Here is a 227,236-nt window from a genome sequence, read left to right as displayed (position 1 = left end):
GCGCAGCCCCGCGAAGGTCCGCCGCACGACCACCGGGTTCATGTTCATCATGGGCCCGAGCGTCTCCGAGGTGATCACCCCGCCCACCTCCTTCATGTGCAGCAGGATGTGCAGAGCGACCGAGAGCCGGCTGTCCCTTCTCATGGCACCTTTTCTGTTGCGTGAGAAGCTGTGCGTCAAGAGCAGGCGCGGGTGCACGGCGCGTTCCCCTTATCGTACGGTTCGCATCGTCCATGCAGCCGCCGGCTGGAGACCCCATCAACGACGTCATCCACCTGCTCCGCCCGGAGGCCATCCTCTCGGCGGGTCTGCTGGCGCGCGGCCGGTGGGGCATCCGCTTCGAGGGATATCCCCACGTGAAGTTCGGCACGATCGTGGCCGGCCACTGTGTGATCCTCGTGGAGGGTCGACGCCGCGCCGTGCGCTGCGAAGCGGGTGACGTCTACCTGCTGGGCAACCCGCCGGCCTACGTGATGGCGAGCGATCTGCAGGCGCCACGCCTCGACGCGAAGCCGCTGTTCAGCGACGCCATCGACGGCGTGGTCACGCTCGGAGCCGCCGACGCGGGCCCAGCCACGCACATCGTCGGCGGTCATTTCATCTTCGACCCGTCGAATGCGCACCTGCTCATGAACGCCCTGCCCCTGGTGCTGCGGGTCCCAGCAGCAGCAGCGGGGCCGCTGCGCGAGCTTTCGGGTCTGCTCGTGCGCGAGCTGGCCGAGCAGCGCGCGGGGCGCAAGCTCGTCCTCGACCACCTCGCGCAGCTCATCCTCGTCCACGCCATGCGCTCTGCGGACGTCGGCGGTGTGCAGCGTCGGGCGAGCTGGCTGCGCGCCCTCGCCGATCCGCAGATCGGCCTCGCCCTCCGGCACATCCACGCCGACGTCGGCGCGCGCTTCAGCCTCGACGACCTCGCCGCGACCGCGGGGATGTCTCGCTCCGCCCTGGCCCTGCGCTTCAAGCAGCTCGTCGGCCGACCCCCGCTGGACTACGCCATCGCCTGGCGGATGGACCTCGCGCGCGACGCCCTCCGCACCACGGACCGCGCGGTCGGCGAGCTGGCCTTCGCCCTCGGCTACGCGTCGGAGAGCGCCTTCAGCGCCGCCTTCCGCCGCGTCGTCGGCACCTCCCCCCGCGCGTACCGTCAGGAGGCGCGCGCCACGGCGGTACGGCGGAACGACTCCTGAGCTGGGCCGAGGCTTGTTGCGTGGAGGCGTCCGCGTCGCGCCGGGGCTGTGCCGTCATTGCGCCGCAACTTCGGCGGCCTGAAGCATCTGGCTCCCCAGGGGTTGCATGCTCATGGTGACGAGCAGGAGCCCGGTGGAGACGCGTTCCACGGCACTCCACTCCCAGATGGCATCGGCGCCGCACCCGGTGAGAGAGGCCAGCTCGCGGGCATTTCGTCGAGGATCCACCCTCATCTGCTCGGGTGGATCTTCGCGGAGGATCACGCCGAGGTCGTACTCTGGCTCGGCCAGGAGCCCGTCGGGATCGACGAGTTTGAAGCCCTCACCCGCTTCGAGCACGTTGAACTCGTGAACGTCGCCATGGACGAGCACCGCGCGCGCCTCGTCGTGCGCGGCAATGCGACGCTCTGCCGCGGCCCACGCATGGTCGACGACCCTCGCCGAACAGGGACGGCCAGCGTCCTCCCAGGTCTTCACGATGAAACGCTGAAGCCACGCGCCTTTCTCGGCGCCGGTCGGGAATCCATGGCCGGACGCGGGTCTCCACATCCGCTGCGCGGTGCGGCACATGATGTCACGCCGCTGCGATTCAGGAAGGCCGAGAGCGGCGAGCGGTCGGCCCAGCCGCTCGAGGAGCAGAGCGCCTTTGCGTTCGTCGGATGCGAGGACCTGCGCACAACCCCGACCGTCAGCGAGGCGCAACGCCTTGATCTCTCGAAGGACGGAGTCGTCCTCTTGAGGCATGAGCACCTTCAACACGGCCGGTGTCCCATCGGATCGGCGCGCTTCCGCGACGAACGCCTCCGTGCCTGTCGTGAACGATGCCCCGAGCCTGAGTGACCACTCCGTTTCGAGCTGCGCGACGAGGTCCGGCAGGGCATCGAGCCAGGCCTGCGCGCCAGCCGCGATGGCCTTCTCGCGCAGGGCAGAGGAGACGAGGAGCGCGACCATCGGCGGATTTGACCAGAGCCCCTCGGTGCCGTCGATCCCCCAGGGCGAAAGTGCGCATTCTTGCGACGAAGCCGAGACCATCGCGATTGCGCGACAAAGAAAAGGCGCAGCGAAGACCCGCGTCCCGGATCCTCCCTGCGCCTTGCTGATTGCGATCCCCAGAGACCCGCAATGCGAATCACCCGGGAATCACCCCTTCACGCCGCCGCTCACACCTGCTGCCGCACCTCGGCCTTCTTCTCGGGGACGAGCCGCTCCTCGGCCTCCTCGGCAGCGGCTTCCTCGGCGGCGGCCTCCTGCGCGGCAGCCTCCTCGTTCTTGCGCCGCGTCTTCGCCGCCAGCTTGCCCGTCTGCCCGTGATAGCCGACGGTCCGCTCGAATGCCGTCATCAGCGTCGGGTCGGTGCGCTTCGCCGCCTTGCGCACCGCCTCCACCACGAGCGACACCATCCCCTCGCGCTCGTCCTCGAGGTAGACCTCGGTCTCCATGGCCACCTCGGCGAGCTTGTTCACGGCCACCTTGAACGCGCGCACCTGCTCGATCCGCTCGTTCATGGAGGCGAGCTGCGCCCCGAAATCCGAAGCAATCCGCAGCGCCGCCGCATGCAGCGGAAGCCGCGTCATCAGCTCCTGATCCACCTTGTCCCAGTCGGTTTTTTCGCGCCGCAGCCCGCGCGTGCCCCTGTCGGGCAGATCGACGAGCACCCCATCGAGGTGCTGGAAATCCAGGGTATGAGACCCCGCATACAGCTTCACTAATAGCGTCGTCGCCATCGTCGTCATTCCTCTGTGTGTTGGTGCACTCCGGCTGGAGCGCGTGCGCAGTTCACGTACCGGCCGCGGGACGCCCGGTCGGTACAGCCACACTTCATGCATTCGCTCGGATCGATTGTCAATCCCCACGATTGCAATTTCATGAACGCACAGGACGCGATCCGCCATTCTGCCATCGCACCCACGGCGACATCACCCGCGCCCAAGACCGACATCGCCACCGCTCACGATCGCCGTTCCAATCGTCTTGCTGGCACACAGAATGCTAAACGCCGCGCAAAGCAGGTGTCGTGCCACCACACTTCGATGCAACATCCGATGGAGCGGATGGCTCTCCACCCAATGAGCAGCTCCTGAAAACGACTGTCAGCCGGCAACGCGCATACGCCATGCTCGCTGCAGCAGAACCAGATCCAGACCGACATGTGGGACAACCCGCGCCCAGGTGTCGCACTCTCGCTCCAGCAGGTCGCATCTCTGTTCCAGCAGGCCGCGGTCTCTCTCCACCAGGCCGAAGAGCCCGCGCCAGCACGTCGAAACCCTGCGGCGGGAGTTCGCTGACCGCCCCCCGGAACGCCGAAAGCCACATCGGTGCTCGGTGTCCCGGAGCATCAGTCTGGCGATGCACCTCACCGGGATCGGCATTCGTGTCAGTGAATCCACATCGCCCGACGGCAAACGCCCTTCACGTGCCGGCGAAGCGCATTCACGTGCCAGCGAAGCGCGTTCACGTGCCAGCGAAGCGCGTTCACGTCACAGTGGTGCCAGCTCACCTGACTGCGTGCTCCACCCCCCTCAGAGACGACGCCTACACGTGGCAGGGATGTCCCCTTCCCTCGAACGCGAACACCCTTCACGTGACAGAGAAGCGCGTTCACGCGCCAGCAGTCTCCGTTCACTGAACGTCGGTCTTCCTTCACGTGACAGCGAACCTGATCCACGTGACAGCGAACCTGATCCACGTGGCAGCGAACCTGATCCACGTGGCAGCGAACCTGATCCTCGTGGCAGCGAACCCTGCTCATCCCACCATGTGTGCCGACCCTCGTCGGCAAAGCTACCTTCACGTGACAGCGAAGCGCATTCGCGTGCCAGTGGTCCGCGTTCTCTGATCGTCGGTCTTCCTTCGCTCGCCAGTAGTCCCACTTCCCGTGCCAGTAGTCCCACTTCCCGTGCCAGTGGTCCGCGTTCTCTGATCGTCGGTCTTCCTTCGCTCGCCAGTAGTCCCACTTCCCGTGCCAGCGGTCCCACTTCCCGTGCCAGCGGTCCCACTTCCCGTGCCAGCGGTCCGCGTTCCCTGAACGTCGGTCTTCCTTCTCTCGCCAGCGGTCCCGCTTCTTGTGCCCGCGGTCCGGGTTCGCTGGCCCGAGGTCCCGTTTCGCGCGCCCGTGATCTGAGTTCCTCGATCGTCGAGCATCCTTCATCAGACCCCGGCCGCGCTCCGCGTGACCGCGAGCGCACCCCACGTGCCAGCAGCCCGGCTTCGCGCGCGAGAGAGCGTCTTCCAGAGGAGGGAGGACCCAGGTCGTGCCCGGCCACGAACGAAGGGTGTGCCAGCACCTCGAACCGGACGTTCAGGGACGCGAACGCGAGCTGGGCCGGCGGCCGCCCTCAGAAGTGCTCGCGCACCAACCCCTCGCTCATCGCCCAGAGCGCTGCCGCCCGCGCGGCATCGAGCGCATAGGGACGCACTCCTTCGTCGGTGGGCTCGATCGGGTCGAAGGTGACCCTGGTGGTGACATGGCAGTTCTCGCAGTAGCGGCCACCAACCTCGTCAGCCGCGGCCACCACGCCAGCCCAGACCGAGGTCGCCGCGCCTTGCATCACTGTCTTCAACGCGAATGGAGGTTTACCTCGAGCAACGAGGTCAGCGTTGGTTCGCTCGACCATGGCCCTGAGGGAGTCGGCGGGGAGGTGACGCCCCAGCGGCGTATGGATGACGCCCGGGTGCACTGCGGTGGCACGCACGCCGCGCTCGCGGAGGCGCCGATCGAGTTCCACCGCAAACAGGATGTTCGCGGTCTTGGAGCGCCCATAGGCGACAAACGGCTCGTAGGGCGTGTGCTCGAAACGCGGATCGTCGAGGTCGACGTCCGAGTAACGATGCCCCGATGACGCAAGCGACACCACCCTCGCGCCGGTCCGGAGCAGGGACCTGAGCCGGTTGATGAGCACAAAATGCCCGAGGTGGTTCGTGCCGAATTGCACCTCGAATCCATCCTCGGTAAGTCCGAACGGACACGCCATCACAGCGGCATTGGCGATGATGACGTCGAACGGCTTCCCCTGCCTCAGCAAGTCGTCGGCGCAACGGCGCACGCTGGCCAGCGAAGCGAGGTCCAGCTCCACCAGATCGAGCCGACCGGATCCGGCACTTGCCGCGCGCACCTCACGGGTCGCGGTTTCCGCTTTCTCAAGGTCACGCGCGGCGCCCACGACGTGGGCTCCGTGGGCGACGAGCGCGCGCGCCGTCTCGATACCGAGGCCGGAGGACACGCCAGTGACCAGGATGTGCTTGCCGCCGAGATCATGGCTCTCGAGCACGTCGTCTGTGGTCGACGTCGCTCCAAGGGACTGGGGCATCGTTGTCTCCTAGGACGCCTTGTACTCCGTCGCGACATCCAGGACCCACGTCGTGCCGAAGCGATCCTTGAGCATCCCGTACAGGGGCGCCCATCCCGACGGCGCCAGGGGTTGCGCGATGGTGGCGCCAGCGGAGAGCTTCTCCCAGAGCGCGGTGATCTCGGCGGAGGAATCGCCGCGGACCGAGACGAAGAATGCGTTCTCGCCTTGCTCCCAGGGCGTCCGGGAGGGCACGTCATAAGCCATCACTCGGAAGCCGTTCTCGGCGGCGACCTGGCCCCACATCACCTGCTCGGCCTCCGACGGAGCCTGGATGCTGTGGGCGTCCTTGTAGGTGACGATGGTGATGTCACCACCGAATACGGACTGGTAGAACTCCAGCGCCGATCGGGCATTGCCACGGAAGTTGAGGTGATTGGTAACGCTCACGGTCATGACGTTCTCCTGTGCAGGTTCAGGGTTTCGAGCGTTTCCGCACGCTCGTGGTTCTTCGGGGTGACGGGGATCCGTCGACCCTTGAGGCGGTGTGATCAGATCGGTGATCTGACAGATCTCGTGGCAAGTCGGAGGGCTGATTGCGGAGGGCCGGCATGACGACTCCGTCGACCATCGACACCAGGAAGGCCAGGTCGAACGGCTTGCGCTGGACCAGGGCGCGGTAGGCGGCCATCGACGGGATGACCTGAGACAGCGTCCCGATGTCAGCAGACGCCGAGATCTCACCGCGCGCCACGGCTCGCTGCATCAGCGCGAAATGCGCTTCGGCCCACGGCTCGACGACCGCGCTGTTTGCTGCGTCGGCGAGTTCCTGCTCTTGCGAGAGGAGCGAGGCGAGACCGCTCATGATCTTGAGCCTGCGTTCTCTTTCTTCGATCGACTGCGGCTTGAACAAACCGAGCAGGTCTCCGCGGAGCGTGCCCGTGTCGGGGAGACGCTCGAGATCGACCTGATTGCGTTTCATGTGCGCGACGGCGTCGATGACCAGCTCGGCCTTCGACGTCCAGCGGCGGTAGATGGTCGCCTTCCCGGCCCCGGCCCGCGCGGCCACCAGGTCCATCGTCAACCCTGCGGCGCCCACCTCGGCGAGGACCTCGAGCGTGGCGTCGAGGATCTGCGCGTCACGCGAGGGGTCTCGCTTGCGCCCTGGCTGCGCGGACTCGACCTCGACGGACCCGTCATCGTGCTGAGCCATGCAGTCACCTCGTCCTCGGTGCGTATCGGTACTGCTTAGTTTCGAAACCATCAAGTTCCGAAACTAACCGGTATCGATTTACCGCCAAGGTGTCGGCGACCGCTCCTCCGTCGCCCCCGCGGTGCGGAGCCAGAGAGCACGACTGCAAGGACGCTGCGTGAAGGGATGCGCGCGACGTACGAGGAAGGGCGCCGCGTCGGTCTCCGCCTTCGTCGCGCTCGGCGCAGGCGGCGGCGTCTCGCTCAGCGAGCGCGGACAGCCTTCGGACGGCTGCCGACGAAGGCCGCCAGGTGCTCGCCGGTCAGCGTCGACTTCGCCGCCACCAGGTCGGCCGGGGTGCCTTCGAAGACGATCCGCCCGCCCTCGTGACCCGCGCCCGGCCCGAGGTCGATGATCCAGTCGGCGTGCGCCATCACCGCCTGGTGGTGCTCGATCACGATGACCGACTTGCCAGCGTCGACCAGCCGGTCCAGCAGCCCGAGGAGCTGCTTGAGGTCGGCGAGGTGCAGCCCGGTGGTCGGCTCGTCGAGCACGTAGACGCCACCCTCGGCGCCCATCTGGGTCGCGAGCTTGATCCGCTGCCGCTCGCCGCCCGAGAGCGTGGTGAGCGGCTGGCCGAGCCGCAGGTAGCCGAGCCCCACGTCGGCCATGCGCTGCAGGATCGCGTGCGCGGCCGGCGTACGCGCCTCGCCGGCGCCGAAGAAGCCGACCGCGTCTTCGACCGACATGTCGAGCACCTCGGCGATGTTGCGCCCGCCGAACCGGTACTCCAGCACCGACGCCTGGAACCGCCGGCCCTCGCACTCCTCGCAGACCGTGGTGACGCCGGCCATCATCGCCAGGTCGGTGTAGATCACCCCGGCGCCGTTGCAGGTCGGACAGGCGCCCTCGGAGTTGGCGCTAAACAGGGCGGGCTTCACGCCGTTGGCCTTCGCGAACGCCTTGCGGATCGGCTCCAGCAGATCGGTGTACGTCGCCGGGTTGCTCCGCCGCGAGCCACGGATCGGGGTCTGGTCGACCGACACCACCCCGTCGCGGCCACACACCGAGCCGTGGATCAGCGAGCTCTTGCCCGACCCCGCAACGCCGGTCACCACCACCAGCACCCCGAGCGGGATGTCGACGTCGACGCCCTTGAGGTTGTGGGTGCGGGCGCCGCGCACCTTCATCACACCCGACGGCTTCCGCACCGACGGCTTCAGGGCAGCCCGGTCGCTCAGGTGACGCCCGGTGAGCGTGCCGCTGGCCCGCAGCCCCTCGAGGGTGCCCGCGAAGACCACCTCGCCGCCAGCGGCGCCGGCCCCGGGGCCGAGGTCGATGACGTGGTCGGCGATCGCGATCGTCTCCGGCTTGTGCTCGACCACGAGGACGGTGTTGCCCTTGTCGCGCAGCCGCAGCAGCAGGTCGTTCATCCGCTGGATGTCGTGGGGATGCAGCCCGATCGTCGGCTCGTCGAAGACGTAGGTGACGTCGGTGAGCGACGACCCGAGGTGTCCGACCATCTTGGTGCGCTGCGCCTCACCGCCCGACAGCGTGCCGGTAGGACGGTCGAGGCTGAGGTAGCCCAGCCCGATCTCCACGAACGCGTCGAGCGTCTCCCGCAGCGTCGCCAGCAGTGGCGCAACGGAAGGCTCGTCCAGACCGCGCACCCACGCGGCCAGGTCGTTGATCTGCATCGCGCAGGCGTCAGCGATGTTGATCTTCTTGATCTTGGAGGACCGCGCGGCCTCGTTGAGCCGGGTGCCGCCGCAATCGGGGCAGGTGGTGAACGTGACCGCGCGCTCCACGAAGGCCCGGATGTGCGGCTGCATCGCGTCGACGTCCTTGGACAGGAACGACTTCTGGATCCGCGGGATCAGCCCCTCGTAGGTCAAGTTGATGTTGTCGACCTTGATCTTGGTCGGCTCCTTGTGGAGCAGGTCGTGCAGCTCTTTCTTGGTGAACTTGCGGATCGGCTTGTCCGGGTCGAAGAAGCCGCAGCCGCTGAAGATGCGGCCATACCAGCCGTCGACGCTGTAGCCGGGGATCGTGATCGCCCCCTCGTTGAGTGACTTGCTGTCGTCGTAGAGCTGCGACGGGTCCATGTCGGTGACCGATCCCATGCCCTCGCATCGCGGGCACATGCCGCCGGTGACATTGAAGACACGCTTCTCGGTCTTCTTGCTGGCGCCCTTCTCGACCGTCATCTGCCCGACCGCGCGTACCGACGGGACGTTGAAGGAGAAGGCGTTGGACGAGCCGATGTGCGGCTTGCCCAGGCGGCTGAACAGCACCCGCAGCATCGCGTTGGCGTCGGTCGCCGTGCCGACCGTCGAGCGGGAGTTGGCGCCCATGCGCTCCTGGTCGACGATGATCGCGGTCGTCAGCCCCTCCAGCACGTCGACCTCGGGCCGGCCCAGCGTCGGCATGAATCCCTGCACGAACGTGCTGTAGGTCTCGTTGATCAGCCGCTGCGACTCCGCCGCGATGGTGCCGAACACCAGCGACGACTTCCCCGATCCCGAGACGCCGGTGAACACCGTCAGCCGTCGCTTGGGGATCTCGACGCTGACGTCCTTCAGGTTGTTCTCTCGGGCGCCCTGGACGCGGATGAGGTCGTGGCTGTCTGCGGCGTGCTGGCTGGAGGAGGGCATGGGCTCATTCATGGCTCAGGGCGCCAAGGGTATGCGGGGGAGTCTCTCAGGAAAACCGGCGGGACAAGATTTCAGCCCGTTCAGCCGGTGCGTCGCACGCTGCGCCACCTGGTGGCATACGGCAGCACGAACAGGTAAAGGCCGCTGAACAGGAGCAAGGCGAGCGGGGGCAGCGCCAGGAAGCTCACCCAGACGGGAGGCTCCTTCTGCGACATGGCGACGAAGTTGACGATGACAGCCACCGTGAAGGCAATGGACAGCCAGCGGTGGCCCTCCCGGACCCATCTGTTCCAGTTCAATGGGGCCTCCTCTGAGGCCGAGCCCTGGTCGCCGAGCGTGACAACCTGCAGTTCATGGGAGCCTCGCGAGCAGGTCGACGAGCTTCCCGCCCATCATCTTCCAGCCGTAGCGCGCGCCACCAGAGTTCTGCTTCTGGTCCGGCTTGAAGCCCGACTGCACGAGAGACAGGTGGGTGCCCGACGCCGTGGGCGTGAGCGTGAAGGTCACCACGGTGTCCAGCACCATGTCGCCGACGACCCACTTGTAGCTGAGCTTCTTGTGCTCTTCGATCTCGAGCATCTGGCAGTTCACGGTGCCGTCCCACCCTGGATACGGCTGGGTCTTGAACGTGAACGCGGCCCCCGGTTCGAGCTTGAGCCCGGCGACGGGCAGGAGCCACTCGGTGAGCAGCACGGGGTCGGTGAGCGCGCGCCACACCTTCCCCGGCGAATGATGCAAATCGAACTCGAATGAAATGGTCTCGTTTTGCGATTGGTCGGTCTTGTCGATGAGAGTCATTCGTCCATCTTCTTCAAGAGTTGTTCGAGGCGATCGACGTGCTCCGTCCAGAAGGCGCGGTAGTGCGCGATCCAGTCGATGAGCGGCTTCATCCCGTGCGGCTCCACCCGGTAGTAAACGCAGCGCCCCTCGCGCCGGCCGTTCACCAGGCCGGCGTCTTTCAAAGCGGCGAGGTGCTGCGAGACCGCCGGCTGCGAGATGTCGAAGCGCGCCGTGAGGTCCTTCACCGCCGCTTCGCCACGCGTGAGCGACTCGAAGATCGCCCGACGGCTGGGGTCCGCCAGCGCCTGGAAGATCTTGTTCTCGGCCACGGCCGCGCTCTGCATGGAAGATTCATAAGCGATGGCTTATTGATTGTCAAGCGCGCGGCTCGGGTCGAGGGATCGAGCGGCATGCGCGGTCCCGCCGCTCTGGAGGGCTGCGTGCATGACGCCCAGCAGCGGCTCAGCTCCGCACTTCGGCGAGCTCGAACAGGTTGCCGTACGGGTCCGCGAAGAACGCCAGGCGCCGCTGGATCACCGGCAGGTCGAAGGGCTCGGTGACGAAGGTCGCCTCCTCGAGTGGACGCTGCGCCGCGGCAAGGAGCGCCGCACCCTCGACGTCACGGGCCCGCTCATCCTCGACGACATGCGCTCCGTGCTCGGTTCGGCGCGCGAGGGCAACGGCCTCGCCTATGTGTTCGAGCAGTTCGCCGCGCGCGACCTGGCCTCAGGTGCGCTCGAGCGGGTCTTGCCCGTCCACGCGCTCGTCCGCGAGGCCTTCTACCTGTACTACCCGAGCCGCGTGCAGCTCCCACCCAAGCTGCGCGTGTTCATCGACTGGTTCCGCGACAAGAACGAGCCGCCTGGGGAGGCAAAGCCGCCGAGGGACGGGTTTCGGGGACGGTCGTCGTAGCCCTTCGCGGCTACCGTCGAAGAATGCTCGCCATCTTCTTTCCCCTGGCGAGCTCGTCGATGAGCTTGTCGAGGTAGCGGATCTTCTGCATCAGCGGATCGGCGATGTCTTCTACGCGCACGCCGCACACGACGCCGGTGATGAGCCCCCCGTTCGGATTCATTCGGGGCGCTTGGGCGAAGAATGCTTCGAAGTCGACCTTGTCGTCGATGGCCTGCCGAAGCTGCTCACCGCTGTAGCCCGTGAGCCAGGTGATGATCTCGTCGACCTCTTCCTTCGTCCGCCCCTTCTTCGCAGCCTTCTGCACGTAGAGCGGATACACGCTCCCGAACGATGTCGTGAAGATTCGCGGCTTCTTGTCCATGCGCGTCTATACCGTTGTCCTCGACGAGCCCGTGCACGCGCGCGTGGCGCTCTCTGCGCAAACGCCGCCCCGACGCACGCAGCGCACGCCGATGTGCAAACAGGGGAGAAATGACGAAGCCCCCAAGGCATGCACCCCGGGGGCTTCGTTGACTCCTCCTCGCTGCGAAGAGGAAGGAATGGCTCGGCGTTCGACGCCGTTCACCAACCCGTTCGCAAGCCTCTCTGCGGGACGAGTTCTCTCCGTTCGCACCGTCCCAAGCTTCGTAGATGGCTGAAAACCCAGGACGAACAATGCTCGAAGCTGGGACCGTTCTCCCGGTTCGCACCGTCCCGCGACGAATGCGGGGGCCATTCGTCGCTTGAGCGCGTCAGCCACCAGTTCGGCGGGGGTCCGATCGCCTGTTGTGGCAGTCACTTCGTCCTCTTCTTCGGCGCACGCCCCTTCTTCGCGCTCGATCTCGTCGTGGCCTTCGACTCGGCCAGCTCGGCTTCAATCTGCGCGATGCTCGGCAGGCTCGCTTCGAGCTTCTTTGGCAGCGCCTTCTTGAGCTGGTATTCGGCCACGCCCATCGGCTTGGTCGTATCGCGCAGGGCGTACTCGGCAAAGACGCGGCTCCGCGTCTTCACGAGGAGGAGGCCAATGGAGGGCGCGTCGTGCTCGCGGCGTAGCTGCGTGTCTACGGCGCTCAGGTAGAAGTTGAGCTTACCGACGTGCTCGGGCTGAAACTCCCCTCCCTTCAGCTCGACGACGACGAAGCAGCGTAGGTGCAGGTGGTAGAACAGCAGGTCGAGGAAGAAGTCGCGCCCGTCGATCTCGATGGGCACCTGCCGCCCGACGTACGCGAAGCCCGCGCCCAGCTCGAGGAGGAACTTCGAGATGTGCCCGACCAGCCCGTCTTCGAGCGCACGCTCGCCGGCTTCTGCGCCGAGCGAGAGGAAGTCGAAGCGGTACGGGTCCTTCAGGCTCTCGCGCGCGAGGTCCGAGACGGGCTTCGGTAGCGTTCGCTCGAAGTTGGTGAGCGCCTTGCCCGTCCGCTCCACCGTGCCCTGTTCGATGTGGATGGTGAGCATCGCGCGCGACCAGCCGTGCTCGACGGCGCTGGCGGCGTACGCGAGGCGTTCGTCGCGCGTCTTCAGCTTCGTGAGGAGCACGAGGTTCGTACCCCAAGGCAATTGTCCAACAGCCTGTTGGACAATTGCGTCACGGGACGGCCACGCCTTGGCGAAGGCGCGCATGTACATCATGTTGGCCCGCGAGAAGCCCTGCATGTTCGGGAACTCGGTGCGCAGATCGGCAGAAGCGCGATCTACCACGCCGGCCCCCCAGCCCAGCTTCTTCTGCTTCTCGAGGATGTCGCGACCGATGCTCCAGTAGAGCGCGATGAGCTCGTGGTTCACGGCGAGGCTCGCGCGCATCTGCGCGGCCCGGACGCGCTGCTTCACGTCGGCGATCCACTCCGTGTAGCCCTTCGGTGCGCGCGTCAGAGAAGAGGGCGTCGCCGATGCCGTGCGCTTCGTGCTCATCGGGCAGCCCCCCTCGCCGCCGCCAGGAACGGTACGGCGACCGTCGCCGAAGCGGTTCGTGGCTGAAGCAGGTACATGTCCGTTTTCGCGAGCATTCTCAGGACGATCCCTCGCACGCATCACCCCACAGTCGCAACCCGAAGATTGCGCTCGCCCGAAGCTCTCCCGATTCATGCGCGGCCGGAACGCCCCGTTCTCGTGGAGACGCCGACGGCGCCTTACCGTTCGCGCTTCACCAGGAGCGCGGTGGCGAGAGCCGCGACGCCCGAGGCGCCCATGAGCCAGCTCATCGGTCGCGGCGTCCCGTCGGCGAGCCAACCCACGAGCGCCGCGCTCGCGACGCCGCTGCCGTACTGCATGGCGCCGACGAGGGACGACGCCGCGCCCGCTCTCCCAGGCGCTTCAGCGAGAACGCCAGCCACCGCGTTTGCACGGAAGAGGCGCTCGCTTCCGAGCCGCATCACGAGGCGCGTGTTCAAGAAGTTGGTCACCATCATGCCCACGATGTTCACGCCGAAGAGGAGCCCGTAGTCGCGGGACGGGACGCCGAAGTACTCGATGTAGACGAACGGGCTGCCCGCGATGAACACGTACATGCCCGCGTAGAAGAAGGCGCTCGAGAGCGCGAAGCCCATCAGCCTCGGGTTGCGGACGAGGGCGACGTAGTCGGTCAGGACATCGCCGAGGGGTGCGCGAACGCGCTGATCGGGTGGGAGCGTCTCGGGCAGCATCGGAAGGCCGAAGAGCGCGAGGATGCCGACGACGGCCAAGACCCAGAAGATGCCTTGCCAAGACCACACGACGAGGAGCTGCCCACCGAGCAGCGGCCCCAGGAGCGGCGCGGCCATCATGATCAAGATGAGCGTCGAGAGCATCTGCGCGGCGCGTTCGCCAGCGTAGAGGACGCGCGCCATCGCGCGCGCGAGCACGGGGCCCGAGCAGGCTCCGACGGCCTGCACGACGCGCCAGACAACCACCCCCATGACGGACGTCGACGAGGCGCATCCGATGGAGCCGAGGACGAAGAGCACGAGCCCGACGGCGATCGGCAGCCGTCGCCCGTACCGATCTCCGATCGGCCCCCAGAGAAGCTGGCCGACGGCGAACCCAGCGAGGAACGAAGAGAGCGTGAGCTCGATGTCACCCGCCGCGCCCCCGAGCTCACGCTGCATCGTCGGGAACGCCGGCAGGTACATGTCGGTCGAGATCGACGCGAACGACATCAGCGCGCCCAGGATGATGAGGACACGCAGCTTTCCGCGCTCGACGTTGGGTGTCGTCACGGAGACGTCTTGGTTGGCGGAGTTCATCGACGTGGTGCTCCGCGCCTCGTCGCTCAGCGCGCCCGCGTGTAGCGAAGCCACACGAGGTCGCCTGAGCGCTTCTGCACCGACTTGAGCTTCAGGCGCCGCGCGACGGGCACCGCGCCCGCGTCGAAGAGCGTCGGCGTATCGATGGATCCGTCAGCGACCGGGGCGATGAGCAGGCTGAGCTCGTCGACGAGGTCGGCCGCGAGGAAGGAGCCGTTGATCTTCCCGCCGCCTTCGAGGAGCAGCTTCTTGATGCCGAACACCTGATGGAGCTTCTCGAGCGCGCGCTTCAGGTTCACGTCGCTCCGGCCGCCGAACAGGTACGAGATGCCCTTCGACTGAAGGAAGGCCAGGTACGCGTCGGAGACCTTCTCAGTGAGCACGGTGATGACGTGCTCCCCGTCGATGTCGTTCGACCGCCATCGGAGCTTGCCCGACGGGTCGAGCGCGATCGCGTACGAGCCCGCGTCACGACGGGCAATGAAGTCCTTCCTCGGGACGGGCGCTACCTTGCGCTTCGGGATGGAGGCCTTCCCCGCGTACGGCGCCATCGAGACACGGCCGATCATCCACGCGTCGGCGTCGAACGTCCGCGCGGTGCGCTCGTACTCGGCGTACAGGGTGGAGGGCAGCTTCCAGGAGGCGGTGACGATGCGCCCGTCGACGGACGGCGCCATGTGGCAGATGACATAGGGGCGATCTCGGGCGGGCATGGGTCACAGGACTACGTCGCGTCGACCGCCAACGAAAGCTGCATGGGATGCATGGCCTGTTTAGGATAAGTTCACGGTGCACCGCGCGCCGAGGCTGGCGTCGCGCGTCATGGGCATGTAGACAACCTTCACGATGGCCTTCACTCCGCTCAATTCACTCAACGCCTTCATCGCCGTCGCGCGGCGTCTCAGCTACGCCGCAGCGGCGAGGGATCTGGGCGTCTCGACCTCTGCGCTCAGCCAGTCGGTGCGTCAGCTCGAGGAGCGCCTCGAGGTGACCTTGCTGACGCGCACCTCACGCAACGTCGCGTTGACCGAGGCGGGCCACCGTCTCCTCGAGAACGCGGGCCCCGCCGTCGACCAGGCGCTCGAGTCCCTGAAGACCGTCAAGGCCCGACGCGGCGAGGTCACGGGACGCGTCCGACTCACCGTCCCCAGCGTCTCCGTGGCGCTCGTGCTCACGGAGCTGCTCCCGCGGTTCTTCGCCAAGTATCCGAAGGTGCAGGTCGAAGCCCATGTCGACGATCGCCTCGTGAACACCGTGGCGGGCGGGTTCGACGCTGGCATCCGGCTCATCGAGTCGATCGATCGCGACATGGTGCATGTCCAGCTCACGAAGCCTACGCGCCTCGTGGTGACCGGCGCTCCCTCGTACCTCGAGAAGAAGGGCGTGCCTCAGAAGCCGCAGGATCTCCTCCATCACGACTGCATTTGCGTTCGCAGAGACCCGACGGGCGAGCCGTGGGCTTGGGAGCTCGAACGCGGGAAGAAGACGTACCGGGTCCCCGTCCGTGGGCCGATCACGACCAACGACGCGGGGTTGATGCACGGGTTGGCCATCGCCGGCGTGGGGCTGCTTTACTCGCTCGAAGATCGCGTCAAGAACGACCTGGCGTCGGGGCACCTCCACGTCGTCCTCGAGCGATACGCGCCCGAGGTGCCGGGGCTCTACCTCTACTACCCGAGCCGCTCGCAGGTCTCGCCGGCGCTCAAAGCCTTCGTAGAGGTCGCGCGCGTCCCCACGAAGAAGAAGTAGCGTCCGTCTCAGCGTGAAGTTTTTCTAAGCGCCCCATGCGAATCATGTCCGTTTCGCGTCCCCCGCGTCAGCCCTATCTTCCGATGGGACGTGAGACGGGAGAACGACATGCAGACGCGAACACTCGGTACGGGCGGCCTCGAGGTCTCGACCCTCGGCTTCGGCTGCATGGGGCTCAGCCACGGATACGGCAACCCCGTCGATACGCGCTCCGGCGTCGCGCTCCTTCGCGAAGCCTTCGAGCTCGGGGTGACCTTCTTCGACACGGCCGAGACGTACGGGCCCTTCACCAACGAGGAGCTGGTGGGCGAGGCGGTCGCGCCCTTCCGTGACCAGATCGTCCTCGCGACGAAGTTTGGTTTCGCCTCTGGCGACGCCACGAAGGGCATGGACAGCCGCCCCGAGCGCATTCGTCTGGCGGTGGACGGATCGCTCCGGAGGCTCCGGACCGATCGCATCGACCTGCTCTACCAGCACCGCGTCGATCCGAACGTGCCGATCGAGGACGTCGCGGGCGTCGTGAAGGAGCTGATCGCGGCGGGGAAGGTCAAGCACTTCGGTCTGTCGGAAGCGGGCCCGCAGACGATCTGTCGCGCGCACGCGGTGCAGCCCGTCACCGCGCTGCAGAGCGAGTACTCGCTGTGGTGGCGTGAGCCCGAGGAGGAGATCCTCCCCACGCTCGAAGAGCTCGGCATCGGCTTCGTACCGTTCAGCCCGCTCGGCAAGGGCTTCCTGACCGGGACGATCGACGAGATGACGACGTTCGCAAAGGACGACTTTCGCACCATCGTGCCGCGCTTCGCGGCCGAGGCCCGCAAGGCCAACCAGAGGCTCGTCACCGAGCTGTCGGCGATCGCCGCGCAGAAGGGCGTGACGGCTGCGCAGATCGCGCTCGCGTGGCTGCTCACGCGAAGGCCGTGGATCGTGCCCATCCCCGGCACGACCAAGTCGCACCGGCTGAAGGAGAACGTCGGCGCCGCTTCGGTGGAGCTATCTCCCGAGGAGCTGGGCCGCATCGCCGAGGTGCTCGCCAACGTGCAGGTTCAGGGAGAGCGCTACCCCGCAGATCTCGCGGCTCGCGTCGGCAAGTGAATCACTCGGGAGAGCTTCCTATGGAAAAGAAAGAGACGATCATGCAGCACGTAATCCTGAACAACGGGGTGAAGATGCCCCTCCTCGGCTTCGGCGTGTTCCAGGTGACCGACCTCGCCGAGTGCGAGCGCAGCGTCGAGGATGCGCTCCGCGTGGGCTATCGGCTCATCGACACCGCCGCCTCGTATCAAAACGAAGGCGCCGTCGGCAACGCGCTCAAGCGCAGCGGAATCGCCCGTGAGGACCTCTTCATCACGACGAAGCTGTGGCTGACGGACACCGGCTACGAGAAGACGAAGAAGGCCTTCGACCGCTCGATGAAGCTGCTCGGCCTAGATGTCCTCGACCTCTATCTGATCCATCAGCCCTACGGCGACGTGCACGGCTCCTGGCACGCGATGCAGGATCTCCACCGCGAGGGCCGCATTCGTGCGATCGGCGTCAGCAACTTCCATCCCGATCGCGTGATGGACCTGATCGTCTTCAACGAGATCGCGCCCGCGGTGAACCAGATCGAGACGCACGCGTTCAACCAGCAGCTCGAGACGCAGGCCTTCCTCAAGGAGAACGGCGTTCAAATCGAAGCGTGGGCACCGTTTGCCGAGGGCAAGCACGGCATCTTCCAGAACGAGGTGCTGCGCTCGATCGGCGCGAAGCACGGCAAGAGCGTGGCGCAGGTCATCCTGCGGTGGCTCCTCCAGCGCGGCGTCGTCGCGATCCCCAAGTCCGTTCGCAAGGAGCGCATGGAGGAGAACTTCGCGGTGTTCGACTTCGAGCTCGACGACGCCGAGATGGGCGCGATCGCGGCGCTCGACAGGAAGACGAGCAGCTTCTTCGACCACCGGGATCCGGCCATCGTGAAGTGGCTTGCGACGCGACGGTAAAAAGGACGACGAAAATGACCGCGCGCCGGTTCGATGTGAGACGTCGGGACTTCCTGATCGCCGCTGCAGGCTTGGCCGCGTTGCCGCTCGTCGGCTGCGCCTCGTCGAAGGGTGTGGCGGTGACGAGCACCGCTGCAGGTTCGGGCGCGGCTCCCGCGATGGGACGTCGCAGGCTCGGAGCGCTTTCGGTCTCCAGCCTCGGGCTCGGCTGCCAGAACATGAGCCGCACCTATCCAGGCACCGTCCCCGACCGGCCGGAGCAACTGCGCATCCTCCGGACCGCGTTCGAGCGTGGCGTCACTTTCTACGATGCCGCCGAAGCGTACGGTCCTCACGAGGTGGAACGCATCCTCGGTGAGGGCGTGGCGCCGTTTCGCGATCAGATCGTCCTCGCGACGAAGTTCGGCTGGAACATCGACCTCGAGACCGGGGAGCGCCGCCCGGGCCTCAACAGCCGCCCCGATCACATCAAGCTCGTCGTCGAGGGCATGCTGCGGCGTCTCCGCACCGACCGCATCGACCTCCTCTACCAACACCGCGTCGACCCGGAGGTCCCCATCGAGGATGTCGCCGGCGCCATCAAGGAGCTGAGGGCGCAGGGCAAGGTGCTCCACTGGGGCCTCTGTGAGATGGGCCCGAACACCCTGCGCCGCGCGCACGCCGAGCTGCCGGTCGCAGCGGTCCAAAGCGAGTACTCGCTGCTGTAGCGCGGGCCGGAGCGCGTGGTGCTCCCGATCTGCGCCGAGCTCGGCATCGGCTTCGTCCCGTGGAGCCCGCTCGGGGTGGGCTTCCTGACCGGCACCATCGGGCCTGACACCCGCTTCGTCGACGCCGACTTTCGCAAGTCCGAGACGCGGTTCGCGCCCGAGAACCTGCCCCCCAACCTCGCGCTGGTCGACTTGCTCCGGCGCTGGGCAGAGCGCAAGCAGGCGACGCCCGCGCAGCTCGCGCTCGCATGGCTGACGGCGCAGCAGCCGTGGGTGGTTCCCATCCCTGGGACCACGCAGATGCCGCACCTGCTCGAGAACCTCGGCGCCGCCAGCGTTCGATTCACGCCCCCTGAGCTCGCGGAGCTGACGGCGTCGGCGTCGGCCATTCCGATCCACGGCGAACGGCTCCCTGCAGCCGTGCAGGTGTTCTCCGACGTCGAAGCGCCGACGAGACCGTAAGGACACCATGTGGACGACCTGGACCGCGATGCTCTCGCTCCTCTCCGTCAACGCTGCTTGTACGGGGGAGCCGATGCGTACGCAGAGAGAGCATGGATGGGAGCGCTCGAGAGATGCCGAAGCAGGAGACGAGCCCGTGACACCGCCGAGGGTCGATTCCCATCTCACTCCGCAGGATCGAATCGGCGACGTGCTCCGGCACCCGGCGTTTCAGGGGTACGCCCGCCTGCTGCTGCCGTGGGACGACCGCAGCTACGACGAGGGGATGCGTCTGTCGGAGATCGGCTCGCTGCTCCCGTACCACAGCCACGTGGAGCCGGGCGTGGTCGTCGACGGGATGAATCGCATCGTCGACGACGTCCGCAGCAGCAAGCAGGTGTTCTATGCCTTCTACACAGAGGAGGAGCAGCGGCGTGATCCGACGAAACGGCACACGGGGCTCTTCTTCTTCCGCGGTAAGCCAGGCGCGCCGTTTGCGGTCGTGTCACCGGGCGGTGGCTTTGCCTACGTCGGCTCCGTGCACGAGGGATTCCCCTATGCAGCCGCGATCAGCGACGCCGGCTACAACGCGTTCGTCTTGAAATACCGAGCGGGGCTCGGTGGCTCGGCCGCGACCGAAGATCTGGCAGCGGCGCTCTCGTTCATCATGCGGAGCGCCGACACGCTGAACGTCGATCGCCGGAGCTATTCGCTGTGGGGCAGCTCGGCGGGTGCGAGGATGGCCGCCGCCATCGGATCGCATGGCGCCGCGCGCTTCGGCGGCGACGACGTCGCAAAGCCAGCGGCGGTCATCATGGCGTACACGGGCCACTCCGAGAGCGCCAAGAGCGAGCCGCCGACGTTCGTCGTCGTCGGCGAAAAGGACGGCATCGCGCCTCCGTCGGTCATGGAGCGGCGGGTCGCGGCGCTGCGCGCAGCAGGGACACCGGTCGAGTTTCGTCGATATCCGAACGTGGGTCATGGCTTCGGGCCTGGGATCGGCACGAGCGCGGACGGGTGGCTCGGAGAGGCGGTCCGCTTCTGGGCGCGCTTCGTCGCAGCGGAGCGGAAGTGATGGCGAGAACGTCGCGCGCAGCTCGCCCACCACGACCGTCGCTCGAGGAGAGCGCCGACCTCTCGAGGGCGACCCCTCCAGGGAGAAGCGACGACTTCGTGTTTGCCTTCGACGCGCTCGGAACGCGTTGGGAGATAGAGACCGATGAACCCATCGACCAAGCGCTCCAGGCCCGCATCCTGGCGCGCGTGGACCGCTTCGATGCCACGTATTCGCGGTTTCGACCGGACTCGCTCGTGTCTCGAATCGCGATGGCGTCGCAGGGGGGACGCTTCGAGTTTCCCACCGACTCCGTCGCGCTGTTCGAGCTCTACGATCGACTGCACGCCATCACGCGGGTGGCGATGGACCCGCTCGTCGGCCGCGACCTCGAGCTGCTGGGCTACGATCGGACGTACTCCCTCACGCCAGCGCCCGAGAGCGCTTGGGTGGAAGCTCGTTCGCGCGGGCGGTGCTGGTCCGTGGACGTGGTTCGCGAGGGCGCGTGGGTCTCCACCCAGCGCCCGCTCGTGATCGACGTCGGTGCGGCCGGTAAGGGCTACCTCGTCGATCTCGTCGCCGACATCCTTCGTGAGGATGGGTTCCTCTCGTTCGTGGTTGATGGCAGTGGTGACCTTCGACACGCCGGGGCAGAAAATCTTCGGGTTGGGCTCGAACACCCGCTCGACCCCCTCCGTCGTCATCGGCGTAGCGAACTTGCGCGATCGGGCGCTCTGTGCGTCCGCCATCAACCGCCGCGCGTGGGGAGACGGGCTCCACCACATCCTGGATGCCCGTACCGGCGTCCCCGTTCGCGATGTGGTGGCGACGTGGGTGGTCGCTGACCACGCCGCGATCGCCGACGGGCTGGCGACAGCGCTCTTCTTCGTCGACGCGAGTCACCTGCGGGAGAGCTTCCGCTTCTCCCATGTACGGATGTTCGCCGATGGTCGGGCCGAAGTCTCATCCAACTTCGACGGAGAGCTCTTCACGTAAAGAAAGGAACAGAGCGATGAGATCGAGCAGGAAGTCCGTCGTCACGAGGAGGTTGTTCACACAAACGCTGCTCTTCTCGATGGCGGTGCCGGTGAGCGCGCTGAGCGCTGCGTGTGGAGCGGGCGATGCCGACGAAAGGGCCACGACAGAAGATGGTGGGGCGGACGGCTCGGCGCCGTCGGCATCCGAGTATGCGGACGGCGACTACACGGCGACGGGTTGGTACGGCGGCCAGCCGTCGTCGATCGGAGTGGAGGTCACGCTCGAGAACGCCGTGCTCACCGCGGTCACCGTGACGCCCCACGCGACCGATCCGACCTCGCTCGACTATCAGCGCCGGTTTGCCGACGCGGTCCCGAGTGTCGTCGTCGGCAAGCGCATCGACGAAGTGAACGTCGGCCGCCTCGCGGGCTCCAGCGGTACGCCCATCGGCTTCAACGACGCGCTCAGGCAGATCCGAGAGGAGGCTCGTCGCCCGTGATCGAAGCCGCGCTGCATCGTGAAGTTTATCTTCACGGACCATTCAAAACATGCGCCGTTTTCTGCCCCGCTCGATGATGTACGACCGGGTCGCCAAAAGGAGCAACGACTGGAAATCATTTCAAGGAGACGCAAGGCCAGTGAACCGAAACACCACCATTGTCATGACGCTCGTCGCGAGCGCCTGGACCGCATTGACCTTGTCGTGTGCGAAGCCCGTTGCGGTCAGCGCAGCCAGCGCCTCGTCGTCGCCCCCCATCACTTCCACCTCGACCGATAGGAGTCCTCCCATGAGCAATCCATTCACCCTGGTCTACGGCGGCGCGATCACGAAGAACGAGCCGGGCAAGGTCAACATCCATCCGGTCACGTACAAGCTGAACGGCTTGGACATCGCCGCCAACGTCTACACGCCTCCGAACTACGACCCAGCGAAACGCTATGCAGCGATCGCTGTGGCGCACCCGAATGGCGGGGTGAAGGAGCAGGTCGCGGGCCTCTATGCCCAGCACCTCGCGGAGCAGGGCTACATCACGATCGCCGCGGATGCGGCATATCAGGGCGCGAGCGGCGGCCAGCCGCGCAACGTGGACAAGCCCGCCTACCGCATCGAGGACATCCACGGCATGGCGGACTACATCAGCCGCTATCCGGGCGTCGACAGCGCGCGTCTCGGCCTGTTCGGCATCTGCGGCGGTGGAGGCTATTCGCTCAAGTCGGCGCAGACGGACAAGCGCTTCAAGTCGATCGCGACGTTGAGCATGTTCAACTCCGGGCGCGTGCGCCGCAACGGCTACAACGACTCGCAACTGTCCACCATCCAGGAGCGCCTGCAGCAGGCCTCGGACGCGCGCGCCCAGGAGGTGGCGGGCGGAGAGATTCTCTATTCAGGCGACGCCAACCTGACCGACGAGCAGATCGCCAAACTGCCGTTCGATCTGTATCGGCAGGGGTACGAGTACTACTGGAAGACGCACGCGCACGCGGGCTCGACCTTCAAGTACACGACGAGCAGCCTGCTGGATCTCATGAGCTTCGACGCCACCGACCAGCTCGAGCTGCTCAACAAGCCCTTGCTGATGATCGCGGGCAACAAGGCCGACAGCCTGTACATGACCGAGGACGCGTTCCAGAAAGCCACTGGCACGAAGGACAAGGAGCTCTTCAAGATCGACGGCGCCACGCACATCGAGACGTACTGGGTCCCCAAGTACGTGGACGCGGCGATGAGCAAGCTGACGGAGTTCTTCGGCAAGACGCTGAAGGGATAGAGCCATGGACCGGCAGCGTCGCACCGCATTCCTCCCCCTATGCATCCTTCTGGTGAGCACGATGACGACCGCATGTGAGAAGGGCGCAGCGCCCGCCAAGTCGGCGCCTCTGATGATCCAAGCGCAGGGGAGCTTCGCGGTCGGTGGAACCGTGGTCAAAAGCCCGGGCACGTTCGACCCGTACAAGCCGACGTCCGACGGCGCCACGCTGCACGGTGACCACGCGTACGTGTTCTACCAGGTCCCGGTCGACCGGCGCCGCTTGCTGCTCGTCTTCTGGCACGGCGCCGGCCAATTCTCGAAGACCTGGGAGACGACGCCGGACGGGCGTGAGGGGTTCCAGACCCTCTTCCTTCGCCGCCGATTCCCGGTGTACGTGCTCGACCAACCGCGACGAGGCAATGCCGGCCGGAGCACCGTGTCGCTCGACGTTCAGGCGACGCCCGACGATCAGATTTGGTACGGCATGTTCCGCTTCGGGATCTGGCCGAACCAATTCCCCGGGGTGCAGCTCTCGCACGACCCCGAGGCCATGAACCAGTTCTTTCGCTCGATGACGCCCAACACCGGGCCCTACGACGCGAAGGTCAACACGGAGGCCGTCTCCGCGCTGTTCGACAAGATCGGGCCCGGCATCCTGGTCACGCACTCGCAAGGAGGCGGGCCGGGGTGGCTCGTCGCCATGAAGAACCCGAACGTGCGCGCCGTCGCCACGTACGAGCCAGGGAGCGGTTTCGTCTTTCCGGAGGGGGAAGTCCCGCCGGCGATGCCTTGTCTCACGGGACCCCTCGAGGGAGTCGGCGTGCCGCTTTCGCAGTTCAGGGCGCTGACGAAGATCCCGATCGTCCTCTACTTCGGCGACAACATCCCCGAAGAGCCGTCGCAGGTTCCTGGGCTGGACAACTGGCGCGTGCGCATCGCGATGGCACGTCTGTTCCGAGATGCCATCAACCGGCATGGCGGGGACGCCACCCTGGTTCACCTGCCCGAGCTGGGGATCCGTGGGAACACGCACTTCATGTTCTCCGACACCAACAACGTCGAGATCGCGAACCTGCTGTCCAAGTTCCTCACGGAGAAGCACCTCGATGAAGAAGGGCGCCCATGAGCGGGGCTCTGGAATCGACGGTCGCCTTCCTCCTACGCAAGTCCTTCTTGTCGATCGCGGTCTGCGCAGCGCCCTTCCTCACGGCCTGCGCCACCGCTCAACGCGGAGATCCCCACGCCATGTCACCGACGCAGCAAATCACACGCGCAGGCACCCAGACGCCGACCGCTGGACCGACGGAGAACTTCAGCGGACGCGTGCGCGTCGAACCCTTGTTTGCTGCCAACGAAGCGATCAACGCTTCGAGCGCGTACGTGACGTTCGAACCTGGCGCCCGCTCCGCGTGGCATACCCATCCTGCGGGGCAGCGGCTGGTGGTGACATCGGGCGTGGGCCTCACGCAAGAGTGGGGCAAGCCCGTGCAGGAGATCCACCCGGGCGACGTGGTGGTGTGTCCACCAGGCGTCAAGCATTGGCACGGCGCCGCGCCGACCAGCGTGATGACTCACCTGGCAGTGACCGGCTCCGTGGATGGCAAGAGCGTGACGTGGATGGAGAAGGTGACCGATCAGGAATACGCTGCGGCCAGCGCCTCGGTAGCCCAGGGCCAAGACCACCGGCCGACGTCGGCCGCACCGGCCGAGCAGACTCTCTCCGCCAAGCAGCAGACCATCCCGCGGATCGCGGCCTTCATGGCCACGAGCGATATGCCTCGCCTGAGCGCTGCGCTGAACGAAGGGCTCGATGCGGGCCTCACCGTCAGCGAGGCGAAAGAGATCCTGGTGCAGCTCTACGCGTACACGGGCTTTCCGCGCAGCCTCAACGCGCTGGGCGAGCTGATGAAGGTGGTGGAGGCGCGCAAGCAGCGCGGTATCCAGGACGCGCCGGGCCGCGAGCCCAGCCGAGCCGTCCCCGTCGGCGACGCGCTGGTCGCCATCGGAACCGACAACCAGACCAAGATCTCCGGGGCGCCGGTCCGAGGCCCGCTCTTCGACTTCGCGCCTGTCATCAATCAGTTCTTGCAGGCGCATTTGTTCGGCGACATCTTCGAGCGCGACAACCTCGACTGGCAGAGCCGCGAGCTGGCCACGGTCGGCGCGTTGGCCGCGACGCCAGGCGCGGAGCCGCAGTTGCGGTCGCACATGGCTGCCAGCATGCGCGTTGGCCTCACGGCAGGGCAGTTGCGCCACTTGATCGAGGTGCTGGCCGAGCGGGGCGATAGGGATGCGGCGACGCGCGCAACCGAAGCGCTCACGCAGGTGCTTGCCGCGATGCAGAGGGCTCCGTGAAGAACGTCATCCCTTGAGCGATTCGGTTCTGTGTTGTCGACCGCGTACGCGCCAACGGTGCCGGGCTTTCTATCCGAGTCGCTCGCGGCGCTCCGAGCGTATTCTGTCCACGATCTCCGGCGCCGTCCAACGCCCAGCATCGACGGCGAGCACGCGGTGCCGACCGTCGGCCATGAGCCTAACGCCACGATGACGTCGTGGCGCCCCGGCGATTAACAGCGCGCGTCGCCTCCTTCGAGCCGCGTTCCACGCTCCAGCGACGCGCTTCGGTTCGCAACAGGCCAACGCGGGCGCGTTGTGACGCTGCTCGCGAACTTCGCCCCGATGATCAACAGCGGCCACTTCTCCGGCGCTCTGCGGGCCAGTTAACCGCAGGGAATCTGTCCCAGAAAAATGGTCCGAGCTGTTAACCGGCTCTCGGCTTCTCTCTCCCCGCGGGACGGAGAAGAGAGCGCGAGATCTGTCCCGGGCCACGAGAACGCACGCGCGTCCGTCCCAGCGCGCTCTCTCTCGGAGAGCGAGCCGGTGGTGAGCATGCAGCGCGCACGACGCGCGAACCGCTGCGAATTCAGCGCGGAAAAGACGAAACCCCCGAGGCATGCGCCTTGGGGGCTCCGTTAACTGCGACCGTCCACGAAGTTCGCGAACGACCTGAGATGGCTCCAGCTGCTGGACTCGAACCAGCGACCCGGCGGTTAACAGCCGCCTGCTCTACCAACTGAGCTAAGCTGGAATGGCCGTGACAGGCGCGAACTCTATCCAGCCAGTTCGAACCGTCAAGCCTCATCTCGCAGAACCCTTCCCGAAGCCCACGAGGTTTGCCCCTTCCTCGGCCTTCTGCGAGAACCGCCCACCGTGTCGCGCGCCGAGCCGCCCCTCCCCTCTCCGTCCTCATCCCCGCCCCAGGCTTCCCCCTCGGCGCCTGCCGGCCCTTCCGGCCCCCCCGCATCACCTCCCGCGCCCGACGCCCAGGCCGCCACCGTCCGCGCCGCCGGGCGCGGTGGCCTCGCCATCGCCGTCGCCAAGGTCTCGTTCATCCTCTTCGGCTTCGTCCAGCAACTCCTCCTCCCCTGGCTCCTCGGGGTCGACGGCTACGGCGCCCTCTCCATCGTCCTCGCGGACGTGAGCGTGGTGAACAACGTCGTGGTCGCCACGGGCATCCAGGGGGTCTCGCGAGCGGTGGCGAGCGCGCCCGCGGGTGAGGTCGACGTCGCCTTCGGGCGCGCCCTCCGCCTCCACGCCTTGCTCGCGGTCGTGGTGGCTGCCGGCTTCTTCCTGGCAGCACCGTTCATCGCGGCCTTCGTGAAGGCACCCCACGTGGTCATGCCCCTCCAGGTCGCGTCCGGCGTGGTGCTGCTCTACGGCACCTATGCCCCGCTGGTCGGAGGCCTCAACGGCAAGCGCCGCTTCGTGGCGCAGGCAGGGCTCGACATCGGGTACGGCGCCATCCGCCTGTGTGCGATCGCGGCAGGCGTCGTCCTGTTCGTGCGCGCGGGGCACAGCGGGGTCCTCGGCGCGACAGCGGGGTTCGTCACGGCGGCGGCGATCATCGTGCCCATCGCCCTCCTCGTTGCTGGCGTAGGGCGCGTGGGCCGCGTGGAGCAGCGCGCGGAGGCGGGCTCATGGATGCGCGAGCACCTGTCTTTCCTGCTCCCGCTGGCCATCTCTCAGGCCTTCCTGAACCTGCTGATGCAGACCGACCTGAACCTGTTCCGACGCCTCGTCGGCGAGGCAGCAGGGTCGCTGGGCATGTCCAGCCAGGCCGCGGACACGCTGACCGGGGCCTACCGGGGCATGCAGCTCTTCTCGTTCCTGCCCTACCAGCTCCTGATGTCGGTGAGCTTCATCCTGTTCCCCCTCCTCGCGCAGGCCAAGGCCGGCGGGGACGCGGAGGCGGTGCGGCGGTACACCCGGACCGGGGTGCGCATCGCGATGGTGCTCACGGGCCTCCTGTGCGCGCCGATCGCCGGGCTCGGACCGCACGTGCTGCGGATGGCCTTCCCGGTGGAGATCTGGTCACAGGGCGGCGAAGCGCTGCGGATCCACGCGCTCGGCATGGGGGCGTTCGCGATCCTCGGCATCCTCTGCGCGGCGCTCACCAGCCTGCGGCAGGAGCGGTGGACTGCGGCGCTCACGGGCGCGGCGGCCGTGTGCGTGGCGGTGGGGTGCCTGATCGCCGTGCCGCGCGCGCCGTTCGGACCACAGATGCTGATGCACTCGGCGGCGGCGACCGGTGCGGCGCTGCTGGTCGCGGCGCTCGCGGCGGCGGTGCTCCTGCGCCTCGTGGCAGGCGACGTGGTGGCCAAGGGGGTGCCGCTGCGGGTCGTCGCCGCCATCGCTCTGACGGTCGCGCTCGGGACCCGCCTCCCCTGGCTCGGCAAGCTCCTGGTGCCCGTGGAGGCCGCAGGGCTCGGGCTCGTGTACCTCGCCCTGCTCGCGCTGTTCGGCGAGCTTGGCCGCGCCGATCTGGCCACCCTGAAGCAAGCGTTCGGTCGCCGGAGAAAGGCCTGAGCCACGAAGGAGCGCGGCCCCCCCTCGCGCCGCGGAGAGCGCCCCCCTTGACCGAGCGCCGCGGATCTCGCATAGCGCCGCCAGCGCGCCCGTCGTGCGGAGGGGGGCGCCCGGGACGACCGGGCGGCACGACCCGACGCCAGCCCGGGCCGCCAAGGCAGGCGTAGCGACGTGGCTCCCCAGTTCATCTTCACGATGCAGGACGTCCGGAAGGTCCACCCCCCGAACAAGGAGGTGCTGAAGGGACTCTGGCTCTCGTTCTATCCGGGCGCGAAGATCGGCGTCCTCGGCAGCAACGGCTCCGGCAAGAGCACCCTGCTCCGCATCATGGCGGGCGTCGACAAGGATTTCCTCGGCGAAGCGAAGGCCGCCGAGGGGACGCGCATCGGCTTCCTCCAGCAGGAGCCCCCCCTGGAGCCCGGCAAGACGGTGCGGGAGAGCGTCGAGCAGGCGGTCCACGCGACGCGATCGCTGATCACGCGCTTCGAGGAGATCGGGGTGAAGCTCGGCGAGAGCCCGCCCGACATGGAGGCGCTGCTCGAAGAGTACGCGGTGCTGCAGGACAAGATCGAGGCGGCGAACGGCTGGGAGCTCGACCGGCTGATCGAGCGGGCGATGGACGCGCTGAAGCTACCGCCTCCGGAGGCGATGGTGGATCACCTCTCGGGCGGTGAGCGGCGCCGGGTGGCGCTCTGCCGGCTGCTCCTCGAGAAGCCGGACATGCTGCTGCTCGACGAGCCCACCAACCACCTCGACGCGGAGAGCGTGTCGTGGCTGGAGCGGTTCCTCGGCGACTATCCGGGGACAGTGGTGGCCGTGACCCACGACCGCTACTTCCTCGACAACGTGGCGGGCTGGATCCTGGAGCTGGATCGGGGGCACGGCATCCCCTACGAGGGGAACTACTCCGGCTGGCTGGAGCAGAAGAAGAAGCGGCTGGAGTCCGAGCAGAAGCAGGACTCGTCCCGCAAGCGCACCCTGGAGCGGGAGCTGGAGTGGGTGCAGATGGCGCCCCGCGCGCGCCAGGCCAAGAGCAAGGCCCGCCTCGCGGCTTACGAGACGCTGCTCGCCGAGGACCAGAAGGCGAGCAAGGGGCCGGAGATCACCGAGATCCACATCCCTGCCGGCCCGCGGCTCGGCAACAACGTCATCGAGGCCAAGCACCTGCGCAAGGCGTTCGGGGATCGCCTGCTCATCGACGACCTCAACTTCTCGCTCCCGCGCGGCGGCATCGTGGGGATCATCGGTCCGAACGGCGCCGGCAAGACCACGCTGTTCCGGATGATCATGGGGCTCGAAAAGCCGGACGAGGGGGAGCTCGCCCTCGGCGAGACGGTGCAGCTCGCGTACGTGGATCAGTCGCGCGACGCGCTCAAGGCGACGAACAGCGTGTGGCAGGAGATCTCCGGCGGGGACGAGCGGATCACGGTGGGCAAGCGCGAGGTCAGCTCGCGGGCCTACGTCTCGTCCTTCAACTTCGCGGGGAGCGATCAGCAGAAGAAGGTGGGCGACCTGTCGGGCGGCGAGCGCAACCGGGTGCACCTCGCGAAGCTGCTCCAGCGCGGCGGAAACGTGCTGCTCCTCGACGAGCCGACCAATGACCTCGACGTCGACACCCTGCGCGCGCTGGAGGAGGCCCTCCTCAACTTCGCCGGGTGCGCGGTGGTGATCAGCCACGATCGCTGGTTCCTCGACCGGATCGCGACGCACATCCTCGCCTTCGAAGGTGACGCCAAGGTGGTCTGGTTCCAGGGGAACCACGCCGACTACGAGGCCGACCTGAAGCGCCGCCTAGGCGCCAAGGCCGACGAGCCGCGCAAGTTCCGCTACCGCAAGCTGACCGCGAGCTGACGCAGCGCGGCAAGCGAGCCGCGCACCCATCCAGAAAACGGCTCGTCGCGCCTTTGTTTTGGCGTTGGCGCAGGGACAAACGACGGCCATAAGGAAGCATGTTTCGCTTCCTGCGCCTCGCGCCCGCAGCCTCCATCCTCACCTTCGCGTTGCTGGCTGCAGGCGGTTGCCGGACCCCGGGCTCGGAGGAGCAGCCGTCGGGCTCGACCTCCACGTCGACGAGCGGTGAGGGCGGCAGCGGCGCGGCAGGAGGAGGCGGCGGCGACGGGGGGGGCGGCGGGAAAGCGCCGCCGGAGCAGCTCAAGGTTCTCAACTGGAACACCCAGAACTTCTTCGACGACGTCAACAACAGCAGCGCGCCCAACGAGACGGTGGTCTCCACGGCCACCTACCAGGCGCAGCGCGCGGCCGTCGGCGCCGTGCTCCGGCAGCTCGACCCCGACGTGGTGATCCTGCAGGAGGTCGAGAACCTGGAGATCCTCGCGGCGCTGAACGAGACGGAGCTCGGCGGCGCCTACGCCCACCAGGCGCTCATCGAGGGCAACGACACCCGGGGCATCAACATCGGAGCCCTGTCGAAGGTCCCGTTCGACGACGTGGTGTCGAACCGCGACGACTCGTTCGTGCAGAGCGGGACCAACGGGCCGAGCTACCGCTTCGCGCGTGACGCGGTCGAGCTGCACCTCACGCACGGGGGCCGGCACGTGGTGCTGATCGGGGTGCACTTCATCTCCAAGAGCTCGGCCAGCAACGACGACAAGCGGCTCGCCGAGGCGCAGCACACGCGCGGCATCGCCGACGAGATCACGACCGCCGATCCGACCGCCGCCATCGCCATCCTGGGCGACTACAACGACCTGCCGGAGTCTCCGTCCGTCAAGGCCATCGAGGGCAGCGGGAGCAGCGCCTACCAGGACACGGCGATGCTGGTGCCCAGCGTGGACCGCTGGTCCTACGACTACCAGGGCCAGCTCGAGCTGGTGGACCACCAGATCGTCAACCCCGTGCTCCGGTCGATGCTCGTCGAGGGCTCCCCCCAGATCCTCCACAGCGCCACCGCCGAGGAGGCCAGCGATCATGCCCCCATCATGGCCACCTACTCTCTGAGCGCCCCCTGATCCGATGTACTAAGCTCAGCGCATGCTGAAGGCGAAGCGGCGGCCGGACCGCGGGAAGCGCGACTTCGGTCGCTCTGCCGCGCGCTTCCTGTGCGTGCTCTTCGCCGTGATCGGAGCCATCCCCCTGGCCCTCGGCGTGCTGGTCCGGCTCGAGATCGTCCGGGCCTGGGTCGCCACCGAGACCGCGGCGCTGCTCCAGCGGGAGCTGGGCCTCGTCGCCCGCTACGAGGTGGGGGTCAAGCTCTGGCCGCTGCAGGTCGCCCTGGACGAGGTCAAGGTCGACGCCTCGGACGGGGGCTCGCCGTTCCTGGAGGTGGAGCACGTCGCCGTCAGGCCGCGCCTGTTCTCGCTGCTCGCCGGGCGCATCGACGCCGGCGACATCGAGGTCATGGGCCCCCGGGTGCGCGCCGTGGTCGCGGACGGCAAGCTCCAGAACGTGGCGCTCCGCTTGCCCGAGAGCAAGAGCAGCGAGCCCACCGAGCCTCCCTCGTTCTCCTCCATCACCGTCACCGACGCCTGGATCGACGTCAGCGTCGAGGGGGTGCACGCGACGACCCGGGAGCTGGATCTCGACGTCTCGTCCGAGGGCCCCGACACCTTCGAGATCGCCCTGCGCTCGGGGCTCGCCACCGTCACCCGCGTCCACCCGCTCCCCGGGCGAGAGGCGACCGAAGACAGCGTCGATGAAGACCGGATCTGTCGCTTCGACACCCGCATCCGGGTGGAGCCTGGCGCGGTGCTCGTCCGCAGGCTCACCCTGGAGGGCTCGGTCGACCTCGATCCCGATCCGGGCACCATGCCCGCGTGCAACCTGCCCGAAGGCGACTGGCGCGCGGTGGCGGTGGAGCTCGGCGCGGTGCGGGTCTCCGGCCTCGGGGCGGGGCTCCCCTCGGCGGCGAGTGGCCGCATCCGGGCCAGGGCGCCCGTGGGCATCCTCCACCGCTTCCTCGACGCTCCCCACGCGAGCGGGGCCGTCTCGCTCGACCTCGAAGCCGAGTACCAGGCTGGTGATCAGCTCCCGCGCGTCGAGGGCAACATCATCGCGGAGCAGGGCGGCATCGAGGGCAAGGTCTTCTCCTCCCTGCTCACGGCCAGGGTCGCGGTGCTCGGCGATGCGGTGCGCCTGAGCAACGTCGAGGCCGAGTGGGGCGATGGGCGGATCGGCATCGAGCAGGTAGAGCTCAAGCCGTTCGCGCCGGGCATCCCGCTCAAGGCGGGGCCGATCACCCTGGAGCACGTGGACCTGAACGGGCTGCTCCGCGACCTCGACGCCCACCCCCGCGCCCACGTGCAGTGGCTCCTCACCGAGGGGGGCTTCGAGTACTTCAACGGGACCCTCAACCCGCTCTCCCTGGTGGGACCGCTCTCGGTCGACACGCGCGACTTCAACGTCTTCGACCGCCACCCGAGCGAGCCGGGTCGCCGCCGGATGATGGGCGTCCCGGAGGGCCAGGTCCGCGGCGTGTTCCAGATCAAGCCCGACGCGGTGGTGCTCTCCAACTTCACCATCGAGACGCCGGGGAGCCGCTCCCTGGTCCGCACCACGGTGCGGCTCGGGTTCGCGGGCCGGCTCGCCATCGACATCTACGGCGGCTCGCACATCGACCTCGCGGAGCTTGGGCCCTTCGTCGAGACGCTCGACATCAAGGGCAACATGGAGCTGCGGCGGCTCACGGCGCAGGGTCCCTTCGAGCACCCCAAGATCAACGCCGACGCGACCATCGACGGCTTCAGCATCGCCGGCTTCAACGTCGGCCGGGTGGAGCCGGAGAAAATCGAGTTCGAGCCCCTGGCGCTCACCCTGACGAACGCGCGCATCCGCCACGGCCAGAGCCTCGCCAAGGCCACGCGGCTGCGCCTCGACTTCGACGCCGGCCCCGACGTGCTGATGGACGCCGACATCGACACCCGGGAGGCGCCAGGGCTGTCGCTGCGCGACCTCTTCGACATCTTCGGCATGGCCGACGACCCGCGCTACAAGGACTATGCCGGGATCGCGCAGGGCACGGCGCACCTGCACTACGCGCTCGGCGGGCCCGAGGACCGCTGCGGCGGCGGCTTCCTCCGCCTGGACGCGGCCATGCGGCTCACCCAGGTAGAGCTCCTCGGCGAGCAGTTCGACGACGGCGACGTGGACTTCGGCTTCATCTGGGACGACCAGCTCGCGAGCGAGAATGGGATGCGCATCGACGTGCGCTCCGCGGCGCTGCGCAAGGGGGGCGGCTCGGTGCTGGGCAGCGCCAGGGTGCAGCACGGCGGGGTGCTCACGGGGAGCGTCATCGCCAGCGGCGTCCCCCTCGAACGGCTGAACGCGCTCGGACCGATCGGCGAGAAGCTGGACGGCTCGGTGTCGCTCACCGCCTCGCTCGGAGGCACGCTCGCGCGGCTGGAGGTGCTGGCCGACGTGCACCTGTCGCGGCTGCGCATCGGCCCCTCCACCCTCCCCACCTCGCGCCTCGCGGTGAGCATCAAGCCCGCCGACACCCCCTCCAAGCTCATCGGCCGGAGCCGCTGCGGGAACGCCATCGGCGCGCCCTTCAACCTGGCCGAGTACCAGCAGGACAACTCCTCCGGCAACATCGTGGTCAACGGAGATCTCTTCGGCGGGCAGGTGCGGCTCGACAACCTGAAGATGACCCAGCAGAAGCGCGCCCTGGTGACGGGCAATGCCCGCATCGTCGCGCTCGACCTCGGGACCCTGGCGAACCTCATCCCCGGCGTGGCCTTCACCGCGTCCCCGCCGAAGGGCGCGCTCACCGCCCACCTCGACATCAAACGCCTGCCCCTCGCCGACCTGTCGCGCGCCGATGTGACCCTGGGCATCGAGGCCCTCGAGGTGGAGCGTGATGGGCAGCTCCTCCGCCTGACTGCTCCGAGCGAGCCGATCCGGCTGGCCCAGAACGCGCTGCTGGTACCTGACCTCAAGCTCTCCTGGCGCGGACGCTCCAAGCTGACGGCGGCGTTCACGGTGGGCGGCAGCGTCTCCCGCGCGCTCACCGCCCCCGAGCTGAACCTCGGCATCCGGCTGGAGCAGACCAACCTCTCCCGGCTCGGCGCGGAGATCTCCGCGCTGCGGCGCGCGAGCGGCACCGTGCAGGCCGAGCTGAACGTCACCGGCCCCCTCACCGGGAATGCGCTCAAGTACACGGGCTCCGCGGAGCTGCGCGACGGGGAGCTCGACATCGAGGGTCTCCCGACGGCGCTCGACGACATCGACGTTGGCATCACCATCGGCGGCGGCGAGGTGCGGCTCGTGCGCGCCTCTGCGCGGCTCGGCGGCGGTACCGTCGTCGCCACGGGCAGGATGCCCATCCGCGGCCTCACCCTCGGCACCGCCCAGGCGACCATCCTCGCCCGAGGGGTGAAGCTGCCCGTCGCCGACGGGGTGAACCTCACGGCGGACGCCGACCTGGACGCGAGCTTCAAGCCTTCGCTCGGCTCCGAGGACGCCGACAGCATGCGCGAGCTCCCGGACGTCCGCGGCAGGATCTCCCTGGTCTCCTTCAGCTACACGCGGCCCATCGCGCTGAGCGTGGACCTCGGCGCGCTCGCGGGCAGGCAGCGCACGAGCGTCGAGACCTACGACCCATCACGCGACGTCGTGCGCTTCGCCGTGACGGTGGTGTCCCCGAAGCCGCTGCGCTTCTCCAACAACCTCGTGGACATGCGCCTCGAGGTCTCGCAGCCGGGCCTCTCCCTCTCGGGGACCAACCAGCGCTTCGGCGCGCGAGGGAGCCTCCGCATCCTGCCCGGCTCGTCGCTCAACCTGAGGGGCACCCAGTTCGACGTGCGCGAGGGTACCGTGGCCTTCACCGACCCCTACCGCATCGCGCCCAAGGTCGACGTGCGCGCCGAGACGGAGTACCGCCGCTACTCGGCCGGAACCAGCGCGAACCCCACGGCGACGCCGGCCTCCGGGACGGGCGCCGACGCGAGCATCGGGGGCCAGTGGCGCATCAAGATGCACGCCCACGGCGACGTGGAGAACCTGCAGCTCGGGTTGAGCAGCGACCCGGCGCTGAGCCAGGAGGACATCATCCTGCTCTTGACCCTCGGCATGACCCGCGCCGAAGTGGACCGGGGGCTCGCCACCTCGCTGGGCGAGACGGTGGGGCTCGAGGCGCTCTCGAGCCTGACGGGCGCCGACAAGGCGGTGAAGGCGTTCGTGCCCATCATCGACGAGTTCCGGTTCGGCACCGGCTACTCCTCCCGCACCGGCCGGTCCGAGCCCAACGTCACGGTCGGCAAGCGGATCACCGACACGCTGCGCGCGAACGTGACCACGGGCCTGAGCGAGAACCGGGAGGTCCGGTCCAGCATCGAGTGGCGCCTCAAGCAGGGCGTGAGCGTGCAGGGCTCTTACGACAACGCGAACGACGTCTCCAGCTCTCCCCTCGGCAACATCGGCGCCGATCTGCGCTGGCGCATCGAGTTCGAGTGACGATCGGAGGCTGGCGTCAGGTCGTGGAACTCTCGAACGACACCGCGGCGTCGAGCGCGGCGTAGCGGTCGTCACGGCCGGCGAGCCACTGCTTGTGGCCGAGCAGCTCGAAGATCCGGCGGTGCCTGGGGTTCTTCCAGATCATGCTGACGAGGCAGCGCTGGAACGCTTCCGCGTGGCTCTCCGGCAGCGACGGCATCGCGTCGAAGACCGCGTTGTCGTAGGCGGGCGTCGTCCACAGCACGTCCACCCGGTGCGGATCGATGCGGCTCTGGCTGTGCTCCGCGTGCCACACCGCGTCCCCGATGGCCGCGGCCTGGGCACGCCCTTCGTGGAGCGCGGCGAGCGCGGCCAGCTCCCCGCCGGGCGTGTCTCCGTGCTTGCCGAGGTCGTTCTCGAAGGTGAGGAGCTGCACCCTGCTCGTGTCCACCTTCGCCTGGCGGAGGAAGTGCAGGGGGAGCAGCCGGCTGTGCGCGTTGTCCACGCTGCCCACCGCGAGCACCTTGTCCTGCAGGCCATCGAGCGACCGGATCCCCGCGTCGCGGCGCACCAGGAGCTTGCTGTGGAAGTCGCGGTCGATCTCCCGCATCGCCAGCGTCCGGGAGCGGCCGTCGGTGCTGCGCTTCACCCGCACGTGGGACAGCGCGCTGTTCCAGGCGATGTCCACGTGGCCACGCAGCAGCGCGTCGACCTGCCGCTCGTACGTGGAGAACAGGGCGAAGTCGAGGACGACACCATGCTCGCGAAAATGCTCGCGGAAGCTCTCCCACAGGGTGATCACTCGGGGATCGCTGGCCACCGCGCCGACCAGGAGGAAAATGTCCTTCATTCCGTGCCTCGCACGGCGCGCGACGCTAGCACGCGCCGGCCGTCGGCGAGGCGCAGATCAGCGAAGACACCCTCTTGACAAACTGCGCCATCGACAGGGTCACCCCTCACCCTGCCGCGCGACCCACGTGCACGCGTGGCTCACACCCGCGCCGTGCATGCGGCAGGGAATTTCTCCCGCATCCCCGGGCGCCACGGGCGACAGCTCCGCGCGCGTGTGGCGGATCTCTTCGCCCGCATGGCCACCGCGAGCGCTGTTAGCCTCCTGCAGAGGCTCCGATGACCAGCGCGCTCGCCGCCAAGCTCCAGCTCAAAGCCGGACACCGTGTCCTCCTGATCGATGCGCCCGAAGATCACGCGGGCGCGCTCGATCCCCTCCCCGAGGGAGCCACCCTCTCGCGCACCGCGCGCGGCACCTTCGACGTGGTCCACCTCTTCGTGCAGCAGGCGAAAGATCTCGCCAGGAATGCGCCGAAGGCCATCGCCGCCGTCCGCGAAGGGGGTGTCCTCTGGATCTCGTATCCCAAGAAAACGTCAGGCGTGAAGACGGACATCACGCGCGACGTGGGCTGGGACGTGGTGACGGCGGCAGGCTGGGGACCCGTCACGCAGGTCGCCGTCGACGACACCTGGTCGGCGCTGCGCTTCAAGCCCGAGGCCAGCGTGCAGCGGAAGGTCGGCTCCGTGGTGGCGCCAGCCGCCAGGGCGCAACGTGAAACGCAAGGAACGGCCCGCGAGGCGGCTGCGCCCTCTGGCACCGGATCCATGGCCTCCGCACCGAAGCAGATCGTGACGGCTCCTCAGGATCTGGCCGAGGCCCTCACCGGGAGCGAGCCCGCCAGGGCCCTGTGGAGCACCCTGGCCCCCTCGCACCGCAAGGAATACGTGCGCTGGATCGAGGAAGCCAGGAAGCCCGAGACGCGCGCGCGGCGTGTCGCGGGCACCATCGAGATGCTGAGTTCCGGGAAGAAGAACCCGACCGACAAAGCCCCCCGCTGAGTGCCCGACCTACGAGGACAGGCCCCCCGCACGCATAACACGCCCTGCTCGACCTCTCGCGGCGCTCAGCGCGCCAGGCGCACCACGTAACTGGTCCACGCGGCCTTGAACGTGAACGGCAGATCGAGCCCCCATGTCGCCTCCTCCAGGCAGCGCGACACGGCCGCATCCGCCGCTCCATCCACCTGGATCGCCGGGACCTCCACCACCTCGTCGAGGGTCGTCTCCAGCGTCACCGTGGCGCTCCTGGGCCCGGCCGGGCAGCTCTGGAACGCGGCCCCCAGTGTCTTGCGCAGGAACGTCATGGGGTCGATGCCGCCGCCGCTACCCATGCCACGGCCGAAACCGTTGAGGCCCACGGAGCCTGCCCCGACCATTCCCCCCGCCGCTTCCCCCGGCTCGATCCCTTCCGTCGACGGGCGCACCCCGGGCTCGATGGCCAGGTAGCTGGTCACCGGCGACACCGCCCCGCCGCGCATCGCCAGCGGCATCATCTCCTCCTCGGAGAGATCCCCGAGGAGATTGCTCCCGAACACCAGCGCCGACCACAGCTTGCCGTGCGCCACCTCGGGGCGGAGCACCTTGCGCACCGGGCTCGCCCACAGCTCCCCGCGGAGCGCCACCTCGGTCACCGGCCCCTTCGCCGCGTGAATCCCGTGGTGCTCCACGCCCTCGCCCTCGGGGAGCTGCTCCGGGAACCCGCCCTCCTCCAGCGCGAACCCCGACACCTCCACGGCCACCTTGTCGAGCCGCACCGGACGCGCCCACTCCTCGTACACACGCCTCATCTCGGCGGCATCCTCGGCCTCCTGGCTCGTCGAGGCGCGCCAGATCAACCCCCCTGTCGCCCGGATCGGCGCCGCCCACGCGTGTTCGTCGTCCCGCGCGAGCTCCGGGGCTCCCTCCGACGGCAGGCCCACGTGCACCAGGGCGCCACTCTTCTTCACGAGCGCCCCCACCCGGTCGGGTGTGAGCGTCGAGCGCGTGAGGAGATCGGTGACCACCACGATCCTGCGCGGCAGCGACCGCGGGAACCCGGCCAGCAGGGCGTCCGCCCGCGCCAGCGCGTCGTCGAGCCGGCTGCCATTCCTGGGCTCCAGCGTGAGCCGATCGAGCGTCGACCGCGCCGCCGCCGACGAGACGAACCCCCCGGGCTGCGGCCTGACCACCCGGTCGAAGGTGATCACCTGCACCAGCGCGTCGGGGAGGTGCCCGAGGTACGCCTTGACGGCCGCGATCCCCGCCTTCCCCTTCTCTTCAGACAGCGACCGGGACCCATCGATCACCACCACCACGCGCGCGTTGCGCGGCAGCTCCGACAGCTTCGCGGGCGTGTCGAACTGGAACTGGACCAGCGACCGCTCCTTGCCCACCGGCACGGCGGCCAGAGCACCCTCGATCTCCCGGGTGGCCCGCGGGGCCAGCGCGATCTCGGTCTCCTCTGCCGTGAGGGCAAGCGCCGCGCCGGCCTGCACCGGCCGACCCGCCACGAAGAGCTGATCCCCCTTCCGTGCCGGGGACAGCATCACCACCGGAGACAGCGTCTCCGTGCCCAGCCTCGGGAGCCGCAGGTGATGTCGCCCGCCCCGGTAAGTCGTCGGGAGCCGCAGCGTGTACTCCACCGTCTTCGGCTGGTCGGGCGCGCAGGGGAACACCTGCAGCGCGAGCAGCCCCTGGTGACGCCACGAGAGCAGCGCTGGATCCTTTGGATAGAACCCCCCGACACCCGTCAGCTCCTGGTACTTCGCCGCTGCCGCCTCGGCCTCCATCAGCTCACCGCGGAACCAGAACGGGTGACCGTCTTTCACGCCCAGCGACGCGAGGCTGGTGGCCACGGCGCCCTCGGGCATCGGGAGGAAAAAGGTCGCTTGATCGTGCCGCGGGCCACCGTTGAACACCGTCCTGCGGACCACGAGCGAGGCGTGTCCGTGATCCACCGCGAGGTCGATCTGGTGCGTCGTCTCCACCAGATCGACGGAGCGCAGACCCTGCACGTCGTCGTAGGCACTGGCCTCCGGAGAACCCGACGCGAGCGCCACACCCGTCAGGGCGGCAGCAGACAGCGGCAGGAGCTTACGTGCACGGCGGGCTCGCCTGTGGGGGTGCTTGCGGGCAATCATGGCCCGTCATGACAGCAACCGACGCCGTGAGTTCCCGGCTCTCCCGAAGTCGACCCTGAGCGGAAAGATGGCCCCCATCTCATGATCAAGAAGCGCCTCCGCCGCCCCAACCTCGAGAGCTACCGCAAGGAACTCCTGCGCGTCTGGGGCCTCCTCCTGGCGATCGGCGTCGCGGCGCTGGTGGGCACGTACCTCCTCTTCGTGGAGCCTCCCCCTCCACGCCGCATCACCATCGCCACGGGCCAGCGCACCGGCCGCTACCACGCCTTCGCCGAGGCGTACCGCGACACCCTCGCCCGTGCAGGCATCCAGCTCGACATCCGCGAGACGGCTGGCTCGTCCGAGAACCTCCGCCTGCTGCTCGACCCTGCGAGCGGCATCTCCGTGGCCTTCGTGCAGGGCGGCGCGGCCCCCCCGGAGGTCGTGCACCACCTCTCCGCCCTGGCCAGCCTCTACCGAGAGCCCCTCTGGGTCTTCCACCGTGGCGACCACCGCCACGAACGCCTCTCCGATCTCGCTGGCAAACGGCTCTCCATCGGCCCCGAAGGCAGCGGCACCCGCACCCTGGCGCTCCGGCTCCTCGAGGACAACGGCATCACTCCGGCGTCCCAGTCCGCAGCAGGCGCGCCGCTGCTGGCCCTCACCGACGCCGAGGCCGCCGAGGCCTTGCGCGAGGACCGCGCGGACGCCGCGTTCTTCGTGGTCGGCCCGGGCGCGGAGCCGGTCCAGACCCTGATCCGCACCGAGGGGGTGCACCTGCTCCACTTCCGCCAGCACGAGAGCTACACCCGCCTCCACCCCTTCCTGACCAGCGTCACCCTCAGCGAGGGCCTCTTCGATCTGGGCCGCAACATCCCTCCCGAGCCCATCACCCTCGTCGCGCCTCCAGCCGCGCTCGTCGCCAGCGAGGGCCTCCACCCCGCGCTCATCCCGCTCCTCCTCGACGCGGTGATCGCCGCCCACGAGGCGGGCAACCTGCTCGACGCGCCCGGCGAGTTCCCCTCGTCACGCAACCTGGAGATCCCCATCCATCCCCAGGGCAAGCGCATCCTCACCCAGGGGCAGTCGTTCCTCTACCGCTTCCTCCCCTTCTGGCTGGCCTCCCTGCTCGACCGGCTCAAGTTCATGCTGGTCCCGCTGCTCACGGTGCTCTTCTCGCTCGTGAAGCTCGCGCAGCCCATCTACGAGTGGCGGATCCGCTCGCGGATCTACCGCCACTACCAGGTGCTGCGCCACGCCGAGCGCGAGCTGTCAGGCGACGTCGAACCCCTGCGGCGCACGCAGATGATCACCACCCTGCGCGACCTCCAGGGCAAGCTCGGACAGCTCAGCGCCCCGCTCTGGGCGATGGCCGAGATCTACCAGCTCCGCCTCCACCTGCGGCATGTGCTCCGGCAGCTCGAAGCGGGACCACCGCCCGCGGGCGACGAGCCACTTCCCGCGGGTGATGAGGCGCCCCCCGCAGGCGGCAGATCCCCCACCCCTCGTCCTACCCCTCCAGCGGCTTGATCCCGAAGTGCGCCTCGACCAGCCGGTGCTGCTCCGCGAGCTGCGCCGGGTAGCCGGGGACCGCGTCGAGGGCCGCGCGCTCGAAGTCGAGCCAGTAGAGTGCCCCCGTCTTCGCGCCGATGAGCACGTTGCCGAGCTTCACGTCGATGGGGGCGACGCCGCGCAGGTTCATCGTCCGGATCATCGCGGCGATCCCGTCACGGTGGGTCTCTCCGTCCTTCGCGAACGCCTCGCTCTCCCAGCGGTCGCGCTCCGGGTCGAAGAGCTGCCCCGTCACGGCGAGGTCGATGTCGAGCAGACGCGCGCCGCGCCCCGCCAGATCGTGCTGCAGCGTCTTTCCCCGGATGTAGTCCATGTGCAGGGTGCGGTTCACCAGGTTCACCCCGCGCAGCACCGGGACGAACCCTGTGGCCCGCAAGCGCAGGAGCGCCGCCGCCTCGGTGAAGAAGAACAGACCGGAGGCGCTCCACAGCCGCGGCCCGAGCGGCACACCCTCCGGCACGCCCACGAACTGCTTCCGCACGCACACCCGTCCCCGGTAGAGCACCACGTGCAGGCGGTAGCGCAGCCGCGGGAACTTCTCGGTGCGCCGGTTGAAGAAAGGTTCGTCCGCCGGGTGATCCGCGAAGGCGAACCCGTCCTGATCGATCTCGGCGAGCACCCTATCCCCGGGCCCCAGCTCGGCCACGGAGGGGATCTCGGCCGGGGTCACCGCATCGGCGACGGGCGCCGGATCGTCCGAGAGCCGCCTGCGGGCGAGGGCCGCGAGCACCTCGGCCTGGGCGACCATCAGCTTCGAGGCCGCTTCCGCCCCCGGCAACCGTCGCACGTTGTCGTCGAGCAGTCCCCGGAGCCGCTGATCCATGCCGCCGTAAGTACCCCGCCGGCGCGGCGTGGGGCAAGAGGGACCCGCCGCGCCTCGCGCGCCTCGTCGAGGACAAGGGCTTCCGGACCCGCGTCGCTTCGGCTACCACGAAGGAATGCCCAAGCTCCGCATCGTCCACACGGTCAGCAGCCTCCAGGGTGGAGGCATGGAGCACTTCGTCTTGCGGCTCGTCGAGGTGCAGCGGCAGCAGGGGCACGATGCGTCCATCCTCGCGCTCCGCCCCGGCCCTCTCGAGGACATCGCCCGCGAGCGCGGCCTGCCCACGACCGTGCTCCAGGGCAACAAGATCGAGCGCCTCGCCCGCGCGGCGCTCGCGGTCGGCACGGCGCGGCCCCACGTCATCCACGCCCACAACCCGACCTCCCTCCACTACGCCACCATCGGCAAGCTCATCACCCGGTCTCGCCTGGTCTACACCGATCACGCGCAGACCCGCGGCATCGTCCGGGTCCCTTCTCAGTACGAGTGGCGCCAGGCGGACGCGGTGGTCGGCTGCTCCCAGGACACCGCCGACCGCTGCGGCGCCGTCGGCGTCGTCGACGAGATCCTGGCCATCCACAACGGCATCGAGATCGCTCCCGCCCGCAAGACCCGCGAGGAGGTGCGCAAGAACCTCGGCCTCGGCGAGCACGAGTTCGTGGGCATCCTCCCCGCCGCCTTCCACCGCGTGAAGGGCCACGACGTCCTCCTCCGCGCGCTCGCCATCCTGCGCGACGAGGACCTGGAGCTGACGGCCACCGCCGAGCCCCGCGGCCCGGAAGGCCCGAACGCCCGCGTGCGCGTCCTCGTCGCAGGCGACGGCGACGAGCGCGACCGCATCCACGGCCTCGCCAAGGAGCTTCGCCTCGGCCCCGAGTGGGTCACCTTCCTGGGCTTCCGCAAGGACGTCCCGGACCTGCTCGCGGGCATGGACTTCTTCGTCCTCCCCTCCCGCGCCGAGGGCCTCCCGCTCAGCATCCTGGAGGCCATGGCCCGCAGCCTGCCGGTCGTCGTCACCCCCGTCGGCGGCGTCCCCGAGGTGGTCACGGACAACGTCCACGGCCTGGTCGTCCCGGTCGACGACCCCCGCGCCCTCGCCGAGGCCATCGGCCGCCTCGTCGAGAACCCCGAGCTTGGTCGGGAGATGGGCGCGCGCGGCAAGATCAGGGTCGAAGAGGACTTCTCCTTCGCCCGGATGGCCCGCAAGTACGAGGACCTCTACCTCCGCGTGCTGGAGTCCCCGCGCATCGGCATCGCTGGCCGCCGCGCCGGACACGGCGCGACCCACGGCGGGGGCGCCGCGTGAGGGTCCTCGTCCTCACCCAGCACTACCCCTCGCGCCGCGAGCCCACGGTCGCCCCGTGGAGCCAGCACACCTACCGTGCCCTCGCCCGCCACTGCGACGTGCGCCTCGTCGCTCCCATCGCCTGGTGGGCGCGCGCCCGTGAGGCCCCCCTGGAGCTGATCCGCACCCCGCGCGAGACCCACACCGGCATCGACGCGCTCTTCCCGAGCTACTGGTCGGTCCCCAAGGTCCCGCAGCTCCACGCCGCCGCCGTCTACCACTCGCTCCGGCCCCTGCTCGCCAGGATCCGCCGCGAGTATCCCTGGGACGTCCTCCTCGCCGCCTGGGCCTACCCCGACACCGCAGCCGCCGCGCGCTTCGCCGACGAGTACGAGACCCCGCTCGTCACCACCGTCCTCGGCAGCGACGTCAACGAAGCCGCGAGCTGGCCCGCCCTCCGCCCGCAGATCTCCCAGGCCCTCCAGCGCTGCCAGCGGGTGATCGCGGTCAGCGCCGCCCTCGGCGAGCGCGTCGAGGAGCTCGGCGTCCCCCACGAGCGCGTCACGGTCCTCCACAACGCCGTCGACGGCGCCCGCTTCACCCCCCAGGACAAGGCGCCAGCCCGCGCCACGCTCGGCATCCCCGAGGGCGTGAAGCTCGTCCTCTACGCCGGCTACCACCTCCCCGAGAAGGGCGTCGACGTCCTCATCGAGGCCATGGGCAAGCTCGATCGCATGGGCCGGCACGACATCCACCTCCTCACGGTGGGCGGCGGTCCGCTTCTCGAGCCGCTGAAGGCCCGCGCCGCCGCCCTCGGCCTCGGCGAGCGCGCAAGGCTCCTCGGCTGGGCCCTCCCCAAGGACATCCCCGGCTACATGGCCGCCTGCGACGTCTTCTGCCTCCCCAGCCGCCGCGAAGGCTGCCCCAACGTGGTCCTGGAGGCCCTCGCCTCGGGCCGCCCCGTGGTCGCCTCGCGCGTGGGCGGCGTCCCCGAATTGGTCCGCGAAGGCGACGATCCGAACGGCATCCTCGTCCCCGCCGACGACCCCGACGCCCTAGCCCAGGCCCTCGCCGCGGCCGCGGACCGCACCTGGGACCCGCAAGCACTCCGCAGCACCGTCGAGTCACTCTCCTGGAACGACGTCGGCAACCGCTACCGCGACATCCTCACCGACGTCGTCCACGCCTTCCGGCACGGCTGACCCCGCGCACGACAGCCAGCGGATCATCCCCGAAGCGCGCCGTGCATCGGTGGCTCATTCCCGAGAGAACCGGCGCTGCCTGGCGATCTCGTACAGGAAGATCGACGCGGCGCAGCTCACGTTGAGCGAGGTGGTCACCCCTTCGAGCGGGATGCGCGCGGTCTCGTCGGCGAGATCCTTGAACAGCGTGCTCGCGCCCCGGGTCTCGTTGCCCAGCACCAGGACCGTCGGGCGCCGGAAGTTGCACTCGTGGATCTGGTGCTCACCCTCGTGGCCGGAGACGACGAGCTGCAGCCCGGGGATCCGCGGCTTCAGCCCCTCCAGCCAGGGCAGCAGTTCGTTGTTCGACGACACGCGGACGATGGTCTGGGAGAACAGCGTCCCCACGCTCGCCCTCACCGTGATCGGATCGTAGAGATCCGCGGTGTGGCCCGTGACCACGATCCCGTGCGCGCCGAACGCCGCTGCCGCACGGATCGTGGTCCCGAAGTTGCCGGGGTTCGTGGGGCGGTCGAGGAGCAGGACGAGGAGGTCGTCGCGCACCGGAATGCGGGCGAGATCATCCTTCGGCGTGCTGATGATCGCGGCGATCTCGGAGGATTCGTTCTTCTCGCTCAGCTTGTCGAGCAGGGCCGCGGGAAGCTCGAGGTGGGCATCCGCCTTCGAAGTGGCGAGGATCTCCCGCGCCCACCCCGAGAGCTGCACGTCCCTCGGATAGAGGAACGCATTGATCTTCCAGCCGCAGCGAAGCGCCTCGTTGATCGACCGCACCCCCTCGACGAAGAACTCCCCGTACTTGTGGCGCTTGGTGCGGTTTCGCTTCAGCACCTCGGCGCGCTGGAAGTGGTTGTCTTCCGAGTAGACGCGGATCAGCTTGGGAGGCATGGGCTCCGTGGGGTTTCCTCGGGATCCTCAATACACGCTGTCCACCTGCTCCGGAATGACCTGTCCCTCCTCGTCCAGGCAGGGCGCCCCGGCGCCGCTCGCATCGACGCAGGCATTCGTCGCGCAGGCGTACCCGGCGTCGTAGCGAGGCCTCGGCGCGATGAACATCGGGTTCACGAGCCACCGGTCCCCGAGGTTCCGGTAGCCGTTGCACATGATCTCCTTCTTGTTGCGGTTCACGACCAGCTTCATCGCGGTCGCGTCCTGCAGGAAGGTCACGTCCGTGTCCGAGTCCCCGGCGCCGAACACCTGCCGCTTCGCCGGGTCCGCCGTCTTCGTGAGGGCGTTCGGCCCCGTGTCGCCGTAGATCACCTTGTTGATCCAGCAGCGCTTGCCCTCGATGTAGGTGATGAGCGCGTTGCCGGTGACGTTGCCGCTGCCGTCGTTCTGGCCATCGGGCACCGAGCCGCAGCCCTGGAGGTTCGCCGTGAGGCGGCCGTCCCCGCCCGTGACCTGACGGATGCCGACCACATGATCCGCGGCGATCCCCACCCGCTCCGCGAAGGGCTCGACCACGAACTGCGGCGACGCCGACACCACCCACACATCGAGGCCGTTCTCCTGCATCACCCCGATGAGGTCGCGGATCTGGTCGTAGATGCGCAGCGTCGCGGCGAGCCCCGTCCGGGTGCCGATGGTGTGCGTCGCCCCGAGATCGGCCGCGAGGGCCTCGGTGATGGCGGCATCCGCGAAGCTCCTGATCTCCGCCGGCAGGTAGCCCGCCTGGAGCTGGGCCAGCCACGCATAGCCCGGCGAGATCCAGCGGTGGTTGTACCCCTCGAACGCGGCGGCGCCGCCGGTAGTCGTCCCGTCGACGTAGATGCTCAGGATCGCATCGGCGCACGCGCTCGACGTGCTGGTCGGCAAGGGCTGCCCTGCATCCACCAGCGCCCCGCAGGCTACATCGAGAGCGGTGCGCGCTGCCGCGGTGAGATAGGGGCTGGTGAGCCGCCAGTTCTTGCCAGCCGGCTGCCGGATCAGGTCGTGGCGCAGCATCCAGAACATCGTGGCGTCGCCGACGTCGTTCTTGATGACGGTGTTGTCCCAGTCGAACACCGCGACCGGACGGCGCGCGGGGTCGTAGCCCGGATCGTTGCGCCCGTGCGCATCGATGAAGGCGTCGAGCCGCTGGCGGTTCTGGCCGTACCAGGCGAGCGCGGGATCCAGATCGGGCAGCACCTCGACACCGCCATCCGGATTGCCCCCTGCCGTGCCCGAGCTGGTGGAGCCAGCCCCGCCGGCACCTCCAGCCCCGCCGCCCGTGCCGCCCGTGCCCGTGGTCGCAGGCTTCGCGGGATCGTCCCCGCCGCAGCGGCACAGCAGGGGAACGAGGGACAGCGCAGGCAGCAGGACCAGCAGGGCTCGGCCAGGGGAGAGGCGCTTCATGCAGGTAGCGTGTCCGAGCCACGCGGAGGCGTCCAGATGCGCTGGGCACCGGCGAGGAAAGCTCCTCGATCTGGTGCGCTCACCGTGAACGCCTGGTGTCATCCTTCACGACGAGGCGACAGCGACGCAACATCAAGGCGAGCTTCCAGCTCGTCGTTCCGGGTCTGTCGAAGGATCTCAGCCCTTCATGGCGGCAGGGCTCGGGGGATCAGGGGCTCTCAGGGGCCGGCTTCTTCGGCGCGCCGTCCTCGCAGGCTCCCTTGAACTGGTACTTCTCCGCGGTCAGGCCGCATCCGTAGATGGTCTGACCGTTGCAACCGCAGAACGGGTCGGCGCAGGGGGGCGGTGGGAGTGAGCAGACCGGTTGAACCTCGGGGCCGCACCCGGGCATGTCGTAGAGAAGGCTCTCCCCCTCGGCGCACGCGCCACCCTGCCCGGAGCCGCCTTGCCCGAAGCCACCTTGCCCGGAGCCACCTTCACCAGAACCACCTGCACCGGCGCCACCCTGCCCCGAACCACCCTGCCCGGAGCTGTTTGGACCGACGACGGTGGACGAAGAGCACGCAGCAAGGGGCGCCGAGAGCAGGAGCAGCGCCAGCGCGAGGATCGGACGAGGCATGCCTCCGGTTGTACCCGTGATACGTGACCGGGGCCACCATGGCGCAGGTTGCCGTCACCTCGCGGTGGGCGGTGGTGCGCCACACGGGACAGGGACCTTGGCCTCTGCGTACGCTCCCAGGCCAGGAGACCCGGATGAAGATCACCCTCCTTGCGCTCGGTAGCCGTGGCGACGTCCAGCCCTCGGTCGCACTCGGCAAAGGCCTGGCGGCGCGCGGCCACACGGTCCGCGTCCTCGCCGGCACCAACTTTCACCCCTGGATCGTCAAGCACGGGCTGGAGACGGCCCCCTCCTCGCTCGACATGCAGGACATCATGCGCACCGAGTGGGGCGTGGCGTGGGCCGAGAAGGGCACCAATCCCCTCCTCGCCAGCCGCGCGGTGGCCCGGATCCACGAGCAGTTCGGCTGGGCTCTCACCGAGGACATCCTCCACGCCTGCGAGGGGGCAGAACTCATCCTCAGCAGCTTCACCTCCGACTTTCAGGCCTGCTCCATCGCGGAGGCGACGGGCGCGCTGCACATCAGCGTGCCGCTCCAGCCGTCGGCGCTCGCCACCCGGCACGGTCCTTCCTCGCTCGCCGCGGTCGTCCCCGGAAAGGACAGCGTGCTCAACCAGCTCTTCGCGAAGGCGATGGTCGAGCCCACCATCTGGCGGTGGACAGGCGCCAACGTGAACCGGCTCCGCCGGGAACGGCTCCGCCTCCCCGAGCACACCCGGAGCACGGCCTTCGAGGCCCTCCGCCGCACGCCCACCCTCCACGGGTGTAGCGCGCACATCGCCCCGCGCGCGCCGGACTGGCCCGCCGACTGGCAGGTCACGGGCTACTGGTTCCTCGACGAGGCCGAGCCCTATGCGCCGCCCGAGAGCCTGACGCGCTTCCTCGACGCGGGAGAGCCGCCGGTGTGCATCGGCTTCGGCAGCATGCCGGCCAGCGATCCGGCGGCGCTCACCCGGATGTTCATCGATGCCATCAGCCGCAGCGGCCGGCGCGCGATCCTCCTGTCGGGCTGGGCTGGGCTCGGGGGAGTGCCTCTGCCGGACACCTTCTTCCAGATCGACAGCGCTCCCCACGACTGGCTCTTTCCCAGGGTTGCGGCGGTCGTCACCCACGGGGGGGCGGGCTCCGTCGCGGCCAGCCTGCGCGCGGGCCGGCCGACGCTCGTCGTCCCCCACATGAGCGACCAGATCTACTGGGGCCGCCGCGTCGCCGAGCTCCAGCTCGGGCCGTCACCCATCCCGCGCCCGCGCCTCCGCGCCGACCGCCTCGCGGAGGCCATCGCCCTGACCAGCGACCCGGCGATCCGCCGCAACGCGGAGGCCATGGGCGCGAAGATCCGCGCCGAGGACGGCGTGACCACGGCCGTCGACGCGATCGAGGGGATCATCGCAGCCCGCAGGCCTGAAGGCTCGAGCGCCCGCGGACGCTGAGGCCAGGCGAAGGACACCATGAACATCTGCCTCATCGGGATCGGCACGCGCGGCGACCTCCAGCCCCTGATCGCGCTCGGCAAGGGGCTCGCGGCGCGCGGGCACAGGGTCCGCGTGCTCGCTGGCGCGGGCTTTCTCCGCTGGATCGAGGGGCACGGGCTCGAAGCGGTCCCGGCCGAGCTGAACATGGAGACGTTGATGCGCTCCGAGCTGGGGCGCACGTGGGCCGACACGGGCGCCAATCCGCTGGTCGGGGTGAAGATGATGCGCCGCCTCTTCGCGCAGCAGGACGAGATCCTGGCGGCGGACCTCCTGCGCGCCGCCGACGGCGCCGAGGTGATCCTCAGCAGCATCACCACGGTCGTGCACACCGCATCCATCGCCGAGGCCTCGGGGGCGTTGCACGTCTGCCTGCCCCTCCAGCCCTCACCGCTGGCGACGCGGCACGGGCCCTCGGCCCTCCTGGCCGCCGCGCCGCACCGGGACAGCGCGCTCAACCTGCTGCTCGGGAAGCTGCTCGAGGAGACGCTGTGGCGCATCAGCGGCGCGTTCGCCAACCGGCTCCGCGAGGAGCGCCTGGGCCTGCCGCCGCTCACCCGGGGCGAGGCGATGGCGATGCTGCGGCGCACGAAGATGGTGCACGGATGCAGCGCGCACGTCGCCCCCCGCGCGCCCGACTGGCCCGACGTCTGGGAGGTGTGCGGTTACTGGTTCCTCGACGAGGGCAAGGGCTACGAGCCCCCCGAGGCGCTGACGCGCTTCCTCGATGCCGGCGAGCCGCCCCTCTGCGTGGGCTTCGGGAGCATGACCACGGGCGATCCGGCGGCGGTCACGCGCCTCCTCGTCGACGCCGTGACCCGGAGCGGGCGCCGCGCGATCCTGCTCTCGGGCTGGGCTGGGCTCGGGGGGGTCGCGCTCCCGGAAAGCATCCTGCGCCTCGACAGCGCGCCCCACGACTGGCTCTTCCCGCGCGTGTCGGCGGTGGTGACACACGGGGGCGCGGGGACGGTGGCCGCTTGCCTGCGCGCCGGGCGCCCGGCCGTCGTGGTCCCCCACATCGCTGACCAGCCCTACTGGGGGCGCCGCGTGGAGGAGCTGGGCCTGGGCCCGGCGCCGATCCTGCGTCCACGCCTCAACGCAACCCGCCTCGCCGCCGCGCTCCAGGCCACTCAGGACACGGCGATGCAGCGCCGCGCCGAGGCGATGGGCGAGAAGATCCGGGCGGAGGATGGGGTGACGGTGGCCGTGGCGCGCATCGAGCAGCACATGGAGGCGCACCGCCGCGGCGGGTGAGGCCCAGCACTCCTCGATGGAGAGGGGGTGCGCTCAGGCTGCGCTCAGGCCGAAGCGGCGCCGCTCACGCAGGGCGGCGGGGAGAGGCGGTGGTCGCGGTGGTCGTAGGGGTTGCCGCTCTTGCCCTCCAGGGCGGCGATCGCGATGTTGTACATCTCGCGCGCCGTCACGTAGTGGAGGACCCACTCCTTGCCGTCGTTGTAGCGGCTCGTCAGCTCGCGGTGGAGCATGTGGCCGTGCTCTCCGAGCAGCGGGCCGGCCTGGTACTCCGGCGCGCCGTGCGCGTACACCTTCACGAACACCCACTCGGGGCGGCCCTGGACGTGGATGTTCTGCTCCACCCAGTTCTTCACGCGCTCGGGGGTCGGCGGGTCCGAGGGCTGGAGGCCGCTGTACTCCAGGCGCATCGAGAGCTTTCCAGGGCGGCGGGTGAGGCAGAGGGGCCCCTCGATCATGAGGATCCGGTCCTCCATCACCTCGCCGACCCTGGCGCGCACGCCGCTCTCGTAGGCGCGCCGCCGCGCCAGGTCTCCGGTGGGCCAGTAGATCTGGTTGACGATGTTCGGCTGGGACTCGTCGGGGGCCGAGGGAAAGGTGAAGTCAGCGTAGCAACCGGTCTCGAAGAGCAGCGGGATCTCGTCGTCCACGCCGCACGCGGAGCCGTCCTTGCGCGAGTTGGCGAGGCACCAGTTGCCGTGGATGAAGGCGTAGCGAGCCCTTCCTGTGGGGTCGCGCGAGAAGTGCCCGTGCCGCCCGATCTCGTCGATGTACCGGCGCAGGTCGTCACGCAGCTTCGCGGTGGTGTCGCCGTCGTGGTGCAGGTGGAACTCGACCTCGCCGAGGCCCGCGCGCGCGAGGTCGGCGAGGGCATCCATCCACTCGGGCACGTACTGCTCGCCGGGGAAGAAGAACGAGTGGCGCGGGTGCCGGCCGTCGGCGTCCACGTAGCCCTTCGCGAGCGCCGGGTAACCGTCCGACCAGGCCTTGACCCGCGCGTCGCCGACCTCGCGGCTGGCGTTGTCCCACCCGGGCTCCCAGTGGTCGCACACGGCGAAGAGGAGGTGCCTCGGCCCACTCACCTTGGGGGCCCGCACGCTCTCCGCCAGGTGACGGGCGTAACCGCCCAGCCAGGTGTGCAGGTTCTTGTCCTTGAGGCGCTCGACCTGCTGCTGAATCCGACGCTGAAAGGTTCCAATCATGGGGAGATCCCTGGTGGCCCGCAGGAGAAGGCGCGGCCAGTCGACCCGTTGTAGCACGGGCGCGCGCCTGCAGGCCCGAGCCACGCCCGCGGGTGGTACGATCCGCCCACGAGATGCGCGGTTCGCTGCAAGGTTCTCTGCAAGGTCCGCGCAGCCCGCGACGTTCCCGGTAGAGGTGGCCTCATGAGCGAGTGGCTGGTCGAAGGCGCGGGCAACCGCAAGGCGTTCGAGGATCTCCTCGAAGCACTCCGCCCGACGGGCACCGGGGCCTTCCCGACCGGGAGCGCGCTCGCCCTCGTGGGAGCCGGGTCCAGCGCCCGGGTGCGCTATCCCCTCTGGGGAAGTCTCCTCGACCGCATGGCCACCACCATCGGCGAGAACGATCCCACGGCGGAGGCCAAGCTCGCGGCGCTGAAGGCCGAGCAGGACATGCTCTGGCGGGCCGAGGAGTACCGCAGTCTGCTCGGGCCGGACCTCTACACGAGCTTCATCCGCACCACCTTCGGCCCCGAGGAGGCGCCCCACGACACCTTCCACGAGGACCTGGTGCGGCTCCCCTTCCGGCACATCCTCACCACGAACTACGACGCGGTGCTGGAGCAGGCCCACACGGCGGCGTTCCACCGCCCCCGGGCGGTCGCGGTCACCTGGACGGAGGCGGCGAACCTCCGCGAGATCATCCAGCGCATCGGAGACCCCACCTACGGGCGCCGGTACATCTATCTCCATGGGCGGTTCGACGCGCCCGAGGGCATCGTCCTCACCGAGCGGGACTACACCGAGCGGTACGTGCGCCACGCGGAGACCTGGCCCAGGCTGTTCGCGCTCCTCGCGGCGCAGCGCGTGGTCTCGCTGGGCTTCTCGCTCAGCGACCTCGATCTCATGGGCGTGTTCCGCGAGGTGAAGGCGCTGATGGGGCCTGGCGATCCGCGCCACTTCGCCATCCTGCCCCACGAGGGGAAGGCGGAGAGCGGCTCGGTGCGCCAGCGCCTCCAGGGCAAGTACGGGATCCGGCCCGTCTTCTACCGGCAGACGCCCACCCACGAGGGGTTGCCCGCGCTCGTGAAGGCGCTGCTCATGGCCCTCACGCCCTCGCGTCCCTCGCTGCCGCCCGATCCACCCACGACGAGCCTGCGCCCGCCGCCCGAGCCGCTCCCGCCCAGGGCGGGGTACGATCCGCAGTGCTACGTGCGGCAACCGCTGGTGGAGCGGCGGGTGCTGTCGGGGCTCGCGGAGGCGGGGAGCCCCGTGGTCCTCCTGGGCTCGGCGCGCTCGGGCAAGACGGCGCTGCTCCGGCACGTCCTCGACGACGCGGTGCGCACCGACCAGGCCGCCGGCAAGCAGAGCCGCAGCGTGCTCGTCGAGCTGTCCACCTTCGACCCGGAGGCGCAGGTCTCCCACGAGGATTTCCTCTACGAGCTGGCCATGCGCCTCGTGGAGGGCGTGGAGGGCAACGAGGCGTGGCTGGAGGATGCGTGGGGCCGGCCGGGGACGGCGGCGCGGCGGCTCACCTGGCTGCTCAAGACGCACCTCCTCAACACCGTCACCGAGCGCCTGCTGGTGGCCATCGAGTCGGCCGATCAGCTCCCGCGCTTCGGGTTCTGGGAGCACTTCCTCGGCCTGCTCCGCTCCTGGGCGCAGGAGAGCAAGCCCCCCTGGGACCGCCTGCGGATTGCCATCGCCGTCTCCACCGAGCCCACGCTGCTGAAGGAGGAGATCCACCGGTCTCCCTTCTTCAACGCGGCGATGCTGGTGCGCCTGCAGGAGCTCGACGAGGCCCAGGTCGTGGAGCTGACGGCCCTCTACCGCCTCCGCTGGAGCGACGCCGATCGCCGCGCGCTGGTGGAGCTGGTCGGCGGCCACCCCTACCTGCTCCGGCTGGCGCTGCACGAGGCGGCCCTCCACGGCACCGCGATCGCGCGCATCGTGGAGGCGGCGCAGCAGGACGGCGGCATCTACCGCGACTTCCTGGGCCAGCTCCGGCGCAAGCTCGACGGCGAGCTGCGCGGGGCGCTGTGCCGGGTCCTCGCCGGCCAGGTGGACAGGCTCGATCCAGAGATCGAGGACCGGCTCCGCGGGGCCGGCTTGATCCGCGGGACGTACGGCGCTTACCGGCTCCGCTACCCCCTGTACGAGGCCTATTTCCGCCACATGTGCGCCCAGCCGTGATGACCGCCCCCGACAGCGCCGTCCCCTCCTCCTCGCAGTCCTTCCAGACCGAGGGGCGCGGCATCGTCGACGCCGACGGGCAGGGCTTCTACGTCGTCCGCAAGTCGGACGCCGAGCTGTTCGAGCGGCTCCTGCGGCGCGAGCCCTGTTACGTGCTGGCGCCGCGGCAGATCGGCAAGTCGAGCCTGCGGATCCGCACCCAGGAGCGGCTGCGCGGGCGGGGAGTCCGCTGCGTCTCCATCGACCTCACCAGCATCGGCAGCGGGGCGAGCGCCGACGAGTGGTACTTCAGCATCGCGGCGGCCATCCACGAGGACCTCGGCCTCGACCCCGACCTCGACGAGCTCTGGCGCAAGAACCGCCGCATGTCGCCGGTCCGACGCTTCCGCCAGTTCCTCGGGGACGTGGTGCTCGGCGAGGACGACGAGGGTCCGCCGGTCGTGATCTTCCTCGACGAGATCGACGTCACCCTCGGCCTGCCCTTCTCGCGGGACGATTTCTTCGGGCTGATCCGCTCCGCGCGGGAAGCGCGCGCGGACGCCCCCCGGTGGGGCAGGCTGACCTTCTGCCTGATCGGGGTCGCCGCCCCCCTCGACCTCGTGGCCGATCCCGAGCGCACGCCGTTCAACAACTCGTTCGAGGTCCGCCTCGACGATTTCTCCCGCGAGGAGGCGCGCACGTTCCTCCCCGGCCTCGCGAACGCCAGCGCAGACCCGGAGGCGCTCCTCGGGGCCGTCCTCGACTGGACGAGCGGCCACCCGGCGCTCACCCAGCGGCTCTGCTACCACCTCTGCCAGCAGTCCTCCGCGGGGGGCGAGGCGCAGGACGGCGACAGCAAGGGCGGCGACAGCAAGGGCGGCGACAGCAAGGAAGGCAAGCGCAAGGGGGGCAAACGCAAGAGCGATGCGGCGCGGGTGAAGGACCTCGTGGACACGCTCTTCCTCGACAGCGGTCGCATCAGCGATCCCATCCTCCTCGATGCGGAGCGGCGCTTCGCCGGGGACCGCGCCGACGCCCGCATCCCGGTGATGCTGCACCTCTACGGGCGCCTCCTCAACGGCGAGGACGTGGACGCCGACGGGAACAACCCGCGCCAGTTCGGGCTGCGCATCGCCGGCCTCGCCGCGGAGCGGAAGGAGCGCCTCGACCCCGAGGAGCTGTCGCCCGAGGAGCCCACCCGGAGCGCCTCGCGGACGCGGTTCCGGCTACGGAACCGCATCTTCGCCAGCGTCTTCGATCGTGCCTGGGTCGACGAGCGCCTCGCCCGCCGGTTCCTCACCGAGCCGCTGCAGATCTGGAAGGACTCGGGCCGGAAGGAGGACCACGTGCTGCGCGGAGACTCGCTGCGCATCGCGCTCGCCTGGGCCAAGGGGCGCGACGACGTGACCCCCGACGAGCACGACTTCCTCCAGGCCTCCCAGGAGGAGCAAGGGCGCGCCGAGGCGGCACGGCAGCAGGCGGAGGTGGAACGGGCCCGGCGGGAGCGCGCCGAGCAGGCCATGCGCTCGCAGCGGCGGGTGGTGTCGATCCTCGCCACGAGCATCGCCCTGCTCGGGGTGCTGATGATCGTGGTGATCATCCTCTACTCGGAGAACCAGCGCGCGCTGCAGGAGAAGAGCGAGGCGCTTGCGAGCGAGCAGCAGGCGAGGTCCGTGGTCGAGAATGCCTACGAGGAGCGCGTCGCGCGCGCGCGGGACGAGCGCGTCGAAGCGGAGCGGCTCTACAAGGAGGCCCAGAAGGCGCACCAGGACGCCGAGGAGGCCGCGAAGCGCAAACGCGAGGAGGCCAAGGTGGCCGAGGAAGAAGCGCGCCTGGCCCTCAGCAAGGCGCCGCGCTGGTCCACCGAGCGCTTGAAGGCGGAGAGGAAGGAGGACGCTGCACAGAAGGTGCGAAAGGAGGCCGACCGGCTCGATTCGAAAGCCGACGATGCGGCCCGGGGCATGCAGAGCGCCCTCCAGCGCTACACCATCGCGGACCGGGCGGTGGCCACCCTGGAGGACGGGTCGCCCCAGGGCGCTTCTATCGCGGGCTCGGTGAAAGGCGCGATCGAGGCGGAGCAGGGCGAGACGCGCCGGCTGAGCAACCTGGTGGAGACGCAGAAAGAAGCCCTCACAAGCGCGCAGAAGGAGATCGAAGATCTCAGGGAGACGCAGCGCGACCTGGAGGCGCAGCTCGCGGCGGCGGAGCTGGAGAAGGCGACGCTGCAGCGTGAGCTCAACGCGGCGCGGGCCCAGCAGCGCGCGCCTGTGCCCTCCAAATTGCCGGCGCCCACCCCAAACGCCCCCCCGCCGAACTGACGGCCCTCACTGCCGGCCCTCACTGCTGGCAGGGCGAGGGGACGCGAGTCCCCTCGTGGAGACTTAGAACGTCGACGCCTTGCGCGAGTTCTTCCAGGTCGACTTGTTGCCGGAGGGAGCGGCGCCGGACGGAGGCCTGGAGCCCTGGGGAGGCGACGCGGGAGGACGCGCTCCAGGGAGTGGCGTCGCGGCGCCCTGCGGCGTAGCGCCCGGAGACGCCGCCGGTGAAGCGCCTGACGCTGTCGGGGTGGTCCCGGGCGCAGCGCCATCCGCCGGCGGCGCGCCTGCCGATGCGGGTGCTGGCACGACCTCGGGCGCGTCTCCCCCGGGCTTCGCCTCGCCGGGCGCCTTCTCGGGCTTCATCTCCGCAGGCGTGTTCTCCCCGGGCTCACCCCGCTCCTGGACCACCGCCGGCGCGCCTACCGCGCCAGGTTCGACACCGAGCGGCACCCCCGACGCGGGACCCGCATCCGCCGGCCCTGCTGGACGGCCCCGCAGCAGGGCCACGGCCAGCATGCCCGCGACACCGAGCGCGAGCCCTGCGGCGCCCACGCGGAGCAGGCTCCACCCGCCGCTGCCGCTCCCCGCCTCGGCATCTGACAGGGCTTCGAGGTGCACGACGGCGGTGTTCGAGTTGGACTCCACCTTCGACAGCGACACCAGCTCCTCGCTCGACGCAGACGCCGACACGGGCGTCACCTCCACGGGATCCATCTCCGCCGTCGCGGCCTTCGCGAGCCAGGCGCTCACCGGCGCCACGTTCGCTGGACGCCCCTTCGTCGAGGCGCTGGTGGCCCCGTCCCCGCTGGGCGTCGCTGCCCGCGCAGACGCAGCCTCGGTCTGTTCCATGGCGGCGCGCGCAGCTCTGGGCACGGGCGTCGCCACGGCGTCTGCAGCCGCGGCAGGGGCAGAACCGGCCGCGGGCGCCACCTCAGGGCCAGCTTCCAGCGGGCCCGAGGCCAGCGCTGCGGGTGACCCGCCGGGTGCCGACGCAGCGGGAGACGCGCTGGCCGCAGCACCCGCGAGCGCCGAGCCGAACGATGCCAGATCGATCTCCACCGGATCGACGAGGGTCGGCGCGACTTCCCGGTGCACGTCCACCCGGCGCGCCGCGGCCATCTGCTGCGCGAGCGCGGCGCCGGTCCGCCAGGACCGCACGTTGGTCGACTCCCAGCCCACGGCCAGGTCGAAGGCCTCGCTCATCTCGCGCGCGCTCGTGAACCTCGCGCCGGGGTCCCGCGTGAGCGCCTTCTGGAACCAGGCGTCCACGGCGCGCGGGAGGTCGGCGCGCAGCGCGGTCGCCGGCGTGAACTGGCCGGCGTTCACCGCGAGGAGGAGCTGGGCGACCCCGCCGTCGCGGCGGAACGGCAGCTCGCCGGTGAGCATGCGGTAGACCACCACGCCGAGCGACCAGAGATCGCTCCGGTTGTCCACCTCGCGGGCGTCGTTGAGCTGCTCGGGGCTCATGTACACGAGCGTCCCCACCACGTCGCCCCCGGCGGTGATCTGCGGCCCCTTGTCGCCGTGCTGCTTGGCGACCCCGAAGTCGAGCAGCTTCGTGAACACGTCGCCGTCGCCGTCGGCGTCGAGCAGGAACACGTTGCTGAGCTTGATGTCGCGGTGGATGATCCCGAGCTGGTGGGCCTTGCCGACCACCTTGCAGAGCTGGCCGAGGATCTGCGCCACCTCCTGGGTGGGCAGCGGCCCGAGGCGCCGCAGCCGCTCGTCGAGGTCCTCGCCTTCGAGCAGCTCCATCACGATGAACGGCTGGCCGTCGGCCGTGACGCCGTGATCGTGCACCTGCACCACGTGCGGACTCTTGATCTGCGCGGTGTAGGTCGCCTCACGGCTGAAGCGCGCGACGAGCGCCGGGCTGTGTGACGAGCCGGCGGCGATGAACTTCACGGCCACCTCGGTCCGCAGGGCGGTGTGCTCTGCGGTCCACACCGACCCCATGCCCCCCTTCCTGAGGAGCCTCACCAGCTTCACATGCGGGGTGACCTGATAGCCGACCTGAAGCCCCATGGACCTCCCTCTGGCGTACCACGGCTCGCCGCGCGGGCACTACCAAGAGCGACTCCGTCGAGTGCCCGATGCAGCAGTGCATCGCGGTCGGGCCACCCCGTCTGCCGCGCGGTACGGCGGAGGCCGCAGCTCAGTACAGCGACTCCGGAGGACGGCCGTCGCGCAGAAAGCGCCGCGCCACTTCAGCAATGCGACGCACCTGGAACTCGGGCCTCCTGGGCACGATGTAGGCGACCAGCGCCCGCAGATACGCGCCATCGGCCTGCGTGTCACCGCGTTCGAGCCGATGCAGCGCCTCGGTCATCTTGATCGCGTGGGCCGTCAAGATCGGGCGCACCGCCATGTCGAACGCAGCAAACGGCGCGATCTCGGCGTAGGCCGCGAGCCGCTCCTCGGACGTCAGCGCCTCGGTGATCGCCAGGGCGCGCCCCACGTCGCGTGATGCCAGGGCCTCGGACAGGGAGCCACTCGCCTCCTTCGCGGGCCGGGGCGCCTCGCCGTCGGCGTGCCTCAGCTTTCCCACGAACGACGCCGCCAGCACGGCGAGCCGCGCGGCGTGCTCGTCGCTCGCGCCGCTCTCGCTGCCCACGCTGCCCACGCCGCCCACGACGCCCACGCCGCCCACGCCGCCCACGACGCCCACGACGCCCACGCCGCCCACGACGCCCACGCCGCCCACGCCGCCCGCGCCGCTCCCCGCGCTCTTGCCCTGCACCAGCGAGATCGCGGCCTCGGCGAAGGTGACAGCGTGCGTCACGTCGAGGACCGAGACCTCCGCGTCGCGCCGCTGCTCCCAGGCCTCGTCGAACCGCGCGACGCGCACCGCAGCAGCGTGGGCCGCGGCGCGGAGGAGCGCCACCGGGTCCACCCCCTGCCCCAGCCGGACCACCGTCGCGTCCGCGGCCTGGCGCTCCCCCGCGAGGACCGCGGCCTCGTAGATGGCGCGGTCGGCGTCCTCCATCTCGCCCCCGCCCGCGTCACCGCGCACCCCGAGGGCCTCGTTCACCCGCCCCAGCGCCGCCCGCGTGGCTGCCCAGGGAGGCAAGCTCGTGTCGATCGTGGCCCAGGAGAGCTGCACCACGGACGCGGCGAGGAGGTCATCGGCCACGGCCGGGAAGCGCCTCGCCAGCTCGCAGGCCTTGGCGAGGAAGATCGCGCCGTGACCGTAGTCGAGCTGGTGCTGCGCGACGAACGGGAGAAGCGCCACCCGCACACCCTCGGTCCCCTCGCTCTCGCAGAGCTCCCGGATGCGCGACTCGGCCTCCTCGCGCCGCTCGTTCTCCAGGGCGGCCACGATCTTCCCGTGCTCCTGGCGCTCCTCGTAGCTCCCCAGGAACGCCGCGAGGGCGCGGTCCCCCTGCTTCGCCAGCACCTTGGAGCGCGGCGGCAGGTGGATGGAGGGCTCGGCGATCGCGTGCGCCCCCGCCACGAAGGCCTCCTCGGGCTGCACCCACCCCCGCTCCACCCACGCGCACAGATCGGCCAGCATCGCGAGCCCGTGATCGAAGCCGTACTCGGCGCGCTCGGCGCCGTCGCGGGCCACCACCTCGAACGCCACCCCCATCCGCCCGAGGCCGCTGTCCTCGCCGAGCGGCAGCCCGAGCGCCGAGAGGCGCAGCGCCTCGCGGAGCGCGCGCGGCATCTCGTCGCGGGAGAGCGCCGCCCGCAGCGACGCCAGCAGCCGCCGGGTCTCGGCGCCACGGTCGACGGCCCGGTTCAGGTGCACGCGGCCGTTTTCCACGCGCGTCGGGTAGCGGCGCACCGGATCGCCGCCGAACTGGTTCTCGCCCGTCGCCAGGTCGAACTTCCAGTTGTGCCACGCGCACGTCAGCACGCCGTCGCGCACACAGCCCTGCGAGAGGGGATAGCCCTGGTGCGGACACCTGTCGTCGACCGCGTGCACCGCGTCTCCCGTCCGCACGCAGGCGTAGCGGTTCCCCGCCGTGTCCTTGCGCAGCACCGCCTCGCCCGCGGGGAACTCCGCGAGCTGCCCGATCTCGATCCAGTCCTCCCTCATCGCGCTGCCTCCCTCCTCCGATCGCTCCCCCTTGTATCACCGGAGCTTTCGACGGGCGCGGCCCGCAGGTGTATGAGGGCGCCGTGCCCCTGCTCCGCCGCCTCGCCTACATCACGTCTCCGCTCGCCCTCTCGCTCACCCTCTCGCTCGCCGCTGGCACCCTCGGCGCATGCACCCCGCGTGAAGCGCCTCCGGCCCCACCGCCCTCCTCGCCCGTTGCCCCGCCGCCCGGTCGCGCCGCACCTCCGCCCGCGGCCGAGGCCAGCGAGGCCCCCCCGCTCGGCCAGCTCCCTGGCCACGCGCGCCCCCTCCACTACAAGCTCACCCTGCAGATCGTCCCCGCCCAGGACCGCTTCTCGGGGACGGCCGAGATCCTCGTGGACCTGCCGGCGCCCCGAAGCATCCTCTGGATGCATGCCCGCGACCTCGCCGCGAAGAGCGCCAGCGCCCGCCCCGAGGGGGGCCAGCCCGTCGCCGGCAAGCTCGAACAGGTGGACCCCACCGGCGTCGCGAAGCTGACCCTCGACCGCCCCGTGGGCCCCGGCCGGGTCACGCTGCACGTGGACTACGACGCGCCGCTCCCGGAGACGAGCTTCGGCCTCTACAAGGTCCGCCGCGGCAGGCGCGCCTATGCCTTCACCCAGTTCGAGGCGACGAGCGCGCGCCTCGCCTTCCCGGGCTTCGACGAGCCTGCCTACAAGACCCCCTTCGACGTCACCCTCCTCGTCCCCCGCGGCGAGGTAGCCATCTCCAGCGGGCGCGAGGTCGAGCGCGCCTCCGCCACCGGCGACCTTGACCGGGTGACGTTCGCGACCACGCCCCCGCTGCCCACCTACCTGCTCGCCTTCGCCGTGGGCCCGCTCGACGTCGTCGACGCGCCCGCCGTTCCTCCCACCCCGGCGCGCAAGACTCCCTTGCCTCTCCGCGGGGTGGCCACCAAGGGCCGCGGCGCGGAGCTCGCGTACGCGCTCCGGCACACGGGCTCCCTCGTCAAGGCGCTGGAGGACTACACCGCGCTGCCGTACCCCTTCGACAAGCTCGACATGATCGCCGTCCCCGACAAGCGCGGCGCCATGGAGAACGCGGGCGCGGTGACCTTCAGCGAGTTCTTGCTCCTCATCGAGGAGCCCCACTCCTCGACGCGGCAGCGCCACGCCTTCTTCTCCGTCGGCGCCCACGAGCTCGCGCACATGTGGTTCGGCGACCTGGTGACCATGCCCTGGTGGAACGACCTGTGGCTCAAGGAAGCCTCCGCCAACTGGCTCGCCGCCCACGCCGTGCGGGCGGTGCGCCCCGACATCGACCTCGACACCCACATGCTCGACAACGTGCACGGCGCGATGGGCACCGACGGCCTGGTCAGCGCGCGCAAGATCCGCCAGGAGATCCGCGACCACCACGACATCACCAACGCCTTCGACGGCATCACGTACGACAAGGGCTACGGCGTGATCACCATGTTCGAGCGCTGGCTCGGCCCCGAGGCCTACCAGCGCGGCATCCGCGCCTTCCTCGGCGCGCACCGCTACGGCAATGCCACCGACGACGATTACCTCGCGGAGATCTCCCGCGCCACCGGCCGCGACGTGGCGACCCCGATGCGCACCTTCCTCGACCAGCCCGGCATCCCCCTCATCGAGGCCAGCCTCACCTGCGAGGGCAAGCCCAGGCTCCACCTGAAGCAATCGCGCTACCTTCCCCTCGGCTCGGCCGGGGACCGCACGGCCCGGTGGCAGGTCCCCGTCTGCGCGCGCTACCCCCGGGATGCGGGCGGCAAGGCCCTGGAGACCTCCTGCGTCCTACTCACCGAGCGAGAGGGCGACCTGCCGCTCGTGGGCGACACCTGCCCGGCGTGGATCGCCCCCAACGCCGACGGCAGCGGCTACTACCGCTGGAGCCTCCCTGCCCCCCAGCTCGACAAGCTCGCCAGGCTGGGCCTCCCGCACCTCAGCGTCCGCGAGAAGCTCTCGCTCGGCACCAGCGTGAAGGCCTCGTTCCGCCAGGGAGCGACGTCGGGCGCCGACGCCCTCGCCACCCTCGCCCCGCTCGCCAGCGACCCCCGCCACGAGGTCGCCGTGGAGCCCATCGCGCTCCTCCGCAACGCCCTCGACTGGCTCCACGGCGACCCTGCCCAGGGCGCCGTCGAGGCTTACGCACAGCGGCTCTACACCCCCGTCTTCCTGAAGCACCGCTGGAGGCCCCGGAGCGGCGCGGGCGGCAAGCCTGGCAGCCCCGGCGAAACCGAGGGAGACAGCATCCTCCGGGTCGACGTCCTCCATTTCCTCGCGCTGAGCGCGATGGATCCCGCCGTGCGCAAGGAGGCCGCCGCCCTGGGACGCGCGTACATCGCCGGAGGGGCGCTCCAGACCGACATCGTGCTCCCCGAACTCGCCGCGACGGTCGTCGCCGTTGCTCTCCAGGAAGGTGACGCGGCGCTCTTCGCCCAAGCGCTCGCGGTCCTCACGGCCACCGAGGACGAGTCAGATCGCAGCAACCTCCTCTTCGGCATGGCCTCCGCGCGCGCGCCTGCGCTCGCCGCCCGCGCACGCGAGCTGACGCTGGACCCGCGCCTGCAGTCCCGCGAGGTGAGGCACATCCTCGGCACCCAGCTCCAGGATCCCGTCCTCCGCGAGGCCGCCTGGCAGTGGCTCGAACAGAACCTCGACGCCGTCATCCAGCGCCTCGGCCCCCAGCGCTCCGGCTGGCTCCCCGGCCTCGCCTCGAGCTTCTGCGACAGCGCCCATGCCGAGCGCACCAGCACCTTGTTCTCGCCGCGCATCGCCAAGCTGGACGGGGGACCGCGGAGCCTGGCGACCACGCTGGAGTCGATCCACCTCTGCACAGCCCGGCGCCGCGCGCAGCTCGACGGCCTGCGCGCCTTCTTCGAGACCCCCGCCAGGCGGGCGCAGACGCCGACGAAAGCGCCCGGGCTCCCGGCGAAGCCCTGACCACGACGCCCGCGCAGTTCTTCAGCGCGTCGCCTTGCTCTGCGCCCGGCGCATGGCGTGGAGGATGCCGTCCTGGAGCTTCCCGAAGGTCAAAAGCTCCCTGAGGTCCACCTCCAGCGCCACCAGCGTCCGGGCGACGTCCGCGCGGATGCCGGTGAGGATGACCTCCACCCCCAGCAAGCGCGCCGCGCGGGCGGCTCGCAGGAGCGCATCCGCCACCTTGGTATCGATGATGCCCACGCCCGTGATGTCCAGGATGACGAACCGGGCGCTCCGCTCGGCGATGCCGTCGAGGAGCGTGCTCATGACCTGAGCTGCGCGCCGGCTGTCGACCATGCCGATGAGAGGCATCACCAGGATCTGGTCGTGGATGGGGATGAGCGGCGTGGACAGCTCGACCAGGGCGGCGGCCTGCTGCTCGATGGTGCGCTCCGCCTCCTTGCGCGCGGTGACGTCCTGCCAGGAGCCCACGGCCTCCAGGGGAAGCCCCTCGGCATCGCGCAGGAGCTGCGTCTGGTCATGCACCCAGCGGTATGTGCCGTCCTTGCGCTGCCAGCGGTATTCACGGCAGCACGCGCCCGTCGTGGGGAGCGCTGCGAGCTCGGCGATGACCCGATCCCGATCGTCCGGGTGCACCCTGCACGACCATAGTGTCGGATCCTCGCGCAGCTCTTCGGGCGTGTAGCCGAACTGATCGCGCAGGTTGCCGCTGACGAAGGAGAGGCGCGGTTCGCCGCGGTAATCGATGGCGTAGAGCCCCACCCCGCTCGCGAGCAGGAGGTGCTGCAAGCGCTCGTGAGAGGCGCGCAGGGCCTCCTCGACCTCCAGGCGCGCGCTGGTGTCCTGCGCCACGCAGTAATACAGCCCGTCGATCACCACGACCGACGTCCACGCGAGCCGCGCGAACGTCCCATCCTTGCGACGATAGCGGTTGATCAGCATCGTCGTCCCGGGGTCGGCCGCATTCGTCACCCCCCCGGCAGCCACGACGCCCATCATCGCCTGCACGGTGATTCCGTGATCGTCCGGATGCAGGAATTCGAAGAACGACGCGCTGCGTAGCTCCTCCAGCGTGTATCCGAGTGTGCGCGCCCATGCCGGGTTGAGATCCCGGAAGAATCCATCCTGCCCGGCGACGCACAGCAGGTCCGACGAGGCCGAGAAATAATGATCCCACCCCCGCACCCACGAGCTTCTACCAGCGCCAGCATTCACGCCGCCCGGGAAATGCTGCTGCATCATGATTTCCCCCATGCGCGGCCGCACAGGCCGCCGTCATGCCCTTGCGCGTCCAGGTCCCCCCAGCCGCGCAGAAAAGATGCGTGTCTTCAGGTTACCCGAGAACGCGTCCTGGTTGATATCGAGTCGCAATGGTCCTGCGACTCCTGGCCCCCCCTAAGGCCAGACCGTATGACACCGCGTGAGCGCAGGTGTGCAGCGCGCTCCGCCGTCGGACCACCCTCGCTCGGCGCCGTTACTCGTCCTTCGGAGGCGGCGGTGCGTCGACCCAGATGGGCGTGGCGAGCGGCTGACCCGTCTGCGGATCGAAGCGCATCAAGCGCTTGCCCGGGGGAGGAGCTTGCGTGGGCTCGACAGGAGGGAGCGGCGTCTGAAGGAGGGCGGGAGAGGGCGGGGAGGAAGCCGGCGTCGACTTCGCCTGGACGAAGGGAAGCGGCTGCCGGGGGACGGAGCCGCTGATGTCGGCCGTGTCGCGAAGCGCTGCGAGCGAAGACGGCGCGCCGAGGGGCGGCGGAACAGGGGTGACAATTACCGGCGGCTGAAAGGGTGGCGATGGGGGTGGAGGCAGCACGGGAGGTGCGGGGGTGAACGTCGGCTGCACGGAAGCAGGACGGGCTGCCCAGGGCGAAGGAGCTTCGCTCGGTCCGGGCAGCGACGAAAGCGGGCGAGGCGGGTCCGGAGGGACGGGTGTGTCGCGGGGAGCCGGCGCGCCGAGGGAGGCCAGAGGGAGCGCGGTGCGGGCGAGTCGCTCACGCGTCTTGGCGAAGGTGGCACTGAAGCGGAGCGCCTGGTCGCGCTGCTGCCGCTTGATGCCGAGGGCAAGCTCGGCGGTCCAGGCCGCGTCGACGGCGTGCCAGGAGTCTGCGGGGACGCCGAGGCGGGCAAGGACCTCGAAGAGATCCTCGGCGCGGTAGTGGAGGATGTGCGCGAGCACCTCGGCGTAGCGCTCGAGCTTCACGGAGCGACGGAGCGCGTCGGGATCGGCAGGCATCATCGCTTCCTGGCCTTCTTCAGTACCTTCAGCCGGTTGCATGCGGCGAAGCGGACACTATCCAGCTCCTCTTCCGTGGCTCGCCAGCCGAAGTACTCCGAGGCGGACGGCTGGAGTGTCTCGTTGTGCGTGCACATCATCGAGTACAGGGCCACAGCTTCACCCGGGTCTATCAACTCGGCAGCCTCAGCGAGGAGCATGCAAGCGCGGAAGTCCATGGGGTACGCCGGGAACTCCTCGGTCGCCTTGAACTTGAGGTATTCGCTGTGCTCACACACCTCCTTGGCCACCGAGAGTCGCTTCCACATGAAGTTGGCGACGGGCTCGTCGTGGACGAGACGCATCGTCGCCACGGCGCAGGAGAACTCATCGCCATGGAAACCGTCGTCGATGAGGCGCTCGGAAGGCGAAGTCATGGATGCGGTGGGTGGAGGCACCCACAAGGGAGGTGACTCCGGAGAAGGGGCTCGAACGGCAGCACCACGGGGCCAGAACTTCGGGGGTTTGATGGCTGCCTGCCGCTGGCAAGCTGCCGAGTTGACGAACATCTGCGGCCTCACGTCGAAATCGCGCGGCTCGGCGCAGGAGCGCATGGCCTCGTGGACGCATCGCGGGCGCCTGTGCACGCCACCGCGCTCACCGCCACCGCGAGGCCGAGGAAGGTGGTGACGCGGCGCGGATCAGGCCACAGGAAGGTTCTCATCGGTCGGCTCCTCGGCGAATCCCTTGAAGAATGGTGGTGTCTGACCCTCGATCTCGCGCCGGAAGGGCTCGAGATCCTTGCGCAGGTAGATCTGGTCCCAGGCGAGGTTCTTCAACACCTTCGTCAGGGGAGCGGGAGCTGCCTGCGGCAGTGCGGTCTCCGGCGGCCCGCCCTCCACGAACTTGATCCTGCAATGGAAGCGCGCCTTGCCGGCGACGTCCTTGTCGCCCTCGTTGGTGAGCCAGATCCGGGGCAGGTAATGGACACCGTGGACGAGCTTGCGCTTCACCTGTTTCCGCCGCTGCTCGTGATCCTGGGGTCTCCTGGCCTCCGCCACGGGCGAGTAGCTCGACAGGAAGTACGAGAAGCAGCCCCACTCCGGGTGGTCGGGGAGCGTGCTCATGAACCTCTGGAGATTCATCTCGCGGGCGCCCTCGGCCCACATGCACTTGGCGAGGAGGCCTTGCGGCGCGAAGACCACCCACCAGCACTGGAGGTCGGTGAACCCGGGCGTGTTGCGCAGAGCCCAGAGGAGCCGCGAGACGGGGTAGTTCTGGTGCAGCTCCGGCCCGTAGGTCTGCACGAGGCGGCTCGCGTAGAGGACGTGCTCGTTCAGCAGCATGGCCGCACGCTCCTTGCTCACCTGCCTGGGACGCTCGGTGATCACCAGGCGCGCGAGGCCGATGGGGCGCGCCCGCCGCAGGAACATGGCGTGCTCCGCGAGCTGGATGGGCGGCGGCAAGATGCCGATCCCCGACGTGATGTTGCCCTTCCCTGGCGCCAGCTCGATCTCCTTGTAGCCGTCCAGGTGCCCTTCCCCCTGGACCTTGAAGATGACCTCGCTGTGCGAGGTCTCGAGGTGCTTCAGGGTCTCGTTGGCGCTCACGTTGAAGGCCTGGAAGGACTTCCCGCTCTTGTGGACGCGCAGCACGAAGTAGATGTGCGATCCCGGGAGCTGCTGGTTGAAGCCGTACACGTATGGATGGGTCGTGCTGTCGGCGGCCAGCGCCTTCATCTCCGCGATCTTCTTTCGCTCCGCCAGCGCCGCCCCGAGCATCGCCCGCTTCTCCTGGAGCTTGGCCTGGGCATTCTGCCTCGCCTCCTGGGTCTTGCCCTCGGCGGCCTTCTGCTCTTCGGCAGCGATCTCCTTTTCTAGCTTCGTGATCTTCTCGTCGTTCTTCGCCTCCTTGGCGGCTTCCTTGGCGACATACGTCTCGGAGGGCGCCTTGCGGCCCGGGGAGAGCCAGGAGTCGTTGAAGGTGGAGCCGCCGACCTTCTTCCGCGTCTCGAAGTAGGTGCCGACGACAGCGCGGAAGTTGTTGCCGTGGCTCTCGTACTTCGAGAGGTAGAGCGTGATGGTCCCCGCGGCGACGCCGCTGTCCGGATCCATGGTGATGATCGAGCCCGGAGCGAGGCCAGCGGCGATGACGCTGGGCGCATCGAGGGGCGTGTCGCCCGGGGAAAGCCACTTTCCAGGCGGCGAGGGCATGGACACGAGACCAGCCTCGCCCGCGCCGCCGAGCATGCTCACGCCCGCCGCCGACCCTGCAGCACCGAACGCGGGCATGCCCTGGCAGGCGTTCGAGGCGGCGAGGCCGCAGGCGGGGTACGTCGCATTGCCGAACCACGCCAGGGGCATGCCGCGCGTCAGCACGCCGTAGGTGGTCATGTGCTGGCAGGCGATGCCGATGGGAACGGCAGGGTCGTCGTTCTGATGCTCCACCCACGGGGTGCCGTAGGTCGCGTCCTCGCCGGCAGGGACGGGCACGGGATCGCGCCAGGAGCCGACGTGATGGGCGCCTCGCGCCTTGTCCCCGTCCATGTGGAACCGCTGCAGCGGGTACTTCATGCAGATCCGGTGGAACATGAACTGTTCCCAGGTCTCGCTGGCGGGCGAGGGCGGCCTCTTGCCGTCAGCCAGCGGCGGGATGATCGGCGCGCCCAGGTTGTAGAGCTGGAGCGGCCCGAAGTACGCGGTGCCCAGGAACTGCTCGGAGATCGCCTCGGCCCACAGCTCCTCGGCGGCGCTCTCCGCGTCGACGTTGTCCCACTGGAGCATGCACGGGAGCTGGGTCATCCACGCCTCCACGGGAGATCGCTCCAGCCGACCGGCAATCCACGTGAGGATCGAGCCGATGGTCTCGGCGCTGTAGGGCTTCGCGGCCTTGCACGCGAGGGGCAGCCCGGTGTTGTCGTCGAACACCGTGCCTTCCGGCGCATCCGTGCGGGCGTCGTTCAGCCCGGCGCACAGGCGCGGCGGCTCCTCGCCGTACGGGTGGAACTCGCTGAGCTTGGCGACGAAGTCGCCGATGGTGACGGCGGTGAGGCTCGGGTCGGACATGGGCGTGGTGCCTCTCCTGGGGTTAGCCGCCGTGGACCTTGGTCAGCTCGGCGGCGGTGGCGGGGTCGAGGTTCCCGGTCTCGTCGAGGTCGTGATCCTTCTGGAACCAGCGCAGCGCGCTGCGCCCGTCCTCGGTCAGCGCCTCCGCAGGGGCACCCTTGAAGTAACCGAGGTTCGAGAGGCGCTGCAGCGCCCCGGCGGGCGTCTCGGCGGGCGGCAGGCTGGCCACCTGGATCTGCCAGGAGCGGCGCCGCCCTGTCGGGTACGTGTCGAGCCAGGCGGTGAGGTCCACGAGCCGCGCGTCCTCGGGGATCTCGGCGCTCGCGTGGCCATCGGCGTCGGTCTCGCCCTCGATGCGGGCGGGCCCCGCGCGCAGGACGAAGTGCTTGCGCGCGTACGGCTCGAAGTCGACGTCGGTGAGCTGGACCCGGAAGGGCTTCTTCTTCACCTCGCCGCGGGCAGCTTCGGCCTGAGGATCCCGCGACGTGCAGTTGAGGAGGACCTTGTCGCCCTTGAGGATCGCGTCGCGGTCCAGCTCCAGCCGGGCCTTCTCGGAGAAGAGCTGGACGGTCTTCGCCACCAGCTCGGCGTCGTCGCCCAGCGAGAGCCGCGGACCGTTCCCCTCGGCGGTGAGCTGCTCCGAGGCCTGCAGGCGGATCACAGGGGCCTTGAGGGTGATGGCCCCGTCGGCGATCTCCAGCACGCTGCTGCCCACCCGGAGGGTGATGGTCTCCTGGGAGAGGAGGGACAGACCCCCGGTGGCCGCCACGGCGTAGGTGCCGTCCACGTGGGTCTGGGCGGCGCTCTGCCCGGCCCCCACCACCACGCTGAGGTTGTCGCGGACCACGAGCACGCAGGAGCGCCCGCTCTCGAAGGTGGCGCCGCCCTGCCAGGTCGCGCTCTCCAGACCGCCGACGCGGGTGGTGCGGTCCTCGGCAACAGTGAGGGTGTCGGTGGCCTGGATCTCGGTCTCCCGGGCGCCGCCGATCTCGGTCCGGGCAGCGCCGCCCGTGGCCACGTGGCGATCCCCGCTGACGTCGAGCCGATCATCCCCGCCCACGCGGGTCACCCGATCGGCCCCCACGCTGGTGTCGAGGTCACGGCGCGACGCGAGGTTCATGTCGCGCTGGGAGCTGAGGGTGAGGCGCTCGGCGCCGGCGGCGTCGTTGAAGCTCAGCTCGTGGTGCCCCTCGCCTCCCGGGCTGGAGCGGGTGCGGATGCCGCTGGTGACGCTGGCATGCGGGAGCTGGAACGCGGGGGGCTGGGCCGCGTTGTAGAGGCAACCCGTGACGACGGGACGATCGACGTCGCCGCCGAGGAACGTCACGAGCACCTCCATCCCCACGCGCGGGATGAACTGCGCCCCGAAGCCTTCCCCCGCCCACGCCTGCGCGACGCGGATCCAGCAGGAGCTGTGCTCGTCGTAGGTCCCCTCGAGATCCCAGTGGAACTGGACCTTGATGCGCCCCAGCTCGTCGGTGTGGACCTCGTGGGCAACGGGACCGACCACGAGGGCGGTCTCGGCGACCTGGGTGGGCGCGCGCCGTGGCGGCGCCGGACGCAGGGGCGTGGAGACCGGGACCGCGGTGAGGTGGTTCTCGTAGGTGAGCCCGCCGTCCGCGGTCGCGCCGGAGGCGGGGGCACGGCCGCGATGCTCGACCGCGCGGAGGACCCAGGCGACATCGAGCGATGCGTGCTCGTGCTCCGCCAGGACGAAGCGGTGGCCGGGAGAGAGGCGCCGGCAGGCGCTGGTGGCGCGGAGGACGACGCTCCCGACACGGAGCTGTTCGAGGAGCTGCCGGCCTGCGGTACGGTCGGCCTCGGCGCGCTCGTAATCGCCGTGGTGCTCGTAATGGACGGCGGGGCGGTCGCGGAGATCGGGAGAAGGCTCGACCGGGCGAATGGCGGAAGCCGTGAAGGCGGGGAGCGCGCCGCTGTCCGCGGCTGACGAATACACCATGCGCGGGTGCTCGTAATCGTATTCGCGGATGAGCGCCGAGGTGGCGCGGGCGTCCCGGCGGAGCGTCGTGTGCCAGAGGTGGTGCTCGTCGCGGGAGAGGGCGCCCGCGCCGCTGGAAGGGCGGTGGACGAGCCGGGCACCGCCGGGGACGTCGGCGTAGACGGAGGTGCTGTCGGCGAGGACGAGCAGCTCCTCGGGACGGGTGCCCATGGGGTCCTCGAAGAAGAAGAAGAGCGCCTCTTCCGCGAGGAGCCTGCGCACGAAGGCGTAGTCCGTCTCGCGGTGCTGGACGCAGTAAGGACGCCTGGGCAGCGCGCGGCCGAGGGCCCAGCGGCGCGGGACGCCGTGCAGGTCGAGGACGCGATCGATGACCTCGGCAGCGGTGACGTCCTGGAAGATGCGGCTCATGCGGCGGCGCTTCAGGCGCCCCAGGCGCGGGACGAGGCGGAGGCGGAACGCGAGCGCGTCGTGGGCATGCTGGCCGAGCCAGGTGACGCGATCGAGGACGCCCGCGACCCGACGAGAACCACCGGAGGAGGCCGCCGAGGACACGGGGGGCGCTGACGCGGGGGCGACAGAGGCCGGTGGCGCCGACGTCGCGAGGAGGCGCGGGAGGCGAAGCTCGGCGGCCTGATCGAAGGCCGACGCCTCGAAAGCGTGCGGGTCCTCCGCGGGGATGTGAACGACGAGATCGTACGAGAAGCAGGCGTTGACCTTCTCGCGGCCCTCGAAGGAGACGACATCGAGGGAGCGGGAGGTGCCGGGGAGGAAGAGGGTGAAGAGTAACGTCATCGGGTGCGGGGTGCGGGGTGCGAGCGCGGCGTGTGAAGGGGGGCGAACACAACCGCGGCGCCCAGCAAGGGGTCAAAGAAACGGGATAGAGGGGGGACGTGTCAACCGGGCGGCGATGGCGCTGGATGGCGATGCAGGGCGTCGTCGCACTGTCCGTGCAGGCCAGCACCGAGGCGGCTGCTATGCTGCGCCGGGATCCGTGGCAGAGGGAGCGCAGATGTTGCTGGAGAACAAGATCGCCGTCATCCACGGCGCCGGGGGTCAGATCGGTGGCGCCGTGGCCCGCGCCTTCGCGCGCGAGGGGGCCAGGGTCTTCGTCGCGGGGCGCACCCGGGCGAAGCTCGACAGGCTCGTCGAGGAGATCCGGGACCAGGGTGGCGTGGCGGAGGCGGCTGTCGTCGACGCGCTCGACGAGCGCCAGGTCGACAGGTACGTCGACGGCGTGGCGGAGAAGGCCGGCCACCTCGACGTCTCGTTCAACGTCATCGGCTACCACGACGTGCAGGAGCCGCTGATGACCATCTCCCTCGACCACTTCCTCCAGCCGATCAACAGCGCCATGCGGACGCAGTTCCTGACCACGCGCGCGGCCGCGCGGCACATGATCCAGCGCCGCTCCGGCGTGATCCTGGCCTTCGGCGGCGGCGGGCCGCAGACCCTGCCCGGGCTGGGCGGGTTCAAGATCTCGCTCGATGCGGTCGAGGGCCTCCGCCGCCAGTGGGCCTGCGAGCTTGGCGAGCACGGCATCCGGGTGGTCACCTTGAAGACGGGCGGCGTGCCGGAGTCGATCCCCGACAGCTTCTCGGAGAAGGCCACGATCGCCAGCGGCATCGAGCAAGGCACCCTGCTGAAGCGGGCAGCGACCCTCGCCGACGTGGGCAACGTGGCCGCGTTCGTGGCCTCGGATCTCGCGCGCACCCTGACCGCCACCGAGGTCAACATCTCCTGCGGCGCGATCGTGGACTGAACCGCTGCAGGGGCTCGTCCGGGCCTGGATCCGGCCAGTCTGATGCGCACCACGCATGCTGATCCAGGCCCCTTCGATCCTGGCGCGCTGCCTTGACATCCCGGGGGGGTTTCCCGCTAGCTGTCGCATGAAGCAGGGTCAGGCACGGTGGTTCGCAGGGGTCCTCGGCGCCGTGGTGTCTTCCATGTGCTGCACGTGCAGCAAGGAGGCGGAGCCCGAGCCGGAGCTTTCGGGCCCCCTCGCGCCCGTCACCTGGCAGCCCTGCCCCGTCGACTCCGAAGGCACGGGCTCCGGCGCGGAGTGCGCCGAGATCTCGCTGCCGGTGAGCCACCGCGACCGCGACGGCAAGACCTTCACCCTGTTCGTGAAGCGGCTCGTGGGAACGGCAGCGAAGCGACGCCAGCTCTGGCTGCTGGCCGGCGGCCCTGGCAACGCGGGCACCACCTACGAGGTCGTCGCGAAGCGGCTCGCGGACCTCGACCCGACGCTCGACATCTACATGCCGGATCACCGCGGCACGGGTCGTTCGATGCGGCTCTCGTGCCCGGGAGAGCCGGAGAAGCGGCCGAGGACCGTCGACGACTGGAAGGCGTGCGGCGAGGACCTGCAGAAGCGCCTCGGTGACCAGCTACTGGAGTTCAACATCACCAGCGCCGCCCGGGATCTCGGCGCCGCCATCGAGGGCACCCGCACCGCGGGGCAGGAGGTCCACGTCTTCGGCGAATCCTACGGATCGCTCTGGGCCCAGCGCTACCTCCAGCTCTTCCCGACCCAGCCCACCTCCGTGACGCTCGACAGCATGTGCCAGACCTCGCTCTGCTCGCACGTGACGCGCGACGCGCGCAACGACCGGGTGGGCCGGGAGGTGCTGGCGCGCTGCGCGGCCGATCCCTTCTGCGCAGGAAAGCTCGGCCCCGATCCCGCGGCGCGCCTCTCCGACCTGCTCGCCGACCTGGAGGCGGACGCCTGCCCCGCGCTGGTGGACCTGGGCATGGACCGCGAGGGCGCGCGCTCCCGCTTCGCGGAGATGCTGGAGAGCTTCACCCTGCGCCCCCTCATCCCCGCGCTGATCTACCGGGGCCTGCGCTGCGAGCTGGGAGACGTGGCGGCCTACGAGGCCTTCCTCGCCTACATGGACGGCGGCGGCGGCAGCGCGCCCTCGCGGCCGGTGGATGGCAAGCTCCGCTCCCGCGCCCTGGGCACGCACATCATCCTCTCGGAGATGGTCCAGGCGAAGCCACCCTCGCAGGAGGAACTCGAAGCGATGCAGGCGGCGGCGCTGTTCTCGTACGACATCGGCCCCTTCTACCGGTCGCTCTTCGACGTGTGGCCGCGCTACGCGCGTGACGACTACACCGACAGGTATCCGTCGACCTCCGTGCCCATCCTGATGATGAACGGCACGCTCGATCCCATCTCCTCCATCGACATCGCCCAGGAGATCGCCGGGCACTACCAGGGCCCCGCGCAGACGTTCGTGCCGCTCGATCGGGGGGTGCACGGGTCTCTGGCCGGGACGCCGACCGTGGCGCCGCCCCACACCTCGTGTGGCTTCACCCTGTTCCGCAGCTTCCTTGCAGACGTGAAAGCCCCGGTGGACACGGCCTGCGTGGCCGAGGTGCAGCCGCTCGATTTCCGCGGCGACGAGGGGTTCGCACTGGAAGTCTTCGGCGCCCCCGATCTCTGGGATGACGCGGTGAATCCACCACCGCAGTGATCGCCTGGTGAGGGGATCGAAGCGTCGCAGAGCACGGCGCGCGGATCAGGGGGCGAGAGCACCGCGCATGAGCCCGCCGGTGCATGCGCCCCCCAGGGCGATCTCTGCACGGAGCCGCGCCGAATTCACGCGGAGTGCGTCACCTCCGCGGGTAGAACGGCGCATGAGGGAAGGTCGCCCGCGAGACCCTCGGGTGACCCCCTGGATGAGGCGTCGGCATGGATCAGGACGGCAAGACAGAGTTCAGGGTCGGTGCGCACCTGGTCACGCTGGAAGCGCACGACCTCCTGAAGTTCTCGCTCCACGGCCCGCTCTCGCCCCAGGAAGCGCGGCAGATGTTCGATCTCGAGCGAGAGGTCGTGACCCGGGTGGGCTACGTGTTCATCCTCGCGGACGTCTCGAAGCTCGGAGAACTGTCCTCGGCCACGCGCAAGACAATGCGTTCCCTGGAGGGCCTTTCCCTGCGGTGCGTGGCCATCTACGGGGCGAGCTTCCAGGCGCGGCTGCTCATCAGCATGGCCCTGCTCGCGCAGAAGCTCCTCCGCCTGGAGGGCGGCGATCACCCGGTCTACTTCTGCGCCACGGAGACGGAGGCACGGCTACGCATTGCGACGAAGCGCGCGGAGCACTTGCCGGGCGGCGTCAGGCACAAGGCACGGACCTGAGTCGACGACGCGGCGGCTCGGCGCCCGAGACCTGACGCTCGCGACATTTTGCCCAGTGTCCGGACGCCAGGCGGTGTGATGTACTCCCGTGCAGCCGTGAACATCGGGCATCATGTGTACGAGGTGGAGTCTCCCGACCTGGTGCGGGTCAAGCTGCAAGGAGACCTGTCCGCCGAAGAGAGCGAACTCTCCGTGGAGCTTTACCGGCAAGTCGGTGAGCAATGCGGCCGGGTGCTCGTCATGATCGACGCCTCCACGGTGGGAGGCATCCCCGTGGAGGCGCGGAAGACCATCCAGGCCGCGCTCGGCGTCCCCTTCCGCGGCTTCGTCATCCACGGCGGCGGCTTCATGGCCCGGGTGCTCATCAAGATGCTGCTGAACACCCTCAAGCTGTTCATCCCCTCCATGGACATGCCCGTCGAGTTCTGCGCCACCAAGGGAGAGGCAGAGCGGTGGATCGCGAGGCGTCGGGCAGCGCTCGGGCCCCTGCCGGGCGCCTCCCCCCTCACGAGCTGAAGCGCCGGTCGCCGGTCGCCCGTCGCCGGTCGCCGGTCGCCAGTTCGGGAAGGCTCCTGCCGCGTCCCTCGTGTCCCTCGTGTCCCTCGTGTCCCTCGCTGCACTCGCTGCCCTCGCTACCCGCATTCACGGCGCGAAGGTGGCGACCACGGCGAGGCGCCGGGACCGCTGCGGCATGCTCTGCACCCACACCGGCGCGCCACCCGGAGTGAACCTCGCGAGGAACGGCCCTGCCGGCAGCATCCCCAGGCCGAGGTTCATCGGCTCCGCGAACCACCCGGAGATGAAGACGTGATCGGACGCATCGACCGCGAGCCCCCCCGCGAGCCCCCCCCGCGAGCCCCCCGCTCTCGTGGTTGAAGGGATACGACCCGCTGATCTTCTTGCTCCAGACGATGCCCCCGGCGGGGCTGATCTTCTTGATGAGCAAGATGCGCTTGCAGAACGCTCCCACGGGAGGGCAGAACTCGAACCTGGGGACGGCGAGAGGATGTTCCCGGCGCCATCGAAAGCCGCGCTGCCGCCATTGCCGTGGACCGACCCGCTGCCCAGATCCCACAGCGCATTGCCGGAGGTATCGAGCCGCTTGAGGCGATCGGGTCCAGCCTCGAACCCGGGCCCGATGGCGACGAAGCGCCCCGCGCAATACAGCACCGCGATCTCCCCGTCGGCGCTCACGGGGATGTCGCCCGGCCGGCGGATGTACCCCGCCGTCACGGGCGCGAAGCCTTCGCTCCAGAGGTGGTTCCCTTCCGGCGCCTGCACCTGCACCGCCAACACCCATGCCGCCGCCGGTGCCCATGCCCCCTGCGCCAGCGCCCCCAACACCCATCCCGCCCCCGAGCCCACCAGGTCCACCGCCGACCCCACCGCCTCCGGTGTCGCCCCCCGAGCTCACGTACGGCCCGCCCGCCACCGTGAAACCGAGCGCCACAACCACAGCGGCACCCCTGATACATACGGCCGGGGACATTGTCCGCTTCCCGAGGCGACGGGCGTCAGGCCCGAAGCGGCAAAGCGCTCTGGAAACTGCGGGTGGATCGCGGCGTGGGGGGCCCCGACGAGCTTTGCTCGGCGGGGGGCGGTGGCGCGAGCCCCTGCCGTGTGAATGAGAGGGCGCGACGATCGACCTGCAGGCATTCGAGCGCTCATGCACCGATGGGTGCGCGGCGTGCCCGGATCATTCACGCGCGCGGGCGCATCGCAGCACGCTCCCGTGAAAGCGCGAGCGCGTCTGGTGTCCCCCCTGTCCTGGCCTGGAGCCCGCTCAGTCGGGCGTGATGGTGCACGCGAAGAGCACGTCGATCTTCGCGGCGGCGTCGGCTTGCACCACGGTGCATGCGTCGGGGCAGAGGTGGATGGTCGTCTCCGCCTCGATGTAGAACGACCCTGCCGCGCACTCCGCCGCGGAGCCCACCTGGGTGAAGACCTGGGCGTCTCCCGCGCTCGGCGTGTACTGGACCTCGACGGTGGCGAGATCGATGGTCTCGCCCACGGGCGCCTCCGGCACCGCGAAGTCGCACGCCAGCGTCGCCCCCTGGATGACCCCCTCCGCGATGGCCTGGAAGACCACGTTGTACGACGCGGTCTGGCAGAGCGGGAACCGCAGCCCGCCGGTCGTGCGGCTCAGGGCCTGGTAGGCAGAGCCGGGGGCCACCGCCGTGTTGCACTGACCCAGCACCATCGGATCGGCCGGGGCGTAGGGCGCATCCATGGGGTCGTTCTCGGCGAGCCCCACGATGCTGTAGAACACGTAGTTCCGCTGGTCGACGGTCCCGAAGTGCTCCGGTGAGAGCCCGAGCAGCGCCGTGTCGAAGCGCTCGGCGGCGGTGATCCCCCCAGCCTCGTTGTCATTGTCGTTGAGCTGCACGGTGTTCCCGTTGATGTTCGCATTGCAGCTCACGCCGTCGTCGGTGATCTCCACGAACACCTTCAGCGAATCCTGCCGCAGCCACTCCGACCACCCGCCCGGCGCGTAGCCGTACTGATCGGCGACGGTCCCCGAGTAGCTCCGGAGCGCCCGGCAGAGCGAATCGTGGCTCGCGATGGGCGTGCTGTAGTGGAAGAAGACCGGATCGTTGTTCCCGGGCTGGTCCGGCACCGGATCGCAGGCCGTGCTGCTGAGCGGCATGGAGACGCAGATCGACTCGTCTCCCACGGCGCCATGCTCGCTGAGCATGATCACCCGGTAATCGACGCCTTCGGCCCCGATGATCGCGGCGAAGTTGTCGTTGATGTTGTTCTGCACCGACTCGATCTCGTTCCCCATGCTGCCGGAGTTGTCGATGATGAAGATCACGTCCACCGGCCTCTTCACCAGCGTCGCCTCGGCGGACTGCGCTGCGCACGCCTCCTCGGGATCGATGCCCGTGCCGCTGGAGGACGTGGTGAGCCCCAGGTCTCCGCCCTGCCCTGCCGCGCCAGTCCCCCCCTGGCCCGCCGCGCCCGCGCCCTCCGTGTCACCCGAGCTGCTGGAGTCCCCTGAGCACCCCGACGCGGTGGCAAGGCTGACCCCGAGCACGCCCACCAAGCCCCCCAAGAGAAGCAACGACTTACGCTTCACAGCACACCTCCAGACATGACCACGCGACAGGTGCGAGGCCATGCGAGGTTATCACGCTGCCGGAGCGCCCGTTCCGCCGATCAGCGGGATTTCCTGGCCACCGACGTCTTCGTGGCGCCCTTCCCCGCAGCAGCCTGCTTCCTCGCGCTCTTCCCTGCGGCCGCTTTCTTCGTCGCAGCCTGCTTCGTGGAGGACTTCCCGGCACCGGGCTTCGCCGCCACGGCTCCCCCGCCCGAGCGCGCGTCGTGCTCGGCGCGCAGCTTCTTCGAGGCGATGCGCCGCCAGCTCTCCTCCACGAGCTGCGCGATCTCCTCCGCCGCGGCGTCCTTGCGGCGGAGCGTCACCCAGCCGTGCTGCCCGATGTAAGGGGTCTTCGTGAAGCGCGGCTCGGCGAGGAGATCCCCCTGCGTCATGTGGCCGAGGTTCACGGAGAGGGTGGGCGTGTTGTGCTCGTGCTCCATCATCCCCGCGATCAGGAACGGCTTCTTCCCGACACGGAAGGCCGGATGGTGGACCATCGTGTACTCCTCCGCGCCAGGCAGCGCGCTGCAGAGGCTGCGGAGCTCTTTCATCAAGCCGTCGGTGCTCGCAAAATTCTTCATGGGTCCTCCAGACCGGTGCCGGCCGTGTGCAGTACCACGCCTCGCACGTGACGAGAGGCCCGCACCTGCCGAGGTTTCCGTCATTGCCGGATCGCGCTGCCCCGTCCCGCTCGGACGCTGAGAGATTCACCTCAATCAGCGACCTGGGGCGCCTGCCGGCGCAGGCCGTGGCGATCTACGGGGCGAGCTTCCAGGCGCGGCTGGTCATCAACATGGCGCTGCTCACGCCCCGGCTGTTCATCCCCAAGGAGGGGCATTCCCCGGTGACCTTCTGCGCGACCCAGGAGGAGGGACGGCCATTTCTCGCCGAGACACGCGCAGAACGAAGACGCGCAGGTCGAGACGACGACAGCCAGGCGTGAAGCCAGACGCGCTCGGCGCCGGCGCGCCCGAGGGGATGCCCCCCGACACCACACCTCATGAATCGAGGGGCCCGAGCAGCCAGTGGCCGGGGGAGTCCGGCGACTCGTCGAAGTAGTACCCGCGGATGGCCTCGAGCAGATCGCTCACCGTGATGAACCCGTCGCCGTCCTTGTCGATGCGGCGGAAGGTCTCCCGAGCATCGTGCTCGGGCAGGTGCATCATCGCCTTCGTCCAGCGGATCTCGTCGGTGACGGTGAGCTTTCCGTCGTGATCCTGATCGACGATCTCCATGATCGCATCGAGGAAAGGGACGTAGCCCTGCTCGAACGACTCCGGGGTCTCGAGCAGGCCTGCCGCGAACGCAGCCTTGTACTCGGCCAGGCCGATGCGCCCATCGGCGTCTTTGTCGGCGACCTTCACCAGGTGCTCCCACAGCCCCAGGCCGAGCGCGACCAGCTTTTGCCGGGCGGGAGACTCGGGCCCGTGCCCGAACTCCTCGGCCATGCGCGCCGCCGAGGCCTCGAAATCACCTCGCTCCAGGAAGCCGTTGCGATCGTCGTCGTAGGTGCGAAAGCGCCGCGCCAGTCTGCGTTCGAGGAACTCCGTCATCTTGGTCATGCAGCCACCGCTACCAGAGCAGTGACGCGGGTCAACTCCAGCGGCGCACCACCGCGTCAGCGCGTCAGGGCGAGCCGGGGTTCGTGCGGGGTGTCGGGCATGCCCGATCCATGGGACCATCGCGTGGACCTGCCCGCAGCTCCGGAAACCGCGCCGCCCTGAACCCACGGGGCGCGGCTGGAGGGTGCGGGCCGTGGCGCTCTACGGGGCGAGCTTCCAGGCGCGGGTGGTCATCAACATGGCGCTGCTCTCACTGAAGCTGCTCGTCCCGAAGGACGCGCATTACCCGGTGAGCCTCTGCGTGACCCAGGAGCAGGCGCAGCACTTCCTCGCCGCCAAGCGCGCAGCGCTGGAACTCGCGGGTCGAGACGACGACAGCCAGGGCTGAAGTCAGACGCGCCCGGAGCAGGCGGCCTGCGCGCGTTCACCCGACACCAGACCTCTAGGGGAACGTCAGGTACGCCACCGGCACGGCCTCGACGAGCCACACGCCGTTCCCCGAGCGGTAGAACGAGTGCCCATCCCGGGCCATGTCCTCGCTGCGCACGGTGAGCACCACGGGCTTGCCGTGGCGCCCCCCCACCTTGGTGGCCGTCTCCACGTCTGCCGACAGGTGCACGTGGTTGCGCGACTGGCGCAGGAGCCCCTGCTCCCGGATGGACGCCAGAAAGCGCGCCGCCGTCCCATGGTAGAGGAGCGCAGGGGGCGCGAGGGCGACGAGCTCCAGATCGACCTCGACCGAGTGCCCCTGCTGCGCCCGGATGGAGACACCATCCTCGCTGAGGGCGAAGCGCTTCTTGTCGCTCGTGGCGACGATCTCCGCGACCAGCTCCCGGGTGAGCGCGAGGCCCGCCCGGTTCGCGGCGGCGATCACCTCATCGAGGGGAGCCCAGCCGTGCTCGTCGAGGCTCAGGCCATGCGCCTTCGGTTGGTGGCGCAACACGAGGCTCAGGAACTTGCTTTGCTTGATCATGGCAGGCCGAAGCTCCCGACGAGACATACCACAACGTCACTCCCTGCCGGTGGAGCTGCGCAAAGTGCGTCGTGCAGGACGCCCCACGCATGCTGAGCGGATGCGCTCCACCAGCTTGGTCACCTCGCCTTTCTCGTAAGCACCAGGGTTTTGCAGACCCGGGACATGTTCAAAGACCTCCCTGAAATCTTCCTCGGTGACTCTCGGCGGCTCATGGAGTTCTTTCCAGAGCAACTTGCACGCGAGAAAGTTCCCGTGCTCGTCCGCCCTGTCCTTGTAGAACTGGTCCCACACCTTCAATGCATCCCCTGCAGCCGTGCGCTGGATCGAGTGTTTGCTGGTTCTGCGGAGCGGTCCGTCAGGTGTGACGACACGCGCGTTGCCGCGCAGCTTTCCGCTGACGGGTGAACGCTCATTCTTGGGGACGGTGTTTATCGTGTGATCGAGTGGAAGCGGCGGGTTGTCCGGAGCCATGCAATTGCGGGGGAGCACCAGGTCATTCTTCTTGTACCAGGCCGCTGCTTTGCGGTGATCCTCGAATGCCTCATGGACTTCCAGCCATGCAACGAGGCGCCAGTGACGCGAAGAAGAGTCGTCCCAGGCCCGCTTCACCGTGAGGTATGCAACCCGGTCCCCCTCCTTGAGCCGCGGGGCGAACTTCCCGCGCCGACACAGCGCAGAGATGGATGGGAAATCCGACTGGAGGTCGGGCTCGCGGCGACAAGATCCATCGACGAAGGGCGGGTATCCGTGCTTGAGAATGGCTTTCTTGCCTGCGCCATTGATGCAGAGTGGCTGAAAGACAACCAGGTACTCGGTCATCTGGATCCTCCATCGAGGGTTTCGACGATCACGCTCAGCGCGGCGTCGCCACCCGGCTGCGCGCCTGCACGAGCACCGCCCGGCGCACGATGATCCAGCGCCGCGCCTCGGCCTCGGTCGCGAAGAAGCGCACCGGGCACTCCTGGTTCCCGGTGAGGAGGTTCATCGCCATCACCGCCATGTTGCCGAGCACCCGCTTCTTGAAGTTCGCGCCGTGGATCGCGATGCCCCGGTAGGGCAGGTCCCCGGCGTTCTTCATCATCCGCCGCGTCTCCGCCGGCAGACCCATCGCCTGCGCCAGATCGATGAGCAGGAGCACCCGCCCGCTGTCGGCGGCGAGGATGCGCTGGTAGACGTAGGTCTCCTCCACGTGCTCGGGCAGGAGGAGGCCATCGAGCACCATCCCGAACAGATCGGGCGGCTCCAGCTTCACCGTGTGCGGCCCGATGCGCAGCACGCGTCCCCGGATCCCGCTCTGCTCCCGCGTCTCTGGAGGCCCTGCTTCACCTCCGGATGCTCGACCGTTCATCGAAGACCCCCTCGGATTCCGGGACGACGTGGTGCGCCCGCCGAGCTTGGACCCGGCTGCGCGCCTCGATCTCGGGTTCTCTCAGAGTAGCGGTTCGGCGCCGGCCTTGATGAGGAGATTTCGCCCGATCGAAGCCAGTTGGTCAGCGCGCCAACGCGTGCTGCGTCAGCTCCCCCTCGCGCACCCGGACCCACGCCCGCCCTCCCGGATGGGCCGCCGCGGTTGACGGATCGGGGGCGGTCCGGCACGGTCCGGCGCGGACGCCGGGGCGCTGGTGAGCGGATCGCCAGCGAAATCCGGCGGCGGAATGAGGAGCCATGCGCCTCGCCATCTTCGACACCCACCAGTACGACCGTGACGCGCTCACCCAGGCCAACCAGGGCCGCGGCCACGAGCTGGTCTTCTTCGAGCCCCGCCTCACCCGCGCCACGGCCGCCCTGGCCTCGGGCTTCACCTCCGTCTGCTCCTTCGTGAACGACGTGCTCGACGCGCCCACCCTGGAGGCCCTGCACGCGGGCGGCGTCCGCCTCGTCGCCCTGCGCTCCGCGGGCTTCAACCACGTCGACCTCGACGCCGCCGCGCGGCTCGGGCTCGCCGTGGTGCGCGTCCCCGCCTACTCGCCCCACGCCGTCGCCGAGCACGCCGTGGCCCTCGTCCTCAGCCTGAACCGCAAGATCCACCGCGCCTACGCCAGGGTGCGCGAGTGGAACTTCTCCCTCGAAGGCCTGGTCGGCTTCGACCTCCACGGCAAGACCGTGGGCCTCGTCGGCACGGGCACCATCGGCGCCGTCGCCGCCCGCATCTTCCACGGCTTCGGCTGCCGCCTCCTCGGCCACGACCTCCGCCCGAACGCGCACCTCGAAGCCGCGCTCGGCCTCACCTACGTACCCCTCGACGCCCTCTACCGCGAGGCCGACATCGTCTCGCTCCACGTGCCGCTCACCCCGAAGACCCACCACCTCGTCGACGCCGCCGCGCTCTCGCAGATGAAGCGCGGCGCGCTGCTCATCAACACCGGCCGCGGCGCGCTCATCGACAGCCGGGCCCTCATCGACGCCCTCAAGATCGGCGACCTCGGCGGCGCGGGCCTCGACGTCTACGAGGAAGAAGAGGGCGTCTTCTTCCAGGACCTCTCCAACCGCGTCCTCAAGGACGACGTGCTGGCCAGGCTCCTCACCTTCCCCAACGTGCTCGTCACCTCCCACCAGGGCTTCCTCACCCGCGAGGCGCTCGGCGCCATCGCCAGCACCACCCTCGACAGCGTCGACGCCTTCGCGCGGGGCGAGCCCCTTCGCCACGAGGTCCGCACCGAGCACGTGCGCCCACGTTCCCCCACGACGTAGCGCCGGGGTTCCCCGACGTGCCTCGCGTGCCTCGCGTGCCTCGGCGCGCCCTGACGTCCAGGAGATAACCCCGCGGCCGACCCTTGCGCATGGGCAGACACACCGCCGCCTTTCAGGTAGAGGCGGGGGGGACCTTCCCAGGAGACAGCTCACCATGCGCGCACTCTTCCCTTTCGCCTTCGCTTCCATCCTCGCCCTCGCCCTCGTCCCGGCCGCTGCCGGCTGTGACGGAGACACCACCGAGAACCCCACCGGCAGCGGCGGCAGTGGCGCCAGCGGAGGCGCGGGTGGTGCTGGCGGCGCCGGCACCGGCGGCAGCGGCGGAGAGGGCGGCGGCACGACGCAGGGCCCCCTGGATCCCGAGGCCGCGCTGCGCGCCGCCGTGCTGGTCGGGAGCTGCCTCCCCGACGACGGCATCAACCGCTGGCTGGAGCAGTTCTACACGGGCCGCGGCGGCGACGAGATCGACACCCTGTTCCGTGAGAAGCTCGGCTGCCTGGAGGCGAAGACGAACGGCTGCGAGGGCGTCACCGAGTGCCTCGGCGTCACCGTCGACCTCACGGGCCCCTGCGCCACCTCGTGCGACGGCAACGTCTACGAGGCGTGTGACGACAGCCTCCACTTCCAGCACGACTGCGGGGCCATCGGCAAGACGTGCTCGCTCGAAGCCGGCGGCTGCGTCACCGAGCCGGTCGGCGCCACGTGCGACTACAGCACCTACGTCGCGAGCTGCGTCGACGGCACCCCGCGCGCGTGTCTGGGCGTCGAGGCCAGCGGCCCCGCGTGTGCCTCGCTCGGCCTCACCTGCGGCGACACCTCCTTCGGCGACGTGGGCTGCATCGGCAACGGCCCCGCCTGCGACGCCCTGACGGGGAGCACGGTCTCCGTCAACTTCGACGAGGGCATCGCCTGCGACGGCGAGAACCTGCGCACGTGCGTGAACGGCTTCGAGCACAACCTCGACTGCGCCACCCTCGGGCAGGGCTTCACCTGCCAGACCGCCTCCTTCGGCGCCTTCTGCGGCCTCGACGCGGCCTGCGAGCCCGGCACCGGCGCCTCGCTCGGCTGCGACGGCGACAGCGTCATGGTCTGCAACGGCGGCCGCATGGACCGGATCGACTGCAAGCTCCTCGGCTTCACCGGCTGCGACACGCAGCTCGGCCTCTGCGTGCCGAGCGTCTACACCTCCCAGCCCTGATCCCCCGCCGGGGTCGGCCTCCACGACACCGCCGCTCCGCCCCCTCGACACTTGCAGAGCACCTCAGGCCGACGCGCCACGCGTTCGCGCGGCCTTCGTGCCCTCCACCGGCGCCCCGCTCTTCGACGAGGCGAGCACGGCGCGCAGCCGCGGCGCAGCGAACGCGACGAACGCACGCACCTTCGCCGTCCGGGCGCTCGACGCGGGGTAGAGGAGGTGCACCGGCACGGGCGGCGGTTCGAAGGCCGGGAGGAGCCGCACGAGCGCCCCGCTCGCGAGGTGCTCGGCGACCTGGTACGAGAGCGCGCAGGTGACGCCGATGCCGCTCACGGCAGAGCGAATGGCGGCGTCCACCACGTTGACGCTGAGGCGCGGATGCACCCGTACGCGCCTTCCGGGCCCGCGGGCGCCGAAGCTCCACGAGTCGTGGGGGGTGAGCCCTGTGGAGGCAATGCAGCGGTGAGTGGCGAGATCCTTCGGTGCCTTCGGGCGCCCGTGGCGGGCGAGGTACTCCGGGCTCGCGATCACCAGGCGCCGCACGCTCCCCACCGCCGTGGCGATGAGGGCCGAGTCGGGGAGATGGCCGATGCGCACCGCGACGTCGACGCCTTCCTCGATCAAGCTGACGGTACGGTCCAGGAGGAGGAAGCGCGCCTGCACGTCCTCGTGGGCTGCGAGGAAGTCGTCGAGGATGGGCCGGACGTGGAGCGATCCGAAGGCGATCGGCGCGGTCACGGCGAGGAGACCGCGAGGCTCGCTCGTCACCGCGGTGGTGGCCCGCTCTGCCTCGTCGAGCTCCGCCAGCACGTGCCGCGCGATGGCGAGGTAGCGCTCCCCGGCCTCCGTGAGCTTCAACGAGCGCGTCGTCCGCCGGAGGACGGGCGCTCCGAGCCGCGCCTCGATGGCGTCGATCGCGCGCGTGACCGACGCCGGTGAGCGACCGAGGGACTGCGCGGCGGCCGACAGGCTCCCGCGTTCGGCAGCCAGGACGAAGGCGCGGAGAGCGTCGAGCCGATCCATGATTCTTTCATCCCACGCAACACTGGCCTGCAACAAGCGGGCATTCTCTCCACGCCTCCCGAGACGCAGACTTCTTCGGGCGGCGGCGATGGCCGTCGTGCACCACCACGCGCGCTGCGCGCACCGAGGTCGCCATGGGCCGTTTCTCCGAGATCGCGTTCACGCCTGCAGTGAAGGCCGCACAGGAGCGGATGGGAAGCCGCCGCGCCTATGCGCGCCTCGACGGGGGTGGCGGCACCCCGGACACGCTCGGCGAGGACGAGGCGCAGTTCCTCGCCGAGCGCGACAGCTTCTACATGGCCAGCATCGGGGCCTCCGGCTGGCCCTATATCCAGCACCGTGGCGGTCCGAAGGGCTTCGTGCACGTGCTCGACGCGCACACCCTCGCGTTCGCCGACTTCCGCGGCAACCGGCAGTACATCTCGGTCGGCAACGTCACCGAAGAGGATCGCGTCGCGCTCATCTTCGTCGACTACCCCCACCGGGCGCGCCTCAAGGTCCTCGCCCGAGCGAAGACCCTCACCCGCGCGGAGGCCCCCGACCTGTTCGCGCGGGTGGCGGGCGAGGCCCCGGCCGAGCGCGTCTTCGTCCTGCGCGTCGAGGGCTTCGACTGGAACTGCCCGCAGCACATCACCCCGCGGTTCACGGAGGACGAGGTGCGGGCCATGTCCCGCCCCATGCTCGCGAAGCTCGAAGCCCTGGAGCGCGAGAACGCAGCGCTGCGCGCTCGGCTCGGGGCGGCGCTCGATGAAGAGACCCCAGCGCCAGGCGCCACGCCGCGATCGCGGGGGTAAGCTCCCCGTACGATGACCGAGATGAAGCGCGCCCTCGCGGCGATCGAGCGGCACGGGGTCCTCCTCGTCTACCCCCTCCAGAACCGGCGCGAGCCGCTCTCCCTGTGGCACGCGCTCCACCCGCGCAGCGAGATGCGCTGGGCCTGGGACGACGGCGCCGACCCGCGCGTGGTCGCCCTGTGGCACCTGCGCGAGCAGCTCGCGACCTCGCGGCAGGTCGTGTACGCGAAGTGGCACGGCGGCCGGGCCACCTTCTTCTCGCGCGACGTCTTCCGCGCCATGCTCGCCACCCTGCGCGCCGACCACGACCTCCGCCTCGGCCTCTCGCGCGACTCACAGACCCTGCTCCAGCTCCTGGAGGACGACTCTCCCCAGGCCACCAAGCAGCTCCGCGAGGCGGCCGGCCTGCAGGGGCGGCCCATGGAGACCGCGTACACCCGGGCCATGCGCGACCTCTGGTCCCGCATGCTCGTGGTCGGCGCCGGGGAGGTCGCGGAGGGCGGCTTCCCTTCCCTCGCCATCGGCGCGACGCAGCTCCTCTTCGAGGACCTCTGGGAAGCCTCGGCCGTGCTCACCGACGCCGACGCCGCCCTGCTTGAACGCACCCTGGCCGACGCGCCGTCCTTCGCCCGCACCTTCCGGCGCGTGGAGAAGGGCCTCCCGGTGCGCTGAACCTGCCAGACATCCCCCTTCCTCCCACCCAGGCTCCCCCGCCCTTCCCTACCCTCTCCTCGCTTCCCGGCCCTTCACCCACCCTGCGCCGACCCCTCAGCCCCCGTGCTGGCCTGGAACAACGCCCGTCGGTCGCCTACCGGCGCTGTCCCGTCCTGGAACAAGGCCGGTAAGTCTCCGCCCACCCAGCCTGTTCCCAGGAACAACCTTGGTCGGCCTCCGACTTACCGGCCTTGTTCCTGGGAACAACCTTGGTCGGTCTCTCACCGGCGTGGTTCCAGCCCGGAACAACCTTGGTAAGTCTCCCACCGGCGTGGTTTCAGCCCGGAACAACCTTGGTCGGTCTGCGCTCACGGAGGCGTTTCCCAGGAACAACCTTGGTCGGCCTCCGACTCACCGGCCTTGTTCCCGGGAACAACGCCTGTAAGCCTTCCGCTGACACTGTCCCGCCCCGGAACAACGCCGGTAAGTCTCCCACCAGGACGCGCCTCGCGCCGGAACAACACCCGTCGGCCACCGACGGACCCTGTTCCACGGCTGGAGGCAGGCGGCAGGGTTCCGCGGCGGCCGCTGCCGGTCACGGCCCCGGGGGTGAGGGGCGCCGCGTTGCCAGTGCCGGCCGCGACGCCTCCGGCGAAGCCCCCTACAATCCAGCCGAAACCCGCGCATCGGGTCAGCCCGCCCGCGTCACCAGGGGGGCCTCCTTCGCTTCCCTGGTCGCGACCCGTCCGAGCGGGTTGGCCACGCCGGTCAGTGCGTCTTGCGCTTTCTGCCAGGCGGAGTCTCCGGGGTAGAGCGCGGTGCGGAGGTAGGCCCAGGTGAGAAGCTGGACGGCAGCCACGCGCTCGGGGTTCTCGTCGGTGGTCTCGGCGACGTCGTATCCCGAGACGCCGCCCAGCCCGTGCCCTGCGTCGAACAGGGTGAGCAGGGACTTGGGGCCTGGGGAGAGGAAATAGGGATCGGCGTGCCAGTCGGCGCCGGCGACCGTCAGGTGGGGAGAGTCGTCCTTGTCGCCGGCGACCACCAGCGCGGGTGTCGTCATCGTGGAGAAGTCGATGGTCGAGAAGAAGGGGTATTTCTCGGCTGCGAGCTTGCTGAGGGTGTCGCCTCTGCCGGGCGCGGCGAGCAGCACGCCCGCCTTGATCCGGGGCTCAGCGAGGCTCACTTCCGTGCCATCGTGGGGATCCTTGTGCCGCGCGCCGAGCAGCACGCTCGCCGTGTGCCCGCCCATCGAGTGCCCGACGACGGCCACCTTGCTTCGATCCAGGCGCCCGGCGAGCCCGGCGACGGCGTCCTCGATCGCGTCGAGCTGGTCGAGGATGCGCTTCATGTCCTCGGCCCGCGCCCGCCAGAACAGAGGCGCATCGGGGTGATCGGAGCTCCTGAAGGGGAGCGTCTTCGAGTCGAGATGCGTCGGTTGGATGACGACGAAGCCGTGTGCCGCCCAGTAGCTGGCGAGTGGGGCGTAGCCGTTCAACGAGGAGAGGTGGTTGGAGGGGCCGTGGCCGTGCGAGAGCAAGAGGATGGGCAGCGCGCTTCCGGTCATGGGCGTCACGGGCGCGGAGACGCGCACCTGGAGATCGACGGCGCGGCCAGGGGCTGGCAGCACGACCGGGCTGACCGAGAGGACCGGCGTTGGTGCGCGGGGGGTGTCGGCTGCGGGAGTCGGTTTGCTCATGACGACGTGGTCTGAAAACTCTCTGTTGCTCATGCGGTACCTCTGCCGCCTTCGTACCTCCCGCCTCCGGCCCCGGATTGGAAGAACCGGACATTTCATCCTTCCTTCCGCGCCGGCTTGAACGGCCGCGGTGGACGCGCGAAGTTACGAGGATGCCGCGCACGATGGACTCTGCCGACGCGACGTTCTCGCTCTCCCGCTTCGTCGAGGATGTTCACGCTCTCGTGCCGGTCACTGGACGCGCGTGTCACGAACGGCTGCCCGACGGAAGAACGACCCTTGTCTTCCGGGTGATCGAGGAGGGTCGGAGAGGGGATCTGTGCGTCGCGGGCCCGCGCACGCGGGCGCTGTTCAAAAACACAACCGGCGTCGCGCGGGCGGTCATTCTTCAGTTCAAGCCAGGCTGGTCGGCACCGCTCCTGGGCGTGGCAGCGCACACGCTGACGGACCGGATCGTCCCGCTGGAAGACATCTGGGGCCGTTCGGGTGGCGACCTCTGCCTCGAACTCCTCGCGGCGCGAAGCGTGCCGGAGGTGCTCGACCGAGTCTCTCGCGCGATCGCCCTTCGTACCCACCAGACCTTCGAACCGGCATCGGCACGCCTCGCTCGTCGCGCGGTTCACTTGCTCGAAGGAGACGAGGTCCGGGTGGAGAGCGTGGCGGAGCGGCTTGGCGTCACGGCGCGGCACCTTCGCCGCGCCTTCACGGAGAGCGTCGGCGTCCCGCCGAAGGATTTCGCGCGGGCCGTTCGCCTGCAGCGTGCCGTGCGGATGGCGGCGACCTCGAAGGACTGGGTACGCATCGCCGCAGACGCGGGCTACTACGACCAGTCGCACCTCATCGCCGACTTCCGGGAGTTCGTCGGGCTCACACCGGGCGCCTTCCTGAAGCGTACGGGCGCGGAGATTTCCCGTAGCGGGCTGGCGTCGTCCCGACGAGCCGCCGGAAATGGCGCGTGAGCTGCGCCTGGTCGTAGAGGCCAACGAGGGGCGCCAGGTCGGACGCGCGCACGCCGCGGCGGAGCAGCTCCTTCGCGCGAGCGATGCGGAGGTGCGTCAGATACGCATGCGGTGGCATGCCAACCTGCGCGCGAAAGGCGCGGCACAGGTGGAACTTGTCGAGGTCGGCGTGGTCCGCGAGATCGTCGAGCGTGATTGCGTCGCCGAGCCGCTCGCGGATGTACTCCAGCGCGCGTCGGACGGGACGCGAATGGTCAGGATGCGCGGTGCTGATGACCGCGAGCGCACTGACAGCTTCCGCGACGGCGACCTCGAGCGAGAGGCGGTCGGCCCCTGCGCACGCGGCATCGATGAGGCGGTGAAACGGCGCGGCGCGCTCGTCGCTGGCTTCGAGCTGCGGGAGCGCCACCGCCTTGCCTTCGGCCTGGACCCGAGCGACGTCGTGCGTCGGCAGCATGACGGCCGTGAACGTCGTCGGTCCGCGGTGGCCGAGGTGGCGAACCACGTCCCCTGGCTGCTTCACCAGGATGCAGCCGGGCGCGGAGCGCCAGACCCTGCCGCTACCCCACCACTCGGTATCGCCGCGCTCGATGCGCCCGACGCCGTGATGTTCCTTCACCCCCGTATGCAGCGACGAGGTCGTCCCGCGCACCGCGCGGAGACCCGGCAGCGAGACGGGAAGCTCGACGAGGCTCTCCATCGCCTCAGCATAGCTCCCCGGGGCGCGCTGGCGCTTGTGCATTCTTGGCGGAGAAAGTCGCGCCAAGAACCGACAAGCGCATGCGGTCGCGCGATCGTAGAAACAAGACCATGCAAGACAAACACCTCGCCTCCGGCGCGACGTCATCCACCAGGGCCAGGACCGCACCCATGAGGATCGCACTCGGCTGCATGGGGATGTCCGGCGCCTACGGCAAGACGGATGACGCGCAGAGCACCGCCGTCATTCACGCCGCGATCGAGCGTGGCGTGACGTTTCTCGATACCGGCGACTTCTACGGGTCGGGTCATAACGAGCTCCTCATCGGCAAGGCCATCGCCGGCCGCCGCGACCAGGTCCAGCTCTCGGTGAAATTCGGCATGCTGCGCGGCCCCGACAGCAGCATGGGCGGCATCGACGCGCGACCGGCGGCGGTGAAGAACTTCCTCGCGTACTCGCTGGTCCGGCTCGGCACGGATCACGTCGACGTGTATCGCCCGGGGCGCCTGGACCCGGCGGTGCCGATCGAGGACACGATCGGCGCGATCGCCGACCTGGTGAAAGCCGGCTACGTGCGATCGATCGGGCTGTCCGAGGTCGGTCCCGAGACGATCCGGCGCGCGGCGAAGGTCCATCCGATCGCCGATCTCCAGATCGAGTACTCGATCGCGAGCCGTGATCCGGAGGACGCGATCTTTCCGGTGCTCGCGGAGCTGGGCGCCGGCGCGACGCTGTACGGCGTGCTGTCGCGCGGGCTGCTCTCGGCCAGCCCCATCGGCCCCGGCGACGCGCGCGCCCACCTGCCGCGGTTCAGCGGGGCGAACGGCGAAGCGAACGCCAGGCTCGTCGCCGGTCTCCAGGGCCTCGCGAAGCGCTGGGGCATCACGCCGAGTCAGCTCGCGATCGGCTGGGTGCTCGGCAAGCAGCCGCAGTTCGTGCCGACGCTCGGCATGCGCACGATCCAGCAGCTCGACGAAGCGCTCACGGCGAAGCCGCTCACCGCGGAGCAGCTCGCCGAGGTCGAGGCGATCGCGCCGCGCGGCGCGGTCGTGGGCACCCGCTACCCGGCCGCGCACATGACCGCGCTCGACAGCGAGAAGCGCTGACGGAAGTGAAGGGCTCCCGCGGCCACGCAGCCCGCGTGGCTCAGGTCACGTAGCGGACCCAGAGCTCCCGGGGGCCGCGCACGAGCATGGAGGCGATCCAGTCGAGGGGGCGATCCACCCGCTCGAAGCGCCCCGGCAGGGAGAGGATGGCCTCGAAGGCGATGCGGCCCTCGGCGCGGACCACGGGGGCGCCCAGGCAGGCGTGGGGGCCGTTGCCGAAGGCGAGGAGGAGCTGCCGGGGCCTGTCGATGTCGAAGACGTCGGGGTCCGGGTAGCGGGTCTCGTCGCGGGTGGCGGAGCCCATGAGCGCGGCGATGGGGGCTCCCCTGGGGAGCGTCACGCCGCCGAGGGTCACCTCGTGCAGCGTCACCCGCCCGGCGGCGGGGGTCGGCGCCTCGAAGCGCAGCACCTCCTCGACGAAGGCCGGCACGAGCGACAGGTCGCGCCGCAGCCGCTCCTCCAGGGCAGGGCGCTCCATCAGGAGGCGCAGGCCGTTGGAGAGCAGGTGGGTGGTGGTCTCCAGCCCGGCGATGAGGAGCAGGTGGAGGAAGCTCACGATCTCGCTCTCCGTGAGCGCGGCGCCGCCCGGCTCGGCGGCGAGGAGATCGGTCACCACGTCGTCCTGCGGCGCGACGCGCCGGGCGGCGAGGACCTCGCGCAGGTAGCGGTCGAGATCGGAGACGGTGGTCTTGATGCTCTCGATGCGCTCCGGCGTGGAGGCGGAGCGGATCACCACCACGTCGTCCGCCCAGTGCCGGAAGCGGCTGCGCAGCGAGGGGTCGAGGCCCAGCAAGGTGGCGATGACGGCCGAGGGCATGGCGATCGCCAGCTCGGCGCAGAAGTCGAGCTCCCGGCCGGGGGTGAGGGCGTCGACGAACTCCCGGGCCACCCTGCGCATCAAGGCCTCCATCCGGGGCACGACGCGCGTGGAGAAGGCGCGGGCCACGAGGGCGCGGTTCCTGGTGTGCAGCGGGGGATCCATGCCGACCATGGAGTCGGCGATGGGGTTGTGCTCGAGCCAGGGCGCGCTGAGCGAGGCGCGCACGCCCTGCGAGGAGAACAGCTCGGCGTTCCTGAGGACGAACGCCACGTCGTCGTGACGGCTCACGGCCCACATGCCGCCAGGATCGACCTGGCAGACCGGCGCGGAGCGGCGAAGCTCTGCGTAGTAGGGATAAGGGTTCGCGCGCACCTCGGGTGAGAGCAGGTCCAGTCGTTCATGCATGGTCGTCTCCTTGCGGTAAGAGCCGCGCTGCTCGCCCGACGACGGGATGCCAGGCGGTTGCCCACGCGCGCGACGCATCCGACGGAAGCCCAGGGAGAGCCTCCGTGTCGCGCGCTCGCAAGTCATGGATCACGACGACGAGTCTTCCACGAAGCAGCCGGGAAACGCGTGGTCTCGGCAGGGTCCCGGGCGGATCTGCGACGTCTGCGACGACCGGCAGCGTGAGGCCGCAAACGCGTGGAGCACCGGAGCTGGCAGGTCGGTGCTCCAGAAGACCCGAGTACCTCGCCAGCGGGAGGCGCGGCAACTACCATCGCGCCGGGCAGCACCCCGTGAGCACCAGGCAGGAACAACCCGCAGGCGTGATCCTCGTGGTCGGCGACGCAAACGCCGATCTCGGCGCGGCGCTCGCGCGCTTTCCCCGCGAGGGCGAGGATCACCCGCTGCGCGGGCTCACCTGGGACAGCGGCGGCTCCGGCGCCAACGTGGCCACCGCGCTCGCGCTCCTGGGCGCGCGGGCGCGGCTCCTCGGGCGGGTGGGGAGCGATCCTGCCGCGGAGGTGGCGCTGCAGGCGGCGCGGGCGGCAGGCGTCGATCTCGGGGCCGTGCAGCGGGACGAGGCGGTCGCCACCGGCCTCTGCTTCGCGGCGGTGTCGCCAGGCGGGGAGCGCACCTTCTTCAGCCACCGGGGCGCGAACGCCTGTCTCGCGCCGCCACCGCTCGATGCGCTCTTTCGCGAGGTCTCCTGGCTGCACGTCGCGGGACACGCGCTGCTCGAAGGGCGCCAGCGCGAGGTGACGCTGGACCTCATCGCCGAGGCCCGGCGGCGCGCGGTCGGGGTCTCGCTCGACCTGTGCCTGCCCTTGCTCGCGGCGCGGCCCGAGAGCGTGCATGCCCTCGGGCAGCAGCTCGCGCTGCTCTTCGCCAACGAGCCCGAGCAGCACGCGCTCGCGGCTTCCGCGTCGACGTCCGCTGCGTCGACGTCCGCTGCGCCGGATCTCCTGGGTGCGGCGCTCTCCGCCATCGCGGCGGCAGGCGTGCCCCTCGTCGCCGCCAAGCTCGGGGCGCGCGGCTCGCTGATCGCGGGTCCCGGGCCGGCGCGGACACGAATCGCACCCTTCGTGGTGGAGGCGCGCGACACGACAGGCTCGGGGGACGCTTACGTCGCCGCCTTCCTCGCGGCGTTCCTCCAGGGCGCCCCGCCGGAGATCGCCGGCCGCCTCGGCAACGCCGCAGGGGCGCTCGCCGCGACCCGGCCTGGCGCGGCAGGCGCCCTCCCCGACCGCGCCGCGCTGCAGAAGCTCCTCGCCACCCGTACCCCCGAGGACGATCCGGTGCGCCGCCTGGTCGCCCCCGCAGCACCGCCCGCAGCACCGCCCGCAGCATCCCACGAAGGATCCCCATGACACCCGCCTGGAAGACACGCCTCGATGCGCTCCGCCTGAAGGACCTCTCCAGCCTCTTCGGCACGCCGAAGCCCATCATCGGCATGGTGCACTGCTGGCCGCTGCCTGGCGCGCCCGGGTACACGGGCTACGGGGTGGACACCATCATCGACCACGCCGTGCGCGACGCCCGCGCGCTCGCGGAGGGGGGCGCCGATGGGCTCATCGTCGAGAACATGTGGGACATCCCCTTCCGGGCCGGGCCGCACCTTCCCCCGGAGAGCCTCACGGTGCACGCGGTGGTGGCGCGCGCGGTGCGGCAGGCGGTGGATCTGCCGCTCGGCATCAACCTGGTCCACAACGGGGGAACGGCGCTGCTCGCGGTGGCGCTGGCCGCGGGGGCGAGCTTCATCCGGGTGTGCATGTTCACGGGAGCCGGGATCTGGGAGGCCGGGTCCATCGACGAGGGGTGCGCGGCGGATCTGATGCGGCGGCGCAAGGATCTGCACGCCGAGAACATCAAGATCCTGGCCGACGTGGACAAGAAGCACTCGGTGCGCTTCCCGGGCATCGACCTCGCCACGCACATCGAGTGGACGCGGTTCTCCGGGGCAGATGGGCTCATCGTCTCGGGGCGGATGACCGGGGACGCGCCGGACCTCGGGAAGGTGCGCGAGGCGCGGGCGCACGCGGGTGACCTGCCGCTGCTCATCGGCAGCGGGGCGACCGAGGAGAACGTCGCGGCATTCCTGGGGGTCGCCGACGGGATCATCGTGGGCTCCAGCATCAAGGAAGACGGCCGCTGCGAGAACCCGGTGGACGTGGCGCGGGTGCGGCGGCTGGTGACGGCGGCGCACTCCGCGATGGCCTGAAGCAGCGCGGGGAGGCGGAGAGCGCAGCCCACGCCTCGGCGTCGTGCTCAGGCCGAGGCGGGCGTCGGAGGGGCGTCGGCCCCGCGCAGGCGCGCGTCTTCCTTCTTCAGCCAGCCGTCGATGGCGAAGGTGCCGAAGGGGACGAGGGCGGCAAGGAACACGAGGATGGCGCGGAAGATGGACCAGCGCGCCACGAAGAAGGCGTGGGCGAGGGCCAGGCAGAAGAGCACGAAGAGCACGCCGTGGGCCCAGCCGGTGACCTTCACGGCCACGGGGATCTTCGCGATGTACTTGAGCGGCATGGCGATGCCGAGGAGCACGAGGTAGGAGGCGCCCTCGATGAGGCCGACGAGGCGCAGGCGGCCGATGACGCTGTTCAGCATGGGGAGATGACCGGGGCACCCTAGCCGTGTTCCGCGCTCCGGCGCAATCCTCAGGGGCCGAGGAGAACGCGCGCATCCGCCAGGATCCACAGGCCGAGCCCGATCAGCACGAAGGGCAGGAGGACGCCGCCGTAGCGACGGATGCGCGCTCCGAGGAGGGGGTTGTTCACGAGCCAGTAGCCGAGGGCGCACCAGAGGAGGGTCAGGCACACGAAGACCACCACGTGGACCGGGATGAGCCGGGGCGCGCTGGAGAACAGGGGGATGTACACGCCGAGGTTGTCGCCGCCGTTGGCGAGGGTCACGCCGGCCACGGCCAGCACGCCCGAGGCCTGGCTGCGGGGGCGCTGCGGGCCGTCGTCGCTGTCGTCGTCGCCGTCGCCGTCGCGCCGCGCGCCAGGGCGCAGCGCCCAGAGGCCCCGCAGGCCGAGCGCCAGGGGCACGAGGCCGATGAGGCCGAGCCACCCCTCCGGGACCGCGAAGGCGAGCAGCGCGCAGAGGGCACTGCCGAGGGTCAGCGCGCCGATGCCGAGGAGCTGGCCGGTGACGATCTGGCGGCGGGTGAAGGTGGGGTCGGCGAAGAAGGCCGCGAGCAGGAGGATGTCGTCGATGTTCGTCGAGACGAACACCAGCGCGCTGACACCCAGGGTGGAGACGAGCTGATTCACCGCGGCGCCGTCGGGAGAGCGCGCCGCGCGGTCAGTAGTGGCCTTTGCGGCCGCGGGCCTCGCCGCGCTCCTGGTCGCGCTTCCTGTCCTTGGCCTTGCGCTGGCGGCGCATGCCCGCGCTCTCCTCGGTGCCCTTCAGCGAGGCGAGGGGCCAGAGGCGGTACTCGACCCGCGCAAGGCCGGCGTCGACCACGGCAGTCACCACGTCTTCGGCGGACTTGTAGCAGGCGCTCGACTCGTCGATGGGGACCTCGCCGTCGAGGTTCACGAGGATGCCGGCGTGGCGGTACTGCTCGTTCACCTTCTCCTGCGAGAGGACCCGGACCGCCTCGCCGCGCGACATGCGGCGGCCGGAGCCGTGGTTGACGGAGTAGCCGCTCTTGTGGGCGCCCGGCAGGGGGCGGAGGATGTAGCTGTAGTCGCGGTTCGAGCCGGGGACGAGGACGGGGTGGCCCTCGTTCTCGAAGAGCGTGCCCTTGAGCGCCGGGTGCTGGGCCGGCAAGGCGCGCGTGGCGCCCTTCCTGTGCACCCAGACGTCGCCGAACTCGGGGTGCTGCTCGGCCTGGACGAGGTTGTGGCTGATCTCGTAGACCAGCTCCAGGTCCTCGCGGAACACCTTGCGGAAGGCCTCGGCGACCTGCTCGAAGATGATCAGGCGGTTGATGATGGCGAAGTTGCCGCCCGCGGCGACGGCGTTGAGGTAGGCGCGGTAGTGCTCGGAGTCGGGGGTGAAGTACCCGAGGTCGATGTCGGCGCCGAGGTCGGGGCGCTCCTCGCGGGCCAGCTCGAAGTAGTTGGTGGCGAGGCCGTGGCCGAAGCCGCGGCTGCCGGTGTGCACCTGCACGAAGAGGGTGCCGGTCTCGTCACACCGCTGCAGCTCGATGAAGTGGTTGCCGCCGCCGAGGGATCCGAGCTGGTCGAGGCCGCGCTCGGGCTTGCCCTTGCCGCCCCAGGGCACGTCCCAGGCGTCGTCGACGGGGATGCGCTGCCGCTCGGCGCGGCTCCGGTCGATGGCCGCGCCGAACTTGTCGACGTACAGCTCGGCGCCGCCGCGGACCAGCTCGACGAGGTCCTTCTCGGGCATCTTGCCGAAGCGCACGCTGGTGCCGCCAGCGCCCATGCTCACCCGCTTCATGACCTCGCGGTTGAAGGCGAGCTTGCGGTCCGGCGTGGCCAGCTCCGCGGCGACGGCGCTGCGGGCGCTCATCATGCCGCAGCCGATGTCGAAGCCCACCGGCCCCATGGCCACCGCCCCCTCGCCCCGATCGGTGAGGATCACGCAGCCGACGGGGACGCCGTAGCCGTAATGGACGTCGGGGGTGATGGCGACGAGCCTGGTCCCCGGGAAGCGGGTGGCGTTGACGATCTGGCGGTAGAGCGTGTCCTCCGCCGCGCCGAGCAGCTCGGGCGTGAGGAAGAGGCGCACCGGCACGTCGCCGATGTCCTCGGTCTGGAGGGTGTAATACCCCTCGGACGTGGCCACCGCGTGGCGCTTCCAGCCATCCTCGTTGCGCAGCGCAGGCTTGCTCATCGCAGCGAAGCATGCCGTTCCGGGGCAGAAGCTGCAAGGCGGACAGGCAGGCCAGCGCTGTGAGGGAAAGCCCGGGAGAAGGCATCGCCGATGCCGATCGTGTAAAAGGCGAAACGTGCAGGCAGCAGACTGCTGGCACAGGGCGGCGGGCATGACCATCAAGCGCAACTTCGACATCCGGAACCTGGTCCGCGAGCTTTCCGAGAACAAGGTGAGCGCGCTGGAGATCCTCCGCGAGGCCATCTCCAACGCGAAGGATCATGGGGCGACGAGGCTCTGGCTCAAGACCGCGAAAGATCAGCGCAACGAGGTGACCCTCGTCCTCGCGGATGACGGCGAGGGCATGGACCACGCGCGCCTCGAAGCATTCTGGGGGGTGGGAGCCTCCGCCAAGGGGCACGCACAGCAATCGATCGGGTACAAAGGGCACGGAACGAAGCTGTACTTCGATTGTCGTCGCCTCTCCGTGGCGACCCGTGTCAGCGCGTCGGAGCCCTGGAACGTGACCAGGCTCGACATGCCCCACGAGCACGCAGACGACGAGATCCCGGAGTCCACCCTGAAGCCCTCCGACGCGCTCCAGCGGGAGATCGAGGAGACCGGCCTCCAGGACAGCGCCGGGACGGTGATCCTGATCGAGCAGGTGGGCTTCGAGGACAGGAGCGAGCTGCTCGATCGGGCCAAGATCGAGTCCTACTGCGACTGGTTCACGGCCATCGGAGACATCCGCGCGGGCCTGTTCCAGCACCGGATCGACTGGCACCGAGCCATCGCGCGTTCGGACGAGATCCTGAGCGAGCTGCGGCTCCACGAGGGAGAGATCCGCCCCATCGAGGTGCGCCTGCGCGTGAACGGTGAGAAGGCGTATATGCCCGTCGGCATGGGGACCGCGAGCCGGGACAGGAATTTCCTCGCAGCCTGGGGAGACGATGTGAAGGAGCACAGGTCCCAGCCTGGCTTGCTCGCATACGGGCATCGCTTCGCCGACGAGTACCAGAGCGCAGGGGCGGGCCGCATGCGCGACGACAAGAGCGCCCTGCGGCTGACGACGCCGTCGACCTGGGCGACAGAGGACGGGATCTCCATCGTGGCCCGCGTCGAGGGACATCGACGCCAGCTCGACACCTACCTGGAGGCCAAGTGGCAGGGGCACCAGGGCATCTACAGCTTCGAAGATCGCTTCGGGCTCTGGCTCTGTCGCGACTTCATCCCGATCACCCAGCGCAATGATCTGCTCCGCAAAGCGCTGGACGAGGCGTCAGGACAGAAGCTCCAGTTCGAGCTGAACAATTTGCGAAACTGGAAGGTCTTCGTCAATCACCAGAGCTTCCGGCTCACCGCCAATCGCAACGATGTTTCGAACCGAGCGGTGATCGATGTGAAGGTGGTCGACGCGCTCGTCACAGTGCTCAAGGAGGCCCTGAAGAACAGGAGCTTCCAGGAGTGGGTCGAGCGCCTGAAGCGAGCGACCTTCGAGCACCGCAGAGAGCGCGAGATCAAACAGATGAGCGATCGACTCGAAGAAGCTCAGCAATGGATCGAATCGAAGACGAAGAAGGACGGCATCGATCCGATGGACGTGAGCGGCCTGCCGACGCTGGGAGAGAACTACTCGCTCCTCCTGAAGGCGCCGCGGTCGGAGCAGGAGCTGTTCTACGTCTATGGCTTGCTCGCTGGGCGCTTCGAGATGCCCATCCATGTCATCGAATACGACGCGAGCGAGGGCGTGGATGCCATCGGCAAGCTGCGGGAGCCGAAGCTCCTCGCCGAGCGGAGACCTTTCGTGCGGATGGAGTTCAAGCTGGAGGTGTCCGCAGACAACCCCATCCATCATTTCTTCGACGCGATCGATGTCATCGTCTGCTGGGCCGTGGGCAAGCAGGGCGACATCTTCGAGGAGAGTTCATACGGCGCAGGGAAACTGCAGAAGCGCCCCATGTCGGTCCTGACCCCTCCGATTGATACTCACGAGATCATCTACGAGGATGCGGGGAGGAGGCGCGTGATCCCTGTGCTCGAGATCTCGGAGCTGTTCCCCAAGACGGGTGGACGGCGCAAGAAGCCCTGACCGTCGTCGGGTCCGCGGAGTGACCCGCAAGAGGGGGGAGGCACGGGGGGGGCGCGGGGATGGGCGGACACGCACCTGACCCTCCGGAGGGCGCCCGGGATAGCATGGGGACATGGGCCAGAGGACCGCGGTGTACCATCAGGCGCAGGAGTGGGTGCACCCCGTGGAGGCAGCGCTGTCCATGTCCTTCACCACCCTGCGCGGAGCGCAGACGCTCGCGCTCTCGGTGCATGGACTGATGGGCCAGCGGGGCCCGATCCCGACAGAGGTGGTCGTGCACGCGGCGCGCACGCATCTACAGCAAGCGGCGCAGCAAGCGACGTTGGAGGCTGCGCGAGGGGGGACGGGCTGGAGCCAGGAGGCCGCGCTCGGTGCCTTCCTCGCGGACGTGCACCGGACGCTGCTCGGGCTGAGCCGGATCAGACCTTACTGGGGTGGGCTCGGCGTGGAGGTGGCAGCGGCGTGGTTCGCCGAGGGACGGGTGGCCATCGCGCACGCCGGGAACTGCCGGGTGTTCCGGCTCCGCGGCGGTGAGGGGGCCGTGCAGCTCACCGTGGATCACTCGCTGCTGGAGGACGCGCGGCGCTCCGGGTGGCCGAACTGGGAGCAGTTCGCGGCGAAGGAGTACCGGAACATCGTGGTGCGTCTCCTGGGCATGGAGTACGTGCCAGCGCCCCCGCCGGGGACGCCGGAGGCCGACGGACGCGCACCGGCGGCGGAGCCTCGCGCGGCCGTCCCTCCCTGGGAGATGAGGAGCGAGGCTGTGCTCCCCGGGGATGTGTACCTGCTCGGCACGAGCAACCTGGAACCCGAGGCGGTGCGTGCCTGTCTGGGTGCAGGCGCGGGTACGGACGCAGAGGCGGACTCGGAGGCGGCGCTGGAGCGGATGCTCGCGCGCGTGGTCGCGGCCCTGGCCGAGCCACCCAACGAGGTGGCTTGCGTCGCGGTGCGGGAAGGCCGCGCTGGAGAGGTGCCGCAGGCGGGGAGCGCGGGGGAGAGGCGGGGCGAGGGTGACCAGCTTCCGTCTCCCGAGGAGCGTTACGCGGGCATGGGGCTCAGCGCTGATCTCGGCCAGTACGCGCGCATCATGCAGGAGGGATAGGACGGCGTCCCCAAGTTCGTCCCGGGTCCTCGGCTCGACGTTCGAGCGAAGTAACGGGGGTAGCGACCATCGGGAGTGTAGGGATCCTGGGTCCCTGCTCCAGGGTACGCAGTACTTTACATCGCGCTGTCGTCGGGCGGGGCGGAGGCGGGGTGGCCGTTGCGGCATGCCCAGCCGGTGGGCATGCGGGTCTGCTCGTCGCAGGTGGCGGTGGTCCAGCCTGCCGCGGTGTCGGCGTTGGTGGACGACAGCTCGGCGCCGTCGAGCGTGGCTGCGGTGAGGTCCGCGCCGTCGAAGGATGACTCGGTGAGGGCGGCTCCGGTGAGGTTCGAGCGGGCGAGGCTCGTGCCGCGGAAGCTCACCACGGTCAGCTCCGCGTGGGAGAGGTCGAGGTCCGAGAGGTCGCGGTTCGAGAGATCGCGGTGGCCCTCGGTGGCGAGGATGCGCGCGGCCTGGGCGCGGGCGGCAGGGTCGCTGGAGGAGAGCGTGGCGCGGAGGCGGAGGGGAGAGAGCTGTGAGACGTCGACGAGGTGGACCAGCACCGCCGCGAAGAGGGCGAAGGCGATGCGGGCCGGGACGAGACGGCGGGGGATGCGCGGGAGGGCCAGGGTGAGCAGCGCGGCGGCCACCGCGGCGCCATGGCGCAGGGCGAGGAGGAGGGCCTCGGAGGGGACGCGGGAGACCGCGAGGGCCACCGCGAGGACGCCGAGGAGGGCGACGCCGGAGAGGGCGAGGAGGCGCTCGGTGCGGCGCGAGATCCAGACGGTCTCCGGCGCAGGCGCGGTGAGGGACTGACGGAGGCTCGCGGGGCCTGCTTCTCCGGAGCGGGAGAGGGGCAGGGGCGTCTCGTCGAGGCCCGGCGAGGAGGCGCGGCCCGGCGAGGAGGCGCGGGGCTGGGGGATGCCTCGGGTGGAGATGGGGCCGGCGTCGTCGAGGCCCCGCGGGGTGCGCTGGGAGATGGGCGGGTCGATGACGTCGGCGAGGGAGCGGCGTGCGAGGGCGGGCTCGAAGACGGGGCCGGGGAGGCCGACGCTGTCGGCGCGCTCGTACTGGTCGAGATCGGCGAGGAGCGCGGCGAGGTCGGGGTAGCGCGCGGCAGGGTCGCGCATGGTGCACTTGCGGACGATGCGGGTGAGGCCCTGGGGCACCGCGGCGAGCGGGAAGAGCGCGGGGAGGTCGGACACGGGCTCGTCGGGCTCCCGGCCGAGGAGGAGGAAGTAGAAGACGCGGCCCAGGCTGTAGACGTCGGCGGTCGGCGCGAGGTCGCCCGTGCCGGCGAGGGCCTCGGGTGCGGCGTAGGGGGCGTGGCCTCCGGCGTCGGGAGAGACGCTCACGCGCGAGGGAAGGTGGGTGAGCCCGAGGTCGGCGATGAGGGGTTCGAGGGCGTCGCTGATGAAGATGTTGGAGGGCTTGAGGCCGCCGTGGACGAGCCCCGCCTGGTGCGCCGCCTGGAGGGCGCGGCAGAGCTGCTTGAAGAAGGGTACGAGCTGCTGGGGTGACCAGGCGAGGGCGGTCAGATCGCCGAGGTCGCTCTCGGCGATGTCGGTGACCAGCACCAGGCCATCGGCGCTGACGCGGTGGACCGGGAGGATCCCGGGCGGCGGCGTGGGCTTGCAGAGCCGGAGGGCCGCGCCGGCGCCGCGGACGAAGGTGGCGCGCGCGGGGTCGTCGGCCAGGATCGGATCGAGGACCTTGAGGGCGACGGGGGCCTCGCCGTCGAGGCCCGACCAGACGCGGGCGACGTTGCCGGTGCCGAGGGGCGCGGCGAGGAGCACGCCGAGCACGGTGTCGCCAGGCTGGAGCGAGGACGGGTCCGCGTGGGCGGGCCTGGAGCCCACCGGGTGGACGCCAGAGGTGGGGTGGTTCTGGGCAGGCATGGAGGGGACCGAGGCGGACATGGCTTACTCCTCTGCGTCCTTGATGCCGACGCCGGAGCGCACGGTGAGCTCGACACCCATGGCGTAGCCGGTGAGGACGAACCACGAGAACTTGTTGTCGCCATCGACGTCGCCCTTGGCGGTGATGGCAAACTGCCGCGAGAGAGAGACGCCCGGCGCGCCCTGCGCCGCGCCGTTGCCGTCGACGTTCACGGGGGGCAATCCGAGGTTGTACTTGTACTGGTAGTACTGCGCCTGGTCATTGCTGAAGCCAATGCATTTCCAGCCGGCCAGGTCATTGCCGGTGTTGTAATCGCGGTTGAGGGCGCCGCTGGGCTGGTACTTGCGGCGCTGCACGCTGGCCATGGCGGTGGGAACCGCCACGGTGTCGCGGCACATGCCTGGATCCTGGCCTGTGGGGCCCCCGAGCTTCTCCTGGTTCTTGACGGCGAAGGTGGTGAGGAGGGCCCGGGAGATGCCGCCGATCATCTGCTTCGCCTCGGCGGTGCGGGCCTGGGAGAAGTAGCTGTTCACGCGCTGGACGCCGACGGCCGCGAGGATGCCGATGATGGCGACGGTGATGCCGATCTCGACGAGGGTGAAACCGCGCTGGCTGGCGCGGCGGGTGCCCGGGAGGTGCCGGGGGAGGCTCGGGGTGGTGAGGTTCGGGGTGGTGAGGTTCGGGGTGGTGAGGTTCGGGGTGGTGAGGTTCGGGGTGATGGAGGAGAGCGGGTCGTTGGAGGTGCTGCAGTGCTTCATCTCTTCCTCTGAGGTGGGGACGGAGTCGCCCCAAGATAGAATCGTGAAGTCAGCCCTCGCGTTCAACCTGTTTCTGCGGGCAGCACGCCGAAGACGCGCGCGTGCTGCGGGTGCGGTCGGTGCGGGAGGGTAGGAGGATCGGCGCGGAAGCGCAGAGGCGCGGGAGTGCGCGCTCTCGCGTCAGGCGGGGATGACGACTGCGGCATGGCAGGGACGGTGACGGTGTTGATGGGCTGGATGCTGGCGCCCGCGGGGTAGGCGTAGCTCACGGCCTGGGTGTTGAAACTGAGTCCCCTGGCAGCGCTGCCCCAGCCCCACACGGTGAGGCCGACGAAGCCCGCGCTCGACAGCTCGTGTCGCCCGTTGTCGCAGGTGGAGGGCGGGCGACGGCGCCGGCGCCGACGCCGACGCCAATCGCAGGCGCTCCATGGCACCGTATCCAGTTCGGCTGCAGGGGATAGGGCGAGGCCGCGCCGCGTCACGCCGTCAGGGGACGCGGCGACGTTCGGGAGGCTGCTGGGGAGAGGCTGCTGGGGAGGGGCTACTGAGGCACGGCGGGGACGGTGACGGTGTTGATGGGCTGGATGCTGGCGCCCGCGGGGTAGGCGTAGCTCACGGCCACCGTGTTGAAGGGCGCCGTCGCGGCGCTGCCCCAGCCCCACACGGTGAGGCCGATGGGTCCCGCGCTCGAGATCTCGTTGCGGCCGTTGTCGCAGCCACCCTGAGGCACGAAGTTGCCGCGCACGAGATCGAAGCGGGTGTACTCGTACTCGCCGCTCGTGCCCACGGGCTGCCAGCCGGTGAGGGTGCCCGCGCACGCGAGCTGCACGTCGGCGAAGCCCGTCGCGGTCCGCCGGCGGGTGATGACCAGGTTCGTCTCCGGGTAGGTCGGATCCGTGAAGAAGGTGTAGCTCTTCAGGTACTGGCCCGAGGGGATGACGTTCACGAACTCGGGATCGCCGCGACAGTCGCTCCCGTTGGTGAGCGTGCGGCAACCGGTCATGTGCGCGGAGACATAGAAGGGGTGGCCCTCGTCCTGGCTGCGCACCACGAAGGGTCCGGGAGAACTGAACTCGGCGACCTGGCCGCTGTTGAGCGTGGTGGGTGCGCCCGCCGGAGCGGCGGGCTCGTAGGTGAGCGTGGTGCCGTCGACCGCGCCGACGATGCGCCACGGGGGCGACTCTTCCTGGTCGTCGAAGCGGTTCCTGTAGCGGACGGCGACGTACTCGTTGCCGAGCGCCTTCACCGGGGGGATCTGCTGGTGGGCGGAGTCGCAGGCCGCGACGCCCACGTCGATGCTCAGGCAGGACGCGGCGCCCCACAGGCCGATGGGCTTGTTGGACTCGATGGGGCTGCCGATGAGCTGCTGGTCCTGGCTGAACTGCAGCACCTGGCCGCGTTGGAGCGTGTACGTGGCGGGCGCGCCGGCAGGCGCCGAAGCGACGCCGGGACCGCCGACGATGGGGGCCACGGGATTGATGGTGACCACGGTGTCGTTCTCGGCCGCGACGATGTCGATGGAGGGCTGCGCCTGAGCCACCAGGGTGCTCTTCCGGAAGGCGTCGACGGCGATGTAGTTGGTGTCCCAGACCGTGGTGGGGAGGAGCAGCGAGGCGCTCGTCGCGGCGCTCGCGCCGCCGCCGTAGGGGAAGATGGTGTAGGCCACCACGGGCGCCGAGGTGGTGAGGTGGAAGGCCGCGCCCATGCCGGTCCCGGACACGGAGGCGTAGTTGGCGGTGAAGGCAGGCGTCACGCCGTTCGGGCAGTTGGTGAGGACGTTGCCGTAGCGGGCGAGGAAGAGGATGGCCACTTCACCCGGGGGGAGCTGCCCGTTGGGCAAGGGGGCGTAGGTGAGCCCCTGGCCGTTGCCCGAGGGGATGCGCGCGAACTGGGAGAGGTCGAAGGACTGTCCGTCGCGCTCGACGGCGATGCTGACCGGGGTGGTCCAGGTGTTGGCGACGAAGGCGGCGAAGCACGCGCCGACGGCTTCGAAGATCATGTCCGGCGCGACGGCGTAGTAGTCGCACCCGATGGAGCTCTTGTTCTGCCGGGCGCTCTCGCAGGCCTCGACGCACCCGGTCTCGCCGCAGCCTTGCGTGGGCGGGCACTCCTCGATGAGGTTGCCGTCGCAGTCGAGGATCTGGTGCAGGTCGCTGGAGCAAGTCTGGGTGGTACAGCCCGAGTTGCCCCCCGAGCCCGGGCCACCGGTCAGCACCCCGGACGACCCCCCGCTACCCCCGCTGCCCCCGCTGCCAGGGTTGCCGCCGCTCGGCTCGAAGCCACCATCCTCGCTCGTGGCCGAGCACGACATCGCCAGGACTGCAGAGAAGCCCAGACCACTCACCGCGATCATTGCCTTGTGAAGCCACTTCATCCCAGTCTCCTCGGGCAGCCTGGAGGGCGGGCGACGGCGCCGACGCCGACGCCAATCGCAGGCGCTCCATGACACCGTATCCAGTTCGGTTGCCGAGGGATAGGGCGAGGCCACGCCGCGTCACGCCGTCAGGGGACGCGGCAAGGTCCGGGAGGCTGCTGAGGAGAGGCTACTGGGGCACGGCGGGGACGGTGACGGTGTTGATGGGCTGGATGCTGGCGCCCGCGGGGTAGGCGTAGCTCACGGCCTGCGTGCTGAATCCGCCGGTCGCGGCGCTGCCCCAGCCCCACACGGTGAGGCCGATGGGCCCTGCGCTGGAGATCTGGTGGCGGCCATTGTCGCAACTGCCCTGGGGCACGAAGTTGCCGCGCACGAGATCGATGCGGGTGTACTCGTACTCGCCGCCGCTGCCCACCGGCTGCCAGCCGGTGAGCGTCCCGGCGCATCCGAGCTGCACGTCAGCGAAGCCGGACTCCATCCGCCGGCGGGTGACGATCAGGTTCGTCTCCGGGTACGTCGGATCCGTGAAGAAGGTGTAGCTCTTCAGGTACTGATCCGAGGGGATGACGTTCACGAACTCGGGGTCGCCCCGGCAATCGAACGGGTTGCCGAGCGTGACGCAGCCGGTCATGTGCGCGGAGACGTAGAAGGGGTGATCCTTGTCCTGGCTGCGCACCACGAAGGGGCCAGAAGACCTGAACTCGGCGACCTGGCCGCTGTTGAGCGTGGTGGGTGCGCCCGCCGGAGCGACGGGGTCGTAGGTGAGCGTGGTGCCGTCGACCGCGCCGACGATGCGCCACGGGGGCGACTCTTCCTGGCCGTCGAAGCGGTTCCTGTAGCGGACGGCGACGTACTCGTTGCCGAGCGCCTTCACCGGGGGGATCTGCTGGTGGGCAGAGTCGCAAGCGGAGTCGCCCACGTCGATGCTCAGGCAGGACGCGGCGCCCCACAGGCCAATCGGCTTGTTCGACTCGATGGGGCTGCCGATGAGCTGCTGGTTCTGGCTGAGCTGCAGCACCTGACCGCGCTGGAGGGTGTACGTGGCGGGTGCGCCGGCAGGCCCCGGAGCGACGCCGGGACCGCCGACGATGGGGACCACGGGGTTGATGGTCACCTGGGTGTCGTTCTCGGCCGCGACGATGTCGATGGAAGGCTGCGCCTGCGCCACGAGGGTGCTCTTCCGGAAAGCGTCGACGGCGATGTAGTTGGTGTCCCAGACCGTGATGGGGAGGAGCAGCGAGGCGCTCGTCGCGGCGCTCGCGCCGCCGCCGTAGGGGAAGATGGTGTAGGCCACCACGGGCGCCGAGGTGGTGAGGTGGAAGGCCGCGCCCATGCCGGTCCCGGACACGGAGGCGTAGCCGGTGGTGAAGGCCGGCGTGACGCCGCTCGGGCAGTTGGTGAGGGTGTTGCCGTAGCGGGCGAGGAAGAGGATCGCCACCTCACCCGGGGGGAGCTGGTTGTTGGGCAAGGGCGCGTAGGTGAGCGCCTGGCCGTTGCCCGAGGGGATGCGCGCGAACTGGGAGAGGTCGAAGGACTGTCCGTCGCGCTCGACGGCGATGCTGACCGGGGTGGTCCAGGTGTTGGCGATGAAGGCGGCGAAGCACGCGCCGATGCCGTCGGAGATGATGTCCGGCGCGACGGCGTAGTAGTCGCACCCGATGGAGCTCTTGTTCTGCCGGGCGCTCTCGCAGGCCTCGACGCACCCGGTCTCGCCGCAGCCTTGCGTGGGCGGGCACTCCTCGATGAGGTTGCCGTCGCAGTCGAGGATCTGGTGCAGGTCGCTGGAGCAAGTCTGGGTGGTACAGCCCGAGTTGCCCCCCGAGCCCGGGCCACCCGTCAGCACCCCGGACGACCCCCCGCTACCCCCGTTGCCCCCGCTGCCAGGGTTGCCGCCGCTCGGCTCGAAGCCACCATCCTCGCTCGTGGCCGAGCACGACATCGCCAGGACCGCAGAGAAACCCAGACCACTCACGGCGATCATGGCCTTGTGAAGCCACTTCATTCCATCCTCCTCGGGCAGCCTGGATGGAGGGCGATGACGCCGACGATCACAGACGCTCGTGCGCAGGATATCCGTTGCCGACGCTGCCTGATAGGCGCGGCGCGGTCTCCCCCTGCCAGGATCCGTGCTCTGGGCGCGGCGCGAGGGCACGCTGTCGCGAGGATCGTGCGACACGGATGGAATGTTCGGCGCAGGAGCCCCGGGTAGGCCTTCGTGGCGACGACCAGGGCCGGAGACGACCAGGGCCCGGCGACGACCAGGGCTGGCGACGACCAGGGCTGGCGACTACTGGGGCGTGGCGACGACCGGGGCTCGGCGACGACCAGGGCTGGCGACTACTGGGGCGTGGCGGGGACGGTGACGGTGTTGATGGGCTGGATGCTGGCGCCCGCGGGGTAGGCGTAGCTCACGGCTCCCGTGAAGAACCCCACCGTCGCGGCGCTGCCCCAGCCCCACACGGTGAGGCCGATGGGCCCCTGGCTGGAGAGCTCGTTGCGGCCGTTGTCGCAGCCGCCCTGGGGCACGAAGTTGCCGCGCACGAGGTCGAAGCGGGTGTACTCGTACTCGCCGCCCGTTCCCACGGGCTGCCAGCCGGTGAGCGTGCCCGCGCACCCGAGCTGCACGTCGGCGAAGCCCGTCGCGGTCTTCTTGCGGGTGATGACCAGGTTGGTCTCCGGGTACGTCGGGTCCGTGAAGAAGACGTAGCTCTTCAGGTACTGGTCCGGGGGGATGACGTTCACGAACTCCGGGTCGCCGCGGTCGTCGCCGGGGTGTCCGAGGCCCTGGAAGCCCGTCATGTGCGCGGACATGTAGAAGGGGTGCGCTTTGTCCTGGCTGCGCACCACGAAGGGCCCCGGGGCACGGAACTCGGCCACCTGACCTCGGCCGAGGGTGGAAGGAGCGCCGGTGGGCGGCGCCGGGTCGTAGGTGAGCGTGGTGCCGTCGACCGCGCCGACGAGACGCCACGGGGGCGATTCTTCCTCGCCGTCGAAGCGGTTCCTGTAGCGGACGGCGACGTACTCGCTGCCGAGCGCCTTCACCGGGGGGATCTGCTGGTGCGCGGAGTCGCACGCGCCCTCGGTGACGTCGATGTTCAGGCACGACGCGGCGCCCCAGACGCCGATCGGTTTGTTCGATTCGATGGGGCTGCCGATGAGCTCTTCGTTCTGGGTGAACTGCAGCACCTGCCCTCGCTGGAGTGTGTACGTGGCAGGCACGCCAGCGGCCCCGCCAGGGACGCCGGTGCCGCCCACGATGGGGACCACAGGGTTGATGGTGACCACGGTGTCGTTCTCGGCTGCGACGATGTCGACGGAGGGCTGCGCGTCGGGGACGATGGCGGACTTCCGGAAGGCGTCGACGGCGATGTAGTTGGTGTCCCAGGCAGGGGTGGGAAGCAGCAGGGAGGCGCTGGTGGCAGCCGTGGATCCACCTCCGTAGGGGAAGATGGTGTAGGCCACGACGGGCGCGGAGGTGGTGATGTGGAAGGCGGCGCCTTTGCCGGTCCCGAACACCGCGGCGTGCTCGGTGGTGAGGGCGGGGGTGACGCCGGCGGGGCAGGCGGTGGAGAGGCCGCTGAAGCGGGCCAGGAAGAGGATCGCCACCTGGCCCGCGGGGAGCTGACCGTTGGGCAAGGGCGTGTAGGTGAGCGCCTGGCCGTTGCCCGAGGGGATGCGCGCGAACTGGGAGAGGTCGAAGGACTGTCCGTCGCGCTCGACGGCGATGCTGACCGGGGTGGTCCAGGTGTTGGCGACGAAGGCGGCGAAGCACGCGCCAGCCACCTCGGAGATGATGTCCGGCGCGACGGCGTAGTAGTCGCACCCGATGGAGCTCTTGTTCTGCCGGGCGCTCTCGCAGGCCTCGACGCACCCGGTCTCGCCGCAGCCTTGCGTGGGCGGGCACTCCTCGATGAGGTTGCCGTCGCAGTCGAGGATCTGGTGCAGGTCGCTGGAGCAGGTGCGACCGTCACAGCCCGAGCTGGACCCCGCCCCCACGCCGCCCGTCAGCACGCCGGACGATCCCCCGCTGCCCCCGCTGCCTCCGGCGCCCGGGTCGCCGCTCGTCTCGAACCCTTTGCCCTCATTCGTGGCCGAGCACGACAGCGCCAGAACCGCAGAGACGCTCAGACCACCCACCGCCACGATGGCCCTCTGAAGCCACTTCATCCCGTTCTCCTCGGGCAGCCTGGATGGAGGGCGATGACGCCGACGATCACAGGCGCACTGAGCCACGGTATCGGCTGCGGCTGCGGGGGGATAGACGTGATGTGCGGAGCACTCCCGCAGAAGCCATGGTCGCCCCACGCAGTGAGACGCCTCTGCACCCGCGTCGTGCGGCGTGCACGGAACCTTCGGTCATGGGGATAGGACAGGGAAGCGACTCGGGCAGCCCGTCAGAAGGTGCCCGACCAGGAGAACATGGGGCCAGAGGCGGGAGGGAGGGGGGCGAGGGTGAGGGGATCCATGGTGGTACCGCGCCGCTCGGCGGTGCCGAGGTCGACCATGGGGTGCGCGTAGCCGACGGCGACGCCGACGAGGTGGCCGAGGAGGAAGCCGGTGCCGACGTCCTCCCAGGAGTGCGCGCCGGCGCCGATGCGGAGGGCCATGGTGACGAGCGTGGACGCCTCGGCGAGGCCGAGGGCGCCGAGGCGGTAGCCGCCCTGGGCCGGGGTGCGCGCCACGAGGGACAGGTGGACGCCAGCGACGGCAGCGACAGGGGCGGTGTGGCCGGAGGGGAAGGCCGTGTACTCCTCGTCGTCGCCATGACAGCGGCCGTCGCGCCACGCGCGCGGGCGGCAGCGGCCGGTGAGGCGCTTGATGGTGGCGACGATGCCGGTGGCGAGCATGACGGCCTCAGCGTCGACGAGGGTGGTGCGGAGAGCGCGGGCGTAGGGATCGGGGGCGCCATTCTGAGCGAGGTACGCGCCCTCGAAGAGGGTGGCGCCGCCCGTGAGGAGGAGCGATCCGCCGAGGGCGCCGGTGAAGTCGCTGATCCAGTCGAGGGTGGTGTGGTGCGGCCGCGCGCGGTAGGGGCCCCAGGTGCTGTGGCGCTGGGGCAGGAGGAGGTAGAGGGCCATGCTGGCCGCGCTCCCGCCGGCGAGCACGGCCTCGGCAGGGGCAGAGCGGAAGGCCCAGTCGGGCACCGTGGGTCCCGGGGACTGGGCCGCTGCCGACGCGGGGAGCGCGAGGAGCGCCGCGGCTGCCGAGAGCGCTACGGCAGCCGTGAGCGTCGCGCGCGCCGCGTTGACGGCGAGGGGGCCGCGCCTCACGGCGATCGGGGCGCCTTGACGGGGGGTGCCTTCACGGGAGGAGGCGGCGGCGGGGGCGCCTTGCCAGGAGGCGTGGGGGGGGTCTTCGGGGCGAGCGTGGGAGGCACCGGGCCCGCGCCAGGGGCCCTGGGGGCAGGTGCGGAAGACGCGGCGGCCGAGGCCGGAGCTGCCTTCGCGCCCGGAGCACCGGCGGGGGTGGCCGCGCCTCCGGTCGGGGACTGCACGGAGATCTTGCCGAGGGCGAGGGGTTCGAGCTGGGACTGCACCTTGGCCGCGTCGGCGACGAGGACGAGGCGCGTCCGCTCGGGGTCGAGGTACTTGCGGGCGACGCGCTGGAGGTCCTCGATGGTGACGCTCCGGAGCTTCGCGGCCCGGGTCGCGTACTCGTCGAGGGGCAGGTGGTACATGGCGAGGCCCGTCAGGGTGGAGGCCGTGGCGTCGACGGACTCGAAGCGGGCGGGGAGCTGACCGACGAGGTTGTCCTTCGTGGCCTCCAGCTCGTCGAGGGTCACGGGCTCCTCGCGGAGGCGGCGGATCTCGGCGTAGATCTCCTTCACGGCGGGGCCGGTGCTCTCCGCGACGATGGCGCCGCCCGCGGTGAAGGGGCCGGGGCCGTGGCGCATGTCGAAGAAGGAGCGCGCGCCGTAGGTGTAGGCGTGCTTCTCGCGGAGGTTGAGGTTGAGGCGGCTGGTGAACTGGCCCCCGAGCAGGCCGTTCATGACGAGGACCGCCTCGTAGTCGGGGTTCGCGCGGGTGACGCCGGGGAGGGCGACGGCGACGCTCGACTGGGTGAGGCCGGGGCGGTCGAAGATCACCACCTTCGGGCCTGCAGCGTCGGCAGGCGGCGCTTCGGGCTCCTTGGCGGGGCGCGCCTTGCCCTTCCACGTGCCGAGCACGCGCTCGACCTCGCGCAGGACCTGGTCCTTGCCGATGTCGCCGGCGATGGCGATGGTGGTGTGATCGGGCTGGAAGCTCGCGGTGTGGAAGGCGGTGAGGTCGGCCGCGGTGAGCTTCTTCAGCGCGGCCTCGGTGCCGATCAGGGGCGCGGCGTAGGGGTGCTTCTCGGGGTAGAGGGTGCGGACCACGGCGACGCCGAGCAGTGACCCGGGGCTGTCGTTCATCTGGGCCAGGGTGGTGAGGCGGCGGGAGCGCTCGCGGTCGACGTCGGCCTTGGCGAAGGCCGGGCGGGTGTAGGCCTCGGCGAGCAGCTCGAACAGCTCGCCGAAGTTCTGCGCGAGCGCCTGGCCGCTCACGACGCCGCCGTCGAAGCTGACCCTGGACTCGAAGCGGGCGCCGATGCGCCCCATGGCGTCGCTGAAGTCGAGGGAGGAGCGCTTCTTGGTGCCCTGGGTGAGCAGCGCGCCGACGAAGCCGCCGACGCCCGGCGCCGCCTGGTCCGCGCCGCGGTCGGTGGAGATCTCCACGGCGATGACCGGCAGGTCGTGCCGCTCGACGAGCAGGACCCGGATGCCGTTCGGCAGGGTGGACTCCTGGATCTTGGGGGGAGTGAACGCGACCTCGCGGTCGGGGGCTGGCGCGGCCTTGCGGAAGTCCTCGGGCGGCGGCGGCGGCGGTGAGGCCGGCTTCCGCGCCTCCGTGGGGGGGCGCGAGGACGGCTGCATCGGGCCCACGGGCGGGGTTCCGCACGCTGCGAGCAGGGCGAGGGTCGGCAGGGCGAGGGTCGGTCGGAAGAAGACGCTCTTGGTTCGCATGCTCATTTCCCCGAGCTCGTGGCAGTGGCGGCGGGAGCGGTGACGAGGCGCCCGGCACGGGGCGCGCCCTTGGTCGGGGTCACCACGGCGACGACGCGGCGGTTCACGGGCAACATCGTGGCTGCCGCCTGCTGCAGGTCGGCAGGCGTGACCTTCTCGTAGCGCGCCAGGTCCTTGCTGAAGAAGCCGGGATCGCCGGTGTAGTGGTTGTACATGTTGAACGAGTCCGCGCGGGCGGTGACGCTCTCCATGCGGAAGACCATGCCGGAGAGGGTGCGCGCGCGGGCCCGCGTCACCTCGTCCTCGGTGGGCGCTTCCTTGCGGAGCCTGGCCAGCTCCTCGTCGACGATCTGGAGCGCCTTCTCGGGCGACTCCCCCTTCTTGAGGGTGACGGAGACGTTGAAGTCGCTCGCGAGCTGGCTCGATGCCTGCCAGGCGTTCACCTCCTGCGCGATCTGGAGGTCATGGACGAGGCGCTTGTAGAGGCGGCTCGACTTGCCCGTGGCGAGGACCTGGGCCACGAGGTCCAGCTCGGCGTCGCCCTTGGCGAAGAAGGCGGGCGTCACCCAGGAGACCTGCACCCGGGGCAGCTCGACGTCGGCCTCCACGGCGAGGCGCTTCTCGGTGGCGAGGTCGCCGGCGTCGGGCGTGGCCTTCACGGCGGGCTTGGGCCCGCCCTTGAGGGTGCTGAAGTACTTCTCGACGAGCTGCTTGGTCTTCGCCTTGTCGATGTCGCCGGAGATGGAGAGGGTGGCGTTGCCGGGGACGTAGTAGGTGCGGAAGAAGCCGCGCACGTCTTCCATGGTGGCCGCGTCCAGGTCCTGGGGCGTGCCGATGGTGAGCAGGTGGTAGGGGTGCGTCTCGGGGTAGAGGGCGGCGTCGATGAACTGCGGGAGGAGGCCGTAAGGTGCGTTCTCGTAGTTCTGGCGGCGCTCGTTCTTGACGACGTCGCGCTGGCTCTTGAAGGTCTCCTCGTCGGCGTGGTCGAGGAGGGTCCCCATCCTGTCGCTCTCCAGCCAGAGCACGAGGGCGAGCTGGTTCGTGGGGACCGTCTCGAAGTAGTTGGTGCGGTCGGAGTTGGTGGTGCCGTTGCGCTCGCTGGCGCCGGCGCGCTCCAGGTACTTGAAGAACTGGTCCTCGCCGACGTTCTTCGAGCCCTGGAACATCACGTGCTCGAAGAGGTGGGCGAAGCCGTTCCGGCCCCGCGCCTCGTCCTTGGAGCCGACGTGGTACCAGACGTTCACCGCGACGAGGGGCGTGCGGTGGTCCTCGTGGAGGATGACCTCGAGGCCGTTCGCGAGGACGTACTTCTCGAAGGGGAGGCTCACCTCGATGGGCTTCGCGGGAGGCGCAGCCTGCGCGGCGGCAGGAGCTGCGGCTGCTGCAGCAGGCGCGGGCTTCGCGGCGGGCGCTGGCGCTGGCGCGGGCTTCGCCGCCGAGGCGGGCGTCGTAGCCGAGGCGGGCTGCGCCGCGGTCGCGGGCTGCGCCACGGCGAGGAGGCCGAGGAGCGCGGCGAGGGCGCCGTGGTGAACGAGGGAACGAGGCCGGAAGAGGGTCCCCGGGCGTACGCCTGGGCGCTGTCGTTCGGACATGGCGCCAGGGTGCAGGAGAGGCGGGTCCTGGTCCAGAGGGTCGAAGGGGGTCCGAGGCGTTGATCCCCGTCGCGGCGCGCCGCAGCGCGCATGACGCGCGTGGCCACGGGGTAGGGCGCTCCCTCACGGCCTTGCTCACCGCGCGACGGTGCCGGTACGTTGCGACCATGAGCGAGCATGTCCTTCCGTCTCCGGGCGGGCCGCGACGCGAGTCCCGACCTACGAACGAGCCGCGGCCCGGCGGCGCGCGTGGGGTGCTGCGCCTGTGGTTCGGCTTCACGGATGCGGTGGGCCGGAAGCCTTACCTGCTCACCGGCGTCGGGTTGATGGCGCTCAAGTACCTGCTCGATGTGGGGCTGGTCTACGCGGTCACCGGCGTGGTCTGGAGACCGTTCGACTACCTGAACCCCATCATCTCCATGCGCCTCGCCGAGATCCGCGACGCCCCGTCGTGGCTGTTCGCGGTGCTCGCCGTGATGACGCTGCCCTTCATGTGGATCGGGGCGAGCATGAGCGTGCGCCGCGCGGTCGACGTGGGGGCCTCGGCGTGGGTGGGGATCGGGTTCCTGGTGCCCTTCCTGAACTTCCTGGTGATGATCGGGCTCGCCGCCTTCCCTTCCAAGGGGGGAGCCACGTGGAGTCCGCGCCCCACCACGGTGTTCAGGGCGCCAGGGGAACAGCCAGAGGTGCCTCTGCAGGTCGACATCGGCCTCCGGGCCGCGCTGCTCGGGGTGGCCGCCGCCGTGGGGGTGGGGCTGTCGATGGTGTTCCTGTCGGTCTACGGGCTCGGGACCTACGGCATGACCCTGTTCTTCATGACGCCCTTCGTGATGGGCGCCGTGAGCGCGTACCTCTTCAACCGGCCAGCGCCGCGCCCCACGGGGAACACGCTGCTGGTGGCGGTCGCGAGCACGCTCATCGCGGGCACGGCGCTGCTTCTCTTCGCGCTGGAGGGCATCATCTGCCTGGTCATGGCGGTTCCGATCGCGATGGTGATCGCCCTCCTCGGGGCGCTCATCGGCCGCGCGGTGGCGACGCGGACCCGGACGCCGATCCAGCACACGGCGGCGATGATGCTGGCCCTGCCGGGCATCGCGGGGGTGGAGGCGCAGGTGGGGTCCTTGCCCGTGCACGAGGTGCGGAGCGCCATCGAGATCGAGGCGCCGCCCGAGGCGGTGTGGCCGAACGTGATCGGGTTCAGCGAGCTGCCCCCGCCGGCAGAGTGGGTGTTCAGCACCGGGATCTCCTACCCCATGCGGGCGCGCATCGAGGGCGAAGGCGTGGGCGCGGTGCGGTACTGCGAGTTCTCGACGGGTCCGTTCGTGGAGCCCATCACGGCCTGGGAGCCGCCGCGACGGCTGGCCTTCGACGTCAGCGCGCAGCCGCCGTCCATGAAGGAGTGGAGCCCGTTCCGGCACGTCCACCCGCCGCACCTCGACAGCGGCCTGCGCTCGCAGCGGGGAGAGTTCCGGCTGATCGCGCTTCCCGGAGGCAGGACGCGGCTCGAAGGGAGCACCTGGTACACGCTCTCCCTGTTCCCCGCCCTCTACTGGAAGGCGTGGAGCGACGAGCTGCTGCACCGGATCCACGGCCGGGTGCTGGCGCACGTGAAGCGGCTGAGCGAGGAAGGGGCGGGGGCCGTGACGGGGCGGTGACGGAGGGGGGGGGACGACGGCTGACGGGGCGGTGACGGCGGCTGATGGGTCAGCGCCGGAAGGGCGCCGCCGGGCGCACCGGGGTCGTGCGGATGTGGGGTTGGAGGATGGTCTCCCGGCTCATGAACACCACGCCTCGCCCTGCGCCGAGGGCGCCCCCGGGCCGCCAGAACGGGTCGTACCACCAGCCGTGGCCGTAGCCGTACGAGTAGGACCAGGCGGGGCCTGCGGGCGGCGTCTGCACGCGGATGCGCTCGAAGGGCGTCCGCTCGGCGATGACGCGGGTCTCGGTCTTGACCTGCCAGAGGACGTCGAAGGCCGGGAGCGCGTCGGCGTCCTCCACGTCCTCGGGGAGCGGGAACATCATCTCCACGAAGCGCTGCTCGCCGGTCGGGATCTCCACCACGGGCAAGTGCGTGGACCCTGCGGCGAGCGCGGTGGGGCGGGCCCCGTCCTCGCGGCGCAGCTCCACGCGCACGGCACTGGTGTCGAGGGTCCAGGGCCGGGTCCCGGCGTCGTGGGAGACCCACAGCTCCACGTGCAGCGCGGAGATCTCGTCCTCGTCGCCGTCCTCCCCCGCCACATCCAGCTCGACCACGCCGTAGGAGTGCACGCGCACGTCGCCCGTGGGCGCCTCGGGCGGGATGGCGTAGCGGGCCGCGGGCTGGCCGCCCACCACGGCCGTGAGCTGCTCCGTGGGGAGGTAGACGTAGCTCGGCGAGCAGCCAGCGATCAGCAAGGCAAGAGCGCTGACGGCGCTGGCGGTGCTGGCAGTCGTGGTGATCACGCGCGAAGCGGTGGGTCTCATGCGGGGGAAACTCTGCACAGGAGAGATCTGCGCCTCCCGACCGGCAGCGCAAGCGGGGCGCGCCGGAGGGCGTGAATTTCAGGCCAGAAAGATCTGCTCCAGGAGGCGCGTCGAGGCCCAGGCGTACGCGGTGCCGAAGCCGAGGAGCAGTGCGGGCAGAACCGCGGCCGACCAGGCGAACGAGAGTCGCACGAAGAGCGGGTTCGGCTCCGACGCCTCGCCGACGAGCACGAGCCGCGCGCGTCGGCGGAGCGCCTCTGCGGCCGCAGCATCGCGTGGCACCTCGGGCAAGGCGGCCAGGTCGTTCAGGATCGGATCTTCGGTCGATCTCATCGGCGTACTCCCTGGATCTCGTTGCGTTTCCCAGCCTCGCGCGTCTCGAGCCATGCCGCAAGCTCCGCCCGCGCCCGTGACAACCGCTTGCGCGCTGCATCTTCGCGGATCCCGATCACCGCGGCCACCTGGGGCGCATCGAACCCCTCCACCGCGGAGAGCAGCAGCACCTCCCGGTGAGCCGCGCCGATCGCCTGGAGCCCCTCGTGGACCAGGGCCACCTCGGCGCGCGCGGCGGTGGTGTCCTCCAGATCAGGCCCGGGGTCCTCGGGCTCCACGTCCATCGGCTCGCTGCGCGCCCACCCGAGCAAGGCCCAGCGGCGGTGGCTGCGGTGGCGGTTGCGCGCCACGGTGAACAGCCACGCGCGCAGGTCGGTGTTCTCGTCGAGGCGCTCCGCGTAGCGGGCTACCTGCATCCACGTCTCCTGGACCAGATCCTCGGCGACGTCGCGGCGGCCGGCGAGCCGCACGAGGAAGCTCCAGATGCGGCCCTGGTAGCGCGTGTAGACCTCGTCGAAGGCGCGTGGATCGCGGCGGCGGAGGCCAGCGACGAGCGCCGCGTCTGCGCGCACCACGTCTGCGCGCACCACGTCCTCGCGTCCCTTCCCGGGAGGCGGGTCCTCCCTGACCGCCGGAGCGCTTTCCTGAGAGCTCACGCCCCCCAGAACGCGCCAGCCGCCCCGGTGTGACAAGAAAAGATTTTCGGTCACACCTCCGCGGGCCCAGCGCTGGGGTGGGTAGCATGGCCGACGAGGCCAGCTCCCGACGTCCAGGGCCAACCGCGGATGTGCCGCGCCCGCCCCCGGACCCCGACAGCAACGACCGACGGAGGTTCATCATGATTGCTCGCGTGTTCATCGAAGGCGGCTGGGCGATGTGGCCGATCCTGGTCTTCGGCATGGTCACCATCGGCGCCTCGGGGCGCTTCGCCTACCGGCCAGCGCTGGGTCAGCTCCGCTTCATCGCGGCGATGGCCATCCTGGAGCTGGTGACCACCGTGCACGCCACCTGGCTCTGCATCGGCTCGGTCATGTCCTACCTGGGCAAGCTCGAAGGCCCGGAAGCGGAGCAGTCGACCCGGATCCTGTTCACCGGGCTCATGGAGAGCACCCGCCCGGGTGGGCTCGGTGGGATGCTCCTGATGGTCTCCGGCCTGCTGGTCGCGGTCGGCATGCTCCGTCTCGGCGCGAAGAAGGACTGACCCCCTTGGCAACGTGGCTTGCCTGAGGCAGGACCACAGACATGGGCGGCAATGCGCTCGGCCAGATCCTCGACACGGGCGCCCTCGATACGGCCGAGGGTGCGCGGGGCCGCCTGCGGGTGACGGTCCCGGCGGGCTGGGAGGGCGAGGCTGCCGACCTGGAGATCACCGCGCCTGCCCGCGTCACCTGCGCCCGCTGCGAGGGAGGAGGCTGCGATGCCTGCGGCCGCAGCGGCGCGCTGAGGACGCCCGACGACCCCGCGGAACGGGTGCTGCGCGTCCGCCTCCCGGCCCACCTCGGCGGGGGGGTGGTGCTGCGCCTGGTCCGCCCCTTCGGGGAAACGTCGCCCATCGAGCAGCTTCACCTGGAGCTGATCCCTGGCCCGGTGCCCTCGCAGGAGATGGTGCGCCTCCCCGATCCGGAGCCCCTCGCCCTGGCCGTCTCTTCCTCGCCGGGCCGCGCCAGCGCCGCCGTGGTGGGGGTGGGGTTCCTCGCGCTCCTCGCCGCGGTGCTCAGCCTTCTCGCGACACGCTGACGGCGCGCGCTAGACTCGCCCCGTGCGCTCACGCGGCCGACTCGCCCGCCTCTTTGCCCGGCTGCTCGCCCGCGTGCGCCGCGCGAGCGCGTTCACCCGGCGCGCCGTGGCGACCACCCTGCTCGTGGTCGTCTACGTGCTCCTGCTCCCCTGGTTCGCCCTGGCCCTGCGCCTGCGCCGCCAGCCGCCGCGCGGGTGGCGCGTGCGCCGCGACCCGGACCTCACCACCCTGCCGCGGCTCCGCGCGCCCTTCTGACCGATGCCGACCTGGGTCCTCGGGCTCTCCGCCTTCTACCACGACGCCGCAGCCTGCCTCCTCCGCGACGGGGAGATCGTCCTCGCCGTGGAGGAGGAGCGCCTCTCGCGCATCAAGCACGACCACGGCTACCCTGCGCGCGCCATCGCGGCCTGCCTCGACGCCGCCGGGATCTCGCCCGCCGACGTGGACACCGTCGTCTTCTACGAGAAGACCCTCCCCAAGCTCGAACGCCAGCTCGAGACCTGGCTCGGCGCCTTCCCGCGCTCCCTCGCGGCCTTCACCCGGAGCATGTCCCGCTACCTCGACGGCCGCATCGATCTGCGCCGCTGGCTCGAACGGCAGGGCGGCTTCCGCGGCGAGGTCCTCTTCTCCGAGCACCACCTCTCCCACGCCGCCTTCGCCTACTTCTCGTCGCCGTTCTGCGCGCCCTCGTCCTCCGGCGAGGCCATCGTCCTCGTCGCTGACGGCGTGGGCGAGTGGGCCACCACCAGCGTGTGGTGCGCGGGGCCCAGCGGCATCACGCCCGAGCGCGAGATCCACTTCCCCGATTCGCTCGGCCTCTTCTACTCCCTGATCACGGCCCACCTCGGCTTCGAGGTGAACGAGGGCGAGTACAAGGTCATGGGCCTGTCCGCCTTCGGCGAGGACACCTTCGCCGCGCAGATGGAGGCCCTCCTGCCCTTCGATGACGCGGGCGCCTTCCACCTCGACCGCCGCTACCTGGACCTCGCCGGCCGCCACCGCCTCTCCTCCCCTGCCCTCGACGTCCTCCTCGGACCTCCCCGCGCGCCTGGAGCCCCGCTCACCCAGCGCCACCGCGACCTCGCCCGCAGCGCCCAGAACCGCCTCGAAGAGGCGCTCCTGCGCATCGAGGCCACCTTCCCCGCGGGCAAGCCGCTCTGCTACGGCGGCGGGGTCGCGCTCAACGGCGCCGCCAACGCCCGCCTCGCCGCGCGGCGCCCGCTCCACGTCTCCTTCGCCCCCGGCGACTCCGGCGCGGCCATCGGCGCAGCCTACGTCGGCCATCACCTCGCCCCGCGCCACGACAGCGCCGACCTCGCCGACGTCGCCCCCCGCTCCGGGCCCACCCCTCCCCCGGGCCGCAGCGCCTCTTCCTCCGCGCGCCCTCGCCCCACGCCTTACCTGGGCCTCGCCTTCACCCCTGCCGCGTGTGCCGACGCTGCCCGCGCCGAAGACCTCCTCGCGCGGCCCCTCGCCGACCTCGGGGGCGACGCCTTCCTCGCCGAGCGGCTCGCCTCCGGCGCCATCGTCGGCTGGGTCGACGGCCCCATGGAGTTCGGTCCCCGCGCCCTCGGAGCGCGGTCCATCCTCGCCGACCCACGCCGCGCCGAGATGCGCGACGCCATCAACGCCCGCATCAAGCGCCGCGAGCCGTTCCGCCCCTTCGCCCCCGCCATCCTCGCCGAGCGCGTCGCCGACTACTTCGACGACCCCCGCCCCTCCCCCTGGATGACCGAGATCCGCGCCGTCCGCCCCGACCGCCGCGCAGACCTCGCCGCCGTCGTCCACGTCGACGGCACCGCCCGGCTCCAGACTGTCCACCCCGACGACGCGCCCCGCCTCCACGCCCTCATCCAGGCCTTCGCCGCCCTCACCGGCGTCCCTGCCCTCCTGAACACCTCGTTCAACGTCGCCGGGGAGCCCATCGTCTGCACCCCCACCGACGCCTGCCGCTGCTACCGCACCGCGGGCCTGGATGGCCTCGTCCTCGGTGAGCTATGGATCGAACCGGAGCCCCGCCCATGAGCCGACCGCGCCGCGCCCACTTCCTCGCCGACGTGTTCCGCTTCGTCTTCTCCGGCCGGCGCCTGTGGATGCTGCCGATCGTGCTGGTGCTCCTCCTCGTCTCCATCCTCGCCGCCGTGGGTGCCCTCGCCCCTTACGCCGCCTTCCTCTACCCGCTCTGAACCCCGCTCTGAAGCCCGCGCCGACGGCCGCCACGGACCTCGGCGCTGCGACGGCCACCCCCGGATCCCCATGCGGCCACCCACTCCCGCCCGCGCTCTCGCCCTCGCCCTCGCCCTCGCCGGCGCCGGCCTGCTGTACGTCAACCGCGTCAGCCCCGACGAGTCGCGCACCCTCGGCGCCCTCGTCCTCGCCGCCTCCCTCGCCGCGCTGCTCACCCGCGAGACCCCGGGCCGGCGGCGCGCCCTCGAAGCCATCGCCGTCCTCCTCCTCGTCCTCGCGGGCGGCGAGTGGGCCGTCCGCCGCGAGACCCAGCGCGCCCAGGCCGACTACGCGAACAGCGCGATCCAGTTCGTCGACGATCCCGTGCTTCGCTACCACTGGAAGCCCGGCATCTCCTGCGGCGCGGGCACCACCAACGACCGCGGCATGCTCGACGTCCCCCGCCAGACCGACAAGCCCCCGGGCACCCTCCGCATCGCCTGCCTCGGCGACTCCGTGGGCGGCGACTGCAGCCTCCCCCGCGACAACGCCTGCGTGGCCCTCGAGCGCATCCTCCGCGACGCCCGCGGAGGCCGCCCCACCGAGGTCCTGAACTTCTCCGTGCCCGGCTACAACACCCTGCAGGAAGCCCGCGCCCTCGACGTGCGCGCCCTGCCCTTCAGCCCCGACGCCGCCGTCGTTCTCTACGTCGTCAACGACCCGTACCCCGAGCTGGCCATCTCCCACCACCTCCCTGGCCACCTCAAGTTCGAGCACCTGCTCTGGAGCGCCGGCCGCTTCGCCGCCGCCAAGGCCTTCCCTGGCCGCGTCGACCCCCTCGGCGGCCTCCTCCAGGGCTTCTACGAGGACCCGCGCTCCTGGGACGGTGTGGTCGTCGCCGGCTTCGATCGCCTCCGCGCCACGGCAGACGCCCACCACCTCCCCGTCGTGGTCGCCGTGTTCCCCTTGTTCCTCCCCGACGCGCTCCCCGAGCACCGCGCCATCGGCCCCAGGGTGGCCGGCGAAGCTGCCCGCCACGGCTTCATCGCCCTCGACCTCGCCGACGCCGCCTACCGCGACGAGTCCATCGAGGCGCTGCTCAAGCCCTCCCGCGACATGATCCACCCCAACGCGCACGCCCACCAGCTCGCCGCCGAGGCCATCGCGCGCGCCCTCCTCGCGCAGCACCCCGAGCTGCGCGACCGCTGAACCCGTCGAAGGCCACCCGACCATGACCCACGACGCGAAAGATCCCGCCGACGCCCCGCCGAGCACGCCGCCGAGCATGCCGAGTGACGCGCAGGGGCCCGCGAACGCTCCGCCGAGCATGCCGAGTGACGCGCAGGCCTCACGGTGGACGCTCCTCGGCATCGGCAGGGCGGTCTTCGTTGCGTCCATCGCCCTGGGCAGCGGCGCTGGTCTCGGCACGTTGATCACCCGCCCGCCGTCGTCCGAGGCCGCGGGCGAGGCCCCGCCAGCGCCCGTGCCGGCGGGTGCTGCGGAGCGCGCCATCCTCGCGCCCCTCGCCGAAGGAGCCTCCCTCGGCGACTTCGAGGTCCTCGACATCCAGGCCGTGAACGCCGAGGGCGCCGTGCGCCTGCACTGCGTCCGCGACCGCGCCAAGGTGCGCCTCGACGTCGCTCTCGTGACCGAGGATGGTCCCGAGCCGCCTGCGTTCACCGACCGCTACGCCGTCTTCTACTCCCTGAAGAACGCCTCCCCCGAGGACGGCGAGCGCCTCGCCCGGGCCCTCGCCGAGATCCTGAAGAAGAACGAGTCCGCGCCCACGCCACCGGGGATGAAGCCGTTCACGCCGAAGGCGCTCCCTCCGATCTGAACGACACGTCCGGGTCTGGTCAGCGGCGACGACGGCGCCCCGCGAGTGCCAACGCGAGCGCTGCGAGCGCCGGGCCGAGCGTGGACCGCGCGCCAGGTGCGCCGGCCGCCCTGCAGCCGCAGTCACCGTCGCTGCCGCTGGAGCCACCGGCGCTGCCCGAGCTACTCACGACGCCTCCCGCGCCACCGGAACCGCCCGCGCCGCCTGCACCACCGCTGCCATCTGCGCCGCCACCTCCACTGCCGCCGCCGCTGCCTCCGTTACCTCCGCCGCCTCCGCCGTTGCCGCCACTGCCGCCTCCGCCTCCGTTACCGCCCCCGTTGCCCCCCTCGCCTCCGTTGCCCCCTTCGCCTCCGCTGCCGCCCGTGCCCATGGCGCAGAGGCCCTCCTGACAGACGCCGCCTGCGCACGGGCTGCCGTCTGGCGCGAGCGCATCCACCGGACAAGCCATGCTCGCGCCGTCACACGCCTCGGCGACATCACACGCACCCGCCACCGCTCGGCACACGGTTCCCACTGCCGCGAGCCCGTCTGCAGGGCACGCCGCGCTCACGCCAGTGCAAGCCTCGGCCACGTCGCACATCTCCGTCGCCGCACGGCACACGGTCCCTGCCGCCACGAACCCGTCCGCAGGGCACGCTGCGCTCGCCCCGTCGCAGGCCTCGGCCACGTCGCACATCTCCGTCGCCGCGCGGCACGTCGTCCCCGCCGCCAGGGGCGTGCACGTCCCCACGTGTCCGGGCAGGTTGCAGGCCACGCAATCGTCGGGTGCGCCGCCGCCGCAGGCCGTGGCGCAGCAGACCCCGTCCACGCACGACCCGCTCAGGCAATCGCCCGCCGTCGCGCAGGGAGCACCCGCGGCGGATGGCCCGTACAGCTCCGCGTCGGCCAGATATCCCGTGTCCCCGCTCCCCAGAAACCCCCACCCGTTGGCGACCAGCACCCGCGTCCCGCCCAGCACCGCCGCTGCGGTGTGGCCCGAGCGCCCCCGGTTCAGCGACGGCACGGCCATCCAGGTGTTGGCCGCCGGGTTGTACTCCTCCACGCTCGCGAGGTACGTCGCCCCGTAACCCGCGATGGCCAGCACGTTCCCGCTGGCCAGCTTGACGAGCGGCGCATCCCGACGCGCCGTCGCCATCGAGGCCGCAGCCGCCCACGCGTTCGTCGCCGGATCGTACAGCTCCGCGCTGGCGAGCGGCGTCCCCGAGCCCGGATAGCCCGCCAAGTTGTAGCCCCCCGCCACCAGCACCCGCCCGTCGTCGAGCAGCACCGCGTCGTGGGTGTAGCGCCCGCCTGCGAGCGTCCCCGCCGGGGACCAGGTGTTCGTCGCCGGGTCGTACACCTCGCACTGCGGGACCAGCGCGTAATAGTCCGACCCTTGCGGGTCGAGATGGCCACCCGCCACCAGCACCCGCCCGTCCGGGAGCAGCGTCGCCGTGTGGTAGGAGCGTGCCGACGCCATGGACGCGGCCGCAGACCAGGTGGTCGTCACCGGATCGTACAGCTCCGCGTGGCTCAGCGACGCCACCGCCGCCGAACCGCCCAGATCCCTCTTCCCGCCGACGACCAGCACCCTCCCGCTGGGCAGCCGCGTCGCCGTGTGGCCGTGGCGGCCATTGAGCATGGTCCCGGAGGTGTACCAGCCATTGGTCGAGGGGTTGTAGCGGTACGCGCCGGCCGGCGTGGCGCTGTTGTTCAGGCCTCCGGCCACCAGCACCTGCCCGTCGGAGAGGAGCGTCGCCGTGTGTCGGTGCCGTCCATTGCCGGGAATCGAGGACAGGAGCGACCAGACGCCGCTCACCGGATCGTAGTCCTTCACGTCCCCCAGGGTGCCGAACGATCCCGTCCCGCCCGACATCATCAGGTGCCCGCTGGCGAGCGTCACCACGGCCGCCTGCGTGCGCGGTGGGTTCGGTGAATTGACGATCAGTGTCCAGGAGGGATCGACCAGCATCTCTTCGCCGTCCGCGTCCACGTGGAGCTCGATGCGCGCCCCCCGCACCCCGAGCCGCGCCGCCACCGCGCGGCCACCCGCCGCGAAGGCTCGGGGCGCCGCCACCTCGATCCAGGGCGTCCCCGCGCCGTCGAGCACCTCGACCACCTCGCCGCGCACGCGCAGCTCCGCGCCCTCCACGTCCCAGGCTGCCACGGGCTCCCCGGGCCGGACCGTGCCCGCCGCGAGGTGCAGCCACTCCTCCACGCCCCCGGGCACCGCGGTCCAGAACGAGGTTCCGCCCGCGCGCTGGTAGGCCACCGCCCGCCCGGCCACGGCCCCCTCGCCCACAGCCCCGATCTCGCGCACCCGCGCCTCGGCGCCCCCGGCGACCTGGAAGCGGATCTCCCGGCTCCCCTCGCGCGGCAGCACCACCACCAGATCGCGCGGACTCCCCGCGACGCTGCCCTCTGGCGCAAACCCCTCCGCGGTCTCCGCGAAGGCCTCGGCTTGATCGAGCACCTCGACCGCTACCGCCGGGAACCGCTGCCGCAGCGTCGCCTCGGCGTCCGCGCCGAAGCCCTCGGATGCTCCGTCGCCGGCACACGCGGTGGCAAGGAGCGGCGCGATGACGGACAGGCGCAGGGCGGACCGGGGCAGGCGAACCAGGCTCATGGAGATCCTTCGGGCAGCAGGGAGGAGGAAAGGCCGCGTAGCGTAACCCATCCGAGCGGCCTGGAAGGGGACGCCGCAGGATGGCCTTCCTGACAGGAGCTGCGCGGACCCCGGGAACGCCATGGTAAACCTCCACCATGGGTCGATGGGCGAAGGGGCTGGCCGCAGGCGCGGCGCTCGGGAGTGCGTTACTGGCGGCCGGTTGCGGGCTGGTGCTGGGGCTGGACGAGTTCGAGGACGCGCTGCCCGCAGGGAGCTGCAGGACGGCCGCGGATTGCCCCGGGGGTGATCACGGGGCGGCGACCTGCGCGGGAGGGGCGTGCACATTTGCCTGCGATGAAGGCTTCGCCGACTGCACGGAAGCGCCGGGGTGCGAGACCGCCACGCGTGACGACCCGCAGAACTGCGGTGGGTGCGGGGTGACGTGCGCGGCGTTCTGCCAGGAGGGGGCGTGCAATGACCCGGTGGACCTCTCGGTGGGCCCTCTATCCTCCATCATGTGCGCCATTCTCCAGGATGGCAGCGTGTGGTGCTGGGGACGATTGCCAGAGACGTCAGAGGAGACGGAGGTGCATACCTCCCCCAAACGCATCGACCTTCCCCTCCCTGCGCTCCAGGTCGCGGTGGGTGCCGGCACCTCGAACGGAAGCAACCCCTCCTTGAATCACACAGCGCACGTGTGTGCCTTGCTATCGGATCAGACGGTGCGCTGCTGGGGTGGTAATGAGCTTGGTCAGCTCGGACTCGGTGACATGGCTCCTCACGAAGGACTCAGCGATCCGGGCGTAACCAGTATCCAGCAAATATCTGCAAACTCCCTCAACACGTGCGCAGTCAATGCTGAAGGTGTTCTTTACTGCTGGGGCGCGGGGTCTTCGATCATGGGCCAGAGTGCCGCACAGGCATTCGCCCCCGAGATCATCAACACTGGCGTTCGCCACGTGTCCATGGGCTTCGCGCATGCGTGCTCGCTCATGCTCGATGGCACACTGGAGTGCTGGGGTGAAAACCTCTACGGAGCGCTCGGACTTGGCGATGCTGCGCCGAGCACGGTTCCGAATCCGCAGCACGTCGGCGCGTGGACTGGATATCTGCAGGTGGCCAGCGGAGGCGCTCACACCTGCGCGCGCACAGCAGCCACGACACAATGCTGGGGCAGCAATGTGGAAGGCCAGCTCGGACTGGGGAGCACCACGGATCACAATACGCCACAGCTGCTCAATCTATCCCAAGCTGACAGCGTGACCGTCGGCGGCTCTCACTCGGGTCTCATGATCGGCGGAGACGTGTACACCTGGGGGGACAACACGTTCAACCAGCTCGGCACCGAGGATGCTTTCGATGCGGAATCAGCCGTGAAGATCGAGCTTCCTCCGGCAGCAAAGCTCTCTTTCATCAGCATCGCGTCTTGTGCACTGCTGGAAGACCGACGGATCATGTGCTGGGGATCGAACACGTCAGGGCAGCTCGGAGACGGAACGACCACGACGAGGTCGACACCTGCGCCTGTCTTCTGGCACTGAGGCGGGGGCGGCGAAGCAGCAACCGGAGTGGCTGCTTCCTCTCACTTGTGAATTTGTTTCGCGCGAGCTGGGCGGAGCCCTACGAAGAGCACTGACAACCGATGATCGGGAAGCAAACACCCACCTGGTTCATCCCGAGGCAGTACGTGAAGCAGCGGTTGGCGTCACAGGCGCACGTGCCGCCGCTGCACGCTGTCGTGGGGTTGCTGCACATTGCGTCGTTGCAGCACTGCGTCTGGCACACGCAGCTCCCGCCCACGCAGGCCAGCCCTCCGGAGCAATCCGTGTTGCTGCAGCACTGGCTGGTGCACTGACAGGTCCCGCCGTTCTTCTGGTACGGCGCCGTGCACTGGAAGTCGCACAGCCCATCCGTCGTGCAAACCGCCGTCCCGTTCGCGGGCGGCGTGCAGGCGTTGCACGTCGTGCTCGACGCACACCCTGTGGTCGGCGTGTTCCCCACGCAGATCCCGCCGCACTGGTGCTCTTGCGGCCCGCAAGGTGAACCGGCGCCCTGCCCGCCCATCCCGCTCGACGTCGAGGTCGTCGAGGTGGGCGCGCCGCCTTCTCCGCCCGTCCCCGGGCCGGATGACGTCGTCGACGTCGCGGTGTCGTCGCCGCCAGAGCCGCCGTCGCCGCCGCTGCTGGTCCCGCCGGGCTCACCGAACCCGTCGGTCCCCTGGGCACACCCCCCGGACAGCACCACCCCGACAGCCGTCAGGCAAAGCGCTCCCAGCGCAAAGCCAACCCTCGTACGCAGCAAGCCGGCTCGATTCACCCCGTCCTCCAGCCGGGGATTGTCTCTCACAAAGTCTGTCCAGGGCTAGTCCTCGGATCGCCGGTCTCCGTATTTACGTGCACCTCACACGGACCGCTGCACCACGCACTGCACCATGCCGTGACGCTCTGCTCCACGTGTCCATCTTCTTTCCACCCCCACCGTCCTCCTCTCGGCCACCCCTCGCCTGCGCGCTCTTTTCCCTGCGCGCGCTCGCCGTCTCCCCGCACCGCGTCGCTACCGTCACCCCCTCCTTTTTCACGCCACCCACCGCATTCCTGCCTCTTCTCCCTGTCTTTCCGCTCTCCACCGGGTCTCTTCCACAACCTCCCTCCAGCCTCCCTCCGCGCCTGGTGTACAGTTCCGGCCCCATGCTCCTCGCCATCGACGTCGGGAACACCAACATCAGCTTTGGCGTCTTCGAGGGAGAAGCCCTCCTCCACCACGTTCGCTCCGAGAGCTCCCGCTCACGCACCCCCGACGAGTACGCCGTCCTCGTCCGCCAGATGCTCGCCCTCCATGGCGTCGACCTCGACCGCATCGACAGCGCCATCATCGCCAGCGTCGTCCCCCCGCTCACCGACACCATGGTCGGCCTGGTGCGACGCGCCTTCCATCAAGACGCCCTCGTCGTCGGCCCGGGCATCCGCACCGGCATGCCCATCCTCTACGAGAACCCCCGCGAGGTCGGCGCCGACCGCATCGTCAACGCCGTCGCTGCGTTCGAGTGGGCCCGCAGCGGCGTCGTCGTCGTCGACTTCGGCACCGCCACCACCTTCGACTGCGTCACCCCGCGCGGCGAGTACCTCGGCGGCGTCATCGCCCCCGGCATCCAGATCAGCGCCGAGGCCCTCTTCTCCCGCGCCGCCCGCCTCCACCGCGTCGAGATCGCCCTGCCCCCCAAGGTCGTCGGCAGGAACCCCATGCACTCCATGCAGTCCGGCATCGTCTACGGCTACGCCGGCCTCGTCGAAGGCCTCTGCGGCCGCCTGCGCCGCGAGCTCGGCTACCCCTGCCGCATCATCGCGACCGGCGGCCTCGCCCGGCTCATCGCGCCCCAGACCGAGAGCATCGAGCACGTCGACGACGACCTCACCCTCACCGGCCTGCGCCTGCTCTACGAGCGCAACCTCACCCCCCGCGATGGCAAGACCACCACCAGCGACGCCCCGCCCACCATCCCCAACCAGGACGACGCCTCTCCACGGAGCACCGATCCGGCGTGACCTTTCCCCCGCCGGCGCCCCTGCGCCGCTCTCCGGCGCTCTGGCTCGCGGTGGCCACGCTCCTCCTCGCGCTCACCCTCGTCGCGGCCATCCTCCTGGGCACGGAGCCCGTCTCCCTTGCGCGTGCCGTCGCGGGGCCGGGCCTCGATCGCAACATCCTCCTCCACGTGCGCCCGCCTCGCGTCGCCCTCGCCGCCCTCGCCGGCGCTGGCCTCGCCATCGTCGGCACCGCCTTCCAGGCGCTCCTGCGCAACCCCCTCGCCGAGCCTTACGTGCTCGGCGTCTCCGGCGGCGCTGCCCTCGGCGCCACCATCCCGATCGCGCTCGGCATCGGCGCCACCACCCTCCTCGGCGCCGCCCTCCTCCCCGCCACCGCCCTCGCCGGGGGCATCGCTGCCACGCTCCTCGTCTACGCCATCGCCCGCGACACCCCCGGCCAGGCCACGGGCACCTCCATCCTCCTCGCCGGGATCATGGTCAACGCCATCGCCTCGGCCCTGATCACCTTCCTCAAGACCCTCGTTCCCCCGTCACGCGCCCAGCAGCTCCTCCGGTGGCTCGTGGGGTTCATCGACCTCCCCTCCCCCGCCGCGCTCGCCTTCGTCGCCCTCTACATCGTCGTCGGCTCCGCGGTGCTCCTCCGCGACGCCGGCCGCCTGAACCTCCTCGCCCTCGGAGACGAGGCCGCGGAGTCCCTCGGCCTCGACGTCCGCACCCTCACCCGCCGCGTCTTCTTCGCCTGCTCCTGCATCGTCGGCGCCATCGTCAGCGTCACGGGCCTCATCGGCTTCGTCGGCCTCCTCGTCCCCCACACGCTGCGCCGCCTCCTCGGGCCCGATCACCGGCAGCTCCTGCCCCTCTCCCTGCTCACCGGCGCCACCCTCCTCACCGCGTGCGACCTCCTCGCGCGCGTGCTCTTCCGGTGGCTGGGCACGGAGCTGCCCGTCGGCGCCGTCACCGCGCTCCTCGGAGGCCCCCTCTTCCTCATGCTCCTCCGCCGCAGCGCCCTATGAACGCGGGCCCCTGACCTTCACAGCCCTCTGGACGGCACAGCCGAACCAAGGGCTCCGGACAGCCGCGAGGCGCGACAAGGCCGCTGCCAGCGCCTTGAGCGCCGCATCACGCGCCGCCGCCCGCGCTTGACAACCATCCGAGCGTCGTTACATCATCCAATACACAAACAACAACTCGCGTAACAACGTTACGCGATAAGGACGGCTCATGACTGCGAACCGGTACCTTGAGGGCCCCTTTGCGCCCGTGAACGAAGAGGTGACGGCGCACGACCTGCCCGTCACCGGTCGAATTCCTGCGGGACTCAATGGCCGCTACCTGCGCAATGGCCCCAACCCGCTTGGTCACGTCGACCCTGCCACCCACCACTGGATGCTGGGCGAGGGGATGGTGCACGGGGTGCGGCTGCGCGATGGCCGCGCCGCGTGGTACCGAAACCGCTGGGTGCGCGCTGCCTCCGTGGCCGAAAAGCTCGGCGAGCCGCGCCGCGGGAGGCCGCTGCAAGGGGACATGGACTTCGCGACCAACACCCACGTGATCGGCCACGCCGGCCGGACCTTCGCGCTGATGGAGAGCGGACCACCGCCTTACGAACTCACCGACGAGCTGGACACGATCGGCCCTTCCGATTTCGGGGGAACGCTACCCGCCGGCTTCACGGCTCACCCCAAGCTCGATCCGCGCACCGGCGAGCTGCACGCGATTGCGTATCTCCCCGGGGGAGATCACGTCCAGCACCTCGTCGTCGACGCGACGGGGAAGGTGATCCGCGCGACGAGCATCCCGGCGGCAGGGCACGGGATGATGCATGACTTCTCGCTCACCGAGAGGCACGTCATCGTCTACGACCTGCCGCTGACGTTCAGCATGGAGGCGCTCGGTGCGGGCCAGGCCGTGCCGTATGTCTTCCGGCGCGACCGCCCCGCCCGGATCGGCATCATGCCTCGCGCAGGCGGAGAGGTGCGCTGGCGGGAAGCCGAGCCTTGCTGGATCGCCCACACGCTCAATGCGTACGACGACGGGTCGTCGGTGATCATCGATCTCGTCAGGTATCCGGGGTGGTTCGACGCCAGCGAGCACAGGGCCGCCATCCCGGTGTTCGACCGCTGGACCCTCGACCTCGCCAGCGACAAGGTGCACGAGCGGCGGCTCGACGATCGCCCCCAGGAGTTCCCCAGGGTCAACGAGGGGGTCGTGTCGCGGCCGCACCGGTACGGCTACACTGCGGTCATGGGCGCCCTGATCGCGTCCATGGCGCCCCTCGGAGCAAAGCTCCCCGGCGAAGCCTTCACCAACGCGCTGCTCAAGCACGACCTGGTCCGAGGAACATCGGAAATCCATAGCTTTGGCCGTGACGCCGCGGTGGGTGAGGGCGTGTTCGCTCCGTCGGCCTCATCGACCTCGTCGGCCGAGGCGGCGGAGGACGACGGCTACGTCATGGCCTACGTCCACAACCCGGACCGCGGCGCGGCCGACCTGGTGATCCTCGCCGCTCAGGATTTCACGGGTGAGCCTGTCGCCCGCATCCACCTCCCGACCAGGATCCCGCTAGGCTTTCACGGGAGCTGGATCCCCGACGCCTAGCCGCCGCGCATGACCTTCCGAGACAAGTACCCCGTCCCCTTGAGCACCCTGCTCGTCGCGCCCGTCATCTTCCGGGAAAACATGCTCCAGCTCGCGGACCTCCCCTTCGCCTCGGCGGTGGGGATGCGGGACCTCGCCGAGTCCGCCGGCCACGCCGCAGGCGCCATTCGCACGGCCATGTCACGGCTGCGGACGTCGGGCGACGTGGAGGCCATCCCCGACGAGAACGGGGTGATGCGTTACCGCATGACCGCCGTGCAGCGCTCCATCAGCCTCACGGTCCAGGGTCGCGACACGCGCCCCCAGGGCTTCTTGCTGGCGATCTTCTCGTTCGCGTCCGACGACGTGCGCGAGCGTCAGGTCGTGCGGGACGCGCTCAAGGACTACGGGTTCCAGAAGCTGGCGCAGAACGTCTACATCAACGGCCAGATCGACACGACCGAGCTTGAGAACGTCCTCAAGAAGCACGGGCTGCTTGAAAACGTGTACCTCTTCCGCTGCCCGGACGTCGAGGAGCCGAACCTGCGCCGCAAGCTGACCGCGCTCTACGACATGGCCGGGCGCAAGAAGACGCTCCTCCAGTTCCACCGCGACCTCCTCGCGTTCCTCGAAGCGCCCGGTCTCTCCGACGACGACTTCGCGCGGCGCTTCTTCTACGCGGGCCCCGTGCACTACCAGCTCACGTTCATGGACGAGCCGCCGCTGCCGGCGAGCTACCTCCCCGCGGACTACCCGCTGGAGAAGCTCACGTCCCTGATGCCCGCGCTCGCCGAGCAGCGCTCTCGGGCGCTGCGCGCGTACTACCGCCGGATGAACCCGTGACGGTGATCGCGCCGCAGCGCGCATCCTGACACCAGCGCTTGGTAGCGGCGCTGCACGCCCAGCGCTGCTCATGACGCAGAGCCGTCAGTGGTTGTATCCCCGGCACCAGAAGGTTCGATAGCCTTGACCTACCTGCAGGCAAAAATTCTCGCTTGCCGCCAGACAGCCTGTACTGAGCGTATCGAAGTGGCCGACGCTATACAGCCTGGTCCCGCTATGGTTGCACCTGGCAAGGCAGTAATTGCCATTCGGATGGCATCCCATGGCATTGGCCGGCTCGCTCTGAATCTCGCTGGAGACCTCGGACGTCGCGTCCTCGGTCATGGCCTCCTCGGTCATGGCCTCCTCGCCCTCTTCTCCCGCGCTCTCGGCGAGGGGCTGATCCGCCTCCCCCTCTTCGGGCACAGCCACGGTACACCCGGCCAGCGCGCACGACAGAGACACAGCCCAGATCACGCTCAAGTTCCTGATCGTACCCATGAAAGCCTCCATGAGGATCCAGCCTGGCACGTCGACAGCCGACGCCGCAGGGGATTGCTGTCTGTGTAATTGCGGCCGTCGACGTGGCAAGTGGGCCACCCTCATTTCGAGACCGCACCGCGTGGATACACTGCTTTCTCCACGACCAGACGATCGTTCAGGCAGTCACTCGCAGTAGGCAGGTGGGGGCATCCCTGAAGGGACATGCGTCACCACCTCGTGACAGGCGCTTGTCCCGGAGAGAGAGCCGAGGATCAGCCGGACGTTGAAGGGCTCAGGAAGAAATCGGCGCCGCGTTGAATGCCAGGCCCGCAGCGCGCATCTGAGCGTACGTGGAGGTGTCGTACTGAAATTCCCACCAGTTGCTGTCGAGGTCTCTCAGGTAGAACTGGTACACCCCGTGGATGATCTTGGGCCTCGTGTTAGTCGAGATCCCATGGTGCTCGCGTTCCTTCAGCGCGCGCTCGTGCCAACGGTCGACATCCTCGCGTGACTCCACATCGATCCCGAAGCATCGAGGCAATCGTTCATCGACGGCTCATGGCTGTTGCCAGAGGAGGTTCTTTGTGCGCAATCGCGCGATGCAAGAGCGCCACGAAGCAGCTCATTGTCTCGAACCGCGAAGCTCACGGCACCAGATGCCCCCTCACGAGCTCTACCGTCACGAGCTACTGCGAAATTCTGATGGGTCCGACCCAGGAGTAACCGCCGCTCTGGGATTCCCAGCGCGCGTAGTAGTCCTTCGGGAAATTGCCCCACTGACTGAACACGTCTCCCATCGAGAAGCCCGCCACGATGCCACCGCCGTTCAGCGTCGAGGTTCCGTGATTGACGCCCCAGGGCTCGTAGGTGCCCACCTTGAGGGACATCGTGCCTGCCGTCGCGAAGTTGGTTCCGTCCGTCTTCGTGATCGTGAACGTACCGACACCGTTGCTGGAGATCGACACGCACATCCTCAGGACCCTCCAGGTTCCTCCCCCGGAGGTCGTGCATCCCATGTTGGCGGTATATGCGGAGCTGACCTCGCCAACTTCTTCCTGCGCCTCTGCCTCATCGTCGACCAGATCCTCGCCCTCTTGATCCTCCACGTCATGCATGACGCAGCCGCTCATCGTCACCGCAATCGCGGCCGCCACAGACACCTGCCAGAATGCCTTGTTTCGAAAGTTCAGCATCACGATCTCCTCCCCCACGGCACATGTTTCCCGAGGACATCTCGCGCCCATCGCGAGGTCCCTCGGCCTGCGAACACCTGGAGTTTGGGGAGCGAGGTCGGGTCAGGCCATACGAAAAACTGCGTACATACCGGCTGCGCGACAGAAGCACTGGGACGGCAGAGGATCTGCCCAGGCAAGAGGTGTCAGCCGCTCGGCCTCCAAGCGTCTCTGTGAAGCTCGACGAACGCCCCCTCATCTTCTCCGGCGGTGAGCCGGTAGATGTTGATACGTTTCCAACGTCCAGGCTCTGGTGGTGCAGGAGGTCGAAGCTGTGGCGGCATGTCCGAGCGTCGAGGAAATCGTGAGGAGCGTCCACCACCAGAGGACAGCTGAACGCGTCGCGTGGTCTCCCGATGAGCGCAAGGTGATCAAGGACGCCAGGAGAACACTCGCATCCCTCCACCCTGCCGTATCGATCGAGAAAATATTCGCGACGATACAGTCCTGTTATCCGTTCGAGGGAGCGATGTTCGAGAGCTACGTCCCGTTCGAGCGCACGGAGGTTACGGACACGCTCTACGATGTCTCCGATGCGTTCATGGACAGGGTGGCGCACGCCGCGGAAATAGATCCGACGGTGGATATCGTGTCGCGATTACCTGAGGGCACGGCTGCACGCGTCACGGATTGCTTCGCAGTGCCAGCGCTTCTTGAACTCGAGTTCTTCCAGGCGATATTCACGGACCAGGAGTTCGACGCGTCGAGCTTTCTGACGCTCTCGGTCGGACCAGCGACGAGGCCGCACGAGAACATCGCTCTGTACATGTTCCACGGGAAGGGTGAGCGTCGACCGACATGGCGCCAGTGCCGACTGCTGGAGGTGCTCTGCGGCGACATCAAGGCAGCGCTCCAACGCCTGAAGCTGCCATTGCTCCCACACGAGCCCATCCGCTATCACGTGCTCCGTGCCGAGCAAACTGGCTACGTCATCCTGGGACATGACCTCACAATCATCGAGTCGAACACTCGGTCCCATGTCATCGCTGCGGGCTACGTCGCAGCAAAGGGTTCTGTTCGTAGCGTCGGCCCCCCCCTGTCTCAGCTCATGCAGCGCATTCTGCAAGCGAAGACAGGTAGCCCTGGTGCACGCCTCCCGCTCGTGCGTCGCGACGGCGGAGCATCGCTCCAGGTCCATGTATATCCGCTCGGCAAAGAGCTGACAGGGTTCGAAGAGTGTGTGTGGTTGGTAGAGCTGACCGAACGCCCATGGGTTGAGGAACGAGCGAGAGGTGCTCGGCGCAAGCTCACCGCCAGGCAGCAGCAAATCGCGTCCCTGCTGGCGATGACTGGACTTTCGTACAAGGAGATCGCGGCACAGATGGGCATTAGCGAAGGAACGATGCGCGTGCATGCGCGCAGCATCTACCGTGCGGTAGGCGTGAGTTCTCGACCAGAACTCATGGCGCGCTGGCGGTAAAGACGATGGGAGTACGTTCCACCGCTCCGGGAATCATTCTCCTTGAAGAGCACGCGCACGTGCTGGAGGTCCTCGGGCGAGGCCAACTGACCGACCGCGACCACCGGCATGGAGACCACCGTATCCAGAGTGGCGTATCGCCGATGGTCAGGAGGTGAGCAAGGTCACGCGCAGGTGTTCGAGGACCGCGTGAGGGTCGGTGGCCATGGGGAGGCGTGAGCGGATGGTCGCTGGGGAGTGAGTGTCGGGCGGCGGGGTGGAGAGCGGTGAGTAGGAAGATTGAGAGCGGCTCGGGTGTCGGTGGATCCGCTGCGCTGGAAGGGAACCGCAGGTTGCGTGCCAGGAATTTCGTGAGGCACGCCACCGGAGGGGCTTCACGTGCACGTGAATCGGCTTCACGTCGACGCGGTTCGGCTTCGCGTCGACGAGGTTCGGCTTCGCGTCGACGAGGTTCGGCTTCGCGTGACCGGACACTCCGTCCGCCCGAGGGAGGTCCCCTTCACGTGACAAGGAAGCTCCTTCATGTGAACGCGAACGAAATTCACGTCAACGCGAACGAGCTTCGCGTTGCAGCGAACCCGCTTCACGTGACAGCGGTCTGTGTTCCCCGATCGTCGATCCGCGTTCACGTCAACGCGAACGAGATTCACGTCAACGCGACCCTGCTTCTCGTCAACGCGAACTTCGTTCATCCCACCGTGTGTGCAACCGCTCCTCGGCAAAGCACCTTCACGTCAACGCGAGCCCGCTTCACGTCAACGCGAGCCCGCTTCACGTCAACGCGAGCCCGCTTCACGTCAACGCGAACCGCCTTCCAGTGTCAGTAGACGCAGTTCACGTGACGGCGACCCCGCTCCACGTGACAGCGACCCCACTTCACGTGAGGGTGGACACAGACGTCTGCCTAGCCAAGGCGAACCGCGTGCCAGTGCCTCACGCTGAGAGGTCGGCGAGCGCCCAGCAGCGCCAGGCGAGGGCCGAAGCCACCTTGGCGGGTTACCCTTCTCCACGAGGAGGCAGGGTCACGCTTTCAGGGCCTCATGACCTCCGTGAAGCGGTCCCCGGAGAGCGCGCCAGAAACGTGTCAGGACGAGAGGGAGGCGCAGGCAGGCAGCCGCAAAGCCGCCTCCTCTGACGAGAGAGGATCGACCCTGCGCCGACGGATGAAGGAGGACGGGCGCCAGCGCTGTGTCCCTCCTCTGTATGTAGAGGAGTGTCGCTGGCGAGAGAGCGCCGCTCACAGGCAGTGCGTGTGCGACAGGCGCTCCACCAAGGAACATCCGCTCGAACCACTACAGCGACGTGTTCTGCTCACCCATCAATCCGCCGGAAGATCCGTCTGCACGGCGGCACATGCGAGTCTCGCTGAGCGGTGTGTGCGCCCGTCAGGTGTTGTTCACAGATCTGTCCAGCAGAAATTCGTCCGATAGCCGAGACCCATTTGCCTGCAATACGCTTCGCCAGCAGCCGCGCAGCCAGTATTGAGATTGTTCCAGTGTCCCACGACGTGCATATGAGCACCGGTCTTGCTGCATCTGGCGAGGCACCAGCTACCCGAGCTATGGCAGAACGAGCTGCTTGCAAGGCTGCTCTGCAATTCGCTTGTTTCCTCGGAAACGGCCTCCTCGCCTTCCTCAGGGTCCCCGGCGCTCTCAGGCTCACCCGCAGGCTCATCCTCATCCGCGCGCTCATCCTCACCCTCGTCAGGGGCAGCCGCCACGCACCCGCCCAGGGAGCACGCCAACCACGCAACGAGAAACACCCTCGGATAACGCATAGTATTCATGAAAGCCTCCTGTGATGCCAGCAGACATGTCGCCAGTCGACATTCACCAACTGGTGGGATGTGCAGCAGCTCGGCCGGGCCGCGACGGGAACCCACGGGGACAGGCTGCAAGCCCGGCAGTGGTCAACGCTGTTCAGAAGCACGCACGTGACTACCGGAGCCGCCGAGGGCCAGGCGCAAAGGCCCGCAGCGTTGAGAGCCGTTCCCCGTTATCCTGATGGCTCCTGCAGCCAGGGCGCCCGACCGCCGTCTCCATGGTCTTTCTCGACCGTTGAGAGCGCAGGAGCCAACGAATCCCTGATTCAGGGCACGCAGCGCTGCCCCAGCGACGCTGCGCTTCAGGCGATCCATTTCAGCACCGCCGCTTGGGGGTGACGGAGATCCTGGGCGCCGCCTCCGCCGCCCGCGAGGTTGGCGACGAGAGCCCCTCACAGTTCAGCCGCGACGACCGCCGCCTCTGCGGAGCGCCTCCCCACGGCAGCGCCTCGCAGTTGCGGCGCGCCCTGCGTCACCCCGCCCCGGATCCACCTAGTGGCGTAGGCGATTCGCGCTGAGAGCTGTGCGTACCGGTCAGGTGTTGTTTACAGATGTCCCCAGCAGGAAAGCGTCCGATAGCCGAGACCCCTTTGCCTGCAATACTTCTCGCCCTCTGTCTGGCAGATACCTGCGTACTGGGCCCAAGGGCCCAAGACGTGCAGATGGTTGTTGGTCTTGCTGCACTTGGCAAGGCACCAATTTTCACCTCCACCGCATCCCACGAGATTGGCTGGCTGGCTCTGAATCTCGCTCGACACCTCGGACGTCGCGTCCTCGGCCTCCGCCTCCTCGCCCTCCTCAAGGGCCCCGGAGTTCTCATCCTCAGCCGCACTCTCATCCTCGCCCGCAACCTCGTCCTCAGCCTCATCAGGGGCAGCCGCCACACACCCGCTCAGGGCGCACGACAAACACGCAGCGAGAAACACCCCCAGATACCGCATGGAATTCATGGAAGCCTCCTACGATTCCACCCGACATGTCGCCATTCGACATTCACCAACCGGTGGACTCCATCCTATATCAACCACAACCGTTATCGGCTGTACAGATCTGGCCAACGTTCAGCCTGATTTGTCAGCGTATCTATCCGACCCTGGAGCGCGGTGCATGCATCCAGAACACGCATGCTGCCCTCAGGTGATACGCGCATCGAATGCCTTACACGGCACCACGTGGTGGACACGTGCGCTTGGCACCACAGATAAGCGCTGGTGTGGTCAACCCTGTTCAGGGCCACGCGCGTGACCGCGGTCCACCGAGAGCCCTGGCGCGAAGGCCCGTCGGTGCCGTGACGGCGCTCCTCGGAGGACCGCTGTTCCTCGTACGCCTCCGCCGCAGCGCCCATCCCGCCACCAGCGCCTGATAGCTCTGCAGAGGTGGCTTCAGAAATAGCACCGCGCGGAAGCCCACCTCCTGGCTTCCGCGCAGCGCCACCGAATCTTGCTGAGCGGAGGGTCGACCCGTCAGGTGTCGTTCACAGATGTCCCCAGCAGGCAAAGGTCCGATAGCCGAGACCCATTTGCCTGCAATACGCCTCGCCAGCAACCGCGCAGCCAGTGGTGAGATCGGTCCAATGCCCCACGACGTGCAGATGAGCCCCGGTCCTGCTGCACCTGGCAAGGCACCAGTTTTCACTGCCACCGCATGCCACCGCATTGGCTGGCTCGCTCTGGATCTCGTGCGACACCTCGGACGTGGCGTCCTCGGACATGGCCTCCTCGCTGGCGTCCTCGGACATGGCCTCCTCGCTCTCTTCTCCCGGGCTCTCCTCGATGGCCGGATCGTCCTCTCCCTCTTCGGGCACGGCCACGGCACACCCGGCCAGCGCGCACGACAGAGACGCGGTCCAGAGGATGCTCAGCGTCCTGATTGCATTCATGGAACCCTCCCACGGTGGTCCTACCTGGCACGTCGACAGTCGACGCCGCAGGGATTGCTGTCTGTGTAGTTGCGACCGCACACACAGCAAGCGAAACCATGTGTTTTTGCTCGCACCGCGAGGACGTAATGGCTTCTCCACGCCCACCGACGTTCGTTCAGGTGCTCGCTGGCAGCAGGCAGATGCCGGCCCCCTGGAAGGGTTCACCTCACCTCGCCGACCGTGCTTGGACTGAGGAGAAAGGGCTCGAGTATGGGCAGAACGAAAACACCAGAGATGGTTGAAGCTGGTGAAGCAGCGCTGCGCAGCGCTAGTCCTTCATCGCCCGCGCCAGCGCCGGCCGTCCCAGGCACCGCGCCGACCACGCCTTCACCTGAATGAACGGCTCCAGGTCGATCCCGAGCTGCGCCGCGTGCGCGAGCATCGGCGCCACCATCAGGTCCGCGAACGAGAACGCGCCCCCCACGAGGTACTCCCTCTTCTCCAGCGCCTTCTCCAGGATGTCGGCCAGCTCCTGCAGGTCCCGGCGCGCGGCGGCGGCGACGTGCTCGTTGCGCGCTTCGGCAGGGATCGAGGCCTGCGTGTTGCGCGCGAAGCGTGACAGGGCCTCTCCCAGCGAGGCTGCGCTCCAGGCGATCCACTTCAGCACCTCGGCGCGGTTGAGGCCTGGTGGCGGGTAGAGGCCCTTGGACACGCCGTAGGTCTCGCCGAGGTAGATGGCGATCGCCACGCCCTCGAAGATCGGCGTCCCGTGCACCACGAGCAGCGGCACCTTGCCGTTCGGGTTCAGCGCCAGGAACTCCGGGCGCTTGTGCTCACCGGCCGCGAGGTCCAGCTTCCGCTTCTCGTAACGCACCTCCAGCTCCTCCAGCGCCCACTGCGCGCGGATCGCGCTGGTCATCGGCGCGTAATAGAGAACCAGGCTCATCGACGTCTCCTCCCTGTCATGGTCCGCATCCTCACCGCGGACACACGGGCTCCGCAAGCATCCCCGATCGCGGTAGGCTGAGAGCGATGCCCGCGGCGCGCCCACCCTCCCGAGCCAGGCCCCCCTCTTTCGCGATCGCGCCGCTGCTCCTCGCGTCCGCCTTGCTCACTGCGCCGGCTCTTGCCGAGCCCAGCCCCGAGGAGCTGACCGCTGCCCGCCAGCTCTTCGACGAGGGCAAGGCCCTCGAACAGCGCAAGGACTGGGCAGAGGCCCTCAAGCGCTTCCGCAAGGTCGCCGCGGTCAGGACCACGCCTCAGGTGCGCTTCCACATCGCCTTCTGCGAGGAGCACCTCGGCCACCTCGTCGAGGCCATCAACGGCTTCGAGCAGGCCCACGAGGAAGCCCGCCGCGCCGGCCCCAGCGCCGCCGAGGTGGAGCGCAACGCACCGCCGCGCGCCAGGGCGCTCCGCAAGCGCGTCGCCGCGGTCACCCTGCACGTCAAAGGCACCCTCCGCACCTCCCGCATCCACCTCGACGGCAAGCCCATCCCTCCGCTGCTGTTCGGCAGCGAGATCCCGGTCGATCCGGGCGCCCACACCGTCACCGCGGAGCGCGACCGCGAGACCATCTTCAGCCAGGACCTCACCCTCAAGCCCCGGGGCCGCGCCACCGTCACCATCCCCATCGACGACCCCGAGCTTCCCGCCACGCCCGAGCCCACCGCCGCGGTCCCGCCCCCCGAGCCCGAGCCGCCTCCCGCTCCACTCCCGCCGCCGCCGCCACCGCCGCCGCCGCCTTCGCGCGCTCCTGCCTACGTGACGGGCGGCATCGGCCTCGCGGCCCTCGCGGGCGCAGGCGTCTTCTTCGGTCTCCGCGAGGCTGCCTTCTCCGAGGTCCGCGCCACCTGCACCGACGACATCGCCTGCGACCCCGCCCTGCGCGACCGCTTCGAGCAGGGCAAGACGTTCACCACGGTCTCCGTCGTCCTCGGCGCTGCCGGCGTCGCTGCCCTCACCACGGCCGGCATCCTCTGGATCACCCTCACCCCTGCCACCGAACCGACCCCGCCCCCCGTCTCCCTCCGCCTCGCCCCCACCCCGAATGGCGCGCTGCTCCTCGGTACGTTTTGACCGACGCGACGACGCGGCGACACACCACCGCTATCGCGCGGTGCAATGGTCCTCCTGCGTCAGGGCGAAGCGCGCCCCCCTCGCCTGCTACCCGTTACGGTTCGAGCGCCGTGTCGAGGGCCAGATCGCGCCAGCGCGCGACGTCGGCCTGCACGATGGCGTCCTTCGCCTCCATCCAGGCGATCGCGTCGGCCCCGACGGGAAACCGGCTCGTTGGCGCCTCGGCTTCCGCGAGCACCAGGAGCGCCTTGCCGAGCTTCACAGGATCGCCCACCTGCTGGTGGTTGAGGCCCTGCAGGACCACCGTGAAGGCCGCCCTCGCCGCGGCGTAGTCGTCGATCGCCAGGGTCTCGTCGTGCCTCGGGACCGCGTCGATGAAGTCGGTCCGGAAGGCCCCCGGCTCGACGAGCGTCACCCGGATCCCGAACCCTGCGAGTTCCTCCGCCAGCGACTCGCTGAAGCCGGCGACCGCGAACTTGGACGCGGAGTAGAGCGACGAGAAGGCCGCGCCCTTGTAGCCCATCATCGACGAGATGTTGAAGATGTGGCCCTGGCGGCGCCCGCGCATGAGCGGCAGCACGGTGCGCGTGACCTTCATCAGGCCGAAGACGTTGGTCGCGAACTGCCTCTCCATGTCCTCCGGGCTCGTCTCCTCGAAGGCGCCGAGGTGGCCGTAGCCCGCGTTGTTCACGAGCACGTCGATGTGCCCGAATGCGTCCACCGCCCTGGCGACGGCGGCCTCGACGGCCTTCGCGTCGGTCACGTCGAGCGCGACAGGCAGCACGCGCCCGCCCTTGTCCCCCAGCATTTCCGCGATGCCCGAGGGGTTGCGCGCGGTGGCGACGACGCTGTGCCCCGCCTCCAGCGCCGCACGCCCTATCGCCGCGCCGAGACCCCGGTTCGCCCCGGTGATGAACCAGACCTTGCTCATGATACGTAAGCTCCTCTTCCGTCCGGATGAGGGGCTCGAAGGCCCCTGTATCCGGCGCGAGAGGACCATGGACCGGCGCCGTCCGGAAGCGGTAGCGTGTTCCTGCTGAAGTCTTGCCGGGGTGATAGGCTCCGACGAGCTTTGCCCGACGGGGTAGCGGGGGCGCGTGCTCCCGCCGTGTGCGTCAGAAGCAGTCGGCGGCCGACCTGGGATTGGGGTTCCCACCCCCGGCGCAATGAAACGGATACGACGCGTCGCATTGATTCAGGCACGCCGAGAGCGCGTTGCACGCGGCAGGATTCTGGGCGCAGGGGTTGTGCACGCGACAGATGCAGTAGCAAGCGGGTTTCCCTGAGCACTCGGGCTGGGGCAGCGTCGGACCACCTCCGCCATTGCAGTGAGGCCAGTTCGGATCGTTCGAGTTGCACGTGCCGCCCCCGGTGAGGGCCTGGCGCGTCTCCCCGACCTCCTCTTCTTCCTCGGGTTCGATCACCTCCACGGTGCAGCCGCCCGCGAACGCCGCACAAACGGTGGCGATCAGGATGTGAGCCTTGGACCAGAAGCTGTTCATGCCATTCCCCTCTCTGCGCGATGGATCGGGTGTCAGCAGCGCAGCCTGCGTGGTGCTCTGCGGTGCGAAGGAGCCCTCCGCAATGAGCGTGCCGCTCGGCCAATCCCGCACCTGATCGGGGCGCCACGCGCTGCCGCGTGCGGAGCGCCTTCCCGCGCTGCGCACGGGTTGCGCCACTCGCGCCGCGCTTGCTCAAGCAGGACGTCTCCAGCGCAAGGCGCAAGGCGCGCGCCGCGCTCCGGGGCCCTTCCAGAGCCCCTCGAAACGGCTCACCATCGCCAGCACTCCGGGTCAGATGAGGGGCTTCACGTGGGTGATCGCCTGCGGCAGCGGGAGGTCGGGACGCGGCGGCGCGGTGGTGCCACCGCTCAGCAGGAAGGCGAGAGCGTCGAGGACTGCGTACGCTTCGCCGTAGCCGGGCATCTTCTCCGCGCGGTAGCGATCGAGGGACACGTGCGCCTGGATCTCACCCTGTTCGAGCTGGATGCGGCCGATGGTCGCGTCGGGGACGAACACCTGCGAGGACACCGTGGAGGGGAAGCCGGCACGGTGGAGCGCGCCGAGCACGCGCGCGAGCACCGAGAGGTCGAGGTGGCCCTGCCAGGCACCCGGGGAGCGCCTGGCGCTGCGCACGGTCAGCTCCGCGCTGCCAGTGCCGGTGAGCACGAGGAGGGTGCGGCCGAAGGGGTCGACCGGGGAGCGCTCGGAGCCGACGTCGTAGGTGAGCCGGAGCGCGGGGGTGACGTCGAAGAGGGAGGGGGCGGCAGTCATGGGGGTGGTGCTCTGCGCGGCTTCCAGGAGGGAGGGTGCCGTCTTGCCGGCGTGTCGCTCCCTTCAGTCCCAGAAGTTGAACACGACTTCACCAACGTGGGTGGGGTTCCAGGTGCTCGCCTGTAGCAGGCGGCCTTGAAATGCGATGGATCGGGCGCCGGTACGTCACCGCCCGCGAAGGAGGTCACCCCGGGGCGGCGCACGGCGCCCATGCCATCGACGTGCGCGGGCTGGGACCTGGGACTCACGGGGACGGTCAGGCGTAGATCGAGCCTTGGTCAGCCCCTGGAGCGGCTGCGGACGACATCGAGGAGGGCCTCGGCGGCGGGCGAGGAGGAGCCGGGGTTCTGGCCGGTGACGAGGAGGCCATCCACCTGCACGTGGGGCTTCCAGTCGGCGCCTTTGCTGTAGTTGCCGCCGCGCTCCTTGAGGCGATCTTCGAGGAGGAAGGGGACGACCTTTTCGAGGCCGACGCCCGCTTCCTCGGTGTTGCTGAAGCCGGTGACCTTGCGGCCCTTGACCAGGTACTCGCCGCGCTCGTCGCGGAGGTTCACGAAGGCGACAGGCGCGTGGCAGACGGCGCCGATGGGCTTGTGGGCGGTGAGGAAGTCCTGGAGGAGGGCGATGGAGACCGGGTTGTCCGGCATGTCCCACATGGGGCCATGGCCGCCGGGGTAGAAGACGGCATCGAAGTCGGCGGCGCTGACGTCGGCGAGCTTCCGGGTGTGCGCGAGCTGCTCCTTGGCGGCGGCGTCGGCCTGGAAGCGCCGGGTGGTCTCGGTCTGCATGTCGGGCAGGTCGCTCTTGGGATCGAGGGGCGGCTGCCCGCCCGCAGGCGAGGCGAGGACGACCTCGGCGCCGGCATCCTTGAAGGTGTAGTAGGGCGCGGCGAACTCTTCGAGCCAGAAGCCGGTCTTCTTGCCGGTGTCGCCGAGCTGGTCGTGGGACGTGAGGACGATGAGGATCTTCATGACGCGGTTCTCCCCTCAGGACTGAGGGCCGCAGGATAAGGCGCGGGGAGGAGCGCGCCCATCCGGGCAAGTCCGTATACGCGTGGGCGCACAGGGAGGGGTCAGCCGCGCTTCAACCGGGGCGCGGGGGCGTCGGGGAGGCGGGGTCCGGGAACAGGCGCGCATGGGCGAGCATGCCGAGGAGCATGGTGGCCACGAACAGGGCCACCGGCGCGAGTCCGAGGGAGAGCGACGCCACCGCGGGGCCCGGACAGAAGCCGCCGAGGCCCCACCCCACGCCGAAGAGGATGGAGCCGAGCACGAGCTTCCGGTCGATGCGCTTGCCGGTGGGGATGTGGAAGGCGCTGTCGAAGGCGGGCCGGGCGAGGCGGCGCGCGATCTGGTAGCCGATGGCGGAGACGACCACGGCGCCTCCGAGGACGAACATGAGGCTCGGGTCCCACGCGCCGGTCACGTCGAGGAAGCCGCGGACGCGGACGGGATCGAGCATGCCCGAGAGGGAGAGGCCGACGCCGAACACGAGGCCGGAGGCGAGCGCAGCGAGGGGTACGAGGTGGCGTGAGGTGCTCATGTGCCGACCTTCCGGGCGATGAAGACGGTGATCATGGCGGCGCTGATGAAGGTCAGCACCGCGACGATGGAGCGCGGGGAGAGGCGCGCGAGGCCCGCCACGCCATGGCCGCTGGTGCAGCCGGAGCCGAGCCTGGTGCCGAAGCCGACGAGGAGGCCCGCGACCGCGATGGTGGCGAGCGAGGCGTCGACGCGGACGAGGGGCCTGGCGCCGGAGGCGAGGGTGAAGAGCAGGGGGCCGGCGAGGAGGCCCACGATGAAGGCGGCGCTGGCGAGGTGCTTGCCGTCGCCGCGGCGGAGCAGGCCGCCGACGATGCCGCTGATTCCGGCGATGCGGCCGTTGAGGAGCAGCATGAGCGCGGCGGAGAGGCCGATCAGCATGCCGCCGAGGAGCGAAGGTAGGTACTGGCGCATGGGTGATGGGCGACGCCCTTAGCACGGGAGCCGCACGGGCTTGGCGAGGAGTCCGGCACACTCACGGAAGCCTGTAGGCGGGGCCCATGGCCCTGGAAACACCGCGCCCGATGCCCGCCGCGCGTCGTTGCTTCTGCTTGCGGGAGGCGTGCGCAGCACCTTATGGATGGTTCACGGAGCCTCTCGCCTTCCGGCGAGGCTCGTCGCTCTCGTACCGCTCGCAGGGGGAGAAGCTGGGTCGACCGTGCAGCACCAGGATGCGTCCCAGGACACCGTCGCTGGACTGAAGCTCGAGATCGAGGCGCTCAAGCAGCGCGTGACCGAGCTCGAAGTCCCCGCGCGTCGCTACGTCACCGGCGTCCCCTCCGTCGATGCGCAGATTGCCGGTTACCTTCGCAACACCGTCCGCGCCGCGGAGCTGCTCGGCTCCCGCTGCCTCATCGTCGGCATGAAGAGGTCGCCGTTCCAGGGTCGCCCTGGATCCTCGGGGTAGCGAGGCTCGGAAGCCGTGCGTTCAGCGTCGGGGAGGCGGGTGCAGCGCTTGGAAGTGCCCGGGAGCCCGGGTACGCTGCATCCACCAAAGCCATGCCGGACGCAGCACGGGTCACCGACGATACGGTGCACAAAGGGAAGATCGCCACCGGCTCCAGGAACGTGACGATCAACAGCCTGCCCGCGGTGAGGCTGAACGACCAGCACGTGTGCCCCGCCCACACCAAGGGCGCCGTGAGCAAGGGCTCCGCGACGGTGGTCATCAACGGGAGAGCGGCGGCGAGGAAGGGCGACACGCTGCTCTGCAGCGCAGGAGGCGGCGGGGGCGACGGCGAGCTGAAGGCGAAGCTCGAGCTGTTCAAGAAGAAAGACGACGTGAAGTGGGACGAGTGGGACAACGACCGGTGGAACAAGTGGAAGGACAGGAAGTGGGGCGCTGACCGGGAAGAGGCCGAGGCCAAGAAGAAGGCGCAGGAGGAGGGGACCGATGCGCCAGAGGAGAAGAAGCGGCCCACGGTGAAGCTGAGCGCCTCCAGGCAGTGGGCCGGTAGCGATCCGAAGGCCAAGCCTCTCTTCCACCGCGAGGGGCGGCTCGGTGAGGTCAGCGCAGGGAAAGCGTCGTGGAGCGTCAAGTCGGGGGCGAGCCTCACCGCGGGGCGCTCGATCAAGGACCTCAAGGCGAGCGCGACGCTCCTCGAGGTGAACGGCAGCGCCACCGCGTTCGAGGTGAAATCCGCGGAGGCGGACCTCCTCGTCGCCGACGTTCAGGCCGAAGCGGCCGTGCTGACGGCCAATGCCTCGGGCAAGCTCGGCGCCGACGTGGACATCGCCGCGGGGAAAGCAACCGTGGAAGCCGGCGGCGAGATCGGCGCGTCGCTGGTCGAGGGCAAGGTGACCAGCAAGTGGAAGCCGATCCCGATCCCATTCACGGGCCTGGAGATCGGGGTGGAGTCCGAGGTGAGCGGCTCGCTGGTGACCGCGAAGCTCGAAGGAAAGGCTTCGCTGAAGATCGACGAGAAGGGCGCGAAGCTCAAGTTCGGCGCGGGTATCGGGGCCTTTCTGGCGGGGCTCGGCTTCGATTTCACGATCAACATCACCAGGTCGAAGCCGAAGAAGCCGCCGCCACCCAAGCCGGGGCCGGACAAGATCAGCAAGGGCTCCCCCACGGTGATCATCGGCGGATAAGGCTCCCGAGACGAGGACCATGAGCGATTACGACAGCGATCTGCCCATCGAGGATGCCGTCCCGGGCCCCGGGGAGAAGGACCAGTTCCGCAACGTGCGCCTCACGCCGGACGCGGGGCCGGCCTACGCCTACAGCCTGCTGATCCCGGTGGGGTGGCACGGGCTGGCCATCCCGGAGGAGGCGCGCACGGACACGGTCGAGACGAAGTTCACGCCCATCGGCCTGTTCTCGCCCTTCGCGAAGCCGATGCCGCCCGTGGTGCTGAGCGTCGGGGTGCGGCTGATGCTCACGGCGAACTCGATCGCCGAGCAGTTCCTGGAGCACTGCGCGGAGGAGGGCTACGAGGTCCTGACCATGCGGCCGCAGGAGTACGCGGCGGGCGCGGTCGTCGAGGGCCTGGCGCGCCAGGCGGATTCACCGCTCGGCCCGCTGAAGATGCGGCTGGCGATGTTCGAGGACGGGGGACGGCTGTTCGGGCTCTCGGCCATGGCGCCCGAGAACCTGTATGCGGAGTTCATCCGGCCCCTGAGCCTGGCCATGCTGTCCTTCGAGCTGGTGATGCCCCAGGGGCAGCAGATCCCGCTCGCGCCGCAGCCGCCCAGCGACGCCTGACGACGGCTGAAGACGCCAGACAACCTGTGCTCAGCGCTCGCCTTCGCCCGGGAGTGGTCCGAACTTCTTCTCGTACTCCGCCAGCTTCGCCGCGAGCGCGTCCGCCTGCGCCTTCGCGGCGTCCGCCTGCACCTTCGCGGCGTCCGCCTGCACCTTCGCGGCGTCCGCCTGCGCCTTCGCAGCCTGCGCCTGCGCCTTCGCAGCCTGCGCTTCTGCCACGGCTTCCCTGGCGTGCTCCTCGGGCGTGATCAGCACCTGACCCTTGGCGTCGATCCAGCGCATCCAGGCCGCGGAGATGCCCTTCAGCTCCGCCTGCCTCACCCCGACCTGGAGGCCGAGGGGCGGGCAAGAGAAGTCTCCCGAGGGGTCGGGCTCCATGCGCGCGTAGGCGCCGATCGCCACGTCGAGCGCATATCCTTCGAGCAGACCTGTCAGGGGATCGAAGAGGTAGTAGTTGGGGACGCGCAGCAGGCGCGCGTAGATGCGCATCTTGTCGCCCCGGTCGACCTTCTCGGTCGACTCCGACAGGAGCTCGATCACCACGTCCGGCGTTCGCCCGCCCTCCTGCCACACCACCCAGGAGCGGTGTTCCCGCTTGGCCGTGTCGAGCACCACGAAGACGTCAGGGCCGCGGAAGTCATTCTTCTTGACCTGCAGCTCGCTGAAGTAGATGGCCATGTTGCCACCCACGTAGAAATCGTCGCGATCGGCCCAGGCGAGCTGGAGGGACTCGATGAGCACGTTCATCTGGGCGCGGTGCCGTTCGGTCTCCATCGGCTCTCCGTCATCACAAGGAAGCTCGTCCTCGCCCGGGGGAACCTGCGGTTCAGGTCCCTCGTACATGGCGCTCGACGTCGATATCCCGGTCATCATGGCTGGCTCCTGCCTACAGCACTGGTGACCAGTGTAGCGCGAAATCTGCCCTCTTTCCCCCCGATGGACGCGCAGCGCGCTTCCAGGGTTCGTTGTCTGTCCGCTACACTGCCCGCACAGCGCAGGAGCCCCCTCCATGACCCATCCCACGCTCAGGCTCACCGACGGCTACCCCGATGTCTCGCCCTTCCTCAACGCCGACGTGAAAGCCTTGCAGCGCGAGCTGGTGCGCTGGGGGTACACCGTGAAGCCGGATGGGCGGTTCGGGCCCTCGACGCAGGCGGCGGTGAAGTCGTTCCAGCGCAAGCAGGGGCTGCGCGACGACGGGATCGTGGGCAACAAGACGTGGGGGCTGCTCACGGCGAAGCAGGCGACGCAGAGCGTGGGGACCGGGTTCTCGACCTCGGTGCCGCCCGCCCAGACGCCGGTGGTAAGCACGGGCGGAGATGGGCGCTTCTTCCCGCTCTCGCGCATCTACTCGGAGAGCTGGACGAAGGGCGCGGGGATGTTCGGGTCGGGGCGCGGCGGGGGGCGGGCGCACGCGGGGTGCGACCTCTACGCGCCGCTCGGGACCTGGGTCCACGCGATCATGGGCGGGACGGTGACGCTCGGTCCGTACTACTTCTACTGCAACACGTACGCGATCGAGGTGGACCACGGGGAGTTCGTGGCGCGGTACGGCGAGGTGCAGAAGGACTCGCCGGTGCGCAAGGGTGACAAGGTGAAGGCCGGGCAGCGGATCGCGCGGGTGGGGCACCTGGTCGGGATCTCGGTGAAGAGCGACATGCTGCACCTGGAGCTGTACAAGGGGACCCACTCGGGGTCGCTCACCGTGAAGGGGAGCGGAAGCGCGGTGAGCCCGCGCGGGCAGCCGTACCAGCGGCGCAAGGATCTGATGGATCCGACGCCGCTCCTCGCGCAGTGGCGGAAGAACCTGCCGGTCGATTGATGGAGGTCGTCTCCCTCAGCCCGCTGCCGGTGGGATCGGTGGTGTGGCAGCCACGCCCGGGCGCCTGGACGTTCAGCTTCGTCTGCAAGGCGACGTTCCGCCTGCTGCCCGGCAGGGCGCAGATCGCCGAGGAGCACGAGCCGCTCTACCCGGTGGATCGGCACTGGAGCGACGATCCAGGCTGGAGCCTGTACGCGCCGGCCGACGTGGCGCCGGTGCGGCCCCGGGCCGACGTGGTGGTGGTGGGGGAGGCGTTCGCGCCGCCCGGGAAGCCGGCGCGCTCGCTGATCGCGCGGCTGCGCGTGGCAGACGTCGACAAGCGGGTGGAGGTGTGCGGCGAGCGCCTGCTCGGGCCAGATGGGTCGGTGGTCGAGGGGGCGCGGTTCACGCGGATGCCGCTGCTCTGGGAGCGGGCCGCCGGTGGGCCGGACACGGTGAACCCGGTGGGGGTGCGGCCGTCGGCGAAGGATGCGTACGGGAGGCGGTCGCTGCCCAACCTGCTGCCGCCGGGGCTGGCGCTGATGGGGCTGGAGGAGATCATCGAGCCGGTGGGGTTCGGGCCCGTCGCCGCGAGCTGGCCGGAGCGGCGCAAGAAGCTCGGGCGCGCGGCGTCCACCTGGTCGGATCGGGACTGGTCGCGTCAGCCGCTGCCGCAGGGGATGGACGTGGGGTACTTCAACGCGGCGCCCTGGGATCAGCAGGCCGATCGGCTGCGCGACGACGAGCGTATCGTGCTGGAGCACCTGCACCCGGAGCACCAGCACCTGGCGACGCAGCTCCCCGGGCACCACCCGCGGGCGTTCCTGGCGCGGCCAGGGCGGCCCGTGCAGCCGCTGGCGATGCAGATCGATCTGCTGTGGATCCGCACCGACACGGGGGTGTGCAGCGTGACGTGGCGCGGGCAGGTGCCGCTGGACCGCGCGGACGAGGAGGGGCGGGTGGTCGTCGGCCTGGAGGAGCCGGGGCAGTCGCTCTCCTGGGAGGAGATCACCGGCCGCGCGATCGCGGTGGAGGCGACGTTCGACGACGAGGACATCTCGCCAGCCTCGGACGATGGCGACGAGACGCTGTTCCTGTCGCAGGAGGCGGTGCAGCTCCAGCAGACGAGCGCGCACCCGGCCCTCGGCGGGAAGGGAGCGCCGAACGCAGGGCTGCCGTTCGCGCCCGCGGCAGGGAAGTCGTCGCCGCCCCGCCCGAACGAGGGGGCGCCGCGCCTGTCAGGCACGCCGTTCAAGCCCAGGGAGACGGCGCCGCCGCACCTGGCGGGCACGCCGTTCACGCCCAAGGTCGACGCCGCGCCGCGCCTGTCGGGTACGCCGTTCACGCCCAAGGTCGAGGTGGCGCCGCGCGTGGCGGGGACGCCGTTCGCGCCGGCTGCGAGCGCGCCACCGTCACCGCCCACTGGGGTGCCTTCACCACGGGGAACAGGAGCCGCCGGGATGGTTCCGCCTCCCGCCATGGCGGTCCCCGTGGCGGGGGCGGCGGTCTCCGCGCAGGTGCCGCCCGCGGTGATTCCTGCGCCGGTGGCTCCCCCTCCGGTGGTTCCTGCTCCGGCGGTGGTCTCCGCTCCGGTGGCTCCCCCTCCGGTGATTCCTCCTCCGGCGGTGGTCTCCGCTCCGGGGATCGTGCCTCCGCCCGCGGCCGTGGCACCGCCTCCGGTGATTCCCCAGGCGGCTCCCTCCACGACGGCGGCGTTCAGTGCGCCTTCAGGGTCGTCGCCGCCGGGTCCGGTGACGTCGGCGCAGATGCGCCCTCAGGTGGCGCGCACCATCGGCGAGACGGCGGTGGGTGGACCCGCGCCGATGGCTGGCGGCGATGGGACGGGCGGGACGGGCGGGGCGCTCTCGGCGTCGAATGCGGCGGCAGCGGCGAGCGCGCCCTGGTCGCTGCCGAAGGATGCAGGGCCCGCGGGGATGCCGGCCGTCGCGGGAGGCGTCGGGCAGGTGGCTGTCGAGGCGCGGGAGGTGTTGCAGCTCCTCTGGTTCGATCCGGAGAGCGCGCCGCGGTTCCGCCGTCAGCCCTCGTGGCAGGGCATCCTCGCGGAGCTGGAGAAGAAGCCGCTCGACAAGGAGCACGAGGATCCGGGGCTCGCGCGGGAGCCGGCAGAGATCGAGGATCGCCGGGAGGCGTTCGAGATCCTGGTGCGCGCGAGCGCGACGGACGCGGAGGGGATGGAGGAGGCGCTCGGGGGGGCGGTCCGGAGCGACGGGAAGCTGATCCCGCCGCTGCGGACGCTGGCAGGAGAGCTGATCTTCCCGTTCGACGAAACGGAGGCGCTCAAGGTGACGGTGGCGGCAGTGACGCCGTTCGTGGGGAGCGACGAGACGCTGCGCGCGGCGGTGACGACGGCGCAGGATTTCCTGAAGGTGCCCGATCTGCGCAGCGCGCCCGCAGTGGCCGAGGGGCTGATGGCGCGGGTGGTGGAGGCCTGGAACGGGGGGAAGCGGCCGACGCCACAGGGCTACCTGGAAGCGCAGACGGAGCGCGCGCTGCTGGAGGGGCGCTGCTACCAGCGGCGCAAGGTGCTCGGGGGCAAGCAGCTCCGGGCGCTGGCGCAGACGGCGGGGGCGCAGATGCTGCTGCCGGTATACCTGCCCGATGCGCTCGCGGATGGGCTGCCGCTCTACCAGCGCTTCCGGGTGCGGGCGATCGTGGAGGTGCACCCGCAGGTGGACCAGTACGAGGTGCAGCCGCTCTGCCTCAAGGTGCTGGCGCTGGCGCGCGTGGCGCGGCCGCCGCGGCGGGGATAACCAGCTCCCCTGTTCCCGAAGCTCGCGCTGATTTCTTGGCGTCCCACTTCATCAACCATCAGACCTTCTGTTCAGCATGAGGGCAGGGACCGGGAGGTCCTCGCTCCACGGTACGCTGCAACGAGTCCAGCGGCCCACAGCAGCGAAGGTGGTGCGTATAGCGCCGCGCTGCACCGCCCGTCGCGATACCTTATTTGGCGTGATCCATCTCTCCTCGGCCTGCCTCCTCCGCGTCGCCCACATCCAATGGCAGCCACGGCCGGATCTCTTCGCGGTCACGGTCGTGTGCAAAGCGACTTTCGCGTTGCAGCCCCTTGAGTCTCCGCTTGCGCCTGTGCAGGAAGTGCCGCACGCCACGGATCTCTTCTGGGGCGATGCGCCACAATCGAGCCTGCGCATCGCCGCCGATCTCGTGCCCTTCAAACGCCATGTGGATGTGCTGGTGGTCGGGCATGCACACGCGCCCCAAGGCCAACCTGTGACCTCGCTTGTCGCACGCGTCGCGGTGGGCGGCATGGACAAGAAGATCGAAGTACACGGCGATCGCCATTGGACGCACGCTGGTCAACTCACAGAGGGCATGCACTTCGCGCACATGCCGCTCCGCTGGGAACGGGCAGCCTGCGGTCTTTCCGCCTGGAACCCGGTTGGTGTCAGGCCGGGAGGTCTTCCACCCAACCTGCAGCCCGTCGACATCAGGCTAAGCAACTCGGCCGACGTGGTGCTGCCGGCTGGGCTGGGTCCGATCGCCTCGAGCTGGCCAGAACGAACCGCCAAGCTGCATCGGCACGCGGCGACGTTCCGCCATGAGGCGTGGTACGAGCGGCCATTGCCGGAGGACATCGACGGGGCGTATTTCAATACGGCGCCGCTGGATCAGCAGATCGCGGAGCTCGCGCCGGGTGAGCGGCTCCTCTTGGAGCATCTGCACCCCGAGTACCCGCAGCTCATCACAGTGCTTGAGGAGGTGACCCCGATGGCGGTGGCCCGGCGCATCGACGGCAGAGAGCAAGACATCAGGTTGCGCTGCGACACGCTCTGCATCGATGCTGACCAGGGTACCTGCGCGCTGGTGTGGCGCGGGTCGCTGATCCTCGGGAGTGCCGATGAGGACGTGGCGGTCGTGGTGACTGCATCGGGGCGTCACTCTTCTGAGGAGGACGCCGAGGTGGTGACGCTGGTGCCGCGGGCCGGAGGCGGCGCAACCTCGGGTAACATCTTGGCGCAGGTGCCCGGACCTGTGCGGAGGGATTCTGGCGAGCGCGCCGATTTTGTGGAGGTGGGGGTGACGCTCTCGCCGGAACTGATCTCGGAGAACGCAGGGTTGCCGTTCGCGGCTCCTGTTCTGCCTTTCTCGCCGCAGGGCGAGGCTGGTTGGACGGTGTTCGCAGATCCACAGGCGCCCTGTATCGCACCTCCTCCAGCCGGCGCCTCGCCAGACGACGGCACCGGCACCATGGCTGCCGGGTTGATTTCTGAGGCCGTGCGACCCTTGCCCTTCCAGCAGTCCGCGGCGCAGCCCTCACCGCCGGCGCCCGCGCAGGTGCAGGCCACGCCGACCCTCCCTGCGCCTGCCGAGGAGCACCTCAGTGTCGCGCTGCCTCCGCCGCTCATAGCGCCGCTCACCACAGCCCGGGGCGAGCCACCTCGCCGCCAGTTTCCGCGCCCCCCTCCCTTGCTCGGCAGCCTCGTCGTGACCACGGCAATGGAGAGCGCCTCCGCGCATGACGCACAGAGCGAACCGCCCACCGCCCGTCGCGCCTTCGAGACCGCTTCTCCTACACCCGTCACGTCTCCACCGACCCCAGCCGCGCTCGACGCTCCATGCAGGCCTCACGAGCCCGAGGTCCGCACCGAGGACGTCCCGCTCGATCGGCACGCCGTCATCACTGCGGAGATTGCCGAAGCACGCGCGCCACGCGCGGATGTTCTTCGTGGGCATGCTCTCGATGAGCCCACCTGGGCCGCCGTCGATCGTCGCTGGCGCGCCGCCCTCGACAAGGATGGGCGCGCTACCGGCCGCCTGCGTGCCGCCCACGACGCAGCCTACGTCGCGGCCGTGGAGCGCCTCCGCGGACCGATCGGTCTCCCCGAATATGCGCGCATCGCCGTCGCACTGGAGCGGCGTGAAGCCAACGAGGCGCTCGACGCCCTAAAAATCCAACGGTCGGCGCTAATGCCCCTCATGCGGCTGTGGACGAAGAAGGTGGCGGCCGATGGAAAGCTCGCCGCCGAGGCCAGTGCGCTCCTGAGCCGCCTGCGCACCGTGGAGTGAGCGCCAGCACGTCTCCCTCTTGCCGCGCCGCGACAGCCGTTGCAGGACGTCGCCATGGAGTCGTACGCACGACCCCTCCGGGAGCTCGCCGATGCCCTTTCCTGGTTCGTGCGCGCCCGCGAACTCCGCGTGCTCCACGTACGTACCACCGCGGACCTGCGCGCGACCTCGTTGCGCCTCGTCGCTGCCCAGGAACTCCATCCAGAGAACCGCAGCCCCTGGGTCGTCCTTGAGGATCCGTCCACCGCTACAAGCGAGGGCTGGCTGGAACGCCTTGAGCGTCTCCGCACACAGCATGCAGTCCGCCGCGAGCGCATGGCGCAGGAGGGAGAGGCGCTCCCCGACCTGCCCCCTCGTCCTGCTGCGGCCGAACCCTTCGCCGCCTTCGGTGCCCAGCTTGTCCAACTCCTCCAAGCGAAGGCCTCCTGGCACGAGGGCATCGTCGTCGTTTTCGCACCTTCCCGCATCGAGCATCCACGACCTCTGCTCGATGCCCTTTGCGCGCTGCTCGATGCGCCGGCCCTCGCTGCGGTTCGGTGGGCCGTCGTCGAGCCGGAGCCGAGCTTACTCGATCCACTCGCGGCGCACGTGGGCGAGCAGCGCTCGATGTGCGTCGTTTGCCACGTGGACGAGGACGAGGCCCAGGCCGAACTCGCGCAGCGGATCGACGCCGCCGAGCAAATACCCGCCGGGATCTCCGGCCCGGCTCGCGTCGGCGCCGCGTGGCCGCCGGGCATCTCTCCACCCACACGTCGTGACCGCCCCCTCGTGCACCCCGCAGAGATCGATGCCTTGCTGGAGAAGGAGGGCGTCGACCTCCCCCTCGCCGGCACGGCTGGCGTCGAACTCGGTCACGCAGTGCTTCGCGGCGCCCAGGCCCTGCGCCGTGGGGATCCGGTCGAAGCCGTCCAGCACCAGGCCCGCGCGCGCGACATCTGCGTGAACGCGCGCCTCCCGCGCGAGACCATCCTGATGAACCTCGTGCTCGGCGCCTATCTGCTCGCCGCGGGCGACGCTGGACGCGCGACGCGCACCTACGCCGCGGCCTCGGAGCTGGCCGAGAACGAGGCCGTGCTCGACCTTGCTGCGCAGGCCCAGCTCGCGCTCGGAGCGATCCACCTGCGCGCCGGCGAGCGTGCAGATGCTGCGGTCGCCTATGCGCGCGCTGCTGCGCTCGCACGGAATGCCGGCATCACCATCCTCGCCATCGAGGCGCTCCGCTTGGCCGGTCAAGCGCAGCTCGATCTGGGCAACCGGGACGAGGCGTCGCGCCTCTGGACCGCGGCGCTGGACGCCGCCGAGCACGCGCCGCCCGAGGAAGCGAAGGTCACGAGCGCCGCGGAGGTGGCGCGCTCCCTGGCGGCGCTCCTTCGCGATCGCGGCCGCCATGCCGAGGCGCACGCGCTCGAGGCGCGAAGCTGGGATTTCGAGGCGTAACCCTGGGGAACCCACGGGAAATACCATCGCGCGGAGGCGAGCATGCTGGCGAGCACCTGGCTGGATCTGGTTATCGGCGTTGATCTGCATTTCGAGCTGGTGCCGCCAGTCATGGCGCCCGTGCCATTTCCACACCCCTTCGTGGGCCTTGTCTTCGATCCCTGGGGTCTGCTCGGCGGTCTGGTCATCTCCAACGTGATGAGCGTGGCGACTGGAGGATCGCTCCAGGGGCCAGTGCTCATCAACCTCATGCCGGCCACGACCACCGGCACCGACGCCAAGAACTGGATGCTCCTGCCCCATTTCATCATCCCGCCAGGTGTGATGTGGGCGCCGATGGTGCGCGTGCCGAAGCCCAGCATCATCCCCGGCAAGCCCATCGGCCTGGAGCTTCCTATCCCGCCGCCGGGTGACGCGGTGGTGATCACCGGCTCGAAGACCGTGCACGCGATGGGCGCGAACCTCTGCCGCCTCGGCGATATCGCCCTGAGCTGCAGCGATCCCATCCGGCTGCCCACGGCAGCGATCCTGACGATCCCCAAAGGGATGCCCGTGCTCGTGGGGGGGCCGCCGGCGCTCGACTTGATGGCGGCAGCCTTTGCGCTCATCAAGTGCAAGTGGGTGGCAAATCGACTGCACAAACTGGTCAACCGGATCAAGAACGCCAGGCTGCGCAACCTCTTGAACAGGGTGGTCTGCTTCTTCACCGGCCATCCCGTCGACGTGGCCACGGGCCGGGTGATGACCCAGGCCACTGATTTCGAGCTGCCCGGGCCACTGCCCCTCCAGTTCGAGCGCGTCTACGCCTCGAGCTGGGCGGACCGCGCTTCCCCGGTCGGCCGTGGCTGGAGCCATTCCCTCGACCAGGCCGTGTGGCTTGAACCGGGGAAGGTGGTGTACCGCGCCGAGGACGGGCGCGAGATCGAGCTGGACACCTTCGAGTTGCCGGGGCGCATGTTGCAGCCCGGGCAGGAGTCCTTCGAGCCACTCAACCGCCTGCTGTTCCGCTGCCTCGACGGTCATCGTTGGGAGGTGGAGAGCGCCGAGGGGCTGGTGCACGAATTTGCCCCTGTTGCCGGTGATGCGGATCCCGCCATGGCAAGGCTCACCCGGAAGCGCTCACGCCAAGGGCACGCCATCACCCTCCACTACGACGGCAAGGGCTGCCTCACGTGGGTCCAGGACAGCGGGGGCCGGATCGTCCGCTTCGAGCACGACGAGGCGGGTCATCTGACGCAGGTCTCGCTGCCTCATCCCACGCAACCCGGCTGGCTGCCTCACACCAGGTACATTTACTCACCCGAAGGCGACCTCGTGGAGGTGGTGGATCCGCTCGGGCATCGCACCCGCTACGAGTACGTAGGGCACCTCCTCGTGCGTGAGACCGATAGGACGGGGCTGTCATTCTACTTCGGATACGACGGGACGGGGCCAGGCGCCTATTGCATCAGGACGTGGGGAGACGGCGGAATCTACGACCACGAGATCGACTATGACAAGGTGAATCGTGTCACGTTCGTGACCGATTCCCTCGGCGCGACGACCACGTACGAGATGAACGTGGCCAACGCGGTGGTCAAGGTGATCGATCCACGGGGTGGGGAGACGCGGTACGAATACAATGACGTGCTGTGGAAGACTGAGGAGGTCGAGCCAGCAGGAGGCGCGACGAGGTACGAGTATGACGCGCGGGGGAACTGCACAAAGAGCACGGGTCCAGACGGGGCGACGGTGCAAGTCGAGTACGACGCCCGAAACGTACCGATACGTGCAGTAAATCCGTGCGGGGAAGAGTGGCAGTGGGTCTACGACGCGCAAGGCCAGCTCGTGGAGCGAATAGACCCCCTCGGTGAGACCACGAGGTATGAGTACGATAAAGGTATGGTGGTAACGATCACCGAGGCAAGCGGCGTCACTACCGCGGAGTATGACGACTCCAGGAACCTCCGACGGGTTCAAGGGCCGAGTGAAGCCGAAACATCGTACGTGTACGATGCCTTGGGGCGAATGGTGGTCAAGAGGAGTCCGGCCCGTGTTGCCGAGCGCCTGCACTACGATGCATGCGGACGGCTGGTCACAGTCGAGCAACCGGACGGAAACGTCTGGCGGCTCGCGTATGACGGAGAAGGGAACCTGACCGAAATTCAAGATCACCACCAGCGCGTGCGTATGCGCTATGGCGGGTATCACCAGATGGTGTCTCGCCAGGAGGCCGAGGACACAACGCTATTTCGGTACGACAGTGAGGGGCGGCTTGTCGCGATCGAGAACGAGGCCGGCGAGATATATCAGTACGAGCTTGATTCCTGCGGCCGTGCGGGACTGGAACGCGGCTTCGATGGTGGCTGTTGGAAATACGAGCGGGATGCCGCGGGACGGGTGATAAAACTCCGCAAGCCGAGCGGCGCCGAGGCGCGCCTGATTTACGATGCTATGGGGCGCCTCGTCGAGGTGCGCCGTTCCGACAGCGCGGTGGAGCGGTTCCGATATCGAAAAGACGGCGCACTTATTGAGGCCGAGAACAGCACGATCCAGGTCAAGTTTGAGAGGGATGCCCTTGGGAGGGTCGTACGCGAGATGCAGGGAGGGCATTGGGTAGAGTCCAGCTACGAGCGCGGCGCGCGAACCTGGGTTGCCTCGTCGCTCGGGGTGCATAGCGCGATCATGCGTGACGAGCGGAGGAGCGTCGTCGCGATGACGGCGGGGCGAGGCGTGGACGAGTGGAGGGTGGAACTCTCCCGCGATGCCTTCGGCTTGGAAACCGAACGAAAACTCTCAAGCGGGATCGTCTCAACATGGGCCCGTGACGCTTTGGGCAGGCCGCGCCACAGAGGCGTAGCGCATAGCAACAACGTCCTCTTCGGTGTGGAATATCAGTGGGCTCCGGGCAGCCGTCTCGTTGCGTTGATCGACACCGAACGTGGAACCACCGCGTTTCACTTTGACGAGCGCTCACGCCTCGTAGGGGCAAAACTTCCTGGTGGCCGCATCGACCGCCGCGAGCCGGATCGCATAGGCAACATCTATCGCGCGCAAGATCAGCGGGATCGGACCTACTCGGATGGTGGCATCCTGCGAGGCGCAGGAGAGACAAGGTATACCCACGATCTTGATGGGAACCTGACCCAAAAGGTGCTGCCCGATGGTGCAACCTGGAGTTATTCATATAATGCGGCCGGATGCTTGAAAGAGGTGGAGCGGCCAGACGGAACAAGGGTCACTTTTGCGTATGACGCTCTGGGGCGCCGGGTGAGCAAGCGCTGGGGCGAGAACGAGGTCTGGTGGCTCTGGGATCGCCATGTCCCTCTCCACGAAATATCAACGCGCGCCGAGCCTATCACATGGCTCTTCGAGCCTGAAAGCTTCGCCCCGATCGCCAAGATTGAGGGGGACCGTCACTACGACATTCTGTGCGATCACCTGGGTGCACCGACAGTCGTCCTTGACGAAGCCGGCGTCGTCACGTGGCGCGCCAGGCTCGACATTCATGCTGCGGTGCAACCTGAGATTGCCGAGACAGAGTGCCCATGGCGATGGCCTGGTCAATATGAGGATCAAGAGACTGGACTCTACTACAATCGATTCCGTTATTATGATCCAGAAGCTGACCGTTACATCAGCCAGGACCCTCTCGGCCCCGTGGGCGGACTTAACCTCTACTCATACGCTGCGGACCCGCTCACATGGTCGGACCCTCTTGGATTGCAGCCCGACCCACCGCCGCCACCGACACCAATGGGGAACACACTGCCTGGATGGGATGGAGGCAAGACCCAGGGCTGGTTCGTATATCCGGATGGCACGGAGCGGCACCTGATCAGCGGCTATGACGGTCCGTCCAAGTTCACCCAGGGGATTCCAGGGATGAATGGGAACATCAAGAGTCACGTGGAGGCGCACGCCGCAGCGCTCATGCGACAATATGAGCTGAGTAAGGCGACGCTCTACATCAACCGGGTCCCGTGTCCGGGAGTGCGCGGCTGCGACGCTTTGCTTGCGAGGATGTTGCCGGAGGGAGTGCAACTCGAGATCATAGGTCCGAACGGATTCAAAAAGACATATACAGGATTGCCGGATCCAAAGCTGAAACCAAAGGGATGTTCATGAGTGGAGAATGGAGGGTGATGGACGGCGACAGGCTACTCGCGAAGCCGCAGACATGGGAAGAACTGGATCGGGAGATCTTGAATCGATCAAACAACCCTGCCTTGGCTAGGGCGATCGTTGACATTGAGTCGCCAACTGCAGGGGTCATGTCGGTGGGCGTATCTGACGGGCGTGCTTGCGCTAGCTTCATCAGCGGCACAGGGGATCCACCGTACCTGAAAGTGGTCGGTGAGGCTGCGTTGTCACCCAATGATGGTGTTGCGGTGTTCACGTACGGAGGTGATTGGACGGAGATTCCGCTCCGCAATTGCATTTCGGTAGACAAGATGCTTGCAATGGTCCGCCACTTTTTTGAGAGCGGCGCCCTGCCGAACTGGATTGAATGGGAGGAGGTTTGAACCAGCGTCTCCGCGGTCGGCATCGGGTTGATACAGTCAGACCCCAAAGCGCATGTGGGTAGGAACTGTCATCACGGATTTCAATGGAATCGTCCTCTTCGAGCCACACCGCCTCGAAACTTGGTACGGGGGCCAGATCGAGGAAGGGACGGACCTCTTCTCCAAGTTCACCCAGACGGACGCGGGGGATGAGGTCCTGATCGCCGGCCAAATCGTGCCCGTGCTGGCCATCGACGACTCGCCCTACCAGATCATCGTCCGGCTCGCCGGTGAGCCAGAGGTGACACGAGGCGAATTCATCGTGGAGAACGGGATTTACCCTCTTCGCGTGGAACGAGGACTCTTCGTCGCCGATCTGGCGGTGCTGAAAGAGTGGGAGGAAGGCCTCGGCTGGCAGCCGGTAGATGTGCTGCCAGGTAATTACGCCGTGACGATCCGCGGGTTCAGAGCCCTTGATTCGACAGGAAAACGTATCATCGAAGCGGGCTACGAGTTCATCCTTGAGCCGCGTGACGCGCTGCCGGCGCTGACCGCGGACGTCGGCAAGAACATGCGCGTCATGTGGTAGCTACCTCGTTCACCCGGCCAGTGACACCGCTCAAGTGGACGCCGGCGAAGACGCCGCCCGCGAGCGATTGCTCCTGAGGGAAGGAATGGTAAAAATGCACGAGAATGGTTGCGCAGGACTGCAGGCCTATCTCGACGATGCCGACGAGAACCTCTGGTTCAAGCTGCGGATGACGCTCGAATGGGATGAGACATCGTTCCGGCGTATGGTCCAGGCGCTGGTCGACTGCCTGGAGGCGACGGAGGGCGCAGAGCTGGTGCCGCGGACGCTGGCGTGGATCTTCGTCTCCGCCGTGCCCCGCATCCTCGCCTTGATGAGCCGCCCCGATTTCACGGCGCGCAACGCTGGCGAGCACAGCCCGGCGGACGTGAGCGCTTACTTTGCCAGAAGGAAAGAGGTGCTCCATAGTCTCTCGCTCTGGTTCACCGATGGCAAAGCGCTCGTGCCTGACGAGCGGCTCTCGGTGGGGGACTGGTCACCGGCGCTCCGGCGCACGCGGGAGGGCGGCTGATAATGAGTACCTTGCGGTCAGCGCTTCCCTTCAGTTCAGCTTCACCAGCCCGCCCACCACATCGACCATTCCTCCGCTCACCCCCACCGTCCCGCCCGCGATCTTCACGCTCCCGCCGTTGATAGTGATGTCCCCCCCGGTGATCGTCACCGGCCCACTGGTGATCACCAGCTCTCCCGCTTCCATCTTGATCGACCCCGACGCGAGCAGTTCGAGCAGCGCGGTATCGATCTTCGCGCTCGCGGCTGCCTTGGCTTCGAAATCGGTCGACTGGAGCTTCTGCTTCCCGGCGGCGATCACCTCCTGCGACGGTGCTTCCAGCTTCTGGGACGTCGCCGAGGTCATCTCCTGTGCGCCGCTCACCGTGGTGATCTGCGGACCTCCGACGTCGATCTTCTGCTTTCCGCTCACCGTGAGTTCGTGTGTCGCCTGGAACGCGGTCGTCTGCGCGCCTGTGACTGTGATGTCCTGCGTTCCGGTGACCGATTGCTCATCATCCCCGATGACAGTGAACTTCCGGTTTCCGCCAACGTCCTCACTCTGGTTGGCGGCCACCTTCAGGCTCTGGTTGGCACCGATCTCCACGTCTTGATTGGCTCCTACCGCAACCGTTTGGTTGGCTCCCACGGCGATTGCCTGGTCGCTCCCTACGACGGTCGCCTGGTTGCTCCCCACGGTGATCGTCTCGTTCGAACCGACGATCTCCGTGTTGTTGGAGCCCACTATCGTGGTCCGGTTCGATCCGGTGGTCTCGTTCCGGTCCACACCCACGGTGGACCTGCTGTTCTTGCCGACCTGTTCGCTCCGGTCGTTACCTACCTCGTTGTTCCAGTCCTTCGGCGTGTGCAGGAGGATCTGCTGACTGCCCGCGGTGTCGTCGAAGCGCAACTCGTTGTGGGTTCCGCCCCCGGGGCTGGTCATGGTCTTGAACGTGCTCACCGTGGGGGCGCCGCCAGGCGGGCGGTTCTGCCCGTTGTAAACGCGCCCGACGACGATCGGTCGATCGGGATCACCCTCTTCGAAATCGACGATCACCTCCACGCCGACGCGTGGGTGGAACACCGCGCCTTCGCCGATGCCGGCGAAGACCTGATTCACCCGCACCCAGCAGGAGGAGGCCTCTTTTGCGTGCCGGGACGAGTCCTTGTCCCAGTGGAACTTGACGCGCACGCAGCCGATCTCCGCGCCGGGTGGGCCGCCCACATGGATCTCGGTTCCCTGCGCCGTGGGCTCAGCGGTCACGAAGGCCGTCTGCGTGCCGTAGATCCTGGGTTTGGAGATCACGCGCGCAGGGCGGAAGCGCGATTCCGCGATGGTGCCGCCGCGGCCACGGCGCGCACACTCGAAGCGCATCCGGAACGGCACGTCCTGCAATGGATCTGGCCCGCCCGACGCGGGCCCCAGCGTTCCCTGCTGCTCGGCGTCCAGCTCCAGCCGCGTCACGAGGTACTCGCCCTCGTAGCGCGCCATGGGGTGCTCCAATGCGAAGATGCTGCCCGCCCCGAGCAGACGACATGCCCCCTCGCCGGAGGCGTAGCTCGCCTCGACCGCGAGCCGATCCAGCTTGGCCTGCGCGAGCGGCCGGCCCTGGTCGGGGGTGTCCGGATAGCGGCCGGGGTACTCGTGAGCCACGAGATCCGCCGTATCCTGCCTGTCCTGGGTCGCCACGCCCATGTCGAGCGCGGGCTTCTTCCAGTTGTAGTCGAGCAGAGACACCTTTCGCGGCCGGAGGCGCGCCCCGAGCTTCATCGAGGTGAGCTCGCGCCCGGCGAGGCTCGGGCCGAGCGGAAAGAAGGGTTCGAGGCGAGCGCGGCCGCCGTCCGTGTCCGAGAGGACGAGCAGGCATACTCCTTCGCCGTGCTCGAAATGGTAGCTCACCCCCTCCTCCTCGAGCAGCCGCGCCATGAAGTCGAGGTCGCTCTCGTTGTACTGCACGCAGTAAGGGCGCGCGGCGCCATCGTCGAGGCGTGCGGGATCGGCGATGCGCCACGTGTAGAGCTCCGTGGCGGGGCTGAAGCTGGCCTCGTCACCGCCGTCCGGCAGCGCCGTTCCCCCGTCAGCGGGGCGGAGTTGCGGGTCGCCTTGGAGCACGGCGTCGATGATCTGGCGCGTCGTCTTCTCCAGAAAGATACGGCAGCGTGTGCGGTGCTGCGCGCGAGCGAGGGGCGGAGAGAGCACCACGCGGTAGAGCATTCCATGGTGGATAGGGCCGAGTTCCTCTGCCTCGCTGATGATCCCATGCACCACCCGGTATGCCGGTGCGGTGAGCGTGGCGATGCGCAATGTGGCCCGGGTCTGAATCAGATCCTCGGGGTCGATCTCGGGCGCAGCTTCGCGCGCGAAGAGCGTAATTTCGTAGCGGTACAGGCCAGAGACCACCTCGTTACCGCGGATCTGCGTCACCTCAAGGTGTCTCCAGAATCCACCTGCCGGAGAAGCACCCTCCCAGGCGAACGAGAAGTCGATGTCCGTCATGGCCTACCCCCAGTGTTCATCGCGCCCGAGGATACCCGATCGGGCGCGTTCTGGAGCTAGGTCGTCTCCCAGGGCCTCTTCACGGGGAACTGGACGCCGCGCGCTTCGAGCGCCGTCCTGGCGTCTCCCCGAGCAGCGGCGTGGGGCGAGGTCGGGTCGACCAGCGACTCCTGCACGTAGAGCGCTGCCGTGCCGCCAGTATCGTCCGTCGCCGTGGGCTCGGCGCCGCGCTCCAGGAAGAAGCTCACCCGCTCGAACTGGTTGTCCATGGCGGCACGCGTAAGCGCCGTGTGGCCGCCGCGACCGACGGCATTCACGTCGGCGCCCGCGTCGAGCAGGGCTTCCACGTGGCCCCACGCATCCTCGTCCATGGCCACGAACAGCACCGGATCGTCGAGGTGCGTCCGCGCGTCGGGGTCGGCGCCGTGGGCGAGGAGGCTGCGCACGAAGGCCGGGTCCTCGTAGCGCGCGGCCCACTGGAGCGGGGGGTGGCGCTCGTGGTCGGGGAGGTCGGGGTCGGCGCCGGCGGAGAGCAGGGTCTCCAGGGCGAGGGCGTCGCGCTGGAGGGTGGCCCAGAGGGTCGGGGTGATGCCCAGCTTGCCCTGGGTGTTGAGGTCGACGCCCGACTCCTGGAGGGCCTTCACGGTGGCGGCGTCGCCGCGGCTCGCGGCCTCGTAGAGGGCCTGCACCTGGGGGTCGCTGAAGACTTCGCTGGTCGTTGCCATGGCGCCTCTACGGAGCTCCCGCCTTCATGGTGGTGATGTCCTCGGTCTTCTGCGACTCGATGCCGTTGACCACGTAGTCCATGCCGTGGCGGCTCACCGAGAGCTTGGCCATGGAGACCACGCCGCCGCCGATGCCGCCGATGGCGCCGCCGATGAGGGCGCCCTGGGGGCCGCCGATGAGGCCTCCCACCGCGGCTCCGGCGCCAGCGCCCTTCATGGCGCCCTGTCCGGTGGTGCCGCCCATGCCGGGGCCGATGGCCGGGAGGTCGTGCCACTTGCCGAGGGCCTGGCGCGCGCCGGGGACGGTCTGCACGGAGGTGAGGACCTCGCCCGCGACGCCGTAGGTGTCGATGAGGTCCGCGCCCTGCGAGAAGTCGGCGCCGAGGCGGCGCGCGGTGCGGGGGTGGAGGCCCGCGGAGTTGAACGTGGTGCCGCGGGCGCCCGAGGTGACCACGGCCTGGGAGGCGAGGCCGCCGCCGAGGGAGTGGCCGGTGATCTCGAAGCCGTTCGGGCCGTAGGTGTTGCGCATGGCCTGGCCGAGGTGATGCGCCTCGTTGTACTGGTCGGTCTCCAGGCCGATGCCCTGGGGGATGTTGGTCTTCCAGTCCTTGGCCTCGTTGGTGCCGCGGAAGGCGATGACCTTCTTGCCGTCCTCGGACTCGTACAGGGCGGCGTAGAAGCCGGAGTCCTTGTCCTCCCAGACCTGGTCGCGCAGGCCGGGCGGCATCTCCTCGGGGGGGACGCGGCGCCAGCCTTCGGGGGCGCCGGAGTCCTTGTAGACGTCCTGGGAGAGGCGGGCCATCTCGACGGAGTGGTTGTTGCGCTCCAGGCGATCGGCGGCGTCGAGGAGGCGCTTCCTCTCGGGTGAGTTCGGGGGGAGCGCGTCGGCGCGCTTGCGGGCGTCGGCGATGAGGGCGTTGCGCTCGGCGAGGCGCGCGGCCTTGGCGGTGCGGGGCTTGGCGCCCTCCTGGACCATGGCGCGGCTCGGGCCCGCAGACTTGGTGGCGTCGGACTGGACCTCGGCCTTGGGGGCCTGCAGGGCGAGGGCCGGGACCTCGGGGCGGCTGCCGCGGCCGCGGCCGGGGGTGCCGCCGGTGTTGATCTTGACGAGGGTGCCCTTGATGGTGATGCCGGTGGCGTCGATGCGCAGGAAGCCGCCAGGGCCCTTCACGGTGACGTCGACGGCGCCCTCGCCGACCAGGTTCTCGCCGGCGACGAGGTGGACCTGCTGATCGGCCTTGAGGGCGTGGCGGCCCTCGACCTTGTGGTGGCGGTCCTCGGCCACGGTGAGGGAGCGCTTGCCGTCGACCTGGCCGCGGAGGTTGCCCTTCACGACGAGGTGGTCGTCGCCCTCGATGCGGGCGCGGTGGTGGCGCTGGGTGAGGGCGTCGAGATCCTTGCCGACCCAGCGCTTGCGGTGGCCCTCGGTCTCGTCGGCCTCGTCGTTCTTGACGAGCTTCTGGCGGTCGTGGGCCACGGTGATCTGCTCGTCGTGGCGGACGAGGCGCATGCGGTCCTTCTGGGCCTGCGCCCAGACCAGCTCCTTGCCGGCGAGGTCCTCGAACATGATCTCGTTGAAGCCGCCGCCGCCGAGGGAGGAGTCGCTCTTCCAGGTGCTGCGGGTCTTGTGGTCGGGGAGCTTGTAGGGGACCTGCTGGACGGCGTTGTAGACGTGGCCGGCGAGCACGGGCTGGTCGGGGTCGCCCTGGAGGAAGCTGACCAGGATCTCCTGGCCCACGCGGGGCAAGGCCATCCAGCCGAAGCCGCCGCCCGCCCAGCCGTGGCTGGCGCGGATCCAGCAGGAGCTGCGCTCGTCGCGCTGTCCTTCGCGGTCCCAGTGGAGCTGGACGCGGACGCGGCCGAATTCGTCGGTGTGGATCTCCTGGCCGCGGGGGCCGACGACGGTGGCGCTCTGGAGGCCCTGGATGAGGGGCTTCTGGGTGCGGCGAGAAGGGCGGTAGGGGGCGTCGGCCATGGTGGCCTGGGCGGTGAGGATCCACTCCGCTTCGGGGGCGCCTTCGAGGGTGGTCTCCAGGACGAGCCAGCGGCGCGCGGCGGGGATTTCCGGGTGCGGGTGCCGGTCGATGGAGAACACCGCGCCCGGGGCGAGGTCGAAGGTGTTGGCCTGGAAGGAGACGTAGCGCATGCCGGCGCGCTCGCCTTCGAGGCCGCGGGTGGCGAGGTCCTCGCCGTGCTTCGCGTCGTGGCGGGCGATGCCCTGGTCGTCGGCGGCGGGGGTGTTGCCGGCGCGGCCCGTCTCGGCGAGGAAGGCGCCGGGGCGGTAGTGGTACTGCTCGTAGCGGCCTTCGAGGTCGTCGGCGGCAGGCCCGCCGCGGCCGCCGCGTCCAATGCCGTAGAGGGCGAAGGCGGGGTTCCTGAAGTCGACGTCGCGTACCATGGTGGCGCCGGGGCGCACCTCGCGCCCGAGGCGGACCTGGGTGACCATCTCGCGCTCCGAGGCCTGCTCGGGGTCGTCGAGGTAGGTGACGGGGGCGCCGGGGCGCGCTTCGTTCGCTTCGAGGCGGTCGCTGAGGGTGAGCACCGGGCCCTCGGCGCCCTCGGGGAAGGTGAAGGCGATGCCGGCTTCTTCGAGGAGGCGGGAGAGGAAGTTGTAATCGCTCTCGGCGTACTGGACCTTGAACTCCAGCTTGGGGTAGCTGGCGCGGTCGATCTTCCAGGTGGGCGCGATCTCCCACTCGGCGAGCAGCTTGTCGACGATGTCGGGAATGGAGAGGTGCTGGTAGATGCGGTTGCCGCTCCGCTGGTTGAGGAGCCAGAGGGGGGGCACGATGCGGAAGAGGTAGGTGGAGAGGCCCTTCTCGCCGATCTCGGGCGAGAGGCCGTGGGCCTGCTCGGCGTGGCTGACGATGCCGGAGAAGCGGCGGGCGCCGCCATTGAGGACGTGGGCATAGCCGGAGACCATGCGGAAGGTGGCTCCCTGGCCGACGAGGCGGCCGAGGGGCAGGCTGGCGTCCTGGTGGCGGGCCCAGATGGAGGCGGTGAAGGGGCTGGAGACAGCCTCCCGCACCATGAAGCGCGTGACGTGGAAGGACTCGCCGGAGGCGAGGGTCAGCTCGAGGATGGCCATGCGCAGAGGCTCCCGATGAGGTGGTCGCGAAGGGTCACGCTTCTCTCCGCCGGCGGAAGGAGGTGAGCAGCATGTCCCAGAGAGGGAGGGTGGCGTCGAGGGAGACCTCGTCGTCCAGCTCCATGCGGATGGAGACGTGGGGGTGGCTGCTCGAACGCGGCTCTCCCACGTACTCCCATTGCAGCAGCGCGCCGCCTGCGGGCTGCTTGAGGATCACTTCCTCGCCGGGCAGGTCTGCGAGCATGCGCGGGCCGGAGCGGGTCGCGATGGCCATGACACCCACGGCAGCGAGGCGGGGGAGGCCGAGCATCTGCTTCTCGATCAAGGGGCGCGGGAGGAGGTCGGCATTGGAGTGCGATTCGAGCGCGAGCGTGACGTGGTCGCCGACGTGGAAGAAGGCGTCGGCCGACTCCTGCCAGTGCATGGGCATGGCAATGACGGCGCGGTCGATGGCGAAGCCGGGCACCGGCGGGTTGGGCTCGGTGGTGGGGAGGAGGGCGGCGCCAATCCGGGCTGCCGCGTCCTCCAAAGCGGCGGCGCGGTCCAGGGAGTTTCCGCCGCGGATGGTGAATGCGGTGCCGCCGGCGACCATCACCGCTTCCATGACGATGCTGTCGGGGGTGTCAGGGTCGTCGAAATGGATGATCGAGACCATGTCGCCACGGAGCATCCTGGCGCTGTGGACGACCTGCGGGCGCCCGGGAGGAGGCGGGAGCGCGCGCTTGTCGGCCATCATCTGCTGGTGAATGGCGGCGAGGTCCTCTCCCGGCGCGAGGGGGCGCGCGGTGACGGGGAGCTGGACGAGGGCCTGCTGCCGGCCGCGTAGTCGGGCGTTCGGCGGAAGATCGAGGGCGAACCGGCCGATGCCGAAAGGGACCCAGGGCTCGGGGAGCATGGCGGCCTAGCCCCTTGGCCTCGACGAGAACCACTCCTTCGCCAGGAGGGAGATCGCCCGCACCGTGAACTGCTGCACGGTGGCGTTGTCGTAGGCCATCTGGTGGTCGATGCCCTCGACGGGGAGGACCTCCTTCACGGCACCGCCGAGGGCCGACAGCGCCTCGCCCGAGGGCACGGGCACGGTGCCGTCGCCCTCGCCGGTGGGGTCCTGCAGCACGGCCTCGAAGGTGCGGCTCCCACCCTCGATCTCGAACTCCTCCTTGCCGCCGCTGTTGGAGTCCTTGGCGATGAGCGCACCCGAGGCGAGCGCGCGGTCCTCGGCCATGTCCGGCCTGCTGAAGAACCACCGGTCCCTGGCGGCGACCCACTCCACGCGATCCCAGGCGCGGTAGCGCAGGCCGGCGCCGTGGTAGGTGTACGTCTTGTCGTGGCGCTGGAGCTTCAGCGTCTCGTGGAAGCTCTTGGCGGTGTTGAGGAGCTGGGTGTAGCGCTGCCAGGGGTCACGCTCGGTGGGCGCGCCGGTGGCCTCGGGGTTGATCTGCGCCGGGTCGACCAGGCGGAAGAACTGCTGACGCTCCAGGTAGATCTCGCTGTACGGGTCTCCTTCGGGCATGCGCCGGATGGCTTCGCCGCTGCTCGACTTGATGGTGAGCCAGGCCCGCTCGCCGGAGCCGTTGACGTACTGGCGCGTGGGGAGGAGTTCCAGGCCGCCGGGGGCATTGGCGAGCACCGCCGTGACTTCCTTGCCATTCCAGCCGAGGACCAGGGCGGAGGCGCCCTCGAAGCCGGCCTTCATGCGCTTGTAGGCCGCGGGGGCGCCGGTCGCGGGCTGCACGCCGTGGAGCACGCCGAGCACCTTGGGCGACGCGCCGTGGAGGATGCAGGCCGAGCGGGTGGCGAGGCCGCCCATGGAGTGGGTGATCATGATGACCTTCTCGCAGAAGGTCCTGTCGTTGTTGTTCTCGGCGATGATCTCGTCGATGCGGGTCTTCACCCGCTGACCGCCGGCGCGGTTCGAGTCGGTCCAGTTGTAGCCGACGGCGTAGACGGGGAAGGCGAAGACGTCGCGGAGCGGGCCGAGTTCGGCGCTGTGAAGGAAGTTGAGCAGGCCGCCGTAGCTGCTCCAGTGCACCTCGCCCCAGCCACGCGCCCTGGCTTGCTCGGCGCGGTCCTGGGGGACGCCGAGCTTCTTGAGCTTGTCGGCGCTGTGGGAGTCGACCGTGAGGAAGCCCGGGTTGAAGTCGGGGCCGATGAGGCGGCGGTGCCGCTCCACGGCGCCCGAGGTGCCCCAGTCCCAGGCGGCACCGAGGGTGCTCCAGGTGCCATCAGGGGGATCCCAGACCACCTGCCCGGTGGCGGCTTGCCGGAGGCGCGAGCCCATGATGCCCGGCACGAGGATCAGCGGAATGGCTTCGCGCTGGACCATGACCTCGTGCTCGACGGCGGTGGCGAGGTTGTCGACGGGCTTGTCGAGCTGATACCAGCGGACCTTCCGCTGCTGCGGGGCTTCGGCAGGGGGCGGGGTCATGTCTTGGTCTCCATGGGGGGCACCTGCCAGCGCTCCACGGCCTCGAGGATTTTGGAGAATTCGGCCTGGCATTGGCCTGGCGGAATGTACCGGTGCCAGGAGCCGCCATTCTGATCGAGCTTGTCCTCCTTGGCGCCATTGGTCAGGGTGGCCTGGTAGGATTCGCCGGAATACGGCTCGCCCTCGTCATTGACCAGCCGCAGGCGAATCCAGCTCAGACAAGGCTGAACCGCGCCCTGGCTATCCACCGCGTCGACCTGCGCTCGTCGAACCCGGAACATGGCTCACTCCCTGCTCTGGCTGGGCCGCGGTGTGAGGCGGCACGTCTCGCCGCGCTCACCCTCGACGAAAAAGGCGAGGATGTCTCCGAACAGCTCTTCTTCCTGTCTGGGGGAGCAGGTCGGCAGGAACCGCCGCATCACCCGGGGGTCGTAGAAGCGGAAGTAGAGGCGCTCGCCGCTGTCGTCGATCTCGACCACGAGGAAGCGGCGCAGGTGCCGGCGCAGCTCCGCGAAGTCGCGCCGGGTGGTGCAGAACAGACCCCAGCGCTTGCCCCACCCCTCCTCGACAAGGCACTGGAGGAGCCGCGACTCGGGGGCGAGAGGGCCGACCAGGTAGGGCGCGACGTCTTCGAGCGGGTCGCCCGGCGCGCCCTCGTAGAGCGAGCGGTGCGGCTCCACAGACTCGCGGAGGATCTGCAGGATGCGCTCGCCGCGGGCCGCGTCGAGGACGGCATAGAGGGGGGTGACGAGCGCCTCGGCGCGCAGCACGGCGAGGGCCTGGGCGGCGGAGGTGCTCCGCTTCTGCTCGCGGAAGCGGAGGCGCCCGGGCACCTCGGCGGGGTCCTCCACGCGGGGGGGCGTTCTTCCTTCGACGTAGACCATGAAGTCGGTGTCACCGGCCTGGATCCAGTCGCCGTGGCCCACCTCGGCCTCGGTCACCGCGGCGCCGTGCAGGCGGGTGCCGCTCACGCTGCCGAGGTCCTGGATCGCGCATCGCCGGCCGTCCCACGCGAGCTGGAAGTGCAGGCCGGAGAGCTGGGCGTCGTGGGGCACGACGAGGTCGGCGCGCTCGGTGCGCCCCACCCGGAGCGCGCCCCCCGGCGGGATCACGGCCTTGGTGCCCGAGAGGCGGCCCCACCGGATCTCGACGATGCAGCGCGGCTCCACCCGCTAGCTCCGCCGCCGCTTCGCGGCGCGCTCGCGCTCGGCGCGGTCGCAGTCTTCGCAGAAGGGCTTGTCGGTCTTCAGGCTCTCGGCCTGGGGGGACGAGCCGATGAGCACCGTGGGGCAACCTTTGATGATCAGGCCGCCGTGGGTGGTCATGTCCCCCATGCGCGCCGCGTCCTTGTCGCCGATGATCACCGAGGACTCGCCGCGGGCGATCTTGTCGGTGGCCGGCACGCATTTGGCGCTGTCGCCCACCCGCGCCGAGGGCATGGAGCCGATGATCACCGTCCCCTCGCCGCTCGTGACCGGTCCGCCCACATGCGGGACCGGCCCCGGGTTCACCATGGGGCAGGTGTGCAGGTCCGTGATCCGTGCTGCCGGAGGCATGTCGTCGCCCTCCTCTCCTTCGAAGGTCAGTACGGGGCTACTGCCCGATCAAGGTCTTGCTCACGTCGTCGGTGGTGGCTTCGAGCGCCTCGGCCGGCGCCTCCGGCTGCGCACCCGCGCCGTCGCCGGGTGAGCCGCCGCTGTTGATGCGGACCGTCTTGCCGCGGATGGTCACGCCGCTCTGATCGATGCGGATGAAGCCACCAGGGCCCTTGATGGTCAGGTCCTCCGCCGCCTCGATCACGAGCGCGGTGCCCGCGGCGAGGTGGATCTCCTTCACGGCGGCGAGCGCGTGGTTCTGGCCCACCAGCTCGTGCTGGTCGCCCTTCACGGTCAGCGAGAGGGAGCCGTCGACCCGCTGGTTCTGCTTGCCGAAGACGCGCAGGTTGCTGTCGCCCTCGATGCGCTCGCGCCGGTCCTGCGCGACCACCAGGTCCTGGTCCTTGCCGACCACGATCTTCAGGTGCCCCACGGTCCGCTCGTGCTCGTCGTTCTTCACGAGCTTCTGCCGGTCGTGGGCGATGGTGATGGTCTCGTCGTTCTTGACGAGGCGGCGGCGGTTCTTCTCCGCCTGCTCCCACACCAGCTCCTGGCCCTTGAGATCCTCGAACATGATCTCGTTGAAGCCCTGCGAGCCGAGCGAGGAGTCGCTCTTCCAGGTGCTGCGCGTCTTGTGGTCCGGCAGCTTGTACGGCACGGCCTGCGTCGCGTTGAACACGCGGCCGACGATCACCGGGTGGTCGGGGTCGCCGTCGAGGAAGCCGACCAGCACCTCCTGTCCCACGCGGGGGATGACGATCATGCCGTAGCCGGTGCCTGCCCAGCCCTGGCTCACCCGGATCCAGCACGAGCTGGCGTCGTCGCTCCGCCCCTCGCGGTCCCAGGGGAACTGCACGCGCACCCGCCCGAACTCGTCGGTGTGGACCTCCTGGCCGGAGGTGCCGACGACCGTGGCGCTCTGCACGCCCTCGACCTTGGGCTTGGGGGTGCGGAGCGCGGGGCGGTAGGGCACGTCGGTGAAGACGGCCTCGCCCGACATGGTCCACTCTTCGCCGGGCGACCCCTCCAGCGACAGCTCGGTGACCAGGAGCTTTGCCGCTTCGCCGAGCTCCGCGTGGGGGTGCCCGTCCATCGAGAAGATGGTGCCCGGTACGAGGTCGAGGGTGTTGGTGTCGAAGGCGATGGAGCGCCGCCCTTGCCGATCACCGGCCAGGCTGCGGTCGGCGCGGGCATGGCCGAAGGTCTGGTCGTACCGCGCCGTGCCCTTGTCGTCGGCCACCGGCGTGTTGCCGCCCTTGCCGGCCTCGATGAGCATGGCGCCGGGCTGGTAGTGGTACTGCTCGTAGCGGTCCTCGGGCGCGGGAGCCTTGGTGGGGGCCTCGCCGAGCAGGGCGAAGCCGGGGTTCCGGAAGTCGTAGTCGCGGATGGTGGTCGCGCCCGGGCGCACCTCGTAGAGGAGCCGCACGTTCTGCACGAACTCTTTCTCGGCAGCCTCGTTGGGGTTGTCCACGTAGGGGAGCGGCTCGCCAGGACGAGGCGTACCGCCCTGGAGGTTGTCGCTCAGCGTCAGCTTCGAGCCGTCCTCGCCCTCGTCCGCGAAGGTGAAGGCGATGCCCGCCTCTTCGAGGAGGCGGCTCAGGAAGGCGTAGTCGTTCTCCCCGTACTGGACCTTGAACTCGAGCTTCGGGTAGTCGCCGCGGGTCACCTTCCAGGTGGGCTCGATGCCCCACTCGCCGAGGATCTTGTCGGCGATGTCCGGGATGCTGGCGTGCTGGAAGATGCGGTAGTTGCGGCGCTGGGTGAGCACCCAGAGCGAGGGCACGAGCCGCAGGAAGTAGGTCGACTCGTCCTTGCCCAGGGTGGGCTGGACGGCGTGGACCTGCTCGATGGAGCTGACGATCCCCGTCCAGGACCGGGCGCCTGTCCGCGCGAAGAGCATGCCGCTCGCGATGCGGAAGCTCGCGGGTTTGCCGATGATCGCCTCCAGGTCGACGCTGGGGCTCTCGGAGCGGATCCAGATCGAGACCGTGAAGAGGCTCGAGGTCGCCTCGTGCACCGAGAAGCGGCGCACGGACAGCGTTCGGTCCCCAGACGCGACATTGAGCTCTAGGATCATGCGGGGCAGCTCTCCCATCCACCCTCCGCCCGCGCCGCGAGGTGGATCACCAGGTAGGAGAACATGCTACGCGATCCGTTGGGTGCGTACAGGCCCAATATTTTTTGAGCACCACCAGATGCAGGTGCAATGAGCCGCGGCTACGGCGCGCGGAGAGCGTCACGGCACGGCGCTGCAGACCTGGTAGCCGGGGTACGGAGGGGCGTCGTCGACGCAGTGGGGTTTGTCGGCGGGGCAGTCTTCACTGCTGGTGCAGAAGATCTCCTGCGCGCTGCTGCACGACGAGAAGCAGTAGCTGTCGTTGGCCACGTCCTTGCAGCACTGCTGTCCACCGGGGCAGTCCTCGGGGCCGTTGCAGCGGAGGACGCGGTAGCTGTTGGCGTCGCCGCAAAGCACCGGGTTGTCGATCGGGCACACCCTCTCCACGGTGCACACGTCGCAGGACTCCAGGTCTTCGTGGTAGCAGCAGAACTCTCCGGGCGCGCAGTCGACGGACTCGGGGTCCATGCCGCACGGAACCATCGGCACGACCGGCGCGCTGCCGCCGTCGCCCCCGGCACCGCCGTCGCCCCCGCTGCCTCCCGCACCACCCCCACCGCCATGGCCAGCGCTGCCGCCACCGGCGCCGCCGGTACCTGACGTGGTACCGCTGGGCTCATCCCGGAACTCGAAGTCCGGGATGCAGCTCGCCGCCGCGACGCTCGCCGCCGCGACGCTCGCTGCCGCGAGGAACAGACCAGCCCGGGCGAGGATCCTCATCGGGGGGGGCTCCAGGAGGCGCACCTGCGCCACCGTGACGGAGAATAGCTCGGCCCGCCCCGGCGACGAAAGCGCGGGAAGACCGCACGGAGCCGCGCCTCTCGTGTTCCCTTACCAGGCTCTTCCCTGATCCTCGGCGCGACGCTCGCGCGAAACGCAGTACCGACCAACGGGAGCGTAGGGGCTGACAGGCCCCTGATCCAGGGTACGTAGTACTTAGCCCACGCCGAGGAGCTTGTTCATTGTCGCCTCGTCGGCGGGCGTGAACGGATACCTGTCGAACTCGGCGCTCGTGACCCAGCGGAACTCGTTCACGGCGAGGGGCGCGGGCTCGCCGCTCTGGATCGAGCACTCGTACAGGTAGAGATCGACCGTGTAGCGCTCGTAGGGGTGGCTCACGAACGAGATGAGCTGACCCACCTCGATCTCCACGCCGAGGCGGTGGCTCACCTCGCGCTTCAGAGCCACCGCGTCGGTCTCCCCCTCCTCCACCCGGCCGCCAGGGAACTCCCAGAGCAGCGGCAGCACGGCCGAAGCGCGTCGCTGGGTGATGAGGTAGCGGCCATCTTGCTCGATGACCGCGGCGACGACCCGGATGGTCCCAACCAATTGCATGAACGATCCCTCATTACCCGGGCGCGGGATGGACCGCACCCGGGGTTCCGCGCAACTTCAGAGCGCGATGCGGAAGAGCTGCTGTCCCATCAGCAAGACGTCGCCCTCGCCGATCTCCGTCTCGCTGTACAGGCGAACGAAGGTGCCGTTCGAGCTGCCGAGGTCGATGAGGTACAGGCGGCCATTCTGGTAGGCGAGCTGGCAGTGGAGCCCGGAGACGTAGCCGTCCTCTGGGAAGAGGATGTCGCCACGCTCGCGCCCCATGTGCAGGCCCGTCTCCGGGACGGGGAAGGCGTTGCCCGTGGTGTCACGGCCGATGATCATCGCGATGCGGCCGATGTATCCCTTGGACGGGCTCCCGAGCCGCTCCACGCCGTCGGCCGTGACGGGCACCGGGTTCAGGGTCTCGAGCCTGACGATCTCCTGCCCGATGCGGAAGATGTCTCCGGGCTGGATGAGGACCGGCTCGTCGCGGCGGAGCTTGCGGTACACGCCGTTGAGCGAGCTCTCGTCCTTCACGAACGCCTTGGCACCTCGGCGGGTGAAGGTGGCGTGACGCGGGGAGAGGTAGCTGTCACCCGCGAAGATCGAGCCCGAGTCGCGGCCGACGGTCATCGTGCCCTGGATCGTGTGGCCGCCGGCCTCGGTGCCGTCCGCGCGCAGCGCGGTGAGGGCGATGCTCCCGCTCGGGGATGCGGCGGGCGCCGCGGGCGATGCGGCGGGCGCCGGGATGCTCTGCGCCTTCCCGGTGAGCTTGAAGCCGCAGAGCGCGCAGAACTTGTTCGAGGAAGGGTTCGGCGAGTGGCACTGGCCGCAGACCACCGTGGCGCCGTCGCCCGGTGGGGGCACGCTCTTCCCCGTGGCGGCCGACGACGCGGCCGGGACCGGGGTGAAGGCCATCGGCTCGGCTGCAGGCGCTGGCGATGCTGCGGCCTGCGCGGAAGCTGCGGCGGCCCGGGCTAGCGGCCCGGGGCCCACCGCGGTGGCCTCGTCACCGAAGTTCGGCCTGGCAGCAGGAACGCCCTGCGGCGGGGTGCCGGCCGCGAACTTCTTTGGCGCCGCTTCGCGAGGCAGCTCGGCGCCGCAGCCAAGACAGAACTTGTAGTGGTCCTGGTTCTCCTTGGAGCACTTCGGGCAAGTGATCACCGCAACTCCTCGCGACGTGAGAGCTTGCCGTTCCGACAGAGGGCGTCGGACGACGGCGAGCGAGCATATGCATCGTCACCGCCTCCTGTCGAGTACTAGCGGGAAAGCAGGCCGAGGGCCTCGCGAATGAGATCGTCGAGGGGCTCTTTCTCGATCCTGGCCCCGAGGGCGGTGAGCGCGCGCTCCGCCTCCAGGGGGCGATAACCCATCCCGGTGAGCGCCCCCTTGAGAAGATCTCCCTTCCCACCCGACGCCGGCAGGGGGGCCTGCGCGGGCACGCCTGGCAGCGGGGTGGGAAGCTCGATGAGCTTGTCCTTGAGCTCCAGCACCAGCCGCTCCGCCGTCTTTTTTCCCACGCCGGAGACGCTGGTGAGACGAGCGACCTCCTTGCGGGCAATGACGGTGGCCAGCTCGGCTGCCGACATCACGCTGAGGATGGCCATGGCGATCTTGGGGCCGATGCTGGAAACCGAGATGAGGGCCCGGAAGGCCGCGCGGTCTTCCCGGGTGGCGAAGCCGTAGAGCAGGAAGGCGTCCTCCCGGACGTGGGTGTGGATGAAGAGGGTGACGAGGTCCCGCACGCCGGGCAGCGCGGCGTCTCTGGCCGGGGCTCCAGCGGGGGCGGCAGCGCCCTGACCGGTCTGGGCGGCCAGCGTGGGCAGCGTCGGCGGCATCGGCGGCGTCAGAGGAGGGGCGAGCGCCCTCGCCCGGCCCAGCGCTCCGAGGGGCAGCATCACCTCGTAGCCCACGCCGGCCACGTCGAGCACGAGGGTGCCGTCTGCCGCGTCTTCCACCACGCGCCCGGTGAGACGGCCGATCAATTGAGCTGCGCTCCCTGGGCGATCCAGCGACGGATGACGTTTCGCTCGTCGAGGGGGATGAGCGCCTTCAGGTAGGGCATCGGCGCGCCGCAGTCCCCGCTGGCCGCGCATGCGAGGTCGGCGCACTCCAGGGTGCCATCCGCCTTGTGCATGAGGAAGCTCTGCGAGGCATCTCCCGGGGTGACGAGCGGCATCCCCGCTTCGATCACCGGATCCACGTTCACGGTCTGCTCCAGGATGGCCTCGAGCTGCTCCACCGACGCCTTCGCCCCGAGCACGGGACCGAGGTACACGAGCCCCTTCGAGCCGCTGAGCGTGCCGTGGCAGGAGTTGCCGAAGGTGCAGGAGCCCTGGAGGACGGGCATCACGTCGCGGGCGAGGCTCACTTCCTCCGTCCCCGCACGGAAGCTGCTGTAGTCGAAGCAGCTCGGATCGGCCGTGGAGCCGTCGTCGTCGTCGCCGCCACACCCGGCGAGCCCGATGGCGACGGCCATCGACATGGAGAAGAGGTGAAACATGCGCACGTGGACCCCTCGCAGTGGCTAGCGGCGTGACCCTACCAGAGTCGGCCGTGGCGCGGCAGCCTGGCGCGTCGGCGCTTCAGTTGTCCTGCGCCCCCTGGGCGATCCAGCGGCGGAGGATGTCCCGCTTCTCGGCCGACAGAGGCTCCTGGTTGAGCGGCATGGCGTCCTGGCAGCTCTCGGTCGCCGCACACGCCAGGTCGCCGCAGCTCAGGGTGCCGTCGACCTTGTGCATGAGGAAGCTCTGCGACGGATCGCCCGCGGAGATGCGCGGCATTCCCGCCTCGACCCTGGGCTCCACGCCCACGGTGTCGGCGAGCATGGCGGCGAGCTGCTCGTCGGTGGGGGTCGTCGCCGCCGAGGGGCCCAGGTACACGCTGCCGGCAGCGCCCGGGACGCCGTGGCAGGAGGTGCCGAAGGTGCAGGAGCCCTGGAGGATGGGCACCACGTCGGTCCTCAGGCTCACCGCTGGCGCGCTCCCGTCCCAGCTCCCGTAGTCGAAGCACGCCGCCGGGGTGCCGCCGCCCGCGCCGCCGCCCGCGCCGCCCGCGCCGTCTTCACCCCCGTCCTCACAGGCGACGAGGCCCACCGCAGCCAGGGACGTCAGTATCAGGATCCATCGCATGTCGAACCCTCACAGATGAAGAGGAAGCTCGCCCGACCCTACCAGATCCCTCCCCCGAGGCCAGGAACTGCCGGGTGTTTGGCCGCCCAGGCCGGGGGGCGCTAACCTCCGTGACCGGATGATGACCCCCTCGAAGGCCCGCTGGATCGGGCTCACGATCGCCGCGTTCTCCGTGGGCTGCGGCGGAGGGACGGACGCGCTCGGACGCGAGCTGGCCGCGCTGCGGTCGGAGCTGGTGAAGATGCGCGCCGACCAGTCCGTGCTCACGGATCGGCTCGCCGCCGTGGAGCGCAACAGCCGGGGCAGGCAACCCACGGTCACCCCGAGATCCTCGCCAGGCGGAGGGGATCGCCCGTCGCTGGCGGTGGTCCACCTCGATCCCGGCGCAGACGCAGCCCTTCCCGGCCAGGGTGCAGGCCAGCCTGCCGCGGCGCTCCCCCAGGGCGACGAGGACGCCAGCGCCGACACGGATGCCGCGGGCCCGCGCCCTCTGCTCCGCTCCACACCTGACGGCGGGGTGGTCGCCGTCGCCGATCACGAGGGCGTACCTGCCCGCAAGCCCGACGCGCGCGCTCCTGTCAGAAAGCGATGACCATGAAGCACCCGACGACCCTCGTTGCCCTCGCGCTGGCCTCCGCACCGGCGGCCTCGCTCGCCCAGGAAGTGTCCGTCGACAGCGGCGCCGGGGCGGAGCAGCCCGCGACGCCCGGCGTCACCGTGATCCAGGTTCCCACGCAGGCGCCCCAGGTGATCGTGCCCGGTTACCCGCCGCCCGGCTTCGATCCCAACTCCCACCTGCCCTCCAGCTCGCGCGGGAGCACGGACACCTCGCGTCCCTCCGATGGCTTCGATCTGAACCGTGGCAGCGTGGGCGAGGTCTCGGTCCGCGGGAACGCGAACGGCTCCTACGTGGTCGAGGGACAGTACCTGCCCGAGATGCACTCCGTGCGGCGCGGCGACACCCTGTGGGACATCTCGGGCCGCTACTACCAGAACCCCTACTCGTGGCCGCAGCTCTGGGCGATGAACCCGCAGCTCCAGAACCCGCACTGGATCTACCCGGGCGACCGCCTCCGCCTGCGCGAGCAGGGTGAGGCGAACGCCCGCAGCGGGCTCACGGCGAACATGCCCGGGGGGCTGCAGCTCCAGAACGGGCGGGTACCGCCGCAGACCATCTTCCTCCACACGGTGGGCTGGGTCGACGACCAGAAGAAGGACACCTGGGGGACGCTGGTGGGGAGCCCGGAGGACCAGATGCTCCTCAGCGAGGGCGACGACGTCTACCTGCAGATGTCGAAGGAAGACGACGACGGGCAGGAGCGCACCATCGCCCTCGGCCAGGAGCTGACCATCTTCCAGCCCATCAAGCGCGTGGGCTCGGGCAAGGCCTCCGGGGACCTGGTCGCCGTGCGCGGGACGGTGCGCGTAGACCGCTACAACCCCAAGACGCGCATGGTGCGCGGCCGCATCCTGGAGTCGCTCGACGTCATCGAGCGCGGCGCGAGGGTGGGCGCCGTGCAGCGGCGCTTCGACGTGGTGAGCCCCCGGAAGAGCGACAAGGACCTGGAGGCGAAGATCCTGGCGTCCCTCTACCCGCACCACATGTTCGGCCAGAACCAGGTGGTGTTCATCGACAAGGGCAAGGAAGAGGGCGTCGCGCCCGGGATGCGCTTCTTCGCGGTGCGGCGCGGCGACAAGTGGGCGCAGAACATCGACGCCGCCGGTCAGACGGCGAAGCTGCGCCCGCGCGTGGACGACGACCGGGCGGCGATCGTCGACAAGATGCAGTACGGCGTCGACGAGGACCTGCTGCCCGACGAGACCTACGCCGAGATGCGCGTGCTCAGCGTGCGTGACCACACCTGCGTCGCCCTGGTGACCGCGGCGCTGCACGAGGTGGAGCGCAACGCAGCGCTGGTGATGCGGGTCGGCTACTGACGGAGCCAGGCCGGGACGAACCGCGGCGAGGCGAAGACCAGCACGATGGCCGCCGCCGCGGGGACGGTCCCGCCATGGAGCACCCCGAGCAAGAGGGCCGTGGCGCGCGCGGGGCGGCGCTCTCCGATCGCGGAGAGGGTCGCGAGCGACCACAGGACCGGCAGCGCCAGGGCGAGGCCGAGGAGCGGTGACACGCTCTCGCCCGGGGAGATGGGCGTGACCAGGGCGGCCACGAGCAGGTAGCCGGAGAAGAGGTAGAGGGTGGGGCTGAGGAGGCGGGCCCGCGCCAGAGGCCAGCGCCCTTCACGCACGCCGCGGCGGCCCCGCTGGGCAGCGACGAGGATCGCGGCGGTGAGCCACGCGCAGCAGATCGACCACGCTAGCAGGGACATGCGCCCGGCGGCGACGGCGAGGGGTGCATCATCGCCCAGCCGAAGTAGGCGAAGTCGATCAGCATCATCAAGCCCACGCCGCGCGCGAGGGCGAGCACCAGCGCGGGGCGCCCGAGCACCCTGGCGAGGTGCCCGCGGCTGGCCACCGCCCACACGGCGAGGCCGACGACGAGGGCGGCGGCGCACGCCACGGCGCTGCGGCCGTACCACTCCATGGCGAAGCCTCCCGGCGCAGCCCCGAAGGTCCAGGCTCTGGCCAGGGGGTGATACCAGGGGATGGGCGCGCGGCCGAGCGAGCCTCCGAGGTAGGCGACCCCGAACGCCGCGCGGGCCGCGAGCAGGGCGCAGAGCAGGCGCGAGGACGGAGGCGCCGAGGGGGTCGCGGGGGTCGCGGGGGTCGCGGGGGTCGCGGGGGTCGCGGGGGTCGCGGGGGTCGCGGGGCTCGCCTGACTTGCGGGGCTCACCCGATCCCCCGCACGGACACGATGAGGATCCCCAGCGTGGCGTCGAGCCAGACCACCGCGCACACCACGAAGCTCATCGCGGCATACACCGGGACGAGGGCGCGCTCCTCGGCCGGCCGCAGCGTGTAAGAGAGCAAGCCGAGCCCGACGGCGACGACGAGCGCCAGCGAGGCGAACACCTCCTTCACGTCGAAGAGGCCCACGTAGAGGGGCGCATGCTGCTCCAGCCAGCAGGCGCGCACGTGGACGCGGTACGACGGGTAGAGCAGGGCGCCGAGCGCGAAGGTGATCACGTACGCCGCGCTGGTGACCCGCGCCCAGGTCTTCTCCTGGCGCACGCGCGGGAAACGACCGCGCAGGTAGTGGCGCATCTGCATGGCGTGGTGCGTGGCAGCGCCGAGCAGGACAATGCTCCCCGCGGTGTGCAAGAGGAGCAGGAGCCGGCGGAGACCGTACAGAAAGACCGGCGAGTCGAGGCTGGGGGGGCAGATGTCCATCAGGGAGGCGCGACCAGGTGTCGGCGTGACACGTGAGCACGTTGGCAGGGACGCGCGCTGCATAATAGTCGAGCGAGGACGCACCCGACGCGTGTCAGGTTGTGCCAATCGACGGGCGACGAGGTCGATCTCGTGCACCCCGGCGCGTTGACCGCTTCCATGACGTCCTCGCTTTGGGCAACCTGCTCCCCGAGCCGAACGGACGCTCAAGGAGTTGCCCGATGCCCAGGATTCACAGTGCCGCCCTCGCCTTCACCCTCATGGCCATGCCGATCATGATGGGCGCGAATGGGCCAGGATGTGGCACAGTCGTCACCGGTGGAGGAGAGACCTCCCCATCGGGTCCCGGCTATCCAGGCACCGAACCCGGCTACCCCGGCGAGGAGCCCGGTCACCCCGGCACCGAGCCCGGCGGAGGACCTGCCCCCGTCTGCGGACCGGAGCTGCACATCCTCGGCGTCTACGAGACGCACTCGAACCACGGCGGCGGCAACCATCCGACCGGCGCGGCGACAGTGCACGTCGAGCGTGAGGGCGCGATGGTGCTCGCGCTCTCCTCGTACGAGCCCGTGCACTGGTCCGTGACGTCGGTGCCCGGCGCCGTCATCGAGAAGGTGATCCTCAACGGCTACCACGCGCAGACGGCGGACGTGCCTCCCGGCGTGCCCGTGGAGACCCACGACGAGGGGCAGATGCTCGCCGCGTGCGCGTACGAGTGGCCCGGTGACAACCAGGGCTGCGACACGCAGGGGCTGGTGAGCGCGCTCGAAGACCTCACGGGGCGAACGCTGACCTCGTTCCACGGGTGCTACAACGCCGACGCCTTCGTGCTGAACGACGACCTGAGCGCCACCTCGACCTGCGACGTGGCGGCGGGCTACTCCCTGGACAGCCACGTGGCCACGTGCGACGAGCCCGCCGCGCCGCCCGAGACTCCCTGAGCCGCAGCGCGCGCCCTCGTCACCTCATCGTGTCGAGGGCGCCACGGCGTCGAGGAAGGCCCGCAGCGGCGCCTCGCCAAAGGGGAGGTCGTCGGCCCAGCGCCGCACGGTTCCATCCCAGCCGAGTGAGAGCAGCCGCTGCCCGTCGGGCGTGAAGGCGACGCCGCCCACGGGGCCGGTGTGACCCACCATGGCGCGGCCCTCACCGCTCTCCAGGTCCCAGAGGCGCACGGTCCGATCCAGGCTCCCCGTGGCCAGGCGCTTGCCATCGGGCGTGAGCGCGAAGGCCGTCACTTCGCCGCCGTGTCCCCGCAGCGCCATGCGCTGGGTGCTGGTCGCCACGTCCCACAACCTCGCGCCCGTGTCCCCGCCGCTCACGGAGACGATGGTCCTGCCATCCGGCAGGAACCCGAGCTGCTTCACGCCGGAGCCCCCCACGTTGAGGTGCTCCGTGAGGCCCGTGGTCAGGTGCCAGATCCGCATGGTGTGGTCGTCGCTCCCGGACACGAGGAGCTGCTCGTCCGGCGAGAATGCGAGCGCCCGGACCTTCTCGTCGTGCTCGCCGATCAGCGTGCCCTCGCCGGTCGCGAGCCTCCAGAGCAGCACGCTCTCGTCTTCACCCGCCGTCGCGAGCAGCTCGCCGCTCGGCGAGAACACCACCGAGAGGACCTGCCCCACGTGCCCCGAGAAGAGGCGCTCCTGCCCGGAGTCGATCTCGCGCAGGCGCACCTTGCCGTCGGACTCGGCCGACGCGATCCACTGACCGTCGGGCGAGAACATGAGGGCCTTCACGGCAGCCTGGGTGGGGCTCGCCAGCTCCCCCACAGGGACGCCCGTGCGGCTCCACACCCGCACGATGTTGTCGGTGCCTGCCGTCGCCACGTGGGCTCCCGTCGGCGACATGGCAGCAGTGGTGATGGGTCCCCCGTGCGCCTGCACCACGAGCGGCTCGCCGCCGTCCTGCCAGAGGCGGAGGGCGCCGTCCCGCCCCCCGGCGGCGATGAGCTGACCGTCGGGCGAGATGCCAGCGAGCACGCTGTCGGCCCCGCGCCCGGGCAGGATCTCGCTCGCCCGCGCGACCACCGGGAAGATCCGCGCCGTGGCGTCACCGCTCGCGGTCACGAGGAACCGCCCGTCGGGCGAGAACCGGACGCAGTGGACCGCATCCTGGTGCCCTTGCAGCACGCGGCGCTGCCCCCCGGCGAGGTCCCAGATCCGCGCCGAGTGGTCGAAGCCGCCCGTGGCGAGGAGCTGGCTGTCGGGTGAGAACGCCGCCCGCAGAATGCCGCCCTGGTGCCCGTTCAGGATCTGCAGCGCGCCCGTCCGCATGTCCCACACGTAGACCTGCGAGCCCCGCGCGAGCCCCGCGAGCCAGGCCCCGTCGGGGGAGAAGACGAGCCTGCGATCGGGAGGCAGATAGCCTTCCGGGCCCTCGGGGGGCAGGCGGCCCAGCACGCGGCCCTTGCGGGTGGCGACGTCCCAGATGCCCACCTCGCCGCCCTCGCTCAGGTAGGCGAGCTTGCGGCCATCCGAGGAGAACAGGGTGGTTCCCTCGGAACCTCCCGGATCGTGGAACCGGGTGAGTACGCGGATCTGACCCGTCGCGAGGGTCTCCAGGGTCAGCTCCGAGTGGCTGATGCGCGCGACGTGGCGTGCGTCGGGGTCGACGGAGAACTTGCCGGAGCCGGTCGAGAGCGTGCGTGTCTGACCCGTCTCGACGTCGACCTCGATCAGTGAGCCCCTCGTCTCCGAGAGGAAGGCCCGGCGGCCATCCGACGAGAACGCCACGGCGTACACGCCTGCGGGGCACGAGATCGCCTGGAGCGCCTCCCCCGTGCCCGTGTCCCAGAGCCGCGCCATCCGGTCCTTGCTGCCGGACAGGAGGAGCTTGCCATCGGGAGAGAAGGCGGCGATCCAGACCTCGTCCGTGTGGCCGGCGAGGATCCTGCCGGCGCCCGTGGCGGCGTCCCAGAGCCTCACCGACTGATCGTCGCTCGCCGTGGCCACCCACCTGCCGTCCTGAGAGAAGACCGCGTAGTTGATGAGCTCCTTGTGGCCATGCAAGGTGGTGGACAGACCACGGGCGATGGCGTCGGCAGCGATGACCCTGGCCGCATTCCATCGGTGAAACGCGGGGGACAGCCGCCTGAGCCACGCGAGCGCCTCGCTCGGATCGCGCTCCAGCGAGGCGCGGGCCTGCACCAGCGTCAGCTCGTCGGCGCGGGTGAGCGCCTCCTGCCGCGCTGCCTCTGCCTCGACGCGCTGCTCCTCGGCCCGCGTCCGCTCGATGAAGGTCCGCCGCACGCCGATCGCGCCCACCGCGCCGAGCGCGATCAGCGCCGGCACCGCCACCGCGAGCGGCGCGCGGTAGCGCCGCACGAAGCGCCTGAGCAGCGAGAGCAGCGAGTAGCGGTGGGCTCCCACGATCTGCCCCATCTCGAAGAGGCGCAGATCCTCGGCCAGCTCGAGCGCCGTGGGGTAGCGCTCGGTGGGCTCGCGGGCCATGGCCTTCTCGACGATGGCGAGCAGCTCTTCGGGCACGTCGCGCAGGAAGCCGCCGAGCCGCTCGGGGGGCCCTGCCAGCACCTTGCGCAGCACGACGCGCGCGTTCTTGCCGTCGTACGGCGGGACGCCCGCGAGCAGGTGGTACAGGATGGCGCCGAGCGCGTAGACGTCGGCGCGCTCGTCGACGCTGAGCCCCGAGGCCTGCTCGGGGGGCATGTACGCAGGCGTGCCGATCACCGAGCCCGCGAGGGTCAGCCGGGCGCCCGCCAGCGCGGCGGGATCGGGGCTGCGCGTCTGAGCGTCCTCCTCGTCGCGCAGATCCCGCGCGAGGCCCCAGTCGATCACCACCGTCTCGCCGAAGTCGCCGCAGAGCACGTTGGCGGGCTTGATGTCGCGGTGGATCACCCGCTGCGCGTGCGCGTAGGCCACGGCATCCGCCGCGGCGAGCACGTGGCGGAGCAGGCCGAGCCGGCTCTCCACCGAGCGCTGCTCCGCGATCATGTCCTCGAGCGAGCGGCCCGAGACCAGCCTCATCGCGTAGAAGGGCTCTCCGTTCGGCCACCGCCCCGCCTCGTAGATGGGCACGATGGCCGGGTGCTGGAGCCGCGCCGTGACCAGCGCCTCGCGCACGAAGCGCTTCTCGGCGCCCGCGCGCGGATCGAGCAGGTGCTTGAGCGCCACCGGCCTACCCAGCCGGCGATCCTGGGCGCGGAGCACCCGCCCGATGCCCCCCTGCGCGACCTCGCCGTGCAGCTCGTAGCTGGCGGCGTCGATGATGGGGAGCTGCGCCGCGCTCCAGCGCTGCGACGAGGTGGGCGCGTGGGTAGGCGCCTCCAGGGTGTCGGCGTCCCGCGGGTTCGGCAGCGTGGCGGCGTGCGTGAATGCGGTGCCCTCGAAGGAGGTCGAGTCTCCCCTCAGAGGCGTGATCGCGTTACGAGGGCGCCCTCCAGGAGAGGGAAGACGGGTCGTGACCGGCGCGGTCCCCTGAGGCACCGTCGTCGTGCTGCGCTCCGCCCCGGGTCGCTCTGCGCTTCCCCCTTCTCTCCTTCCCCCCGTCGAATCACTCACCCCGCGGCTCCTCCAGGCTGCGCGTCAGGCAGCGCGTCCAGGTACACCTCCGCGAGGTCCAGCGTGCATCCGATGGAGGACAGCTCCACCGCCTCGGGGGGCCTCACGTCCCGGAGCGTCCAGGTGCCGTCGTTGTTCCTCCGGTAATGTTCGAGGTGCGGTCCCAGGGGGGAGACGAGGAGGTGCTCCCGCAGGGAGGGGATCCGGCGGTAGTGCGCGAGCTTCTCCCCGCGATCGTACGAAGCCGTTCCCGGGGACAGCACTTCCACCAGAACAATCGGGTTGGTGAGGGCATTCCGGTCCTCGGGATCTCGCGCGATGGGTCCGTAGACCACGCTCACGTCAGGGTAGGTCGTGAGGCCCGTCGCCTGCACACGCACACGCACATCGGAGGTGTAGACACGGCAAGGCCGCCCGCGGAGCTGCACACCCAGCTCCCCGATGATGTTGGCGCAGATCAGACCGCGCTCCGGCGTGCCCCCCGGCATGGCGTGGATCGCGCCCTCCAGGAACTCGTGCTTCGTCTCACTCTCCTCTTCCCGGGCCAGGTACTCGGCAAAAGTGAGCGGCAGCGCGCGCGCGGGCTCGGTCATCGTCGTCCTCGCGCCTCAGTATCGCATGTGCAAGGGCATGTCGCCTTGCAGGGGTGGCACCAGGATCAGGAATCGCGTAGACGAGGGTCGTGGTGCGGAGGACAACGCTCCGCCCCTGGGGAATCGATGCTTGAACGGCTGGAACTCCACCACCTCGGCCCGGCTCCGGAGCTCAGCTTCGACTTTGCATCGCGCCTGAACCTCATCACGGGCGACAACGGACTCGGAAAGACTTTCCTCCTCGATGTCGCCTGGTGGGTGCTGACGCGGACCTGGGCGTCCTACCCGGCAGCGCCGCACCGCGGTCAGGGAATCAAGCCGACGATCACGTACAAGTTCAAAGCGAAGAGTACCTCCGTCACAGACACCAGCGAGTACGACTTCCAGGAACAGACCTGGTCGCGCAAGCAAGGGCGTCCTGCCAACCCCGGGATGGTTCTCTACGCCCGTGTCGACGGTTCCTTCTCCGTATGGGATCCAGCACGCAATTACTACAAGCGCGCGCCTTCCAAGGGAGTCGACGCTCCCGACCGCCCCGCGGCCTACCATTTCACCTCCAGAGAAGTGTGGAACGGCCTCGGGTCGAACGGCACAGTGATCTGCAACGGTCTCATCCGCGACTGGGCCTTCTGGCAAACGGGCAACAACGAGGCATTCCAGGAGCTACAAAAAGCACTGGAGGCGCTCTCCCCTTCGCCCTCCGAGCGACTCGTCCCGGGAGCGCTGACACGCATCAGCCTGGAAGACGTACGCGAGATGCCCACGCTGAAGACCTCCTACAGACAAGAAGTTCCCGTCGTGCATGCCTCGGCAGCCGTCCAGCGCATCATCGCCATGGCATACCTCCTTGTATGGACCTGGCAGGAGCACCTCAAAGCGAGCCACCTTCTGAACGAGGCGCCCTCCAGCAGCCTGGTGTTCCTGATCGACGAGATCGAAACGCACCTGCACCCACGCTGGCAGCGCACCATCCTCAAGGCGCTGCTGCAGGTGATCACAGCGCTCACGGGCACGAAGGACATGCAGGTCCAAGCCCTGGTGGTCACGCACTCCCCTCTGCTCCTGGCATCGCTCGAACCGCTCTTCGATGACCAGTGCGACGCACTCTGGAACCTGGATCTCGTGGAAGATCAGGTCACGGCACGGCGAGAGACATGGCGCCGCCGTGGGGATGCGAATAGCTGGCTGATCTCTGACATCTTCGATCTCGCGGAGCCGCGCTCCCTGGAGGCGGAGCAGGCCATGCAGCGCGCCGAAGCGCTGATGGAGCGCGCCGGAGTGGCGAAGCAGGAGTACATCGACGTGCGCGAGGCACTCCGCGCGAGCTTGCCCGGTGTCGATCCCTTCTGGCTCCAGTGGCGGTTCTGGGCGAGAGAGCAAGGGTTCAAGCCGTGATCCGGGTCGAGAAGCAGCCGGAGCCCAAACTGCCTGCTTTCGACTTCGACAAGGAAGTGCGGCAGCGGGGCCTGAGCGCCCTGGCGGAGCTGACGGGCCAGCCACCAACGATGAAAGGCCGCGGTCAGCGAATCAAGAAGGTGAAGGAACGCGTAGAGGATCTCAAGCCCAAGCACCTTCGCCCTTACGACTACTGGACCCGTGCGCTTGATGCCCTGCATCAGGCCTACCGCGGCATCTGCGCCTATGCCAGCTTCCGCATCGAGCCGCTCGCCGGCCCGACGGTGGATCACTTCGTCGCCATCGCCAGCGCAAAACCCGCGGACGCGTATGAGTGGGACAACGACCGTCTGGCCTGCTCACTCATGAACAGCCGCAAGAACCAGTTCGCGGATGTCCTCGACCCATGCACGCTCGGCAATGGCTGGTTCGAACTCGATTTGAATACTTTCAAGGTGCATCCAGGGAGTTCACTCGACCCTGCCGTACACCAGAGTGTCGAGAACACCGTCGCTCGTCTCGACCTCAACTCCCGAGAATGCACGGATATGAGGCGCCGCTACTTCGCGCGCTACTGGGAGCCCCCGGAAGGGAAGCGTCCCGTTCCATTCTGGTGCCTTGAAGAAGACGCACCGTTCCTCGCGCACGAGATGCGGCGCCTCGGCCGTATCCGCGACGAGGACCGAGCTTCTGACCTACCATCGATGCCTTGACGCTTGGCCTACCCAAGGAGGGCTCGCCATGAAGCTTGCAGAGATGAGCATCGCCGACCCGGACCTCTACCTCGCGGGCGTGCCCTACGACCGCTTCGCGCGCCTGCGCCGCGAGGCCCCGGTCTCCTGGCATGAAGAGAAGAACGGGCGCGGGTTCTGGGCCATCACCCGGCACGCCGACGCCATCCAGGTCATGAGCGACGCCGCGACGTTCTCCTCGGAGCGCGGCGGGATCTGGATTGAGGAGTACCCGCCCGACGATCTGCGCTCCAGCCGGGAGGGGCTGATCGACATGGATCCCCCGCGTCACACCCGCTACCGGGGGCTCGTCTCCAAGGGGTTCGTCCCGCGGCTCATGCAGGCCATGGAGCCGTATGCCCGCGAGCTGGTCACCGGGATGATCGATCGCGTCGAGGCGAAGGGCGGGTGCGACTTCGTGAACGAGCTGGCCGGCGATCTGCCGCTGAAGATCATCCTGCACCTCCTCGGCGTGCCGGCGGAGGACCAGGCGCAGGTGACGATCTGGGCTTACCAGTTCCTGCTCGCGGCCGACAAACCCAAGGAGGAGGTGGAGGCCCTCGTCCACGCCATGTTCGGCTACGCGCAGCAGCTCGCCGCAGGGCGACGCCAGAACCCGCGCGAGGACGTGCTGGGCGCCCTGATGGCGGCCGAGATCAACGGAGAGAAGCTCAGCGACTTCGAGTTCGGGCTGTTCTTCTCCCTTCTCCTCTCCGCCGGCACGGTGACCACCCACCAGCTCATCTCCCAGGGGATGCTCACCTTGCTGGAGCGGCCCGAGGAGCGGCGACGGCTGGAGGAAGACCCGTCGCTCATCCCCTCTGCCGTCGAGGAGATGCTGCGGTTCTCTCCCGCGGTCAGCTACATGCGGCGCACCGCCACCCGCGACCTGGAACTCCACGGTCAGCGCATCGCCGAGGGCGACAAGGTGGTGGCGTGGCTGGTGTCGGCCAACCGTGACGAGGAGGTGTTCTCGGAGCCGGACCGGTTCGACGTGGGCCGCACCCCGAACGAGCACCTCTCCTTCGGCCGCGGCCCTCACTACTGCCTGGGCGCGTCGCTCGCGCGCCTGGAGGCGCGGGTCGCGTTCGAGGAGATCCTGCGGCGCCTGCCCGGCATGGAGCTCTCGGGCCCGGTGACGCGGCTGCACTCCAACTGGCTCCTTGGCCTCGCTCAGTTGCCCGTTCGCTGGTGACGCGCGCGGCGCGTCGGCGAAGCGCTCACTGGATCCCGTACTCCTTCAGCCGCCGGTAGAACGTGCGCCGCGGCAGATCCACCATCTGAGCGGCCTTCACCCGGTTCCAGTTGCAGGCTTCGAGCGCCTTGAGGATGCGGTCGCGCTCCTCGTGCCGGTGGCGCTCCAGCGGCGTATGCGCGGCGTGCTCGCTCTCCGCCGCGCCCGCGCCCGCACGCGCGCCTCTTCGTGCCGACGACGCGCCGCCCCCACTTCCGCGGGACACCGACGCGGCGCCCTCGCGCGACGAGGGAGAGCGGGACGAGCGCGGAGAGACCTCGGGCAGCTCGAAGTCGTCCACGTCGAGCTCCGGCCGATCGGCGAGGACCCAGGCGTTGAGCAGCACGTTCTCGAGCTGGCGCACGTTGCCCGGCCAGGCGTAGTCCATCAGCCGCGTCAGCGCCGCCCGCGAGACGCTGCCGCGCTCTCGGTTGTGCCGCGCCGCGAAGATCCCGAGGAAGTGATCGATGAGCAGCGGCACGTCGTCCAGGCGCTCCCGCAGCGACGGCAACCGCAGCTCGACCACGTGCAGCCGGTAGTAGAGGTCCTCCCGGAACGTGCCACGCTCCACCATCTCCGCGAGGTCCCGGTGCGTCGCGGCGATGACCCGGGTGTCGACCCGCTCCTCGCGCGCGCCGCCCACGGGGCGCACCACCCGCTCCTGCAGCACCCGGAGCAGCCCGGCCTGCATCTTGGGCGGCATCTCGCCGATCTCGTCGAGGAGCAGCGTGCCCTCGGTGGCCTCGCGGAAGAGGCCCTTGCGGTCGCGGTCGGCGCCGGTGAACGCCCCCCGCACGTGCCCGAAAAGCTCGCTCTCCAGCAGGTGCTCGGGAATGGCGCCGCAGTTGATCCCGAGGAAGGGCTTCTTCCCGCGCGGGCTCTTCTCGTGGAGGGTGCGGGCCACGACCTCCTTGCCGGTGCCGCTCTCGCCGGTGATGAGCACCGGGACGTCGGCGTCCTTCACCCGGTCGATGAGCGCGTACAGCCGGCGCATCGCGTCGCTGGTGCCGACCAGGCCCTCGTAGCCGAAGTGGCCGCGGAGCACCGCCCGCGCCGAGCGCAGGTCGCGCCGGGTCTTCACCAGCTCCGCGGTGCGCTGGCCGAGCGACTCTTCGAGCTTCGCCCGCGCCGCCACCAGCTCCTCGTTCACCCGCGCCAGCTCCTCGGCGCGCCGACGGTTCTCCCCCACGAGGAGCGCCGTGTCGATGGCGATGGCTACCTGGTCGGCCAGCGCCACGAGCGTCGACAGCTCCACGTCGAAGCTCGCCGCGGGCCGCAGCCGCGTCTCCAGGTAGAGCGCGCCGATCACCGCGCCGCCCCGGGCCCGGATCGGCACGCACGCCACCGACTGGAGCATGAGCTGGTGCACGGACACGTAGTCCGCCATGCGCGCGTCGTTCCGCGCGCTCGCGGTCACCACCGGCTCCCCGCTGGAGAGCACACGGTCGGCGATGGAGCGGGAGAAGCGCCCGTGCGGGTCGTCCCCTGCCTGGTCGCGCGAGGCGTGGATCGACAGGCCGTCGTCCGCGCGCGGGGAAGGCGGCACGCTGCCCGTCACGCTGCTCGTCGCGCGGCCCGCGAATTCCGAGGTCCGGCCCGCCCTCCGCGAGGTGCCGCTCCTCAGGATCACGAACCCCCGCTCCGCGCGCAGGAGCGCGATGGCGTGGTCGGTGACCTTCTCCAGCAGGCGCTCCAGATCGTACTCGCCGGCGATGGCGCGGTTGATCTCCAGGAGGCGCGCCAGGCGGTCCTCTCCCGCCGCGGCCATGGGGACCGCCGTGAGCGTGGGCGCGCTGGAGAGCGCCACCCTGGCCGCGGCGCGCAGCTCGCGCCGGCGCGGATCGTTCCAGAACACCTCGCGCAGATCCCGCGACAGGCGGGCGGAGATCTCCTCCAGGGTGGCGAGCGCCGACTCCCTGTCGCGCCGCGCGCGCAGGGGCTGCCCGCTCTCGTCCTCAAGCTCGGCGCGGGCGGCGAGCGCGCGCCAGATCCAGTCCCTCTGGCCTGCCGCCGACGCCGCGTCGAGCGCCTCCTGGTACGTGGTGCGGGCGCGGTCCTCGTCCCGGCCGAGCGCCGCCGCGCGACCGCGGGCCAGGGCGAGCGCCGCCCGGTGCGCGCCCGACGAGCCCAGGCTCTCCGCGGCCGCCTCCACCTCTTCGAGGATCTGCCGCGGCACGGCGCCGGGGAGCCCGAGGAGGAGCAGCGCCCGCTCCAGCCGCGCCTCCACCGCGTCCACCCGGAGGCCCATGGCCTCGTAGGCCTCGGCGCACGACAGGCAGAGCTGCGCCGCGCGCGCCGGATCGTCGGTCCGCGCCGCGTGCTCCGCCTCCAGCGCGAGGAGCTGCGCCCGCTGGTAAGGCGCCATCGCGGCGCGCTCCGCGGCGAGCGCGTCGATGGACACCCCGGCCTTGGCGATGCGGCCCAGGTAGAGGTCGAGGTTCGCCAGGTTGAGCAGCGCCTGCCGGATGGTGGTCACCCGGCCCGAGCGGCGCCCCATGTCCGCGGCGGCCTCCAGGTGACGGATCGCCTCGGCCAGGTTGCCCTGCGACTTGGCGATCGCCGCCAGGTTCAGGCGGGTGGTGGCCATGGTGCCGGCGTCCCCGGCCTGCTCGGCGGCCGTGAGCGCCTCCTCGTAGGCCGCCTTGGCCTCACCGAGCCGCTCGTTGCGCTGCAGCGCGAACGCCAGCGATCCGAGCGCCACCGACAGGCTGCGCGGATCCGCCGTGCGCCGCGCCAGGGCTACCGACAGCTCCAGCGTGGTCCGCGCGTCCTCGTGCCGCGCGGCGTAGCTCTGCGCGAGCCCCTGCATGGCCGCTGCCTCGGCGAGGATCCGTCGCCCTCGCACCGTGAGCGGCGCGTCGGCCCCGTTCCCGGCGGGAGCGCCGAGGCGCTCTGGCACCTCGGCCGCGCGCCGCTCGGCAGCCGCGTAGTCTCCGACCCGGAGCAGCGCCCGCGAGGCGTGGAGCGACCAGTCCGCCGACAGCTCCAGGTCTCCCGAGCGGTCCACCTCCTCGCCCACCGAGGCCAGCTCCGAGAGCGCCTTCACCGACTGCCCCTGGTTGATGAGCAGCCGCGCCCGCGCGATCACCACCTCCGGGCTGTGATCGTCTGCCCAGCCGGAGAGCGCGTCGCCCACCTCGTCGAAGTGGCCCCGATCGAGCAGGTCGAGGATCTCCGCGAGGGGCCGCCTCGCCAGCGCAGCCCGCCCCTCGCCCGCGCGCGCCACGACCGCGTCGAGCAGCCGGTCCACGTCCGCGACCGACGCCACCGGCGCGCCCGCCAGCCGCGCCACGATGCGGCGGATGCTCCCGGGCCAGCCGCCGCTCCGCGTCACCACGTGCTCCGTCACCGCGTCGCTCAGCGACGGGATCCCGCGATGCACGAGCGCGAGCGAGACCGCCTTCTCCAGCGGCGGCATGGGGAAGATCTCGAAGGTCGGCCCCGGCAACCCTTGCCCCGCCGAGGCCCCCACCCCGAGCACCAGCACCAGCTTGCTGCCCGCCTGACGGGTGGCGTCGAGCCACGCGAGCGCCTCTTTCCCGAGGAGCTCAGCGTCGTCGACCAGCACGATCCCCTGAGCGCCGCCCGCACCGCCCGCACCGCCCGCACCGCCCGCGCTCGCTGTGCCACCCGCGCCGCCTGCGCCAGCCGCATCCTTCCCGGGGTCGAAGGACCCCCTGCCGCCGCGCCCGGCTCCCGCTTCGTGGCCAGACAGCTCGATGGCCAGCGCCTCGGCCAGGTCGTTGACCCGCGCCGCCTCGATCCACGCCACCGCGCGCCCTGCCACGCCGAGCGACCACGCCACGCGCCTGAGCAGCGCGCTGCGCCCCGACCCTGCAGGCCCCGTGATGAGCAGCCCGCCGCCGTTGCGCATGGCCTCGATCTGGCCGAGCAGCTTGGCGGAAGGGCCATCGAGCCCGAGCACCGGCCACACCGCGACCCCGTCGTCCTCGCCCACCGCCGAGGGTGGCCGCTCCGGGAGGCTCGCCGCCCTGCGCAGCGCGCTCCCGAACTCGTCGGCGCTCGGGTAGCGATCCGCCGGGTTCTCCGCGGTCGCGCGCGCCGCCACCAGATCGAGCCCCTGACGCACCGGCGCGGGCAGGCGCTCGCCCGACGCCACGAGCGCCTCGAGCAGCGTGGCGCCGAGCGCGAACACCTCCACCCGCACCGTCAACGGCGCTCCCTCGAACAGCTCCGGCGCCGCGTACCTGGGCGTCAACCCCTCGGGCCGCACCCCGCCCTCGCGCCACGGCGCCGCGAGCCCGAGGTCCACCAGGGTCGCGCGCCCGTCGGGCCCCACGATGAGGTTCGCGGGCTTCACGTCTCCGTGCAGGAGGAGCGCGCGGTGGAGCCGGGTGAGCTGGTCGGCCGCGTCCGCGATCGCCGCGAGCCATACCCGTGGCTCCACGCGCGGATCGTCGCTCTCCTCGCGCGCCGCCAGCGCGTCTTCGATGGTCTCGCTCCGCTGCGACGCCCTCGGGGAGGGCGCGCCGCGCTCCAGCAGATCGGCGAGGCTCACGCCCTCCACCAGCTCGCGCACCAGGTAGGGCCTGCCGCTCTCCGGCAGCCGCCCGAAGCGCAGTACCCGCGGCACGCCCAGGCCTTCCACGCCCGACAGCGCGGTCGCCTCGCGCACGAGGGCCATCACCTCGCGCTCGTCGCCGCCCTCTCCGAGCGCCTTGAGCGCCACGGTCCGACCGGAGATCCGGTCGCGCACCGCCCACACCTCACCCGCCCCGCCCTTGCCGAGCGCCGCCACGGGCTCGTACCGGAGCGGAAGCCTGGGGCAGGTGGGCGCCAGGTCGTGGTCCCGCGAGGACCGCGATGACAGGGGAGCCTTCGCGTTCACCGTCACCTGATCACAGGCCGTACGCCGCGGATGCCCCGAAGTAGAAACCGGAGATGGAGAAGCCCAGATCGGCGCGGAGCTGGAGCTGCTTGATGGGCTTGTAGCGGAAGCTCACCTGCGGCAGCGAGATCCACGGGAACACCGAGGGCTTCGAGCCGCCGTTGACCCAGCTCGCCTCCGAGTAGCTCCCGTAGTGATCGTTCGCGCCGTCGCAGAACCCCGGCTGACCCGTGCCGGGCGCCTCGCAGCGCTGCCACGCGCCCACGTCGTCCCGATCGATGTTCCCCGCCTCGCGCGGCGTCGCCTGGTTCCGGTTGAGGTCCCCGAACACCACCCCGAGCCCCACGCCGCCGCCGATGAGCAGCGAGAAGCGCCCCTTCTCCTTGTCGAGCGGGATCTCGTAGAGAAGATCGGTCGTGAAGTAGACGATCTTCATCGAGCTGTTCACGATCTCGAAGGCGAAGTCGTCGTCGCTCTTCCCCTTGAAGAGCGTGTCGTCCATCGAGTAGTCCGCGTACGACAGCGCGAAGTCCAGCTCGAGCCCGTCCTTGCGCGTGGAGAACTCCGGCCCGAAGGTGAACACGTTCACCGTGCGCCCGCCCTCCGAGAACAGGTCGAGCACGAACTCCGGCACGATCAGGTTCCTGAAGCGCATGCCGATGAAGCGGTACGTCTCGTGCGGCTTCTCGTAAGGATCGTTGTCCGACGGCGCCGCGGCCTGCGCCCCGTCCTTTGCCTCCCCGTCCGCCTTCCCGTCCGCCTTCGCGTCCTTGTCGGGTGTGTCGGTCTTCTCCGCGTCGCCTCCGCCCTCGTCAGACGAGGACGGCGAGGGCTTCGTGTCTTCCTGCGCGGACGCCGGCAAAGCCAGGCTGAGCGGTGCGATCAGAGATGCCAGCGCGAGGACGCCGACCTTGAAGGATCGAGGCATGTGGATCACCTTACTTGATAGCCAGCATCGCGGCGTCACGGCCTGACGACGGCGTCAACGCGGTGCGTGGAAAGCCGGTGGAGACTACACGAGAACGACGATTGCACCCAACGTGCAGCGCCGCCCTCACCACCCTGCCCCGGGCAGGGTTCCACTGGCATCCAGTGATTCCGCATAGTTGCGGAAGGCCCCGAGAATGTCCATGCTAGACGTGGCCGTATGATCCTCAACCACGCCCAGGTCGAGCAGGTCGTGGACCGCGACGAACGCAGCACGTTCGTCAAGGAGCTGGTGGTGACCCGGATCCGGACCACGGCCCTGGCGCACGACGCCCGGAGCCCCTCCACCATCCCGCCCCCCGCCCTGATGGACGAGATCCCCACCCGCCACCGTCAACGCGGGCGCGTGCGGGACGTCCCCCTCGCCATGGTCCGCAAGCGCAGCGCGGCGCTCGGCGGCGGCACCACCGCCACGGTGCTCCTCATCCACGGATACGGACAGAACCGCTACACCTGGCACCTCCCCTCCCGCAGCTTCGCCAACTACCTCGCCCGCGCGGGCTTCGACGTCTACAACCTCGACCTGCGGGGCCACGGCCGCTCCAAGCACCTCGGCGCGCCGAGGCCGAGCCACGTCACCGACTTCGTCCTCGAAGACGTCCCCGCCGCCGTCGAGGAGATCCGCCGCTGTTCCGGCGACCGGCCGGTGTACCTGGTCGGTCACTCCCTCGGAGGCCTGGTCAGCTACGCGGCCACCACCCTCCTGCAGGACGCCGTGGGCGGCGTCGTCACCCTCGGCAGCCCCTACCTCTTCGCCAAGGGCTCCTGGACGCTCACCACCCTCGGCCAGCTCATGCTCGGCGTGGATCGGCGCGTCTCCTTCGGCAACGGCGCCCTCGGCCTCAAGCCCCTCGGCGAGGTGATGCGCTTCGCGCGCGCCTTCATCGAGAGCCCCCTCTTTCCGCTGCCCATCCGCGGCTTCGCTCCTGGATCCATGGAGCCCAAGGTGCTCGCGCAGCACATGTCCCTCTCCATGGACAACGGCAGCGTCACCGTCCTGCGAAACATGTTCCTCGACGCCGCCGCCTCCAGGCAGCAAGGCCATCGCCTGGGCAGCCTGTACGGGTACGCCGAGCGCTTCGAGCGGATGGAGATCCCCCTGCTCATCATCGCCGGCAGCAAGGACGACCTCGCGCCTCCCGCCTCGGTGAAACCGGCCTACGACCTCAGCCTCTCGCCGGACCGCACCTACCGCACCTTCCCCCGCGGGCACCTCGACATCGTCATGGGACGCGACGCACCGTTGACCATCTGGCCGCTCGTCGAGTCGTGGATCCGCGGCCGCGTGCGCCGGTCCGCGGCGCCGGATGACCGCTACCGCCCCGACATGGGTCGTGGTAGCTCGCAAGCATGACCCTCAACGAGTCTCTGCGCGCCAGGATCACCGAGATCATCGGAAGCGACGACGTCGTCCTGTTCATGAAGGGCTCCCGGCGGATGCCCCAGTGCGGCTTCTCCTCCACCGTCGTGCAGATCCTCGACGGCCTGCTGCCCAAGTACACCACCGTCAACGTGCTCTCGGACCCGGATATCCGCGACGGCATCAAGGCCTTCTCGGACTGGCCGACCATCCCCCAGCTCTACGTGAAGGGCGAGTTCCTCGGCGGCTGCGACATCGTGCGGCAGATGCACGCCTCCGGCGAGCTCGCGGAGAAGCTCGGCAGCCTCTCCGGCAGCGCCGGCGCCGCAGCCGCCCCCGCGGCACCTCCCAAGGTGAAGCTCAGCGAGACCGCCGCGAAGGCGCTGAAGGGCGCCGTGGAGACCGAGGGTGACGGTGGCGAGGTCCACATCGAGATCAGCGCCACCTACGAGTACGGTCTCTACGTCGGCCCCCGCGCCCCTGGCGACGTGGAGGTGAAAGCCGGCGGCATGACCCTCCTCTTCGACGCCGCGAGCGCGCGCCGGGCCGAGGGCCTCTCCATCGACTACGTCGAGGGAGACGCCGGCGCCGGCTTCCGCCTGGAGAGCCCCAACGAGCCCCCCAAGGTCCGGCAGCTCTCCCCCGCCGACGTCAAGGCGATGAAAGACAAGGGCGAGGCCTTCGAGCTGTTCGACGTGCGCACCCCCAAGGAGCGCGCCGCGGCCAGCATCGCCGGCTCGCGCCTCCTCGACGAGGAAGCCCAGCGCTACCTGATGGGCCTCCCCAAGGACACCACCCTGGTCTTCCACTGCCACCACGGCGGTCGCAGCCAGGCCGCCGCCGAGCACTTCCTCGGTCAGGGCTTCCGCAACGTCTTCAACCTCAAGGGCGGCATCGACGCCTGGTCCCAGACCGTCGACCCCTCCATCCCCCGCTACTAGCGCGCCTCGCCGCACCTCTCCGAGCACAAGCTGCACACTCCCACCGAGCGAGCGTCACGAATGGCCGCGCTCGCTATGGCGCAGTGCATGCAAGAGACCCGGACACACCTGAGGACGGGCCATCACGGCCCTTTCGGAGAGACAGACATGAGCCAAGCGACGGACACTACCAAGACCGACATCCAGACTGGCCTGGCCTCCCTGTACACCCTGCGCGACGAGATCCGCGTGCGGCTGCACCTGGCGGGCATGGAAGTGAAGGATGTCTGGAACAAGACCCTGGAGCCCCAGCTCCTCGATGCCGAGAAGTTCGCCGAGGAGGTCACCGAGACCTCCAAGCAGAAGCTCGACGAGCTCCTCACCAAGGTGAAGGACTTCCAGGCCTCCCTCGGCGAGCACAAGGACGGCGCCCAGAAGGACGCCCAGAAGAGCTGAGCCCCGCCCTGAGGCAGGCCCCACTCCCGCCTCACTCCCGCCTCACCCCCGCAGCGCCGCCTTCGCGACCGACCACGCCCGGCCCCAGCCGGGGGCGGCGGTCCAGGCGGCGAGCCGCGCGCCCACCTCGTGGGAACGGCGGTGATCGAAGAAGTAGGGCGGCCGCGGGCTCGCGCGCAAAGGCGCCCGGAGGATGACCTTCTCCACGCCCCCCAGCATGCTGGTGTTGTGCACGAACCCGAGTCCGCTCTGCACACTGGAGAGCGTCGCACTCGGATGCCCTCCCCAGGGCGGTGACACCGCCCCGTACACCATGGCCGGCCACTGGTTGATGGCGATCGCGCCATACCGCAGCGCGAGCAGCGCGCGGTCCAGGGCCTCGGCCACCGCGGGGTCCTCCTCCGAGAGGGGGTGCACCACGAGCGACGCCGCGAGCGTGCCCCACAGCCGCTCGTTGCAGAACCGCGTGGCCTCGTCGAGGAAGTGCACCGGATCGCTCGACCCCAGCTCCACCACGGAAAGCAGGCTGCAGAAAGGCTCCTCGCGGAAGAGCGGCTCACCTGCATCTGCCTCGTCGAGCCCGACCACCATGGTCCACGGCAGCGCGTCCGCGCCCGGCGCGCCGAAGCGCAGCACCCCGCGCGGCAGCGGCAGCTCCGGCGGAAGGCGCAGCACCGCAGCGTCGAGCGCGGCGCGGCCCTCGGTGAGGCGCGCGTGCCGATCGTGGGCGCCCGGGTAGTAGGCCCGGCGCGGCTTCACCGCCTCGAACGCGCGCGCCAGCATGGCGAGGAAGAGCGGACGCTGCGCGAACCCGCGCGGCAAGACCAGCATCTTCGCCGCGTTGCAGTTGAACGAGGCGTTGTTCATCACCTGGGTCGCCACGCTGCGCGCCTGGAACCACAGCTCGTCCTCCGCGTAGAGGTGGGGCAGCACCATCACCGGGCTGACGTTGCCCAGCTCCGAGGTGATGGGCTTCGCGAGCCGCGGCTCCCCGGTCGCGCGGCGCCGCTCCTGCTCGGCCCCCGGCGCCCCCCAGACGATCCGATCGTGCGTCTCTGCCGAGCCCGTGATGTGGAGGTGGGTCACCGCGGGGTGCTCCGCGAGGTGCGTCCCCACCGCCGCGCCCCCGTACACGATGCGCAGGAACCCCCGCTCGACGAGCGGCGCGAACGCCCGCTCGAAGAACGGCCCCAGGTACGCATTGACGGGGCTCATCTTCAGCAGCACCACGCGCCCTTCCACGAAGAGGCTGTGCAGCGCATCCATGGGCGGGATGCTCGCCACGTTCCCGGCGCCCAGGATCAGCGTCACGCCCCCCTCGGGATCGCGCTGCTGGTAGAAGCTCGCCTGCTCCGCGCGCGCCGAGGCCGCCGTCGCGCCAGGCTGGAGGAGCGCGTGCGCGCGCACGCCGCCGTAGAGCACCCGCTCCTGGACGCCCTGCGGAAAGATCCCCACCTCCACCCGCCCGTCCCGCCGGACGTGCACCCCGCCGCGCCCGAGCCGCGGCTTGCCACGGCGGTGGATGTCGTCGAGCGCCTCCGCGAGGAGCCGGATGTTGGAGAGCGTGAGGCACGGCCCCGCGAGCCACTCCTCCCCCGCCATGGGTCCGCTCGGATCGATCCCCTTGGCCACGCACGCCGCCTCCACCTGCGCGCGCGCTCCTTCGAGCGTGCGCGGGAGCAGCGCGCGCAGGAGCGCTGCCTTCTCGGCCGGCGGCATGCGGGCGAACGTCGTGGCCGCTGCCCCGAGATCTGCAGCGGCGCGATCCAGCTCGGCAGCGGAGGTCTCCGGCGGAGACGCGACCCCGGAGGCGGAGGCAGCTACTGGCGCCGTGGCGGCCACGGGCGCCGTGGAGGCAGCTACCGGCGCGGGCGCGGCGCCGGGTACGGACGTGGCCGACACCTCGGGAACGACGGCAGGATCGGGGGAGGAGGACATCGGCGGCGAAGACTACAGGCGGGACACCCGACGGCGCGAGAGGCGCGGTGCACGAGGTGCGAACGGGAGATCGCAGGAGCACGACCATGTCGGCAGCCGCGTGGCGGACGGCCCACCGATTGGCTAGGATTTGCCGATGTCTTGCAGGTGGTGGCCCGGGGGTAGTGCGCTGCTCGGAATCCTGATCTCGAGCGCTTCCGCGATGGCGCAGCAGGCGGATCAGCTCCCGCCGGGCTACGCCCAGCAACAACCTGGCTACGGCCAGCAACCCCCGCCAGGCTACGGCCAGCAGGGCTACGGCCAGCAGCCCCCGCAGGGCTACGGTCAGCAGCCCCCGCAGGGCTACGGCCAGCAGCCCCCGCAGGGCTACGGCCAGCAACCTCCGCAGGGCTACGGCCAGCAGCCCCCGCAGGGCTACGGTCAGCCGCCGCAAGGCTACGGCTACGGCCAGCAGGGCTACGGCCAGCAGCCACCCCCCGGGTACGGTCAACCGCCGCCAGGCTACGGCTACGGCCAGCCTGGCTACGGCCCCGGCTATGGTCCGCCCCCTCCAGGCTACGGGCGCAACCGTGGTCGCGGTGACGAGGAAGGCCCCGACGGTCCCGAACCGCCGCCTCCGCCGAAGGCGCGCACCTGCTGCACCTGGTCGGTCCGCTACAACCCGTTCGACCTCCTCCTCGGCAAGGTGACCTTCGAGGGCGAGTACGCCGTCGTCGGTCCCCTCACCCTGGGTGTCGAGCCGGCGTGGATCTGGGGCTCTCCCTTCTCCGCGAACCTCGAACGCGGGGGCTACTCCATCGCGGGCACGGTGGGCGTGTACTTCGGCGGCAACGCCATGCGCGGCCTCTACCTGAAGGCCTACCTCGGCTACGAGAACTTCAAGGCCACGGTCACCCACGAGGGCGCCCGGGAGTCCGAGCTCGCCTCGAACCCCGACGCCACCAACTCCCGCACCATCGACAGCGGCATCGCCGGCGGCATGATCGGCAGCAGCAGCGTCATCGGCCGCAACGGCGGCTTCATCCTCTCCTGGGGCATCGGCATCGGCGTCGCCTTCGGCGACACCAGGCAGATCACCGTCCACGCGGATCGCTACGGGCCACAGACCGTGGTGTTCAACGACAAGACCTCCCGCCTCCGCCCCCTCGGCTCCCTCTCTCTCGGCGTCGCGTTTTGAGTCTCCACGAGGGGACCCGCCTCCCCTCGCCCCGACCACGCCTTGTCAGGGCGTTCCGCCTGGCCAGTTGCGCGCCGCGTGCCACACGGCGTCAATGCGCGCGATGCAGGAATCGTCGGCGTCCACGTAATAGACGTGATGGCGCGTGCGCGGCAGCAACATCCGACGCATCTCACGGAGTTCGAGAAGCTCGTAACGAGCACCGATCCGTGGCATGGCGCCCAGCCTCCGGGCCGCTGCACGAAGCTCGTCGATGAAGAGATCGGGTGCAGCGGGGCGATGCTCTATCCACCACGCCCGAATGACTTGAACCTGCTCCAGCGCTTCTTCGGAGCGTTCGACGCGGGAACGCCCCATCGAGCCTCAGGTCAAGCAGGCGAGAGCCTCTTCCGCATCGATCCCACGTCCCGCCGCGAACTGCTCGGCCGATCGCCGGAGCGACGCATGAAGGCGGGCGCGATCGTCGTCGTCGAGCGCATCGCCTTCATCGGCCCGCACCAGCTCGACCTCACTCCCTTCCGGCAGCTCGGTAGGCTCGTCGAGGACGAGTCGCCCTCCACGGACCTGCGCCTTCAGCGTCAACGCTATACCCACCAAACTAGCATGAGCGGTCCTCCGGCGGGCCACGCACACCCCGAGCTTTCCAGGGCGCTCTGCGGCTCCGGGCCCGACGCACGTCGCCTCCGGAAGCGGGCGAAAACCCCGGCCGCGTGGTTGAAGTCGTCAGGGCGTCCCCGCTCCGACCGGACGGCGACGTGCTACGTTCCTCCGACCAGCATGGATCTCAAGCTCGGCATCCCGGTCTGGCTGCTCTGCGGCATCATCGGCGCGTGGATCGCGACAACCAAGGGCCGCGGCGGCTGCTTCTGGTTCCTCCTCTGCGCCATCCTCGGCCCCATCGGCGTGGTCGTGGCCGCCGTCGTCTCCAGGACCGACCGCGGCGACCGCAGCTCCTGACGCTGGGTACGCCGCGGCATCTCCGGGTTCACCAGCGCATCGGAGGGGCGAGCGGGTGACTCACCACTCCACCCGAAGGGGCATCTTCTCCAGCTCCATGGGCAGGTACGGGCGCAGCGCCCTCGCGCTCCCGCGCCAGACCACGGTGACGCGGTCGTGATCTGGCTCGACCGTGACCGTCTGGATCACCGGCTCGGTCTGGTTCATCTTCCCGCCGCGGCCATCGGTGGCGATCACGGGCCGCTCACCCGGGAGGCGGAACTCCCATTTCGGCTGGCGCGGGTGGAGGTTGTAGAGCCCGATCTCCTCGTCGCCAGATAGGTACGGGAGTTGGAGCCCGAGCGACCCGCAGCACGTGAAGCGGAAATCGACCTCGGGCTCGTCGGTCAGGAAGGTCTCTTTCAGGACCGAGGCTGGCGCGAAGCCCCGCCGCACCTCTTCGAAGACCGCGTCCACTCCGTTGTGCAGCGGCACGACCCCCAGGTAGCCCAGGCGCGGGAACCAGCCGTAGTCGAACACCCCGAACGACGCCGGCAGGGGCATCTTCGGCCATGCCCGGGTGTTCCCGACCGCGAGGCGCTCGGGCGTGAGCCGGTCGGCAGGGTCTTCCAGGTTGGGCAATGCGAGCGCTTCCACCGCCTCGGGGGTGGGCTCGATCAGATACCCCTTCCCCACGAAGTTCCGCGGGTAGCTGTACTCGCTCGCCCCGGGCCCCTGCGCCTCGCGCGGCATGCAGGCTTTGACGGCTGCGGCAGGGTCGCCGAGCCGCGCCTCCGTCACGCCGTCGATGCCGCCGTAAGCGCGATCGTAGCCGAGCGGCATGCGCTCGAACGGCGCTGGCTCCGAGAAGAGCAACTGCCCCGTGGGCGACCGCGTGACGCGCCGGTCCCCGAGCGCGAGCACCTGCTTCGACAGCGCCCCGATACGCACCCCGGTGAGCACGGACGTGGAGGGACCCGGGGCATACGCGTGCCCCAGCACGAGCACGTCGGTCAGCGGCTTGTGAGCGATGAGATCCGTGTCGTGCAGGAGGAGCATCGGCAGGTCCGGATCGGCCACGAAGTCCTCGAACAGCGGGATCTGCTGCGGCGCCCGGGACAGGCGCCCACGGGCGTCGACGTGGTACGTCCGTTTGCAGACCACGGAGAGGATCTGCTTGCCCCCGGGGTCCTTCGCCGACAGTTGCCGCACCGTCGGGCTGGCGAGCGCGAACGCTTCCCTCATGGAGTCCCCGTCGGCGTCGGCGTCGGTCCCGGCGTCGGCGTCGGCCCTGGCGTCGGCGTCGGTCCCGGCGTCGGCGTCGGTCCCGGCGTCGGCGTCGGCCCTGGCGTCGGCGTCGGTCCCGGCGTCGGTCCCGGCGTCGGCCCAACAGGCACCGAGGACGGGTACTGAGGCACCGCGGGATTGTTCAGGTAGTTGTACACCGCGTCGTGCGCATGCCCCGACGGATCGGCGAGGTTGGTGAGGGACCAGGGTGCCCCGTATCCAAGCGGTGACCCGTGCCCCGCGACGCCCACCACCGCCGCAGGCAGGTTGCCGACAAAGTAGGCGGCGTAGCGGTTCCAGCCTCTGGCGTGGAGGGCAGAGGTCAGCAACGTCCCCGCGGGCAGGCGCTCGACCAGCGCGGGCGCGACGCGCCGCCAGATGGGGGCGGTGACGCGATCGATGCCCCTGCCGAACGCCTTCGTCCCCGTCAGCTTGTTGATGAGGGCCTGGATGGCCCAGTCGACGATGGCCGACACCAGCCCGGCCAGGAAGTCGGCGAGCGTCATCCAGGCTTGCACGCTGGTCCAGGTGATCACCACGCCGACGCCCGGCAGCGGCGACGTGTACCCGAAGCAGTTCAGGTTGAAGTTGACGACCTTGGCCACCGCGACGGCAACAGGCAGACCCTCCACCAGCACGGCGTTGACCCCGAACTCGGACTTGGAGCCGGTGAGCGTGTTCCAGATGGGGAGCAGGAAATGCGGGATGAGAGGAATCGGCACGTGGATGATGAAGAAGCCGATGTCGGTCCCCCGCTGCATCGTCTTGTTGCCGTCGCACAGCACCTTCTCGCTGTCCTTCGCCGTCGCGAACCCCCACGGGCCCCAGTGGTTCATCGCCCCGGTGATGTGCGCGTAGATCGGGATGATCGGCAGCCCCACCGGCGGCGGGAGCGCGGTGTGCGGGTCCAGGCCGATCATGGGGTTCACGTGGACGAGGACGTTGCAATACATGGGTCGGCCTCGGGCTCAGAGGAAGAGGTGGGCTTCCCGCATCTGCTCGGGGACCACCACGTACCGGAAGGGGAAGCGGTAGCTGATGAACACCCGCTTCTTGTCGGCCTCGATGCCGATCTGGTCGATGGCGAGGGGGCGCTCGTCCACCTCGTCGTCGAAGCGCACGCGGGCGCGCGGCAGCGTGCCGGGCACGTCGACGAGGAGGGGCGCGCCGCCGGTGACACCGCTGAGGGCGATGCGTGTCCCCGGAGCGACGGAGGGCACGATCATGCGGGGGTGCGCCGCGTTGAAGAAGGTCGCGTCGAACTGGAGCGCGGGGCCTTCGGACATGGGATCGGCCTTGCCGGCGGCGTGCGCCTTGAGCGCTGGCCCGGCGAGGCGCGCGAGCCGGATGCCGCTCATGGGCGGGCAGGGGGCCACGCCCGCCGGAAGCGGCTTGTCCTCCCACGACGAGATGAGTTGATCGGTCTCCTCCAGGTTGGGGAGCGGCTTGCCCTCGGCGCTGTCCTGCCAGAGGTAGCACCCGATCCCGTCCGGGTTGAGCGGGTAAGGCACCTCGAGGCCGTCCCACCGATCCTTGCCGCCGAACGCGAACGCCATCGTCAGCGGGATCGCCTCGATGGGGAGCGGGGAGGTCGCGTGGAGCCCGGACACCCCCTTGCGCCACACCCGCACCCCGAACACTGCGACCTCCCGCTTCCACTCGGTGCCCACCCGGACGGCCACGGTGAGGCTCTTCGTGTCGCGCCGCTCGGGGCGCGCGTGGCCGAAGAGGAAGAGGTCGACGCCACCCCGGTAGAAGAGCTGATCCGTGTCGATGACGCCGTACTCGCTCTCCCAGGGCTCCGCCGAGATCAACCAGGGCTGCTCCTCGCTCGGTTCGAGCGCCGTGCCGCGCAGGTCGTAGGTGACCTTGGTGACGAGCGACGCGGCGATGCGATCGTCGTCGATGGCGGTGCGGAAGAGCTGCGCTCGAAAGGGCGTGTGGTTCTGGAGATCCATGACCCTCGACCCGCTCAGGAGTTCAGCCGGATACGCTCGCCCTCGAGCCGCACGTCGTCGTTGGCCTGCACGCGGACGTCCCCACGCGCCGAGCGGATGTGCTGGCTGCGTCCGACGGTCTCCAGGAGCCCTCCCGCCTCGATCCGCGCATCCCCCTCGGTCGTGACCGAGACCCCGTTCTTGCCGTGGAGCGACAGGCTCTCTGCCTCGATGGCCAGGGCGCCCGTCGTCGCGAGGGAGAGGCCGGCGCCGCGCACCATGAGGCGGATGCCCTCCGGCCCGATGGCGATCTCCAGGCTGGCGGCGCCGCTCGGGTCTTTCAGGTGAAGGACGTTGCGCTCCTGATCGCCGGACACCACCAGCGCGTGGCCGTGCGCGAGCGCGAGGGTGCGGACGTCTGCCTGGGGCTCCTGGGGCGCGGCGTCGCGCCCCGAGGCCTGGTCGGAGGCCGTGGTGTCGGAAGCCGTGGTGTCGGCGGGCTCTCGGGCGTTCATCGGCTCCTCTGCGGGCGGCGGGATGGTGCTCAGTTGAGGCGGATGATGCTGCCCTTGATCACGGTCTCGCCCCCCGCCTCGATGTTGATGCTGCCGCCGCTCACCTTGACCGCGGAGGCAGAGGCGTCGAGCTGGCTGCCGCCCTTCAGGGTCGCCGCGCCGGTCTCCACGGTCCACGTCGCGGAGGTGACCTTCTTGGCAGCGCCGACCGTCTCGGTGGCATCCGCAGTCGTCGCCTCCGAGCGCGGCCCCACGACCGTATCGCTCAGGGCGCCGATTTCGAGACGGGTGGTGCCCCCGAGCTGGATGTCGAGGCGGCTGCCGAGCTGGAAATCCTTGCGCCCGCCGACCTGCAGCTCCAGCCGGTCGCCGAGCTGGAGGGAGGTCTGGCCGCCGAGCTGCACCTCCATCTGGGAGCCGCTCTGCACGAGTGAGCGATCGCCGAGCAGCGTGACCGATTGGTTGCCCGTCTGCGTCCGCGTCGAGTCCCCCGTCACCACCTCGGTCTGGTTCCCGGTCTGCGTGAGCGTGCTGTCGCCGACGATGGTCTCGGTGAGGTCTCCGACGAGGGTGAAGGTGCGGTTGCCGGTGATGCTCTCCGTCTGGTTGCCCGCCGGCAGGGTGATGCTCTGGTCCGCGCCCACGGTGATCGACTGGTTGACACCGACGACGATCGTCTGGTTGTTGCCCACCTGGATCGACTCGTCGTTGCCGATGGTGTGGGTGCGGTCGTTGCCGATGGTGAGCGCGTCGTCGCGGCCGATGACGTTGGCCTGATCCCGGCCGATGGTCACCGACTCGTCGCGTTTCACGAGCTTCGTCAGATCCAGCTCGGCCTGCATCCGCACCAGCTCGCGGCCCGGAGCGTCCTCGAACATGATCTCGTTGTAGCCCATGCCGCCGACCGTCTGGCTCTTCCAGCCGCTCTGCGTCTTCATCGCCGGAAGCGAGTAGGGCACCTTCTGCGAGCCCGTGTAGACCCGCCCGACCACCACCGGCCGATCCGGGTCGCCGCCGAGGAAATCGATGATCACCTCGTGGCCGACCCGCGGGAGGTTCAGGCTGCCGAACCCTCCGCCCGCCCACGACTGGGAGACGGGAATCCAGCACGAGGCGTTGTCGTCCATGGTCCCCTCCAGATCCCAGTGGAACTGGACCCGCACCCGCCCGAACTCGTCGACGTGGATCTGCTCGCCGGAAGGGCCCACCACGGTGGCCGTCTCCACCCCTTGCACCTTCGGCTTCGACGTGGAGAGCGACGGGTAGTACGGCACGTCCGCGCTCACCGCCTGGCACGACTCGGACCACTGTCCGCCCTGCGTCGCCGAGAGCTTCATGGTGGTGAGGAGGAGCCTCTTGCCAGCCGAGACCTCGCTCTTCGGGTGATCGAAGAAAGAGGTGACCACCCCCGGCGACAGGTCGAGGCAGTTGGTGTTGAAGGAGATGGTCCTGGCGGTCACCCGCTTGGCGTCGAGCCGCTTCTGGGCAAGCTCCTCGCCGGCCCGGTCATCCGCGCGGTACTTGCCCTTGTCGTCGGCCGAAGGCGTCCCGTCGCCCTTCTCGCTCTCGACGAGGAACGAGCCAGGCACGTAGTGGTACCGCTCCAGCCCTTCCTCCGGGGCCGTCCCTCCCTTGCCGGACTGCATCAGCCGGTAGGCCGGCGGGAGCCGGTAGTCCTGATCGCGCAGGGTGTACTTGCCCGGCCGGACCTGGCGGCCGATGCGCACCGCCGTGACGAACTCGCGATCACCCTCCATGGGCGCATCCCGGAACCGGATCGGAGGCCGCTCCTCGTTGCGCTGCGGCGCATCGCAGATCACGAGCTTGCTGTCCGTCGAGGCCGGGTCGAAGTAGAAGCTGATCCCGGCGTCCTCGAGCATCCGCGAGAGGAAGGCGAAATCGCTCTCCCCGTACTGGACCCGGTACTTGCGCTTCTTGTGCTCGGAGACGATGCGCTTGTCGAACGGGATGCTCCACTCTCCGAGCACCTTCTCCACGATCTCCAGCTCGGAGAGGCGCTGGAAGATGCGGTTGCGGCGGCTCTGGGTCAGGAACCAGAGGAACGGCGCGATCTCGATCTGGTAGGTGGAGAGGCCGTCTGCTTCGACAGCGAGTTGCTGCAGCGAGACGCACACGCCAGCCCAGGTCCGCGAGGCGCTGGCCTCCGTGCCATGGACCACGCTGAACGCCGCAGGGAGCCCGACCACCGCGTCGAGGTCGATGTCCGGGTTCGGACTCACCGCGACGACCGACACGGTGAAAAGCCTGGAAATCTGCTCGGAGATATCGACCTTGCGAACGTCGAGGGGATCGCCCGAGTCCACCTGGACCGACAGGAGGTTCGACACCGGCGCAGTCATGACTTCACCCTCCCCTGCTCCGTGCCGCCGAGACATCCACGGCCGACATGCGAGGAATGCTAGGCCATGAAGGTTGCCACTTCAACGGTTCTCGATGCTGCCACGACCCTCTCGTGAGGCGATCTCCCGGGCGCGGCGGCCCGGGTGGTGGAGGTCACTCCGTCTTCGCCTTCGCCACGGCTTTCCGCACGGAAGCGCCGAGCGCGGCGTCGCTGGCCATCCTGCCGATCCACGTCCGCTGGATGCGGATGGCGCTCTCGCCGGGCAACCCCACGTCCCGCATCACACCTTCGAGGTCGCCGCGCTCGGTGCCCACGTTCATGCGTGCCACTTCCTCGACGGTCACGGGCCCACGCTCCTTTTCGAGCTGCGCCACGTAGGCCGCGTCATAGCTGCGGAGCATCTCGCTCCGACCTCTCCGCAGCGCCCCCTTGACCTCCACCGCCCACGCCTCGCGCAGCCGCATCCATTCCGGCTCGGTCAGGTGGTTCGTCCGCAGGATCCTCGCCTTCTCATCGGGGCTGCGCGCGAGCGAGGCATCGAGGGCCGCGCAGCGTTCGAGGGGGTACTCGTCCATCGACGGCACGCTCACCTCGTCCCGGACCCCCGGGAGGGGCAGCGAGGACGGCTCCACGAGCGGCCGCTCCTCGCCCCGGCGCACCTCCGACGCCCCCCCCTCGAACCGCGCCAGCGGACCAATCATGGGGGGCTCGACCGCGAGCGCGTGCGTGGGCCCTTCGAGATCGAGGTCCTCGCGCGCGGAGGCGGTCTCGGTTGGCACATCGAAAGCCTCGACCTCGGCTGGAACCCCCGTCGGGAGCGCCACGGCAGGGGGCGTCGACGACAGCACCATGGACGACAGCGCCACGCCAGCGATCCCTCCGCGCGGCGGCACCACGGCTGGCGGCACCACGGCTGGCGGCACCACGGCTGGCGGCGCCACGGCTGACGGCACCACGGCTGGCGGCGCCACGGCTGGCGGCGCCACCGGCTGCGCCTCCACGAACGGCAGCACCTCGCGCTGGGGCACGAGCTTTATCGAGAGGGTCTCGACCCCCTCTCGCCGGCGCGCCGAGGGTGGTGCGACCGGCGCGGCGATGCCAGGCGTGCCTTCTCCCGTCCAGGTGCTCGGCCCCTCCACGAACGGGAGCACCGGTTTCGTGGAGCGCGTGCCCACGAGGGTGCTGTTGAAGGGATCCGCCGCCGGCAGTCCCTCGGACGAAGCGCCCTCTGCTGGTCGAGCGGTGTCGCTGGCCACGAGCGCGCTGCTGGCGGTCTCGTGCACCTGGACGCTCTCTCGGCCCGCCCCCGCGGCGGCAGCCCTGGCGGCGCCCTCCTCGGTGGTGATCGTCACCTGGCCGGGCTGCTGCGGGTGGTCCAGCAGCAGGTAGCCACGCCAGGTCAGCGAGCAGGTCCCCCGATCCGTGTCGATCCACATCGTGTCACACCGCAGCCACCGCTCTTCCGGCGCTCTGCTGCCCCAGGCCACCAGCGCGCGCGGCACGAGGGGGCGCAGGTTGGTGACCAGGCGCGGGTGGTCGGGGTGCAGGTTCTCCAGCATGATCCGCTCGTCGGGGCGGATCTCGTCGAGCTGCTGATCCTGGGGCGCCGCGTTGAAGTAGGCCGCGTCCACGTCGTGCGGGAGCGGCTGCTCGTACCAGCGCGCGTGGTTCCATCCCGACGCGTACCAGTGCAGCTTGCGCGCCCTGCCCGGCCAGCCGGGAGCGATGGGCCCGAAGCACACCGGCTCGATGACGTCGCGGCGGCTCGACACGTAGACCTCCGGCAGCTGGAGGTTCGGAACCACGAGCCTCCCGAGCCCGCTGGCGAGCATCTCCTGCGGCACCCCCACGGGGTTCGTCGCGTCTGCTCCGCGGCCCGCGCGCTCCCACACGAGCGGCATCTGCGCGTACGGCAGGGGCTCCAGTAGCTCACCGCTGAAGGTGAAGGAGCGATCTCCGAAGACGGTGATCGCCTTGTCGACGTCGCCCACCACCAGCCTGGTCACCAGCGATTTGACGGGTCGCCGCCCGGGGGCGTACGCGTGTCCCACGAGGATCACGTCCGCGCGCCGCTTGAAGGGTGCGAAGTCGCTCGCGAGCCTCAGGCTGCGGCGGTCGTCGTCCTCCCAGTGGATGTCCCCCTGGTACGGCGCCTCCTGCTCCTGAGCGAGGAACGACTCGCCGGGTTCGAGCGCGTAGGTCGCCTTGCAGACCACCGTGAGCGCCCAGGCGCCGGGTCTGGGCTGCCAGAGGATGGAGCCCACGCGCATGGGGCTGAGCGACACGACATCCATGGCGACCGCAGTCTAGAGCAACGGCGCTTTCGACGCCTAGCCCATCCGTCGACGGCGCGATGCGGCGATGCAAGGGACACGCACGGGGCACGCACGGGGCGCGCATGACTCGTGCACGGGGCACGCACGGCACTCAAGCTGGCGGTTGCGGGCGCGTGAAAAAGACGGCGAGCGCCAGGCCAACCGCCGCGCCTGCCACGCCACCCACGACGAACACCCACGCGCGACCCTCACGCGCGTCGAGCACGCCGAGCGCGATGCCCGCGACCGCCAGGGCGCCGACGCCGAGCAGCCCGCCCATGGTCGCCCCGCTCGCCGCGAGCACGAGCCGCGCCCCGGGGGGCGTCCTGCGCCAGGGCAGCGACGCGAGCTGCGCCTCGACGTCGCGCTGGAGCGGCATCTGCAGCAGGGCCCGCAGCGCCGAGGCAGCGCGGAGGTGCACCGCCGTGCCGGGGAGCGCGCTGGCGGTGATCGGCTGCGTGGCCCCCGTCCGGTCCACGAGGACGAGGCGACCTGCCGGCAGGGGCGCCTCGGCCCTGTCGCTCCACGCCTCCTCCGTACGCGCGCCCTCGACGCGGACATCGGTGACACCCGCCAGGGAGAGCGTGGCCCCTGGCAGCGGCACCCCGAGGAGCTGCTTGCGGACCCGGAGCGCCTGGCCTCCCTGCACGAGGTCGAGGCGAAACGTCACGGCCCCCTTCAGCGCGGTGGAGGCCATCGAGACGCCGGCCGCGAGAGCTCCGGCCGAGAACAAGAGCAACCACCACGATCCTCCCACGGTGACGTCGATCCGCTGTCGGACCGCGAGCCGGGCCCGGATCGTCGCGGCGGCCTGCTGCGCCTCGTCGACGCTCGCCCGCTGCAGGCGAACCTCTCCCCCGCCGTCGAGGACGAGGACGACCACGCCGTACGCATTGCCCTTGGTGTTCTTCCCGAGATCAGCCCGGGCATCGCGCAGCGCAGCCATCGGCACGGCCGCGCGCACCGACATCCACGGCGCGGTCGACACGACGCAGCGGGCGCCGGGCGTGCAGACCAGGTGGTCCCGTGCGAGCGCCACGAGGGCGAGCACGAGGGCCGAGAGCAACGCCGCGCCCGCGAAGAACACGAGCTTCCAGCGGACGGGGAAAGGCCCGTAGCGGACGCTCCCCGAGGCATACGGCTGGGCGGGCGCGCGGAACACCATCGCTTGGAGTGTAAACCAACCCGGAGCGCCGCCGCCCCCTCTGACCGCTGCTCACCCCTGCGGTGGCCGTGAAGCGCCGAGCAGCGCCACCGCGGCCGCGAGCTCCTCCTCGTCGAGCGCCGCGAAGCCCGCCCTGAAGGCCGACAAGCGTGCCCCCGAGGCGTGCGCGCCCCCCGGTGTGAACAGGAGCCCTCGGCCCCTGGCGGCGTCGCTCCAGGCTTCCACGTCGATCCCCGCGGCCACCCGGATCCAGAGCGCGAGCCCTCCCGAGGGGACATCCGCGGAGAGCACCCCGGCGAGGCGGGGCTCCGCGCGGAGCAGCGCCACCAGCGCGTCGCGCCGCTGCCGGTAGACACCCCGCGCCTTCCGCGCGTGACGCTGCAGCTCACCGTCCTCGAGCAGCTCGGCCACGGCGCGCTCCAGCACCACGTCGCCTTGCCGATCGAGGAAGGCCCGCTTCCGCGCAGCCGCCTCCACCACCCGCGGTGGCCCCACCAGGTAACCGACCCGGATCCCCGGCGCGAGCAGCTTCGAGAAGGAACCGACGTACACCACCCGCGCCAGGCCGTCGGCGCTGGCCAGGGGCAAGAGCGGCCTCGCCTCGAAGTGGTACTCGTAGTCGTAGTCGTCCTCGATCACCGTGAAGCCGTGGCTCGCCGCGCGCTCCAGCAGCGCGAGCCGCCGACCTGCCGAGAGCGGCACCGTCGTCGGGTACTGGTGGTGCGGCGTCACGTACACCGCGCGCACCCGCCGCCTCCGCAGCACCGCGTCGAGCGCGGAGATGCTCAGCCCCTCGCCGTCGATGGCGACGGGCACCACCTCCGCGCCTGCGAGCCCGAACGCCCCCCACGCCGGCGCATAGCCGGGCGACTCCACGGCCACCACGTCGCCTGGCGCGAGCAGCGCGAGCCCCGCCAGGGCCAGCGCCATCTGGCTCCCCTGGGTCACCAGCACCTGACCGGGGGTCGCGGCGAGCCCGCGCGCCTCGTTCAGGAAGGACGCCAGCACCTCGCGCAGCACCCCATCGCCGCGCGGATCTCCGTACCCGAGCCCGCCCCGCGCGAGCGACGCGAGCGCCCGCCGCATCGCCCTCCCGAGGGCCGTGAGCGGCGCCAGGCGCGCATCGGGCACCCCGTCCCCGAGCCGGATCATGGACCGCTGCCCCGCCTCGACCACCGCGGCCGGCGCCCTCCCCTTCGGCCGCGCGTCCGCCACCGCCAGGTCGGGCAACGTCGCCGACACGAAGGTGCCCCGTGCCGGCTCGATCACCACCCATCCCTGCGCGGCCAGCTCCTCGATCGCGGTCACCACCACCTTGCGCGTCACCCCCAGCGACGCCGCCAGCGCCCGCGTCCCCGGCAGCCCTCCGCCAGGCGCGAGCCGACCCCTGCGGATGTCGCGCACGATCCCCTGCACGAGCTGCTGGTAGAGCGGCGTCCTCGACCCCGCGTCGAGCACCAGATCGACGCGCCACGGGCGCCTCCCAACTGGACCCCTCACCATCACCGAACCGGAGCCTCCAGAGGGTCCAGGTTACCGCTACACCTCGGCTCACGCCCCTCGATTCGCGGGCGACACGCCCGTGGAGGCACGGGCGAGAGGAGAGACGCGATCATGCAAGCCCACGGAGCTACCCGATACGGATCGGCCGACTTCCACAAGACCCCGCCCCGCCCCCGGGTGGTCATGCCCGAGGTGCTCGCCCACCGCCAGGTCGAGCAGGACGGCGCGCAGGGCGAGTACTCCGCCGCGCGCAAGCACCCGGTCTTCTTCGTCGACGTGCCCTCGCACGCCATCAGCATGACCATCGGCTGGCTCGACCCCGGCCAGTCGTCGAACCGCCACCGCCACACCTACGAGACCATCCTCTACGTCCTGGAGGGCGAGGGCTACTCCGACATCGGCGACAGGCGCGTCGCCTGGAAGCAGGGCGACGCCGTCTACGTGCCGGTGTGGGCCTGGCACAACCACGTCAACACCGGCCCCGGACGGGCGCGTTACCTCGCCTGCGAGAACGCCCCCATGCTCCAGAACATGGGCGGCATCGCCCTCCGCGAGGAGGTCCCGGAGCGCGGCTCCCGCAGCGCTCAAGACCCGCCCAACGACCTGCCTGACGCCCCGCCCGACGACCCGCCTGACGCTCCCTCCGACGCTCCCTCCGACGCTCCCTCCGACGCTCCCTCCGACGCTCCCTCCGACGCGCCCCGCGACGGAGCCGATGCCGCTGCCGACGCCGGCGTCCCGGGAGGTGCCCCGTGAAGAAGACCCCCCCTCTCCACGGCATCATCGCCTACCCCATCACCCCCCTCCGCGACGACGGCAGCCTCGATCTCCCGCTCCTCGCGGCGCTCGTCGAGCGCATGGTGAGCGCGGGCGTGCACGGCATCGCGCCCCTCGGGAGCACCGGCATCCTCCCGTACCTCACCGACGACGAGCGCGAGGCCGTCACCGAGACCGCCCTCCGGCAGGTCGCGGGCCGCGTCCCCACCCTCGTCGGCGTCTCCAGCCTCACCACCGCGCGCGCCATCCACCACGCCCGGTTCGCGGAGCGCGCCGGCGCCACCGCCGTCATGGTCCTGCCCATGAGCTACTGGAAGCTCACCGACGCCGAGATCCTCACCCACGTCGACGCCATCGCGCGCGCCATCGGCATCCCCATCGCCATCTACAACAACCCCGCCACCGCCGGGGTCGATCTCACCCCCGAGCTCATCGCCCGGCTCCTGGAGATCCCGAACGTCACCATGGTCAAGGAGAGCACCGGCGACGTGAACCGCATGCACCGCCTCGTGCAGCTCTGCGGCGACGACGTGGCCTTCTACAACGGCTCGAACCCCCTTGCCCTCGCCGCCTTCGCTGCCGGCGCCCGCGGCTGGTGCACGGCCGCCCCCCACCTCATCCCGGCGCTGAACCTCGCCCTCCACGACGCCATCACCCGCGGTGACCTCGACGCCGCGCGCCGCGCCTTCCACGCCCAGCTCCCGCTCCTGCGCTTCATGAAAGAGCACGGCCTCCCGCGCGTCATCGCCGCCGGCCTCACCCTCACCGGCACCCCGGTCGGCCCCCTCCGCGCGCCCCTCCTCCCCCTCCCCGAGCGGCACGTCGCCGAGCTGCGCCGCCTCCTCGTGGACCTCGGCGCCCTCCCCGCCTGACCTACCCGTCGGGGATGCATGCGACCGCGAACCCTGCGGTCTGCAGCGCGCTCCGGGGCACGCACCAGGGTCTTCAGGCCGCGCTCCGACGCGCGCACCGCGCTCAGCGCAGCCCGCGCTCCAGACAGGACGAGAACCGCCGCTCCAGCCGCGCCTGTAGCTCCGGCGAATCCATGCGCTCGGGCACCGCACAGCACGCGAGCGCGATCTTCGTCCCTGCCGCGCCTTCCACCTCGCGGACGCGGGAGTAGGTCCGCAGACGGAGCGCAGGATCCTGCGCATGGGCCGCGGCCACCAGCCGGTCCACGGCCTGCTGCCACGACGCGACGGCGCCCCCGGGCCGCAGCACCACCACGCACGGAAACTCCGCGTCGTCCACGGTGACGAACTCCGCGAACGGTTCCTGGGCGAGGTGCGCCGCGACCCGCGGCTCAAGAAACGCCCGCAAGCAGGCCACGGGCGTCGACGCGGGCCATGCCGGCGCGCCTCCCTCTCGCCCCCTGTCAGCGGCAGCCCCGCGCGCTTCCTGCGACTCCTTGAACCGCTCCACGTAGCGCGACACCCGCCGTGAGAGCCCCCCCGGATCGGAGGACCTCGCAGGTACCATCGCGAACAGCGTCAGCCGCACGTCGCCCGCGCCCATGGCCACCTGGGTCATCCACAGCGAGACCTCCCCCACCGCCGTCTCCTGCGCCACCTCGCGCGCGATCCCCTGCACGGCGGCACGCCAGCCATCTCCCGCCACCCCGACCCGCAGCACCACGATGCAGGGCAGCTCGTCGGCGAGCACCTCCACCACCTCGCCCACCCCCGACGCGCCGACCACCCGGCGTGCCACCGCCTCCAGCACCGCCGCCGCGCTTCCTTCCGCGCTTCCTTCCGCGCTTCCTTCCGCGCTTCCTTCCGCGCTTCCCACCGCGCGCTCTCCCGGCTCCGTGCTCATGCGTCGACGCCTCCCGCCCCCCCGCCTTCGCCGTGCCTCACGGCCCGTTCCCCGGAGCTGGCGCATGCGACGCGTCCGCGAGCACGCCTCGGGCGCGGTGACCCGTCCGCGTGCGCGCCTCCTCGTCGTCTGCCGTGCCGGGGGGTGCCATGGACACCGCGGTGTACCGCGTCTTCTGGTCTCCCTCCTGCGTCTCGTTCGACCACATCGACATGCCCACCGCGCCGCCATACTCGGGCGACGCGCTCATCTCCCGGAGCGCCGCCTGGAGCTTCTCCTGCCATTGCGGGTTCGCCTGGCTGGCCTTGACCACCGCGATGCAGGGGAACTCCTCGCACTCCAGATCGACCAGCTCCCCGAGCTTGTGCTTCTGCAGCGCCGCCTGGAAGTTGGCCTCCAGGGCCTTCTCCCGGAACCCCGCCGGAAGCTGCATGGGCCACGGCTGCGGCTTCCCTTCCAGCTCCGCGATGCGCGCCTGCGAGTCCCCGGCCTCCGCCCGCAGCCCGCGCACTTCCTCCTGGAGGCGGCCGATCTCCTTCTCTTTCTCGGTGACGAGCTGCCCGATCGTGCGCCGCGGCGCACCCTCCTTGGATTCCCGCGCCTCACGCGCCTCCCGCGACTCGGACCGCTCCGCCTGTGGCTTGGGCGCTGGCGCGGCATTGGCCTGCGCCGACGGCGCTGCTGCCGGCTGGGCGGTCGCGCCGCCAGTGACGAAGACCTGGTAGACGAGAATGGTCACCGCCGCGCCGGCTGCCGCGGACAGGAGATGACCCGCCTTGGATGAACCGCCTGTGCTCATAGCCCTCTCGAAGCAGGTATATCACGCGCGCACGCCTGGACGGCCCGCGATCCGTCACGCCGGAACGCTGAGCGAGAGGTTCTCCTGCGGCGCGGCGTCGAGCCGCTCCAGCGCCGTCACCGCCGGGGCGCCCCGCCCCGCGCCCGTGAAGAGCCCCGACCCCTTGAGGCGCTCCTCGATGTGCCGGACGAGCTGCTTCTCCACCACGCACATCGCGATTCCCTGCGCCTCGGGCCCGACGTACTGATGATTGTCCTCGGCCATGTAATAGCCCGAGCAGGAGCCGAAGTAGGGGCACCGCGCGCACGAGAGCGCCATGCGCATCTCGGACGCCTTCACCGACCGCTCCCGGCTCTCCGAGGCGAGCAGCGCGTCCACCGGCGTCGTGAAGATGTTGCCGTAGCGATACGCCGCGTCGTACGCCTCCGGATACCCGAACGCGTCGCCATTGGTGTTCACCATGATGGCCGTCTCCCACTCCCGGCGGTTGTAGAACGTGGGCAGGGTGTGCCCCCGGAGGTGCCGGACGGCGGCCTGAATGTGCCCGGACAGCGGCACGATGTTGAGCGCCTTGTCGCTCTCCATCCACAGATCGGCGAGGGTGCAGAACGCCTTCAGCACCTCGTCCGCGGTGATGGAGAAGTCCGCGTGCTGATCCTCGAACGCCCCCGGGAACAGCGGCAGCAAGCGGAAGCTCATGCCCATCTTCTCGTAGAAGCGGAAGATCTTCTTCACCTGGTGCAGGTTCCGGCGCGTCAGCACGCTGATCCCGCCGAACTGGACCCCCGCCTCGCGCAGGCGATCCATGTTCGCCAGCACGCGCGCCTGCGAGTCCTTCCCGGCCAGGTTCACCCGCAGCCCCCCGAACAGATCGATGGACACCCCCACCCCGTCAAAGCCGTCCCGGAGCAGCCGGATGCGCTCCTCGTCCAGCACGGTGAGGTTCGTCTGCACCACGTTCTCCACCTGGAGGTGCTCGCGCCCCGCGAAGATCTTCTTCTGCCGCGCGAAGGTCTCCCAGTACAGCTCCGGCTCCTGGATCAGCGGCTCGCCGCCGTGCCACACCAGCACGATCCGCGACCGCTCCTCCTGCGCGCCGTAGTACGCCGCGATGTGCGTGTACATCCTGTCGAGCTGGTCGAGCGACATGGCGTCGCGATTGCCGAGCTCCGGCATCTCGTAGCAGTACCTGCAACGCAGGTTGCAGAACTTGGATACCTTGACGATGTAATGGACCGTGCGCGCCGGAGTCTCCGCCATGTCGCCCTCGCCAAGCCGTCTTGCCTCGCTCGAGCACCGACCCGTCCCCCGGCGACCGACACCAGGCCAGCCCTCCGGGGGACGCGCCGCAGCGGTGCGTCAGTCGTCCTCGTTCCGGACCGCCACCAGCACGTCGGACGCCGAGGTGGGCGCGGCGGCCTCGGGGGACTCCCCGGTCGCCGTCGGAGACTGGACGATGATGATCTGGCCCCACCATTGCTCCCAGATGATCTGGGCCCACCCGGGCGCAGCCGCTTCCTTGCCCGCCTCGCCGCCCGAGAGGCCCAGCTTGTCGCCGAGATTCTCGGAGTAATTCAGTTTCCGGTCGCCCCCTTCGACCGTCGCCCCCTCCCCCGGCCCCGCCGTGGCCGTGGCCGCAGGGAGCGTGAGGGCGAGCGTCAGGAGATATTTGACGAAATCCTTGTCCTTGGTACCCATCGTGGCCTCCACCGAGCGATGCTGGATGACGCGAGCGATACCGCACGTCCACCGCGCGGATCGATGAAGCTCCGCGGAGACGTGGGAATTGGGTGAGCCAGTTTCCGTGCTAACAGGCCGCCGCGCTTCACGTCAATGTGGATCGCGCCCGCCAATCCCATTTCACGCGCGTGCCACCGCTGATTACAGCTATGGGGCGATTTCTCGCGTGACACGCGCCACGCGCCACGCGATTTCCAGCGCCCGCGAAATCACCACGGCCGGATTTCGCGCCCGCGCGATTTCAGACGCGTGGGGCGATGTGCGCTCCGACGAACACGTCTCCTGCCACGAGCGCCACGAGCGCCACGAGCGCCACGAGCGCCACGAGCGCCACGAGCGCCACGAGCGCCCTGCTCCCGCAGCGCCCCACGCCACCCCTCCCTGGCTCCGCGGGCCCACACCCCCGGACCTGCGCCCTGCTCCCGCTCCTTCGCCCTCCCCGCTCAGGCGAGCACCCCGAGCGACGCGTTCTCCTCGACCGGCCCATCGAGGTGCTTCGCCCGCATCCATTGCTGATCGAGCTGCTTCGACCCCGCGAAGAGCCCGGTCTGCTTCAGGCGCGCCTCGATGTGCCGGATCAACCGCTGCTCCACGTGGCACATCGCGACCCCCTGGGGGCCGGCGCTGCCCCCCTCGGGGCTCTCCTCGGCCATGTAGAAGCCCGAGCACGATCCGAAATAGGGACACTGCGCGCACGCGCCCGCCATCCGCAGCTCCGACCCTTTCAGCGACTTCTCGCGGTTCTCCGAGGCGAGCAGCGCGCTCATCGACGTCGTGAAGATGTTCCCGTAACAGAAGGCCGGATCATAGGCCTCGGGGTAGCCGAAGACGTCGCCATTGGTATTCACCATGACCGCCGTCTCCCATTCGCGGCGGTTGTAGTAGACCGGCAACGAATCCCCCTGCAGGTGCTTGATGGCCTCCTGGAAGTGGCCCACGAGGGGCGTGATCTGGATGTTCCTGTCGCTCTCCAGCCACAGGTCGGCGAGCGTGCAGAGCGCCTCCAGCACCTCGTCCGGCGTGATCGCGTACTCCGCGTGCTGGTCCTCGAAGGCCCCAGGGAACAGCGGGAGGATCCGGAAGTTCATGTTCATCCGCTCGTAGAAGCGGAAGATCTTCGTCACCTGCTTCAGGTTGCGCTGGGTCAGCACGGTGATGCCCCCGAACGGCACCCGCGCCGCGCGAAGCTTGTCGATGTTCGCGAGCACCCGCGCCTGGGAGTCCCGCTGCGCCAGGTTCACCCGGAGCCCTCCGAACAGATCGATGGAGACCCCCACCCCCTTGAAGCCCTCGCGCAGCAGGCGAATCCGCTCCTCGTCGAGCACCGTCAGGTTCGACTGCACCACGTTCTCCACCACCACCCTGCCACCTGCGCCGAAGATCTCCTGCTGACGCGCGAAGGTCGCCCAGTACAGGTCAGGGCTCTGGAGGAGCGGCTCCCCCCCGTGCCACACGAACACGATGCGGATGGGCTCCTCCAGGGACCCGTAATGGTCGGCGAGGTGCGTGTACATCCGATCGAGCTGCTCGAGCGACATCCGCTCGGGGTTCCCCAGCTCGGGCATCTCGTAGCAATACTTGCAGCGAAGGTTGCAGAGCTTGGACACCTTGACGATGTACTGGACCGTGCGCATCGGAGCCTGGTTCATGTCGCCCTCGCCGACCCGTCGCGAACAGGCCTCCGGGAGAGCTGCCCATGCGGCCCCCTCTCCCGGCGCATCCGTCGCCCTCGTCAGCCCTATTCGTCAGCCCTATTCGTCCCGGACCACCCGCAAGATCTCCACGGCAGACGTCATCTCTTCCGCGTCATCGACCTCGATCGCTGCCGCGACGGGCCCCTTCTCCCGCCAGATCTCGGGCCACCACTCCCCCCACTCCCGGTAACCCGGCGGCTTGGCGGCCTGCTCGCTTCCCTGTGTCTTGCCGAGGCCGAGCTTGGCCTCGACGTTCTGCGCAAACTTCAGCGGCTTCTCGGCGCTCTCGACCGTCGCCTCGTCCCCCGTCACCTCCCCCGTCGTCGCCGCGGCGGCGCTGACCGTGGGGAGCGTGAGCGCGAGGCCCAGAAGATATCTGACGAAAGCATTCTCTCTGGAACCCATCGTTGCCTCCAACGAGCATGGCTCGTACGACGCGCGCGAACCCGCACGTCTCCGTCGAGGCCCGCAATGGTCTCCCGGGACATGGGCTTGGGTGTGCCATCGTCAGGGCTAACAGCTCGCCGTTTCACCCGTCAATCGCCCTGCCCTGCGTGCAATGCCGTCCCAGCGCCATGGCCCTCGTCGGACCGCTCGCGCGCGATTTCTCGGCCCTTACCCGCATGCGATCGGCAGTGCGGCGCCATGATCGACCCAATGGCGACGTGGGCAGACCGGCGCCGAAGTCACCCGATCAGCGCTCCCCCTTCGCCTGCCTCCCCGCCTGCCTCCCCGCCTGCCTCCCCGCCTCCTTCCTTCGCCAGCATCGTGCGCGCCTCGCGCACCATTGTCGGCACGGGGTGCCTCGCCACGCACGCTGCCCGCTTCACGAACGTGGCAAACGTCGCCCGCGCCCGCGCCTGCCGCCCGGCCAGCGCTTGCAGCTTCCCCTCCCAGAACAGCGCCTCCACGAGCGCCCTGTCGAACCGCAACGCCCGCCGCGCCGCGCCGATCCCCGCCTCCACGTCTCCCGCCCCCTTCCTCTCCCGCATCTCGCAGATCGACACCGCCAGCGCGAGCTGCGCCCGCGCATCCCGCGACCGCACGTTGGCCGCGCTCACCACCTCCACGTGGCGCATGTCCGCTTCCCGCCCCTGCCGCGCCTTCCTCCGGCACGTGACGCAGTCGACCGCGACCGAGTCCTGCCAGAACCGCAGCGTCTCGTACCAGTACTTCTGCTCCGTCGCGCGGAAGACGAACTCGTCGCCGCAGGTGCGGCACCGCCGGTCCTCGTCCACGTAGACCATCTTCCCCCCACCGAGCCCGAACACCTGCCGCGAGACATCGGCCGCCACCACCCCCTCCGGCAGCTTGCGCACGTCGTCCGGGTGCAGATCCCAGAGCGTCATCGACCGCCCTTCCGGCGTGGTCACCGTCCGCACCGCGAGCCGCAGCGTGCCGAACGGCGACTCCCACGTCTTCACCTGCAGCGCGCCCTCGGAGCGCACGGGCTCACGGCGCTCACGGCGCCCTCGACGCTTGGCCATCCCGCCACGATGCCCCCCCCGCCGCGGTGCCGCAAGTCAGGCCCACGGACAGCGCTCGTCTCGCGCATCGCCCGCCACCGCTGCGCCTCGCTCCAGCCCGGCGCGTGCCGCTCCCCCGCGAGATCGCGTACCCTCCCTGCGCGTGCTCAGGACCTCCCAGCGATGGATCTCCGGCGCCCCGTCCTCCCTCCCGGGCGAGGTCCTGCTGCTCAAGGTCACCGGCGCCAGGCGCCCGACCTTCCGCCTCGAAGCCGCCGCCGACTACCGCCTGCGCCTCCTCGCAGGCGCGCGCCCCTTCCTGTGGGCCCGCATCGACGACTGGTGGCACGGCGCCTGGCTCGTGCGCGCCCCCGCTCCTCCCGACCCCCTGCTCCCGCCCCTCCGCGCCGTCGACGCCCGCGCCGTGCAGCACGACCTGCAGAGCCCCCACTGGTGGCGCACCTGGACCCTCCGCGCTGTCGACACCCTCCGCGCGAGCGCCGCGCTCCTCAGCAACGGCCTCTGGTGCCTCGGTGAGGTGCCCGTGGTCCCGCCCAGCAAGGCGTGGGGTTACCCCTGCGTCCCCGTGGACTACGCGCTGGAGCCCGCATTCCCGCCCGCCTACGTGCCCGCCGCGCGCGGCTGCCTCCCCTTCGTCGAGGAGACCTGGGCTGGCGGAGACCCCACCCCGGCTGGCGCGCTCCTCCCCCTGCGCGACCTCGGCGCCGAAGACGTGGGCCGCGTGCACGCCTGGAGGAAGCACGCGCGTGACGGCACGCTGCCGCCGGTCCTCGCCGTGCACCTGCGCCTCCTCGGCAAGTACCTCATCCTCGACGGGCATGTGCGCCTCGCCGCCGCGCTGGAGGAGGGCGTGACGCCTCCCCTGCTGGCCGCGTGGCCGGTGCGCGAGCACGCGACGCCGATCCCGGAGGCGGTCCGGGCGCACGTCTGGGAGACGCTGGAGCTGCCCGCGTCCCTACCCGACGCGCGGCGGGTGGAGGTGATGAACAGCGCGCTCCAGGCGGTGTTCGCGCCGCGGGTGGCCTACGTGCACCGCCCGAAGGCGTGGCCACTGCGCGGGGGCGTGGCGACCTGGAGGGAGGAGGTGGGGCGACGCTTGCGGGAGCTAGGCCTCACGCGCCAGGAGATCGCGCTCGCCCTTGATCCCTGAGCCGCCGTTCTTCGCGCGCCCCTACTTCACCGTGAAGGTCGCCTCTGGCGGCGCTGGCGTCTGGGCGAAGAGGCACACCTCGTGACCGTTGGCGCTGCCCCCGACGATGCCGCCGGAGACCTCGGCCTTCACGGAGTGCTCGGGCGCCTTCGAGCCCTTCAAGGCGACACAAAGCCCGCCTTTCACCTTCGGCAGCTTGGAGCCTCCAATCCCGTACTGGACCCCCTCGGTGCCCATGGACGTGCCGTTCCCGGTGGGGGCCATGTAGGTCGTGCGGAGACCGTCTTTGCTGGCTTCCACGCCAGCCGCCATGCCGCCGTCCGACACCTCGAAGCTCGCGTTGGTGACCTCCAGGATCGGCTGGTTGCACGCCAGGCGGCCGGTGATCCCGTTCTCGCACATCATCGCGCGCTTGAAGGCGGCCTCGGACTTCGCGCGCTCCGCCGGGGTCTGGTTGTTGGCCCGCAGCTCCTGCGAGTACACCCGACCGCTGGTCCCGTTGGCGCGCACGCTCCGCTTGCCCTGGGGATCGCCGGGCCTGCACACCCCCTCGAAGTTGTCGATCGCCGGCTTCTCGGCCGGTGCCAGCGTCCTCCCCTCCAGAGGGCTCTTGCGCATCAGAGAGCTGGAGAGGCCGCCAGGTATCGGAGAACTCATCGGGTCACCTCGCGGAAGAGGGCACGGGACTGGAATGCGTGCATCGTCGTCACCTCCACCGGTCAGCCGGAGCTGACGTTCATCTGACAGAGATCCAGGTGCCGCGCGCAGAGCTTCCCCTCCACGCGCACGGTCTTCGAGCCTTCGACGATGATGCTGTCCCCGCTCCCCAGCGACACCCCTGACGCCACGCCCTGCCCCGCGTTGCCGATCACCCCGCGGACGATGCTGTCCACGTGGAGCACCTTCTCGCGCCGCGCGTTCACCTTCTGCGCGTAGTCGGCCTTCTCGGGAGGCAGCACCTGGTAGATGTCGAACGGCACCACCACGCCGTTCACCTTGCAGAAGTCGGGGTTGATGTTGACGACCCTGAACGCGGCCTCGGCATCGGCGATGTGACGTTCGCTCATGTGACCTCCATCAGCACGATCATGGCGGACCGGATGTCCCACGCCTGGTCGAGCGTGAGCCGCCAGCACAGGCTCACCGTCGCGGCATCCAGGTCGAGGTGCACCGTGTCGAGGTGCAGCGCATCCCGGTAGCCGTTCTCGGCCCCATCGACCAGGCCGGCCACGGCCCGCACGCCCGGGAGCGCCACCGTGAACGGCCCCGGCCCGGGCATCAGCCCGGTGAGCACGATCTCCTCGTCCCCTTCCAGGTAGCTCGGCGTGATCAGCGCCGGGTGGGCGCACTGGAAGAAGCGTGGATCGAAGTCCTTCGGGTAATCGGCGGGCAGCCCCCGCGCCACGTCGTCGCGCATCGCGCGCTCCCAGGCCTCGTCGTAGGTCCCCGCGTACCTGAGCCGCGAGGTCCAGGGCCGCGCCACGGGCCCGAACCCGGTGAGCGCCACCTCGCGGTTGAACGCGGTCACCGGCTGCTCGTGCGGCTGCCACTGCGGCGCGCGGTACTCGACCGAGGTGTCCATGGCGCGCTCGTCGAAGAAGCCCGTGCCGCTCGGGTTCGGCGCGTACACCACCAGCGCCGGTTGTGGCGCAGGCGCGGGCGCGGGCGTGGACGCGGACGCGGCCTCGCCTTCGCCAGCACTGGACGCGGGGGCGGGGTAAGCGCCTCCGTACGCGAGCTCGTAGCGGATCGGCACCTCGAAGGTGGGCTCGGGCTCCGTCAGCGTCCACCCTTCGCCCCGGTGTGCCGCCAGCAGCGCGGCCCGAGGACCTGGGCGCGGTAGGCGAGCTTCGTCTCGCCGCGCCTCCGGACCTCGACGGCCGCGTCCCACGTCTTCCGCGGCGTACCGCCGGGCGCCTGCACCGTCCCGGTGACGATGACGTCGGTGCTGGGCTTGACGAGCAGCGCCTCGCCCGCGTGCTTCAAGCTCGATCGCTCCGCCGCGGCGGGATCCCAGGGCTCGTCCGCGAGCGCGATGTCGCGCTGCTTCGCCGCGAGCCCGAGCTTGCCCTGCGCGAGCGCGAACGTCCCCTTGACCACGACGGTACCGTGGAACCTGCGCCCGACGCCCATCTTGTCGCACTGGAACAGCGCGAAGGGCGTCTCGTTCTGCACCAGCCGCAGGCGCGGCTCGGGGATGGACGGCGCAGTCGTACGCGGGCCCGGATCATCGCTCAGTCCCGAGCGTCCTGTAAACCCTCGGCACCCACCCCGGCACGACGCCTTGCGGTACTCCCACCCCCTGGAGACCGCTGTGCTAGAACATCGCCATGAGGCCCACGGCGAACCTCCACAGCGACCTCTCTCCGGAGGAGCTGCCTGCTTACGCGATCCCCCGCGCCGCTGCCCTCACGCGCCTCTCTCCCTCCACGCTCCGGCTCTGGGCCTGCGGCGACGGCGACCACAAGGCCCTCTTCAAGCCCGCCTCTCGCGCTCCGCTCGCCCTCTCGTTCTCCAACCTCATCGAAGCCTTTGTCCTCGCCTCCATGCGCCGCGTCCACGGCATCTCCATGCAACGTGTCCGCAAGGCCCTCCGCTTCGTCGGTGAGGAGCTCGGCTACGCTCGCCCCCTCATCCACGCCCGCTTCCGCACGGACGGCGCCCACCTCTTCGTCCAGCACGCGGACCGCCTCCTCGACATCAACTCCGAGGGCCAGGCCGTCCTCCGCCAGGTCCTCGACGCGAGCCTGCAGCGCATCGACTGGGAAGGCGACCTCGCTGCCCGCCTCTACCCGTGGGTACGGGGCGGCGCCCTGGCGCGCCAGCCCAAGACCATCGTCGTCGACCCGCGCCGCGGCTTCGGCCACCCCGTCATCACCGGGACAGGCGTCGAAGCCCGCATCGTCGCCGAGCGCTACCGCGCTGGAGAGTCCATCACCGCCCTCGCTACCGACTACGCCCTCGGCATCGAGCAGATCGAGGACGCCATCCGCTGCGAGATGCGTGAAGCTGCCTGAGCCCTTCACCTACTTCGTCGACCGCTCCCTCGGCCGCGAAGTCGTCGTCCAGGCCCTGCGCGCCGCAGGCGAGCAGGTCCACGCCCACGACGACCTCTTCCCTCAGAACACGCCTGACACCACCTGGCTCACCGATGTCGGCCAGCGCGGCTGGTGGTCCTGACCAAGGACAAGAACATCCGCGTCAACCAGCTCGAACACGTGGCCCTCGTCCGCGCCAACGTCGCCTGCATTATGCTCGGCCGTGGTGATTTGACGGCCGCTGCGATGGGCAAGATCTTCGTCGACAACCTCCCTCGCATCCGCCGCGCACTGCGCCGCTTCGAGGTCCCCCTCGCCGCAAGCCTGAGCGCCAGCGCGGGCCTGCGCGTCCTGCTCGCTGCCGGCCAGTGGCTGAAGCCACCCAAGGAGATCAAGTGAGCACGCGGAGCGGTCGCTCACTCGACGAACTCGAGTCCCACCGTCAAGGGTGGTTGACGAGCTTCTCCTGCAGTTCTTTCAGGGCGTCATTGTAGGGCGAGTGCTCTCCTAGCTGGTGGCACAAGGCTCGACTTGGGCACTTTTGCGCCCAGCACCCTCGTGATCCAGCCCTCAACGCAGAGGGCCCTCGGAGGTGGCGCTGACCTCAAGGAGGGCGGAGGTCACCTTTATCGATTGCAGATGAAGAGTCGGCTCTGCCAGCTTCCTGCGTAATCAGCCAATTCTCCGGGGAAATCAGCCTGTATCGCAGCGTTATAAGGCTTCCGACACGGGGACTCGTCAGCAAAGGAGGAGTTGCAAGACAACCACCTTCGACTGGAGGTCCCCGTGCCGGATATGGCCATCGTAGGCAGCTTCCTCGCGCAACTGCAAGCCTTCGAGCCGCTCTTCACCGCCTCGTCGTTCCGCACCTTCCAGGTGCTGGCGTGCGGTTGGGTACTGGCGCTCGGTCGACATACGGTCACCACAGCCGTGCGGTCGGCCAACGCCGCGCAGTGGAAGCACATCCGCAGCTTCCACCGGTTTTTCTCCAGAGCGAGATGGGGACTCGACCAGCTCGGTTTGGTACTGGCTCGGCGCATCGACGGTCGGCTGCCGAAGGACCTTCCGTTGGTCCTGGTTCTCGACGACACGCTGGGACGACGTACCGGAAAGAAAGTCGCGTACGCCTCGATGCATCGCGACCCACTGCTGTCGACCAGGGTGCGGCACATCTTCTCTTGGGGTCACCTCTGGGTCGTGCTGGGCATCACCGTGCGGATGTTCGACAAGACCTTCTGCTTGCCCGTGCTGTTTCGGCTCTATCGCAGCGAGAAAGTGTGCGCGCGAAACAAGTGTGCCTACCGCACCATGCCTGAGCTTGGGGCCGACCTCATCGCTCTACTCGCCAAGGCGTTGTCGCACCGCGCTCTCATCCTGGTCGGCGATGGCGCGTACAGCAATCAAGCGCTCGTCAAGCACCGCCCGGCCAACGTCACCGTCGTGGGTCGGTCGCGTCTGGATGCGGCCATCTATGCTCCCCCGCCACCTCGACAGCCGGGCCAGATGGGGAGACCACGCGTTCGGGGGGTGAAGCTGCCTGCACCCGGCCTCCAAGCCAACGCCAAGGGTGCTGCTTGGCAGTCGCTTGAGGTGTTCGTCTATGGCCGCACCGTCGCGGTCAAAGCGCTCGTCATCGACGCCCTCTGGTACAGCGTGTCCGGAGGACAGCAGATGCGTTTGGTGGTGGTTCGAGACTTCCCCGGCCATGAAAGGGACGACGTCTTGTTCAGTACCGATGTCTCCCTCCCGGTGACGGACGTCATCGAACTGTACGCCAAACGCTGGTCGATCGAGGTCACCTTCCAAGAAACCAAGGGCAAGCTCGGCTTGGAGCAACCTCGCTGCAGGGCCGAGCGCGCCGTCGAACGGACGGCGCCCTTCACCTTGCTTCTCTACACCCTCGTGGTGCTCTGGTACGCCAAGACGGGTTGTACGCTCAGGTCGGCCCAGCCCCCCAAGGCTCCCTGGTACTCACCCCGAAGCCGCCCCGCCAAGACCCAGCCCGCCTTCTCCGACATGCTCGCGACACTACGTCGCGCATCGTGGGCCGAGCGACTTTCGACGTCTGCTGCAAAGACCACGATGTCGAAGAAACCATTCACGCCTCTGCTGGCATGCCTCGA

198 protein-coding genes, 1 tRNA gene and 2 pseudogenes (1 of these 201 cut by a window edge) are annotated in these 227,236 nt (G+C 69.8%); 86 read left to right on the top strand and 115 right to left on the bottom strand.

The genetic code is table 11. From position 1 onward, the window contains the following. A protein-coding gene (locus CAP_RS04050; protein WP_044236203.1) for an Rrf2 family transcriptional regulator crosses the window boundary here: on the bottom strand, nucleotides 1-144 show its 5' portion. It extends 342 nt beyond the left edge of the window; 144 of the gene's 486 nt are visible here — the first part of the coding sequence; the start codon lies at nucleotides 142-144; its stop codon lies off the left edge, out of view. 89 nt (nucleotides 145-233) lie between these two features. On the opposite strand from CAP_RS04050, the gene CAP_RS04045 reads away from it, so the two are divergent. Continuing rightward, on the top strand, nucleotides 234-1,187 hold the full coding sequence (locus CAP_RS04045) for an AraC family transcriptional regulator (protein ID WP_044236201.1): 954 nt from the start codon (nucleotides 234-236) through the stop codon (nucleotides 1,185-1,187). 54 nt (nucleotides 1,188-1,241) lie between these two features. Here the strand turns inward: CAP_RS04045 and CAP_RS04040 are convergent, their stop codons facing one another. The 9 genes from CAP_RS04040 to CAP_RS03995 form a co-directional block, all read right to left on the bottom strand. Beyond that, nucleotides 1,242-2,138, bottom strand: a complete 897-nt coding sequence (locus tag CAP_RS04040) for an aminoglycoside phosphotransferase family protein (protein ID WP_044236199.1) — start codon at nucleotides 2,136-2,138, stop codon at nucleotides 1,242-1,244. A 209-nt stretch (nucleotides 2,139-2,347) separates the two neighbouring features. Next, nucleotides 2,348-2,920: a hypothetical protein gene (locus CAP_RS04035; RefSeq protein ID WP_156040477.1), complete on the bottom strand. Its 573-nt coding sequence runs from the start codon at nucleotides 2,918-2,920 to the stop codon at nucleotides 2,348-2,350. A 1,602-nt stretch (nucleotides 2,921-4,522) separates the two neighbouring features. Next, entirely contained in the window at nucleotides 4,523-5,494 is a 972-nt protein-coding gene (locus CAP_RS04025) for an SDR family NAD(P)-dependent oxidoreductase (protein ID WP_044236194.1), read from the bottom strand. Nucleotides 5,495-5,503: 9 nt separating this feature from the next. Then, the gene (locus CAP_RS04020) at nucleotides 5,504-5,929 is read right to left on the bottom strand and encodes a VOC family protein (RefSeq protein WP_044236193.1); all 426 of its coding nucleotides are present in this window, start codon (nucleotides 5,927-5,929) and stop codon (nucleotides 5,504-5,506) included. Nucleotides 5,930-5,948: 19 nt separating this feature from the next. Then, nucleotides 5,949-6,686, bottom strand: coding sequence for a TetR/AcrR family transcriptional regulator (locus CAP_RS04015; protein ID WP_044236191.1), 738 nt, complete (start codon nucleotides 6,684-6,686; stop codon nucleotides 5,949-5,951). A 242-nt stretch (nucleotides 6,687-6,928) separates the two neighbouring features. Beyond that, nucleotides 6,929-9,319 (bottom strand): ATP-binding cassette domain-containing protein, encoded by a 2,391-nt coding sequence (locus tag CAP_RS04010; RefSeq protein ID WP_156040476.1) that lies wholly within the window; start codon nucleotides 9,317-9,319, stop codon nucleotides 6,929-6,931. Between the two features lie 80 nt (nucleotides 9,320-9,399). Further along, a complete protein-coding gene (locus CAP_RS04005; RefSeq protein ID WP_044236187.1) occupies nucleotides 9,400-9,618 on the bottom strand; it encodes a hypothetical protein in 219 nt (72 codons plus the stop codon). A gap of 52 nt (nucleotides 9,619-9,670) precedes the next feature. After that, on the bottom strand, nucleotides 9,671-10,117 hold the full coding sequence (locus CAP_RS04000; RefSeq protein ID WP_044236185.1) for an SRPBCC family protein: 447 nt from the start codon (nucleotides 10,115-10,117) through the stop codon (nucleotides 9,671-9,673). Continuing rightward, nucleotides 10,114-10,443 (bottom strand): ArsR/SmtB family transcription factor, encoded by a 330-nt coding sequence (locus tag CAP_RS03995; protein ID WP_044236183.1) that lies wholly within the window; start codon nucleotides 10,441-10,443, stop codon nucleotides 10,114-10,116. Before CAP_RS03995 ends, CAP_RS04000 begins: the two co-directional genes overlap by 4 nt. A gap of 100 nt (nucleotides 10,444-10,543) precedes the next feature. Between CAP_RS03995 and CAP_RS03990 the strand changes: the two genes are divergently transcribed. After that, nucleotides 10,544-11,011: a LysR substrate-binding domain-containing protein gene (locus CAP_RS03990; protein WP_052374108.1), complete on the top strand. Its 468-nt coding sequence runs from the start codon at nucleotides 10,544-10,546 to the stop codon at nucleotides 11,009-11,011. Between the two features lie 10 nt (nucleotides 11,012-11,021). Here CAP_RS03990 and CAP_RS03985 read toward each other — a convergent pair whose 3' ends face one another. From CAP_RS03985 to CAP_RS03970, 4 genes are all read right to left on the bottom strand, one after another. After that, nucleotides 11,022-11,375, bottom strand: coding sequence for a DUF2200 domain-containing protein (locus CAP_RS03985; RefSeq protein ID WP_044236180.1), 354 nt, complete (start codon nucleotides 11,373-11,375; stop codon nucleotides 11,022-11,024). A gap of 413 nt (nucleotides 11,376-11,788) precedes the next feature. Continuing rightward, entirely contained in the window at nucleotides 11,789-12,901 is a 1,113-nt protein-coding gene (locus CAP_RS03980) for a PDDEXK nuclease domain-containing protein (RefSeq protein ID WP_044236179.1), read from the bottom strand. Between the two features lie 218 nt (nucleotides 12,902-13,119). Further along, entirely contained in the window at nucleotides 13,120-14,211 is a 1,092-nt protein-coding gene (locus CAP_RS03975; RefSeq protein WP_044236417.1) for a multidrug effflux MFS transporter, read from the bottom strand. A gap of 26 nt (nucleotides 14,212-14,237) precedes the next feature. Then, nucleotides 14,238-14,924 (bottom strand): RibD family protein, encoded by a 687-nt coding sequence (locus CAP_RS03970; protein WP_044236177.1) that lies wholly within the window; start codon nucleotides 14,922-14,924, stop codon nucleotides 14,238-14,240. Between the two features lie 133 nt (nucleotides 14,925-15,057). Between CAP_RS03970 and CAP_RS03965 the strand changes: the two genes are divergently transcribed. From CAP_RS03965 to CAP_RS51875, 8 genes and pseudogenes are all read left to right on the top strand, one after another. Continuing rightward, on the top strand, nucleotides 15,058-15,960 hold the full coding sequence (locus CAP_RS03965; protein ID WP_044236174.1) for a LysR family transcriptional regulator: 903 nt from the start codon (nucleotides 15,058-15,060) through the stop codon (nucleotides 15,958-15,960). A 108-nt stretch (nucleotides 15,961-16,068) separates the two neighbouring features. Next, nucleotides 16,069-17,052, top strand: a complete 984-nt coding sequence (locus CAP_RS03960) for an aldo/keto reductase (RefSeq protein WP_044236172.1) — start codon at nucleotides 16,069-16,071, stop codon at nucleotides 17,050-17,052. A gap of 41 nt (nucleotides 17,053-17,093) precedes the next feature. After that, nucleotides 17,094-17,936, top strand: coding sequence for an aldo/keto reductase (locus CAP_RS03955; protein ID WP_044236415.1), 843 nt, complete (start codon nucleotides 17,094-17,096; stop codon nucleotides 17,934-17,936). A gap of 14 nt (nucleotides 17,937-17,950) precedes the next feature. Then, nucleotides 17,951-19,105 (top strand): annotated as a pseudogene (locus CAP_RS03950) (aldo/keto reductase). A 190-nt stretch (nucleotides 19,106-19,295) separates the two neighbouring features. Then, nucleotides 19,296-20,159: an alpha/beta hydrolase gene (locus CAP_RS03945; protein WP_231511068.1), complete on the top strand. Its 864-nt coding sequence runs from the start codon at nucleotides 19,296-19,298 to the stop codon at nucleotides 20,157-20,159. A gap of 98 nt (nucleotides 20,160-20,257) precedes the next feature. Then, nucleotides 20,258-20,983 carry an FAD:protein FMN transferase gene (locus CAP_RS03940; protein WP_197040990.1) on the top strand — a complete coding sequence of 242 codons (726 nt, stop codon included), beginning with the start codon at nucleotides 20,258-20,260 and terminating at the stop codon, nucleotides 20,981-20,983. Then, nucleotides 20,886-21,134: an FAD:protein FMN transferase gene (locus tag CAP_RS54845; RefSeq protein ID WP_269324130.1), complete on the top strand. Its 249-nt coding sequence runs from the start codon at nucleotides 20,886-20,888 to the stop codon at nucleotides 21,132-21,134. Before CAP_RS03940 ends, CAP_RS54845 begins: the two co-directional genes overlap by 98 nt. Before the next feature lie 16 nt (nucleotides 21,135-21,150). Next, complete coding sequence (locus tag CAP_RS51875) at nucleotides 21,151-21,615, top strand: hypothetical protein (protein ID WP_197040989.1); 465 nt, start codon at nucleotides 21,151-21,153, stop codon at nucleotides 21,613-21,615. Nucleotides 21,616-21,735: 120 nt separating this feature from the next. On the opposite strand, the gene CAP_RS49845 is transcribed toward CAP_RS51875, so the two are convergent. Next, on the bottom strand, nucleotides 21,736-21,873 hold the full coding sequence (locus CAP_RS49845) for a hypothetical protein (protein WP_156040475.1): 138 nt from the start codon (nucleotides 21,871-21,873) through the stop codon (nucleotides 21,736-21,738). Here CAP_RS49845 and CAP_RS03930 point away from each other — a divergent pair. From CAP_RS03930 to CAP_RS03920, 3 genes are read left to right on the top strand one after another with little or no spacing between them, the layout of a single operon-like run. Beyond that, nucleotides 21,809-22,885, top strand: coding sequence for an alpha/beta hydrolase (locus CAP_RS03930; protein WP_370865967.1), 1,077 nt, complete (start codon nucleotides 21,809-21,811; stop codon nucleotides 22,883-22,885). The genes CAP_RS49845 and CAP_RS03930 overlap by 65 nt on opposite strands. A 4-nt stretch (nucleotides 22,886-22,889) precedes the next feature. Then, complete coding sequence (locus CAP_RS03925) at nucleotides 22,890-23,993, top strand: alpha/beta hydrolase (RefSeq protein ID WP_052374106.1); 1,104 nt, start codon at nucleotides 22,890-22,892, stop codon at nucleotides 23,991-23,993. Beyond that, on the top strand, nucleotides 23,990-25,222 hold the full coding sequence (locus CAP_RS03920) for a (R)-mandelonitrile lyase (RefSeq protein WP_044236168.1): 1,233 nt from the start codon (nucleotides 23,990-23,992) through the stop codon (nucleotides 25,220-25,222). Before CAP_RS03925 ends, CAP_RS03920 begins: the two co-directional genes overlap by 4 nt. Nucleotides 25,223-25,879: 657 nt before the next feature. Here the strand turns inward: CAP_RS03920 and CAP_RS03915 are convergent. Next, nucleotides 25,880-25,955 (bottom strand) — tRNA-Asn (locus CAP_RS03915). Between the two features lie 122 nt (nucleotides 25,956-26,077). Between CAP_RS03915 and CAP_RS03910 the strand changes: the two genes are divergently transcribed. The 4 genes from CAP_RS03910 (at nucleotide 26,078) to CAP_RS03895 (ending at nucleotide 35,143) form a co-directional block, all read left to right on the top strand. Next, the gene (locus CAP_RS03910; protein ID WP_044236167.1) at nucleotides 26,078-27,733 is read left to right on the top strand and encodes a lipopolysaccharide biosynthesis protein; all 1,656 of its coding nucleotides are present in this window, start codon (nucleotides 26,078-26,080) and stop codon (nucleotides 27,731-27,733) included. 171 nt (nucleotides 27,734-27,904) lie between these two features. Beyond that, nucleotides 27,905-29,584, top strand: a complete 1,680-nt coding sequence (gene ettA, locus CAP_RS03905; RefSeq protein ID WP_081864536.1) for an energy-dependent translational throttle protein EttA — start codon at nucleotides 27,905-27,907, stop codon at nucleotides 29,582-29,584. Nucleotides 29,585-29,682: 98 nt separating this feature from the next. Next, nucleotides 29,683-30,702: an endonuclease/exonuclease/phosphatase family protein gene (locus CAP_RS03900; RefSeq protein ID WP_044236165.1), complete on the top strand. Its 1,020-nt coding sequence runs from the start codon at nucleotides 29,683-29,685 to the stop codon at nucleotides 30,700-30,702. A gap of 22 nt (nucleotides 30,703-30,724) precedes the next feature. Further along, entirely contained in the window at nucleotides 30,725-35,143 is a 4,419-nt protein-coding gene (locus CAP_RS03895; protein WP_044236163.1) for a translocation/assembly module TamB domain-containing protein, read from the top strand. Between the two features lie 16 nt (nucleotides 35,144-35,159). Here the strand turns inward: CAP_RS03895 and CAP_RS03890 are convergent, their stop codons facing one another. Continuing rightward, nucleotides 35,160-35,972, bottom strand: a complete 813-nt coding sequence (locus CAP_RS03890; protein ID WP_044236162.1) for a phosphate/phosphite/phosphonate ABC transporter substrate-binding protein — start codon at nucleotides 35,970-35,972, stop codon at nucleotides 35,160-35,162. Nucleotides 35,973-36,250: 278 nt separating this feature from the next. Here CAP_RS03890 and CAP_RS46970 point away from each other — a divergent pair, with 278 nt between their 5' ends. Further along, nucleotides 36,251-36,970, top strand: a complete 720-nt coding sequence (locus tag CAP_RS46970) for a YdeI/OmpD-associated family protein (RefSeq protein WP_063748635.1) — start codon at nucleotides 36,251-36,253, stop codon at nucleotides 36,968-36,970. A 65-nt stretch (nucleotides 36,971-37,035) separates the two neighbouring features. Here CAP_RS46970 and CAP_RS03880 read toward each other — a convergent pair whose 3' ends face one another. Continuing rightward, nucleotides 37,036-39,009, bottom strand: a complete 1,974-nt coding sequence (locus CAP_RS03880) for a vWA domain-containing protein (RefSeq protein WP_044236160.1) — start codon at nucleotides 39,007-39,009, stop codon at nucleotides 37,036-37,038. A 162-nt stretch (nucleotides 39,010-39,171) separates the two neighbouring features. Here CAP_RS03880 and CAP_RS03875 point away from each other — a divergent pair, with 162 nt between their 5' ends. Further along, nucleotides 39,172-40,599: a TAXI family TRAP transporter solute-binding subunit gene (locus CAP_RS03875; RefSeq protein ID WP_052374104.1), complete on the top strand. Its 1,428-nt coding sequence runs from the start codon at nucleotides 39,172-39,174 to the stop codon at nucleotides 40,597-40,599. Here CAP_RS03875 and CAP_RS03870 read toward each other — a convergent pair. Next, the gene (locus CAP_RS03870; protein WP_044236158.1) at nucleotides 40,580-41,464 is read right to left on the bottom strand and encodes a BUD32 family EKC/KEOPS complex subunit; all 885 of its coding nucleotides are present in this window, start codon (nucleotides 41,462-41,464) and stop codon (nucleotides 40,580-40,582) included. The two genes, CAP_RS03875 and CAP_RS03870, sit on opposite strands and share 20 nt — an antisense overlap. Nucleotides 41,465-41,579: 115 nt before the next feature. Here CAP_RS03870 and CAP_RS03865 point away from each other — a divergent pair, with 115 nt between their 5' ends. Together CAP_RS03865 and CAP_RS03860 are read left to right on the top strand one after the other, a co-directional pair. Beyond that, on the top strand, nucleotides 41,580-42,770 hold the full coding sequence (locus tag CAP_RS03865; protein WP_063748634.1) for a glycosyltransferase family 4 protein: 1,191 nt from the start codon (nucleotides 41,580-41,582) through the stop codon (nucleotides 42,768-42,770). Then, a complete protein-coding gene (locus tag CAP_RS03860; protein WP_052374103.1) occupies nucleotides 42,767-43,951 on the top strand; it encodes a glycosyltransferase family 4 protein in 1,185 nt (394 codons plus the stop codon). Before CAP_RS03865 ends, CAP_RS03860 begins: the two co-directional genes overlap by 4 nt. Before the next feature lie 54 nt (nucleotides 43,952-44,005). Here CAP_RS03860 and CAP_RS03855 read toward each other — a convergent pair whose 3' ends face one another. The 3 genes from CAP_RS03855 to CAP_RS51870 all read right to left on the bottom strand — a co-directional run bounded on the left by CAP_RS03855 (nucleotide 44,006) and on the right by CAP_RS51870 (nucleotide 46,901). Continuing rightward, nucleotides 44,006-44,836, bottom strand: a complete 831-nt coding sequence (locus CAP_RS03855) for an RNA methyltransferase (protein WP_044236157.1) — start codon at nucleotides 44,834-44,836, stop codon at nucleotides 44,006-44,008. A gap of 27 nt (nucleotides 44,837-44,863) precedes the next feature. After that, the gene (locus CAP_RS03850; protein ID WP_197040987.1) at nucleotides 44,864-46,282 is read right to left on the bottom strand and encodes a haloacid dehalogenase-like hydrolase; all 1,419 of its coding nucleotides are present in this window, start codon (nucleotides 46,280-46,282) and stop codon (nucleotides 44,864-44,866) included. A gap of 208 nt (nucleotides 46,283-46,490) precedes the next feature. Next, entirely contained in the window at nucleotides 46,491-46,901 is a 411-nt protein-coding gene (locus CAP_RS51870; protein WP_044236155.1) for a hypothetical protein, read from the bottom strand. A gap of 134 nt (nucleotides 46,902-47,035) precedes the next feature. Here CAP_RS51870 and CAP_RS03840 point away from each other — a divergent pair, with 134 nt between their 5' ends. Next, nucleotides 47,036-48,331 carry a glycosyltransferase gene (locus tag CAP_RS03840; RefSeq protein ID WP_044236153.1) on the top strand — a complete coding sequence of 432 codons (1,296 nt, stop codon included), beginning with the start codon at nucleotides 47,036-47,038 and terminating at the stop codon, nucleotides 48,329-48,331. A gap of 18 nt (nucleotides 48,332-48,349) precedes the next feature. Beyond that, nucleotides 48,350-49,624, top strand: coding sequence for a glycosyltransferase (locus CAP_RS03835; RefSeq protein WP_044236151.1), 1,275 nt, complete (start codon nucleotides 48,350-48,352; stop codon nucleotides 49,622-49,624). Between the two features lie 44 nt (nucleotides 49,625-49,668). Here the strand turns inward: CAP_RS03835 and CAP_RS03830 are convergent, their stop codons facing one another. Further along, entirely contained in the window at nucleotides 49,669-50,823 is a 1,155-nt protein-coding gene (locus CAP_RS03830) for a hypothetical protein (RefSeq protein WP_044236149.1), read from the bottom strand. Between the two features lie 183 nt (nucleotides 50,824-51,006). Here CAP_RS03830 and CAP_RS03825 point away from each other — a divergent pair, with 183 nt between their 5' ends. Both CAP_RS03825 and CAP_RS43685 read left to right on the top strand, forming a co-directional pair. Beyond that, nucleotides 51,007-52,992 (top strand): AAA-like domain-containing protein, encoded by a 1,986-nt coding sequence (locus CAP_RS03825; RefSeq protein WP_044236148.1) that lies wholly within the window; start codon nucleotides 51,007-51,009, stop codon nucleotides 52,990-52,992. Beyond that, nucleotides 52,992-55,289: an AAA-like domain-containing protein gene (locus CAP_RS43685; protein ID WP_052374101.1), complete on the top strand. Its 2,298-nt coding sequence runs from the start codon at nucleotides 52,992-52,994 to the stop codon at nucleotides 55,287-55,289. The genes CAP_RS03825 and CAP_RS43685 overlap by 1 nt, the downstream gene beginning before the upstream one ends. Before the next feature lie 63 nt (nucleotides 55,290-55,352). On the opposite strand, the gene CAP_RS53300 is transcribed toward CAP_RS43685, so the two are convergent. Both CAP_RS53300 and CAP_RS03810 read right to left on the bottom strand, forming a co-directional pair. Continuing rightward, nucleotides 55,353-57,314 carry a serine/threonine-protein kinase gene (locus CAP_RS53300; protein WP_063748633.1) on the bottom strand — a complete coding sequence of 654 codons (1,962 nt, stop codon included), beginning with the start codon at nucleotides 57,312-57,314 and terminating at the stop codon, nucleotides 55,353-55,355. 130 nt (nucleotides 57,315-57,444) lie between these two features. Continuing rightward, on the bottom strand, nucleotides 57,445-59,331 hold the full coding sequence (locus CAP_RS03810; RefSeq protein ID WP_044236147.1) for a Rieske 2Fe-2S domain-containing protein: 1,887 nt from the start codon (nucleotides 59,329-59,331) through the stop codon (nucleotides 57,445-57,447). An 83-nt stretch (nucleotides 59,332-59,414) separates the two neighbouring features. Here CAP_RS03810 and CAP_RS03805 point away from each other — a divergent pair, with 83 nt between their 5' ends. Then, nucleotides 59,415-62,279 carry a M1 family metallopeptidase gene (locus CAP_RS03805; RefSeq protein WP_156040472.1) on the top strand — a complete coding sequence of 955 codons (2,865 nt, stop codon included), beginning with the start codon at nucleotides 59,415-59,417 and terminating at the stop codon, nucleotides 62,277-62,279. 21 nt (nucleotides 62,280-62,300) lie between these two features. Here CAP_RS03805 and CAP_RS03800 read toward each other — a convergent pair whose 3' ends face one another. The 6 genes from CAP_RS03800 to tssI form a co-directional block, all read right to left on the bottom strand. After that, nucleotides 62,301-63,521 carry a PAS domain-containing protein gene (locus CAP_RS03800; protein ID WP_197040986.1) on the bottom strand — a complete coding sequence of 407 codons (1,221 nt, stop codon included), beginning with the start codon at nucleotides 63,519-63,521 and terminating at the stop codon, nucleotides 62,301-62,303. 232 nt (nucleotides 63,522-63,753) lie between these two features. Beyond that, nucleotides 63,754-64,512: a hypothetical protein gene (locus tag CAP_RS43680; RefSeq protein WP_156040471.1), complete on the bottom strand. Its 759-nt coding sequence runs from the start codon at nucleotides 64,510-64,512 to the stop codon at nucleotides 63,754-63,756. Next, nucleotides 64,509-64,925: a hypothetical protein gene (locus CAP_RS03790; protein ID WP_044236145.1), complete on the bottom strand. Its 417-nt coding sequence runs from the start codon at nucleotides 64,923-64,925 to the stop codon at nucleotides 64,509-64,511. The genes CAP_RS43680 and CAP_RS03790 overlap by 4 nt, the downstream gene beginning before the upstream one ends. A 140-nt stretch (nucleotides 64,926-65,065) precedes the next feature. Further along, entirely contained in the window at nucleotides 65,066-65,212 is a 147-nt protein-coding gene (locus CAP_RS49835; protein ID WP_156040470.1) for a hypothetical protein, read from the bottom strand. Next, the gene (locus CAP_RS03785) at nucleotides 65,190-67,553 is read right to left on the bottom strand and encodes a hypothetical protein (protein WP_044236143.1); all 2,364 of its coding nucleotides are present in this window, start codon (nucleotides 67,551-67,553) and stop codon (nucleotides 65,190-65,192) included. Before CAP_RS03785 ends, CAP_RS49835 begins: the two co-directional genes overlap by 23 nt. Nucleotides 67,554-67,575: 22 nt before the next feature. Continuing rightward, entirely contained in the window at nucleotides 67,576-70,305 is a 2,730-nt protein-coding gene (gene tssI, locus CAP_RS03780; RefSeq protein ID WP_044236141.1) for a type VI secretion system tip protein TssI/VgrG, read from the bottom strand. Between the two features lie 217 nt (nucleotides 70,306-70,522). Between tssI and CAP_RS03775 the strand changes: the two genes are divergently transcribed. From CAP_RS03775 to CAP_RS03760, 4 genes are all read left to right on the top strand, one after another. Then, nucleotides 70,523-71,272, top strand: a complete 750-nt coding sequence (locus CAP_RS03775; protein WP_044236139.1) for an SDR family NAD(P)-dependent oxidoreductase — start codon at nucleotides 70,523-70,525, stop codon at nucleotides 71,270-71,272. Between the two features lie 127 nt (nucleotides 71,273-71,399). Then, complete coding sequence (locus CAP_RS03770) at nucleotides 71,400-72,989, top strand: alpha/beta fold hydrolase (RefSeq protein WP_197040984.1); 1,590 nt, start codon at nucleotides 71,400-71,402, stop codon at nucleotides 72,987-72,989. Between the two features lie 218 nt (nucleotides 72,990-73,207). Beyond that, nucleotides 73,208-73,654: a hypothetical protein gene (locus tag CAP_RS03765; RefSeq protein WP_044236135.1), complete on the top strand. Its 447-nt coding sequence runs from the start codon at nucleotides 73,208-73,210 to the stop codon at nucleotides 73,652-73,654. A gap of 96 nt (nucleotides 73,655-73,750) precedes the next feature. Next, complete coding sequence (locus CAP_RS03760; RefSeq protein ID WP_197040983.1) at nucleotides 73,751-74,170, top strand: hypothetical protein; 420 nt, start codon at nucleotides 73,751-73,753, stop codon at nucleotides 74,168-74,170. 126 nt (nucleotides 74,171-74,296) lie between these two features. Here the strand turns inward: CAP_RS03760 and CAP_RS03755 are convergent, their stop codons facing one another. The 3 genes from CAP_RS03755 to CAP_RS43675 form a co-directional block, all read right to left on the bottom strand. Next, nucleotides 74,297-74,950, bottom strand: coding sequence for a hypothetical protein (locus CAP_RS03755; protein WP_156040469.1), 654 nt, complete (start codon nucleotides 74,948-74,950; stop codon nucleotides 74,297-74,299). 487 nt (nucleotides 74,951-75,437) lie between these two features. Then, on the bottom strand, nucleotides 75,438-76,709 hold the full coding sequence (locus tag CAP_RS03750) for a hypothetical protein (RefSeq protein WP_197040982.1): 1,272 nt from the start codon (nucleotides 76,707-76,709) through the stop codon (nucleotides 75,438-75,440). 104 nt (nucleotides 76,710-76,813) lie between these two features. Continuing rightward, entirely contained in the window at nucleotides 76,814-77,335 is a 522-nt protein-coding gene (locus tag CAP_RS43675; RefSeq protein WP_052374093.1) for an MmcQ/YjbR family DNA-binding protein, read from the bottom strand. 167 nt (nucleotides 77,336-77,502) lie between these two features. On the opposite strand from CAP_RS43675, the gene CAP_RS03740 reads away from it, so the two are divergent. Further along, on the top strand, nucleotides 77,503-77,697 hold the full coding sequence (locus tag CAP_RS03740; protein ID WP_156040467.1) for a hypothetical protein: 195 nt from the start codon (nucleotides 77,503-77,505) through the stop codon (nucleotides 77,695-77,697). A gap of 55 nt (nucleotides 77,698-77,752) precedes the next feature. Here the strand turns inward: CAP_RS03740 and CAP_RS03735 are convergent, their stop codons facing one another. Next, a complete protein-coding gene (locus CAP_RS03735; RefSeq protein ID WP_044236127.1) occupies nucleotides 77,753-78,316 on the bottom strand; it encodes an EF-hand domain-containing protein in 564 nt (187 codons plus the stop codon). A gap of 193 nt (nucleotides 78,317-78,509) precedes the next feature. Between CAP_RS03735 and CAP_RS03730 the strand changes: the two genes are divergently transcribed. Beyond that, nucleotides 78,510-78,704: a hypothetical protein gene (locus CAP_RS03730; RefSeq protein ID WP_044236125.1), complete on the top strand. Its 195-nt coding sequence runs from the start codon at nucleotides 78,510-78,512 to the stop codon at nucleotides 78,702-78,704. A 54-nt stretch (nucleotides 78,705-78,758) separates the two neighbouring features. Here the strand turns inward: CAP_RS03730 and CAP_RS03725 are convergent, their stop codons facing one another. Genes CAP_RS03725 through CAP_RS03715 form a run of 3 tightly spaced genes read right to left on the bottom strand, consistent with a single transcriptional unit; the run spans nucleotide 78,759 to nucleotide 80,640 of the window. Then, on the bottom strand, nucleotides 78,759-79,289 hold the full coding sequence (locus tag CAP_RS03725; RefSeq protein ID WP_197040981.1) for an RNA 2'-phosphotransferase: 531 nt from the start codon (nucleotides 79,287-79,289) through the stop codon (nucleotides 78,759-78,761). A 36-nt stretch (nucleotides 79,290-79,325) separates the two neighbouring features. Further along, nucleotides 79,326-80,111, bottom strand: coding sequence for a hypothetical protein (locus CAP_RS03720; RefSeq protein ID WP_044236122.1), 786 nt, complete (start codon nucleotides 80,109-80,111; stop codon nucleotides 79,326-79,328). Between the two features lie 34 nt (nucleotides 80,112-80,145). Further along, nucleotides 80,146-80,640, bottom strand: a complete 495-nt coding sequence (locus CAP_RS03715; protein WP_156040466.1) for a hypothetical protein — start codon at nucleotides 80,638-80,640, stop codon at nucleotides 80,146-80,148. Nucleotides 80,641-80,957: 317 nt separating this feature from the next. On the opposite strand from CAP_RS03715, the gene CAP_RS03710 reads away from it, so the two are divergent. Both CAP_RS03710 and CAP_RS03705 read left to right on the top strand, forming a co-directional pair. After that, on the top strand, nucleotides 80,958-81,983 hold the full coding sequence (locus CAP_RS03710) for a 2-hydroxyacid dehydrogenase (protein WP_044236120.1): 1,026 nt from the start codon (nucleotides 80,958-80,960) through the stop codon (nucleotides 81,981-81,983). 154 nt (nucleotides 81,984-82,137) lie between these two features. Continuing rightward, nucleotides 82,138-83,181: a hypothetical protein gene (locus tag CAP_RS03705; RefSeq protein WP_044236119.1), complete on the top strand. Its 1,044-nt coding sequence runs from the start codon at nucleotides 82,138-82,140 to the stop codon at nucleotides 83,179-83,181. A gap of 63 nt (nucleotides 83,182-83,244) precedes the next feature. Here CAP_RS03705 and CAP_RS03700 read toward each other — a convergent pair whose 3' ends face one another. Beyond that, entirely contained in the window at nucleotides 83,245-84,201 is a 957-nt protein-coding gene (locus CAP_RS03700; RefSeq protein ID WP_044236117.1) for a LysR family transcriptional regulator, read from the bottom strand. A gap of 134 nt (nucleotides 84,202-84,335) precedes the next feature. Between CAP_RS03700 and CAP_RS03695 the strand changes: the two genes are divergently transcribed. Both CAP_RS03695 and CAP_RS03690 read left to right on the top strand, forming a co-directional pair. Continuing rightward, nucleotides 84,336-84,995, top strand: coding sequence for a pyridoxamine 5'-phosphate oxidase family protein (locus CAP_RS03695; protein ID WP_044236116.1), 660 nt, complete (start codon nucleotides 84,336-84,338; stop codon nucleotides 84,993-84,995). A 12-nt stretch (nucleotides 84,996-85,007) separates the two neighbouring features. Then, a complete protein-coding gene (locus CAP_RS03690; RefSeq protein WP_044236114.1) occupies nucleotides 85,008-85,667 on the top strand; it encodes an AlkZ-related protein in 660 nt (219 codons plus the stop codon). A 673-nt stretch (nucleotides 85,668-86,340) separates the two neighbouring features. On the opposite strand, the gene CAP_RS03685 is transcribed toward CAP_RS03690, so the two are convergent. Further along, entirely contained in the window at nucleotides 86,341-87,345 is a 1,005-nt protein-coding gene (locus CAP_RS03685; protein ID WP_044236375.1) for an alpha/beta hydrolase family protein, read from the bottom strand. Nucleotides 87,346-87,509: 164 nt separating this feature from the next. On the opposite strand from CAP_RS03685, the gene CAP_RS03680 reads away from it, so the two are divergent. Next, nucleotides 87,510-88,304: a helix-turn-helix domain-containing protein gene (locus tag CAP_RS03680; protein ID WP_044236112.1), complete on the top strand. Its 795-nt coding sequence runs from the start codon at nucleotides 87,510-87,512 to the stop codon at nucleotides 88,302-88,304. On the opposite strand, the gene CAP_RS03675 is transcribed toward CAP_RS03680, so the two are convergent. Beyond that, a complete protein-coding gene (locus tag CAP_RS03675; protein ID WP_044236111.1) occupies nucleotides 88,213-89,004 on the bottom strand; it encodes a helix-turn-helix transcriptional regulator in 792 nt (263 codons plus the stop codon). The two genes, CAP_RS03680 and CAP_RS03675, sit on opposite strands and share 92 nt — an antisense overlap. Nucleotides 89,005-89,174: 170 nt before the next feature. Between CAP_RS03675 and CAP_RS03670 the strand changes: the two genes are divergently transcribed. Further along, nucleotides 89,175-90,110, top strand: coding sequence for an aldo/keto reductase (locus CAP_RS03670; RefSeq protein WP_197041004.1), 936 nt, complete (start codon nucleotides 89,175-89,177; stop codon nucleotides 90,108-90,110). Nucleotides 90,111-90,150: 40 nt separating this feature from the next. Here the strand turns inward: CAP_RS03670 and CAP_RS03665 are convergent, their stop codons facing one another. After that, nucleotides 90,151-91,335, bottom strand: coding sequence for a cytochrome P450 (locus CAP_RS03665; RefSeq protein ID WP_044236373.1), 1,185 nt, complete (start codon nucleotides 91,333-91,335; stop codon nucleotides 90,151-90,153). 332 nt (nucleotides 91,336-91,667) lie between these two features. Between CAP_RS03665 and CAP_RS03660 the strand changes: the two genes are divergently transcribed. Together CAP_RS03660 and CAP_RS03655 are read left to right on the top strand one after the other, a co-directional pair. After that, complete coding sequence (locus CAP_RS03660; RefSeq protein WP_197040980.1) at nucleotides 91,668-92,741, top strand: carbohydrate kinase family protein; 1,074 nt, start codon at nucleotides 91,668-91,670, stop codon at nucleotides 92,739-92,741. Next, nucleotides 92,738-93,592: a BtpA/SgcQ family protein gene (locus CAP_RS03655; protein ID WP_044236108.1), complete on the top strand. Its 855-nt coding sequence runs from the start codon at nucleotides 92,738-92,740 to the stop codon at nucleotides 93,590-93,592. Before CAP_RS03660 ends, CAP_RS03655 begins: the two co-directional genes overlap by 4 nt. Before the next feature lie 47 nt (nucleotides 93,593-93,639). On the opposite strand, the gene CAP_RS03650 is transcribed toward CAP_RS03655, so the two are convergent. Genes CAP_RS03650 through CAP_RS03640 form a run of 3 tightly spaced genes read right to left on the bottom strand, consistent with a single transcriptional unit; the run spans nucleotide 93,640 to nucleotide 96,174 of the window. After that, complete coding sequence (locus CAP_RS03650; RefSeq protein ID WP_044236107.1) at nucleotides 93,640-93,975, bottom strand: DUF3817 domain-containing protein; 336 nt, start codon at nucleotides 93,973-93,975, stop codon at nucleotides 93,640-93,642. A gap of 50 nt (nucleotides 93,976-94,025) precedes the next feature. Further along, complete coding sequence (locus tag CAP_RS03645) at nucleotides 94,026-94,643, bottom strand: cadmium resistance transporter (RefSeq protein WP_044236105.1); 618 nt, start codon at nucleotides 94,641-94,643, stop codon at nucleotides 94,026-94,028. Nucleotides 94,644-94,674: 31 nt separating this feature from the next. Next, complete coding sequence (locus tag CAP_RS03640; protein WP_052374088.1) at nucleotides 94,675-96,174, bottom strand: RtcB family protein; 1,500 nt, start codon at nucleotides 96,172-96,174, stop codon at nucleotides 94,675-94,677. A gap of 151 nt (nucleotides 96,175-96,325) precedes the next feature. On the opposite strand from CAP_RS03640, the gene CAP_RS03635 reads away from it, so the two are divergent. Beyond that, the gene (locus CAP_RS03635) at nucleotides 96,326-98,242 is read left to right on the top strand and encodes an ATP-binding protein (RefSeq protein WP_044236104.1); all 1,917 of its coding nucleotides are present in this window, start codon (nucleotides 96,326-96,328) and stop codon (nucleotides 98,240-98,242) included. 112 nt (nucleotides 98,243-98,354) lie between these two features. Then, complete coding sequence (locus CAP_RS03630; RefSeq protein ID WP_044236102.1) at nucleotides 98,355-99,344, top strand: PP2C family protein-serine/threonine phosphatase; 990 nt, start codon at nucleotides 98,355-98,357, stop codon at nucleotides 99,342-99,344. Nucleotides 99,345-99,460: 116 nt separating this feature from the next. On the opposite strand, the gene CAP_RS03625 is transcribed toward CAP_RS03630, so the two are convergent. From CAP_RS03625 to CAP_RS03590, 8 genes are all read right to left on the bottom strand, one after another. Next, nucleotides 99,461-101,242 (bottom strand): protein kinase domain-containing protein, encoded by a 1,782-nt coding sequence (locus CAP_RS03625; RefSeq protein ID WP_044236101.1) that lies wholly within the window; start codon nucleotides 101,240-101,242, stop codon nucleotides 99,461-99,463. Between the two features lie 3 nt (nucleotides 101,243-101,245). Further along, nucleotides 101,246-101,980 (bottom strand): type IV pilin protein, encoded by a 735-nt coding sequence (locus CAP_RS43670; RefSeq protein WP_052374086.1) that lies wholly within the window; start codon nucleotides 101,978-101,980, stop codon nucleotides 101,246-101,248. 541 nt (nucleotides 101,981-102,521) lie between these two features. Then, nucleotides 102,522-104,354, bottom strand: a complete 1,833-nt coding sequence (locus tag CAP_RS03615; protein ID WP_044236100.1) for an IgGFc-binding protein — start codon at nucleotides 104,352-104,354, stop codon at nucleotides 102,522-102,524. Nucleotides 104,355-104,523: 169 nt separating this feature from the next. Continuing rightward, the gene (locus CAP_RS03610) at nucleotides 104,524-106,356 is read right to left on the bottom strand and encodes an IgGFc-binding protein (protein ID WP_044236099.1); all 1,833 of its coding nucleotides are present in this window, start codon (nucleotides 106,354-106,356) and stop codon (nucleotides 104,524-104,526) included. Between the two features lie 335 nt (nucleotides 106,357-106,691). After that, nucleotides 106,692-108,521 carry an IgGFc-binding protein gene (locus CAP_RS03605; protein WP_044236098.1) on the bottom strand — a complete coding sequence of 610 codons (1,830 nt, stop codon included), beginning with the start codon at nucleotides 108,519-108,521 and terminating at the stop codon, nucleotides 106,692-106,694. Nucleotides 108,522-108,748: 227 nt separating this feature from the next. Continuing rightward, a complete protein-coding gene (locus CAP_RS03600) occupies nucleotides 108,749-109,624 on the bottom strand; it encodes a phosphatase PAP2 family protein (RefSeq protein ID WP_052374082.1) in 876 nt (291 codons plus the stop codon). Continuing rightward, a complete protein-coding gene (locus CAP_RS03595) occupies nucleotides 109,621-111,336 on the bottom strand; it encodes a M16 family metallopeptidase (protein WP_156040465.1) in 1,716 nt (571 codons plus the stop codon). Before CAP_RS03595 ends, CAP_RS03600 begins: the two co-directional genes overlap by 4 nt. Nucleotides 111,337-111,338: 2 nt before the next feature. Then, entirely contained in the window at nucleotides 111,339-112,928 is a 1,590-nt protein-coding gene (locus tag CAP_RS03590) for a M16 family metallopeptidase (RefSeq protein ID WP_052374078.1), read from the bottom strand. Between the two features lie 167 nt (nucleotides 112,929-113,095). Here CAP_RS03590 and CAP_RS03585 point away from each other — a divergent pair, with 167 nt between their 5' ends. Beyond that, nucleotides 113,096-114,583, top strand: coding sequence for a DUF805 domain-containing protein (locus tag CAP_RS03585; RefSeq protein ID WP_156040464.1), 1,488 nt, complete (start codon nucleotides 113,096-113,098; stop codon nucleotides 114,581-114,583). Nucleotides 114,584-114,632: 49 nt separating this feature from the next. Here the strand turns inward: CAP_RS03585 and CAP_RS03580 are convergent, their stop codons facing one another. The 3 genes from CAP_RS03580 to CAP_RS03570 all read right to left on the bottom strand — a co-directional run bounded on the left by CAP_RS03580 (nucleotide 114,633) and on the right by CAP_RS03570 (nucleotide 116,314). Continuing rightward, a complete protein-coding gene (locus tag CAP_RS03580) occupies nucleotides 114,633-115,391 on the bottom strand; it encodes a hypothetical protein (RefSeq protein ID WP_044236097.1) in 759 nt (252 codons plus the stop codon). Nucleotides 115,392-115,469: 78 nt separating this feature from the next. Beyond that, nucleotides 115,470-115,724, bottom strand: a complete 255-nt coding sequence (locus CAP_RS03575; RefSeq protein WP_044236096.1) for a hypothetical protein — start codon at nucleotides 115,722-115,724, stop codon at nucleotides 115,470-115,472. Next, the gene (locus CAP_RS03570) at nucleotides 115,721-116,314 is read right to left on the bottom strand and encodes an RNA polymerase sigma factor (protein WP_044236095.1); all 594 of its coding nucleotides are present in this window, start codon (nucleotides 116,312-116,314) and stop codon (nucleotides 115,721-115,723) included. Before CAP_RS03570 ends, CAP_RS03575 begins: the two co-directional genes overlap by 4 nt. Before the next feature lie 248 nt (nucleotides 116,315-116,562). Here CAP_RS03570 and CAP_RS03565 point away from each other — a divergent pair, with 248 nt between their 5' ends. From CAP_RS03565 to CAP_RS03540, 7 genes are all read left to right on the top strand, one after another. Then, nucleotides 116,563-116,925, top strand: coding sequence for a hypothetical protein (locus tag CAP_RS03565; protein WP_044236094.1), 363 nt, complete (start codon nucleotides 116,563-116,565; stop codon nucleotides 116,923-116,925). A 41-nt stretch (nucleotides 116,926-116,966) separates the two neighbouring features. Beyond that, complete coding sequence (locus tag CAP_RS03560) at nucleotides 116,967-117,461, top strand: hypothetical protein (RefSeq protein WP_044236093.1); 495 nt, start codon at nucleotides 116,967-116,969, stop codon at nucleotides 117,459-117,461. A 22-nt stretch (nucleotides 117,462-117,483) separates the two neighbouring features. Beyond that, nucleotides 117,484-117,717, top strand: a complete 234-nt coding sequence (locus CAP_RS03555) for a hypothetical protein (RefSeq protein ID WP_044236092.1) — start codon at nucleotides 117,484-117,486, stop codon at nucleotides 117,715-117,717. A 3-nt stretch (nucleotides 117,718-117,720) separates the two neighbouring features. Further along, complete coding sequence (locus tag CAP_RS03550; protein ID WP_044236091.1) at nucleotides 117,721-119,487, top strand: carbamoyltransferase family protein; 1,767 nt, start codon at nucleotides 117,721-117,723, stop codon at nucleotides 119,485-119,487. Next, entirely contained in the window at nucleotides 119,484-119,648 is a 165-nt protein-coding gene (locus CAP_RS49830) for a DUF5989 family protein (protein WP_156040463.1), read from the top strand. The genes CAP_RS03550 and CAP_RS49830 overlap by 4 nt, the downstream gene beginning before the upstream one ends. 70 nt (nucleotides 119,649-119,718) lie before the next feature. Beyond that, nucleotides 119,719-120,837: an SGNH/GDSL hydrolase family protein gene (locus tag CAP_RS03545; protein WP_044236090.1), complete on the top strand. Its 1,119-nt coding sequence runs from the start codon at nucleotides 119,719-119,721 to the stop codon at nucleotides 120,835-120,837. Nucleotides 120,838-120,859: 22 nt separating this feature from the next. Further along, nucleotides 120,860-121,465 carry a hypothetical protein gene (locus CAP_RS03540; protein ID WP_044236089.1) on the top strand — a complete coding sequence of 202 codons (606 nt, stop codon included), beginning with the start codon at nucleotides 120,860-120,862 and terminating at the stop codon, nucleotides 121,463-121,465. A 19-nt stretch (nucleotides 121,466-121,484) separates the two neighbouring features. Here CAP_RS03540 and CAP_RS43665 read toward each other — a convergent pair whose 3' ends face one another. Then, nucleotides 121,485-124,073, bottom strand: a complete 2,589-nt coding sequence (locus tag CAP_RS43665; RefSeq protein WP_052374075.1) for a Kelch repeat-containing protein — start codon at nucleotides 124,071-124,073, stop codon at nucleotides 121,485-121,487. 137 nt (nucleotides 124,074-124,210) lie between these two features. Between CAP_RS43665 and CAP_RS49825 the strand changes: the two genes are divergently transcribed. Beyond that, nucleotides 124,211-125,596, top strand: a complete 1,386-nt coding sequence (locus CAP_RS49825) for an RCC1 domain-containing protein (protein ID WP_156040462.1) — start codon at nucleotides 124,211-124,213, stop codon at nucleotides 125,594-125,596. A gap of 79 nt (nucleotides 125,597-125,675) precedes the next feature. Here CAP_RS49825 and CAP_RS49820 read toward each other — a convergent pair whose 3' ends face one another. Beyond that, complete coding sequence (locus tag CAP_RS49820; protein ID WP_156040461.1) at nucleotides 125,676-126,299, bottom strand: hypothetical protein; 624 nt, start codon at nucleotides 126,297-126,299, stop codon at nucleotides 125,676-125,678. Between the two features lie 443 nt (nucleotides 126,300-126,742). Between CAP_RS49820 and CAP_RS03520 the strand changes: the two genes are divergently transcribed. The 4 genes from CAP_RS03520 (at nucleotide 126,743) to CAP_RS03505 (ending at nucleotide 131,017) form a co-directional block, all read left to right on the top strand. Then, nucleotides 126,743-127,597, top strand: a complete 855-nt coding sequence (locus CAP_RS03520) for a type III pantothenate kinase (protein ID WP_081864529.1) — start codon at nucleotides 126,743-126,745, stop codon at nucleotides 127,595-127,597. Further along, complete coding sequence (locus tag CAP_RS03515; RefSeq protein ID WP_231511064.1) at nucleotides 127,594-128,610, top strand: FecCD family ABC transporter permease; 1,017 nt, start codon at nucleotides 127,594-127,596, stop codon at nucleotides 128,608-128,610. Before CAP_RS03520 ends, CAP_RS03515 begins: the two co-directional genes overlap by 4 nt. 208 nt (nucleotides 128,611-128,818) lie before the next feature. Continuing rightward, nucleotides 128,819-130,195: a carotenoid oxygenase family protein gene (locus CAP_RS03510; RefSeq protein ID WP_044236083.1), complete on the top strand. Its 1,377-nt coding sequence runs from the start codon at nucleotides 128,819-128,821 to the stop codon at nucleotides 130,193-130,195. Between the two features lie 9 nt (nucleotides 130,196-130,204). After that, nucleotides 130,205-131,017, top strand: a complete 813-nt coding sequence (locus CAP_RS03505) for a hypothetical protein (RefSeq protein ID WP_044236081.1) — start codon at nucleotides 130,205-130,207, stop codon at nucleotides 131,015-131,017. Nucleotides 131,018-131,101: 84 nt separating this feature from the next. On the opposite strand, the gene CAP_RS03500 is transcribed toward CAP_RS03505, so the two are convergent. The 3 genes from CAP_RS03500 to CAP_RS03490 form a co-directional block, all read right to left on the bottom strand. Next, complete coding sequence (locus CAP_RS03500; RefSeq protein WP_197040977.1) at nucleotides 131,102-131,497, bottom strand: hypothetical protein; 396 nt, start codon at nucleotides 131,495-131,497, stop codon at nucleotides 131,102-131,104. Between the two features lie 274 nt (nucleotides 131,498-131,771). Further along, entirely contained in the window at nucleotides 131,772-131,894 is a 123-nt protein-coding gene (locus tag CAP_RS54840) for a hypothetical protein (protein ID WP_269324129.1), read from the bottom strand. Between the two features lie 271 nt (nucleotides 131,895-132,165). After that, complete coding sequence (locus tag CAP_RS03490; protein ID WP_044236076.1) at nucleotides 132,166-132,690, bottom strand: hypothetical protein; 525 nt, start codon at nucleotides 132,688-132,690, stop codon at nucleotides 132,166-132,168. A gap of 277 nt (nucleotides 132,691-132,967) precedes the next feature. On the opposite strand from CAP_RS03490, the gene CAP_RS03485 reads away from it, so the two are divergent. Beyond that, the gene (locus tag CAP_RS03485) at nucleotides 132,968-134,131 is read left to right on the top strand and encodes a helix-turn-helix domain-containing protein (protein ID WP_156040459.1); all 1,164 of its coding nucleotides are present in this window, start codon (nucleotides 132,968-132,970) and stop codon (nucleotides 134,129-134,131) included. A 2,367-nt stretch (nucleotides 134,132-136,498) separates the two neighbouring features. On the opposite strand, the gene CAP_RS03475 is transcribed toward CAP_RS03485, so the two are convergent. The 3 genes from CAP_RS03475 to CAP_RS03465 all read right to left on the bottom strand — a co-directional run bounded on the left by CAP_RS03475 (nucleotide 136,499) and on the right by CAP_RS03465 (nucleotide 138,760). Further along, entirely contained in the window at nucleotides 136,499-136,903 is a 405-nt protein-coding gene (locus CAP_RS03475) for a hypothetical protein (RefSeq protein WP_156040458.1), read from the bottom strand. Between the two features lie 524 nt (nucleotides 136,904-137,427). Next, nucleotides 137,428-137,763, bottom strand: a complete 336-nt coding sequence (locus tag CAP_RS03470; RefSeq protein WP_156040457.1) for a hypothetical protein — start codon at nucleotides 137,761-137,763, stop codon at nucleotides 137,428-137,430. A gap of 379 nt (nucleotides 137,764-138,142) precedes the next feature. Beyond that, on the bottom strand, nucleotides 138,143-138,760 hold the full coding sequence (locus CAP_RS03465; protein WP_044236064.1) for a glutathione S-transferase family protein: 618 nt from the start codon (nucleotides 138,758-138,760) through the stop codon (nucleotides 138,143-138,145). 86 nt (nucleotides 138,761-138,846) lie between these two features. Between CAP_RS03465 and CAP_RS49815 the strand changes: the two genes are divergently transcribed. After that, nucleotides 138,847-139,890 carry a tetratricopeptide repeat protein gene (locus CAP_RS49815; RefSeq protein WP_044236061.1) on the top strand — a complete coding sequence of 348 codons (1,044 nt, stop codon included), beginning with the start codon at nucleotides 138,847-138,849 and terminating at the stop codon, nucleotides 139,888-139,890. 94 nt (nucleotides 139,891-139,984) lie between these two features. Here CAP_RS49815 and CAP_RS03455 read toward each other — a convergent pair whose 3' ends face one another. The 6 genes from CAP_RS03455 to CAP_RS03430 form a co-directional block, all read right to left on the bottom strand. Continuing rightward, nucleotides 139,985-140,821: an SDR family NAD(P)-dependent oxidoreductase gene (locus CAP_RS03455; RefSeq protein ID WP_044236058.1), complete on the bottom strand. Its 837-nt coding sequence runs from the start codon at nucleotides 140,819-140,821 to the stop codon at nucleotides 139,985-139,987. A gap of 184 nt (nucleotides 140,822-141,005) precedes the next feature. Then, nucleotides 141,006-141,392: a hypothetical protein gene (locus CAP_RS03450; protein ID WP_156040456.1), complete on the bottom strand. Its 387-nt coding sequence runs from the start codon at nucleotides 141,390-141,392 to the stop codon at nucleotides 141,006-141,008. Nucleotides 141,393-141,683: 291 nt separating this feature from the next. Next, the gene (locus CAP_RS03445) at nucleotides 141,684-142,163 is read right to left on the bottom strand and encodes a hypothetical protein (protein WP_044236050.1); all 480 of its coding nucleotides are present in this window, start codon (nucleotides 142,161-142,163) and stop codon (nucleotides 141,684-141,686) included. Between the two features lie 278 nt (nucleotides 142,164-142,441). Beyond that, nucleotides 142,442-143,134, bottom strand: a complete 693-nt coding sequence (locus tag CAP_RS03440) for a type 1 glutamine amidotransferase domain-containing protein (protein WP_044236047.1) — start codon at nucleotides 143,132-143,134, stop codon at nucleotides 142,442-142,444. A gap of 112 nt (nucleotides 143,135-143,246) precedes the next feature. After that, nucleotides 143,247-143,705: a YeeE/YedE family protein gene (locus CAP_RS03435; RefSeq protein ID WP_044236044.1), complete on the bottom strand. Its 459-nt coding sequence runs from the start codon at nucleotides 143,703-143,705 to the stop codon at nucleotides 143,247-143,249. Continuing rightward, nucleotides 143,702-144,118, bottom strand: a complete 417-nt coding sequence (locus CAP_RS03430) for a YeeE/YedE family protein (protein ID WP_044236042.1) — start codon at nucleotides 144,116-144,118, stop codon at nucleotides 143,702-143,704. The genes CAP_RS03435 and CAP_RS03430 overlap by 4 nt, the downstream gene beginning before the upstream one ends. A 244-nt stretch (nucleotides 144,119-144,362) precedes the next feature. On the opposite strand from CAP_RS03430, the gene CAP_RS03425 reads away from it, so the two are divergent. From CAP_RS03425 to CAP_RS03415, 3 genes are all read left to right on the top strand, one after another. After that, the gene (locus tag CAP_RS03425; RefSeq protein ID WP_044236039.1) at nucleotides 144,363-144,611 is read left to right on the top strand and encodes an STAS domain-containing protein; all 249 of its coding nucleotides are present in this window, start codon (nucleotides 144,363-144,365) and stop codon (nucleotides 144,609-144,611) included. 92 nt (nucleotides 144,612-144,703) lie between these two features. Beyond that, nucleotides 144,704-145,795, top strand: coding sequence for a PAAR domain-containing protein (locus tag CAP_RS46960; protein ID WP_063748632.1), 1,092 nt, complete (start codon nucleotides 144,704-144,706; stop codon nucleotides 145,793-145,795). 19 nt (nucleotides 145,796-145,814) lie between these two features. Next, on the top strand, nucleotides 145,815-146,408 hold the full coding sequence (locus CAP_RS03415) for a hypothetical protein (protein WP_044236036.1): 594 nt from the start codon (nucleotides 145,815-145,817) through the stop codon (nucleotides 146,406-146,408). A gap of 30 nt (nucleotides 146,409-146,438) precedes the next feature. Here the strand turns inward: CAP_RS03415 and CAP_RS03410 are convergent, their stop codons facing one another. Further along, complete coding sequence (locus CAP_RS03410) at nucleotides 146,439-147,182, bottom strand: Uma2 family endonuclease (RefSeq protein ID WP_231511063.1); 744 nt, start codon at nucleotides 147,180-147,182, stop codon at nucleotides 146,439-146,441. 235 nt (nucleotides 147,183-147,417) lie between these two features. Here CAP_RS03410 and CAP_RS03405 point away from each other — a divergent pair, with 235 nt between their 5' ends. From CAP_RS03405 to CAP_RS03370, 8 genes are all read left to right on the top strand, one after another. Continuing rightward, nucleotides 147,418-148,230, top strand: coding sequence for a peptidoglycan-binding protein (locus CAP_RS03405; RefSeq protein ID WP_052374064.1), 813 nt, complete (start codon nucleotides 147,418-147,420; stop codon nucleotides 148,228-148,230). After that, the gene (locus CAP_RS03400) at nucleotides 148,230-150,980 is read left to right on the top strand and encodes a DUF2169 domain-containing protein (RefSeq protein ID WP_044236032.1); all 2,751 of its coding nucleotides are present in this window, start codon (nucleotides 148,230-148,232) and stop codon (nucleotides 150,978-150,980) included. Before CAP_RS03405 ends, CAP_RS03400 begins: the two co-directional genes overlap by 1 nt. 199 nt (nucleotides 150,981-151,179) lie before the next feature. After that, nucleotides 151,180-153,255, top strand: a complete 2,076-nt coding sequence (locus tag CAP_RS03390) for a DUF2169 family type VI secretion system accessory protein (protein ID WP_197040975.1) — start codon at nucleotides 151,180-151,182, stop codon at nucleotides 153,253-153,255. A 54-nt stretch (nucleotides 153,256-153,309) separates the two neighbouring features. Further along, nucleotides 153,310-154,692, top strand: a complete 1,383-nt coding sequence (locus tag CAP_RS03385; protein WP_044236023.1) for a hypothetical protein — start codon at nucleotides 153,310-153,312, stop codon at nucleotides 154,690-154,692. 42 nt (nucleotides 154,693-154,734) lie between these two features. Then, complete coding sequence (locus CAP_RS03380) at nucleotides 154,735-158,799, top strand: DUF6531 domain-containing protein (protein ID WP_044236021.1); 4,065 nt, start codon at nucleotides 154,735-154,737, stop codon at nucleotides 158,797-158,799. Between the two features lie 17 nt (nucleotides 158,800-158,816). After that, nucleotides 158,817-159,197: an Imm1 family immunity protein gene (locus CAP_RS47470; RefSeq protein ID WP_197040974.1), complete on the top strand. Its 381-nt coding sequence runs from the start codon at nucleotides 158,817-158,819 to the stop codon at nucleotides 159,195-159,197. 52 nt (nucleotides 159,198-159,249) lie between these two features. Continuing rightward, on the top strand, nucleotides 159,250-159,765 hold the full coding sequence (locus tag CAP_RS03375) for a hypothetical protein (RefSeq protein ID WP_044236018.1): 516 nt from the start codon (nucleotides 159,250-159,252) through the stop codon (nucleotides 159,763-159,765). A gap of 94 nt (nucleotides 159,766-159,859) precedes the next feature. Beyond that, the gene (locus CAP_RS03370; RefSeq protein WP_044236015.1) at nucleotides 159,860-160,276 is read left to right on the top strand and encodes a hypothetical protein; all 417 of its coding nucleotides are present in this window, start codon (nucleotides 159,860-159,862) and stop codon (nucleotides 160,274-160,276) included. Between the two features lie 30 nt (nucleotides 160,277-160,306). Here the strand turns inward: CAP_RS03370 and CAP_RS03365 are convergent, their stop codons facing one another. From CAP_RS03365 to CAP_RS03295, 15 genes are all read right to left on the bottom strand, one after another. Continuing rightward, complete coding sequence (locus CAP_RS03365) at nucleotides 160,307-162,751, bottom strand: type VI secretion system Vgr family protein (RefSeq protein ID WP_044236014.1); 2,445 nt, start codon at nucleotides 162,749-162,751, stop codon at nucleotides 160,307-160,309. Between the two features lie 56 nt (nucleotides 162,752-162,807). Then, nucleotides 162,808-163,476, bottom strand: coding sequence for an ankyrin repeat domain-containing protein (locus CAP_RS03360; RefSeq protein WP_044236011.1), 669 nt, complete (start codon nucleotides 163,474-163,476; stop codon nucleotides 162,808-162,810). A 7-nt stretch (nucleotides 163,477-163,483) separates the two neighbouring features. Then, nucleotides 163,484-166,564, bottom strand: coding sequence for a type VI secretion system tip protein TssI/VgrG (locus CAP_RS03355; RefSeq protein ID WP_063748631.1), 3,081 nt, complete (start codon nucleotides 166,562-166,564; stop codon nucleotides 163,484-163,486). A 34-nt stretch (nucleotides 166,565-166,598) separates the two neighbouring features. Further along, nucleotides 166,599-167,459: a T6SS immunity protein Tli4 family protein gene (locus CAP_RS03350; RefSeq protein WP_044236009.1), complete on the bottom strand. Its 861-nt coding sequence runs from the start codon at nucleotides 167,457-167,459 to the stop codon at nucleotides 166,599-166,601. 6 nt (nucleotides 167,460-167,465) lie between these two features. Beyond that, complete coding sequence (locus tag CAP_RS03345) at nucleotides 167,466-168,989, bottom strand: esterase/lipase family protein (protein ID WP_044236007.1); 1,524 nt, start codon at nucleotides 168,987-168,989, stop codon at nucleotides 167,466-167,468. After that, nucleotides 168,986-169,270 carry a hypothetical protein gene (locus tag CAP_RS03340; protein ID WP_044236005.1) on the bottom strand — a complete coding sequence of 95 codons (285 nt, stop codon included), beginning with the start codon at nucleotides 169,268-169,270 and terminating at the stop codon, nucleotides 168,986-168,988. Before CAP_RS03340 ends, CAP_RS03345 begins: the two co-directional genes overlap by 4 nt. Nucleotides 169,271-169,273: 3 nt before the next feature. Next, nucleotides 169,274-170,158: a DUF4123 domain-containing protein gene (locus CAP_RS43660; protein ID WP_052374063.1), complete on the bottom strand. Its 885-nt coding sequence runs from the start codon at nucleotides 170,156-170,158 to the stop codon at nucleotides 169,274-169,276. Between the two features lie 3 nt (nucleotides 170,159-170,161). Beyond that, entirely contained in the window at nucleotides 170,162-170,545 is a 384-nt protein-coding gene (locus tag CAP_RS03330) for a PAAR domain-containing protein (protein ID WP_044236004.1), read from the bottom strand. Between the two features lie 37 nt (nucleotides 170,546-170,582). After that, nucleotides 170,583-172,661 carry a type VI secretion system Vgr family protein gene (locus tag CAP_RS03325; protein ID WP_052374139.1) on the bottom strand — a complete coding sequence of 693 codons (2,079 nt, stop codon included), beginning with the start codon at nucleotides 172,659-172,661 and terminating at the stop codon, nucleotides 170,583-170,585. A gap of 159 nt (nucleotides 172,662-172,820) precedes the next feature. Then, on the bottom strand, nucleotides 172,821-173,420 hold the full coding sequence (locus tag CAP_RS49810; RefSeq protein ID WP_052374062.1) for a hypothetical protein: 600 nt from the start codon (nucleotides 173,418-173,420) through the stop codon (nucleotides 172,821-172,823). A gap of 216 nt (nucleotides 173,421-173,636) precedes the next feature. After that, nucleotides 173,637-174,035 carry a (deoxy)nucleoside triphosphate pyrophosphohydrolase gene (locus tag CAP_RS03315; protein WP_044235999.1) on the bottom strand — a complete coding sequence of 133 codons (399 nt, stop codon included), beginning with the start codon at nucleotides 174,033-174,035 and terminating at the stop codon, nucleotides 173,637-173,639. A gap of 57 nt (nucleotides 174,036-174,092) precedes the next feature. Beyond that, the gene (locus tag CAP_RS03310; protein ID WP_044235996.1) at nucleotides 174,093-175,181 is read right to left on the bottom strand and encodes a double zinc ribbon and FHA domain-containing protein; all 1,089 of its coding nucleotides are present in this window, start codon (nucleotides 175,179-175,181) and stop codon (nucleotides 174,093-174,095) included. 95 nt (nucleotides 175,182-175,276) lie between these two features. Then, complete coding sequence (gene ruvA / locus CAP_RS03305) at nucleotides 175,277-176,002, bottom strand: Holliday junction branch migration protein RuvA (protein WP_044235993.1); 726 nt, start codon at nucleotides 176,000-176,002, stop codon at nucleotides 175,277-175,279. Further along, the gene (locus tag CAP_RS49805; protein WP_156040455.1) at nucleotides 175,999-176,526 is read right to left on the bottom strand and encodes a hypothetical protein; all 528 of its coding nucleotides are present in this window, start codon (nucleotides 176,524-176,526) and stop codon (nucleotides 175,999-176,001) included. Before CAP_RS49805 ends, ruvA begins: the two co-directional genes overlap by 4 nt. 76 nt (nucleotides 176,527-176,602) lie before the next feature. Further along, entirely contained in the window at nucleotides 176,603-177,148 is a 546-nt protein-coding gene (locus CAP_RS03295) for a hypothetical protein (protein ID WP_156040454.1), read from the bottom strand. 118 nt (nucleotides 177,149-177,266) lie between these two features. Here CAP_RS03295 and CAP_RS43650 point away from each other — a divergent pair, with 118 nt between their 5' ends. After that, nucleotides 177,267-177,740, top strand: coding sequence for a hypothetical protein (locus CAP_RS43650; RefSeq protein WP_156040453.1), 474 nt, complete (start codon nucleotides 177,267-177,269; stop codon nucleotides 177,738-177,740). 2 nt (nucleotides 177,741-177,742) lie between these two features. Next, the gene (locus CAP_RS03285; protein ID WP_044235985.1) at nucleotides 177,743-179,086 is read left to right on the top strand and encodes a LysM peptidoglycan-binding domain-containing protein; all 1,344 of its coding nucleotides are present in this window, start codon (nucleotides 177,743-177,745) and stop codon (nucleotides 179,084-179,086) included. On the opposite strand, the gene CAP_RS03280 is transcribed toward CAP_RS03285, so the two are convergent. From CAP_RS03280 to CAP_RS03270, 3 genes are read right to left on the bottom strand one after another with little or no spacing between them, the layout of a single operon-like run. Then, a complete protein-coding gene (locus CAP_RS03280) occupies nucleotides 179,080-179,478 on the bottom strand; it encodes a hypothetical protein (RefSeq protein WP_044235982.1) in 399 nt (132 codons plus the stop codon). The genes CAP_RS03285 and CAP_RS03280 overlap by 7 nt on opposite strands. After that, nucleotides 179,466-179,942, bottom strand: a complete 477-nt coding sequence (locus CAP_RS03275) for a hypothetical protein (protein WP_044235978.1) — start codon at nucleotides 179,940-179,942, stop codon at nucleotides 179,466-179,468. The genes CAP_RS03280 and CAP_RS03275 overlap by 13 nt, the downstream gene beginning before the upstream one ends. Beyond that, a complete protein-coding gene (locus tag CAP_RS03270; RefSeq protein WP_044235975.1) occupies nucleotides 179,939-180,439 on the bottom strand; it encodes a hypothetical protein in 501 nt (166 codons plus the stop codon). The genes CAP_RS03275 and CAP_RS03270 overlap by 4 nt, the downstream gene beginning before the upstream one ends. 221 nt (nucleotides 180,440-180,660) lie before the next feature. Between CAP_RS03270 and CAP_RS43645 the strand changes: the two genes are divergently transcribed. Beyond that, nucleotides 180,661-181,380: a hypothetical protein gene (locus CAP_RS43645; RefSeq protein ID WP_052374059.1), complete on the top strand. Its 720-nt coding sequence runs from the start codon at nucleotides 180,661-180,663 to the stop codon at nucleotides 181,378-181,380. A gap of 24 nt (nucleotides 181,381-181,404) precedes the next feature. Here CAP_RS43645 and CAP_RS03260 read toward each other — a convergent pair whose 3' ends face one another. Next, nucleotides 181,405-184,953, bottom strand: a complete 3,549-nt coding sequence (locus CAP_RS03260; RefSeq protein WP_081864520.1) for a WD40 repeat domain-containing serine/threonine protein kinase — start codon at nucleotides 184,951-184,953, stop codon at nucleotides 181,405-181,407. Next, on the bottom strand, nucleotides 184,950-185,546 hold the full coding sequence (locus CAP_RS03255; protein ID WP_044235973.1) for a Uma2 family endonuclease: 597 nt from the start codon (nucleotides 185,544-185,546) through the stop codon (nucleotides 184,950-184,952). The genes CAP_RS03260 and CAP_RS03255 overlap by 4 nt, the downstream gene beginning before the upstream one ends. A gap of 126 nt (nucleotides 185,547-185,672) precedes the next feature. Here CAP_RS03255 and CAP_RS03250 point away from each other — a divergent pair, with 126 nt between their 5' ends. The 3 genes from CAP_RS03250 to CAP_RS03240 are packed head-to-tail and all read left to right on the top strand — an operon-like array spanning nucleotide 185,673 to nucleotide 188,867. After that, entirely contained in the window at nucleotides 185,673-186,941 is a 1,269-nt protein-coding gene (locus tag CAP_RS03250; RefSeq protein ID WP_044235970.1) for an AAA family ATPase, read from the top strand. Then, on the top strand, nucleotides 186,938-187,654 hold the full coding sequence (locus tag CAP_RS03245; RefSeq protein ID WP_052374056.1) for a hypothetical protein: 717 nt from the start codon (nucleotides 186,938-186,940) through the stop codon (nucleotides 187,652-187,654). The genes CAP_RS03250 and CAP_RS03245 overlap by 4 nt, the downstream gene beginning before the upstream one ends. 28 nt (nucleotides 187,655-187,682) lie before the next feature. Then, nucleotides 187,683-188,867 (top strand): cytochrome P450, encoded by a 1,185-nt coding sequence (locus CAP_RS03240; protein ID WP_044235968.1) that lies wholly within the window; start codon nucleotides 187,683-187,685, stop codon nucleotides 188,865-188,867. Between the two features lie 25 nt (nucleotides 188,868-188,892). On the opposite strand, the gene CAP_RS03235 is transcribed toward CAP_RS03240, so the two are convergent. Then, nucleotides 188,893-193,755, bottom strand: a complete 4,863-nt coding sequence (locus tag CAP_RS03235; RefSeq protein WP_231511060.1) for a sigma 54-interacting transcriptional regulator — start codon at nucleotides 193,753-193,755, stop codon at nucleotides 188,893-188,895. 10 nt (nucleotides 193,756-193,765) lie between these two features. Further along, nucleotides 193,766-194,683 (bottom strand): hypothetical protein, encoded by a 918-nt coding sequence (locus CAP_RS03230; protein WP_044235964.1) that lies wholly within the window; start codon nucleotides 194,681-194,683, stop codon nucleotides 193,766-193,768. A gap of 219 nt (nucleotides 194,684-194,902) precedes the next feature. Here CAP_RS03230 and CAP_RS03225 point away from each other — a divergent pair, with 219 nt between their 5' ends. From CAP_RS03225 to CAP_RS03215, 3 genes are all read left to right on the top strand, one after another. Then, nucleotides 194,903-196,096 (top strand): alpha/beta hydrolase, encoded by a 1,194-nt coding sequence (locus CAP_RS03225; protein ID WP_044235961.1) that lies wholly within the window; start codon nucleotides 194,903-194,905, stop codon nucleotides 196,094-196,096. Beyond that, entirely contained in the window at nucleotides 196,093-197,043 is a 951-nt protein-coding gene (grxD, locus tag CAP_RS03220; RefSeq protein ID WP_044235959.1) for a Grx4 family monothiol glutaredoxin, read from the top strand. Before CAP_RS03225 ends, grxD begins: the two co-directional genes overlap by 4 nt. Nucleotides 197,044-197,190: 147 nt before the next feature. After that, entirely contained in the window at nucleotides 197,191-197,478 is a 288-nt protein-coding gene (locus CAP_RS03215; RefSeq protein ID WP_044235956.1) for a hypothetical protein, read from the top strand. A 42-nt stretch (nucleotides 197,479-197,520) separates the two neighbouring features. Here the strand turns inward: CAP_RS03215 and CAP_RS03210 are convergent, their stop codons facing one another. Next, a complete protein-coding gene (locus tag CAP_RS03210) occupies nucleotides 197,521-199,416 on the bottom strand; it encodes an aldehyde dehydrogenase family protein (protein ID WP_052374054.1) in 1,896 nt (631 codons plus the stop codon). A gap of 202 nt (nucleotides 199,417-199,618) precedes the next feature. On the opposite strand from CAP_RS03210, the gene CAP_RS51865 reads away from it, so the two are divergent. Beyond that, nucleotides 199,619-200,593 carry a hypothetical protein gene (locus CAP_RS51865; protein ID WP_197040973.1) on the top strand — a complete coding sequence of 325 codons (975 nt, stop codon included), beginning with the start codon at nucleotides 199,619-199,621 and terminating at the stop codon, nucleotides 200,591-200,593. A gap of 45 nt (nucleotides 200,594-200,638) precedes the next feature. Here the strand turns inward: CAP_RS51865 and CAP_RS47450 are convergent, their stop codons facing one another. Continuing rightward, nucleotides 200,639-200,950: a type II toxin-antitoxin system RelE/ParE family toxin gene (locus CAP_RS47450; protein WP_081864519.1), complete on the bottom strand. Its 312-nt coding sequence runs from the start codon at nucleotides 200,948-200,950 to the stop codon at nucleotides 200,639-200,641. Nucleotides 200,951-201,037: 87 nt separating this feature from the next. On the opposite strand from CAP_RS47450, the gene CAP_RS49800 reads away from it, so the two are divergent. Further along, nucleotides 201,038-201,550 carry a hypothetical protein gene (locus tag CAP_RS49800; RefSeq protein WP_156040451.1) on the top strand — a complete coding sequence of 171 codons (513 nt, stop codon included), beginning with the start codon at nucleotides 201,038-201,040 and terminating at the stop codon, nucleotides 201,548-201,550. Nucleotides 201,551-201,610: 60 nt separating this feature from the next. On the opposite strand, the gene CAP_RS03195 is transcribed toward CAP_RS49800, so the two are convergent. The 8 genes from CAP_RS03195 to pdxR all read right to left on the bottom strand — a co-directional run bounded on the left by CAP_RS03195 (nucleotide 201,611) and on the right by pdxR (nucleotide 212,613). Beyond that, nucleotides 201,611-202,774: a DUF2169 family type VI secretion system accessory protein gene (locus CAP_RS03195; protein ID WP_044235951.1), complete on the bottom strand. Its 1,164-nt coding sequence runs from the start codon at nucleotides 202,772-202,774 to the stop codon at nucleotides 201,611-201,613. Then, nucleotides 202,771-203,769 (bottom strand): hypothetical protein, encoded by a 999-nt coding sequence (locus CAP_RS51860; RefSeq protein ID WP_044235948.1) that lies wholly within the window; start codon nucleotides 203,767-203,769, stop codon nucleotides 202,771-202,773. Before CAP_RS51860 ends, CAP_RS03195 begins: the two co-directional genes overlap by 4 nt. A 15-nt stretch (nucleotides 203,770-203,784) precedes the next feature. Next, nucleotides 203,785-204,774, bottom strand: coding sequence for a DUF2169 family type VI secretion system accessory protein (locus tag CAP_RS03185; RefSeq protein ID WP_044235944.1), 990 nt, complete (start codon nucleotides 204,772-204,774; stop codon nucleotides 203,785-203,787). A gap of 14 nt (nucleotides 204,775-204,788) precedes the next feature. Then, nucleotides 204,789-205,268, bottom strand: a complete 480-nt coding sequence (locus CAP_RS03180) for a hypothetical protein (protein WP_052374053.1) — start codon at nucleotides 205,266-205,268, stop codon at nucleotides 204,789-204,791. 29 nt (nucleotides 205,269-205,297) lie between these two features. After that, nucleotides 205,298-207,628 (bottom strand): type VI secretion system Vgr family protein, encoded by a 2,331-nt coding sequence (locus tag CAP_RS03175; RefSeq protein ID WP_052374052.1) that lies wholly within the window; start codon nucleotides 207,626-207,628, stop codon nucleotides 205,298-205,300. 154 nt (nucleotides 207,629-207,782) lie between these two features. Next, nucleotides 207,783-209,924, bottom strand: coding sequence for a DUF2169 family type VI secretion system accessory protein (locus CAP_RS03170; protein WP_044235941.1), 2,142 nt, complete (start codon nucleotides 209,922-209,924; stop codon nucleotides 207,783-207,785). Nucleotides 209,925-210,057: 133 nt separating this feature from the next. Further along, the gene (locus CAP_RS03165) at nucleotides 210,058-211,110 is read right to left on the bottom strand and encodes a hypothetical protein (RefSeq protein ID WP_044235939.1); all 1,053 of its coding nucleotides are present in this window, start codon (nucleotides 211,108-211,110) and stop codon (nucleotides 210,058-210,060) included. Between the two features lie 51 nt (nucleotides 211,111-211,161). Further along, the gene (pdxR, locus tag CAP_RS03160) at nucleotides 211,162-212,613 is read right to left on the bottom strand and encodes a MocR-like pyridoxine biosynthesis transcription factor PdxR (RefSeq protein ID WP_081864515.1); all 1,452 of its coding nucleotides are present in this window, start codon (nucleotides 212,611-212,613) and stop codon (nucleotides 211,162-211,164) included. A gap of 111 nt (nucleotides 212,614-212,724) precedes the next feature. Between pdxR and CAP_RS03155 the strand changes: the two are divergent. Continuing rightward, nucleotides 212,725-213,171, top strand: a pseudogene (locus CAP_RS03155) (cupin domain-containing protein); the annotation flags it as partial. A gap of 194 nt (nucleotides 213,172-213,365) precedes the next feature. Further along, nucleotides 213,366-214,262: a dihydrodipicolinate synthase family protein gene (locus CAP_RS03150; protein WP_044235936.1), complete on the top strand. Its 897-nt coding sequence runs from the start codon at nucleotides 213,366-213,368 to the stop codon at nucleotides 214,260-214,262. Nucleotides 214,263-214,365: 103 nt separating this feature from the next. On the opposite strand, the gene CAP_RS03145 is transcribed toward CAP_RS03150, so the two are convergent. From CAP_RS03145 to CAP_RS43635, 8 genes are all read right to left on the bottom strand, one after another. After that, entirely contained in the window at nucleotides 214,366-215,205 is an 840-nt protein-coding gene (locus CAP_RS03145) for a hypothetical protein (RefSeq protein WP_044235933.1), read from the bottom strand. Between the two features lie 37 nt (nucleotides 215,206-215,242). Beyond that, nucleotides 215,243-215,944, bottom strand: coding sequence for a hypothetical protein (locus tag CAP_RS43640; protein ID WP_156040449.1), 702 nt, complete (start codon nucleotides 215,942-215,944; stop codon nucleotides 215,243-215,245). Between the two features lie 114 nt (nucleotides 215,945-216,058). Further along, a complete protein-coding gene (locus tag CAP_RS03130) occupies nucleotides 216,059-217,264 on the bottom strand; it encodes a radical SAM protein (protein WP_052374046.1) in 1,206 nt (401 codons plus the stop codon). A gap of 99 nt (nucleotides 217,265-217,363) precedes the next feature. Then, on the bottom strand, nucleotides 217,364-217,702 hold the full coding sequence (locus CAP_RS03125) for a hypothetical protein (protein ID WP_044235926.1): 339 nt from the start codon (nucleotides 217,700-217,702) through the stop codon (nucleotides 217,364-217,366). A 283-nt stretch (nucleotides 217,703-217,985) separates the two neighbouring features. Next, complete coding sequence (locus CAP_RS54835; protein ID WP_269324128.1) at nucleotides 217,986-218,114, bottom strand: hypothetical protein; 129 nt, start codon at nucleotides 218,112-218,114, stop codon at nucleotides 217,986-217,988. Nucleotides 218,115-218,187: 73 nt separating this feature from the next. Further along, nucleotides 218,188-219,393, bottom strand: coding sequence for a radical SAM protein (locus CAP_RS03120; RefSeq protein WP_052374044.1), 1,206 nt, complete (start codon nucleotides 219,391-219,393; stop codon nucleotides 218,188-218,190). A gap of 102 nt (nucleotides 219,394-219,495) precedes the next feature. Continuing rightward, nucleotides 219,496-219,843 (bottom strand): hypothetical protein, encoded by a 348-nt coding sequence (locus tag CAP_RS03115; RefSeq protein WP_044235925.1) that lies wholly within the window; start codon nucleotides 219,841-219,843, stop codon nucleotides 219,496-219,498. 281 nt (nucleotides 219,844-220,124) lie between these two features. Next, on the bottom strand, nucleotides 220,125-220,925 hold the full coding sequence (locus tag CAP_RS43635; protein ID WP_081864514.1) for a zinc-ribbon domain containing protein: 801 nt from the start codon (nucleotides 220,923-220,925) through the stop codon (nucleotides 220,125-220,127). A gap of 142 nt (nucleotides 220,926-221,067) precedes the next feature. On the opposite strand from CAP_RS43635, the gene CAP_RS03105 reads away from it, so the two are divergent. After that, nucleotides 221,068-222,075 carry a hypothetical protein gene (locus CAP_RS03105; protein WP_052374042.1) on the top strand — a complete coding sequence of 336 codons (1,008 nt, stop codon included), beginning with the start codon at nucleotides 221,068-221,070 and terminating at the stop codon, nucleotides 222,073-222,075. 21 nt (nucleotides 222,076-222,096) lie between these two features. Here CAP_RS03105 and CAP_RS03100 read toward each other — a convergent pair whose 3' ends face one another. From CAP_RS03100 to CAP_RS54825, 4 genes are all read right to left on the bottom strand, one after another. After that, nucleotides 222,097-222,732, bottom strand: coding sequence for a hypothetical protein (locus CAP_RS03100; protein ID WP_156040448.1), 636 nt, complete (start codon nucleotides 222,730-222,732; stop codon nucleotides 222,097-222,099). Between the two features lie 62 nt (nucleotides 222,733-222,794). Beyond that, nucleotides 222,795-223,142: a PAAR-like domain-containing protein gene (locus CAP_RS03095; RefSeq protein WP_044235920.1), complete on the bottom strand. Its 348-nt coding sequence runs from the start codon at nucleotides 223,140-223,142 to the stop codon at nucleotides 222,795-222,797. Then, nucleotides 223,139-223,831: a DUF2169 domain-containing protein gene (locus CAP_RS54830; protein WP_044235917.1), complete on the bottom strand. Its 693-nt coding sequence runs from the start codon at nucleotides 223,829-223,831 to the stop codon at nucleotides 223,139-223,141. The genes CAP_RS03095 and CAP_RS54830 overlap by 4 nt, the downstream gene beginning before the upstream one ends. Before the next feature lie 23 nt (nucleotides 223,832-223,854). Further along, nucleotides 223,855-224,250 carry a DUF2169 domain-containing protein gene (locus CAP_RS54825; RefSeq protein WP_044235912.1) on the bottom strand — a complete coding sequence of 132 codons (396 nt, stop codon included), beginning with the start codon at nucleotides 224,248-224,250 and terminating at the stop codon, nucleotides 223,855-223,857. Between the two features lie 155 nt (nucleotides 224,251-224,405). Here CAP_RS54825 and CAP_RS03080 point away from each other — a divergent pair, with 155 nt between their 5' ends. From CAP_RS03080 to CAP_RS03070, 4 genes are all read left to right on the top strand, one after another. Then, a complete protein-coding gene (locus CAP_RS03080) occupies nucleotides 224,406-225,092 on the top strand; it encodes a DUF433 domain-containing protein (protein WP_044235909.1) in 687 nt (228 codons plus the stop codon). Then, the gene (locus CAP_RS49785; RefSeq protein ID WP_156040447.1) at nucleotides 225,079-225,255 is read left to right on the top strand and encodes a PIN-like domain-containing protein; all 177 of its coding nucleotides are present in this window, start codon (nucleotides 225,079-225,081) and stop codon (nucleotides 225,253-225,255) included. The genes CAP_RS03080 and CAP_RS49785 overlap by 14 nt, the downstream gene beginning before the upstream one ends. Beyond that, nucleotides 225,246-225,512, top strand: a complete 267-nt coding sequence (locus CAP_RS43630) for a hypothetical protein (RefSeq protein WP_052374041.1) — start codon at nucleotides 225,246-225,248, stop codon at nucleotides 225,510-225,512. Before CAP_RS49785 ends, CAP_RS43630 begins: the two co-directional genes overlap by 10 nt. A gap of 396 nt (nucleotides 225,513-225,908) precedes the next feature. Further along, nucleotides 225,909-227,236, top strand: a 1,328-nt coding sequence (locus CAP_RS03070) for an IS701 family transposase (RefSeq protein WP_052374037.1), incomplete at its 3' end; no start/stop codon positions are given.

The sequence above is a fragment of the Chondromyces apiculatus DSM 436 genome (genome assembly GCF_000601485.1).
In the GTDB taxonomy this organism is placed as follows: Bacteria; Myxococcota_A; Polyangia; order Polyangiales; family Polyangiaceae; genus Chondromyces; species Chondromyces apiculatus.
Note: the sequence above shows the minus strand (reverse complement) of the source record. Positions and strands in the feature narration are given on the sequence as shown.

What these genes read in the sequence shown, in the direction of transcription:
- CAP_RS04045 (WP_044236201.1), top strand. Translation starts at nt 234, where the DNA reads ATGCAGCCGCCGGCTGGAGACCCCATCAACGACGTCATCCACCTGCTC.
- CAP_RS04040 (WP_044236199.1), bottom strand. Translation starts at nt 2,138, where the DNA reads ATGGTCGCGCTCCTCGTCTCCTCTGCCCTGCGCGAGAAGGCCATCGCG.
- CAP_RS04035 (WP_156040477.1), bottom strand. Translation starts at nt 2,920, where the DNA reads ATGACGACGATGGCGACGACGCTATTAGTGAAGCTGTATGCGGGGTCT.
- CAP_RS04025 (WP_044236194.1), bottom strand. Translation starts at nt 5,494, where the DNA reads ATGCCCCAGTCCCTTGGAGCGACGTCGACCACAGACGACGTGCTCGAG.
- CAP_RS04020 (WP_044236193.1), bottom strand. Translation starts at nt 5,929, where the DNA reads ATGACCGTGAGCGTTACCAATCACCTCAACTTCCGTGGCAATGCCCGA.
- CAP_RS04015 (WP_044236191.1), bottom strand. Translation starts at nt 6,686, where the DNA reads ATGGCTCAGCACGATGACGGGTCCGTCGAGGTCGAGTCCGCGCAGCCA.
- CAP_RS04010 (WP_156040476.1), bottom strand. Translation starts at nt 9,319, where the DNA reads ATGCCCTCCTCCAGCCAGCACGCCGCAGACAGCCACGACCTCATCCGC.
- CAP_RS04000 (WP_044236185.1), bottom strand. Translation starts at nt 10,117, where the DNA reads ATGACTCTCATCGACAAGACCGACCAATCGCAAAACGAGACCATTTCA.
- CAP_RS03995 (WP_044236183.1), bottom strand. Translation starts at nt 10,443, where the DNA reads ATGCAGAGCGCGGCCGTGGCCGAGAACAAGATCTTCCAGGCGCTGGCG.
- CAP_RS03990 (WP_052374108.1), top strand. Translation starts at nt 10,544, where the DNA reads ATGACGCCCAGCAGCGGCTCAGCTCCGCACTTCGGCGAGCTCGAACAG.
- CAP_RS03985 (WP_044236180.1), bottom strand. Translation starts at nt 11,375, where the DNA reads ATGGACAAGAAGCCGCGAATCTTCACGACATCGTTCGGGAGCGTGTAT.
- CAP_RS03980 (WP_044236179.1), bottom strand. Translation starts at nt 12,901, where the DNA reads ATGAGCACGAAGCGCACGGCATCGGCGACGCCCTCTTCTCTGACGCGC.
- CAP_RS03975 (WP_044236417.1), bottom strand. Translation starts at nt 14,211, where the DNA reads ATGAACTCCGCCAACCAAGACGTCTCCGTGACGACACCCAACGTCGAG.
- CAP_RS03970 (WP_044236177.1), bottom strand. Translation starts at nt 14,924, where the DNA reads ATGCCCGCCCGAGATCGCCCCTATGTCATCTGCCACATGGCGCCGTCC.
- CAP_RS03965 (WP_044236174.1), top strand. Translation starts at nt 15,058, where the DNA reads ATGGCCTTCACTCCGCTCAATTCACTCAACGCCTTCATCGCCGTCGCG.
- CAP_RS03960 (WP_044236172.1), top strand. Translation starts at nt 16,069, where the DNA reads ATGCAGACGCGAACACTCGGTACGGGCGGCCTCGAGGTCTCGACCCTC.
- CAP_RS03955 (WP_044236415.1), top strand. Translation starts at nt 17,094, where the DNA reads ATGCAGCACGTAATCCTGAACAACGGGGTGAAGATGCCCCTCCTCGGC.
- CAP_RS51875 (WP_197040989.1), top strand. Translation starts at nt 21,151, where the DNA reads ATGAGATCGAGCAGGAAGTCCGTCGTCACGAGGAGGTTGTTCACACAA.
- CAP_RS49845 (WP_156040475.1), bottom strand. Translation starts at nt 21,873, where the DNA reads ATGGGGGGCGACGACGAGGCGCTGGCTGCGCTGACCGCAACGGGCTTC.
- CAP_RS03925 (WP_052374106.1), top strand. Translation starts at nt 22,890, where the DNA reads ATGGACCGGCAGCGTCGCACCGCATTCCTCCCCCTATGCATCCTTCTG.
- CAP_RS03920 (WP_044236168.1), top strand. Translation starts at nt 23,990, where the DNA reads ATGAGCGGGGCTCTGGAATCGACGGTCGCCTTCCTCCTACGCAAGTCC.
- CAP_RS03900 (WP_044236165.1), top strand. Translation starts at nt 29,683, where the DNA reads ATGTTTCGCTTCCTGCGCCTCGCGCCCGCAGCCTCCATCCTCACCTTC.
- CAP_RS03895 (WP_044236163.1), top strand. Translation starts at nt 30,725, where the DNA reads ATGCTGAAGGCGAAGCGGCGGCCGGACCGCGGGAAGCGCGACTTCGGT.
- CAP_RS03890 (WP_044236162.1), bottom strand. Translation starts at nt 35,972, where the DNA reads ATGAAGGACATTTTCCTCCTGGTCGGCGCGGTGGCCAGCGATCCCCGA.
- CAP_RS46970 (WP_063748635.1), top strand. Translation starts at nt 36,251, where the DNA reads ATGACCAGCGCGCTCGCCGCCAAGCTCCAGCTCAAAGCCGGACACCGT.
- CAP_RS03875 (WP_052374104.1), top strand. Translation starts at nt 39,172, where the DNA reads ATGATCAAGAAGCGCCTCCGCCGCCCCAACCTCGAGAGCTACCGCAAG.
- CAP_RS03870 (WP_044236158.1), bottom strand. Translation starts at nt 41,464, where the DNA reads ATGGATCAGCGGCTCCGGGGACTGCTCGACGACAACGTGCGACGGTTG.
- CAP_RS03865 (WP_063748634.1), top strand. Translation starts at nt 41,580, where the DNA reads ATGCCCAAGCTCCGCATCGTCCACACGGTCAGCAGCCTCCAGGGTGGA.
- CAP_RS03855 (WP_044236157.1), bottom strand. Translation starts at nt 44,836, where the DNA reads ATGCCTCCCAAGCTGATCCGCGTCTACTCGGAAGACAACCACTTCCAG.
- CAP_RS03850 (WP_197040987.1), bottom strand. Translation starts at nt 46,282, where the DNA reads ATGAAGCGCCTCTCCCCTGGCCGAGCCCTGCTGGTCCTGCTGCCTGCG.
- CAP_RS51870 (WP_044236155.1), bottom strand. Translation starts at nt 46,901, where the DNA reads ATGCCTCGTCCGATCCTCGCGCTGGCGCTGCTCCTGCTCTCGGCGCCC.
- CAP_RS03840 (WP_044236153.1), top strand. Translation starts at nt 47,036, where the DNA reads ATGAAGATCACCCTCCTTGCGCTCGGTAGCCGTGGCGACGTCCAGCCC.
- CAP_RS03835 (WP_044236151.1), top strand. Translation starts at nt 48,350, where the DNA reads ATGAACATCTGCCTCATCGGGATCGGCACGCGCGGCGACCTCCAGCCC.
- CAP_RS03830 (WP_044236149.1), bottom strand. Translation starts at nt 50,823, where the DNA reads ATGATTGGAACCTTTCAGCGTCGGATTCAGCAGCAGGTCGAGCGCCTC.
- CAP_RS03825 (WP_044236148.1), top strand. Translation starts at nt 51,007, where the DNA reads ATGAGCGAGTGGCTGGTCGAAGGCGCGGGCAACCGCAAGGCGTTCGAG.
- CAP_RS43685 (WP_052374101.1), top strand. Translation starts at nt 52,992, where the DNA reads ATGACCGCCCCCGACAGCGCCGTCCCCTCCTCCTCGCAGTCCTTCCAG.
- CAP_RS53300 (WP_063748633.1), bottom strand. Translation starts at nt 57,314, where the DNA reads ATGGGGCTTCAGGTCGGCTATCAGGTCACCCCGCATGTGAAGCTGGTG.
- CAP_RS03810 (WP_044236147.1), bottom strand. Translation starts at nt 59,331, where the DNA reads ATGAGGGAGGACTGGATCGAGATCGGGCAGCTCGCGGAGTTCCCCGCG.
- CAP_RS03800 (WP_197040986.1), bottom strand. Translation starts at nt 63,521, where the DNA reads ATGATGCAGCAGCATTTCCCGGGCGGCGTGAATGCTGGCGCTGGTAGA.
- CAP_RS43680 (WP_156040471.1), bottom strand. Translation starts at nt 64,512, where the DNA reads ATGATGCCTGCCGATCCCGACGCGCTCCGTCGCTCCGTGAAGCTCGAG.
- CAP_RS03790 (WP_044236145.1), bottom strand. Translation starts at nt 64,925, where the DNA reads ATGACTTCGCCTTCCGAGCGCCTCATCGACGACGGTTTCCATGGCGAT.
- CAP_RS49835 (WP_156040470.1), bottom strand. Translation starts at nt 65,212, where the DNA reads ATGAGAACCTTCCTGTGGCCTGATCCGCGCCGCGTCACCACCTTCCTC.
- CAP_RS03785 (WP_044236143.1), bottom strand. Translation starts at nt 67,553, where the DNA reads ATGTCCGACCCGAGCCTCACCGCCGTCACCATCGGCGACTTCGTCGCC.
- tssI (WP_044236141.1), bottom strand. Translation starts at nt 70,305, where the DNA reads ATGACGTTACTCTTCACCCTCTTCCTCCCCGGCACCTCCCGCTCCCTC.
- CAP_RS03775 (WP_044236139.1), top strand. Translation starts at nt 70,523, where the DNA reads ATGTTGCTGGAGAACAAGATCGCCGTCATCCACGGCGCCGGGGGTCAG.
- CAP_RS03770 (WP_197040984.1), top strand. Translation starts at nt 71,400, where the DNA reads ATGAAGCAGGGTCAGGCACGGTGGTTCGCAGGGGTCCTCGGCGCCGTG.
- CAP_RS03765 (WP_044236135.1), top strand. Translation starts at nt 73,208, where the DNA reads ATGGATCAGGACGGCAAGACAGAGTTCAGGGTCGGTGCGCACCTGGTC.
- CAP_RS43675 (WP_052374093.1), bottom strand. Translation starts at nt 77,335, where the DNA reads ATGAAGAATTTTGCGAGCACCGACGGCTTGATGAAAGAGCTCCGCAGC.
- CAP_RS03735 (WP_044236127.1), bottom strand. Translation starts at nt 78,316, where the DNA reads ATGACCAAGATGACGGAGTTCCTCGAACGCAGACTGGCGCGGCGCTTT.
- CAP_RS03725 (WP_197040981.1), bottom strand. Translation starts at nt 79,289, where the DNA reads ATGATCAAGCAAAGCAAGTTCCTGAGCCTCGTGTTGCGCCACCAACCG.
- CAP_RS03720 (WP_044236122.1), bottom strand. Translation starts at nt 80,111, where the DNA reads ATGACCGAGTACCTGGTTGTCTTTCAGCCACTCTGCATCAATGGCGCA.
- CAP_RS03715 (WP_156040466.1), bottom strand. Translation starts at nt 80,640, where the DNA reads ATGAACGGTCGAGCATCCGGAGGTGAAGCAGGGCCTCCAGAGACGCGG.
- CAP_RS03710 (WP_044236120.1), top strand. Translation starts at nt 80,958, where the DNA reads ATGCGCCTCGCCATCTTCGACACCCACCAGTACGACCGTGACGCGCTC.
- CAP_RS03705 (WP_044236119.1), top strand. Translation starts at nt 82,138, where the DNA reads ATGCGCGCACTCTTCCCTTTCGCCTTCGCTTCCATCCTCGCCCTCGCC.
- CAP_RS03700 (WP_044236117.1), bottom strand. Translation starts at nt 84,201, where the DNA reads ATGGATCGGCTCGACGCTCTCCGCGCCTTCGTCCTGGCTGCCGAACGC.
- CAP_RS03695 (WP_044236116.1), top strand. Translation starts at nt 84,336, where the DNA reads ATGGGCCGTTTCTCCGAGATCGCGTTCACGCCTGCAGTGAAGGCCGCA.
- CAP_RS03690 (WP_044236114.1), top strand. Translation starts at nt 85,008, where the DNA reads ATGACCGAGATGAAGCGCGCCCTCGCGGCGATCGAGCGGCACGGGGTC.
- CAP_RS03685 (WP_044236375.1), bottom strand. Translation starts at nt 87,345, where the DNA reads ATGAGCAAACCGACTCCCGCAGCCGACACCCCCCGCGCACCAACGCCG.
- CAP_RS03680 (WP_044236112.1), top strand. Translation starts at nt 87,510, where the DNA reads ATGGACTCTGCCGACGCGACGTTCTCGCTCTCCCGCTTCGTCGAGGAT.
- CAP_RS03675 (WP_044236111.1), bottom strand. Translation starts at nt 89,004, where the DNA reads ATGGAGAGCCTCGTCGAGCTTCCCGTCTCGCTGCCGGGTCTCCGCGCG.
- CAP_RS03670 (WP_197041004.1), top strand. Translation starts at nt 89,175, where the DNA reads ATGAGGATCGCACTCGGCTGCATGGGGATGTCCGGCGCCTACGGCAAG.
- CAP_RS03665 (WP_044236373.1), bottom strand. Translation starts at nt 91,335, where the DNA reads ATGCATGAACGACTGGACCTGCTCTCACCCGAGGTGCGCGCGAACCCT.
- CAP_RS03655 (WP_044236108.1), top strand. Translation starts at nt 92,738, where the DNA reads ATGACACCCGCCTGGAAGACACGCCTCGATGCGCTCCGCCTGAAGGAC.
- CAP_RS03650 (WP_044236107.1), bottom strand. Translation starts at nt 93,975, where the DNA reads ATGCTGAACAGCGTCATCGGCCGCCTGCGCCTCGTCGGCCTCATCGAG.
- CAP_RS03640 (WP_052374088.1), bottom strand. Translation starts at nt 96,174, where the DNA reads ATGAGCAAGCCTGCGCTGCGCAACGAGGATGGCTGGAAGCGCCACGCG.
- CAP_RS03635 (WP_044236104.1), top strand. Translation starts at nt 96,326, where the DNA reads ATGACCATCAAGCGCAACTTCGACATCCGGAACCTGGTCCGCGAGCTT.
- CAP_RS03630 (WP_044236102.1), top strand. Translation starts at nt 98,355, where the DNA reads ATGGGCCAGAGGACCGCGGTGTACCATCAGGCGCAGGAGTGGGTGCAC.
- CAP_RS03625 (WP_044236101.1), bottom strand. Translation starts at nt 101,242, where the DNA reads ATGTCCGCCTCGGTCCCCTCCATGCCTGCCCAGAACCACCCCACCTCT.
- CAP_RS43670 (WP_052374086.1), bottom strand. Translation starts at nt 101,980, where the DNA reads ATGAAGCACTGCAGCACCTCCAACGACCCGCTCTCCTCCATCACCCCG.
- CAP_RS03615 (WP_044236100.1), bottom strand. Translation starts at nt 104,354, where the DNA reads ATGAAGTGGCTTCACAAGGCAATGATCGCGGTGAGTGGTCTGGGCTTC.
- CAP_RS03610 (WP_044236099.1), bottom strand. Translation starts at nt 106,356, where the DNA reads ATGAAGTGGCTTCACAAGGCCATGATCGCCGTGAGTGGTCTGGGTTTC.
- CAP_RS03605 (WP_044236098.1), bottom strand. Translation starts at nt 108,521, where the DNA reads ATGAAGTGGCTTCAGAGGGCCATCGTGGCGGTGGGTGGTCTGAGCGTC.
- CAP_RS03595 (WP_156040465.1), bottom strand. Translation starts at nt 111,336, where the DNA reads ATGCGAACCAAGAGCGTCTTCTTCCGACCGACCCTCGCCCTGCCGACC.
- CAP_RS03590 (WP_052374078.1), bottom strand. Translation starts at nt 112,928, where the DNA reads ATGTCCGAACGACAGCGCCCAGGCGTACGCCCGGGGACCCTCTTCCGG.
- CAP_RS03585 (WP_156040464.1), top strand. Translation starts at nt 113,096, where the DNA reads ATGAGCGAGCATGTCCTTCCGTCTCCGGGCGGGCCGCGACGCGAGTCC.
- CAP_RS03580 (WP_044236097.1), bottom strand. Translation starts at nt 115,391, where the DNA reads ATGAGACCCACCGCTTCGCGCGTGATCACCACGACTGCCAGCACCGCC.
- CAP_RS03575 (WP_044236096.1), bottom strand. Translation starts at nt 115,724, where the DNA reads ATGAGATCGACCGAAGATCCGATCCTGAACGACCTGGCCGCCTTGCCC.
- CAP_RS03565 (WP_044236094.1), top strand. Translation starts at nt 116,563, where the DNA reads ATGATTGCTCGCGTGTTCATCGAAGGCGGCTGGGCGATGTGGCCGATC.
- CAP_RS03560 (WP_044236093.1), top strand. Translation starts at nt 116,967, where the DNA reads ATGGGCGGCAATGCGCTCGGCCAGATCCTCGACACGGGCGCCCTCGAT.
- CAP_RS03550 (WP_044236091.1), top strand. Translation starts at nt 117,721, where the DNA reads ATGCCGACCTGGGTCCTCGGGCTCTCCGCCTTCTACCACGACGCCGCA.
- CAP_RS49830 (WP_156040463.1), top strand. Translation starts at nt 119,484, where the DNA reads ATGAGCCGACCGCGCCGCGCCCACTTCCTCGCCGACGTGTTCCGCTTC.
- CAP_RS03545 (WP_044236090.1), top strand. Translation starts at nt 119,719, where the DNA reads ATGCGGCCACCCACTCCCGCCCGCGCTCTCGCCCTCGCCCTCGCCCTC.
- CAP_RS03540 (WP_044236089.1), top strand. Translation starts at nt 120,860, where the DNA reads ATGACCCACGACGCGAAAGATCCCGCCGACGCCCCGCCGAGCACGCCG.
- CAP_RS43665 (WP_052374075.1), bottom strand. Translation starts at nt 124,073, where the DNA reads ATGAGCCTGGTTCGCCTGCCCCGGTCCGCCCTGCGCCTGTCCGTCATC.
- CAP_RS49825 (WP_156040462.1), top strand. Translation starts at nt 124,211, where the DNA reads ATGGGTCGATGGGCGAAGGGGCTGGCCGCAGGCGCGGCGCTCGGGAGT.
- CAP_RS03520 (WP_081864529.1), top strand. Translation starts at nt 126,743, where the DNA reads ATGCTCCTCGCCATCGACGTCGGGAACACCAACATCAGCTTTGGCGTC.
- CAP_RS03510 (WP_044236083.1), top strand. Translation starts at nt 128,819, where the DNA reads ATGACTGCGAACCGGTACCTTGAGGGCCCCTTTGCGCCCGTGAACGAA.
- CAP_RS03505 (WP_044236081.1), top strand. Translation starts at nt 130,205, where the DNA reads ATGACCTTCCGAGACAAGTACCCCGTCCCCTTGAGCACCCTGCTCGTC.
- CAP_RS03500 (WP_197040977.1), bottom strand. Translation starts at nt 131,497, where the DNA reads ATGGGTACGATCAGGAACTTGAGCGTGATCTGGGCTGTGTCTCTGTCG.
- CAP_RS03475 (WP_156040458.1), bottom strand. Translation starts at nt 136,903, where the DNA reads ATGAATTCCATGCGGTATCTGGGGGTGTTTCTCGCTGCGTGTTTGTCG.
- CAP_RS03465 (WP_044236064.1), bottom strand. Translation starts at nt 138,760, where the DNA reads ATGAGCCTGGTTCTCTATTACGCGCCGATGACCAGCGCGATCCGCGCG.
- CAP_RS49815 (WP_044236061.1), top strand. Translation starts at nt 138,847, where the DNA reads ATGCCCGCGGCGCGCCCACCCTCCCGAGCCAGGCCCCCCTCTTTCGCG.
- CAP_RS03455 (WP_044236058.1), bottom strand. Translation starts at nt 140,821, where the DNA reads ATGAGCAAGGTCTGGTTCATCACCGGGGCGAACCGGGGTCTCGGCGCG.
- CAP_RS03450 (WP_156040456.1), bottom strand. Translation starts at nt 141,392, where the DNA reads ATGAACAGCTTCTGGTCCAAGGCTCACATCCTGATCGCCACCGTTTGT.
- CAP_RS03445 (WP_044236050.1), bottom strand. Translation starts at nt 142,163, where the DNA reads ATGACTGCCGCCCCCTCCCTCTTCGACGTCACCCCCGCGCTCCGGCTC.
- CAP_RS03440 (WP_044236047.1), bottom strand. Translation starts at nt 143,134, where the DNA reads ATGAAGATCCTCATCGTCCTCACGTCCCACGACCAGCTCGGCGACACC.
- CAP_RS03435 (WP_044236044.1), bottom strand. Translation starts at nt 143,705, where the DNA reads ATGAGCACCTCACGCCACCTCGTACCCCTCGCTGCGCTCGCCTCCGGC.
- CAP_RS03430 (WP_044236042.1), bottom strand. Translation starts at nt 144,118, where the DNA reads ATGCGCCAGTACCTACCTTCGCTCCTCGGCGGCATGCTGATCGGCCTC.
- CAP_RS46960 (WP_063748632.1), top strand. Translation starts at nt 144,704, where the DNA reads ATGCCGGACGCAGCACGGGTCACCGACGATACGGTGCACAAAGGGAAG.
- CAP_RS03415 (WP_044236036.1), top strand. Translation starts at nt 145,815, where the DNA reads ATGAGCGATTACGACAGCGATCTGCCCATCGAGGATGCCGTCCCGGGC.
- CAP_RS03410 (WP_231511063.1), bottom strand. Translation starts at nt 147,182, where the DNA reads ATGGAGACCGAACGGCACCGCGCCCAGATGAACGTGCTCATCGAGTCC.
- CAP_RS03405 (WP_052374064.1), top strand. Translation starts at nt 147,418, where the DNA reads ATGACCCATCCCACGCTCAGGCTCACCGACGGCTACCCCGATGTCTCG.
- CAP_RS03400 (WP_044236032.1), top strand. Translation starts at nt 148,230, where the DNA reads ATGGAGGTCGTCTCCCTCAGCCCGCTGCCGGTGGGATCGGTGGTGTGG.
- CAP_RS03385 (WP_044236023.1), top strand. Translation starts at nt 153,310, where the DNA reads ATGGAGTCGTACGCACGACCCCTCCGGGAGCTCGCCGATGCCCTTTCC.
- CAP_RS03380 (WP_044236021.1), top strand. Translation starts at nt 154,735, where the DNA reads ATGCTGGCGAGCACCTGGCTGGATCTGGTTATCGGCGTTGATCTGCAT.
- CAP_RS47470 (WP_197040974.1), top strand. Translation starts at nt 158,817, where the DNA reads ATGGACGGCGACAGGCTACTCGCGAAGCCGCAGACATGGGAAGAACTG.
- CAP_RS03375 (WP_044236018.1), top strand. Translation starts at nt 159,250, where the DNA reads ATGTGGGTAGGAACTGTCATCACGGATTTCAATGGAATCGTCCTCTTC.
- CAP_RS03370 (WP_044236015.1), top strand. Translation starts at nt 159,860, where the DNA reads ATGCACGAGAATGGTTGCGCAGGACTGCAGGCCTATCTCGACGATGCC.
- CAP_RS03365 (WP_044236014.1), bottom strand. Translation starts at nt 162,751, where the DNA reads ATGACGGACATCGACTTCTCGTTCGCCTGGGAGGGTGCTTCTCCGGCA.
- CAP_RS03360 (WP_044236011.1), bottom strand. Translation starts at nt 163,476, where the DNA reads ATGGCAACGACCAGCGAAGTCTTCAGCGACCCCCAGGTGCAGGCCCTC.
- CAP_RS03355 (WP_063748631.1), bottom strand. Translation starts at nt 166,564, where the DNA reads ATGGCCATCCTCGAGCTGACCCTCGCCTCCGGCGAGTCCTTCCACGTC.
- CAP_RS03350 (WP_044236009.1), bottom strand. Translation starts at nt 167,459, where the DNA reads ATGCTCCCCGAGCCCTGGGTCCCTTTCGGCATCGGCCGGTTCGCCCTC.
- CAP_RS03345 (WP_044236007.1), bottom strand. Translation starts at nt 168,989, where the DNA reads ATGACCCCGCCCCCTGCCGAAGCCCCGCAGCAGCGGAAGGTCCGCTGG.
- CAP_RS03340 (WP_044236005.1), bottom strand. Translation starts at nt 169,270, where the DNA reads ATGTTCCGGGTTCGACGAGCGCAGGTCGACGCGGTGGATAGCCAGGGC.
- CAP_RS03330 (WP_044236004.1), bottom strand. Translation starts at nt 170,545, where the DNA reads ATGCCTCCGGCAGCACGGATCACGGACCTGCACACCTGCCCCATGGTG.
- CAP_RS03325 (WP_052374139.1), bottom strand. Translation starts at nt 172,661, where the DNA reads ATGATCCTAGAGCTCAATGTCGCGTCTGGGGACCGAACGCTGTCCGTG.
- CAP_RS49810 (WP_052374062.1), bottom strand. Translation starts at nt 173,420, where the DNA reads ATGAGGATCCTCGCCCGGGCTGGTCTGTTCCTCGCGGCAGCGAGCGTC.
- CAP_RS03315 (WP_044235999.1), bottom strand. Translation starts at nt 174,035, where the DNA reads ATGCAATTGGTTGGGACCATCCGGGTCGTCGCCGCGGTCATCGAGCAA.
- CAP_RS03295 (WP_156040454.1), bottom strand. Translation starts at nt 177,148, where the DNA reads ATGCGATGGATCCTGATACTGACGTCCCTGGCTGCGGTGGGCCTCGTC.
- CAP_RS43650 (WP_156040453.1), top strand. Translation starts at nt 177,267, where the DNA reads ATGATGACCCCCTCGAAGGCCCGCTGGATCGGGCTCACGATCGCCGCG.
- CAP_RS03285 (WP_044235985.1), top strand. Translation starts at nt 177,743, where the DNA reads ATGAAGCACCCGACGACCCTCGTTGCCCTCGCGCTGGCCTCCGCACCG.
- CAP_RS03280 (WP_044235982.1), bottom strand. Translation starts at nt 179,478, where the DNA reads ATGTCCCTGCTAGCGTGGTCGATCTGCTGCGCGTGGCTCACCGCCGCG.
- CAP_RS03270 (WP_044235975.1), bottom strand. Translation starts at nt 180,439, where the DNA reads ATGGACATCTGCCCCCCCAGCCTCGACTCGCCGGTCTTTCTGTACGGT.
- CAP_RS43645 (WP_052374059.1), top strand. Translation starts at nt 180,661, where the DNA reads ATGCCCAGGATTCACAGTGCCGCCCTCGCCTTCACCCTCATGGCCATG.
- CAP_RS03255 (WP_044235973.1), bottom strand. Translation starts at nt 185,546, where the DNA reads ATGACCGAGCCCGCGCGCGCGCTGCCGCTCACTTTTGCCGAGTACCTG.
- CAP_RS03250 (WP_044235970.1), top strand. Translation starts at nt 185,673, where the DNA reads ATGCTTGAACGGCTGGAACTCCACCACCTCGGCCCGGCTCCGGAGCTC.
- CAP_RS03240 (WP_044235968.1), top strand. Translation starts at nt 187,683, where the DNA reads ATGAAGCTTGCAGAGATGAGCATCGCCGACCCGGACCTCTACCTCGCG.
- CAP_RS03230 (WP_044235964.1), bottom strand. Translation starts at nt 194,683, where the DNA reads ATGCCTCGATCCTTCAAGGTCGGCGTCCTCGCGCTGGCATCTCTGATC.
- CAP_RS03225 (WP_044235961.1), top strand. Translation starts at nt 194,903, where the DNA reads ATGATCCTCAACCACGCCCAGGTCGAGCAGGTCGTGGACCGCGACGAA.
- grxD (WP_044235959.1), top strand. Translation starts at nt 196,093, where the DNA reads ATGACCCTCAACGAGTCTCTGCGCGCCAGGATCACCGAGATCATCGGA.
- CAP_RS03215 (WP_044235956.1), top strand. Translation starts at nt 197,191, where the DNA reads ATGAGCCAAGCGACGGACACTACCAAGACCGACATCCAGACTGGCCTG.
- CAP_RS03210 (WP_052374054.1), bottom strand. Translation starts at nt 199,416, where the DNA reads ATGTCCTCCTCCCCCGATCCTGCCGTCGTTCCCGAGGTGTCGGCCACG.
- CAP_RS51865 (WP_197040973.1), top strand. Translation starts at nt 199,619, where the DNA reads ATGGCGCAGCAGGCGGATCAGCTCCCGCCGGGCTACGCCCAGCAACAA.
- CAP_RS47450 (WP_081864519.1), bottom strand. Translation starts at nt 200,950, where the DNA reads ATGGGGCGTTCCCGCGTCGAACGCTCCGAAGAAGCGCTGGAGCAGGTT.
- CAP_RS49800 (WP_156040451.1), top strand. Translation starts at nt 201,038, where the DNA reads ATGAAGGCGGGCGCGATCGTCGTCGTCGAGCGCATCGCCTTCATCGGC.
- CAP_RS03195 (WP_044235951.1), bottom strand. Translation starts at nt 202,774, where the DNA reads ATGAGGGAAGCGTTCGCGCTCGCCAGCCCGACGGTGCGGCAACTGTCG.
- CAP_RS51860 (WP_044235948.1), bottom strand. Translation starts at nt 203,769, where the DNA reads ATGTATTGCAACGTCCTCGTCCACGTGAACCCCATGATCGGCCTGGAC.
- CAP_RS03185 (WP_044235944.1), bottom strand. Translation starts at nt 204,774, where the DNA reads ATGGATCTCCAGAACCACACGCCCTTTCGAGCGCAGCTCTTCCGCACC.
- CAP_RS03180 (WP_052374053.1), bottom strand. Translation starts at nt 205,268, where the DNA reads ATGAACGCCCGAGAGCCCGCCGACACCACGGCTTCCGACACCACGGCC.
- CAP_RS03175 (WP_052374052.1), bottom strand. Translation starts at nt 207,628, where the DNA reads ATGACTGCGCCGGTGTCGAACCTCCTGTCGGTCCAGGTGGACTCGGGC.
- CAP_RS03170 (WP_044235941.1), bottom strand. Translation starts at nt 209,924, where the DNA reads ATGGATGTCGTGTCGCTCAGCCCCATGCGCGTGGGCTCCATCCTCTGG.
- CAP_RS03165 (WP_044235939.1), bottom strand. Translation starts at nt 211,110, where the DNA reads ATGGTGTTCCGCGCGCCCGCCCAGCCGTATGCCTCGGGGAGCGTCCGC.
- pdxR (WP_081864515.1), bottom strand. Translation starts at nt 212,613, where the DNA reads ATGGTGAGGGGTCCAGTTGGGAGGCGCCCGTGGCGCGTCGATCTGGTG.
- CAP_RS03145 (WP_044235933.1), bottom strand. Translation starts at nt 215,205, where the DNA reads ATGAGCACGGAGCCGGGAGAGCGCGCGGTGGGAAGCGCGGAAGGAAGC.
- CAP_RS03130 (WP_052374046.1), bottom strand. Translation starts at nt 217,264, where the DNA reads ATGGCGGAGACTCCGGCGCGCACGGTCCATTACATCGTCAAGGTATCC.
- CAP_RS03125 (WP_044235926.1), bottom strand. Translation starts at nt 217,702, where the DNA reads ATGGGTACCAAGGACAAGGATTTCGTCAAATATCTCCTGACGCTCGCC.
- CAP_RS03120 (WP_052374044.1), bottom strand. Translation starts at nt 219,393, where the DNA reads ATGAACCAGGCTCCGATGCGCACGGTCCAGTACATCGTCAAGGTGTCC.
- CAP_RS03115 (WP_044235925.1), bottom strand. Translation starts at nt 219,843, where the DNA reads ATGGGTTCCAGAGAGAATGCTTTCGTCAGATATCTTCTGGGCCTCGCG.
- CAP_RS43635 (WP_081864514.1), bottom strand. Translation starts at nt 220,925, where the DNA reads ATGGCCAAGCGTCGAGGGCGCCGTGAGCGCCGTGAGCCCGTGCGCTCC.
- CAP_RS03100 (WP_156040448.1), bottom strand. Translation starts at nt 222,732, where the DNA reads ATGAGTTCTCCGATACCTGGCGGCCTCTCCAGCTCTCTGATGCGCAAG.
- CAP_RS03095 (WP_044235920.1), bottom strand. Translation starts at nt 223,142, where the DNA reads ATGAGCGAACGTCACATCGCCGATGCCGAGGCCGCGTTCAGGGTCGTC.
- CAP_RS03080 (WP_044235909.1), top strand. Translation starts at nt 224,406, where the DNA reads ATGAGGCCCACGGCGAACCTCCACAGCGACCTCTCTCCGGAGGAGCTG.